This window comes from Paenibacillus taichungensis, from assembly GCF_047302525.1.
Lineage (GTDB): Bacteria > Bacillota > Bacilli > Paenibacillales > Paenibacillaceae > Paenibacillus > Paenibacillus taichungensis_B.
Window position 1 is genome coordinate 5,185,348 of record NZ_CP168020.1, and the last position, 230,686, is coordinate 5,416,033.

Consider the following 230,686-nt stretch of genomic DNA (forward strand, 5'->3'; position numbering starts at 1 on the left):
TCCATGTCACCGCGATATGTCCGTCCGGAACGTTCCACCACTTTGATTCCACTGCCGTCTCCTTGCACAAACGCCTTGGCCTCACTGCCGGCAATAGTGTAATGCGGAGCTGTTTTAAGTGTATCCGTGCTTAACCCGGCATCCTGGCGGATGATAAGCGCAGCACTATTACTGTTTACCGGAGACAGGTTTACTCCTGAAACACTGGCTTCCACACTTTTTTTGAATGCAGACAGATCAGCATCTGATGAGGCTTCTCCCACCCATACAGCATACCCTTGAGTCCCTCCATCCAGTTGAAGCACCGTATAGGAACTAACTCCTGCCGATGAAAGGGAAGCTTGTGCCGCTTCTGCCTCTTGAAGTGAACTGTAGACTCCTGCAGACAGACGCTTGCTGCCCGTCACCGCTGGTTTTTGTCCACCAAGTTGGGCTGCAGCCACTTTTTGTACACGTGCTACTGCTTGTCCAGCCAACGCTTCTGTTGCGTAGTTCCCGGTGTAGAGCTGATAGGTCGCTTTACCATTCAGAGACGTTGTAAACAACAACGGTTTATCACTAGTGGCCTGCAACAATTTTGCAGCTGCTGCCGCCGTTTTGAAATCTCCTGTTTCCAACACTTTGACGCGGAATCCATCTGCACTGAAACGGATTTGTCCTGCTGGAAGAGTTATACTTGCCCCACTTTCCGAACCGATATTCCATTTGCCACTCGACTCAAGCGTAATCAGTGGTGTAGTCGATTTATACGTACTTCCCAGGTTCGCAAACATGGCTACCCGGATCATCTGCCCATCACTTTCATCGGCATAAACAGGCACTTGCAGGCACCCTACCGTCAACAGAGCTGCGGCCAATACCTTCAAACGCCGACTCCACTTCTTTGTTTGTATTGCTTTCCCCACGATCAGTCTCCTCTCCATGTTTGTCCCAAGTTGTATATTAAGATGAATCTCATTGATATATAATCACAATTATTTGGCGTCTCTCGGTGGAACTGGCAAACCCAGATGATGATAGGCCAGGTCCGTTACAATTCTGCCCCTCGGTGTACGTTGAAGCATGCCAATCTGCAACAGATATGGCTCGTAGACATCCTCAATGGTCTGACTCTCCTCACCAATCGTAGCGGCAATCGTATCCAGACCCACCGGGCCTCCCCGGAAACTGTTAATCATTGATTTGAGCATCTTGTGATCGATCTCGTCCAGACCGCGCGGATCAATCTGAAGACGTTGCAGCGCTTCTTCCGCCAGAGCCTGTGTGATGATTCCATCACCCCGTACCTGGGCAAAGTCACGCACTCTTTTTAGCAGTCGATTGGCAATCCTCGGCGTCCCACGGGAGCGTAATGCGATCTCTTCGGCGGCATTACCAACAATCTCCACCCCTAGAATCTCTGAGGCCCGTGAGACGATGTAGGCCAGCTCATCCACCGTGTAGAACTCCAGCCGACTGATAACACCAAACCGGTCTCTGAGAGGCGCAGACAGCAAGCCTGCACGGGTTGTAGCACCAATCAGCGTAAAGGATGGCAGATCAAGACGTACGGAGCGGGCACTTGGCCCTTTTCCGATCATGATATCCAACGCAAAGTCTTCCATGGCAGGATACATCACTTCTTCTACCGTCCGATGAAGGCGATGAATCTCGTCAATAAACAGGACATCCCCTTCTTGCAGGTTTGTAAGCAATGCAGCCAGATCACCTGGGCGTTCAATCGCCGGTCCTGATGTCGTACGTAAGTTAACACCCAATTCATTGGCAATGATATTGGCAAGTGTTGTTTTACCAAGTCCAGGCGGGCCATATAACAACACATGATCGAGCGCCTCATTGCGCATCTTGGCGGCTTCAATGTATATTTTCAAATTCTCCTTGACCTGGTTCTGCCCGATATATTCATTCAAGTACCGGGGACGAAGGCTAAGCTCCACAGCTTGATCCTCCATCATCAGGTTCGCGGAAATAATCCGGTCATCCATGTTCATCCCTACCTTTTTTATGCGGCTTACTGCTCTATTATAGAGGCAAAATTAATTATCCCGTAAACAGCATTTGCAGTGCCCGTTTCATCAACACATCAACAGAATCGGCCGAAGTAACATCTTTCTTCAGCTTGAGCCAAACTTTATCCAGTTCACTCTCGGTATAGCCCAGCGCCTTAAGCCCTTCACGAGCCTCATCCCAGGCAGAGCCGCTTCCTGCTTCTTCCGAAGGAGGAGCAAACAAACCTGTTGCATACGTGGCAGCACCGAAACCATCCAATTTGTCCTTAAGGTCCAGTATCATACGCTGCGCTGTTTTCTTACCAATCCCCGGCAGTTTGGTCAGGAACGTCAGATTCTCTTGATAAATTGCAGTCACGACATGGTCCGGCGTACCGCCAGCGAGTATACCCAGAGCAACTTTGGGTCCAATACCTGATACCTCGATCAGCTTGCGAAATAACTTCTGTTCCTCACGAGTCGCAAAACCAAACAGCAACATCGCATCTTCACGTACATGGTGATGGGTATACACCATAATTTCGCCTTCTTGCTTCGCAAATGCAAAAGGATTCGGACAGAATACACGATAACCAACGCCATGTACATCAAGCACAATATATTCATTCTCCAGATGTACGAACTGTCCTCTTAGGAAATCAATCATTTTCGCAATACCTCATTCAACTTGGAATTTAATGTATATGAGTGTGCATGACACACTGCTACAGCCAAAGCATCCGCTACGTCATCCGGCTTCGGAATCACCTGCAGGCGCAAAAACATTTTGACCATCTCCTGCACTTGCCGCTTCTCTGCTTTTCCGTATCCAACAATCGCCTGCTTAATTTGCATCGGCGTATATTCGGCAATAGGCAGTCCCTTCTGAGCAGCAGCCAGTACCATGACACCTCTAGCCTGACTGACAGACATCGCTGTTGTGACGTTACGATTGAAAAAAAGTTTCTCCAGCGCTACCGCGTCCGGTTTATATTTATCAATCAGCTGTACCATGCCCTCATATACATGAAGCAGCCGTTCCTCTTCAGGGGTATGAGCTTCTGTCTGAATACAGCCATATTGTACAGGTGTTACCTTACTGCCGATTTTATCCACAAAACCAAAACCGACAATCGCAATCCCCGGGTCAATTCCCAAAAAACGCAAATCCATCTCTCCCTTACAAAAGCGAACATATGTATCGTTCATTTCATTATAACAAAAGATAGACCCTACGGCAGGAAAAACTTTGTCCTTCCATATACTCGCCTGAATTCGTGAATAACCTACAATCCCTATCTCCTATATTCACGTGTTTCGGTCATGGAACGACAAAAAGGACATCTTTCGATGTCCTTCGTTTCACTTCGTATATTCTATAACCTGCGAATGTCCTGCGACCAGGAACTTCTCCTCTAGGCGATGTAAACAGATACATTCAATGCAGATCAGCCTGTTTTTTATCCGCCATTACGGATTTCTTTATTGGCCTCATCTACCGCATAATCACTGAACGTAGAGATTACACTGTCATACTCATCCTTGTCCTGGATACGGATACCCTGCTGCAACTGTTCCAACACACCTTCAGGCAATGATGTCTCCAACGTGCCTACGTCCATTTGAAAAAAAGTACGGATGACTTTCTCTTCTGTCGGCCGACCTTCATAAAGATTGAGATTACCCACAGCATCTATGCTAATATATGCCTGCTCTTTACATAATGGAGAAAGATCATCCACATGTTGCTTAATGCGTAACACTTCTGCCGATTCAACCTGAGCATCCCAATCCGGATGTTGAACGAGCAGCATCTTCAATTGAGGAATCGCCATCTTACCTAATTGTTCCGTCTCTACCCCACAGATATATTGCGTCTCCAATACAACACTCGTTAAACGGTCCGGATCAGACCCGAGTTGTTCCATCAAAGTCTGAATTTCTTGCTCAGACCTTTGTTCACTCGCAGCAGGTCCCATTACAGATACAGCCTCACTGAAATTGGTCGTGAGTAAACGCTCGATCGCAGAAGAAATCGGCAAACCACTGTACGCCAGTATAGCTACAGCAACTAACGCTGAAGTCATCCACATTGTTCTTTTCCATCGGCGCCAGCGTCTCTTGAATTGTTTTTTGAAGTTAAACGTGTTCACATGAACCCCTTCTATCACTTTTTAAACCTATTGTGACCGAAAGAACTGGGGTTTATGCAAAATTAACCTAAGGCACCAGCAATGCGCTGCGTCTTAGCGCTAACAGGATGAAAGCTATACTTATCTCTTATTAAAGTTGGCCATGAATTAAGAGGTTGTCATTACTAAGAATTCAAGTAACTTTTAAACAAAATAAAAAGACAGACTATCTATAAATAGATAATCCGTCTTTTTTGAGATCGGGATGACACGATTTGAACATGCGACCCCCTGGTCCCAAACCAGGTGCTCTACCAAGCTGAGCTACATCCCGTTATTTATACCGGCGAGAGGACTCGAACCTCCACGGTTTCCCACTCGATTTTGAGTCGAGCGCGTCTGCCATTCCGCCACGCCGGCGTATAAAGTTAAAATGGCGCGCCCTGAGAGATTCGAACTCCCGGCCTTTTGATTCGTAGTCAAACGCTCTATCCAGCTGAGCTAAGGGCGCAAATAATATTGGAGCGGACGACGGGAATCGAACCCGCGACCCTCGCCTTGGCAAGGCGATGCTCTACCGCTGAGCCACGTCCGCAAGCGGTAAATAAGATAAAAATGGCGGAACCGACGGGATTCGAACCCGCGATCTCCTGCGTGACAGGCAGGCATGTTAGGCCAACTACACCACGGTTCCAGATCACTTTCTTGAAAGAAAGTATAATTGCGGGGGCAGGATTTGAACCTGCGGCCTTCGGGTTATGAGCCCGACGAGCTACCGGGCTGCTCCACCCCGCGTCGTTATTCAGAAAATGATATGGTGGAGGCTGAGGGGATCGAACCCCCGACCCTCTGCTTGTAAGGCAGATGCTCTCCCAGCTGAGCTAAGCCTCCATGTATATATGACCCGTAGGGGATACTCTCACTTCGTTCGAGACTGCGAAGCCATTGCTAACGAAGCTTATCCTACGACGAACCTTTGGGATTCTCATCCCTTTTTCAAGCTAATAAATATAGCTATGACCCGTAGGGGATTCGAACCCCTGTTACCTCCGTGAAAGGGAGGTGTCTTAACCCCTTGACCAACGGGCCTTAATGGCTCCCCGAACAGGGCTCGAACCTGTGACAACTCGATTAACAGTCGAGTGCTCTACCAACTGAGCTATCAGGGAATACTAAGCATCTGCAGTGCAAATGCGATTCATCGTACAACGTCAACATACAAAATCAGTTTTCTATGTAAGATGAAAGAGTTCGCTTGGCGGCGTCCTACTCTCCCAGGACCCTGCGGTCCAAGTACCATCGGCGCTAGAGGGCTTAACGGTCGTGTTCGGGATGGGTACGTGTGGAACCCCTCCGCCATCGCCACCAAACGCATAGCTTAGCTTACATTCAGAGATCATTCTCTGAAAACTAGATCCGAAACGAAATGTGCGATTTACAACTTGCATATTGGATAAGCCCTCGACCGATTAGTACTGGTCAGCTCCATGCATTGCTGCACTTCCACCCCCAGCCTATCTACCTCGTCGTCTTCAAGGGGTCTTACATACTGGGAAATCTCATCTTGAGGGGGGCTTCACGCTTAGATGCTTTCAGCGCTTATCCCTTCCGTACATAGCTACCCAGCGGTGCTCCTGGCGGAACAACTGGTACACCAGCGGTACGTCCATCCCGGTCCTCTCGTACTAAGGACAGCTCCTCTCAAATTTCCTACGCCCACGACAGATAGGGACCGAACTGTCTCACGACGTTCTGAACCCAGCTCGCGTACCGCTTTAATGGGCGAACAGCCCAACCCTTGGGACCTACTTCAGCCCCAGGATGCGATGAGCCGACATCGAGGTGCCAAACCTCCCCGTCGATGTGGACTCTTGGGGGAGATAAGCCTGTTATCCCCAGGGTAGCTTTTATCCGTTGAGCGATGGCCCTTCCATGCGGTACCACCGGATCACTAAGCCCGACTTTCGTCCCTGCTCGACTTGTAGGTCTCGCAGTCAAGCTCCCTTATGCCTTTGCACTCTTCGAATGATTTCCAACCATTCTGAGGGAACCTTTGGGCGCCTCCGTTACTCTTTAGGAGGCGACCGCCCCAGTCAAACTGCCCACCTGACACTGTCCCCGCACCGGATTACGGTACCAGGTTAGAACCTAGATACGATCAGGGTGGTATCCCAACGGTGCCTCCACGCAAGCTGGCGCTCACGTTTCAAAGGCTCCCACCTATCCTGTACAGATCGTACCCAAATTCAATATCAAGCTGCAGTAAAGCTCCATGGGGTCTTTCCGTCTTGTCGCGGGTAACCTGCATCTTCACAGGTATTAAAATTTCACCGGATCTCTCGTTGAGACAGCGCCCAAGTCGTTACGCCATTCGTGCGGGTCAGAATTTACCTGACAAGGAATTTCGCTACCTTAGGACCGTTATAGTTACGGCCGCCGTTTACTGGGGCTTCGGTTCACAGCTTCGGATTGCTCCTAACCGCTCCCCTTAACCTTCCAGCACCGGGCAGGCGTCAGCCCGTATACTTCGCCTTACGGCTTCGCACAGACCTGTGTTTTTGCTAAACAGTCGCTTGGGCCTTTTCACTGCGGCCCCCTCGTGCTATTCACACTACCGGGGCACCCCTTCTCCCGAAGTTACGGGGTCATTTTGCCGAGTTCCTTAACGAGAGTTCTTCCGCGCGCCTTAGAATTCTCTTCTCGCCTACCTGTGTCGGTTTGCGGTACGGGCACCATCACCTGGCTAGAGGCTTTTCTTGGCAGTGTGAGATCATGACCTTCGCTACTATAATTTTCGCTCCCCATCACAGTCCAGCCTTACGATGTGCGGATTTGCCTACACACCAGCCTCACTGCTTAGACGGACATCCATCAGTCCGCGTCACTACCCTGCTGCGTCCCCCCATTGCTCATAACGGCTTACGGTGGTACAGGAATTTCGACCTGTTGTCCTTCGACTACGCCTTTCGGCCTCGCCTTAGGTCCCGACTTACCCTGAGCGGACGAGCCTTCCTCAGGAACCCTTAGGCTTTCGGCGGATCAGATTCTCACTGATCTTTTCGTTACTCATACCGGCATTCTCACTTGTATAATGTCCAGCGCTCCTTACGGTACACCTTCAACCCTTATACAACGCTCCCCTACCCCTGATGCAAAGCATCAAGCCATAGCTTCGGTGGTGTGTTTAGCCCCGTTACATTTTCGGCGCAGAGTCACTCGACCAGTGAGCTATTACGCACTCTTTCAATGGTGGCTGCTTCTAAGCCAACATCCTGGTTGTCTGTGCAACTCCACATCCTTTCCCACTTAACACACACTTGGGGACCTTAGCTGATGGTCTGGGCTGTTTCCCTTTTGACAATGGATCTTAGCACTCACTGTCTGACTCCCGGAAGTAAGTCTATGGCATTCGGAGTTTGACTGAGCTTGGTAACCCTTGCGGGCCCCGCACCCAATCAGTGCTCTACCTCCACGACTCTGTTTTCCGAGGCTAGCCCTAAAGCTATTTCGGGGAGAACCAGCTATCTCCGAGTTCGATTGGAATTTCTCCGCTACCCCCACCTCATCCCCGCATTTTTCAACATGCGTGGGTTCGGGCCTCCAGTGCGTGTTACCGCACCTTCACCCTGGACAGGGGTAGATCACCCGGTTTCGGGTCTACGTCCACGTACTAAATCGCCCTATTCAGACTCGCTTTCGCTGCGGCTCCGGCTCTTCACCTTAACCTTGCACGGGAACGTAACTCGCCGGTTCATTCTACAAAAGGCACGCCATCACCCCTAAAACGGGCTCTGACTTTTTGTAAGCACACGGTTTCAGGTTCTATTTCACTCCCCTTCCGGGGTGCTTTTCACCTTTCCCTCACGGTACTGCTTCACTATCGGTCGCTAGGAAGTATTTAGCCTTGGCAGATGGTCCTGCCGGATTCATACGGGGTTTCACGTGCCCCGCACTACTCGGGATACATCTCGGAGAGAACCAACTTTCAAGTACAGGGCTTTTACCTTCTTTGGCGGGCCTTTCCAGACCTCTTCGTTTAACCGGTTCCTTTGTAACTCCATGTGAGATGTCCCACAACCCCAAAGAGCAAGCTCTCTGGTTTGGGCTTCTCCGCGTTCGCTCGCCGCTACTGACGGAATCACTATTGTTTTCTCTTCCTCAAGGTACTTAGATGTTTCAGTTCCCTTGGTATGCCTCTGCATAACCTATGTATTCAGTTATGAGTAACTGGAAATTACCCCAGCTGGGTTTCCCCATTCGGACACCCCCGGATCAAAGCTTGCTTACAGCTCCCCGAGGCAGTTTCGTTGTTCGCCACGTCCTTCATCGGCTCCTAGCGCCTAGGCATCCTCCGTGTGCTCTTAGTAGCTTAACCATATTTGCTCCGGTTTCGACTGCTCGCTTCCCTTGTTTTGCTTGCGCAAAGCCAAAAGTCACTCTCACTCTATACCATCGCAATGCAGTTTTCACTATTTATTGAAACTTGTTTAACACAAGTTCAGCTAGGATGATTGTTGTTTCGGTTACTTGAACCGAACAAGCATTCATCCCTAAAAGGAATGTTCTAAATCGCAAAATTTCGTTTCGATATCTAGTTTTCAAAGAACAAGCTCCATGCAAAAGCAAGCTGTTTGAGAGTTTGAGCTCTCAAAACTGAGCAACGAGTGAGTAGTTTTGCAGATCTAGTCTGCGTATTTGAATGTTTCCACGCGGGAAACGATTCTCCATAGAAAGGAGGTGATCCAGCCGCACCTTCCGATACGGCTACCTTGTTACGACTTCACCCCAATCATCTATCCCACCTTCGGCGGCTGGCTCCTTGCGGTTACCCCACCGACTTCGGGTGTTATAAACTCTCGTGGTGTGACGGGCGGTGTGTACAAGACCCGGGAACGTATTCACCGCGGCATGCTGATCCGCGATTACTAGCAATTCCGACTTCATGCAGGCGAGTTGCAGCCTGCAATCCGAACTGAGACCGGCTTTTTAGGATTCGTTCCACCTCGCGGCTTCACAGCCCGTTGTACCGGCCATTGTAGTACGTGTGTAGCCCAGGTCATAAGGGGCATGATGATTTGACGTCATCCCCACCTTCCTCCGGTTTGTCACCGGCAGTCACCTTAGAGTGCCCACCCGAAGTGCTGGCAACTAAGATCAAGGGTTGCGCTCGTTGCGGGACTTAACCCAACATCTCACGACACGAGCTGACGACAACCATGCACCACCTGTCTCCTCTGTCCCGAAGGAAAGGTACATCTCTGTACCGGTCAGAGGGATGTCAAGACCTGGTAAGGTTCTTCGCGTTGCTTCGAATTAAACCACATACTCCACTGCTTGTGCGGGTCCCCGTCAATTCCTTTGAGTTTCAGTCTTGCGACCGTACTCCCCAGGCGGAGTGCTTAATGTGTTAACTTCGGCACCAAGGGTATCGAAACCCCTAACACCTAGCACTCATCGTTTACGGCGTGGACTACCAGGGTATCTAATCCTGTTTGCTCCCCACGCTTTCGCGCCTCAGCGTCAGTTACAGCCCAGAGAGTCGCCTTCGCCACTGGTGTTCCTCCACATATCTACGCATTTCACCGCTACACGTGGAATTCCACTCTCCTCTTCTGCACTCAAGTCACCCAGTTTCCAGTGCGATCCGGGGTTGAGCCCCGGGATTAAACACCAGACTTAAATGACCGCCTGCGCGCGCTTTACGCCCAATAATTCCGGACAACGCTTGCCCCCTACGTATTACCGCGGCTGCTGGCACGTAGTTAGCCGGGGCTTTCTTCTCAGGTACCGTCACCTTGAGAGCAGTTACTCTCCCAAGCGTTCTTCCCTGGCAACAGAGCTTTACGATCCGAAAACCTTCATCACTCACGCGGCATTGCTCCGTCAGGCTTTCGCCCATTGCGGAAGATTCCCTACTGCTGCCTCCCGTAGGAGTCTGGGCCGTGTCTCAGTCCCAGTGTGGCCGATCACCCTCTCAGGTCGGCTACGCATCGTCGCCTTGGTGAGCCGTTACCCCACCAACTAGCTAATGCGCCGCAGGCCCATCCCCAAGTGACAGATTGCTCCGTCTTTCCAGTTCTCTTCAGGTGAAGAAAACAACTATTCGGTATTAGCTACCGTTTCCGGTAGTTGTCCCAAACTTGAGGGCAGGTTGCCTACGTGTTACTCACCCGTCCGCCGCTAACTATCAGAGAAGCAAGCTTCTCTTCAAGTCCGCTCGACTTGCATGTATTAGGCATGCCGCCAGCGTTCGTCCTGAGCCAGGATCAAACTCTCCAATAAAGTATTGAAAAGAGCGATAAGCTCATTTTGAAACTGACGAGATTAAAAATCTCATTTGTGCTCCAGTTGATTCAAGCCAAGGCTTGTTTCAAACTTTCGCGTTCATTCTGCAAGCAGAATGTTTACTCACTCGTTGTTCAGTTTTCAAAGATCAAACTTGTTTGTGTTACTCTTTTCGTTGTCAGCGCTGTGTTTCAGCGGCGACTTAAATAATATATCATACTGACGAAACCAATGCAATAGCTTTTTCAAAAAAACATTTAATAGATTCTAAGCCCCCAGTGACCCCACTAAAACTATAGCGAATTTGAGGCTCTATCCCCCCAACAACCCCGTCCATAGTCATGGGCTTTCTCGATATCTATTAAAGAACCCTACAAGCGTGACACTTCCATACTGCAGTAGGATTATCTGCTCTCCATACAAAACTCAAAAGGCCGGCTCTTCTCAGAGTCGACCTTTTGAAGATTAACGGTTTTCCGTTACTTTACACTGTTATTGCTGTATCCAGGGATTTCTACGCTTTTTGTTGTCAGAACTACGTTTAGTGGTTATCCCTGTGCGCTCTCTTGCTTGTTTCCCGGATACAGATACTTTAGATTTAGCTTTGGCAGCAGGTCTGGCTGTTCTGCGTTTCGCAGTTCCTGTTTTGGCTGCTTGTTTAGGCTTTGCTTCAAGATTAAACTGAGCCTCACTCTCTGTAGAAGACTGGCTTAAGTTAGCCTCGTCACGTCCACCCTTTTTGCCTTCCCCCTTACCTTGTGGAGGATACAGTTCACCAAATGCACCTAATGGAGACGGCGGCACCATGTTCTGAGTAGGGTATGGATTTTGATAGGCATACTCCAATGGCTGATTAGGCATCATGGATGTGGTCATTTCGGGTTGCATCCCATAAGGATTGTATGTGCCCCACGCTGGGTTCTGGTAGTTATGTGAGGGATGTGCGTATTGATGGTTGGGCATATGATGGTTGCCACATCCGCATGGCGGGTACGGAAGCATAGAGTAAGGAGAAATATGAGGCGGTTGTTGGTTCATATACTCATTGGCCGCAAATGGAGGGTATGGGCTGTTCACTTGACCTGATGGAGCGATCGGATACGAGTTATTCTGCATCTCAGCAGATACGTTCGGCATAACGTTGTTATGATTATACTCCGTGCCGGTCCATGGCATGTTGGATGTATTACCTATGGAGTAAGGACTCACTTCAGGTATACCTGGGAATGTAGCATTGTCGTTCGCCCCAGCCGTATACATGTTTTGTGGAGCAGCGTATACCTCTTGTGCAGGTACAGGAACTTGGGCATACGGATGCTCGGCAGGAGCATGCAGCATTTTACTGCCGCAACCACATGGAGCTTTGGTCGCAGGAGCCACTTCTGTAGGCCATTTCGTGTTGTTAGGTATTACAGGTAAAGGTAGAACTTCAGGTGAGATGTTAGGCATCGTATACGTCGGCGCTTCAGTTATCGGTTTTAATTGCACTTCGGATTTGGTATTTTCTTTCTTCTGAGCTTCCTTCTGTGGCTTCTCTTCAGGAATTTCAGGTAACTGTGGTAACACTTCCACTTCTGGCTTGATATTAGGTACGACCGGATTTGCAGGTACAGGAGCCGGAACCGCATTGGAGACTTCTGGTACAGGTGCTGGGACTACTGGTACGACTGGAGCCGTTTCTTCTTTAACTCCCGTGTATTCCTTCCCTTCAGGAGACAGCTTCTCATGAGCAACATTGGATGATGTGCCATTTTCTGAGGCCGCGTTCCCCGGTGCACTCGCTGATGGAATGTACACGATCTCCCCTACAAGAAGAGCATTAGGATTTTTCAATTGCGGGTTCGCATTGATCATATCTTTCAATGGAACTCCCCAAGCCTGTGACAACTTCCACAATGAATCTCCTTGCTGGACTTTATGGCTGTGCAATATGCCCTCCGGCTTTGGTGTTACAGGCCCCGCAGGAATTTTGACCTTCATACCGATCTCCAACTTGTCGGGATCCGCGATTTGCGGATTAGCTGCGATAATTTTGTCCAACGCTACATTATATTTTTGGGACAGCAGATATAATGTGTCGCCTTTTTTCACCATGTGTATTTTCACTTGGAACTAACCTCCTAGACGTGATACTTGGGCAGTACATTCGCCCATACCGTTACTACATCCTATGCAGAAATTGGGCCAATGACATCAACAAAGCAAAAAAAATCCTTCACGCCCCAAAAACCGCATACTCCAGATATGCTGAGTTTCTAAGACAAGAAGGATTTCCTGCTTCCCTATTCAGTTCGTTCCATTTAATCTTCCCAAACTTTGTAACCGTCTTTGTCAACAATTTGACGGAACGCTTCCAGCAGTCTCAAGGTTACAGGACCTGCAACACCCGTTCCAATCGTTCTGCCGTCCACCTCATAAGCAGCTATAACTTCTGCAGCTGTTCCAGTGAAAAAGACTTCGTCGGCAATGTACACATCATGTAGCGTAAATGGCACTTCTTTTAATTCAAGATCCAGCTCACCGCACAGATCGATAATGGCCTGACGTGTAATTCCCTCCAGTGCACCAAGATAGCAAGGTGGCGTATAAACTACACCATTTTTGATGATGAAGATGTTATCACTTGAACCCTCAGTAACGTAACCTTGGGAATTCAGCATAATCGCTTCACCAGCACCTGAGTAATTAGACTGAATTTTAACAAGAATGTTGTTCAGATAGTTCAATGATTTAATCTTTGGATTCAATGCGTCCGGGATGTTGCGGCGCTGGGATACAGACACAGCTTTTAGCCCAGTAAGATACGCTTCCTCCGGATAGATTGCCAATTGCTCTACAATGATGATAACGGATGCTTTAGGGCAGCGCAGCGGATCAAGACCCAAGTTACCAGGTCCACGTGAAACGATCAGACGAATATAACCGTTACGCATATCATTGCGACGTACCGTTTCAGCCATCACTTCCAGCATCTCATCATAAGACAGCGGAATGTTCAGACTGATGGATTTAGCTGAATCGTACAAACGATCCAAATGCGCTTTGCATCTGAAAATGTTACCGTTATAAATCCGAATACCTTCGAAAATACCGTCTCCATACAAAAATCCATGATCATATACCGAAACGGTTGCGTTCTCTTTGGTCACATATTGACCATCCAAATAAATCCATTGTTCTGACACCGATGACTGCACCTCCATAAAATTTCCATTCCTAGATTCCGAAACTACATTTATCTCGTTCATTGTACAACAAATGACAAGCTATTTCTTGCTCATTTTACCCAGTCTTATGACAACCTTCAACAATGTACGTCCTGATTCAGGTCGTTTTCAACGAAGGATATGTATAACACGGATAGCTGCCAAGAACACGTACCTGACAATTCAAAGCCTCAATCTCAGCCATGGCTGCGGTAAGCAATACCGAATCTGCACTTTCCTCAACATCAATGTAAAAATAATAACTCCCCAACCTTTTCTTCGTTGGACGAGATTCCAGTCGGGTCAAGTTCAGCTTCCGCCAGGCAAAAGCCGACAGCACCTGATGCAATGCACCCGGTGCATCTTCAGGCAATGTAACGAGCAAACTGGTTTTTACATGATCAGGCTCTCGTGGTATCTGAACAGGTTCATGGCCTATTAGCACAAAACGAGTATAGTTGTTGTCATGGTCAGTAACCCGTTCAGCCATAATGTCCAAACCGTGCTTCTGTGCAGCCAGCCTGGTGCCAATCGCGACCCAGCCTTTGCCAGGATTTTTTTTCACAATTTCTACAGCTTCCGCTGTACTGTTTACACCCTCAAGGTCTGCTCCAGGTGAATGCAAGCGAATAAAATTCTGGCACTGCGGAATCGCTACAGGATGGGACATGATCTTCGTAATTTTCCCGAAATCATATTCACCACTCTCTGCCCTGAACTCGGAGCCATGCCCAATGACATTCTGGATGGATGGATAAACCCATTCTGCTTGCATCGGAATATCAACTTCGTTAACCAGCCAGTCCATATGCAAACTAACGGAGCCTTCAATCGTATTCTCAATGGGTATGACACTGTACTGGGACTTTCCACTATCCGTAGCCCGGAAAACATCAGAAATCAGCTTGGAATGAAGCAATTCCAAAGGCTCCCCATTAAACAGAAAATCTACTGCTTCATGGGAAACTGAACCTTCAGGTAATACTGCAATTCGTTTCATGCGTTAACTTCCCCTTTAACTCTGTCCATAAAAGGACTTTCATCTTGATCAGGCAGTACGGTAACACCGTCCAGATCCGGATCCAACCACAATGCAGATGCATTGATACCTTCACGGCTCATTGTGTCTATCAAATATTGCTCCAGTTCGAGCTTACGAGTATCATGACGATCTACCAACGTCAAAACGGTAGGTCCGGCTCCACTCAATGCAGCCCCCAGGGCTCCATGACTGACCGCATGTTCCAGGATTTCAGCCATACCGGGTACCAAAGATGCCCTGTAGGGTTGATGAATCCGGTCAGACATCGCCTTTTGAATCATGTCCAATCTCCCACTTGCCAAAGCTGCAACGAGTAAGGATGATCTGCTTATGTTGTGAATGACATCAGACTTGTCAAACTGCTGTGGAATTACATTTCTAGCTTTCGAAGTGGACAACTCGAAGTCCGGTACGATGACCAACGTCTGCAAATCCTGATGCGGCTCAATGCGAATATGGTCTACCCGACTGCCATCCCACGCTGCTGTAATGATACCTCCATATAGTGAAGCTCCTACATTATCTGGATGTTTCTCCAGCGACGTAGCCATGTCCAGAAGCTTGGCATCAGATAAAGGAGTGCCAATTAAAGCATTAGCAGCAGCCAACGCGCCCACGATGGCGGATGCACTGCTTCCCAGTCCCCGAGTAAGCGGAATCTCTGAATACATGGAAATCTCCAGCTCCGGTACGGAGATTCCAGCTTCGTTGAATACCATCTGTGCAACTTCATATATCAAATTGGATTTATCTGTTGGCAGACCTGTCAGATGATCTCCATGTAAATGGAATGTTGTCTGCTCAGCCGGTTTCATCTCAAGCCATGCATACAGAGACAATGCCATGCCCAGGGTATCAAACCCTGGACCCAGATTGGCTGTACTTGCAGGTACCTTAACAGTTACCCTTTGCTGCAAACTCATACGGATTGTTGCTCCAATTGTGCAATTGCCGCCATAACCGCTTCTTCGGAATCTTCCACAACAAGCGGCTCAGTCGCTACCGTTTTGATTGCAATATTAGGATCTTTCAAACCGTGTCCTGTCAGTACACAAACCACAGTCTCTCCGCCTTTAAAGTACCCTTCACTCTTCAGTTTGTATACACCAGCAACGGAAGCAGCGGATGCAGGTTCAGCAAAAATCCCTTCACGAGCGGCGATCGTACGATATGCTGTCAGAATTTCTTTGTCAGTTACATAATTAATCTGTCCGCCAGACTCTTCAGCTGCAGCTACAGCGGTTTTCCAACTTGCTGGATTACCAATTCGAATAGCTGTTGCTACGGTTTCAGGCTCAAGGATCGGTTCACCTTTGACAATTGCCATCGCGCCTTCCGCTTCAAAACCAACCATACGTGGTAAGGAATTCGACTTTCCTGCTTCTTTATACTCTTTGAACCCTTTCCAGTAAGCCGAGATGTTCCCTGCGTTACCCACTGGAATGGCGAGTACATCAGGTGCTTGACCAAGCTGCTCAATGACTTCAAATGCAGCCGTTTTCTGTCCTTCAATCCGGAACGGATTCACGGAGTTCACGAGCGTAATTGGGTGTTTGGCTGTAATCTCACGCACAATTTCCAATGCACGGTCAAAGTTGCCATTAATCGCAATTACCTTAGCTCCATAGATCATAGCCTGAGCTAGTTTACCCAGCGCAATGTTGTTATTCGGGATCAATACGATACAATTCAGACCAGCACGAGCCGCATAGGCTGCTGCTGCCGCTGAAGTGTTACCTGTCGATGCACACATGATCGTGCGGCTGCCTTCTTCCATCGCTTTAGCAACAGCCATAACCATTCCGCGGTCTTTAAATGAACCAGTCGGATTCAGACCTTCATATTTGAAATATAAATTCAATCCCAGTTCCTCGGACAGATTCTCCGCATGAACCAGGGGTGTGTTTCCTTCATGTAGCGTAAGCAGGGGCGTGTTTTCATTAACCGGAAGGTGCTCTCTATACGTTTGCAGTAATCCTTGATATCTCATTGTGGGTAAACTCCTTTGTCGTTAATAATCCGAATATGATTGCATACATCTATATGGTTAAACGTGTACCTTAAACTTGGATTTAGATCTGAAAATTCAAACCGGAATTTGGGTACGAACTATCCTTCTACCCGGTATACACTCTTAATGCGACGAATGACGGCAAGTGATTCAAAGTGTTTCAACACTTTATCCATGCTCGCCTTGCTAGCGTTATGCGTAACGATGATGATCTCAGCATCCGGGTTGTGCTCGTTCGGCTGTTGCACAACCGAAGCCAGGCTGACTTCGTATTCAGCAAAGATTTGTGTGATTTGCGCCAGCACCCCTGCCTTGTCATCCACATGCAGCAAAATGAAGTTTTTCGACATAATGTGCTCGTCACTTTGCAGGCGCTTTTGTTTGTAAGGCACAATGGCTTTAAGACCATTCACGCCCAGCTTCAGGTTTTTGATCACAGCCACGATATCCGCTACTACTGAAGTTGCCGTCGGAAGTTCGCCTGCACCCGCACCGTAGAACATCGTCTCACCTACAGCTTCGCCATGTACATACACTGCGTTGAACACGCCATTGACGGATGCAATTGGATGATTCTGTCTTACCATCGTCGGCTGAACACTAATGGTGATCTCATCATCCCGACGATCTGCGATACCAAGCAGCTTCATCTCGTAACCGAGTCTTTTGGCATACGTAATATCTTCACGGGTTACGGATGTAATCCCCTTAACCGTCACGTCTTTCAGTTCCACATTAGTACGGAAGCCCAAAGTACCTAGGATCGCCATTTTACGAGCTGCATCGAGTCCTTCGACATCCGAAGTTGGATCAGTTTCCGCATATCCGAGTGCTTGGGCCTCCGCCAGAACCTCTTCATACGAGGCGCCTTCTTGGCTCATTTTGGTCAAAATAAAGTTCGTTGTTCCGTTCACAATCCCCATAATGCGGGTAATCCGGTCGGATGAGAAACCTTCAATCAGCGTTCGGATGATCGGAATGCCCCCAGCCACACTCGCTTCGTAGAATACATCACATTGCTTTTCCTGTGCCTTGGCCAAGATTTCGGAACCGTGCAGAGCCATTAAATCCTTGTTCGCGGTTACGATATGCTTGCCCCGCTCCAGTGCTTCAAGAATGTACTCTTTGGTCTGATCAATGCCGCCCATAACTTCCACGATAACATCAATATCCGGGTGACGAATGACTTCCCAAGGATCTTCAGTCAGCTTCGCACGGTCTACAGCAATGACACGATCCTTCTCTGTATTCTTCACTGCAATCTTCTCAATAACGATCGGTGATCCAACCTGACTGCTCAGATCCTCCTGATTTCCTTCCAGGATGCGAACGACCCCAGTACCCACCGTGCCCAGACCCAACAATCCCACTTTTACCGGTTTCACTAACGATCTACCCCCAATGTCTTTTCTCTTTCACCCCTGTACGATTCAACCATACATACAACTTATTCCTAAACGTTTTACGATAACGTCTAATTAACCTTGGCCTACAATGCGCGTGCGTCGAACCCCGGGCATATCCTGCATCCGATGGAGCATTTCTCCGATTTCCCCATGGAGGTGTGATGTCTCCACTGAAATGACAACATTGGCTCTCCCCTGGAGCGGAATACTTTGATTAATGGTTAGCACGTTGGCTCCATAACCAGCTACATGTCCGAGCACACGAGACAATATTCCTGACTGATGCTCCAAATCAATGGAGATCGTTACAATTCGCTCCCGTTCAAGCTGATTGATCAAATGAATGCCATCCTTGTACTTATAAAAAGCACTCCGGCTTAATCCAACCTGTTCAACCGCCTCATGAACTGTTTTGACATCCCCAGAAGCCAGCAGTTCTTTTACCTGCATGGTCTTCACCACAGCCTCTGGCAAAATGTCTTCCCGTACTAAGTAATAGCGTTCATTCACAGAACGTCCTCTCCTCAAAGACTCATGTATTCATATAGTGGACATTATATAGGATCTATCTCAAAAGGGCAATACCTCACATGTCTATTTTTGAAAAACTATTCCTAACAGTATACAAGTTTATCCCACGTGCAGGTAAGGAAAAATAAAAAAACGCAGAGCAGCGGGTTAACTCCCACTTCTCTGCGTTTATGTTTTAACCACTATCCGTACTGCGGCCTGCTATCTTAATAGTAGCTGCTGCCTTCCACAAATTCGAACTCAAACTCGCCAATGCGCACAATGGTGCCTTCTTCAGCTCCGCGTTTACGCAATTCCGCATCCACACCCATATAGCGCAATGTACGCGCCAGTTTGAGAATAGCTTCATGCGAATTCAGCTGCATCCGTTTCATCATACGTTCAATCTTGGCACTTTCGACTACGAAGATTTCATTCTCCCGTACAATACGGAAACCATCGTCCTCTTTTTTGTCCAAGCTGTACACTTTTCGTTCGGATAAATCAGCAACTTCTTCAACCACTGGCTCGTCCGGAATTTGATCCAGCAGATCAGCCGCACGATACAGGAGCTCTTGAATCCCTTTCCGTGTCAGGGACGAAATAGGCATAACTTCAATATCCGGTTGAACTTCACGAGCCTTCTGCAAAAACTCTTCCAGATTAGCTTCGGAATCCGGCATGTCCATTTTATTGGCTGCTACAACTTGTGGTCTCTCAGCGAGGACAGGATTGTACAATTTGAGTTCCTCGTTGATTTTCTGCCAGTCTTCGAACGGATCACGTCCTTCTGAACCAGACATGTCAACAACATGAACGATAATACGTGTACGTTCTACGTGACGCAAGAACTCATGTCCAAGTCCAATACCTTCATGAGCACCTTCAATTAGACCCGGCAAGTCGGCCATAACAAAGCTTCGACCTTCACCCACACCAACAACACCCAGGTTAGGAGTAATGGTTGTAAAATGATATGCTCCAATCTTTGGCTTGGCTGCCGAAACAACAGACAACAGTGTAGATTTCCCGACACTTGGGAAACCAACCAAACCGACATCTGCCATGACCTTAAGCTCAAGTACGATGTAACGTTCTTGACCTTCTTCGCCATTTTCGGCCAGTTCTGGCGCTGGATTGTTAGGCGTGGCAAAACGAATGTTTCCCCGTCCGCCTCGTCCGCCACGAGCAACAACAACCTGTTGACCATGACGTGTCAAATCAGCCAGTACTTCTCCACTGTCTTCATCCAAAATCACGGTTCCAGGTGGAATACGTACAATCATGTTCTCAGCGTTCGCGCCATGCTGACTTTTATTACGTCCCTTCTCACCACGAGGGGCCTTGAAGTGACGCTGGTAACGGAAATCCATCAACGTACGCAGACCTTCATCCACACGAAAAATGATGTCAGCTCCTCTGCCTCCATCACCCCCGGCAGGTCCGCCGTTCGGTACATACTTCTCACGACGAAACGAAATAATTCCGTCCCCTCCGTCTCCGGCTTTCACATAAATCTTCGCTTTATCTACAAACATTGGTTAACCCCTTCTTCCTATATTCCGCAAGGCATTCTGAATTGTATAAACGTATCCTCAGACGGAAGCTGCTCCGTTCTGACTTTTTTTCCTTTGAGTACGGCATTGAGCTGCCGCAATGTTTCCGGATCGGGTGTTTGATCCCCATCCAGCCGGACAACCACATCTCCGTGATCCTGTCCGAAGTTCAAGGTCAGTTTGCGAACCTCTCCCCAAGACGACCGGCCGCCGCCATATTGATAGGCTCGAATCGCATCGGCAATCGCCCCCGTAAGCGACTCGCCATCCTCGGGAGAGACCAGAGCACTAAGCTGCAACTCTTCCTCTACGACCACATGCAATTCCAGAGCGACTCCACTGGTCCGGAAAGATTGAAGATAAAATACGAGTGAAGGAATACCCAATCTGGAGATTCGGCTTTCTTCGTTAACCCGCTCTACTATTCTTTCCACACATTGCACTGATTTATCAAGTTTGCCCAGTCTAAGATATCCATACAATACCTGAAGATCGTTCATCCAATCATGCCTATGATGATTTAATGATGCAATTGCTGTCTTTTCCATAGATTGTATGATGGTTCTGCGTTCCGCCTCTGCTTGTCTCTTCATCACATTCACAGAAACAAAAAGCACCGCGACGGACCACAATGCGTATACAGCAATTAAAATAACCACTGGATACAGCATAACGAAAACCAAAGGAATCAGAAGTGAACATGCCGCAATCCAGGGCACTCTTTTCCAAGATTTCATGGCTTCTCCCCGTTCTACAAAACTCGGTTGGTTTAAACCCCACCGTAACCAAGTATAACATGTCTTTTCTGCCAGTTCATTACCGAATAACCTATAAATACAAAAAGCCTCCGGCAAAAATGCCGAAGGCTCCTTAGGCGGAATGCCGATATTATGCTTCTACTGCAGCTGCTACTGGAGCAACATTCACAGGGTAGATGCTTACTTTTTTACGATCGCGTCCCCAACGTTCGAATTTCACAACGCCGTCAACTTTCGCAAACAAAGTGTCATCTTTACCGATACCCACGTTAGTACCTGGGTGAATTTTCGTTCCGCGTTGGCGAACGAGAATGCTACCACCAGTTACTGTTTGTCCGTCAGCACGTTTAACGCCAAGGCGTTGTGCGTTACTGTCACGACCATTCTTCGTGGAACCTACACCTTTTTTCGATGCGAATAACTGAAGATTTAATTTCAACATGATTGGTTGTCCTCCTTCTTTAATTATTTGACTTGCTCTATCTGAATATACTTTCCGTATGACTCTGCAATATCAGTGAGCATAAGCACCATGGATTCGAGTAGCAATTGTACCTGGGACCAGGTTCCGTCTTTCTCCAACACCGGTAAAGAAGCGCTTAAAAAGCCATTCTTCATCTTGGCGTCCATTTCGACACCAGTCAATGTTTCGATCGAGTTCACCGTACCCACTGTAACAGCGGATACCCCGGCACATACGATGTCTTCTCCTTGCTTGGCAAAATTAGCATGCCCTTTGATGGAGAACCGATCGATGCTCCCGTCATCATTACGAAAGATTTGAACGATAATCACTTATCGCACCTTCTTACGCTTTGATTGCTTCGATAGTTACTTTTGTATACGGTTGACGGTGACCTTGCTTCACATGGTAGTTCTTTTTAGGTTTGTATTTGTATACAACAACCTTTTGTCCTTTGCCATGTTTCTCCACTTTAGCCGTTACAGTTGCTCCGGAAACCAATGGTGTACCTGCTGTCAAACCTTGATCGTTAGATACAGCCAGGACACGGTCGAACGTTACGCTTTCGCCATCGTTCGCAGTCAATTTCTCGATGAACAGAACATCGCCCTCTTGGACTTTGTACTGTTTGCCACCTGTTTCAATAATTGCGTACATTTGCCTTGCACCTCCTCATGTCTCAGACTCGCCCGGTCTCAGGTGACAGTGTCCTTGCGGAACTGTTCTTGTACCCGGCCAGTGCGGTTACAGCATGTGCAAGACCAATAGGCTAAACACATACCTGATGATTATACCACCAACTATACTAAAAATCAATGCAACGGCGAAATATATCTTTTGCCTGTCCCATGACAGGAAGAACACGGCTCCACGTATGGAAGCGTGCTCTCTTCCCGTACCTTCTTACGGGTAAGTTCGAGCAATCCCAACTTGGTCCAACCCATTACAAAAGCCTTGGTTCGATCCTTCTTGAGTTCATTTTCCAGCGTTGCCGCAACTTCATGCCGATTCATCGCTTCCTCCATATCAATGAAGTCCACAATAATCATGCCACCGATATCCCGAAGACGCATTAAACGGGCGATCTCAACCGCTGCCTGCATGTTCGTCTCCGTTACGGTCTCTTCCAGACTGTCGCCCCCTGCTCCCGTGTACTTGCCTGTATTAACATCGACTACAGTGAGCGCCTCGGTATGATCAATGACAATATATCCGCCACCAGGCAGCCATACCTTGCGGGCAAAATCCTTGTTCAACTGCTCCTGCACACGATAAGCAGCAAAAATTGATCCTTCTCCCCTGTATACCTGTACTTTAGGTTGATGGCCCGGACAGATTTCCTCCAGCAAAGCACTCAACTCACGGGCTTGTACTTCATTGTCCGTAATTACTTCATCGCTGCCAGGCGTATACACATCACGAATGATCCGCTGAACCATACTGTGATCCCGATGTAGCAGGCTTGGTGAAGGCAAACTATCTGCTTTTTCACGAATCAGACGCCACTGCTCACGTAATGTTTCCAGGTCGGCCTGAATGGCTTCCTTCTGTTCCTCTGCGGATACGGTTCGTATGATAAGACCCTCTTCGTCCCGTCTCAATTGTTCACCCAGCGTTTTGAGGCGGGATCGATCCCCCTCACGGGCAATTTTCTTGGAGACGGCTACATAGTCCGCTAAAGGCATGTAGACAAGCCAGCGGCCCGGCAGCGAATAATGAGTCGTCACCCGGGCTCCCTTGCTTCCTACTGGTTCCTTCAGGACCTGGACGATTACATCCTGACCTGGACGAAGCAGCTCCGAAATTGAAGGCTTCACTTTGGGTTGTTTCTCCAGATTGGGATGCAATACATCGTCTACATACAGAAAAGCATTCTTTTTCTGACCGATATCCACAAAAGCAGCTTGCATACCTGGTAACACGTTCACTACCCGTCCTTTGAAATACGAACCCAGCAGTCCACGCTCGCGTGTACGCTCTGCCATGAATTCTACAGCTTTGCCTTCTTCCAGAAGCGCCATTTGCATGAGGTTATGTTCATTATGTACAATCATTTGTTTCATGGCTTCACCTCTAGAAGACAATTCAATTTCATCCACATCCATTCTGTATCATTGCCATACTCATTGTACATGTATTAACCCAATTCAGGACATATTCACCAAGATGCTACAACTTATCCGTGTCTTGTTTGAAATAAGAACCGATGATTCGCTGCTCAGGCAAAACGGCCATGATTCTTCCCTGTCTATTCATCACATATATCATATGGTATCTTTCTCTCTTTAATAGACGCAAAATAGTCTCCAAAGGTTTCGCCGGAAATGAGATAATCGGCTGCGCCAAACTGCCTGTAGCTGCATGACGGGTGAATGCACTTTCACGATTCATCAGAAATCGGATAAACCGGTATGGGATATTTCGGTAATCAGTCACATTGGAATAGAACAGAAAAATTCCGATCAACAGAATATTTAGCGGCAGCCCGTAATCACCGGTAAACCATCGACCGACGGCAACCAAGATAACCCCTGCGCTACACAGAATGCTGATTCTGTAAGTCCACATCAATGTCGTATAGTAGGGAGCAGCAATACTAACGAGTGCCTGTACAATTTTACCGCCATCCAGCGGCAACACGGGTAGTAGGTTAAATAGGGCAATCAGCAGATTCCCCTGTATAATATAATCCAGAAAAAGCGGGTCTCCCAAGTTCCCGTACTTCAGCAACAAAACAACTCCAACCATGAGCATATTTTGAAAAGGACCTGCCAAAGCGATAATGATCTCCCGACGCGCTGTAATATTTCCGGCATCCTCAATAACGGCGACGCCGCCAAAAGGAAGCATCTGTATCGAAAGGACACGGCAGCCCAGAAGGGCTGCCGCTGCAGCATGTCCACATTCATGAATAAAAACGATGGCAAACAGCGTGATGAGTTCAATAAAGTTCCCGGTCAACAGGGAAGCCATCATGATAATCACAAAAAAAGGATGAAACGAGATACGTACACCCCACAACCTAATCAAGGGCAACCACTTCCGCAGGGTCTACGTACTGCTCGCCCTCTTTTACAGCGAAATACAAAGTGGCAGGTTGATCATTTCCAATATCCTTTAGGCTACCGACCGCGTCACCCGCTTCTACCCAATCATTCACCTGGACTTCACTTTCGTTCAAACGTCCGTATATGGCTGTGACTTGACCAGAGTGCTGGATTACAACCGTTGTCCCATTTTCCGGATCATCCAATACTTGAAGTACTCGTCCGGCATCTGAACTGACTACTTGAACAAGTCCCGTACCGCCAGCTTCGGGAACAATCTCAATGCCTTTCATGCTCAGTGCAAAAGGCTGAACCACGGTTCCCGAGATCGGTTTGCCCAGCAGGTGTCGAATACCCGAACTGTTCACAGGATCGGTGGTATGTCCAAGAACAGGCAGGAATGATGGCGTTCCGCCAAAATGCCTTTCGTACCAGGCAGCGGCATAGGCAAAATCCATATCCCGATGCAGCACATCGGCTATCACGGTTTTGGCAGGTGTCGTCCATGAGGTGTTCAACTGGAACAAACCCCAGACGCCGCCGAATAATAAAATGCTAACCACCGTTCGACCTACGAATGACTTCATCAAATTGAAGCGTGGATGGCCGCCAGGACCATAATGCCCGTTCTCTTTTTTCCACAGCCATTCCGGGTCTCTTTCCTGTTCTGCCAGCGAAGATCTTGCCGTTCGCAGATTATCTTGTATATCCATAGACGAGAACGGATTACGTTGCGCAGATGTACGCTTATCGGATACCGAGCCCGATTCTCGTTGCTGCATAATTTCTTCCGTAGCACCATCCATTAACCGCCGAATGCGCTCTTCTCTTCTCTGCTTGATTCTGAGTTTCGTATTCATGGAATGTCCTCCCGCCGAGGCTTGTTTACTACATCCTATGAGGGGCTCGTTCATAATATGAACAAGCTTCGGCTGGAAGCAAAAATAACCCCACAACGTGGAGTCCTCCTGTGAAGTATATATATCCTGTTCTATACAAGACGCCTTTAATAAAATGCTTCATAATATTCAAAAAGCCGGGCTTGAGGGCCACGGCTATCATACATGAATGTGATGAGAAAGAACGCGTTAACCCATTCCAAAGAACTTCTTAAAACGTGTGAAAGCACCCTTTTTTTGCTCCAATTGCATCAGAGGAACGGTATCTCCCAGAATACGACGGGCAATATTTCGATAGGCAATGGCCGCAAGTGAATCCGGATTCATTACTGTGGGCTCTCCCGAGTTGGCTGCCTTGATGACAAGCTCATCATCAGGAACAATCCCAATCAAATCAATGTTAAGTACTTGTAAAATGCCGTCAATGTCGAGCATGTCGCCTGATTTGACCATATTGTTACGGATACGGTTCACGACCAGTTTTGGTGATTGAATGTGTGAACTCTCCAGCAAACCAATGACACGGTCCGCATCACGGACAGCCGCATTTTCTGGTGTAGTGACCACAATCGCCTGGTCAGCTCCTGCAACCGCATTTTTGAACCCCTGCTCAATTCCGGCTGGACAATCAATAATGACGTATTCAAAATCTTTTTTTAATTCGAGAATAATGTCCTTCACCTGTTCTGGTGACACAGAGTTCTTATCTCTCGTTTGTGCTGCAGGCAGCATATATAATTCTTCGAAACGTTTATCTTTGACCAAAGCCTGATTCAGTCGGCAGCGGCCGTCTGCAACGTCGCACAGATCATAAATGATCCGGTTTTCGAGTCCCATCACGACATCCAGATTGCGGAGGCCGATATCGGTATCTACCAGACAAACCTTTTTGCCGAGCAGCGCCAGCGCTGTCCCGATGTTTGCCGAGGTGGTTGTTTTACCCACGCCGCCTTTACCCGAAGTGATCACGATCGCCTCTCCCATGAGCTACACTCCTTTAAACACATTAAAATCTCGGCGCAACCGAACGATATTGCTCATCTTGTCGATCTGCATCTGATTGTCCTGTAAATAAGCAAATTCCATTCCGGTCTCTCGGCTCTCCCACTCATCGGGAGGACGGCTGATGATGTCAGCGATCCGCAGCTGCGTTGGTGCAAACACCGAAGCAGCAATGATCGAGTCTTCGTCCCCACCAATTCCAGCGTGAGCCATGCCTCTGAGTGAACCCAAAACATATATATCTCCGGTACACGTTACTGTGCCCCCCGGATTGATATCACCAAGAAACAGTAGATTCCCTTCATGATGAAGCACCTGACCCGAACGCACCATACCACACATGGTTACAATCGGCGGCGGCCCTTTAACCTCTGGTTTAAGGGCCGGTGAGTCTATGGAACGAATGAGCAAATTCCCTTTTTGTTTCAATATATCAAGAATTGCTTCTTTCTGGTCCTCCGTCACTTCCCGGTTGCCCAGTTTGATATCCACATGAACTATCGGTCCGGTCAAAATATTTTGATGGCTGTGTTCCAGCTTATAGCGGAGCTCGTAGAGCAATTCCTCGAATTCACATTGATCGTCCAACAGGAAAACCAGGCCGTCTCGGATGCCTTTAATCGTTACGTGATTCGATTTTACCGTCATAAGCCTGTCCCTCCCATCTCATTACATTTCGTGCCCGGGTCCCCAAGTTCCTGCTTCTCACTCCATAAATGTATCAAGAAGCTTCTTGTGCTTTGCTCTTTCTCTTACCAATCCGCTCCAGTTGTTTCCGAAGAGGAACATAAATGATCAGCGCGAACACAAAATGAATGAACAAATTGGGAATCATGTATTCAAGCAATGCCCAGTCAAATGTCACATGATTGAGTTGGAAGAGCTTGTACAGAAAGAATAACATGGTGTCATTCAGCAGACTTCCCAAAAGGACGACGGAAACCATAACCGGCAGTGGTGCGCGTGGCGCTTGAAAAATAAGTCCCATCATATATGCCGATAATCCCATCGAGAATCCGTATGGTCCAATCATTTCGCCGTAAAATACGACATCGTGTAAAAGTCCAAATAATATGCCAAGCACCAACGCCGTGTGCCGATGATGATATACAGCAATAAACAAAATCACGATGTAGACCAGATTGGCAGAAATACGCATTTGCCAGGCCGAAGGAATGAGCAGCGGAAGGATCGTTCCTTCAACAATGAACAAAACGAACAGTAACAGGAATAAGACTTGCTTGCGCGTTATCATTATTCTTTTACCTCAGGAGGGATGATCACAATCAGCTCTTTCCAGTCCAGAAAGCTTGCATATGGCTTAATTGTAGCTGTTTGTGTTAAACCATATTCGCTTTTCTCAACCTTCTTCACTTCTCCGATACGCATATACTTCGGAAAATTGTTGATAATTCCGGAGGAGATGATTTCATCACCGTCTTTGATATTTGAATCTTCCGAAATCTTGGTCATTTTAAGCATGCCAGTCTTCGGATCATAACTTTCAATCATACCAAACACTTTTTCTTTACCAACCGCTGTAGCTGCAATGGCATTGGAAGTTGGATCATTAGCGTCCATGGAAGTTAACAGATTAACTGTTGACGTGTATGAACTGACATGACTGACAACCCCAACCAGCCCCTCTTGCGAAGTAACAGCCATTCCAGCCTTGATTCCCGCATTTTCACCAATATCGATATTAATCGTTCTGCTGTTCGGGTCAGAGTTGGCACTGATGACTTGAGCAATTCGTGAACCGTAGTTATACCGATTCTTTTGTTCCTCGGTAAAATTGAGAGCTTTCTGGAGCTGTTCATTCACCTGCTCCATATCATTGTATTTCAGTCGATCTCGGGTATAGTGACCCATTGCAATACGAAGCTCTTCATTTTCTTGATATACCGTACGCATGTTCGCCAAATCTTTGAAAAAGCCCGCTACAGAAGAAGCGGGCTTGTAAAATACGTATTGTACAAATCCGACTGAATCCTTCAGGAATTTCTCCGGCCAGGATAGAGCGGTTCGCGGACCGAGCGTAAAGCCCATTAACGCGATAAATGTAACAAGGCCCACCAGCAAAACAAAAAGTCTTTTGTTACCCAGCAGTTTAAACAGTTCGACCACCCTCTAACATCCATTATTCTCTTCCGAGCCATGCCCGGCGGGGAGACTGTCAGACTTATAGTCCCATCGAGAATATCAGCCGATTCTCCCCGGGTATGCGGGTAATAGCTCTCCCGGGGTTAACCGGGTCCTCTTCGTTGATATCATGCCCCTTGGTCGATAAGCGAGCCAAGCATAGCATATATCAATTAACGTTTGGAACGAACTGCCGAACTGCTTCTGCTCTTGAACAAATGAATATTCTCAAGCGCTTTACCTGTTCCGATTGCAACGCAATCGAGCGGGTTCTCTGCTACGATAACAGGCATTCCTGTCTCACCAGCAAGCAGCTTGTCCAGATTGCGAAGCAATGCGCCACCACCTGTGAGAACAATACCACGGTCCATAATATCTGCTGCCAGCTCAGGAGGACATTTCTCCAAGGTTACTTTTACAGCTTCAACAATGGCATTCACCGTATCCGCCAGAGCTTCGCTGATTTCATCCGAAGTAATCGTAATCGTCTTCGGTAGGCCTGTAACGAGGTCGCGTCCACGAATTTCCATTGTTTCCACTTGCTCAAGCGGCATAGCTGATCCGATATCCATTTTCAACTGCTCCGATGTACGTTCACCGATCATCAGATTATACTGGCGTTTAATGTATTGAATCACGGATTCATCCATCTCGTCACCCGCTACACGAACCGAACGGCTTGTTACAATACCGCCAAGAGAGATGACAGCCACTTCCGTTGTACCGCCACCAATATCGACAACCATACTACCCGTTGGTTCCCATACAGGCAGATCTGCACCAATGGCAGCTGCAAAAGGCTCTTCAATCGTATAGGCTTCACGTGCACCAGCTTGTTTTGTTGCATCTTCAACCGCGCGTTGTTCTACTGCGGTAATCCCGGATGGTACACATACCATCACGTTCGGATGACGTTGGAACATGGAGCGTTGTTTCTGCGCCTCACGGATGAAATATTTGATCATCGTTGCCGTTGTATCGAAATCGGCAATAACGCCATCTTTCATTGGACGAATGGCACGAATGTTACCTGGTGTACGTCCAATCATTTTTTTGGCGGCTTCCCCTACTGCCTCGATGGTTTTTGTATCTGTCCGTATAGCGACAACCGAAGGTTCGCGCACCACAATTCCTTTTCCACGTACATAAACCAGCGTATTCGCTGTCCCCAAATCAATACCCAAATCTTTCGTAAAACCACCAAACATGACGTAATCTCCTTTTCTGCCTCATATAGCCGCCCCAGTGAATCAAGAGCGTTTCATTTTCATTCCCACCAAAATGGTGGAGCTAATATTCGCATTTGTTTTGTGTTGCAATGTTTTGCATTTGTAAAGTGAACCTATCTTCTACGGACAACGCCGTCAACATTCATAGGAAAACATCAACGCCAACCATTATATTATACTAAGCCCTTCTCCTTCAAACTTACGTACGTTCCATCTCCGATAATAATGTGATCCAGCACGTCTATGCCAACAATTGCACCGGCTTCGATCAGTCTTTTGGTTATTTGGATGTCCTCTGGACTAGGCGTAGGATCACCGCTGGGATGGTTGTGTGCGCACACAATAGAGGCGCTGCTGCATTTGATGGCAGCCCGGAACACTTCACGTGGATGTACAATCGAAGCGTTAAGGCTACCCATGGAGAGTGTTTCCTGGGCAATAATGTGGTTTTTGCTATTCAGGAAAAGACACACAAAGTGTTCTTTCTGCAAGTAACGCAATTGTTCGGTAAGGATATCGGCCGCATCACGAGGGGTACGAATTGAAGTTGACTGTGTAAGTCTGCTCTTCGCAATCCGATGACCAAGCTCAATACTGGCTTTCAGTTGTACAGCCTTGGCCATGCCGATTCCCTTCATCGCAGTCAATTCTTCCAGGCTCAGATCCATCAACGAGCGAATTCCACCCGTTTCGGTCAGAATCCGCTGTGCCATATGCACTGCGGATTCCTGTCTTGTACCTGTTCGAAGTAAGATCGCCAGCAATTCAGCATGGCTTAAGGCGCCCGCCCCGTATTCCATCATGCGTTCTCTCGGGCGTTCTTCCTGGGGGATGTCGCGCATCATATATTGAGGCGACTCCATATGTTCCCTCTTTTCAGATCGTCAATTGCGGAATTTCATGTACGTGGCAATACATGTACGCCGAATCCATCCAGCATGTCGCTTAGCAAGGACAACGGTAGGCCCACCACATTGAAATAACATCCTTCAACACGTTCTATCAATGAAGCACCAATGCCCTGAATGGCATATGATCCCGCCTTGTCCGAAGGCTCTCCAGTCTGAACATACGCACGAATCGTAGCTTCAGACAGTTCCTTCATCGTTACATTAGTCTGTCGATATTGAACCATGGATTGTCCATTACTTGCATCGATACAAGCTACTCCCGTGAAAACACGGTGTACACGCCCCTGTAGACGAGATAACATTCGTTCAGCGTCCGCTTCGTCTACGGGTTTACCAAGAATATCACCATCCAGAACGACAACAGTGTCACTACCAACAATAACAGCATCCTGTTCGCGACCTTCCAGCCCGCGATAAACGGCAAGCGCCTTACGCATCGCAAGCTCCTGTACCGTCTGTTCAGGAGTCCATTCCGGCGGTGTATCTTCATCGGCGTGACTTGGTATTACTTCAAAAGCTAGATGGAGTGATGCGATCAGTTCTTTACGCCGCGGCGAAGTGGAAGCCAGAATAATACGACGCTGTTGTGTTTTATCCAAAATAACCGGCCCCTTAAGCTACGGCGACATCCTGTCGGATCACGCTAGTAGATATCATTTTTTTTAGTTTCTTCGTCAAAATTCGTCATTCTCCTATAACCTGCGATACAGCCATACAGCAGCAATAATACCGATCAGACTCAGGAGGCTCATTTGAAATTGAAGTGAAATATCATAACTGATAATATCCAGATCAGCCTGCGGCGACCAACGAATGGTCGTGGCTTTCGTTAGAAAGGCAACGGCCTTTACAGGCTGCAGTGCCTTGGCGATCCACGCACCGGCTAGCCAGCCGAGCAGCAGAAACAGCAATAACATGCCGAAGTTTTTTTTCATCGGTGATCTTCCCTCGCCATTTTTTGACACCCACATTATTATACGGGGTTTTGTACGTCAATACAAACACAAATCCGGCAAGGGGAACTATTTCCAGTTCCTTGCCGGATAGGTATTTCAAGGCCGTGTTATGGGAAAGTGTTAATTACTGTTTTATCGCTTCAAGCCATTTTTTTTGCTGTAATACATATTCCATGAGATCGGACTGTACAGACCACATATGAACATTAGCCGGATTTTTGTTGTATTCGGCAAGTGCGGTTACCGCACTGTTCATCGATTTCTCCATCGCGGAAACATAGGGTTGTACGTCTGCACTCAGACCCGGTGCAATACTATTCAAACCGGTCAGCCAGAGCTGATGCTGGTTCTGTAATGAGGTCATCGTTTCGGTTGAGACGGCTTCTGGAACAGACTGACCAAGTTGCTGGATCGAGAGGGTAGACAGTTGTTCAACCAAAGCTGAGCCGCTTGCGAAGAAATGCTGCACATCCTCTGCTTTTCCGCCGAATACTGCCGGGTTCACTTCTGGGGTGACGATTTCCTTGACGTACAGCTCCACTCCTTCCGCCTTAAGCCTTGAGCTGAGCAGCTTGGCCTCCTCACGGTCAGCCGAAATGCCAGCATACACCCGATTACCATCCTCCGGGTCGGAGCCTGCGGCAATGCCTGCCTGGGACAGTTCCACCTTCGCCTGTTCAGCGCGTTCAGGAGAACTGAATACACCATATTGCAGGGCATAATAGCTGCCACCTGTAGTTGTTGCCTGGAGCTGCTGTTCCGAACCTGCCACTCCCTGCTGACCTGTTACGGCAGATACCGCCTGATTGGCAGGTATCTTGCTCCCAGGATCTACGGCCCCTTCACGATTAAAAAAAGAAAGAATAACCATGCCGAAGAGGGCCCCGGTCACAAGCGCACCCGTTACTGAACCAATCATTTTCCAGCCCCTTGGGGGACGATTTCGCTTATAAGAGTAGTTTTCACTATCTGCAAGCCAATCATGACCTCCATAATTCTCGTCCGATCTGTTCTCGTCCTCATCTCCCGGATACGCAGTAAGATGATTATAATTGTATCCAGGCTCATCGAGTTTCGAATCCTTGTCCGTTCTTTGGTAAGGATCAGGTACAGTGGAGCCTGTCAGTATCGTCTCTCCCCAGTCACCGGGAATATCCTCTGGTGTCCATGAAGGCGTTGAATTCAACCGCGTTGGTGTTGGCGTTGGACTGTGCGGAATTTCTTCACTCAAAGCTGCAAATGTGCTGGATGTGGGTATCCCCTTGTTTTCAGGCTTGTCCGACTCTTTATCCCCAAAGCGAAACGTCATTCTAGCATTGCTCACCCCGTACCCTCTCCTTTGTCCCATTTATATCAGCTATATGCGGAGAGAATCAGAAACATTCCATTTCATGCAAAAAAACCGCCTGCTTCGAAATGAAGTCAGGCGGTTTTACAATTGTATTTATTTCAACCCTTTGGCAAGTGTATCGCCAACTTTCCAGATATCACCCGCGCCCATCGTGAGCACAAGATCGCCTGGCTGAAGACGGTTCTGCAAATCTGCAACAACTTCTTCCTTTGTCGGAAGATAACGCGCAGAAGCATTACTGTTTTGAACGATGAGTTCAACCAGTCTAGCCGAGTGAACACCTTCAATCTGTTTTTCACCCGCAGGGGAATAGATATCGGTAATGAGAACCTCATCCGCTTCTGCAAAGGCGCGACTGAACGCATCAAGCAGGAAGAACGTACGTGTGTAACGCTGTGGCTGGAATACCGCAATGATACGTTTCCCCGTTGCTTTGGCCGCACTGATTGTAGCCTCAATCTCGGTCGGGTGATGAGCATAATCATCAATAATCAGCATATCACGCGCCTCGCCCAGCACCTGGAATCTGCGTTTCGCTCCATGGAACTGGATAATTGCAGCCGTAATTTTCTCAAATGAAATACCTGCTTCCAGACAGGTAATAACCGTAGCCATCGCATTATAAACGTTGTGTTTACCTGGAACTGACAACTCCACCTTACCCAACACATTGCCCTGATGGCTCATCGTAAAGGAAATTCGGCGGTCACCAAGCACGATATCTGTTGCCGTATAATCAGCAGCATAATCAATGCCGTATGTGGTCACCCGTGATTTCAGCTCTGGTAAAATGGCTTGAACATTCTCGTCGTCAGCACACACAATGGCCGTGCCTTCTGGACGAATCTGACTCAGAAACTGCACATAAGCCTTTTTGAGTTCCTCAAAATCACTGTTGTAGTTCTCAAGGTGATCCGCTTCAATATTTGTCACAATACCGAGCCAAGGGTGATACTGCAAAAATGAACCGTCGCTCTCGTCCGCCTCTGCCACGACCCAGTCGCCTTGACCTGCCTTAGCATTGGTCCCCACGTTCATGATTTCCCCGCCAATGATGTACGTCGGGTCTGTATCACATTTATCCATAACGAGTGCAATCATGGATGACGTGGTTGTTTTGCCATGAGCCCCGGCTACAGCCACACCTTTGCGCTCGTTCAGCAAACGCGCGAGCATCTGGGCGCGATGCAAAATCGGGATGTTCAGCTTTTCAGCTGCCACCCGCTCCACATTATCAGCAGGAGCTGCCGTAGAGTAGACAACTAGATCTGCCCCGTTTACGTGCTCTGCGGTATGTCCGATATATATTTTCGCTCCCTTGGCTGCCAGCTTCTCGGTCAACTCCTGTGAAGCGACATCCGATCCGGTAACGGTGTATCCCATCTCAAGCATAACTCTCGCGATGGCACTCATGCCATATCCGCCAATCCCTATAAAATGAACGTGTTCCGATGTATTTAACAAAACTTTCACCAACCTTTTTCAGAATCGGTTTGATGCAAAAGGGCTGCCCGCACATCTGCAATCAGGTACAATGTGCCGGACACCACCCCCAGATCTTCCGCTTCCGTCCGTGACTTCAATAGATCAAGTGCCTTTGCCCATTCGGGCTCGACGATGATTTCCAGCTCCGATTTCGCAATGGCGGGACGTACCCGTTCGACGATCTGCAGCAATTCGGCTGCATCCATTTTGCGTCGGAAATCTGGCTCGGTCAGGATCAGCGTATCCACTAGTGGCAGTATATGCTGCAAATACGCTTCGTGATGCTTATTCGCCAGCATGCCCATCATCAAAATTAACTTGTTGTGAGGATATACGTCGATAATGCTCTTGGCCAGCGATTCGGCCCCCTCCGGATTATGAGCTCCATCCAGTACAATGCGGGGCTGATCAACCACTTTCTCGAACCGTCCTGCCCAGAAGGCATGTTCCAGTCCAAGTGCAATATCTTCATCATCCAGCATAAATGCCATGTATTGGCGAAGCAACTCCAGTACCATAAGTGCACCCGCTGCATTGTCGCATTGATGTACGCCCTGCATGCGGATACGAGCGTCCAGATCACGGAACGGTCCTGTAAAATGAAAAGATTGTCCGTTCTCATCACTGTCCAGTCTATGATAGGAGAAACGATCTCCCGCCAGATACACGGTTGAACGTAGCCGCTCTGCCGTCTCCTGGATCACCTTCACAGCCTCTGGCTGCGTGGCACAGGAAACAACGGGTACCCCCGCCTTAATAATACCTGCCTTCTCTCCAGCAATCGCCTCAATCGTATCTCCCAGTACATCCGTATGGTCCATACCGATATTGGTAATGACCGATACCACGGGTGTAACAATATTCGTTACGTCCATCCTTCCCCCGAGCCCTGTCTCCCATACCACAATGTCAGGGTAGCACTCTTCCGCATAATACAGAAGAGCGATTGCTGTAGATACCTCAAACATCGTAGGTGATCCAAGGGGAGTTGAAGCCATCTCTTGAACCAATGGATACAGGCGGTTTGAGAGTTTGAGCAAAGTTTCTTCCGGGATATCTTCACCGTTGTACTGAAAACGGTTTGTGAATTTGGTGATATAAGGGGACGTAAACGTTCCAACATCATATCCCGCCTGAAGAAGCACTGACGTCAAAAAAGCGCAAGTCGAACCTTTGCCGTTCGTTCCCGCGACATGAATAAATTTGAGACGCTGGTGAGGATTGCCCAGCAATGACATCAATCCCTCGATTCGTTCCAATCCAGGTCGGATGCCAAAAGGAATAAGGCCATTGATCCAGTTCACGGCCTCGTCATAGGTAAGTAAAGGAGATGCTATTTCTGTCCCGTTAAGTTCCGTCATATGATTCACCTTTGGTTTGAGTTTGGTTGAAAAAAGCGGCCGGATGGCGCAGAAGCACTCCATCCGACCCGAATATATTAACCTTTCAGTTCCTTGATTCGTGCAATCACCTTATCCCGTTTATCGGAATAATCCGCTTGCTTGGCGCGCTCTTCTTCAATAACCTTGGCAGGAGCCTTGGCAACAAAGCCTTCGTTCGCAAGCTTTTTCTCCACACGGAGTACTTCGCCCTCAAGGTTCTGCAACTCTTTCTCCAGACGAGCCACTTCCTGATCAATATCAATAAGACCCGCCAGCGGCAAGTACAGCTCAGCCCCAGTAATGACAGCAGTCATTGCTTTATCCGGTGAGCTCAGATCCAGGCCGCTGTCGAACTCGGACGTATTACAGAAACGTTTGATGTAATGGCTGTTGCGTTCAATGATGCTGGATGTCTCTGCGTTGTTCGCTTTCACCATCAATTCAATTTTCTTGCTCATTGGTACGTTTACTTCTGCACGGATGTTTCTTACTGCACGAATGGTATCCATAAGCAGGTTCATCTCGGCAACCGCTTCTGGGTTCTCCAGTGCAGGGTCATACACCGGCCAGGAAGCCAACGTAATGGTCTCGCCTTCATGCGGCAGATGCTGCCAGATCTCTTCCGAAATGTACGGCATGAAAGGATGAATCAGGCGCATGGTTTGATCCAGCACATAAGCAAGCACCGATTGTGTTTTCTTCTTGGCAACCGGATCTTCCCCATAGAAGGACAACTTCGCAAATTCAATATACCAGTCACACAGGTCATCCCAAATAAAGTTATACAGCAAACGGCCTGTTTCTCCAAATTCATACGCTTCGATTAGACGCGTAATATCACGAGAAGTTTCGTTCAGGCGGTGCAAAATCCAGTAATCCGCTGTTCCAAGGTCTCCACTAATATCACGATCTTCATAGGTGAACCCTTCCAGATTCATCAGAGCGAAGCGCGATGCATTCCAGATTTTATTGGCAAAGTTACGAGCCTGTTCAACCCGCTCCCAGCGGAAACGGAGATCCTGACCCGGAGTACTACTTGTAGAGATCATGTAACGCATTGCATCCGCACCATATTTCTCAATCACATCCAACGGATCAACACCATTGCCTAGCGATTTGGACATCTTGCGTCCGTCTGCATCACGAACAAGACCGTGCATCAGCACATCCTTGAACGGAACCTCTTCCGTGAACTCCAGAGCGGTAAAGATCATGCGCGCCACCCAGAAATAAATAATGTCATACCCTGTTACGAGTACACTTGTCGGGTAATAACGTTTCAGATCTTCTGTGTCTTCAGGCCAGCCTAAAGTAGAGAACGGCCATAATGCGGAGCTGAACCATGTATCCAGAACGTCTTCATCCTGTCTCAGCTTGCGTCCAGCGTATTCTGGCAATGTTGTCGGATCTTCAGCAGATACAATAACTTCTCCAGTCTCCTCGTCATACCAGGCAGGAATACGATGACCCCACCACAATTGACGAGAGATACACCAGTCACGAACATTTTCGATCCAGTTCAGATACGTTTTCTCAAAACGATCCGGGACAAAATGAACCCCTTCACCGCTTTGTTGCTTCTCAATCGCTTTCTCCGCGAGTGGCTTCATCTCAACAAACCACTGTGTCGACAAATACGGCTCAACGACAGCTCCTGTCCGTTCACTGTGTCCAACCTGATGCGTATGATCCTCGATGTTGATCAATACGCCCTGTTCTTGCAGGTCTGCAACAATCTGCTTACGGCAGTCACTGCGATCCAGTCCCTGATATTTGCCTGCTTCGGCATTCATCGTACCAGTCTCATCCATCACCGTAATCTGTTGCAGATCATGACGAAGGCCCACTTCGAAGTCATTCGGATCATGAGCAGGCGTAATTTTCACGGCGCCACTTCCGAAATCTTTATCTACGTACTCATCTGCAATAACCGGAATTTCACGTCCGATAATAGGCAGAACAAGCACCTTGCCAATCATGTCTGCGTAACGCTCATCCTTAGGATGAACTGCAACTGCCGTATCTCCCAACATCGTTTCCGGGCGAGTTGTCGCTACTGTGACATACCCACTTCCGTCTTTGAGCGGATAACGCAGATGGTACAAGTGACCCTGAACTTCTTTATATTCAACCTCGATGTCGGACAGTGCAGTCCGGTTCACCGGGTCCCAGTTAATAATTCGTTTGCCTCGATAAATGAGGCCTTTTTCATACAGTTGAACAAACACTTTACGCACAGCCTGGGATAGACCTTCATCCAGTGTAAAACGTTCACGCGAGTAATCGAGCGACAAGCCCATCTTGCCCCATTGCTGACGAATGGTTGTTGCGTATTGCTCTTTCCAGTCCCATACCCTCTCCAAGAACTTTTCGCGTCCCAGATCATAACGAGTCTGACCTTCTTCACGCAATTTCTGCTCTACTTTGGTTTGGGTAGCAATACCTGCATGGTCAGAACCAGGCAGCCACAGTGCATCATAGCCCTGCATCCGCTTGGTACGAATCAGAATGTCCTGCAGTGTAAAATCGAGCGCATGCCCGATATGGAGCATTCCGGTTACGTTCGGAGGTGGGATTACAATCGTATAAGGTTCAGCATCTTTACGCTGGCCTGCCTTGAAATATCCATTTTCCATCCAAGTGGAATACCATTTTTGTTCCGCAGCTTTCGGATCATATGTGGTTGGCATTTCTGTTGCAGCTGAATTTTTTTGTTCAGACATGTGTCATTCCTCCGTTACTTATTCATCATCGCCAAAAAACAAAAAAACCTTTCATCCATCAAAGGACGAAAGGTTAGCTTTCGCGGTACCACCTTTGTTTCACGCAGATAGAAAGATAGACTACCCCTTCTGTACTTACGTGACACTTCAAGCAGATAACGGCTGCGACCGGCCCATCCTACCTTAGGAATGAATGATACTAAAGTTACTCATCCCTTGTATTCAAACAGGCAACTCCCGGGCGACTTCGATCAGTTGGTTCCTACGGAATTTCCCAGCGCTACAATCCCGCTCTCTGAAAGGTCATACTGTCTACTACTCCCGATCCACGTTGTTCTTCAAAAAACCTAAACACATCATACCCTGCCCGTGCCCGATAGTCAACCTGACAACAGCGGAAAAAGCGCGCTGCAATGCAGGTTGAGGGATGACAAAGCAAAAACCCGCCATCCTCAAGGGATCACGGGTCACAATGGTCATTAAACCTGCCTATAGGTTAAGGGATATATAGAATCTGTCCTTCTTCCACAACCTGTTCAGAAAGACGATTATACAACTGGAGCTCTCGGGTACTTAACTGATATCGGTCTGCAATGGTATCGAGCGTCTCTTCACGCTGTACAATGCATAACTTCACTTTACGGAACGGGGTCTGATCAACAATGGTGCCGAGAAACAGGTTCTTCCACTCTACATCATCAGGCGGGTATGCTTCTTGCTGCTGGACTCCAGCAAGTGCCTCTTGCTCCCGTTCAGCCTCCGCCTCCCGTGTCACCCTGCCAGAGGATAACAAGGAGGAGATGCCTACGCCCTCTTCCTGTTTGGGTGCAGATTCTCTCTTGCTGCCAAAAGCAACCTTAAGCTCCGGCTTGTCTTCCGTCTCAGCCACAGGTTCAGGGATAAAAGATTCTTTTTCAGCGGGCTCATTCGTCTCCACCGCTTCAAGAGGAGGTGTGTTTTCCTCCGAAATTTCCGGTTCAGACGCTGCGAAGACATCCTGCCAGTTCTCTGACTGCGAACCTGCCGGGACATCTGCAACCGCCTGATCCTCCTGCTTTGGTTCAGATCGGGCAGATTCAAAATGCCATACGTCCGGCGCTGCCTGTTCATCCGAAGGCTGCGGATCCAGCTTGGAATCGGCCTGCTCCGAATTCCTTAGGTTCGTATGTAAGGTCTCGACGGAAGGCTCGGACCAGACAGACGACTCTTCAGCCAGAGGAAGCAAAGGCTCAGATTCAGGGTAAGAAGCCAACCTGTCGGCTGTCTCCGCCAAAAAAGACGAAACGGGAGAAGGCGTTTCGGACAACACATCCGCTTGCGCGTCATCCTCCTTGTCCCTCAAGGACGAGGACTCTTCATTTTCAGCTATTTTGCTTTGCTCCGCGTTCCCATCACCTTGCTGCCAGGATTGAAATTGTTCGGAAGCAGCTTGAAATAGATGTTCCTGCTGTAACTCCTCTTCGCTCCGTTGAAGCAGATACTCCTGAGCAAATACATTGGGATAGCTGCCTGTCTGCTCTGTTTCAGCGGAACGGTCGCCCTGCTGAGGGTCGGGCGAATGTACAACGGTAAACTCATCTGCTGACCAGACCTGCGGTTCCTCCACCGGAAAGCCCTCGATACCGCGAAGCGACAATACGCCAGTAATGTTCAGACTTCGGTTGGATAACAAATCGACATCAAAATTTTCAATCTCAATGGAAATATCCTCAAGCGATCTTACCCGGTTCAGGGGTACCGTGATCTCCACCGGAATAAAATGTTTGAGTTCCTCCGAGATCTCGTTCTCTCCCCGATACGCACCTGTCAGCAAAAGATGGCCTCGCAATGTTGCATGATCATCCTGACCTATCACCTGAATGCGGGGATATAACTCAATTTCCTCCAGTTCCTCAATTGCAGGGACTCCCTCTGACAAATGAACGCGCTCATAAATATCGAACCGCAAACCATAAGGTTGATTCAACAAAGGTGGCGTCCTCCTTTCGGCATATGTTCACCATGATCCTTCTCATGGGACTGATCCATGGTCCAAATCCTTCGTTACCCCATCTATATGCCTTGAATGAGATGAGCATGCCACCTTTTGTGCAAACCTTCCCAGTTTATTGGTCCTTGCCTTCCCGTTGTGCCAGTTGTTCGAAATCGGGCGGCCAAGGGTCTGCCACTTCAATTCGTGCCCCTGTCAGCGGATGAGCAAAACTCAGTGTCTCACCATGAAGTGCCTGCCGACCAATAGAATCCCTTCTGCCTCCATATAACTCATCTCCGACGAGAGGATGTCCTGCATAACTTAAATGCACCCGAATCTGATGTGTGCGTCCTGTATCCAGTGTCAGCCGGACGAGGGTAGCCCTATCCCACACCTCCACGATCTCCACATGGGTTACAGCGTCCTGCCCGCCTTCAGAGACACGTCTGCGTTGCTTGTGATGCCTGTCCTTCCCAATCGGAGCATCAATCGTATTTAGCTCCGTGGATATCTGACCGCCTGCAATGGCGACGTAATGACGTCCAATGTCTTTACGCCGCATCGCTTCATCCAGTTTGGCGAGGGCAAAAGCATTTTTGGCGTATAAAACAGGTCCAGTTGTGTCCTCATCCAGACGATGAACATGGCGTACATTCGCCTGAATCCCATTCATTTCGTAATAAGACGCAACCGCATGATCCAGCGTAATCGCTTGATCCGCCCGGCTCCCATCGGGATGAAGCTTCATTCCGGCCGATTTATGCACGACCAGACAGAAGTCATCCTCATACAGAACATCGATATCCGCCCAGCGCGGTTCAACATCGATTGGCTGAGACGCAAAAAGGGCCAGCCGAAGCCGGTCCCCTGCGAGTTGTATGCCTTGGTTCGTCTTTAGCTGACGCAACATTTTCTCTGGTAACTGAAGCTCAGACAAGAGCCATTGCTCTGCAGCCGTTTGCCTGTCTGAACTGCCTGTCACCGCTTTGCCTGGCATCAGCTCAAGCCATTCCCCACGGCGTTTCCAACTTTTAATGGTCATAATGATTGAAGAGCCTTACGGTTCGCCTCAATCGTATCGTCAATATCCTGCTCCGTATGCACGCCAGAGACAAACATACCTTCGTATTGGGAAGGTGCAACACTTACACCCTGATCAATCATGGCCGCAAAGTAACGACGGAATTGATCCAGATTGCTTTCTTTGGCAATATCATAATTCGTAACCGGAACAGCACTGAAAAATGGACATACCATTGAACCAACACGGTTAATCGTTATTGCTACGCCTGTCTCTGCTGCATTCTTTTCAAACCCAGCCTGCAAGCGTGCAGACAGTGTTTCCAGACGATCATAGACCTCCGGTGTCAACAATTTGAGTGTCGTATAACCTGCTGCCATTGCCAGTGGATTACCGCTCAGTGTACCTGCCTGATAGATCGGTCCGGTCGGAGCAATCTGTTCCATCAGATCACGTCTTCCGCCATAAGCGCCCACCGGAAGCCCGCCACCGATTACTTTACCCAAACAAGTCAGGTCAGGTATAACGCCATATCGTCCCTGTGCACAGTTCAACCCTACACGGAAACCGGTCATGACTTCGTCAAAAATGAGCAGACTGCCGTATTGAGATGTCAAATTGCGCAGGCCTTCAAGGAAACCTGAAACCGGTGGTACAACTCCCATATTACCTGCAACAGGTTCCACAATGACGGCTGCCAGTTCTTCACCATAACGTTCAAAAGCAAGCTTCACCGACTCCAGGTCATTGTATGGAACCGTAATCGTATTCATGGCTACACCTTCAGGAACACCAGGGCTGTCAGGCAGACCCAGTGTTGCTACACCAGAACCTGCTTTGATCAGCAAACTGTCGGCATGCCCGTGGTATGATCCTTCAAACTTCAAAATTTTACTGCGTCCGGTTACACCACGTGCCAGCCGAATCGCACTCATGGTTGCTTCCGTACCGGAATTCACCATTCGTACGATATCGATCGAAGGCACACGCTCACAGACGAGTTTTGCCATCTCTGTCTCCAGCAGTGTTGGTGCACCAAAACTTGTTCCTTTAAGGGCTGTCTCACGCAAAGCTTCTACAACGTCAGGATGCGCATGTCCCATAATGAGCGGACCCCAGGATCCCACATAATCAATAAAAACATTGCCATCAATATCATAGATCTTGGAGCCTTCTCCGTGCTCTGCATAGATCGGGGTAAGACCAACCGATTTGAACGCCCGAACGGGGCTGTTCACACCCCCAGGTATGTACTGCTTGGCTTCTTCAAATGCGCTGCGTGAGCGCTCATCATTGCGACGAGTTCCTTGTTGTGCAGTCATGAACATCCTCCTTAGTGATGAGGCCCCTCCAAACCTTTGGAGGAGGCCTTTTATATAATTTTGATAAACCATAATCCGTTTTGTTCATCCTAGCTGTTAAGGAAGCAAGCTATTATTTCTCGGCCAACCAGCGTGAAGCGTCTTTTCCGTAGTAGGTAATAATCATATCTGCACCTGCACGTTTCATACTCAGCAGAATTTCCATGGCTACTTTTTTCTCATCAATCCAGCCTTGAATCGCCGCTGCCTTCACCATGGCATACTCCCCACTTACGTTGTAAGCAACCAGTGGAAGATCAAATTGGTCCTTGATCGTACGCATGACATCCAGATAGGACAGTGAAGGTTTCACCATCAACATGTCCGCTCCCTCCAACACATCGGTTTCGGCTTCACGCAATGCTTCACGAGCGTTGGCTGGGTCCATCTGATACGACTTGCGATCTCCGAATTGTGGCGTGGAATCCGCAGCTTCGCGGAATGGACCATAGAATGCCGAAGCATATTTTACGGAGTAGGACATGATCGGAATGTGACTGAAGCCATTCTCATCCAGTCCGGCACGGATCGCTTGGACAAATCCATCCATCATGTTGGATGGTGCAATGATGTCCGCTCCAGCTTTGGCCTGGGATACCGCTGTTTTCACGAGCAGCTCCAGTGATTCGTCATTTAGAACATCTCCGCAAATGTGACCGTCCACTTCAACGGTATGCACCATGCCACAATGACCGTGATCGGTGAATTCGCACAGACAGGTATCAGCAACAACCAGCAGCTCAGGATACCATGACTTAATCAGCTTCGTTGCTTCCTGTACAATGCCATCTTCTGCGAATCCAGACGAACCGACACTGTCTTTGGTTTCGGGAATACCGAATAAGAGCACAGCCGGAATACCCAGATCGGCAATCTCCTTCACTTCTTCCTGCAGACGATCCAGCGAGAAGCGGAATACGCCCGGCATGGATTTGATCTCGGATTTTACATTTTCACCATAAGTAACATAGATGGGTTGGATAAAGTCATCCACAGTCAAATGGGTCTCTCTTACCATATTGCGAATACCTGTGGATTGACGTAAACGGCGATGCCTTACAATTGGAAAACTCATACGTGTGAAACCTCCCTAAATAGTAATTTGGAGAAAAAAGCGAAGCGCGCCGGTATCGTAACGAATTCAGCACGCTTCATCTATCGATTGCGGTTCAATTTATATATTTAACGGGGAAATACAGCTTCTGTAGCAGGCTTTCGTTTCCACTCAGACAACACAGAAATCAGACTCTCAATGGTTGCTTCTTCAGCCATCATTGTGACCTTCAAGCCTGCTGCTTCTGCCGTCTTCGCTGTAACAGGCCCGATACACGCAACCTCAACATCTTTCAGTAAAGGCAAGGGATCCTGCAATCCCATCCGTTTCAGAATGTTCATGAAATTGGTGACGGTGGATGAACTCGTGAAGGTCATCGCATGAATGCCGCCCTCTTCAAGCAGCTTCAGCAGTTCATCGTCATCCTCGCCAGCCAGAATGGTGTCATAGATAATTGCCTCGGTGACCAGTAGTCCCCGCTCCCTCAACTGTTCAGGCAACCAGGAGCGCGCAAGATCTCCATGCGGTAAGAGAACCCTCTGGCCTTCCTTCAGTTCACTTTCAAAAGCTTCAAGCATACCTTCGGCCTGAAATGGCCCTTGGATGACTTCCGCTGCGATGCCATACTTACGCAAAGCTTCTCCAGTGGAAGGCCCTACCGCCGCAATTCTCGCTTGATGAATGGAGCGAATATCTTTTCCCTGTTGCTCCAAATGACGGAAAAAGAATTCCACCCCGTTTACACTCGTGAAAAATACCCAGTCAAACGTATTTAACGCACCAAAGGCCTGTTTGACACTTTCCTGTGCCGACTCCCCTGATGGCATCACGGTCTCAATTACCGGAAATTCGTAAGGTTCACCGCCAAGTTCCTCGATCCGGTTCACCAAATCACTAGCCTGACTGCGTGCTCGCGTCACCAAAATGCGTTTGCCAAACAGCGGCATTGCTTCCGCCCATTTCAACTGTTCGCGCTGGTTCACCACCTCACCAACAACAATGACAGCGGGTGGTTGAAAGTTCGCAGCGATGACTTTTGCTTCAATATCTTCAAGCGTGCCTGTGATCGTATCCTGCTCTGCTCTTGTTCCCCAGCGAATCAATGCCACCGGTGTTTGCGCCGGGCGTCCGTGACGAATCAACTGTTCGCTGATATATCCAATTTTGGAGACGCCCATCATAAATACCAGTGTGCCTGTTGCATTCGTCACTTTATCCCAATGGATACTGCGATCAAGCTTGTCCGGACTCTCATGCCCCGTAATGATGGAAATAGAGGAAGCATAGTCGCGGTGGGTCACAGGTATTCCAGCGTAAGCAGGTACACTTATTGCTGAGGTTACACCAGGTACGATTTCAAAAGGAACTTCGTTTTTGCGCAGCAGATCAGCCTCTTCACCTACGCGTCCGAATATCGTCGGGTCTCCCCCTTTAAGCCGGACCACAACCTTGCCTTCCAGTGCGAGATCAACCAGCAGCTGGTTGATTTCTTCCTGCTTCATCGTATGTCGATCCGGCCGCTTACCCACATATATCTTAACCGCGCCGGGCTTCATTTGTTTGAGTAATCTCGGGCTAGCCAACCGATCGTAAACGACAGCATCCGCTCGACCGATCGATTCCCAGCCTTTTACCGTAATCAGCTTAGCGTCCCCTGGACCTGCACCAACCAAAAAGACCTTCCCCACCATGTCTTCATCCCCTAACTTCTGCCAGTATCTGCTCTGCTCCCCGTTCAATCAATCTCCAAGCCACTTCTTCTCCAAGACGAACCGGATCTTTGCCCGTCAACGCTTCTTTAAGAATCAGTCCGCCGTCCGGCGTGCCGACCATACCTGTTAATTGTAACGTGTTTTGTCCATTCGGGGAATCTGCATCTTGCTGTGGCACCCATACGGCATGAGCTCCAATTGGAACCTGACAGCCCCCATTTAATACACTAAGGAAGCGACGTTCTGCCAATACAGGAAAGGCGGTTTCCGGATCGTTATACAACTGCAACAGATGGAGCAGTTCCGCATCATCTTCACGGCATTCAATGCCGAGTGCACCCTGACCTACTGCGGGAAGACAAGCTTCCTCTGACAGATATTCCGTAATCCGATCCTGCCAGCCCATTCGATACAGACCAGCGGCAGCCAAAATAATAGCGTCCAAACCTTCTGTCTCCAGCTTGCGCAGACGGGAATCAATATTGCCACGAAGCGATTCAAGTTGCAAATCCGGACGATATGCTTTCAATTGACTGGATCGACGCAGACTGCTCGTCCCCACTCTTGCCCCTTCCGGCAATTGATCCAATGTGAGTCCACCATTTGAAATCAGTGCGTCACGAGGATCTGCACGGCGCGGAACAGCTCCGTTCGTCAACCCTTCAGGCAACTCGGAAGGCATATCCTTCATGCTATGAACAGCCATATCAATCGTGCGATCCATCATCGCCTGTTCAATCTCTTTGACAAACAGTCCTTTGCCTCCGACTTTGGACAGGGTTACGTCGAGAATCAAATCTCCTTTTGTAACAATTTTATGTACTTCAAAATCAAAAGCTAATCCTTCCCGTTCACAAATATCACGTAAATCCTGAATTACATGGCCTGTCTGGGTCAAAGCAAGTGCGCTTTGTCTGCTTCCCACTTTAATTGTCCGCATGTCTACACGTCCTCCTGATTATGGGATATCCAGTCCCCAATTTGTTCTTCGGTCCACCACTCAAACTGACCTGCACGGATATTTTCCAGTACATTCATTTCGGTTAAACGACGGAGTAATTTAGCTCTGACACCTGGAGAAGATACACGTGCCTTTACTTCCATCCTCATCTGATACAAAAATTCAATATATGTCTCGTACTCATCTCCGAATTGCTGCTCCAAGGTGTCACGAATTTCTGCTGCGGCCACAGGTCCTGCTCCAGCTGTCGATATCGCAATGCTCAGTCTTCCACGCCTGACCACACTTGGTGTAATAAAGGTGCTTCGCTCAGAAGATATGGCGTCATTAACCAGTATACCCGCATCTTCAGCTTCTTGGACAACAGCTGTATTCACTTCACTATGGTCCGTTGCTGCATATACGAGAAAGGCCCCCCGCAAATCTCCATTGCGGTAGGACCGGGCCAGCCATTGAATTCGGGAATCATGATGCAATTGTTGTAACGTTGGCGTAACTTCCGGACTAATCACCTTGATTTGCGCTTCCGCATGAAGCAAACCTTTTATTTTACGTTCAGCAACACGTCCGCCTCCAACCACGCAGCAGGATTTCCCTGATATATCCACAAATATTGGCGTGTACCGTTCCATCCCCTTCACTCTCCCGTCCAACGATGAAACGCTGAATACGCATTGGATAAAAAACTGATAATGACAAAGCCGTATCCGATCAGCGTCCATCTCGCCATAATGACTGTGGAAAACTGTTTTCTTCTCTTAAAGACGAAGTATCCCACATAGATCGCTATGGCAAGTCCCGTTGCAATAACCTTGAGATCCAAGAGCAGGCTCCAGCGCGTTTCAGCTACAATGGACAATACCGCGAGCATGATAGAAACACCAAGAAGAGGTGTGCCTATCAGTGTAGCCCCATCCATATATTTGCCGATCACTTCGAGGCTCGGCAGACGACGTACGGTATCATTCCATTTCTTGTTCTTCAGCTTGCGGTGCAAAAACAGATATAACATAGCAAATACAGCACCTACTGTGAGAGCCGCAAAACCTAGATTGGCCAAGGTGATATGCATAATAAGCAATCCATGCACAGTCTGCCAGTTATGCAGAGATATCTCACCTGCGGTAAACCACAATCGGTTCAACACCGTAACGGAGAAACCAACGACGTTCAGCAATAAAATGACAAATTCGGAACGCTGAATCCGAGTCATCACCAGAGACATCAGCACAATACTAAATGAAAAGATAAACAAAAAATCAAACGTGGTGTAGATTGGGAAATGCCCTTCAGTTAACATGCGCAAAATGACATGGAACACCTGAAGCGCCCACACAACAACAAGAAACCCTGTGCCTGTCCGCTTCGCCCCCGCATTGCGTCGAATGCAGTCCGAGAAATAGAACAGTAGGCTCAGGGCATACATATAGATTAAAGCTTCATAGATTTGTTCAGCTAGGGTCAAGCTGCCCACCCGCCTTATACGCCTGCCGGAGCATAAGCCGGCACGGGGTCTTGCCGGGAATCGTTAAGATGAACGGCATCCGGTTTGCGCAGAGCCGTCGCATCACTCTGACTTACTTTCTCAGCGGCCACCTCTACTGCATCCTCCAGAGCAAAGATCTGAGTAAACATGCGCAGCGCTTCATCACCGTGCTTGGTACCAGCCATTTCCTTAATCCGGTTAATCGGATCTGTCGTCATTTGATTCACGATGCTTTTCGTCAGACGGCGGATAACTTTACGCTGATGTTCATCCAGTTCAGGCAATTTATTAAACAGACTATCCATCGTTTCTTCATGAATGGAAGCGCCTTTTTCCTGCAATGCCCGAATGACAGGACGAACGCCCAAGGTTTTAAGCCATTGATAATAATCTTCCATCTCAAGTTCAATCATTTTCTCAATCTTGGCAGCTTCCACCTTACGCATCTCCAGATTGCTCTCCACGATTCCTTCCAAATCATCAATATCATAAAGGAATACATTGGATAACTCGCCGATCGCCGGATCAATATCCCGCGGAACAGCAATATCAATCAGGAACAGTGGACGCGATTGACGACGCTTCATACTATCTCGAACAACAGAGGCATCCAGTACATATCTTTCGGCCCCTGTCGAACTGATGACAATATCAACCTCGTTCAGTCGCTCTAGTGCCTGTTCCATCGTACAAGGGGTCCCGCGGAACTTCGCTGCCAATTCCTCAGCTCGCGCAAGTGTCCGATTCGCCACAATGACTTCGGAGGCTCCATTGGTATACAGATGTTTTACTGTGAGTTCACTCATTTTGCCGGCACCCAGAATCAGCACCTTCTTATCCGTGAACATACCAAAGATACGCTTGCCTAGTTCTACAGCAGCATAACTTACAGATACCGCACTCTCTCCGATCGAAGTCTCCGAATGTGCCCGTTTGCCCAATGTAACAGCCTGTTTGAACAGCATGTTAAACCAGGTCCCAGTAGCTTTCTCTTCCTGTGCTTTGAAAAAAGCCTGTTTCACCTGTCCAAGAATCTGAGTCTCGCCAATAACCATCGAGTCCAGCCCACAAATGACACGGAACAAATGGCGCATGGCTTGATCATCTTCATATATATATAAGTGTTGCGTAAATTCTTCCCGCGGAACATTAAACCATTGTTCCATGAACGTCCGAATAAAATAACCACACATGTGAAGACGGTCTACCACAACATACAACTCGGTACGGTTACATGTGGCTACGATTACACCTTCCAATACACTCTTGGTCAGCTTGAGCTGCTGCAGCGCTTCAGACAAGTCCTTTTCTGCAAATGTGAATCGTTCCCTAACCTCTACAGGCGCCGTGCGATAATTCAAACCAACGACAACGATGTGCATTGCAAGTTCACCTGCCTAATAAATTTCCAATCAAAGTGTTTTCTACATATGTTCATCCATTTATGATTGACATGGTTAATTATATCACACATCCATACTATGACTGGGCCATTTTTATGAAATGTTTATGAAATCCCCATGTAAATCATCTTATGCATTGTCATTTATTGTAGTGTCTCACCAATCTTCACCGTTATGCGTTAAATACTTGTTTTAATGATAAAGATTCATGAAAATCCCATATAAAACAAATAGCCATGGAAGGCTCCATGACTATTCAGGTTTGGGATGATCTTCGTTCCATCCCGATATGTGAACATTATTCATGCTGTCGTTATTCAATCACGTTTCTTTGCGTACTTGGTTCCTATATTCTTTTCATTTCAACGAGATTAAAAATAACATCTATCCAAAGGGAATGCAAAAGGGAATGCAACCCCTTTTAGGAAGATCAAAAAATAAAAGATTCGTATCCAACAAGCTCCCAAAATCAAAAAAATCCCCTTTCGCAGCTGCCTGGAATGTGCCAGATCAGAGCATTAGGGGATGGTTAGTTAGGTACTTGTATAACTCACACTTTTAGGTCAATAGGCTTCAAGCTGAAACAGTCGTTTCTGGTGGCGAGCAAGCTTTTCATCAATTTGCTGGAGCTGTTCAGAAGAAGAAGCATCCATTCTTGTATCGAGTAACGAATCAATCTCGGCGTATACCCGAATAATCTCGCGTTCAACATCTCGTGCCTGGAACACACGCTGCAATTCAAGCAACGTATTTTTGTATTCATAGATGACACGGATATTCTCACCGGTCTGCTCCACAATTTTACGGACAACGCCTTGAGTATAAACATACGTCATGGTGAACTCTTCATAAATTCGATGAACAACGCCGTCACCCTTAAAGGTCATAAAGAGCTTCCGGACTACGTTCGTCAGATAATGGTTTACCACGCGGCAAGATAACTCACAGATGTAAAACCCTTCCCTACGATCAAACGGGAAATGAACTTCTTCTCCACTCACATCTCCTAGCACAATTTCCTGGCAACCATTCTCCATCACCTTCACACGTTGATGAATCCGGCCGTCTTGTGTCATGCGCAAAAACTGATGCATCTGAGGTTCTGACAATTTCAAAGTGGCTTTAACATACTCTGTGGCTAATCGCTGAGCCATAAAAATCTCCTCAATTCTTTCCCGATTGTTTTGTCTTCCTGCACATGTGGCAGTGATCTCAAAATTCTTCAGGCCGGCAAGGCCGGTACTTTGGTACTGTTGGCACAAATGCACCTAAGCTCATTATACACTAATGTATAGCTATTTCGCCCCAAAATAAAACAATGAATTTTCACGGAAACCCATAAAATATGGATTAATCTTTGATCTCATCAAAGATACACCCAAGTTGCTCGCTTTCCTGCATCAAAATGGCGCAATCCCCGGTTATCCGTTAATTTCGTGGTCTTCGTGATTCTCTTCAGCCTGTGGCTCTTCTTCCACTGTGGCTTGACCGATTCCGGCAAAGCGGGTGATGATCTCCCATAATTCTTCTTTCCCTAAACCTTCTTCCGATGAAAACGGTACAAACAGATCACCAGGACGAAGATCCAAAGCTTCTTTGATGACTTTAATATGTTTGGCTCTACGCGTTTTTGGAATCTTGTCCATCTTCGTCGCAACCACGACCAGAGGCAAGCCATGATGGCGAAGCCATTCATTCATCATCATGTCATCCTTGGACGGTTCATGTCTCATGTCCACCATTTGCATGACAAGCTTCAATTCCTCGCGTCCCAACAAGTACTTCTCCATCATTTTGCCCCAGGCAAAGCGTTGCTCTTTGGAAACTTTAGCGTAGCCATATCCCGGGAAATCGACGAAGTAGAGATCCTGATTGATCTTATAATAGTTCAGTTGCTGTGTCTTACCAGGGGTAGAACTCGTCCGTGCCAAGTTTTTGCGATTAATCAAGCGGTTGATCAAAGATGATTTCCCTACATTGGACCGCCCCGCTAAGGCAATCTCGGGCAGGCCGTCCTCGGGGTATTGTTCAGGCCGAACGGCACTGATAATAAATTCGGATTGATTTACTTTCATAATGTATCTGTCCTCTCTTGAATCCTGTGCTCTTAATTAGAGCTGCTGTTGGTATTATGCCATGGATTGTTCTATCATACCAAAAAAACCGTTCCAGCGGACGCCAAAGCTTCCGCAGAACGGTTTACTCTTCATACGATCCCTCGTTTAACGGGCTACAGGTGTATTCCTGCCTGTTCCACAAGCGCATGTTGCAGCACCTGATCCATATGGGCTACGGGAACAAATTCCACATCTTCCTTGATGCTGTCCGGAATATCCCGCAGGTCCCGCTCGTTATCCTTGGGCAATAATATTTTTTTGTAACCAGCGCGGTGGGCAGCCAGTGATTTTTCCTTAAGTCCGCCGATCGGCAACACACGGCCACGCAGCGTTATTTCGCCAGTCATGGCAACGTCCTTGGAGACATGTTTGTTCGTCAGAGCAGAGATCAACGCAGTCGCCATCGTAATCCCGGCAGATGGTCCATCCTTCGGAATGGCTCCTTCAGGAACGTGAATATGGATATCGTTCTTCTCGTGGAAGTCAGACGGAATGCCGAGCTGGGAAGCTTTGGATCGGGTGTAACTGAATGCCGCCTGAGCCGATTCCTTCATGACATCGCCCAATTTACCTGTCAGCGTCAGCTTGCCTGTTCCAGGTACAACGGTAACCTCTATCACGAGGGTATCTCCACCCACTTCAGTCCACGCCAGTCCCGTCACAGTACCAATCTGATCTTCGAGTTCGGCCATACCGTAGCGGAATTTACCCGGACCAAGGTAATCCTTCACTTCATCCGGTGTAATGTTAATCTGGCCTTCCACACCAGACACGATGTTTTTGGCCGCTTTCCGGCACAACGAAGCCATCTGCTGTTCTAGATTCCGCACGCCGGACTCTCGTGTATATTCACGAATGACACGCAACAAGCTGTCATCCCCGATATTCAGCTGATCTTCTTCCAGGCCATGGTCCTGTTTCTGTTTCGGCAGCAAATAGTTTTTGGCAATTTGCTGCTTCTCCAGCTCAGTATACCCCGGGATATTGAGCATCTCCATCCGGTCCAGAAGCGGACGTGGAATGTTATGCACTGTGTTGGCGGTTGTAATAAACATAACGTTAGATAAGTCAAACGGCAACTCTACAAAGTGGTCACTGAACGTGTTGTTCTGTTCGGGATCAAGTACTTCAAGCAACGCTGCGGAAGGATCTCCGCGGAAGTCCGAAGCCATTTTATCGATCTCGTCCAGCAGGAAAACAGGATTGAGTGACCCCGCCGTCTTCATGCCCTGAATGATACGGCCTGGCATTGCACCCACATAGGTGCGACGATGACCGCGAATTTCTGCTTCATCTCGCACACCACCCAGCGATATTCTGACGAATTCGCGTCCAAGTGATCTGGCGATGGAGCGGGCAAGCGACGTTTTCCCAACCCCTGGAGGTCCAACAAGACAGAGGATCGGTCCTTTAAGCTTTTTCACCAGCTTCTGAACAGCCAGATATTCAAGCACACGTTCTTTCGGTTTTTCCAAACCGTAATGATCTGCATTTAACACATCTTCAGCCTTTTGAATATCCAGATCGTCAGCTGTCAGCTGCGTCCAAGGCAGTCCCAGCAGCCAATCCACATAGTTACGGATAACGCCGCCTTCGGCAGAACTTGATGGCATTTTCTCCAGTCGATCAATTTCTTTCTCAACCTTTTCCTTCACCTTGTCCGGCAAGCCAAGAGCCTCCATCTGATTTCGGAGTTCCTCAACCTCGCCGGCACGGCCCTCTTTCTCACCCAGCTCTTTCTGAATCGCCTTCATCTGCTCACGCAGGTAGTATTCTTTCTGGGTTTTCTCCATCTGTTTCTTCACGCGCTGGCTGATTTTGCGTTCAAGCTCCAGTACTTCCCGCTCATTGTTGAGGATGTCTAGCAACTTCTCCAGCCGTTCACGAACGTCAATGGTCTCCAAAATCTCCTGTTTGTCCTTGATCTTCAGAGACAGGTGACTGGTGATGACATCGGCCAAGCGACCCGGTTCTTCAATATCGGACACAGCCGCAAGTGTCTCAGGTGTAACCTTTTTGGACAGATTAATATAATTTTCGAACTGGTTCAGAACTGTACGCATCAGCGCATCTGTTTCCGGATGACTGTTCTCCTCTTCAGGAAGCTCTTGTGCCAGAACCTCATAGTATTCCTCGTTGTCCGTATATTCAATGATTTCAGCCCGTTCCAAGCCTTCCACAAGTACACGAATCGTCCCGTTTGGAAGCTTCAGCATCTGTCTGACCTTGGCAACCGTTCCGATTCTGAAAATATCCTCTTGTGTTGGTTCTTCAATATTTACCTCGGCTTGGGAACATAGGAGAATCAAATGTTCTTCTACCATCGCTTTTTCTAAAGCCTTGACCGATTTCTCCCGGCCCACATCGAGATGCAGTACCATACTCGGGTAGACGAGAAGTCCTCTTAAAGGCAGTAAAGGAAAACGACGACCTTTCGCTTTGCTCGGTCCCATCGCTTTCGCACCTCCAATGGCTCTCAGGTTGTAGTCATTCATTATTCTATCAAATGTTCACATAAAAAACCAATGAAGGGAAGTGCTTAGCAGCTTCCCGAATCTGTAACCTGTCCTGGACGAGGCAAGTCAGCACGTAAATAGGATGCGGATGCCGGTGGGAAAATCTCCGGTGCAGGTGTCGCTGTCTCCTCCGCAAGGTTGATTTGTTTTGCTTGCTCCTCATTAGGCACCCAGTCAAATACTTCTCGGAATACGTCTTCAACCGTATCGACCGGGACAACACGTAAGCCATCCAGATTTTCAAAGATGGACTGCCAGTTCTCTGCCGGAATAATGACCGTCTTTGCACCAGCCTGGAATGCAGCCTCCACTTTGGCGAGTACACCACCGATCGGTTTTACCCGGCCATGGATACTTATCTCGCCAGTCATCGCTGTCTCATGATCAATCGGACGCCCCTGGATGGCTGATGTAATGGCGGTGGCCATAGCAATCCCGGCAGACGGACCATCAATTGGCGTTCCACCTGGGAAGTTGACGTGTAAATCATAGTCATTAGGACGAATGCCCATGGCCTTTAATACGGTTAACACATTTTCAACCGAGCCTTTAGCCATGCTTTTTCGCCGGAGTGTACGCGAACCGCCTCCAATCTCTTCTTCATCCACAACTCCCGTGATGTTAATTCGTCCCTGATCTCGAAGAGCCGGAACTGCGGATACTTCGATCTCCAGAATGGTGCCCATATTCGGTCCATATACGGCCAAGCCATTCACAAAACCGATCTGTGGCCGCAAAGGCACCTTGCGATCTGGCCGGGGCTGAATCTGGCTGCTGCCAGCGACCCATTCCACATCCGACGCCTGCAGCGTTTCACGTTTTTCGGTCAAGGCCAGCCCAGCAGCCAGCTGAATGATATTGACCGCTTCACGGCCATTGGTTGCATACCGCTTGACCACATCAACTGCATCTGGACATGGACTGAATCCGATTTTCTGTACGGCATCTTCCGCAATTTGCCCGATCTCTTCGGGCAGCAATGGACGGAAAAAGACCTCCATACACCGCGAGCGCAAGGCTGGAGGCAGTTCATGGGGCGATCGAGTCGTCGCTCCTACAAGACGAAAATCGGCTGGCAGACCATTTTGAAAAATATCGTGGATATAAGCAGGAGTATGCGTGTCTTCCGAGTTATAGTACGCACTTTCCAAAAAGACCTTGCGGTCCTCCAATACTTTCAGCAGTTTATTCATCTGAATGGAATGCAGTTCACCGATCTCATCAATAAAAAGCATCCCCCCATGCGCTTTCGTAATGGCACCGGGTTTCGGCTGAGGAATGCCTGCTACGCCCATCGCTCCTGCTCCCTGATAGATCGGATCATGCACTGAACCAATCAAAGGGTCAGCAATACCCCGTTCATCAAAACGCGCCGTCGTGGCGTCGAGTTCCGTGAATTTGGCATCGGCCTTGAAGGGAGATGACGGATTCTTTTTGGCTTCTTCCAAAACCACCCTTGCAGCAGCTGTTTTCCCGACCCCTGGAGGCCCATATATAATGACATGCTGTGGATTTGCACTGCATAGCGCGGCTTTAAGGGCGCGGAGTCCGTCTTTTTGCCCTACAATATCATTAATGGTTGCCGGACGTGTCTTCTCTGCCAGAGGCTTGGTGAGTGAAATGGAGCGCAACTTCCGCAGCTTCTCCAGTTCCTTGCGGGATTCACGCTCCACCGCACTGCGATTTGTTTTCTGTCCACGAAGCAAATTCCAGAAATACAAACCGATCACCACACCAAAAAATAACTGAATCATCATTATGACCATACCAAATTCCATGTCTCAACATCCTCCTGTTCTATCCCTTTTCTCATATGAGATCATGCTAATACTTGGTAGTATAGCCTTTTCACCGAGACGTAAACGGGTGATCAGGAAATTGTATGTTTGAGAACAAAAAACAGCCCGTCATTGCTGACGGACTGTTACAAAACGATTATATAAATCAATCAGTGCGAGCGGCCAGGAATAACTCCTGTCGTTTCATAGGACTCCACGATTTTGTCGATCTCTTTTTTCAATTCCTCAACCATGATTTCTTCCGGCACTTTACGAATCATTTTACCATGACGGAATAACAAGCCTTCTCCGCGTGCACCGGCAATACCGATATCCGCTTCCTTTGCTTCACCCGGACCGTTAACGGCACAACCCAGCACTGATACTTTGATCGGCACCTTGAGCTTGGAGATATACTCTTCCACTTCATTCGCAATGGAGAACAGATCGATATCCAAACGACCACAGGTCGGGCAGGAAATCAGCGTAGCTGCATTGGAAATCAGACCAAAGGTTTTGAGCAAGTCACGAGCAACCTTGATTTCTTCGACCGGATCAGCACTAAGCGATATCCGCATCGTCGAACCGATGCCCATCGATAACAAGGCACCCATACCTGCAGAACTTTTAATCGTACCTGAGAACAACGTACCCGCCTCGGTAATGCCCAGATGCAATGGATACTTGATGATCTCAGCCGCTTTGGAATAAGCTGCAATCGCCATCGGTACATCCGATGCTTTGAGAGACACAATAATATCATGGAAATCCAATTCTTCCAGAATACCAATGTGATAAAGTGCACTTTCTACCATAGCCTCAGCTGTTGGATAACCATATTTTTCGAGCAAATGGTTTTCCAGAGAACCAGCGTTTACTCCGATCCGAATTGGAATACCTTTCTCTTTACAAGCTTTGACGACTTCCTCTACTTTGGCACGTTTACCGATATTGCCGGGATTAATCCGTACTTTATCGATGCCGTTCTCAATCGCAAGGAGAGCCAGTTTATAATTAAAATGGATATCCGCTACGAGCGGAATATTGATCCGTTTCTTGATTTCCTTGATGGCTGCGGCAGCTTCCTCATTGTTCACCGTTACACGCACCAATTGGCAGCCTGCTTCTTCCAAACGCAAAATCTCTGCCACGGTTGCCTCAACGTCTGCCGTTTTCGTTGTACACATGCTCTGGATGATGACCTCGTTGCTGCCACCAATCGTTAAGTTCCCCACTTTTACGGGTCGTGTATCTTGTCTTAAAAACATGAGTGATTTCTCTCCCCACAACGTCAAAGCTCCACCCTGACAGAGACATGAATTCGCCTTCTGCCAGGAGTGGAGAACTGACAAGTCTATATTTCAGTGTTGAAACGGAATATTCGCCTTTAGTTAGGCACTTTCTTCCTGCTTGTCGTCCTTGGATTGGCTCAGTTCAGGCACGACTCTCTTCTCAACGACCTCTTCGGTAATGACACAGTTCGTAACATCATCACGGGAAGGCACTTCGTACATAATCTCAAGCATAATGCCCTCGATGATCGCGCGCAGTCCACGTGCACCTGTGTTACGTTTAATGGCTTCCTTGGCAATCGCCAGTAATGCTCCTGGTTCGAACACCAGATTCACATTATCCAGTTCAAGCAATTTTTGGTATTGTTTGGTCAGCGCATTTTTTGGTTCGGACAGAATCCGTACCAATGTATCTTCGTCCAGCGGCTCCAAAGTGGAGATGACTGGCAAACGGCCTACAAACTCCGGAATCAGACCAAATTTCAACAAGTCTTCCGGCAATACCATACCCAGATATTCACCTGGTTTTAGATCTTTTTGTTCCGCAACGGTGTTAAAGCCAATGACTTTTTTACCGATCCGGCGTTTGATCATTTGCTCGAGACCATCGAAGGCACCGCCGCAAATGAACAAGATGTTGGTGGTATCAATCTGGATGAATTCCTGATGTGGATGCTTACGACCACCTTGTGGTGGTACAGAAGCTACAGTTCCTTCCAGGATTTTCAAGAGCGCTTGTTGAACACCTTCACCCGATACATCACGTGTAATGGATGGGTTCTCGGATTTACGCGCTACTTTATCAATTTCATCGATATAAATAATGCCGCGCTCTGCTTTTTCCACATCATAATCAGCAGCTTGAATCAGCTTGAGCAGAATGTTCTCTACATCTTCGCCGACATAACCTGCTTCCGTCAATGAAGTTGCATCAGCAATAGCAAAAGGAACATTAAGGATTTTGGCCATGGTTTGCGCAAGCAACGTTTTACCAGAACCCGTAGGTCCTAACAGCAAAATATTACTTTTTTGCAATTCAACATCCTCAATCTTACTTTGTGTGTTGATCCGTTTATAGTGATTGTAAACCGCTACAGACAAAGATTTCTTCGCCTGATCCTGACCAATGACGTACTGGTCAAGAATGTCGCGGATTTCTTTCGGTTTTGGAATATCTTTGAGGTCCAGTTCTTCGTCATGACCGAGCTCTTCCTCTACGATTTCAGTGCACAGTTCGATACATTCATCACAAATGTAAACGCCCGGTCCAGCGACCAGCTTGCGCACCTGTTCCTGAGATTTACCGCAAAAAGAGCATTTCAACTGCCCTTTCTCATCGTTAAATTTAAACATGAAACCACCCCTTTAGGAATTGATCGGTCTGCTGAGCACCTGGTCAATAATGCCGTACGTTTTGGCTTCTTCAGCACTCATGAAAAAGTCACGGTCTGTGTCCCGCTCGATTTTCTCAAGGGGTTGACCTGTACGATCGACGTATATTTGATTCAGTTTCTGACGTGTTTTAATAATCCATTCTGCGTGAATTTTGATATCCGCAGCCTGTCCTTGAACGCCGCCAAGCGGCTGATGAATCATCACTTCGCTGTTAGTCAGCGCATATCGTTTGCCAGGAGCTCCGGCTGTCAGCAATAACGAGCCCATGCTTGCTGCCATACCTACGCAAATGGTCGATACATCCGGCTTGATATATTGCATCGTATCGTATATACCCATCCCTGCGGTGACAGAACCACCAGGTGAATTAATGTACAAACTTATATCCTTCTCAGGATCGTCGGCTGCCAAAAACAAAAGCTGCGCTATGACAAGATTGGCTACATCGTCATCAATCGCACTGGTTAAAAAGATAATGCGATCCTTCAGCAAACGCGAATATATATCGTAAGACCGCTCGCCTCGATTGGTTTGTTCAACAACCATTGGCACCAGACTCATGAGACCAACCTCTTTTCTACATGTAATTAGACATAGGCTACCTGTAAAGCAAACCCAAATTCATTCTAACACGTTCCTGTGACAATGTCATTTTTCACAAGTGGTGTCAAGACGGAGTAAGTTTACTTTTTTGCCTGATCATATTTAACCATGTTTTCTATGTATGTGCAAATCGGAGCAATCCTATGCCGTTTCACCTTTTTTTTTATTTGCAGGAGAACCATAGGACCTTGAATATGCATAACCAATGCCACAACGAAATCCATCCATATTATTACTGAATCCTCTATAAAATGGATGCCATAATTTAAAAATAAGGCACGCAATGATTCACGTGCCTTATCGTTTATTCAGCTGTTCATTACGTAACAGCTTGTCTTATTTTTCGTCAGCTTCTGCAGCAACTTCTTCAGCTGGAGCTTCAACAGCTTCAACGACTTTGCTGTTCTCAACGAGAACATCGATCGTTTTACGCAGTTTCACTTCATCACGAAGGCTGTCCAGGGAACCATTACCCTCGAGAATGCCACGAATCTCTTCAGCAGGACGCTTGTAAGACTCAGCCATTTTTTCGAGTTCTTGGTTAACTTCTTCGTCAGACACTTCGATGTTTTCCGCTTTACCAACTGCTTCAAGAACCAAGTTGTTGCGAACACGTTTGGAAGCATCTTCCTGCATTTGTCCTCTCAGGTCAGCTTGTGTTTGACCGGAGAAGCTCAGGAACATTTCTAGGTTCATACCTTGGTTGCGCAGACGGTTGTCGAAATCACGCATCATGTTTTGTACTTCGCTGTCAACCATTGCAGAAGGAATATCCACTTCAGCATTTTCAGCCACTTTTTCTACAACAGCATTTTCTTGAGCTGCTTTGGCTTCATCTGCTTTGCGGGATTCCAATTGCGTTTTCAAATCAGCTTTGTACTCTTCAAGCGTATCGAATTCGCTAACATCTTTTGCAAACTCGTCATCCAGTTCAGGAAGTTGTTTACGTTTGAGTTCATGTACTTTCACTTTGAATACCGCTTTTTTGCCAGCCAGTTCAGCTGCATGGTAGCTCTCTGGGAAAGTTACTTCAACGTCTTTGAAGTCGCCTGTGGACAGACCCACAACCTGCTCTTCAAATCCTGGGATGAATGTGTTGGAACCAAGTTCCAGGGAATAACCCTCAGCTTGTCCACCTTCGAACGGTACACCATCAACGGAACCGTCAAAGTCGATTACAGCAACGTCGCCGTTTTGTGCGGAACCTTCGTCGATAACAACGAGTTCTGCGTGACGTTGTTGAAGACGCTCGAGCTCTTCAGTCACTTCTACATCCGTTACTTCATGTTTGGCTACAGCAACTTCAACGCCTTTGTAGTCACCCAGTGTAACTTCAGGTTTAACTGTTACTTTCGCTTTGAACTTGAATACTTGTCCTTTAGCGAATTGCTCGACATCTACGTCAGGACGATCAACCGGGAAGATATCCGTTTGGTCGATTGCTTCTGTGTAAGCTTCAGGAAGCAAAATGTCAATTGCTTCTTGATACAGGCTTTCTACACCGAAACGAGCTTCAAAGATCGAACGTGGAACTTTACCTTTACGGAATCCAGGTACGTTTGCTTGTTTAACTACTTTATTAAAAGCTTTGTCGAGTGCTGCAGTTACACGATCTGCACCCACTTCAACCTCAAGAACCCCAAGGTTCTTCTCTATCTTTTCCCAAGTTGCTTTCATTGTATACTTTCCCCTCCAAAATTCGCATGTTCACGTAGGCAATCACGTACAAAATAACCATTTTAGTATAAACAAGATTAGATTCTTTTTCAAGGGGAATCCCTTGATACGGTTTGAGGAAAACGTTTCCGGCTCCTATTGACCGTCCAAACCGGCAGAAACAAACTGCTTCATAGATCGATATGCTTGCTCCAGGCGAAAGCGCATCGCCCCTGTCACAGCATACATTGAACGAGTATCTTCCTCGTCATGCGAACCGCCCAGACTGTCTGCAACGGTCATATGTAGAGCAGCTGCCCATATATCTGTCATGGAATCATTTTCTTCCAGCATGGACATATAATCACGGGTTCCGTATACGGCCATGACATATTGAATCCACAGTTCTTGTGCAAAATAAAAGAGTGTAGGTTCATGAACCTCCGTCTGATCTGCCACCCTTTCAAGAATCTGAACGATCTGAATCGGGAAATCCTCAGGTCTAAGCGGAACTGTATCAATCTCCACTTCAACCGGCTCTTCCCCACGAGTAAACGCAATAATGCCTTGGACACCTCGGCGATGTAATGTCTGAAGCACACGGAACTGAAGTAAAGGATGCAGCGTCTTGTCTTTGAGCCAACCAGTAAGCGAATCATCAATTTCTGGCCGATCGAGATACGCAAGCTGCTCCAGCGCCAGCATCGTTTGTTCAGATAAAGGTTCCTCCATCACGGTACGAAGAAGTTTATCCGCATAGCCGTCATCCTGCTCAAGCTTGGATCGGGCATGTTGGCGTGCCATGTCCTCTTCACTAATTTCCTCTTCCTCACGCTCTTCACGAATCTCGGGTAAATCTTCCCCGTAATGAGGGAAAGCAGCTTCAAGCCATTCGAGCAAGGCTCGCCATTCGTCGTAATGCCGTTCTTCCTGCCCTTGGCATTGCAGCAAAAAGCGAAGCAGTTCCATCGCTTCACCATATCGTTCATTTTCTAGCATAACCGTCAATTGAATCTGGTAATAGTCCAGCGTCTTAGGAAATAGCACAATATTGTTACTGTGCTCGGTTTCCGGGGTCGTGGATTCCTTAATAGGAGCACCTCCTCTGTATCCTGAATCTCCAGTCGCAATCAACCATAAATAGATGTATATTTAAACGAAAGTCGATCTATTTTTTGAGTTCTTCTGATATTCTAACATAACCTTAATTATAATGAAAAAAACGTTACTGCCGCCAAATATCATATACGAAAAATATATTAAAATAAAATGTTTGATATTCATCATTATTTATGATAAAATCAATTTTGCTTGAAAAAATTCATGTCTCAGTAGCTCAGCTGGATAGAGCAACGCCCTTCTAAGGCGTCGGTCGGGGGTTCGAATCCCTCCTGGGACGTATTAAAGAAAAGCTTCCTTCGGGAGGCTTTTCTTGCGTTCTGGGGATGAGAACCCCAATGGTTCGTCAGAGCATAAGCTTCGGTAGGAATACTTCGCAGTCTCGACTGCAAGGAGAGTATCCCTCCTGGGACGTAATGAAGGAAAGCTTCCTTCGGGAAGCTTTTTTTGCGTTCTGGGGATGATTGAATACGTTAATCGCCTGATGTTGACACGGGATGTTATGCTTGTTTATGTATATGTATGTATCAAAGTATACATATTAGACAAATAAACTATAGGAGATTTACCATGCCATCATCTTTACATCAAAACTCACCTGACCGCTCTGCAGTCGATAATTCATCGTCAGCATCCATGAAACTTGGACTCTTGCTGGCAGGCATTATTGTTATCGCAGCAACAATGCGTTCACCTATTACGGCAACAGGTCCAATTGTGGAACTGATCCGTACAGATACAGGAATAAGTCATACATTGGCAGGCTTGCTTACCTCTCTTCCATTACTTGCCTTCGCGGCAATCTCTCCGTTCGCTCCACAATTGGCGCGAAGATTCGGACTAGAAACCGCTCTGTTAACTGCCATAATTCTTGTGACCATAGGCGTATCCCTACGGTTTATGCCCTCTGTTCCCGTTCTTTTTGCAGGAACAGCGATCCTTGGATGTGGTATTGCCCTGAGCAACGTATTGCTGCCCAGTCTGATCAAAAGGGATTTCCCATTGCGAGTGGGACTAGTTACCGGCCTCTATTCCGTGTCCATGAATATATGGGGCGCTATCGCCTCAGGAATCAGTGTTCCCGCGGCAGGCTTAACTTCCATGGGTTGGCACGCTTCACTGGGCATGTGGGCTATACTGTCCATTCTAGCCCTGATTCTCTGGCTGCCTCACGTCCGTTCTGGACGTCGCGGCGAAGTTTACGTGGCTTCGAGAACGGAAACGAAGCCGGTTCGTCTTATTACATCTCCCTTAGCCTGGTATGTCACATTGTTCATGGGACTGCAATCTTTAATTTTTTACACTACAATTACCTGGCTGCCAGAGGTTCTATCTGATCAGGGTTTCAGTTCCTCTTCAGCCGGCTGGATGTTGTCCCTGATGCAAATGGTTAGTGTTCCGGTAACGTTCATCGTTCCTATTCTGGCTGGACGAATGAAAGATCAACGTTGGCTGACAGCAATTACAGGTTCATGTCTGATTCTGGGCTATGTATTCCTTTTAAGCGGTATTTCCTCTCTCGTAACCGTCGGTGTTGCTTTGGCTGGCGTTGGAGCCGGGGCTTCGTTCGGACTTGTAACCATGTTTTTTGTACTGCGTACATCCGATGCAAGACAGGCTGTGGGACTTTCGGGTATGGCTCAATCCTTTGGGTATATGCTGGCAGCCGTCGGACCTTTGCTGTTCGGCGTGCTTCATGATTGGACACAAGGATGGACACTTCCATTGCTGGTACAGGTTCTCCTTGCCATTGTATTACTGATCGCAGGTATAAATGCCAGCAAGAATCGAGTGATCGGTTAGATTAATTACGCTCCCCTCATGAGTGACAGGCTAACAAAGCTTGTCCCCTGAGAGGAGCGTTTTCTTATTAACGGACTTTCATGCGAACTATACTCAATTTACAACTAACAGGACAATGAGTAGTTATCCATTCCGCAGCAGAGAAAAAACAAAATAAAACGGCCTCCATCCCGTGAGATCAGGATGAAGACCGCTTATGCGAAAAACAAATGCTTCAATAAATAAGTGCTGAAGAGTTTATTTCACTTTTACCGTGATCTTGTCAGTGCTGGTTACACCAGCTGCATTGAGTAACTCAGCCCGATACGTATACGTGCCCGAAGTGCGTCCAGTCAGCGAAGTAACAGCGCTTTGCGCATTAGGCGTAACCGCATTGAGTGCTTGGGTGTCGATCAACTTATCATTTTCGTAGAGGCGGTACTCAGTGGCATTGGTTCCCCACCACAAGTTCATAGTAACTTTATAATTGCCGTCGCCGTCCCAGTTATCTTGAGAGAGAACTGCTTTGCCTGGCGATGCGTTAGTAACCTTGACTGTCAGTGTCTGACTCCGCGTGGTCCCTTTGTCGTTCGTTAGCTCGGCTACGTACGTATAGGTGCCGTTGGCTTTGCCTGTGATCTTCGTTTGGGCAAACTGTGCCAGAGGCGCATTGTAGGTCAACTTCTGCGTATCAATCAAAACCCCGTCCTCATAAAGCTTGTAGCTGGTGGCGTTCTCGCCCCACCACAGGTTCATGGTAACGATATATGAGCCTTCGCTCAGGCCATTACCAACCCAATTATTATGAGACAACACAGGTGTTCCAGGCGCTTTGACTGCTGGAGTTTCCGGCTCAGTCTCCTTGGATTTCAGACTCAGTGCCGTAGTGGCTTTACCAGAAAGCCCTTGTTGGTCTTTTATCGTAAGTTCAACGGCATATTCACCTGCTTGGATGCCTTCTAAAGGAAGAGTGAAGGTACCATCAGGTTTTACTTCAAATACACCCTCCTTGTAAGTCGAACCATCCTCTTTTTTCAGGACGTATGTTGCTTTCAAGGCAGTCACCGGGTCAAACTCAATGCTCCAGTTCTCTTTAAGTGCAGGAGCGACACGGAAGTATAAATCATCCACGCTGCCGTTAATGACAGCAGATTCATCTTGCTTGAATTCCAAATTTTCTGGTGCTGTTACAACCGGAGCTGCTTTTTTCACCAAAAATGGAGAAGTATCTTCAATATACGTTTTACCATCAACACCGATTGCAGTGATATCAACCGTGTAAAGACCATCTGGAATCGTTGTTACTTCGTCGGTAGTGTAGTCTGCATACTGTCCATCCCAAGCCAGATTATATCTTGTGTTGGCAGCGAAACTATAGTAGTTTCCAAAAATAGATCCAATATATCCATCCCCATAATAGCCCCCATCCGGGTTAAGGCCATCGAAGATCTCAATAAGGGCAAAATTCATGGGATTGTAGAATTCCATAGCTACATTGAGTGTATCCTGCGTACCATCAGACTTCAATGGATAATGGAACGGGTTCTTTTCTGTACCTTTCACAGTCTCAATGTATTTAACCCCTGCCAATGTAAGATTGAAATGTGCGACATATGGAACACTAAATGTGTCCGTTCCATTAGACAACTGAAGGTATCCTTGCGCTTCTGTTACCGCAGTAACACCTTTTGGAACTGTAATAGTAACCTGTAACTCTTCCTCACCATTCAGTGTAAAAGAGCTCTTATCCACCGCAACGGATACACCAGGTACCGTACGTGTTGGATTCACGCTTACTGTATAGTTTCCACCGCTGCCATTCAGCGACTCCACTTTGATCGTTTTGCTGACGGTTTTTTCGTCCGTACTCAGGAAGTTTCCAAAATTGACACTACCTGTAACATTAGGTTTCTCGACAGCCACGCCATTCTCTGTGTATTTCGTTACATCCAATACTTTAACAAATGCAGCAGGATCAATCGTTTTCACTGCTTGAATACGTCCTGCACCTTGATCAAACACATCGTATTTGGTCGTGTCGAGCACTTTACCATTGTTCATGAGTGCTACTTTAATATCAAATGGTGTCCAGTCACTGTGCTTCTCAATCAACAGGGCAACCAGTCCGGCAACATGAGGTGTAGCCATACTTGTACCTGATTTACGATCATAAGCCTGTGAATAATCTGCTCCAGGTTCGTCCTTGCCATAGGCAGGAACAGTAGACAGAATGCTGGTACCCGGTGCAACCACATCCGGTTTGATATCCAGAGTCACCTTGGCTGGTCCGCGGGAACTGGATGCATTCATTTCATCGCCAGCGGTTTGGCCTTTAACGAAGTCACTGAAGCTCACTTCAACGCTTTGACCTGCATCCAGCTCAGCTTTGATACTTTCTCCATCTTCCTTCGACATGCTCAAGGTTGGAATAAGTTCAAAATTATCTCCCAAACTCACACCGATCGGGCCTGGAATATTGTTATATACGATAATAGCAACTGCACCAGCAGCTTTGGCATTGGCTACTTTCTCCACAAATGCCAGCTCACCGCGCTGCACAAAAGCCACTTTGCCTGTAAAATCCTTGCCTTCAAAGTCGGTCGGTTTACCCAACCCTGCAAATACAAGATCATATTGATCCGTCAAAACAGATTCCGGATCTGCTGAAAGGCTCCAGCCCATCACATCCAGGCGGTACACCGACTCAGTTACAGCCAGTGGATTTTGCTCCGCTTCAGTTGGAGCAACCTCAGGCTCTTCTTTCACAGGTGTAACCTCTGGAGATGTTTCGATCGGCGCAGAAGGCGAGGTTGGTTGAACACCCTCTTCTGGTTGGCTGTCTTCCACATCTAGAGCTGTAACATCAGCAGACGCTGATCCAGACAATGCAGCTTCGTTTATTGATGAAGCTTCTTCGCCTGTCGCACCTTCCGATGTGGTTGATGGTTCACCTTGAGCCGGAACTTCAGGAGTTTCCGTTCCCGGTGCTGTTCCCAGTTCAGGAGATGGCTCAACTTCAGGGACAGGTTGTTCTTCAGGAAGCGTACCTTCACCTTCCTCACCAATCCAGAAATGAGTGTTGGCTGCAATGCTTTGGCTTGGTCCTGTGGAGTTACCTACAGTGATTGCCATAGCCGATGCTCCTGGAGAACCTAATGTATAACGATTCGGGCCATCATTACCACTTGCCACAACTGCAGTCACGCCAGACAACATGGCATTATTAAGTGCAACTGAAGTGATATAACTTGGATCATTTGCGGAGTTACCCAACGAGAGATTGATTACGTCCATGCCATCGGCAACGGAACGGTCAATTCCACCCAGCACCCATGAAGTTTGACCACTTCCGTAGGGCCCAAGAACACGATATGCATAAATATCGGCTTCAGGAGCAACCCCAACAATACCGTAATCTCCAGCTTCACGAGCAGCAATGGTACCGGCTACGTGAGTACCGTGGGATGTGTAATAGGCGCTTCCATTGGCATTAAATTCAGGTGCTCCAGATACTTTCCATTCTTCACGTGTTGTTTCATAAGGATCATTGTCATTTGCAACGAAATCCCATCCACCTTTATAAGCGTCTTGCAGATTGGGATGTTCATAGTCAATCCCTGTATCAATGACGCCAACTTTGACGCCTTTTCCTTTGTATCCCAGATTCCATACTTCAGGGGCGCCAATAAATGGTGCGGTATCTTTCATATAAGGATTCACTTCATCTGTTTCCGGGGCTACGGTAATTTCGAGGTCTGGGTATACACTGACAACGCCCGGTATGCGAAGCAATTGCCCCAATTGGTTGCCCTTAAGTTCAATGGCTACACCATTCAGAGCATATGCGTAACTTTCCAATACTTCGTGTTTGATTTTATTCTGAGTGAGGCTATGTACAAATGACTGTTGTTGTTGCTCGACTTGAGTCACAGCCTTTGTTTCCATAGAGGAGGTAAAAGATTTTCCTGAGAGGGTGGATTCGCCTTGCGCAACAGCAACTGGCTTATTGGAGAGCTCAACAATTACTCTTGTTTTCTCTCCCCCAAGACCTTCTAGGCTCTTGTCCAAAAATGGATCTGCTGCAAGCTTTCCTTCCCGCTGGGCAAGAATCTCTCTCCATTGTGTGGCTTCGCCCTTGCTTAACGAGTTCTCAAGCTGAACACCTACAGGAGCGGCTCCGGCCGCTGGCATGATGATAGAAAAAGTCATTAGGATACTTAACAATATGGATATCAATCGTTTATTCAAGGCTATGCCCCTCCTTCTCAATATGAAAGTACCTCACCAATCGCTTGGGTCCTGCTATGACAAGCACTGCAATACCTGTGACAACTCACCGCCCTATCTGCAAGAAGATTGACCCTTGGTAAATTATTCTACTAAAATAGCGCATTCCCCTTCTAAATAATTACAATTATGATATAAAAATTACTTATATGGTTCTTGAGTAAGGGAAAAAAGTGAAAATGTATTTATTTGTCGATTGAATATTTCAATTTTTAAATACGGCATAGGAAAAAAGGCCAAGAGCCTCTTTATTCTGAAAGAGATTCCTAGCCTAATTGTGATCGATGGATTTCATGAAAAAAATTCTATTAATTCATTTAACAAAGATACATCTTTTGATTATTTAACCTCCCGGCTTCAATGCTTCAATTCGAAGACGCTTATAATCGGCATAGATTGCATCTTCTTTCCAGAGCTTCGGCACAACGATTTGACTAGTTTCACGACAGATTTCCTGAATTTGCTCCTGACTCAAACCATCAAAATAGTCCCCTCCAAAATGAGCCAACCAGCCCTCTATACCCTGTTCACCATCCTCCAGTCTGGTAGGACGGTCATAGTGGTAGGCCTGTCGCACCAAAAATCCGCATTGTTCCAGAATATTGCTATATTGCCCGATCGTCGGGAAATACCAAGGATTGCGCTCTGATCCACGAATGCCAGTGTGTCGTTCGAACACTTCCTCTAATGTATCTACAATGATCTGTACATTTCCTTTGCCACCGAACTCCGCCACAAAACGTCCCCCAGGCTTCAAAGACTTCCATATACTATCCACAACAAGTCGAGGACTTCGCATCCAGTGCAGAGCTGCATTGGAAAAGACGGCATCATAGAGCTGGTTCGTCTCAAACTGATGTCCGTCCCCCTCCATGAACGCGATATCGGGAAACTTCTCTCTTGCACGACGAATCATGTCCGGTGATGCATCCATGCCAACTACCTCAGCCTGCGCTGCAGAAATTTCGTACGTCAAATCTCCCGTCCCACAGCCCAAGTCAAGGATGTATTCCCCTTTTTGAGGTTGAAGCCATGAGATTAAACTTTTACCATAACCCGATACAAAAGCCAGTTTGTTGTCATACTCATCTGCTTGCCATTGATTAATCGATTGCATGGATACCACCATCACTTTCATGATTGATATCTTCATTGTGTCACAAGATGGTTTATTAATTAAATATATAAATTCTATACACTTGATAGTTTATACCTATAACATTTTATCTATTTTACATGAGAACCAATCATTCAACCCAAATAAAGGCCTCCATCCAATGGAGACCTTTTAATTTCTCTTATTTATTGTTCAGGTGCGTAGAACGTACCTTCCACTTCGACAATATCATCCTGATTCAGACGATCCACTTCGATAATGCTGCGCGGCGGATAAGGGCCGGAACCCCACAGTTCTTTTTGAATTTGATTTACGATGGGACGATAGCGATACATGTCCGTAACATATACGACGAGACGTGTTGCATCCTGTCTAGAAATCTAAGACAGCTAGTTTCACAGGTAGGATTTAACTCAGAACAGGTGGCTGCAACCTCAGAAGAATTATCAGTAAGCGCTGAACAAACCCGCGCCACGGCCGACTATATTTCAGAGGCAGTACAACATATCGCAGATGGTTCCGAAAAATTGGTCAATAACTCGAATGCCTTTACTCAGTCTACCGAGGAAATTTCCAAAGGTATGAGTCAGGCTGCAACATCGATTCAACATGTCACCCAGTTAACAACAAGTGCCAATGAAAAAGCCAAAGAAGGTACCGAAGTCGTTAATCATGCAGTAACACAAATGAATGTCATTTATGAAAAAGTTAACCATATCGCGAATGTCGTTCATGTATTGGGACAGAAAACGGACGAGATTGGCAATATTATCGGGCTGATTACCGAAATTTCCAGTCAGACGAATCTGCTTGCTCTAAACGCTGCTATTGAAGCAGCACGTGCCGGGGAACATGGCCGAGGATTTGCTGTCGTCGCCGACGAAGTCAGAAAATTGGCTGAACAATCCACACTATCCGCTGAGAAAATTCGCAAACTGGTCTATCAGGTTCGTGAAGAAACGGCGAATGCTATAACATCCATGAACGAAGGAACAGCGGTCGTACAGGAAGGAATATCTCTGGTTTCATTAACTGGGGATGCCTTCAATGACATTGTTCAGTCGATCGATCGTGTCGCTTCCGAATCCATTGATGTCTCTTCCATTGTGGAGCAGGTATTCGCCAGCGCACAAAATATGGTCGACATGGCAGAGAGTGTTGCTGTCATTGCAGAGCAATCCGCTGGAAATACCCAAAATGTAGCGGCTTCGACCGAACAGCAAAGTGCGTCCATGGTAGAAGTATCAGCATCCGCGGACAGCTTGAGTCAAATGGCTCAAGAGCTTCAGGAAGTCATCGGCAAGTTCAAGGTATAATCAAAAAACAGATTAAATAAAAAAAGTTCCCTGCGGGGAGCTTTTTTTGATGTCTGGAGGATGTTCCACTCTTTGTCGGATACAGTCTAGACTGCGAAGTATTCCTACCGGAGCTTATCCTCCGACGAACCTTGGGGTTCTCATCCCTTGTACGCAAAAAAGCTTCCCGAAGGAAGCTTTTTCTTACGTCCCAGGAGGGATTCGAACCCCCGACCGACGGCTTAGAAGGCCGTTGCTCTATCCGGCTGAGCTACTGAGACAAATATGTATAATAAAAATACCGCGCGATTCCTATTATACTCTCATTTCTATATTTTTCAATAGTTTTATAAAAAAATTAATAATTGCATCGTTCCACATGACTTGAACGTATTATTTTCATACTCAACACAGGTACAGAATATGAATGCTTTAAGCAGGCAATATTGAGGATATTAAGCCCAGGTGCATTTAAAATAGGCAGACATATTCAGGATGAGACTTGCTGGGTAATCATTTGGATACATACATTCTACTGAACCAAATAAAGGAGAGAAACCGCTATGAGACAACTTTTATCAGCATTATCCTATTTTAGTATTTTCTTCGCCCCGTTCTTGTTTCCCATCATTATTTGGATTGTGGCCAAGGACAACTATATTGAGGGACATGCGAAACGGGCCTTATTCTCGCATATCTTCCCGTTTCTTGCGGCAATCCCGCTACTTTATTTCTTCGTTACCGCCCACAGTCTGGGTTCCGCTGTCGGATTTGTAATACTGTTCTTTGTCATTTATGCCTTAAGTTTTGTGTACAATATCGTCAAAGGTATTCAAGTGCTGCGTGAATATGCCTAACCACAAGCTCCACAACCAAGTTAAAATAAACATTCAAAAACCCGCCTTTCGAAAGAAGGGCGGGTTTCTGCATTCCGGTTACTTGTTTCCCTGACGCCACGGATTTCTCTGGGCAGGACGCTTGCTGTTAATGGCGAGCACTTCCTCGGCAAACTCGGTATGATGCGCATAAAGGTTCCCTTTGTTTTTCTTGAACTTGGAAGCCATTGCTATCACCTCCCCGGAACTTGCATATAGTATGGCTCCGGGTAATTTCGCTTATCCTTTGCAGCTATCGGCATTTGTTGGAATGACCACCTTAACCTTGCCCCAGCAAATAGCGTTGAAGCGTCGGTCCCAGTAATCCAAAAGAAAGTAACTCACTCTGAAATCGGGCTTTATCTTCCCCTGCTGTAATGCCTTCACTGTTCTCAAACGCCGTTTCCGTGGCATCTTCAAACGCTGTGTGCATATTGTTATTGTACCAATCCAGGACTGCATCCGAATGATTGCGTACAATTCGAACGACTTCAAGCGAGTTCCCCGGCTGGGAAGCCGCAACGTATACAAGCAAAGACGGATCCCCTGCATTTCCAGGTTGTACCTCAACTTCTGCACAAGACAATCCATCCACTTCGGTTAATCTGCGTATTTTGGCATCCTGAATGGCATACATTTGTTATCGCGCTCCTTTGTCCATTTCATGTACTTTGTTCGATCTGGTATCGGGTCTCTGGTGTTCCCAAGCGATAAATCTCCCGATACACCTGCTGTAACACAGCTTCATATGCACGGTTTACAGACTCCTCCGGCGTATCGGGCCAAGGGAATACCATTCCTGGAAAGGCCTCTTCCTCTTTTTCCTGCATCAGATTAAGCAGTCCCAGTAAATGTTCCGCCTCCTGAGGCGTCGCCTGGATCACCCATTCATACGACGTTACGTGCGGGTCCGGAATAACGGAGCGCCCCATGACAGATACATAATAGGTCATACTGTCCATTTGCAAGTTCTCTCCTTTACAGGCTTGTTGAGGCCGTTGTCCCTAGATATAGTTTCCGAAGAGGACAGACATTTTATGCCTGCTTTCGGCATATATTTGTTACGACTTCTGACGAAAAAGACAACATTTGCTGGCTGTTAGGACTCAAGCAGCCATACGGATGAATGACTCGACTAAGAAAGGATGAACAAACCATGTGCGGTATAACCGGCTTCATACAGTGGAATCGGGATTTGACCCAGGAATCAGAGCTGCTGGTCCGGATGACGGACAGCTTGTCGAACCGGGGGCCCGACGCTTCAGGTACATGGATCTCCAATCCTTGTGCGTTCGGACATCGGCGTCTCAGCGTTATGGACCCGGAGAACGGGGCACAGCCCATGCATGCGTTACAGGGAGACACCTCCTATACCGTCGTGTATAACGGAGAACTATACAATGCACCCGAATTGAAAAAGGAATTGCTTCAGCGCGGACACCATTTCCGCACACAATGTGATACGGAAGTGCTGCTCGCCTCTTATATTGAGTGGGGACCGGCCTGCGTTGACCGGTTTAACGGAATTTTTGCTTTTGCCATATGGGATGGCGGACGCGAACAGGTTTTTATCGCCCGTGATCGGCTAGGCGTCAAACCCCTGTTCTACAGTCATGCAAAGGATGCACTCGTATTTGGCTCAGAACCCAAAGCACTGCTCATCCACCCGGATGTTGAAGCTGCGGTTGGCCCTGAAGGTTTGGCAGAAGTATTTATTGTCGGTCCTGCCCGGACACCTGGACACGGCGTATACTCCTCCCTTAACGAGCTCAAACCTGCGCATGCGCTTATCTACAACCGAAACGGTATTAAAACCTATGCTTACTGGAAGCTGGAAAGTCAGAATCACGAACATAATCTGGATGAGACAGCTGCCGAAGTACGCAGACTGTTACAGGATACATTAGAACGCCAATTGGCTTCGGACGTTCCGGTCTGCTCCCTTTTGTCGGGGGGATTGGATTCAAGTGCTCTATCTGCGTTAGCGGTGGATTATTATAACCGTACAGGTCAAGGTCAGGTCAGCACGTATTCTGTCGACTATGTGGATAATGCAAAGCATTTTCAGGCCCATTCCTTCCAGCCTGGTGCAGATGGACCCTGGATTCAGCGTATGGTAGATGAACTGAAGACAGATCATCACTGGATTGAGATTGAAAACGGAGAACTGGTTCATGCACTAACCCAGGCGATGCTTGTGCGTGATTTGCCAGGTATGGCGGATGTAGATTCCTCTCTCTATCTATTCTGTAAAGAAATCAAAAAAGGAGCCACCGTTGCCATTTCAGGCGAAGCAGCGGATGAAATATTTGGCGGTTATCCTTGGTTCCATCGGGAAGAGATGCTGAACTCCGGTACATTCCCATGGTCTGTTGCGCCTGATATGCGAGCAGGATTGTTATCCCCGGACATTCGGGAATGGATCAGGCCACTCGACTATCTCGCGGACCGCTACTCGGATGCTGTGGCTGAAGTACCTTTACTCGATGGGGAGACCGGTAAAGCAGCCCAAATGCGAGTAATGTCCTATCTGAACATCACCCGCTTCATGCCCACACTACTGGATCGGAAAGATCGGATGAGTATGGGAGCTGGGCTTGAGGTTCGGGTACCTTACTGTGATCACCGTTTGATTCAATATGTGTTTAACGTGCCTTGGGACATGAAAATGACAGGCGGACGGGAAAAAGGCATTCTGCGTAAAGCGTTGGAAGGTGTACTGCCTGACGATGTGTTGTACCGGAAAAAGAGTCCATATCCGAAAACACATAACCCGCAGTATCTTGCTGCCGTTAAACAGCAGGTGCTTGATATTCTGGATGACGCAAGCTCACCGATCTTGCCATTAATCGACAAAGCTCAAATTCGCAAATTGGCCTCCTCACCGGATGCTTCATCGAACCTACCATGGTTTGGACAGTTAATGTCGGGTCCACAGTTGTTTGCTTATCTGACACAGATCAACTCGTGGTTGCGTACGTACAAAGTGGCCATTCGATAAATAATGCTATCTTTTCATTCGTAAAAGGGGTGCCGATGAACAGCATATTAGCTGTTCATCAGGCACCCCTTTGTGATACTCGACTAAATGTACTTGCTGACCGATATCTATCGATTAATTAGAACCGGATTACGTTCAAGCAACCCATTGCCAAAAATATCTCTGAACGGTGAATCCTCCATATGAATATAACCGATGTAACAGCCACACTTCTTCATGCCACACGGCCGATCCGCTGCTAAAGCCTCCAAACCATCGCGGTATAGATGCCCAATAATACGACGATCCTTGTAACACCTTTTTACATGCCCTGACCCTTGCACATAAAATACCTCCGAACCAGCGGAACAGCGCTTGCCCAGACTCTCATAATCCCGCAGGTTCCCTTCAAACAGTGGATCAACGGATCGTAAAAAGTCGACCTCTTCCAAGCTGTAATATTTGGGTCGATCTTTAAATGCATTGATCCACATATACACGTCATCGGGTAAAGCCTGCCTCATCGATTCAATAGCGGGGAATGCACTGCGCAATCCAACCGTCCCCACACTGAAAGCAAGTCCCATCTCACGTAAAGTCAAACATTGTTTGACGAAGGAAGACTCCTTCGTCTCACGCGGGTGATAGGTTGCCCAGAATGCCGCTTTATCCCGGTTCAATTCGCGGGCCCAGTCCAGTTTGAAGGACAAATTGGTCTGGACTGCAATTTTGTCCACATGTGGCATATGAGATAGCTCAATCATCGCTTCACGATACCAACGTCGAACCAGAGCTTCTCCATACGGGTTAAAGAAAATCGAAAATTGATGACCAGCACTCTCCTGATCCCCCACCCACTTCACAAATTGACGCAGTTGCTGTTCATCCACTTCCAGCGTCTCCTTGGAATCTACCGTTTTACTAAACGGACAGTATGGACAGTCGTAATTACAGGACGACAGCTTCCCCCGATAATACAAGGTTGCTCTCATGAGAACACATACCCTTCCATTTGTTCACGAACCTCAGCGGAGATGAGCCAATCTCCAATGGCATCCGAGTAGCCCAATCCCTCTTCTGTCAGACGCAGCACCTGATTACCCTTATCGTCCTGCTTAAGCTCAGCCATGCCCTCAGACAACAGTTCACTCAACCATCCGTAGTCTGACAGGACTTCCGTTCCGAATCGCTGATCATAATCCGACAGCGCCAAGCCTTCCCGATGCAGCAGAGCTTTCAGAATAAAGCGGCGCTTCTGCTCCTCCCGGCTGAGTACAATGCCGTAATCAGCCACATCATAACGCTCGGTTGCCACATAATCGGCGATGATGCTTTGTGTAGCCTTATAACTAACACCATACTTGGAAGCATAATGAACTTCACTCGTATAAGAGCGTGCACCGCATCCTAGACCAACCATGCCTTCTTCCTGACAGCTGTAAGGTAGAAGCTCTTTGCTTCCAGAAGAAGGTTGTTCTTTGGCAAATCTGCGCATGGAATACTGCACATAGCCCCGGCTTTTTAAAGTCTCACGCGCAGCCTTATACAGCTCCATCCGAATATCCGGTCCCTGACGCTGAATATCATCCGGTTTCACAATGGTATTCTCTCGGGTGTACAGTGGGTAAATGAAAATCTCACCCGGTTCATATGAAAGGACACGTTCCAGCGAATACAGCCATGATTCCACCGTTTGTCCCGGCAGACCATAGATCAGATCCAGATTCAACAGAGGGAATTCATACCGTGTAAGCTTCTCAAGTGCGAGTTCCACTTCCTGTGGTTTCTGCGGACGGTAAATGGCTGAGGCTTCGGCTTCGATAAAGCTTTGGATGCCCATGCTTACTCGGTCCACGCTCCGCTCCTTCATGATGGCCAATTTGGCCTCCGTCACGGTATCCGGTGACGTTTCTACTGAGATCGAAGCTTGCGTCGGATCGAGCCCCATCACCTGTTCCGCAATATCGAACAAGCGGTTCAACTGAATTTCATTTAATAATGTGGGCGTCCCACCACCGATGGCAAACCTCGAATAGGGTCTCCGTGATGTAATTGGCGCCCACTGCTTGGCTTGCCGTTCCAGCGCATCCACATAACGCACATGGGTGTCATCACGACGATCCGGTAACGTGAACAGGTTGCAAAACCCGCAACGAGCGGCACAAAACGGAATGTGCATATATAAGAAATACGTATCGGTATTCTCACGTTCCCACAATGGACCAAGCGGTAGCGGCGGGTTTAATTCCCGATATGCGGTCTTGTGGGGATACGAATATAAATAAGAGCGATAGGGGGAAGCAAGCACTTCTCTGAGACCTGTAGCTGTATTGGATCCGGACTGTGCGGAATGACCTGCTGTCGTATGTTGAGATTGATCGTCCATCGGTTTCCTCCCTATATCCAGTTTGTAGTTGTTGATGATATGAATCAATTGTTCTATAAAATAAATTCACGGTAAGGCACATTCCAGACAACATCATGCGCCAACCTGTGCCCCTGATAGCCATCCTCACCATACGCCGTGCCATGATCGGAAAAAGCTAGACAAAACGTAGGCCTTGAACGCTGCCTCATTGCATCAAACAATGGCCCCAGGGCCTCGTCCACATACCGAAGCGCTGCACGTTGTGTTTCTACCGAATCCTCTCTCGCACCCTCCACAAAATAGCGATTTGGCCCATGGATGGCAGACACATTCAGGAACAAAAACAGCTTCTCATCTGGTGCGCTTTGCTCCAGCAGCTTCAAGGCATGCTGAACCTGATGCTCGGTCGATTTGGGGTTGGTTACCCCAAAATTCATCCGCCAGTAACTCTGTTGAAAATAACCCGGTAGCACTTTGGCGAGCGGATTTTTCTTGGTGAAGAAAATGACCCCGCCAATACAAATCGTACGATATCCTTCAGCCGCAAAACCGGATACGATATCTGGTGTGTCGAACAGCCAGGTATGCGGATGAGTCTTTAATCCAGTATTCCGGGAATGAAAAAGCCGTACGTGTGAGGTTTTGTCCGTATTGGCAGGTGTAGGCATGAAGCCACCAAAAAAAGCATGATGTGCCGCATATGTAAAGCTTCCAGGGGTATGACGCTGCTCCCAGGAACCCGAACCGCACAGGTTGGGGCAATTCTGTTCCTCCAGCTTGGCCACATCATACCTTAATGTGTCCAGCGTAATCATTAATAGATCATGGGAGCCTACGATGGTGTTCATATCAGTCATGGTTGTAAGGCTCCTTTCGCAAAAGTTCCATTTCCCATTCATAGGTTCCAAGTCCGTTATGCTGCACTCTGTACAACAAATCTCCGAACGGATTCACATCCAGAATATAGGCACGCGGCTCAGTACCTCCACTGAGCATCACATCAATACCGGCTGACCATGAGTTGGGGAAGGCAGCCATTGCTGCTTTCGCTGCCGTCTGAACTCCCTCCATCTGCTGTTCATCCAGCCCCGCTTCTGCGGGCAGCAACCGCTCATTGCGCAAATGCAGATTGGTGATCGGTGTCTGACTAAGCCGTACGATGGCATGACCTGCTTGTCCACCTGCCACAAGCTGGCGAATATCAAACACGCTTGAACCCAGGGACGCTTTTGCCATCCAACGTTCAATCTGGGCACCTTCAGCACACAACCAATCCATGAGTGCCGAAATCTCCGAAGTATGTGTATACCTGCGCATCCGGCCTTCATTATAAAAAATGAGATTTCCCTGAATCTGTTCCATTCCCACTGTGGTTATGGCGATTTCAGCACCCGTTCGCGGATTAATTTGATAGGCAACAACGCCTGAAGCCCCGGAGCCACACGCAAGTTTCACGAAAACGCGATTCATACCGGCTGTTGTCATCGCTGTACGCAGGTCTACATAATTGCGGATCGGCTCCGAAGATTGGAGTGTTGAGGGAACGTGAACGCCATGGGCAGATAGATGCTGCTGGCATTTCCTTTTATCAAACATGATCGCAATGTCATCGGGATCATTCATGAACCGGGCATTAGGCCAATATTCCAAGGCTTCATAGCGAACTCGTTCCAAACAGGCCTTCCAGCCACGAAACCATTGGTTGGGCGCGTAGATCCGCCCCCACTCCTGTTCAAGAGTAAGTGTCTGTTCTGCCGGAATTATTCCCGCAGAAAGGCCATCGATTAACGGAGATACATCAGTCACAGCTCCAAGAAAGAGAAGTTCACGCTCTACTTCCCACTCCTCACCAGGTGCATCAATCCGAATAAGAGGTATCCTTTTCACTCCGTTAACTGAACCATGATTCGCATATGACATCGACGCTGGTGAAGATATCCACGGCTCTCGCTGCATGTGCGTAATCCCTCGCCCTACCAGACATTGCTGTACGGCATCCGCCATGGTTCCGCCCCGTCTCCAAGTCTTTAGCAAACGGGCATAAGGCAGCACAAGTGCAGGTTGTAAGTCAATACGCTGTCTTGCCTCCTGTAATCCAAGGGTACGGCGATTATTCGGGTTTCCAATTAACAATAACGGCTGCTCCAGATCCGAATCCTTAACTGGGCGTTGCAAATTTCCTTCCATTTCCGTCATGCCTGACATCATTTATTCCGTTAACGACGGGTAACGCCAGTCATCTTCATCATTCTGTTGTTGCTCGCTAACATCTACAGATATACCGGAACGTTTCCAGCGAATGAGCATTTCGTCCGTCATGTAGTGGTAACTAAGATTGAGATGTTTAAGTTTTTTGATCTTGTCACTGGCAAACAGCGCCTCTGCCCCTTCATCAGACAACGTGCCCTCTGACAGATCCAGGATTTCTAGTTGATCCAGAATTCGAGCCTCAGCTGCAGCTTTCGCAATCTCATCCTGAATTTCACTATCTTTCAGACCCAGGTATACGAGCTTTGGAAATAAGCCCTGTTCCAAAAGTGGAAGTACATCTTGCAGTGAACCGTCGAATCCATAATCCTCCACACCCAGATACAGCTCAAGCTTACGCAATTCAGGCAACTTAGCCCGGGCAATTGAAGCTAACACACTTTTGGGAAGACCACCGCAAATAATGATCAATTCTTCAAGTTTGGCATGCTCGATTGGTTCCAGACTTAGTCCACTGCTGCCCTTCACTGAGAATGACTTCAATTCAGGAAAAGCAGCCAATAGTGGTGTGAGATCCGTCTGAATAATCCATGATACTTCGCATTCTTCAAAGCCCATATCTCCGATGAACAGTTTCTTCAAAGACGGAAAGCTTGGAGCCAGTTCGATGAGTGTGCCCATAAATTCATCCGGCGAATTTTCATAAGCCTGTCCCCAGTCTCCAATAATCAGACTCTCCAGCGAACCAGCCTCCGGTTTGGCAGCCAGTTCCCTAATCAACGTTTCCATACGAATACCGTTCTCATAATCATCATAAGACACCGTAAGCTTCACTTCTTGCATAAGCAAATCCCCTCCGTTTGAGTTCATTGATGATTCGTTAACTTGAATGTTAACCCATACTGTACAAGACTTGCAACTTCTTCCAACCCCGGTCCTAATGCTCTGCTCAAACGTGAAATCTTCGTATTTTCTATATAGGAATAAGAACGTATGTTCCTATATTTTCACTGAAAAAAGCGGGATTTATTTTGGGTCCCACGTACTAGCTTTATTAAAATCGGCTCCACTCAATAAAAATAAAAAAACGTTAATGGTCGGTGAAGCATTCCACAGGAATGATTCTTACCTTCCACTAACGCTTTGATATTTAATCAAGGCAATAATTCACCTTATACATTCATAATCATATGAGCCGATTCGTTTGGATCTCAGCCTTTCAGACTGGATACGAGCGCTCTCAGGGCATGGCCCCGGTGACTGATCGCCTGCTTTTGCTCCAGCGTAAGCTCGGCCATCGTCATCTCGTATTCAGGCACGTAGAAGAGTGGGTCGTATCCAAAACCGCCACCACCGGCTGCCTCAGCTGTGATCCAGCCTTCCACCATGCCTTCTGATTCATACTTGTCTCCGGTTGCCGGGTCATACAACACAAGTGCACAAACGAAACTTGCTGGACTCAACAGCGGTTGCTCCGTATCCTCACCGGATTTGAGCGATTCCAGCGCCTCAAGCAGTTTGGCATTGTTCTTCGCATCGGTTGCACCCTCGCCTGCATATCTCGCAGAATACACTCCCGGGTCACCGTCCAGCAGATCCACGCACAATCCCGAATCGTCAGCCAGGACAGGCAAACCAAGAGCATCGCCCACCGCTTTAGCTTTCTTCCAGGCATTCTCTGCAAAGGTTAATCCATCCTCAACGACATCCGGCAGCTCCGGATAGTCGAACATGCTTTTGACCTCTTTGCCCAGTGGAGCGAATGCATGAGCGAATTCACGTACTTTCCCTGCATTACGGGTTGCGACAATGATAATTGGGCTATCCAGACTCATTTTAGGCTTCTCCTAATCCACGAGCACCGATCTTGAGTGCAATGGGACCGAGAACTTCTTTTTGACGCTCAATCATCTCCAGAATTCCCTGCTCACCCAGCTCCAGCATCGCGTTCAGCTCACGACGGTCAAATGGTGCTTCTTCACCTGTTCCCTGAAGCTCCACATATTTCCCGCCGCCTGTCATCACGAGGTTCATATCTACCTTGGCTTTGGAATCTTCATCATAGTTCAGATCCAGCACAGGCTGTTCTCCAACTACACCCACACTTACCGCTGCAATGAAATCCGTAATCGGAAATACTTGCAATTTATGCTGTTGGGCAATTTTGTTCACCGCGAGCGCCAGAGCTACAAACGAACCGGTAATGGACGTTGTGCGTGTACCTCCGTCGGCTTGAATGACATCACAGTCCAGCGTAATGGTACGCTCACCAAGCGCCTGCAAGTTAACGACCGAGCGCAGTGCCCGGCCAATCAGACGCTGAATTTCCATGGTGCGTCCAGTCAATTTGCCGCGGTTCGCTTCACGCTGATTACGGGTATGTGTTGCACGTGGCAGCATGGAGTATTCAGCCGTTACCCAGCCTTTACCCTGCCCTTTCATAAAGGGAGGAACACGTTCCTCCACAGTAGCTGTGCAGATAACCTTGGTATCTCCCACTTCAATCAGTACAGAACCTTCGGCGTATTTATTCGTGTTAATTGTTAAATTCATCGGGCGCAGCTGGTCGCTGGTTCGTCCGTTAGATCTCATCATTTCTGCCTCCTACGACTTAAGCATCCTGTAATGTCGAACTTGTTCACACTTTTACTAATCACTTCTATATTACCAAAGAGTTCACTTAAAAGCATCCTGTCCCCCAAAGAGTTCTGTCAACCGTACGCTAGACCGTTCTTTGTGACTTAAATTGGAATTTCATTGATATATTCAGGCTTCGATACTGGGGCACTGTAATCCCGATTATCATCACTCATGACTGTCTTTTGCCCGTTCCATTCGATCTGGACTTTAGCTTCCTTGCCAGCTGTGTTCTCGGCCGTAGTCAATACGACGGATTGGAGCAGTTCACTTGGCACGACATCTCCCTCAGTGAACATATCGTCTTTGAGTGCAACCGTTACGGTTCCATCCTCAGACGTTTTGATCGATTGCAGCTGCGTTCCACCTGTCATGACCTCTTCCAGCTCGCCACCTTTGGCAGGCCCCTTGATCAGTTCATTCAGCGCCGCCTGCACCCGGTCTCCACCTGGTGTCACTAGACGCGTAACCGGGACATAATATTGAATGCCTGCTGGCGAAGCAGCTGAGAAATAAACTGTTACCGGGCTGCTGTTGGTCGTGAATGTATCACCCAAATCGAGATTGATGCCCACCGCCCGATTCAACGGTTCCGGCAGTGGCGTGCTGTTTACTGGCATTTGCGTTAACTTTTTGCCGTCCACCCAGATCTGTACGCTCTGCACATCCGGTGTACCGGTGAGTGTCCATGTGACAGCCTCCAGCATTTTGCGCTCGTTCTTGGCATCATACTTGGCAAAGTTTCCGGAGAACTCCACGACTGCCAGTTTATCATCCGAATGAATCGTTACGTTCTGAACAACGGTACCCTGCGGGAGAACGCCCTGAAATCCTTCAGGCAACATCCCTGCATATGGACCACCCGTCACAAGTGTATCCAGAGCGGTCTTGGGACTGCTGACGTCCGTGCCCGACGGGAGTGTCATGGATACTGGAGCCAATAAACCTTGCTGGTCCTGCAGATACACGGTTGTAAGTGGCAGCTTGGCAAGTGATCCGTTGCCTTCGGCCGCCTGAATCATGGCCGCTTCCTGAATCGGCGGCGGTGGATCAATAGCCTCGGAGGACTGTGCCCCAAACATACCACATCCGGATAACACCACAGGAATACTCAACAGCGCAGCTGCAGAAGCTGTACGCAAATAACGGATCTTACTCATGATCACGTTCCCCCTCATCATTTTTACAGTTTGTACTACCATGTATACGAGCCTTTGCCCAAAAAATAACTACTTTTTAAACAAGCTCATCATGCATAAAACTGAAAACAGGCTTTCCATCCCCTTCGAGGGATAGCAAAGAAACCCAAAACGGTTAATAACGTATTAGGATACAAGTGTAGGGACATTGCTAACTTCAGAGGAGGAATCGCCATGGAACATCCGGAGCAAGAAAAAATCCCTTACAGCCTGAATAGCCGTAAAGTGGCAGAGGCAACGAGGGAATGGCTGCACAAGCGGGGCGTTACGATCCCTGAGATCGCAGAACTGGTCATGATGCTGCAAAATAAGTATTACCCAGGTCTTACGATGGAAGAATGTATCGACAATGTGGAGAAAGTATTACGCAAACGTGAGGTGCAGAACGCAGTCCTGACAGGCATTCAACTGGACTTGCTGGCAGAGCAAGGCAAACTCATTTCTCCTTTGCAGGAGATGATTGAGAATGATGAAGGGTTATATGGCGTGGATGAGATTCTCGCATTCTCCATCGTCAACGTATACGGAAGTATCGGATTTACGAATTACGGCTATGTAGACAAGCTAAAACCCGGTGTGCTTGAACGTTTAAACGACAAGAGCCTCGGGCCTGTGCATACGTTCCTGGATGATATCGTGGGGGCTATCGCCTCGGCGGCCAGCAGTCGGATTGCGCATCGCAAACAATCGGAGCTTGAAGAAGCTTTGGGAGAAAAACCTGTCAGCGATGATATTGTATAATTTGCATGTATGATTAGGAGTTGGAAATGAACAAACAAAGTAAATTCAACATTCAGACTTATTTTAATCATGACAAAAAGGCGGCCACCTGGCCGCTTCTTTTGTGTTGATTCACTTATTTTTGTAATACGCTATTTCAGATGCTCCTGTCTTCCCGCTCCCGCCAAACTGTACACCTCTGCCCATTTCTTTTCCGCTGCCGGCTTAGGCTGTACATGACTGGGGCCAATTGTAATTTCCGGGCCTTTGCGTTCCCGCAGCATGCCACGAAGTACCGTAATACCAATTATACTCAAGCCAGTAAACACGTACATCAGACGCATAAGCACATTGCCTGAATCAGAGCCGGTAACCATACCATGGAACAGTAAACCGATGAATACGGGATAAGACAACATATGGAACATAAACCACCATTTGCGGCCAAGCTTGTTACGCAGATCACTGGATAGCAGTACGATCACCAAACCATAAAAGGATAACGTACCCAGTCCGCTGCCGATCGGATGTACTGAAGCCGTAAACGGAATGAGCAGTTCACTCCAGGTGAATGGACTATAGTGATCAATATATAGGGTTAACGCATGCATGAGTCCAAGTCCCAAGGCGAGCCAGGTCGTTCGGGTATGCCATTTAAACATGGCCGCTTTGGGTTTGCCTTTAGCCATGGGCATCCCTTGAGCAATCCCCAGAAACACACCCGCAAAGAGCAGCAAATAAGCGGCTATCCCACTAATTCGAATGATATTCCACGTTGGCAGGTAATCTACAATCCATTGCGCCATAACCGGCTCCCCCATATCTGATAGACTTGTCTTTTATATAAGACTGAAGCGGTGATCCGGATCGAAGCCAGGCCAGCGTTCAGCGAGCGTGTCGGTATTTCCTCTAAAATAAGTACTCCCATTCCGGGTCATCCACAGGACATCATGCCGGTCGTAATGACGGTTTAACCAGCCTACTGCATCGGCACTTCCCAAAATACAGACGGTCTTGGCAATAATCTCACATTGTGAAGCATGCTGGCCCAGAACAGTACACTGTAGCACATCCGTGTCTGCTGGCTCCATCGTCCGGGGATCAATTAAGTGATGTGAAAGGCTTCCGTCCGTATTCTGCCACTGTCTTCGTACCACTCCTGAAGTGGCAATTGCACCTTTCCTCAATTGAATATTCCCTATCAGATTTCGCTCCTCCTGATAAGGATCGGTGACTTGCACGGACCACATCGGATGAAGTGTTGTCCCCCATGCCTGAATATCTCCACCTGCATTAATCAATCCGGCCGGAATATGAAGTGTACGTTGCAGCCAATCGGCGATACGTTCAACAGCCCACCCCTTAACAATGCCCCCAAGGTCCAGCTCAGTCCCAGGGTCCTTATGAACCATTCGGCTGCCTTCCCTTTGAATCCAACGTGGGCGGCTATAGTCATATTCGTCTCTCAGCATATCTGTTATATCCAATTGTCGGATGTCCAATCTGCGTTCGGTTCCAGATTGCTGAAGCTCTCTTTGTTGCAGCTGCTCGAAGCTGACATCGTAACCAGAAGCCCGCAGAGCCTGAGAAATACCTGGCTGAAAGATCCCTTCCGTCTGTCCAATATAACCGTATGCCAAACTTAGCACTTCATCCATTGCTGCGGAGATGGGCATCCATCCTGTGCAACGATTCAGACGATTCAATTCACTGTCTTCCACAAATCGGCTGAAACGCTGTTCCTGCGCTTCGAACCAATTCTTCACCAAGGCTGCCGCATGCTCAGCTTCTTCCCGTCCTGCGGCTAACTGAACTTCCACGTCCGTGTTCATCGCCCGGAAGCGGAACTTAAGAAGACGGGAGACTTGCTCCGTGCGGCTCATGATGCACCCGTGCGTGACTGATAATTGCCACGGCTATATCCGGAGTCTGTATCCTGATTGCTGTTCTGATCTGTTATCCAACCGCCCGACGACCTGCCTTGATTCGAACCGATGGCATTGCTTCCATCGGTCGTTCCTTCATCCAGACTATAGCCCTCATTGGACGATGCATCGGAATTGTTATCTGTGTTGTTCGTCCATTCGTCCACGACATCATCCTGAGCATCTATCTGAGTAGAAGCTGTACTGCTTATATCGGTACCATTAGCCGCCGCATAAGCGACATCAAAGGCATCAGAAGTTCTTACATATTGAAAGAGTGCAGCTACGGTCAACGTTGCTGCCGCTGAGGCTTGCCATTTTCTCCATTGATTTCGTTTTTTCCTGGTCATCGCTCTTCCCTGCTTTCTCTGGCGAAGTTCATGAATTTATCATAGAAGTGCTGGCTTAAAAGAAGATGAATGAACGGTTAAGAGAGACTAAAGCTTTCATTTATTTGAGTCGTTACACGCAAAAAAGACTCTGAACAGGCAGTTCTCCTGGTCAAAGTCTTGTAATAATTCTAAGTATTTTCGATAAAAAAGAACACTCCGTCGGGCTGCTGCTCCTGTACTATACGCTCCCGCCGGATCAATTCCTGCAGATGTGCCAAAGTCTCGCTCATCGCAAAACGAAGCTGATGTGTTCCCAATCGGTCACCAAACATAAACACACAGATATCATACGCATTCGTCGGTGCTTCCCGGATTCGCTCCATCATCTTCTGAAGGCGCTCTTCATGATGAGTAAGCAGATGAACCGTTCGATCGCCAAAATGGCCAAACGGATTCCGATGCCCTGGATATGCCACTTCTACATCCAAAGCCCCTAGTCGATTCAGCCCTTCCATATAAGACAATAAAGGTTGATCGTCACTTCCCGGCTGCAGGCTAATATTCGGTGATATCTGCGGCAATACGGCATCTCCACACAAGATCTCCCTGGAGTCCGGCGCATAGAAGGATAGATGTCCTGGCGCGTGACCACCGGTTTCTACAGCAAGCCACTTTTTCCCACCCATAACCAGCCATTCGCCATCTTCAATCGGGGTCACTACCGGAAGTGGCGTAATCTGTGAGATGAATCCCTCCATATGTTCGCGGATCTGCTGCGTCTTGTCTTCTGGCATTCCATGGTGACCATAATATTCAGGCAAAACCGTATTAATGGTTGCCTCCGTTCCCCACATGTAATCCGCTTCCTGGCGGGATCGTGTGGACATTCGAACAGGCACACCCGTTTGCTGCTGTATCCAGCCGGACAACCCCAGATGATCGGGGTGATGGTGGGTCAGTACAATCTGACTAATATCCTGAAAAGTTAAATTGAAATCTGCGAGTGCTTCGTGCCACTCCTGTTCCGTCTCAGTACTGCGTGGTCCTGGGTCAATAATCGTTATTGTTCCATCCGGTTCATGAAGCACATAGCTGTTCACCCAACGCAGAGGAAAAGCCATAGTAATCTTGACCCGATGCATGCCTACTGGCATGGAAATGGATTCCGTTCGCTTCATTAATATTCTCCTCCAACTCTACTGCTCTGGCCGATGACCGACAAAAATCATCCGCGGCGATGTCTGCTCATCGTACTTCTCTTCATCATAACCGCCATGTACCTGATCCACCACGAGTGCTGCCTCGTGAAGCAGATCACGTAGTTGTTCGCGAGTGTACAGCTTGACGCGTTCCTGATAGATTCGTGGTTTTTGGCCCGATGCGGTATCGGTGATGTGGATTTCTTTTTGCACAAATCCATCCTGGATCTTGCGAAACTCCTCAATATTCTGTCCTTCGCTTTCACGTGTTGAATGCTGCACCAGATGGCGATTCACATAAGCCGTGTTCATAAAATCTATAATGTAACTACCGCCCGGCTTCAGCATCCGATGAATGGCGCGTAACACTCTTAGTTGCTCTCCATCCTCTCGGAAATACCCAAACGAGGTAAACAGATTGACGACAGCGTCAAATCCGCCTTTCAGTGGAAGCTCGCGCATATCGGCGTGATACCACTCTACACGATGTTCGGTGTCCATATTGCGTGCTTCACGCAGAAGCACATCAGACAGGTCGATTCCGGTTACCTGGAAACCAGCATCTGCAAGGGCCAGAGAATGTCGGCCCATACCACAGCATAGGTCAAGTACCTTGGACTTTGGCTGAAGCTTTAACCAATTGATCATTTTATGTACTTCCTGATATGCACCTTGCACATCCCGATGTTTGTACACAAGAAGGTAGTCTTCTCCAAAACTCTTTTCATACCATTCCGTCATTACGTATCGCCCTCCACATGGTCACTGGCCCAACTATCCGTAATACGCTGTTATATCAGCCGGATCATATCTCTATAGCTTTTAGCCATTGTACCGTCTTTATCCTTCAAACTCAAAAATTTCCAAGGATCGTCCACATTGAACGGTCGGAAACCACACGATATAATGTTAAACATAGTCAGGCCCACGCGAATCGGTTAACTATACATAGAAGATTGATATATAACTACTATGGCATCTTCACTTCATGAACGCCATTAGACGACTAAAATATAACGCGACATCAGAAGAAGCAGCAGGAGGTGTTATTTATGATTCGGATTGGACTTACGGGCTGGGGAGATCAGGAAGATTTGTACCCGAACCGTACCAAAGCGAAAGACAAGCTCCGTCTGTATGGACAATATTTTACGACCGTGGAGGTAGACAGTTCCTTCTACGCCGTTCAGCCTCGGGACCGGATGGCACGCTGGGCAGCGGAGACGCCAGAATCCTTTGCTTTTATCGTCAAAGCCTATCAAGGGATGACCGGACATCTGCGGGGAAAACCCTATTTCACAAGCACCTCGGAGATGTATAAGGCCTTTCGCGAATCCCTGGAGCCTGTCATGGAAGCAGGCAAGATGCAAGCGGCCTTGTTCCAGTACCCGCCGTGGTTTGAATGCAATCGGGACAACGTCAATGAACTGCGTGAAGTAAAACTGAGAATGGAAGGCATCCCGTGTGCCCTCGAATTTCGTCATCGCAGCTGGTATGAAGAGGGCTTGCGCGAACGAACGCTGGCATTTCTTAAGGAACAGGGCTGGATTCACAGCGTCTGTGATGAACCTCAAGCGGGGCCAGGATCTATCCCTATCGTACCTGAAGCTACCGATGTCGAGATGACGCTGGTGCGTATGCATGGGCGCGATGTATCAGGCTGGCATCAGAATGGTGCACCCAATTGGCGCGAGACCCGTTATCTGTATCGCTACAACCAGGAAGAGCTGCTGGAGTGGAAAGGTTATTTGGAGCAATTGCAAGAGCAGAGCAAAGATGTGTATGTGATTTTCAACAACAACTCGGGCGGTGACGCGGCTGCCAATGCACAGATGATGATGGAGCTGCTAGAGCAGCCCGTAAGGCCCTTCCCTGACCGTACGGAGCCGAAGGAGGAAGAGGGACCAGAGCAATTGGAGCTGTTTTAAACACATGTCTAATTCGGATTCTGAACAAAATGTTTCTAATAATAAGCCTAATGACAAGGAAAAAGCGGCAAGCCTTAAGGCTGTGCCGCTTTATTTGTCGTTAGGCTATATGCAGATGAACACATGGTTGCTGTATTAGCGTTGTGCGGCTGTAACCGAGGAGTCGAGCGAATTCCGGCAGAGCTGCTGGTTCATTTTATACGCCTCAATCCCGGCCAGAAGCACAATGCCGATACCGTGCGTATCGTTCAGAATCCATCCCAGATCGTCTCGGTAATAGAGTGCAGTAAAGGAATAACCGGAACCCCGGCATACTCCGTACACATTGCCTTTATAATCAATGGACAGACGTGTCATGCCTTCCCATCCTTTGCGCACCGCATCCAGGTAGGCCTCTGGCTGCTCCAGCCAGCTTTCACGAATACCGCGGGCATAGGCGTAGATGAACATTGACGTGCAGGAGGTTTCCTCATATGAATCCGGGCGGTTCAGCACCTGATGCCAGAGTCCATTTTCACCTTGCAGTGCCAGATATCCCTGACATAAATCTCGGTAGAAGCTCAGCAGTTCTGAACGTTTGACGTGATCACTTGGCAGAATCGAAAGTAGTTCGGTTAGCGAAAACAGAACCCATCCATTTCCGCGTCCCCATGGTATGCCCGTCGCCCGTCCACGCACAAAATCATACACATGGGACATGATTTGTTGTTCGGGAATATACAGATATTTGCGGAACATCAGGAACTGGTTGATCGCATCATCCCAATAAGAAGTATCTCCCGTCAACTGGCCGTAACGCATCAGGAAAGGTGTGCTCATATACAGATCATCACACCACATCGTTTCCTGGCGCATCTCTCCGCTGCCACGAACACGGTAAAAGGCTCCGTCTTCCAGACGTTCCTGTTCATCCGTAATATAGCCCGCAATACGATCTGCGGTATCCCTGCCTCCACGAATGTCGCCGAGTTCCATCGCTGCCAGCAAAGTAGATCCAAACGAACCGCAATCATCCAGACTGTCGATTGCAGACAACTGATTATTGATTCCCGCGGCGCCGTACCCTTCCCGATCCCATAGACCATAACGGTCAAACGACGTACTCAGGCCGATATGGTCCCGCACATACTGAACATAGTCGTCACGTCCCAACTCCTGTCCAATCTGAAGAAGTCCAAGGAGGGTGACACCGAGTGGATAGTTCCATTTACCATAATGGGTATTTTCCAAATAGGGCCGGACACTCGTTTCAGGTAGATCAACATGCCAGTATACACCTTGGGCTCCATCATCAAATACAGTATCTGTTACCACGATGTCTTGGGGAGATGGTTCAGAGCCTGGGGAAAATACACCCGTATACAGCCAAGCGTCGGGGCATCCTGCAACCGGATGAGGTGGTCTTAATCTCCAGTCTTTTGTAGTGGAATCCTTCGCATCTTCCAATGTGAATCCCCACAACTTGCTCCCAGCCTTGGTTTCACCCTTCGCTACCAGATCAGATGGACCGTAGCGGCGAGGCAGTTCAATGCTGAAATTGCCGCTTTGCCCAGCAGAATATATTTCCTTGCCATCAACGTACAGGGTGAGAGCACCCTCATGTTTCCCTTGCAGAAGAACAGGTGACGATCCCGGTTGGATTACATCCAGTTTGGACCACGCGTACGCAACAGCTGGCTGCTCTGTACCAAAGATTCTGGCGAAAGCTCCAGCATTCTGTTCCTCTTCTGTCCAGTCCCTGCGCGGAAACCAGGAAAGGCCCGTTTCTTCTTCAGTCATGCCATCACGAGGGAGTGATGATAGAGGTTCATCGACTGGTTCCGAGTACAACCAGCCTTCCTGACCTAGGCGATCCACACCTGGTGTGAGGAAGTGAAGCGGGAAGTTTTTAAATGAGGCCGTTCCGTAGATACCACCGAATCCCACCTCTGTTTTTACAAAACAAAGCAACACATCGTTCCAGCCATATTTCACGGAAATCGGAATCTGGGTTCTGCGCTCGGGAAATAACTCCTGCAATAACTCGGATTTGAAAATCTCTTCTCCGTTTACATAGACCGTCACCGGACTATAACAGTTCAGTCCCGTATTTAACGTAGCCTCCTGCTGGCTCCACAACTTGCCCCATACGTACACGTACTGTCCTGCACGAGCCTCTTTCCACTTGGCATCCAGATTCAGATCATAACGATAATCCCCAAGTCTGCGGAAGCCTCCACAATGGTACGCTCGGAACAAAAAGGAGTGTTTCGGATGGTCCCCAATATAACGCTGTGCCACGGTAGTCAAAATATCCGGAATTGAATCATACACCTTGCCTGCAATCGCCTCGTTCTCATGAAAATAACGAATGATCGTCAGCTCCCTTCCTATACCTTGATTCGTTCGGTTAGTCGCAATGTCTCTCCAGCCTTCACTTCAACCACCTGCTGATCCGCTGTAAACCAGATGGAGATGGCCGATGGGTTATGGATAATCGAGCGGTCTGCTGAACATTCCAGACGTCTGACCGCTTTCCAGTAAGCAATCACTTCGATGTTCGTTGCGTACCAAATGTCATCCCGGTTGCCAATCTGCTCAGCAAACTGTTCTATAATCTGCCAATTGTCGTTATCATTGAATTCGTAGCTGTGACCCCATACATATAACAAGAGTGGCGTACCTGTCTTCGTATGCTGGATAAATCGTTCGGCATGGGCCGCCAGATCATGGTTATGGTGGCAGGTTGGATGCCATTCAAGCGGCCGCTCAGGCAGTGTGTACCTGCCGTGGGATTCAACCGTGCGTGCATAATCGATGCCAAGCCATTCGAGCTTGGTGCTGAGTGAACGGTCATAACCCCCATTCGGATAGGCCATACCTCGTACCGGATAACCGACAAGCTGTTCCAGCGATCTCCGATCTTCCATAATCTCTTCGGTCAGCAGCTCATCCGGGACATAAGGCAATGTGGGATGGGTGACTGTATGTACAGCCACTTCATGCCCGGCATATAATTCCGCAACTTCTTTCTTCTCAATTCGGCCAGGCTTGCTCAGCGTACCGGAATTCAGATTGAATGTGCCCCGCAGCCCATGCTGATTGAAAATTTCCACCAGTCTGCGATCATGCACCACACCATCGTCATAACTGAACGTCAACGCCTTCATCACGCCACCCGGGTAGCGGTCAAACTGGATACGATGTCCCATCTTGTTCCTCCCCCACTTGCTTTCTCCAAAAACGAATGATTCACACTGGATCACTGCGCTGTCAGAACGTCCCTCCAGGCCCGTTACTGAACCGATTAGACCGTTTCCTTCACATCAAAATATCGAAAAACACCTTGACCTCCACTATTCGCAGATCGCGTATTCACAGCAAAAATTCCCATCTTCGCGCCCACCCAAAGAGCTGTCGTCGCGTTAAACGGTGCACCGATCGGTTGAAACCCCGTTCCATCTTCACTCCAGCTGAACTGACAACGGGCAGGTTCCGTCAGGGTGAATCGGAGATGAATGGTCCTGCCGTTGTACGGTGTGCCGTTACCATTCCAGTCCAGCCCCGTTTCTTCCCATTCATCTGCGTGCAGGTGGCTCTCCGGACGTTTGGCTCCTCGAATCAACGATAGTCTGGCTGTTCCATCTTCCGTCTGCGTCAGGCACAAGCTTGCATACGAATCGCCAAATAGGATAAGTCCTATCCGATCACCTGCTTGCTTGGGCAAGAACGTCAACTTGGTCGTCGCTTCAAATTCAGAGGCAGGCAGCTTCTGTAAGAGCAGTTGTGGGACACCAAACAAGGATTGAATATTCTCCGGGTATGGGCGCGCATGTAATACCAGCCCCTCTTCCGAACCAACATCCGCCCATTCCGGGCGCGAATTCGCCTGCCATTGCCATTGGAGACCAAGACGATTGGCCTCAAAATGATCAGAAACATCAGGCACCGAGATGGGATACGAAGCTCCAACATTGGGCTTCGTATACACATCGACGGGTTCACCTGTTCCTTTACCTTCACGATCTATTCCAATGACAGGCCATCCATCTTCGCTCCATGACATCGGCTGCAGATGAACGATTCGACCATACGCATCGCGATCCTGAAAATGCACAAACCAGGACTCACCCGACATCAATTCCACGTAACCTCCCTGATGAGGTCCATTCACCGCGGAAGCTCCCTGATGCATGACGATTCGGTCCTCATATGGCCCAAATACCTGTTCCGAACGCAACACCGTCTGCCATCCTGGCTTCACGCCACCTGCCGGAGCAAAGATATAATAGTACCCATCTCGCTTATAGAATTTCGGTCCTTCAATCGTCGGATGATGCTTCGTTCCATCAAAAACAATCGTTCCTTCATCCAAAAGCCTGCTTCCATCTACAGCCATGCGGCACACTTGAATTTTGCTTTTGATCCCGCAGCGGCTATGGGCAAAAGCGTGCACCAGATAAGTCTGGCCGTCATCATCCCATAACGGACAAGGATCAATCCATCCTTTCACCTCGTGAACGAGATGCAAAGGGGACCACTCTCCCTCGGGATGATCCGCAGTGGTCATGAAGATGCCTTCATCCGGTGTACTGAAGAAAATCCAAAACTTTTCGTCGTGATACCGAATGCTTGGAGCCCATACACCTTTCCCATGAAGCGGCACATCGTACCCTGGCAAATCCAGCTGTTCAATGGCATATCGTACAAGCTTCCAATTCACCAAATCTTTGGAATGCAGAATCGGTAATCCCGGCGTATGCGAAAAGCTGGAAGCCGTCATATAGAAGTCATCACCAACACGAATGACATCAGGGTCGGAATAATCTGCATGCAGAATCGGATTTCGGTATGTACCATCCCCCTGATCCGCCACCCAGATTGGCTCCGTACGCTGCTGGTTGAATCCGGTTATACCCATGCTTTCCCTCCTTCATATTGTTCTTGCCAATCCGTTTATCTTGTGAGGTTTATTCTTCTGCTGATATATGACCGGCTTCCTGCAAACTGTGGCTGCCCGAGTCAAAATACGTACCTTCCAGCAGTCCGATTAATGTATTGGTAACTCGTACTTCAATATCGTTATCCCCTGCTCGCAGCCAGGAGGCTTCTCCCGTCCAGCGATATGGAGACCAGCATCGAACGCCCAGACTATGACCATTCACCCGTACCTCGACCACATCCTGCACCTGCCAGTCGCTGAATTCCAGTTCAAAGGACGCGAGCTCTTCAGCAGGCTGATCCAGCCAGAATCTTCGTTTGTAACTCATCTCCCCTGCAAAATGGGGATAAAACGGCTGAGGCTCAGGCCCAATTCGGCTCGCCGTATCCGGCTCACGAACGAGAGAGACCATACCTTCATAATGGAACTGCACGCCAAACCGCCCTTGCAGATACAGCGGATCGACGATACCTTCCTCATCCCTCGTGACCTGTACGGTAACAGTCATTTCATTCAGGCCACTGTGTAGGAACTCTGTTATATTGCAGCCAATATTGTTGTGATCGGTAATTTCAATCGGCTCGAATTGATCGGGTCCAATCTGTTGTCCGTTGATTTCCATGGTCCAGTCACCTGATATCGCCGCCCTGTCCATGAATAACAGACATTCTGCCAATGCCGTTCTCAGCTCAAATGTAGTCGTATACTTGCACTGGATTGGATAAGCAACGGAAGCTTTCTTTGGTGTACCAAATACCTGATTAAACTGGAGCGGCAGATGATGGTTCTCCGATAATTCAGCCGCCTGATCAATAAAGGGTTTGACTGCAACATGATTACGTTCAAAAATTACACCATTGTCATTGGAAGCTGTTACGTTGAACTGCCCCATCCGAAGTGTGTTGGATTGCACCGTTTCCAGTCGCCATGGCCCCTCCGCAGGAAGTTGAATGGTATAGGGCGCGTCCTCAGTCTCAGTAACTAAACGATCCGCGCCAGACTTCATTCCTGTTTGGTTCAGAGCAAAAGAATTCCCCTCTGATACCTCTTGGGCATGTTGTAAAGTAAGCCTCACAGCCTGTGCTTCATAGGGAGCAAGCTTTAGCGAAATGCACCACTCACCACCACTGCTGGTAAACGGCAATGGTTCACGCTGTCCTGTCTCCAGATCGAGCCGTTCCGCCAGCAGACGTGTACCCGCTGAAAGATCCACATCCGTCCATAACCGCTTGGCTACCATTTTCAATTGCCCTTCAAGTTGTTGTCCTTCCTGGTTGGACAAAAAGATCATAAACTCTCCATCCGATAATTGACGGGTCTGCATAAGCAGCGACGCACTTTCTTCTTCCATGATCCAACAGATCGGTTCGGGCAGTACCTGATCCAGCAGCAGGGAGATCAGTTCCAACGAGAAGTCATCCCCGCGACCTGTTCCCGCAGGTAGAAAAAAAGCATTTCCCTGCCCTTGTTGCCACATCGATTCGCTGCTATCGTGACCTGTTTCTTCCGCATTGCCCCAATATGCCTCGTGCGGCTGGTTACCTGCACCAAAGAACTGAGCGGCCTCATTTCCTACAGGGCTTCCTGGTTGGATAGCTACATGCGGAGGCATGCCTACAGATATGACCGTTCCCCCCTGTTCCACGAACTGCTTCACCTGCTGCCAAGCTGCTGCCTCCAGGTTCAGCATCGGCGGAAGAATCAGCACTTCATAACGTGCAACGCCAATCTGAATTGTGCCCTCGGCCAGCACAGCTTCCGCTAACAGCTCGGGGTCCAGATGATCATAGTCACGTCTGTTTTCGAGCAGGTGCGAGGTGATCCGCATCCAATCGTTCGTGAGGCGATCCAGCTTCGCCCGTTCTGCTTCGTCTTCTCCGCCATATTCGAATCCGTGAAGCGGATTGCCCATCAGGCTCCAAAAAGTGGTCGTTGGATCAAGCACAGCAATTCGAATGTCCGCAGTCCCCGTGCTCATTAGATAGCTTAAACGTCCCGTGTAATCTCCCAACTGCCGGAAATGACGCCAATAAGGGTTCTGTATAAACTGGGATGGCGGTGCATCATGCTTGGCAAGTCCGCCGATGGTATAGAAAAAGGCGTGGAAGTTAAAAAAGTTGGTGCCCATGGCTGCCATCCGGTCAATCATCCATTTGGCATCCTGTAAGGTCATCGACCAGCCTACACTGTGGAAACACTCAATCAGATTACGGCTTCGTCCCAACTGTCTGGCAAGCGAGCTGACCATCTTCGGATTGTCGCGCATTTTTTTGCCATACCGTTCCAGAATCCAGGATAAGGGGCGTCCGATTTTCTCATGCGCGGAATCTCCACCTGGCATATGGCTGAACAACTGAGTGGTCATCCGTACCCCGGGCACTTCTGCCGCATACTGAATCCCTGCCTCTTCGCACCAGTCATGTACCTGTTTGTGATACGACTCCCTGAGCAGCAGATGTAACGACTGGTAGTAGTCATACCGGATTCGTTCTGCATCTGGGACATCGCTATGCAGCAGAGCGGGTAGGGACTCGATCAGACTGTAACCACAGCGTTCGCTAAAAAATAGGGGAAGCTGTGGAGACCAAGGAATACGCCCAAGCGGCGCAATTTCATCAGAGAACATGCCTTTGATTACGCTTTCAAACTGTTCTCCAACTGCTTCCTTATACCGTTCGTGGGTCAGTTCAATAAAACGGCTCATCGCTTCTTTGTGACACGGGTCTACAAAGTTGCCGTAATATTTGAAATCATTCATCTCTTCTTCCTGAAATATAATCACGTCCCACTCCCCAGCGGGAGCTTTCCACAACAAGCGAAAAGCCGTTCGGTATGTAAAAAACCGCTTGCGATTATACGACGTGAGTCCTGTCTCCTGATATACCTGATCCGTCTGGATATTGCCGATGTTGCTGCGCAAATCAATGGATTCTTGCCACAATCTTTTGCCCTGTGCATCCTTTGGTATTGCCTTCGCCACTAAAATTCGACCCCACGGCAACTCATGATCCACTATTTCTCCGCCATGAACACGAATCTGCTGATGTACCAGCTGGCGCTGCTTCGCCTCGGGAAAATCAAGTGTCACCTCACCGCCGGCCATCCCGCTTGGATAGGGATACTCGTCATATAACCATACCTGCATGCCGCAGGCGGCCGCCGCTTCCACTGCAATCCGTACCTTGTCAAACCATGCTTCGGACAGATAGGGAATCTCCAGCCCCTGACGTGGACAGATGAAAAAACCACCTATGCCCTGTGCAGACATTTCAGATATTTGTCGTTTGATTTGCCCTTCTTCCATATCCCCATTCCAAAACCAAAAGGGATGAACCCGGTACTGCGCCTCGGGATTTTCAAATGCATCCCCGTTCCACATGTCGCTTCCTCCCTGTATGCTCAAGAGTGGTCATCCTTTACCATTACCGTTCATTTAAGTTCAAATAGGTTTGTTTTGCATTGATTATACATCAAAAACCAAAGACTGGAAGCCATAATTCACAAAAAAAGAGATGAACATGGTTTTAATTGGCCTGAACTATGCATATACGGAAATGCCCGGCTGCCACCTTTACACTACAAGCAAGGCTGCCGGGCTCTGGAACATCCATCTATTTCAGTGCAGCGTACAGCTCATTCACTTCTTTGACATAGTCGTCGCCGCCACTGCTTTTCCACAATGCAACAGCATCCTGGAAGCCTTTTTCGTCAATTTGCCCCACGATGAATTTGATGCGGGCATCATTAATGATGTTATCCAGTTGTGGTCCTTTCTGGGCATACACATCGGAAATGAGCGGTTCGCCAGGATTAGCAATGACGATTTCCTCATTGGCTTTCTGCACCTGTGCAACCTTTTCGCGAACAGGTGTCTGTTGTACACGAAGCGTTCTGTCCTCGGGAACAAACATCAGAATCTGATTCAAACCCTGTAGGTCCCGGAGCGCAAGTTTATCAGTGGTCGGTATAATGTAGTCCTCTTTTTTCTCATATTGCTTGCCTTCCAGACCGTTGTACAACAATGTTTGCAATTCTGTTTCATTCAGCTGATCCAGGAAAGAAAGCACCTTTTTCAAATCTTCTTCCGTTTTGACACTGCTTTTGGAAATAGCTATCAGACCGGAGTAGCCGGATGTTGGCATATCGCGCAATCCCTTTGGACCTTCCATCGCTTGAAGTACATCCACATGTCCAGTCGCTGATGGATCTTTCTCCAGTATCTTCTGATCCATGCGCTGTGCGTTATCCGCCACATCCACCATGACACCCGCTTGCCCGTTTACAAAAGGATCAGGCAGTTTCGTCGCATCCATCACGGCAAAGTCCTTGTTGACCAGACCTTCGCTATAGATTTGACGGAAAAATTTCAGAGCTTCCATATATTCTGGAGTCTCATGTGCCGGCATTAAACCTCCGTTACCATCCTCGCCCCATTTGTTGGGTGCACCAAACCAAATCTGCATATTATCCCAAGGGCCCGTGAATTTGCTCGCCACCAGACCGTAGGTATCGTCTTTACCGTTGCCGTCTGGATCATCCTTCGTGAACGCTTTCAATACGTTGTAGAACTCGTCAATGGTCTTTGGCTCTTCCAGGCCGAGCTTCTCCAGCCAATCCTTGCGGATCGTGACACCGTTACGTCCCAGTGCACGTGCGCGGTAGATGCCATAGGTTTTGCCATCGATGGAAGCATTGTTGGTGATAATTTCATTCATCTTGCTCAGGTTCGGATAGTCTTTCAGATAAGGTCCAAGCTCCCAGAAAGCTCCGGTACGAGCCGCATTAATGAAACTTGGGGACTTACCAAGCACAACCATAACATCTGGCAGCTTGCCCGAGGCGAGCGTGATATTAAATTTGTCCTCATAAGAGCTGCTCGGTACCCATTGCAGATTCACATCCACCTTGGTCAGTTCCTCAAGCTTCTGAATCACAGGACTGTTATCCGGCGGATTCTCCGCTTCAAAGTTCGGAAGCATAATCGTGATCTGATCCGTGCCTCCCGCAGCTGTTCCTGAACCTGCTTTGTCCGTGGAGCAAGCTCCCAGAACCGTACTCAGTACCAATGATGCAGAGAGTAGCAATGCGCCTTTTTTGAATCCCGTCTTTTGTCCCATACATTCTCCCCCTTGGCTTTAGCCTTTGATTGAACCTAACATGACACCCTTAGCAAAATGCTTCTGCAAAAACGGATACACCAGCAAAATCGGAATGGTACCTACCACAATGACCGCCATTTTAATGGACTGCTCCGGTGGCTGTACAAAATTGGGGTCCATGTTCGCCATATCTCCGACACTGGCTTGCGAGAGCAATACGATCTGTCTCAGCATGACTTGCAATGGCCATTTGTCACTGTCGGAAATGTACAGGAGTGCCGAGAAAAAGTTATTCCAGTGTCCTACAGCGTAAAATAGCGCAAATGTGGCAATCACCGGTTTGGATAATGGCAGAACAATTCGCCACAGTACCCCAAGATCCGAACAGCCGTCGATGCGGGCCGCTTCCTCCAGCCCTGGCGGCATTTGTTGAAAGAAGTTTTTGACAACAATTAAGTTAAAAGCGCTGATCGCGCCAGGAAGCATGAGGGCCCAGTAGGAATCCAGAAGTCCAAGTCCACGAATGACGAGATAGGTCGGGATCATCCCGCCGCCGAACAACATGGAGAAAATCACCATGTTCATCATGACATTCCGGCCCCAGAAATCACTTCGGGAGAGCGGGTAAGCCATCGTCAGCGTGAAGAAGAGATTGACCAATGTACCTGCAACCGTAACAAATATCGAAACGCCTATACTGCGGAAGATAGTAGAAGAGGAAAAAATATACTCATATGCACTGAATGAAAACACCTTCGGAATAAGGAAAAAACTGCGTTCCGTAATCTCGGCTTCGGTCGCGAATGAATTTCCTATAATATACAGGAAAGGAAGGACGGTTAATATGCCCAGAATCCCCAGCATGACGTAATTGAAAATATCAAATACTCTGCCGGCAGGGCTGTTGTATAGACGGCTGTTCATGGGCGATTTCCTCCTTATCAATGGATGACGAACACGCTCTTAATAGATTCCGGGATGCCCGAATTTTTTGGCCAGTTTGTTACTGCCCAGCACCAGAATAATTCCAACCACAGACTTGAATAACCCGACCGCTGTACTGTAACTGAATGCACCTTGCGTAATCCCGACGGTGTATACATACGTATCAAATACATCTGCTACATCACGGTTCAGCGAGTTGGTCATCAGATAGATCTGTTCGAATCCGGTATCCAGAAAGTTTCCCAACCGGAGAATGAGCAATATGACAATGGTCGCGCGAATCGCTGGAAGCGTGATATGCCACATGCGTCGTAATCGTCCTGCACCATCCACAATCGAAGCTTCATACTGTTCTGTATCCACACCTGCCAGTGCTGCGAGGAAGATAATTGTTCCCCATCCCATCTCTTTCCACATCATCTGAACAATAATGAGCGGACGGAATGACCCCGGACTCGCCAATACATCGATCGGTTTGCCTGTGATCCAGGAGATCAGGTCGTACAGTACCCCGCCTTGGGGAGTCAGGAATACATAAGTGATACTTGCGATAATGACCATGGATACAAAGTGAGGTACATAAACCAGTGTCTGAATCGTTCTTTTAAAGAAAGCCACCCGGATTTCATTGAGTAACAAAGCGATAATAATCGGTGCCGGGAAAAAGAATATAAGATCATATAGGGCAAGGACGAGCGTATTCCTCAGCAATCGAAAAAAATCCGGATTGGAGAAGAAATTCGTAAAGTTCTCCATGCCCACCCATTGACTGTCGCGAATGCCCAGAAAAGGCTGATAATCCTGGAAGGCAATAACGATCCCCCACATGGGTAAGTATTTAAAAATGACAAAGTACAAAAATCCGGGAAGCACAAGCACGTACAGCCATTTATTTCGTTTGATCTGCCTCTTCCAGTTGGACTCCCGCTTCATGGGCAATGCGGCCATATCCACCTGAGCTGCTGTAGCGCCATTTCCATTCCAGTCCGTCTTCCCGTTCATAATGTCTCCCCTCCCTATTTATGTAAGCGTTATTAATTGACCTGTTATTCAGACTATACAGCTGCCCTGTTTCCGGCAACCTTCATTTTTTGCATGGTTGCGTAATATGGCTCAAAAGCCCGCTATAACGCCATTCCCGGTTCAACTTGGACATATTTGGACAGAGCTAATTGCACATTTTTGCACTATTATCCTTCTTTGCTTTCTGAGTGGAACATAAAAAAACCGGAGTCCCATGAAGACAGGATTCCGGTCAGCGATGAAGTCTTATGAACAGGTTTATTTCACCAGCCATTGATCCCGATACTGGCTCGGCGTTAAGCCTTCCTGTTTCTTGAAAATCCGATTAAAATAACTGTGCTGGTATCCAACAGCGCCTGCGATATCATTGATTTTCATGGTGGTCTCACGCAGCAATTGCTTCGCCGTATCCATTCGTACCCGTGTTAAATAATCAATGAAATTCATGCCCGATACTTGCTTGAATGCCTTGCTTAATGCATATGGGGTCATCTGCTCCGCATCTGCACAGCCTTCCAGGGAAAGTTCGTTTCTATAATTCTCATCAATAAACAACATCGTACGTTCCACTACCTGCTTCAGCGGCTCCTGGGAACGCATCTCGATCTCCTGAACATATGGCAGCAATACTTCTCCGATCATCCATTTCATCATTTGTGCAGGTTCGCGAATCGTGGACAAGCGCTCATACATATTGCAGCCACCAAACAGCTTGTAAGGCGTTACCCCGGTCTGAAGCATCATGTGCTGAATACTTCCCAGTAACTGAAGCATCATCTGCTGCACCTGGAACTCGGAACTGCCCGCTCGGGTAACCTCGGTCATGAATTGCTCCAGTACGCGCTCAGCCTCGTCCTTCTTCCCAAGCCTGATCGCCTGAAGGATCTCACGTTCCAGCCCCAGTGGATACGAGGCTTCTTCCGTTCTGCGGAAACATTGCTCATCCTCCAGATCGAGAATCTGGCTCCCGTCTTCCACGCTGCGATAAGCAACCGCCTGCTCCATCTCCACAAATAATCCCGGCAATTCCTGCGGGGAAGCAGCAGGACGGCTTACGATCACCGTCACGTTCATCTTCAAGGTCCGACCAATGACCTCCACCAACTCCTGTCCCCATAATAACGCTTGTGATTTCACAGGCTCGTCGTTGGCAGCAATCACAAGCATGGCTGAAGACAGATCGTGAAAGTTCATTACACTAATTTGACTGAAAACATTTTTAGCCACTTCTTCAATGATATTAACTGCCGCAAAGGTAACCAGCCCCGTGTCCTGGCTCCCAAATCTCCCCTGCAACTGAGCATAGCCCGTAAAATACATCTGGAGCAGCAAAAACTGCTGGCCTTCCACCTCAAATCCAAGATTCCTCATCCGTTGCTGAAGATCCTGCTCGTTATAGGCATACAGATGTCCTTGCACCAGTTGCAATACAAAACTGTCCCGCAAATGGGGAAGCTGCTCCTGTAATTGCCGATGGGCGGTCAGACTCTGCGAAGTCAATTCGTTCCACTGTTGTTCCAGCAGCTGGAATTCATCCAGCCTGGTGTCTGTTGTCGCTTCATTCCTGCCCGGCGTCAATAAATGGAGCATTCTTGCTACGGGAGAGTATATTCTGCGTGAGGCAAACCAGGATAACACCAACCCCAGGATAAGACTGCCTGCACTTGCAATAACGATGATTTTGGATACGAGCTTCACCGGCGAGGTCACCGATGTCAGCGGAGCTGCGGATACATATGTCCAGTCCGAATCAATCCGACTCAGTGATCCATAGGACACAGAATAGGTCTCGTCCTCATATTTGAACAGGAATGAATGATTGTCTGCATGCAGGGCTATTTCTTCTTTTACCTGCTGCTCAAAAGCAAGGTCAGCCTTCCCTGCTACCGGATTACCGGTAACCAGTGTATTGCCCTGCTGGTCCATGAGAAACGTTAACCCTTCATCATATGGAGTAAGCGTTTTCAATAAGCCGGCGACTTTCTCATTATCCAGCGTAATGATCAGCGCACCAAATGGATTAATGCTTTCACCCGGAATTTTATGTACAAGAACCAGTGCATTACCCGGATCGGTATGCAGTATACTATCATTCGTTCGAGATGCTTTATCACTACTCTGGCTCGCAATCCAGTCTGTCCAATACACATGGTTGCCCATCGTCAGATAGCGGTCAAAGGCCTGTATTTTTGCATCATCCTTCAACTCGTTATAATCCCGGTTAAACAAAATCGGTTTCGGTTCCTGCAAATATAGCTGCGCGGATTTGATGAGCGGATGGGAGCCTTGCAACACGTATAGTGTGGTGACGATCTCCTGTGTTTCGTTGAAATAATACACAAAATCCAGCGTTCGCAGCGCATTGCCAAACCTGGGTTCAAAAGCCCAATGGGACAAGGTCATCTCCAGATAAGCGAGTTGGTCGTCCACGTTGCGCGCCCGGTTCTCAATCTGGCTTTGGTGCATCTGATTAAATTCATTTTCCATCCGGCCAACGACCAACTGATACATCACGATGCCTGTAATCAGTCCGGGAATGCTGGCAATGAGCAAAATAAGCATCAAACTATTTCGATAAAAACGCCCTTTATGTCGTCCTGTGGTTAACCCTGGCCAACGCGTGAGTCTGCCGGAGGGTCTTACCTTCCTAACTGGTTCCATCAGCGCTCACCTGCCTGCTTGCGTATGGTCTGACTGTCATGGGAACTCCCTCAACTCCCCTGCTGAATGGTTTACATGAGAATATATGGATGAAATCCGTTTCTTGTATTATACGCATAATTTCCGGGGGAATGAAACGGTATGTAGCAGATCATTTTTTAACCAATGTTTTATTAACGCATCAAAATGGATTACAATAGGGTAAAGCAAAACATGAAGGAGGCCTTTTAATGAAGGAACAAACTTATTTTCAAGAAAATAGAGAGAAAAACCTGGCAGAATTGAATGAATGGTTATCCATTCCAAGTATCTCAGCCATTTCGGCGCATAAAGAAGATATTAACCGTGCGGCACAATGGGCTGCAGATGCACTCACTCGTGCAGGTATGGAAAATGTAGAGGTTATTCCAACAGCGGGACATCCGATTGTATATGCAGATCACCTGCATGCACCCGGCAAACCAACCGCACTGATCTATGGACACTATGATGTACAACCTGTCGATCCGCTTAACCTGTGGGAAACACCTCCATTCGAACCTACCGTTCGTGACGGCAAACTGTTTGCACGTGGTGCTACGGATGACAAAGGACAAATTTTCTTACATATCAAGGCGGTTGAAGCTCTGCTTGCCGAAAACAAGGAACTTCCCGTTAATGTGAAATTCTGCATCGAAGGCGAAGAGGAAATCTCCAGCCCGAACTTGCCGATCTACCTGAATGACAATACAGACAAACTGCGTGCAGACATGGTACTGATCTCGGATACGTCCTTGCTCGAAAAAGGAAAACCGGCGATCTCCACAGGTCTGCGTGGTCTTTGCTCGCTTGAAGTGGATCTGAATACAGCCAACACGGACCTGCACTCCGGTTCATTTGGAGGTGGTGTACCGAACGCACTGCACGCACTCGTATCCCTGCTCGCTTCGCTGCATGATGAGCAAGGCCGCGTGAGCGTAGATGGTTTCTATGATGGCGTTCTGCCGCTCTCTCCTGAGATGAGAGAAGAGTTCGTAAAGCAGGGCTTCAATGAAGAACAGCTTCGTCAAGACCTCGGACTGGAGCAATTGTATGGGGAAGAAGGCTACTCGTTCGTGGAACGTGTTGGCGCACGTCCGACGCTGGAACTGAATGGCGTATGGGGCGGATTCCAAGGTGAAGGCACCAAAACGGTTATTCCGAAGGAAGCTCATGCCAAAATTACATGCCGCCTTGTTGCGGATCAAGATCCACAGCAGGTGCTGGACCGAATCGAAGCACATCTGCGCGCTCATGTTCAACCAGGCGCAACGCTGCATGTGAAACAAATCGAGAAAGCCTTTGCGTTCAATACAGATCCATCGGATCCAGTACTGCAAAAAGCAGCTGATGCGTATGAGCAAGTGTACGGCGTTCGCGCGCTATTTACGAAAGACGGCGGCTCCATTCCGATCGTGGAGAAACTTTCACGCGTGCTTGGTATTCCGGCTGTCATGATGGGCTTTGGTTTGCCAGATGAGAATCTGCATGCACCGAATGAGCATTTCAACCTGGAGAACTTTGATAAAGGGTTGTTGACGATTGTTCAGTTTTTGAAGAGTTTGTAAAGTTTAGTTCATTTCAAAAATAAGTGCTGGTCAGCGTGCGAAGTGGCCGTTACGGATACGAATCGTTCTTTCGATCGCTGTTATCCCCGGATTTCTTTGAATACCTTTTCCAAAGGTGAAATCCGGGGATAGCATATGCTTCCGAAGTAGCTTTCTTGCAGAAAGCTTTTAGGCGAACGCTTCGCTTCTCCAGAATCGATTTCGTCCCCTTCACTACTTTGCAGCTTTTCCATGACTGATTTTAAGATTGAACCTACTTTACAAATGAAGGGTAGTAGGTAGATATATAAGTATATAAAAGGGGTGTGCCGTCTATATTTATGACGGCACACCCCTTTTGTAATTGGTGCGATAGTGTCCAGAAGGGGCAAACCTACCTCCGGAGACATCCTCCAGTTCTACTCCTGCATCCTCCACTTATGAGCGGAAGGTTGTGAAATTTAACATATGCACAAGCTGCATCATGTGCGTGATTTCCTGCTGGACTTCGGAGGTGTCCGTACCTGCCATCGCCAGATTGGCCCGCAGCGTTCTACGGGTGTTCAGCATACCGTCGATCAATTTCATGACCGTGTTGCGTCCACGATGATCCACAATCATATACTTTTTGCGGGCATCCAGCTCCACCCATACGATATTGCTGAATGAGGTGAACAGGTGTCTGCGGTACTGCTCCATATCGGTCTCATTGTAGTGTTCGCCATAAAAGGCATAATATCCGTGTACGTGCAGCTTTTCCGCCAGCTCTGTGATGAACGGGTCGAATTCGAGCATAGCGTTACGTTCCATGTTTCACGCCTCCGTAATGCGTGATCCGCAGATCCCGGCTTTTTTGAGATCTATTTTAACACATTACGCAAGCTATTGCCTGTTGAGGCACACTACAACACTACAGACGGAGAATTAACCGCCGATTCGTCTGCCTTTCACCCACACTTCCTCAATTTTCAAATCACCATTCAGCAAAACGACGTCCGCCTGTTTGCCTTTAGCAAAGGAACCCGTGCGGTGATCAATCCCGAGCAGACGTGCCGGCGTCAGGCTGGCTGCGCGTGAAGCTGCATTCAGACTCAAGCCCACTTCCTGTACCAGATAGCGGAAACCGCGAATCATCGTGAGCGTGCTTCCTGCCAGTGCGCCTCCGTCTTTCAAACGTGCTACACCTTCCTTAACAATCACAGGCAGATCGCCAATTTTGTATTCACCATCATCCAGCCCGGCAGCAGACATCGCGTCCGTGATCAATACGATTTGATCAATAGATTGCTTCAATTGTGCAAGGAGCGAGATCGCCGCTGGATGCACATGGATACCGTCTGCAATGACCTCTGCACTGATGCGGGAATCACTGAGTACTGCTCCGGCAGCTCCGGGATTTCGGTGATGCAACGGTGTCATCGCATTGAATGTATGCACTGCATGGTGCAGCCCGGCTTCGACTGCAAGCTGTACCTCTTCATAAGTCGCATCCGTATGCCCTAATGCTGCCGTAATTCGCTGTTCACGCAGCCATGAAATGACTTCCAGCGCTCCCTCACGTTCCGGCGCCAGTGTGACTTGACGGATCAGGCCCGGATATTGTTTTTCCCACGCCTCAAGCCAAGATACATTAGGCAATACGATATGATCCGGGTTTTGCGCGCCAGGCCACTTAGGACTGAAAAAGGGACCCTCCAGATGCACACCTTCCAACTGTGCAAATGGCATGTGTTCGGAACGATAGCTGTCCACTTCAGACAATACCCGATCCAGACTATCTTTGGGCGCTGTCATGGACGTTGCCAGCATTGCTGTTGTCCCCTGCGTGCAGTGAAAAGAAGTGATCTTATCCAACACTTCTTTACTCGCATCCATGAAGTCTTCTCCATTACCGCCATGTACGTGGATATCTATAAACCCAGGGACAATAACGCCATGCTTAGAAACAGGCACAGAAACGGCTTCACGGCGAATGTGTACAGATAGTCCCTCGGGTGCGCCAGCATAAAGGATTTTCCCTTCTGTCCAGACGAGCACACCATCCTCCATTACACCATCGGGCAGTACGATTTTGCCTCGAAGAAGGGAAATGGTTTTTTCACTCTCTTGCTCATGTTTCTCCGTATGTTCTATGCTCACTTCACCAACCTCCCGGCAGCACGGTCCAGCAATACGACCACATTTGGATGACATTGCAGCAGCGAAGCGGGACATTGCGTCGTAATCGGCCCCATAAAAGCTTCACGAATAATTTCAGCTTTCTCCTCACCACGGGCGATCAGCAAGATTTGTTTGGCTTTTAGAATTGTACCTACACCCATCGTAATGGCCTGAGTCGGAACTTCATCAATACTATTAAAAAAGCGGGCGTTTGCTTTTCTTGTCTCTTCTTTGAGATCTACCACATGCGTCCGCCCTGTGAGCTCGGTTCCAGGTTCATTGAAGCCAATGTGACCATTATGTCCGATACCCAACAGTTGCAGATCTACAGGCCCACGATCATCAATCCGTTGTTCATAGGAAACACATTCTTGACCTAAATCCGAAGCCTGCCCATCCGGCACTTGGGTTCTGGCGAGATCGATATCAATATGGGAAAACAATTGTTCATTCATAAAGCTGCGGTAGCTTTCGCGATGCTCTACAGGAAGACCGACATATTCATCCAGATTGAAGGAAGATGCCTGCGCAAAGCTGACCAGACCTTTTTGATACAAAGCAATAAGCTGTTTATAGATACCCACAGGAGAACTTCCGGTCGCGAGTCCCAGTACAGCCCGGGGTTTCGTTTGTAGCAAACTGGCAATCACACCTGCACCCGTTGCATTCAAATCTTCTTCATTTTCAAAAATACGAATATTCATCTTCTTAGGCACCTCCGTTATGTTGAACTCGATAAGACTGTACATTGTGATACGATTGTTCCAATTTGGGGATAAAACGGTCAAAGTCGGCACTAACCATGCCCGTGAATAGAATATCGACGACATGCAGCAGTGCAATACGTGAAGCCATATCCCCCCGTCTCATGCCTTCTTCCAACGAAGACGTAAAGAGCGGAATATCAGACACCCCCGCAAGTTTGTTATTTCCATAGGATGTCAGTGAAATGGTAGAGGCTCCCGCCTGTTTGGCACAATGCAAGGCATCGATCGTCTCCGGTGTTTCACCCGAATAAGATACCGCCATCGCCACATCTCCCTCACCCAGTGAAGAAGCCGACGTAATTTGCATATGTGAATCCGAGAAGGCAGTACAGCTTTTGCCGATCCGCACAAGTTTCTGATAGAAATCCTGCGTAACAATGGAAGAGGTTGCGACACCGTAGAGATCGATACGACGGGCATGACATAGTAACTGAACTGCATGCTCCAGCCTTCCTAGATCCAGCAAACGGGTGGTGTCCGCAATGGATGCAAGATGATTGGCTTCGATGGCTTCCACAATTTTGGATAAAGGATTACCTGCCACGATATCCTGATATGCTGTTTCATTGGTGGAATGCGACAATTCTGCGGCCAGCTTCATTTTGAAATCAGGAAAACCTTTGAAATGGAATGATTTGCAGAAGCGGGTTACCGTAGCCGCACTTGTTCCGCTTTGCTGTGCAAGATGGTTAATGGTCCAGCCAGGAATATCAGATGGGGACTGTAAAATCACCTCTGCGATTCGTCGTTCCTGAGACGGAAGTTCATTCAGCTCTTGCTGCAACGCATGTAGTATGGCTGCCATGAGTACTCCTTTTTTGAAAATTATTTTTATGAATTCATCATAAATAAAGAAAATTATTTTTATATTTTCATTTTAATCAATACTTTGTTGCAAATCAAGAGCATTCTCACTATGTATTCGCGGTATGTATGATGAAATTTTGAGAAAGCATCTTCTTGATTAAGGAGAGGAATTCCGTTTATATTGGAGATGAACTTTGAAGCGAATGTGGATATTTCATTTTCTAAGGAGGGAGCATACACTCGATGAATCGACGACAACGTCAAAAAATGATTCCTTCCACCTGGATTATTGCCATAAAACAGAGCACTCTATCTGTACCTAGATGAAACACAATACGGGGAATTGGAGCAGCTCTTCTATAAGCCTTTTTCAAAGAAACAATGGAGATCCTTTATTAAGGAGCATTTCAATAACAATATGTAGGTGAACCCTTATGCCATATATGATTACGATTTCCATCACGCTCTGCCCGTAGCAATCTATACCCTTGGAATTTCTGCGGGCTGAGCCTTTTCCCAAGGGAGCGTGATGTTCCATGAAATCTCAGCAAAGAAATCAAGCCTATTACAGGCATCACAGAAGGCGTGTTATTCAACATAAAAAACTGCTTGCTGTACGGTACGGTTGGTCCTATAAGTTCGAAGGGATTTTTGCCAAAGGCAAAATACATTGTTCCTGCTGGTGGTGCTGCGAAAAGACAAAGCGGCTAGGCTATCCAAAATCTGAGCTAACCAGAATAGCTGACTGCACTCAGCAGCTTCTGAATTCAGACTTCTGAGAATGACTATTTAAAACAAGCGATCCCTTCACTTTAGGGATTCGCTTGTTTTCGCTTTCCAACCTAAAACAAAAAAGTCTTTCCCCATTCTTCATCATGAAGAATAGAAAAAGACTTTCATGCTGCTTCAATCAACTGTGCAGTATCGCGTCAGATCTTCAGTTCTCCGAGCTTAATCAGCTCTACAACTGCTTGCGAACGACCCTTAACATTGAGTTTTTGCATCACATTTGTAGTGTGTTATCAAGCACATATCAAGAGCAAAAAAAATTAGCTCAGATAAAGATGGACCGAAACCTCTCCCTGATGGTCTATATCAATCCTTCGAACCATTCGCCCTAGATATATTCGGACGGTATCGACATCATCATAGTTTTCAATCTTGGATAATTCTTTAAAGGCGCCGCGAGTCTCCTCCAAAATCTTTTTCTTGTTTATCATTTTCTTGGCTAGAGCATTCATTGCATCAAGCTGCCTTTCGGCATCTGATATCTCTTTTTCGTACTGTATCTTTTCAAACTCATATTGAGATGAATCAATATCTCCATTCATATGATCACGTCTAATCTCAAACAACAGTCGGCGGTTCGTTTCAAGTTTTTTTTCGAGTTTCTTATTATCAATCTGACTGTCCTTGTATGGTGATGTTGGATCGACGATTGCGACTCCATCCGTTTCCATAGCTTCTATCCGTTCCCGAACCATCGTCATAATGCCTTTCATCAGGTCATCTCTTAATTCGTAGTATGGAAGCCATTTTGAATTAGAGCATCCAGCTTGTCCTGTGCGGCGTCTTCTTGAACACATGAGGTACCTGTAATCCTTTGCGCCCCTTTTGGATCTGGAAAGCATAGACACTATAGAAGACCCACATTCTGAACAGAACATGTACTTTGCAAATAGATTCGTAAATGTCCTCTTACCACCCTTCGAAGCGCCTCCCCTAAGAATTCGTGTCTCATGGGCTAAAGCAAACAATTCGGGTGATACAATAGCTTCATGGGTAGGCTCTTCACTTTTTATCCACTTGTCAGGAGTTGTACGCACCTGTTTTTTACGTCGATTCATCAGATCCGTTATGTCATCATAAGCAACTTCAACAGTGTTTTTCCCGGCGACATTGTATCCTGTGTAACACTCATTGTTAAGTATTGTCTGAACAGTGGATATCCCCCACACCCCTCCTTTTGGAGAAGGTATCTGCAAACCAACTGATCCGTCTCCTCTTTCTCCGTTGAGATATTTGGCTATTTCTTTTACTCCCATTGTTCCTACATATAATTCAAAAATCTGTCGGACTACTGCTGCTTTTTCTGGAACGACTTCCAATGTCTTTCTACCATCAACTACTACTTTTGTATAGCCGTAAGGTGCAATTGAACCGATAAAATTACCTTTCAGTGCCGATTGCCTTATTCCTCGACGCGACGAAATACTGATATCACCACTTGTGTTTTGATTCACCGCTGATTTTATTCCGAATAACAATTCATCATCTTTAACCGCTGAGTCGTAACCATCCTCAATAGAAATCACTCTGATTTTGAGAGCATTAACCAAAATCCGTTTTAAAGAGATAGCATCCAATTGATCCCTACTGAACCTGGATAAAGAGACAAAAGAGAGAGAACGAATCTCCCCCTTTTTTGCATCCTGAATCATTTCTTGTACGTCTTCCCTGGATACGATACTGGTTGCGGAATCACGGTCTTGATAAACACGTCCAATGTTTAACCCCATTCGTTTACCATGTTCGCGAAGCATCGCTTCCTGGTGCTCTGGACTATCCTTCTGTGAATCCTTCAGGGTCGAAACCCTCACATATCCCCGATCTTCTCCCATTTCGCTTTTGCTCATTACGCATTTCCTCCGAAATATATTTGTTCAGAACTTCATCCAGATTGTACGCTACTGCCCCATGTTTATCCAGAACTTTTTGAATCACATCTCTTGCAAACTGTCTTAATATACGATCCGATTCCTCTGGAGTGCCTGTGCAAATGTACTTTATTGTATACGGCTTCTTCTTTTCTGTTTGCTTCCCCATTATCATCACCCACTCTTATGCTATGAGCCAGGGCAAGTACAACTTGCCCTTTATCTGCTCATGCTTGTGACGGCTTTTCCACTGCGATTTTCATAGTCAAAGCAACACTGCGAAAAGCTCTCCATCTTATTTCTCTATATTTGCCCTCACTGATCGGCGGATCAAATTCGAAACCAAACACTTGTTTATCAGTGATGTAGTCATATTCTTTTGTAAGATATCGCTTCTCCATCAAGAATGCTTCTTTTTCCGGCAGTCCCATAACAGCGCGTTCTATTCGAGCGCAATAAGCTGCCTGATATGCTTCTGTATCTACGTTGTATATAGCAATGTTTGCTGTTTGATCACTGGTTACATTGGTTGGACCGTGGAACCTCTCTGTATATGCTGCTGTTGTACTTGCTTCCCTAGCATCAAAGGTAAGGTACTTAAATATCCGGTATTGCTCCAGTGCTTCCTTGACAGCCTCGGTAGTCCTATGCCTGTCAATGTTGGCGTATGAAATTGGTTGACCCACCTTTGTATCACCTCTCACCTTAATGTAAGGATGGTTCCCCGACCGGAGCCGGGGAGTGAAACTATATTAATAAGGCAGATCGTCGTCACTGACAGGGACCTTTGTACCTTCTTGAGTCGTAGCAATGATCTCAGCAGCGGCGGCTTCACCCTCAAGAGGCAACTTCGCCTGGTTCGGATCAACATCAACCGTTCCGTCTGCATTGATCTTCCCTTTAACACCTTCGCGGTACTCTGCTTGCTGCTCTCTGAATTCGTCCAGATCCATTTGTGATTCAGTGATAGATAATTCAACGTCTGTACCAGCCAACTTGTAAAACTCGAATGTCTGAGATGCAGAAGAGTCGCCTTTAACCTCAAACTCAAGAATCGTCTTCTTGGAATCCTTTGCCGATTTCTTGAACTCTGCTGTCAGCTCCACCCCGTCCATTCCGGTAATGGATAGAATCACAACCTCGCGAGTCATTTGGTTCAGTTCCGGACGGCGCTCATCTTCACCTGTTACATAAAACTGAACGAGCTCTTTCTTGGAATCTTTCGTTTGCTTGTTGAAGTGTGCTTTTACTGTAATATTCATGGGTTGTTTCCCCTCTCAATTTTTAATTTGGTTGATTAATAGAATAAGGCCGCGTTCTAAGCCTGGTCGGGTTCTACTGCCGGTTCCTGATCTTCCGGGACCCATTCGACTAAGCCCTCAAACATGCTTGGATTGATGCCGTACAATGTAGCTGCCATCACCAGTCCGTCCGCAAAGTCTTGGTTTTTTGCGCCAATATATGCATCACGCAAATGATCTTCAAGTGAAGGCTCCACCGTGACCAGGTTCGGGTTGTAAAGCAGCATAGCCATCTTTTCGTTTGAAAGATCGTTCAGGCCGTCTATCCCCCAAAATTTTGCAATCCCCTTTGCCTTTGCTTCTGAATGTTTATTCAGGATCGTTTCCCGTGTTTGTGTTTTAAGCAACTGCTTAACACCATCTGATTGTTCTTTAGTTACCATCACTATTGTCATTTGCTCCATTCCTCCCAATTTCGAATTGGTAATATTAGTTCGTTTTTTCGGCCATTAAATGAATGCGGTTTGTATTTGAATTAGGATGCGCAGCCCTCACAGGCGATGTAGTTGTCTCCAACCTTTTTACTAATGCTTATCAGATCACCAAGAACTATATCTTCAGGTCCCGCAAACTCCAGATCAGCAATGCGAGGAATTATCAAAGTTTCAGCTTCTTCCCTGCTGGTTGCCATCTGGCTGAACTCGGACATTTCTCCGTTTGACTTGTTGATGTACTCGAATGTGTACCGCAATGTTTCGTTAGAATCTTCGATGGAAGTCAGACGATTAACCAGATTCATACAGTCCTCAACTGCTTGGTCATAGTTGATATCAGGGGAATTTTTAATCAAATCTTTCATGTGGTCCAGCAATTGTTGTTTGTTCATGGTTTATATATCCTCCTTAGTAGGGATAGGCCTACGCCTCAGCCCTCTACATTTACTTTTTGCAGATACTTTGTTAGGAACGGCCCGTTCAACCAATCGTCCAAGATTACATGTCGTTCAGCGTATACACCCTCACCGGATACCCATTCATTCGATCCACATGTCCAGATCCGACCGTGATAGTCTGCGAAATTAGCTTCATCGCATGTATGCATTACAACCTTGTCGCCGTGACGCAGGGGATGGATATCGCTCATTGGTTCCCCTCTCCTTCCTGACCCAAAGCAGCTGCAATATAATTTCTCGCCATACTGTAATGCTTGTTTTCGATCAGCTTCATTGCGTATGCAAGGGTATTACGATGCCGATCCCTTTCAACAATTGCCGTTGCTGATAAAGCGACCTCATCCGTTATCTGTTTGGTTAATGTTTCAATGGTGCTGTTCTTAGCTGCCAGTTCTTTGGTGATCCGATTTTGTTCCTCTTTCATTTTTAAGTAAATATTTATCGGAGTACTCATGACTGTTCTTCCTCCCTCATACAATCCGGGCAAACCCACCCGTTTTTACTTTCCTTCCAGCCGTTCCGCCGAAACTCTTTGACTGCTAATGCCTTTGTATTTGATGTCGCATCCTGCGTCCACTTTGGGCACCTACCGCACCATACTGTGTACTCACGAGTTATATTGCCGGACATCTGTATATCCCTCCTTGGTTAGAGGCCGGAGCCTCAATACACCCCTGTTTTTGTGCAGTTGTGGTATTTATCATTGGTGATCCGTTTGAATCCGTGTGAGCGGAAATAGGCTGCTCTGATCAAAGGAAACTTGTATCCGTATGAGTAAACAATGTGGTGAATTTTATGAATGCCTGTAACACGTTGAATCAGGCGCTTAAATTTCTTTTTGGTCATGTTATCTCTCCTTTGGTGGGCCTAAACCCACCCTGATTTTTGTGTCGGAGGGTATTCCCTTCCTCCTACCTTCTTTTGTTCTTACTACCTCTCGTAAAACATTTACGGGTCCCACTCCGTGCTGTAATCTGCTCTATAAAGGAGCTGATATAATGCCGTACATTCGTTTCACTAAAAATAGATGCTATATTTCATTGCCCGCTCGAGAGCTGCTCGGTTTCGTGCCCGGACAAAAACATCAGATCATCATGGATTACTCCATAGATGGTGAACTGGGAGATTATGCAAAGGTTCTGAAGTCAGGGCATATGATGACCATCAGCATTGGTGAAAATGGTGCCTCCGCGTTTAGTAGCCTGCATACCAGCAATAAGGAGCCGGTTGTCTTACGATTTCTATATGAGGATGACAAGGCGTTTCATTTCGGCCCTTGAGGGTATTCCCTTCCTCTGTTAAAAACTCATTGTTAGTTGCTTTTCAGGAGCTTCTATGAAGTCCTTTGCTAGTAAAACTTCAAATATCGCTTCTAACTCGCTCACAACTATGCTGTTGCCTGATTGGTGATACAAAGTTCCGTTCAAGCAACCTTCTTTTGAGGGGTGTTCCTTTAATGCCGCTTCGAAGTCGCGATCTTCAAAACCCATCAGCCTAAAACATTCACGCTCTGTGAGATAGCGGTAACGACCATCTTTCATTTTCACAACCCCACTATTAGGGCAACGCATCTGCTTTGTAGTAATCGTATAAGCGAAGTCTTTTATCTCTTCCAACATCCGTCCGCCGAAATTGCCACTCACCAACGGCATGCCAGGAAGCTTACGGACCATACTGGGTTGCGTAACGACATACTTTTCATCTACATCTGACTCCAATAATTCCGTTATTGGCTTCATAGGCCGCTTCTTCAACCTGGTGAAATCGAAATACTTATCTTCTAGCAACGAAACAGTGAAGAGTCGTTCTCTTGCTTGAGGGATTCCGAAATCACGAGCATCTAAGACTTCATATGAATTCGTGTAACCTAAGTTTTCCATGTCGCTTAGATAGTGATTGAATGCCGATACCATATTTTTAGACAATGCGTTTTTTACGTTTTCCCAGATGACCACTTTCGGTTTCCAAACACCGAGATTTTCAATAATTTTGATTGTTTCAAACATCAGGGAGCTTCTTGTTCCGTCTTCTACATTGCCACCATACTGTTTGCCTCCAATACTAAAGTCCTGGCAAGGTGAACCATGAACAAGTATGTCTGGTTGCAAACTATATCCGACCACCGATTCAGGTTTATACCGGTGATCAAACATCGCGTTGTAAGTCCGGACAGCTTTCTCGTTCCACTCCACATAATCAATCGACTTATGTTCAACGCCAAGATTTATAAGCGCTTTGCGTGGTGCCCCGATGCCGCCGAACAGTTCAAGTATCTTGATCACGGTGTCTTGTCTCCCTTCCTCTGTTATCCCCGGCGGGGTGAGCCTAAACTACCTTGTTGCATATCCTGCATGCGTAATGATCAGGGTGCATAACCGCTTCACCTGGGATGTAACTGTATTGAAGTTCAATCATGTGTTCAGGGTGCTGGCAACGTTCCTGCAAGTTGCGTGAGCGTCTTTCTCTATCTTCTTCCTTGTACTTGCAACGAGGGCATACATTTTCTGTCCAAGAGAGCAACTTTCCATTCCCGATGTAATCATCCTTATAAACCTGACGCCACTTCCAATAAGGGTCGCCTTTCTTGAATGAGCAATTGCAGTATATGCAATTCTTCTTCAGTTTTCGGGGAGCAACTTTAAGTCTCATATGTCACCTCTTGTTTAATATCCGTTAGCCTGGCGCTCGTGGTTGACTTTGTTCTTTTCCAGGTAAGCTGCCTCGATCTGTTCAAGCGTGAATCCGAAACGCTGCTGTCCGAGAGCAAAGAACATATTGAACGCCATCCGGTACGATGTAATGCCTGAATACGGGCTGTATACCATACCGATGCCGCCAGCGTGATATATCAATCGTGTGAGCACATTGGTTGTGCTACCTTCCAGGTAATCGTCAATGATTGTGAGGTCCGTATCATCCAGGCCAAGTTGTCGTGCGATACTCAGGAAGAAGTGGACGCAATCTACGTATTCTTCAAGCAGAGGTTGTTTTGTATGTCCTTTGCCGTTACACGCACCGCATTTTGACTTAGGAGGTTTTCTCGAAGGTGTCCAACCGTACTGCTCGTAATGATTTCCTGCACCTGCACACTTTGCGCATCTGATTTCCAATCGTGGCTCCTGGTCATTGCTCCAATGCTTGAATCCGCGCCATTCATTAGACATCTCGCCCAGCTCCACCTGTAGTGCAAGGATCGTGTTCGGGAGCAAATCTTGACCTCGCAGTCCCTTTTCCTCAATGATTCGTGCATCCAGTGTCTTTTGCATTCCGTACAATTTAGCGATGTTCATGCCGTTTCAGCCTCCTGAATCTCAGCCTCGGTTGCAGGCCGGATAACGAATTTTTTATCTCCAATGTGCAGAATGTGGGGTTCGGTCAATTTGTATATAGCTGCCTCCGTGGAATCAAAACCCTGTGCTATCTGGTCAGCCGTCTTGTACTCCGTTCCCTCGGTTCCGTCGACCGTTACCATCTTCAAGCCGTCCCACACTTCCCGGATTTCTTCCGCCTTCTTAAGAACTTCGTTTCTCATCGGTTTGCTGATACGTGGGTGACAGCTCATCGCATCAGTCATGTGGTCAATCCCAAGCGCATAAGCCCGTGTGTGCAGTTGATTCATCCAGGACCAAAATGTATCCTTGGACATCGCCTTGATCTTCTGGAACGTCCGGCGTTTCTGATCATCATCCATACTCGCTATTCCTCCTTAATTTCCATGCCTACGTACAAGGCATTTATTAAATCCCCGAGGGGCATTCATTCAACGCCGCAGCTTCATCCCGCCAGTCATGCGGAGCCTTTGAGTGTTCTCCTACCAGTTCATCCTCTGTCCACCCACCCTCAATTGGCTGGAGCAGGAACAGGATCGCCTTTGCCTGTTCAGCACTCACCTGGACTGTCTTACCGCGAGGTGTGAACTTAATTTCGGATTCAATATTGGGTGGCCTACCCATCTGCTTTTGACCCGGTACAAAGTCTCTGTTGCCTAATCCAATCGGCGGTTTACGTTTAAATTGCGCTGGTTGAGTCGGAGGTAAAGCAGCCAGTTCTTCAGGAGTCAAAGTGTATGTTCTGACCTCACTACTTCCTCGTTGACCCGTTTCCACATTGCGATTTGGGATAGGTGTACCCACGAGTGATTCGCTCCTCTCTGGCTAAAATAAGCACGTCTGTTCCGTTTTTTGGGCGCAACTGTCCGCCGCAGGACCGCACAAGCCCCGGGTGTTATTCTTTATTCAGGATCGATTCAATGACTTCTTTTTGATAAAGCTCAGTGTCCAGCAGTGGCATGTACTCACGCATCCGGTAGAGATTGACCGCTGCTCTGGCGATAATGTACGCGTCCGTGACGTTATCGCTTTTGTGAGTGAAGCCGAACAACTCTTTAGCCGCGTCAGCTACTGCTGCTTTCTTCTCTTTATCCTTCAAACGCCTTTTGCTTCCGACCTCACCAGTCCACCCGGTTACCGCAACATATTTCTTGGTACTCGTGGGATTAATCTCGTTGAAGGTCATCCCTTTGCGGTGGATCATCGTCCTCAGTCCACCATGTATCATTCCGGTGGTGACCCCTTTTTGGGTACCCATTGCCGGTTGCTCGATTAGAATTTCATCATGTTCCTGAAGTTGCTGAAACAAGTTATTTTCCAGCGAGACAAGTTTCTCTATTGAAATCCCACCACTCACTGTTGGACCCTTTCCTTGAAGCTCGATCTGCTCAAGAACATTTCCGTCAATATCCAATGCCACAAATCCCGTTTTAGTGGCCGGATCTATTCCAATGAACCGCATCCGTTCCCCTCCTTAATCATCCAACCAAGATGACACTTTTGATGCCGTTTTTGGTGGCTCTGTTGGCTGTTTTAGAGCCTGTTTCGTCTCGGTCGGTGTATTTGTTTTCGGTGCTATTTGAGGTGTCTCAGCAGGCGCTGTGAAGTCCTGATATGACCATCCCATCTGGTCGTAATATTCAGCCCTTGATGGGTCCGCCTGTACTTCCTTGCCTCGGCTATATCTTTGCACCAGGTCGGCGGTTCTGTTTAAGATAGCAATATCTTTTTCCAACCCCGCATCATCCAATGGGTCCGGTTCTTCGATCTTGAGTGTCAACCTCTCCATACCCGCAATGGCTTTTTTAAGTTGATCATCATTTTGGATTAACTTACTCATCGGCGGCTCCTTTTCGCTTCCTGCTCCCTCTTCTGCATTTCGTATAAGGCGTCTTTATCCATATCAATGAATCTTCCGTTTTTACGGTTGAAGTTCAGGTAAACCGTACCCGTACCTACATCCCGACCTTTAGCAATGTTCAGTTCAGCCAAGCCTTTCAGCTCAGTCTCAGGATAGTAATAATCGTCCCGGTAAAGGAATCCGATCACATCGCCATGGAACTCGATATCGCCTGATTCCCGGATGTCAGCCATAGTGGGCCGTTTATCCGGTCTTTCTTCACATTTACGGTTAACGGAAGTTATCGCAATGACAGGTATGTCCAGATCGTTTTTCATCTGGTTGAAACAGCTAGATACGTGGCTTATCCTTTCAGCATTTGACTTGGACTTCTCTTCTGTTCCAACAATCTGTAGATAATCAACGTATATCACCAGGCGTGGATACTTCTTCTTCAGTTTTTTGGCTTGTCGCCAAATGTATTCAACGGTTTGACCAGGCTTGTCGTCGATGAACATATTAGCCTGCTTTATGATTTGCAATGCTTTGTAGTAGTTGACCCAATCGGAATCTGTTAGCCTGCCCGACCTTATTTTGTTGCTATCTATGCCAGATGTTATCGATATAAGACGGTCAAGGACGGAAGATTTTTTCATTTCAAGAGAGAAAAAAGCAGCCGCATTATTAGCGCATGATGTTGCTAACATGTCGTTCAAAACATATTGAGTCTTTCCGATGCTCGGTCTGGCTCCAATCAACGTGTAACTACCGTTTTGATGACCGCCTGTAAGTTTGTCAAAACCTTCACTTCCGGTTTTGTATCCGGTCAAGCCCTCTACCGCCGATTGTGATCTCTTAGCAAGTAATTTTCCGTGTGAATCAAGTAGGCTGGAGAACAATACCGGGCCTTCTCCGTCATCGATCTGTAACTCTTCGATATCCTTCAGACGTTTTTTAGCTTCCGCATAATTCATCTTCCCGCTAGAAATTTCGTAACCGAAGTTCGTTAACTCTCGCTGCGAATGTGCTTCACTTACGATTTTCACATAACCATCAAAACCATGAGTAGATGCAATAGAACCCCTTATTTTAACCAAATAGATTTGTCCGCCAACTTGATCAATTTTGTCGCCCCACAACTGGTGTAGGAAGACCGGGTCGAATGGGTCACCTTCGCGCTTCTTTTCCACATGTTTTCTTTTGGCGTATTTCAGGACCTCAAAAATCTTGCCGTTAATTCCTTCGGGATCAAAAGATTCCTTTGTCAAGGGACAGTCATCTAACAGTGATGGGTCTGTCATGATCGATCCGAGAACTGCTATCTCAGCGTCCTGGGTGCGTTCGAAGATACTCACAGGTCATCACCACCGCCCATACTTTGAAGCTCTTTCAAGATGTAGTCTGGCATCGGTACAGTTTTGTTGTTTTCGTGATACTCTTGTAACTCGATCAAGTCTTGCTCTCTCTCAAGTTGTTGATGATCGTAAACAGTCATCGAATGTTTCTTTGGTATCAAATCAGCAGGAACAGGTGGAAACTTCTCTGTCTTGCAATGATCAACCGCCATTCGCTGAACATCGTTATAGTCCTCATCCTTCAGGAGCATTTCCCAAACCTGAATCTTCGCCGGGTCATTAACTTCGAAGTTCTGGTAAACCAAGCTGATGAACTTCATTAGTGATATCACGTCTGCCCGTTCCATCCCCGTTCAACTCCTTTGCCATCGCTTCATCCAGAACACTTTTAGTCCTCTCTGATTTTGATTGAAACACTGGCTTATTTTGCTTCGCCAAGTGATCCTCGTATTTCATGCGCAGCCAGCCGCCTTTCTTGAAGACTGCATAATCACTTGCGTAAAATTTATCAACGGATAGTTTATAAGAGCTGAGTACATCTATCATCCAGGTAAGTCCTTCTTGCCCAAACTCATTCAGCAGCTTTGTGTGTTCCTCCGGTTTAAGCCACACTTCATCTGCGTACTCCTGCTTATCTTCACGACTCTTAGCCAGTTTGGTTTTAGAAGCCATTTCTTTAGCAGCTCCTTTATTGTTTTTATTATCTTTCTTTAATACTTTCTTTCTTTCTTTCTTGGGTGGAGAACTCTCCCCCATTAATGGTGGACTACTCTCCACCACAGCGGTGGATGACTCTACACCAGCAACTTTTTTTATTTTCGGGGGAGGATTCTCCCCCACAGTCCATTCATCGTAATTCTTATTGAAAGAAATTTTTCTTGGGCGGGCCCCGTGACCCTCTTGGACCACACGTATTACATTCCAGTCGATCAGCCTTTGCATCTCCACCTTTACACCTTTCAGATCAGCCTTTATTGCCTCAGCTATAAAGCTGGATGCTAAGTAGTGATCCTTCCGTTGGAACCCGTACGTGTACCGCCAAACGGTATCTATTATTGATCTTTGGATTCCGTTAAACCGCTGCCGCGAAACTTGCTCAAGGATCTCGTTAGCAAGGCTTGTAAACCCATTTTCAGTTTGCGGACTAGCCATTCACTTCACCTGCTTACTGTACTGTTTGCCGTTCTGCAATATAGCTTTTCAGCCGATCAACCAAGTTTTCCAAATCAGATTCCTTGGCATCAATGTCACGCTCTTTCCACCACTCCAGAACCGTTTCCGCAATCCCTGAAGGGTCTTCCAACTGCGGCTCAACAACGTATCCGTTAATCATGCCGTTAATGAGTTTCCATCCATTTTCGAAAGCATAGTTTCGAAGTGTGGAAATTTCACTAATAATATTGACGCCTACTTGATAGCTGGGTATGAGCATCCACCTGATAACCGTGTCCAAGTTCTCACCGTCACGCTTGAGTGTTTCCAGCGCCTGCACTACTTCGCGAGGTAGCGTCTGAATCTGGTTGTGAGTGACAGCACGTTCGATGGTGTTGAGAAGCGCAATCTTGTCGTTCTGCAATTCAACGATTGTCTGACCATGCTTCGCCAGATCCGATAACGCAGTGTCACGTTGCGCCAGTGCTTCGTCCCGTTGCGCCAAGATTTCGTCATACTGCTTCTGGCTGCATGTTTTTTCTTCTTTCAGGACAATTGCGTTTTTGTAAGGAATCTCGATGCCAGACCGGTTACCGTCAATGAGTTGGAATGGTGTCGTTAAATCAAGCACTCCAATTGTCAATCTACGAGCGTTGTATTTCTCCCCTGAATGAAACCACACGCCACCTTTTGCCTTATAAGCTGCCACGATTTTGATTTGAACTGTATTCATTTGACTCTCTCCTTCTTCACTCTATTTATCCGAGACTTACGCGCTTGGCGTCTCGCTTCCGTCATTTCATTCAACGATGTGTGGCACTCATCGCATACCCTGCGGCCCCGACTGTATTGCTCCCGCCCCGCTGAAATATGAGCGCCACATATCTGGCAATCCGGACTGAGCCGATATATTTCAACTTGAGAACTCATGGCATTAGGTCCATGTAGTGGATAACACCTCGGAGCTGTCTGGTAGAGCGGCAATACGAACAGCGCTCACACCTCCGAGGGGCTTCCAACCCACTTTTAACTGCGATTATTCCTGGCAAGTTCTCCTTGACTAATTCCGTTTCCAATTCGATACGCGGTTCAAACCCTCCGATTACCTCGACTGCTGGAACATCTTCCTTGGACACTGCCACGATTGCCGGTTCTAACCAAGTATCTCTACCGGACCGTATGCGTTCCAATTCCGCATACATAGACATCTGCAGAACGTATCCATAAGCCTCAACAAATGAAACGTAAGCCCCGTGTTCCCTGCTCCAATGCTTACCGTAGATGTCCCTAACCGTCTTAATGTCGGCAAAGCGCTCTTGTTCTTCGTTCAAAACGTCTATTTTTGCCTTCCAGGGAATACCGCCAAATTCAGCGGTAACTATGGTTTCTTTCTCCCCTTGAAGAATGAAATTACAGAATGAATCCTTTTCTAAGGCTTGAATCATTTTTTCAGCTAATGTATATTTCTCGTAAAGCTCACCTTTTCGTGATCCCTTAGTCAAGAAAAGTTCAGGATGTTCGATTTTGAAGGAATCGAGCACACCCTCGAAATGAGCATGTACATAGGAGCCGATAAGCAGCGCATCTGATTCCGGCTCCTTGTACTCATCTTGCAACTTAGCCATTGCCCCAGCTTCGCAATTAAGGAAGTCCTTATACTGGCTGACACTCATATACTGCCGGTTCGCCTCTTTGGAATGATAGTTCGAATCGGTCAACTCCAGCATTCAATTCACCTCACCTATTTATCTGTGCTTTGACTCTTCTCATATGCTTCTTGGGCTTTACTGCTCACCGTGTCAGGTGTTTTCGTTTCAGGTTTGATCCATTCCCCGAAGTAATCCTCACGTTTTGCCATGCCATCCCTCAAAGAGCGGAATACGTTTGCCAATCTGCGAACGTCATTCTCACTGAAGGCATCTGCATTGCATCCGATGTATTTTTCAAGCCACTCTTTTTTCACCTGGTATGTTCCATCAAACGCTGTGATCATTTCGCGAATGCGATCTTTTAAAGGAACTTTATTATCCGTTGTCAACGTTTGGCGACATTGGTTGACAGCAGCTTCGACGATATCTCCTGGCAAGACTCCAAGGATGCAGGCACGGACACGACGCGAACCCTGATTTGCTGTCATTTCATAAATGTCACGAGGGTCATCAAGGCGATTAATTTTCCCTTTCGCTTTCCGCTCGTGCTTCACCACAAAAGTCATTGAACGTCTTGTGTTCGTCTCCAGATCCCAGCAATAAGCCAGCATTGTGGACTCGCCATCTTTCTGCTCAATCTCAGTAACCCCGTAATCGATATTGCCCCAGGACTGTGCCAGTACTTCGGCCAAGCGGATCGACGGACCAGATACTTTGCTACCACCACGCGGGAACTCGTATTCAGCAGACTCTGCTAATGATTTACGTTGGCACGATTGAATGATTTTGTTATAAGCGGCGTTCTCGTCACGTGGGAAACGTTTTGCAAGTATCATAGCCGCCTGAACCTCTTGAGCCTGCCGACTCACTACCGCTGCCTCCATTGCTGAATTATGTTGTGGAGCTGGAGCGAATCCACCACTATTTTGATTTCCGTTATATTGATCTAACATTGAACATTCCTCCTGTTGAATAAATGGTTTGTTGGTTCTGGTTTGATCTCTGGAACCTCTTGCTCCCATGGATCAAGCGTTCTAACTGGAATTGCTATCGGTGTATCCACAGCTTCCATCATGCAAATGAGACAGTGTGGATCTCGTTTCTCATATACGGCGTAGTCTGCAAAATTTCCACACCCGCATTTAACTCTCATTGCTCCCCTCACCTCCTCTCAGGCGACGACGAATACGGTTGTACTTCATCTGGTGGGCTTCGCTCGGAAACTCAAACTTGGGATATTTGATATCCAAGTATCTTCCTCCCGACTCCTTTAGTGCCTGCAAATCTATTGGGTCGTTACTTGCTTTGATACGGATTGACATCTTCATAGCGTTAGTTACGTTCATGCCGTTTCCCACTTAACTAAAAGCAACCTGTTATACTTCTGATACTGGCCCCGAGCGTACCGGGCTACCAGCAGACGTCCGCTTGCTATCATGCGTTGTTCGAAACTTTCAAAGAATGTGCATAAGTCCTTTAACTGCTTCTCCGTTTTCATCTGGCAACACGACCTCCCCTTCTGCTTGGTTTAGGTGCCTCTATCAATCCGAGGCTAATCATTAATGGTCGCTCAATCTGCTTCAGCAGTTCAGGCGTGAGAGAACCGATCCTGTCATCTAACCGAGTCTTGTCAATCGTTCTGACTTGCTCAAACATAACAACCGATGGTTTGCGTACCCCCTCTTCGATGCCGAGTGGAAAGTGTGTGGGCATCAAGCGTTTGTTTCCAGAATTCGTGATTGCTGCAACAATGACTGTGGTTGAGTATTCATTGCCCACGTTGTTCTGGATAACGAGACCTGGACGGTAACCCTGTTGTTCGCTCCCCTCGCCGTCTCCGTATTCAATCATGTAGATATCACCGCGCTTGATCATGTTAGCTGCGCCTCCAGTTCATCGAGTCTTTCACATACGTGCTGCACTAAGTCCATTTGGTTATTCTTCTGAGCAGCAAAGGCAATTTCTTTCAAGCCGTCAATCTCATAAACCAATTCAAGGTTTTTCTTGAGTAAAGCAAAGATTATTTTCAGTTCAAGCTCACTGAGGATCAGGTTCCCTTGCTTATCTGTGTTCACCATCGTGATTTGTGCCATTGCCCGGTGAACCTTGTGAATTGCGATAGACATGTGTGTGTGCCCCTTTCAATTCGTTTTGGTTATCGTTCGTGTTTCAGCATTGTTTCGACCACTTCATTGACTATTTCCTCAGCCACAGCAGCCTCTTCTTCCGTCATAACCAGGATTGTTTTTATTCCGAGTGTTGCACGAACTATGGTTGATAGAACAATTTTCACTTGATGTCTCAGGGGCGAATCTTCCAGGTTTAGTCGCTGCAAAGCTCTCTTTCTTATTCCAATCCATAGCGCTCCTTTCCCGGATAAGGGTTCACCGACTTCAACTTCCTCTTCTCCCCCCAGATCCAGATCGTTGAGCATATTTCGAAGAGAGATGATTGCCTGCGTATCAGCGATGCTGAACGATTTGGCCGGTAATGCGAATCCCAGTTCTAAATCTTTTTCCTCTTCTTGTAGTAGTGTGAGAATGTTAGAGTCGCCTCGTTGTACAAACATTGCAGCCTGCCAATCATTCAATGCTTCTGCTGATCGATTCATCTAACCACCAACTTTCACTAAAATAAGTAACATTTCTATTGACGGTTATACGGTTTTACCGTATACTTTCTCTAGTATCAATTCTCCATTTCAGAGAATTTATTCTCAAAAAAATATGCTGGTTCTATTGCCAAGCCTTTCGTGCAAATCTTTTCTAAATCATCGGCTGTCAATCGGCAATCACCATTCATAATCTTGTAGAACTTTTTTTCACCAATCCCAGACTTTTCAGCAATAACCCTTAATACATAACCTTTAGACTTAATGTACTGAAGAAGCCTCACACGTACTGGAATTCCAATAAATTCATCTTCAACTGGATGGATGGCGATTTCACTCGAATTCATCCTCCGTCCTCCTTTCTCCATTTTGGGGTGATAATTCTCTGTATCAGAGAAATTTCGTATCCCCAATATAATTCTCTGTATCGAAGAAGTCAACACCTTTTCCAAAAAATAATTCTTTGAAACAGATAATAATTTTTCTTAACTTGGACAATATGCTAATATCCATAAGAAGAGGTGAACAGAAAAATGGCTGCAATTTACGCTGAAAGATTGAAAAAGATTAGAAAGGATTTGAAGCTCTCCCAGCTTCAAGTTAGGGATCATACGGGGATTAATAATAAGACTTTGAGTGGTTACGAGGCCGGAAGAAATAAACCTGATTATGATACTTTGAAAGTGCTTTGTGACTACTATGGGGTAACAATGGATTGGGTTTTGGGACACACAAATAACCCCCACAGCAACTTAACCGAGGCTGAGAGGGATATGATCGAGAAGGTTGATTTGGATGACGAATCTTTCATCAAAGGGGATTTCAATTTCGCTGGACGTGAATTAACGGTAGAGGAAAAGAAAGAACTACAAGCTATGGCTCGTCTGTTTCTGAATCGGAAGACAGGGAATTAAGAAACTCTTCAATCAACTTTTGGTTTTCTGGCGTGTCGGCTGCGATGGATTTTAGGAAATGCTCAGCATCAATGCTATTCATAAGGCAAGACCCCCGGTATGTAGTATTGTAATTATATACGAACGAACGTTCTTAGAAAAGAGTTTAAACAACCGAATATGGAGGCATACATATGGCACTGACCTTCGGGAAGTGCCTGTTGCGCGATCTACGGTTACGTGCTGGTCTTACTCAGGAAGAACTTTCTGAAAGGCTACGTACTAAACTCGGATTGACTGTCTCTCCTACGCTGCTTTCGTTATATGAAAACGGCAGACGTCCCATGCCAGCCCTGAATATGCGGGGCATTTGCATTATACTGGGATGTACGGAGGCGGACCTTTACGAGTGGCCCAGATAGCTCACAGGCCGGAGCATTTTCACTGCTCCACCCGGAGGTTTAACTTTACACCATTGTAAAGTTCATTACTCGTCAAGAGGAAATCTTGTTCCTATTTCCCATTTAACCCCACATCACAAGATTTGTAAATTAAAATTGGTCGTCTGAATTTAACGCATTCGACACTGTAATTCGACAACATATTACATAAGAACTATGTTATTATGTTTAACGCAAAAAAAGAGGGGCCACCGCACTATGACGGTGGCCCCTCTTTTCATTGGAATATTGGAACAAGTTTATATTGTTTTTCAGTACCTATGGAGAGTTCTTGAAGTAGATCGTTGTATCCTCTTGCGGACATAGAACACCTTAATTCTTTGACTCTCCTAAACTTCTCAAAGTATGCGTAGTAAGGTGTTTCTTCCGTGCGGCGAACCTTTTCGACATTGACCGAGCTGTTCCGGTCAACGTCCACAAAGCGAGCTCCACTGTTGTTAAGAACTTCAGTCCAGTGCTCTTTGCTGCCCATAAAGTAATATGTCGCATCGGCAGTATAAAAAGCAACTTTCCGAAGCTTGCTAATATAAGACAGATATAGTATGTCGGTGATCGGGACTGGGACCACACCCATTTTCCCTTTCGGATCAACCAGAAGAGTTACTTTTTCCATATATGTGGTCCTCCATTATTTTTTGAGCAAGTGCTGTGGCGGCTTCGGATTATTAACGAAAACCAAACTTGCAGGCATTACAGACAATACTGCGAGTGCTCCAAGGCTAGATGCAATTGCGGAATAGATTACTGTTCTCATGTTGTTTCACCTCCTCTCGTGAAGTGTTCGTTAGCAATAAGAGTAAGAGCCTGTACAAAAAATGCTATTGCTGCTACTGACGAGTTGAACCATAGATTTGATGCAACGACAAGTACACCTGCTAATCTTAATATCGGGAAAAAGCGCGGTGGAATTATAGTCTGTCTCTCAATTCCTGATGGAGCATATAGCGCCACTATAACTGCACTGACAGCCGTCAACGTGATTACCCAGCTATTATTAAGTGTCACAAGAGATAAAGCTGTTGCTACACCTGCCGTTGCCACTGCACACCATGTACTGGATTCCAAGTGCAAACCGCCTGTTAACTGACGAAGGATGGCAAAGCATTGGAGTAACAAGAGTGTTTCTCCGAACCGTCCAGTAAAGATTGCTCCGATCATTGCCAGGCCTAAAACTGTAACGAAATTAATAATGATTATTAGTGAATGGTTTAGGTCCTCTTCTGGAGTCGGATGATCCGGCACAACTGATTTGATATGTCTAGCGAGTCTGCCGGCTGCTGCCTCAATCATTTTTCCTTCCTCTCTTTCCTAATAGCGTAGTACAGGAACAGACCAGACGCTGCCCCAAAGAACAGAATGTTGATCCATACTGCTTTCTGATACATAGTGATTGCGGTAAGAGAAAAGGCGCCTATAACCACTAACACCACCATGATCTTTTCCCATCGGAACCGGAGGATACTATAATTCGCCTCAAATCCGATCCCGAATCGATACAGTATGTAAGCCAAAAGCATGAATGAAATACTTGTGATCAACTGCAGCAATTCTCCTTGAAAAAATTCGAACAGAGCTGCCTGGGCAAACGCATAAGGGAAGAATCCAGCGCACGCTATAATTGCGGACCAGATCAACGGCAATCGGACCACAGTCGCAAGCAGTAGAACATAAAATAAAATGTTGATCACCACCGCTATAAATCCAAGATCAATTTCCCGCAAGAAATAACTTTGGAGTCCCATAAGAATTGCAACGACAGCAGCCTGCCAGGTGTACTCCAGTGGATTCTCTCTGAAAAGAACCATCATGAACACAAACGCACCAAACATCTCAATCATTGAAAACAACAGAAACGTGACCAGTTCCATCGTGCTTTATCCCCTTTATTCTGGCTTCTCTTTTGTGCGCCACTCTTCCATTTTTTCCTGGTATTCATCAATCGATGGTTTGAACCAGAATGGTCTTGTACCCACCATAACATCAGGCTCAGGAAACATTTTGTTTTTGCGAACATGATGCATATTCTTTGGATCTGCTCCAATCTGGGTAGCTACCTCTTTGCTTCCTAGGAGTGGTGGGTATTTCTTCCCACGTATAATTCTTCTGGCTTCTTCCAGTTCGTCCACAAGTGCAGTGAGCTGCTCCCCGACCTCTCCTCCAATCTGATCAGCCAGTTCTCGGTACTGATTCAAGGTCAATGCTCATTCCTCCTTAAATTTCCTATTTGCTTGTCTGGATTAAATATACGGTAAAGCCGTATGTTTTACAAGAAGTATTTTCATAGATAAACCAGAATTATAGGGAAATTATAGAAATGCCTTCATAGGTCTGTTAGACTACTTATAATTACCTCCAGAAAATTGGAGATGTCAAAGGTGATGCCAATTGAAAAAGTGTCCTTATTGCGCTGAAGAAATCCAGGATGAAGCAATCAAGTGTAAGCACTGCGGGAGTATGTTGTCTGATAATGCTGGCCCCGAACCAACTCAAACGCCAGAGTTGACTTCACCACCGGAGCCTGTGCAGCAGCAAGAGAAAAAGCCTAACCCTCTGGCTATTGGATGTATCGGTCTTATTGTTCTCGTATTCTTTTTTGGTCTGACCTTCTGTAGCAACAATAAAAGCAACTTGAACTCAACCAGCAAAGCAACATCGACTAAAAACGTATTAACTGGAGATCGTGGATACATAAATCAAAACACCTATGTAGGTCTGACAAAAGACGATCTTGAATTGGTTATCAAATACTACATCGCTAATAACGATAATGGTATAAATGAAATGATCGTTTCGGGCAAAGTGTATAAAGTTAAGTCTGGAACAGAGGTAAACATAGCGGGCAGCTCTTTAACAAATTTGAAAGTCAGCTTCCCCGGTGGATCCGGATGGGTACCTAGGGAATACGTATCTAAAGAGTAACCTTAATACCGAAAGAGCAGGAGGTCATTGTCCTCACTGCTCTTTTTTGTCGTTTATGTAACTGAAATGATAGTAGCCAGCTTGATGTACTTCCAATCCCCGTCCTCAAAAACCAGTTTAATTTCCTTAAGGAATGTGTTTACCACTGATACGATACCTTCATACACCTTATCCTCAATGGGATCAAAGACTGTGACACGAACGCGAATGCGCTGGTGAAAGGAGTCGTTCAGCAAGGAGTAAATAAGCTGCAATTCCTGCTCGTCTAACATAGGCTTTTCCTTCTCCAGCATTTCCTCCTGTTGTGCCAACCATGCCTCCCTATGCTCTGGCATAATCATCCTTGAGCTTTCATACAATCCGTTTCCCTCAAGTCTACTTCGCACGGTAGCACCTCCATTCAGTATTCAGTCCAATAGTTAAGGTTATTAGCCGCTGGTGGTCTATGATCAACCTTAGGTCGTTCCCCCTCGCGTTCCCAACCCTCTAGGATGACGATATTAGCCGTATCCGACTTATCCTCCCAGTGTATGTACCGTGCGTCTATAAGGGCCTCCAATGCAGCCATTACGTCCGCCTTATACTTGCCTGTTTTAACCGTCAATTCGTGGACAGTTGGCAAGCGTCGCCGTCCGCTGCTGTAGTTGTATAAGATCCGTAATACCTTTCGTTCATAATCAGATAACATGACTCTGCCCCCTATGCTGTTGTTCTTATCGGATAGCATGCCAGCAAACCTGATTCGCGAAATGTCCGTGGCTGACCTGACAATAAATCATCAGCTTTGATCATCCCTGAACGTATACTTTTGACCTGTATTCTCCGCTTTGTGATCTTCCCACTTTGATCCTCATAAATGATTTCAACTAACCAACCCAAGTATTTTACTGGCATATTCACCCCTCCAAACAAGAACGTTTGTTTGTATTATATGCGAACAATCGTTCGTTATTCAAGAAGAAAATAACTCCATCAGCAATCAACCAATGGAGTTATTGCCATTGTTTATCTGTCACCCAGACTGGACCGCCTTCTCAATTTCCGCCCTTAAAACTTTAGCAACCGCCTCAGGATTAGCGTTATCATGACTGATTGTGATTTGCGGAACCACACTTGTAGTACCCTGTTGATTTGGCACTTTATCCAGCTTCACCCACGCCTCTTGAATCTTGGTCTTAACCTCGTCTCGTGTGTGGTTAATACCCAATCCACGTAGTTTATCCAACGCATAATTCAAGGCGACATCCATCTTTTCAGATCCGGCCAACTTCTCGGCTGCGTACTCTGCCTTAACATAAGCTTCCTGCGCAATACTCCATAGCGTATTCTGTAAAGACTCTGTACCTAAAGCCTTGGTAGCCTGCCTTTTTGCGGTGATGTACTTGCCAAGCTCTTTCCACTTTCGCAACAGAAAAATACCCACTGCTGCAATGAACAACGTAATAACAGCAAAAAGCACATCCGTAATGACCGGACGTGCCAGTTCATTCCATACTGTGTCCATCACTTACCCGCCTCCTTAGTGACTTTTATTCCTTTTTCCTTACGGTACTCAATCACAAGTAACCGCCAAAATTCATAACTGCCCGTCTCGTCTGCAATGTAATCCTTGTAGTGCTCATACGCCGTTTTTGCCCAGTCCGGGCATGGCATATTGGCTTTGGCCTTCTCAGCCTTGATCCACTCCGCCTGTGCCTTTGATGTGGCCTCCAGATCCTCAACCCGTTTCTTTTCTTCTGCCGTCATTGGCTCGTCCCCCTTATCAGTTGTAGGCTGCTGCCCGTAATAATTTACAAGGTACTGTGTCGGCTCCACTACACCGGATTCATCCACCGTGAACCCATATGACGGACTGGATTTCTTCCGGATCTCATAATGCAGATGTGCCCCAGTACTAACCCCAGTGCTACCCTGGTTTCCTACCTTCTCACCTTGTTTAACTCGCTGACCGACTGAAACGTTGACCGACGATAGATGAGCATAGATATGAAGGTATCCTTTGTCATCCTTAATAGCGACTGTGTTCCCGTATCCGCCGAATCCTGACCCCGTGACACCCATCTTAGCGTGTAACACCTCGCCGCCTACAAAAGCGTACAGAGGGCCGTTTGACGGGCTTATAACAAGGTCCACGCCCTTATGGAATTTCCGCGTCTTGTACACCGGGTGAATACGCCAGCCGAATGGACTGGTTAAACGAAATCCCTCGAATGGATTCATGTTACAATCCTCCCTTAACGAAAATTGCCGTCACGATAGCAATGACCGTTCCACCTAATACAAACTGCAGAAAGCTCATCCACTGCTTCTGACTGGTTGTTCTCTCCTTGACACTGTCCTGCTGCGTCTGCTGGAGCCAACTGAACAGCTTCATTTCAAGCGTGTCGATCTTAGTCATGACCTGGTCAAACTGCAGTTGCATCATACGTGTGGAGTCCTTGAGTTGCCTGATCTCGTCGTCATGCCTGCCTGTAGTTTGTTCGATAAGCTTAAACCTGGCTTCGTCTGATAATGTCTGCGCAGTCAAGCGTGTGAATTCCGCGCTCAGATTCTGCAATTGCGCTGTTAACTCGTCGGTTTTCGTGCGTAATTTTTCAATTGTCAGCCCCTCCTCAGGCATTCCGCTCCCCCCCACTTCTCTCTATATTTGGACACAAAAAAACACGCTCCATTTATCGGGCGTGCCGTCTCTATTGATATTCAATGCCTGTGATCTGCCCATACTGCTCAGGTGTAATTTCCCCAAACGGGTTGCTATCTGTGAGCACTGCAATCCTCAGCGCTTCAGCAGTTACCCATTTCATTCGAAAAGCGAGAGACCAGAATGTCATGCTTGTTCACCCCCCTTCAGTTGGATGATTTCAAGCTTAGCTGCTGCCAGCTCTTGACCCAAAGAGGTGATCGTTTGTTGTTGCTGGATGCTCTGCACCTTCACGTTGGTCAATCCATCACCGAGGCTGTTGATTACCGTTTGGTTCTCAATCCCTTGTAGCTTCATTTCAGCCATTTGACCACCTAACGAACCTACCTGTTCCGAGAGCGCTGGACGCGGCTCTTGTGGGGTTTCGGGATCGTTAGGGTCGGGATAAGTGAATAATGGTTCCATCGTTTCAAGATCGATGCGGGTAATGATTCCGCCAATTTTATAATCTGCCTCGAACGCTCCGTATTCAAACTGAATCATTTCAACCGATTCAGGAACTCGCTCAGATAGCGTAACGTAAGAAGTAAAGTCCTGCTCAGTATTCGTCTCAATAACACCACCTGAACGCTCTCCAATTTCCTGAATGACATTCCCTGTATCTTTGTCATAGTAAACCTTCGCCCCTATTTCTATCATCCGAAAGCCTCCCATCTGTATAAAACATTTCCCGTCGTAACAGGTAAACAGAAACTTGTATCATTCATGTAGCCTCGTGCGTTTGACCCTGCCCCTGTGTACTCATTTATCTTTATAAATTCAATTATGTTACTTTGTGTTGTGTTGAGAATTGAACAATAATTAAACGTAGTCCCACTTGCATTAGGGGCGGCGTTGTTGAAAGCAAACGTATACGTACTGACATCGCGAGTGCCAAGAACCTGCCTTGTGACGACAACTACTGTAGGCCTGAATGTTAGCCCAGTTACTAAAAGAGGGTATGCTCCATAACTAATGTCGTTGTAACTTGTGAACTGTATTGACGTAGCAGGGCTAGTGATTAATCCTGTTGCATATTTTTTTGCAACCCTACCCTCTACTTTTATCGGGAAATCGTAAATACCAGAAGGCAACACCTGATCAGTTTCGCCCGGAACAACAATTGTCTCCGATGTATTTCTAGTTATAAGCGCTCCAGTCACTATACCTGAATCAGTACCGATTGTTTTTGTGGACCTCACATCCCCAGCTACTGCTGTACCATACTCACCCCCTTCACCCTGTAAGATAAAAGACGTTCCGTTGTAGACAAGCGAATAAACCGATGCGGATCGGAGACTATTTGCAGTCAATGCACTGCCGTTTGATTTCAGGATAGCTTTCGCACCCAAACCATTTACGTTTATTGTTGCTGCTCCAGTGTTCGCGGCATTAATTCTTATAGTAGCCCTAAGACCGGCAACGAGTGCTGTAGGCGCAGGATTCAAAGTCACTGAGTACACATTCCCACTGTTGGTAGTTGCTCCATAGCCACCTGTGAGGACGCGATTATCAACGTATTGCGTTGTTGCAAAACCTTCCTGTTGCACATCCCTGATGAAGTCATCCCACTGCTGTTGGAATACAGTAGTATCTACCTTTACAAGCGAGTTGACAAGACCGCACACAGCATTGTTTAAACGCTCATCAGTGATGTTAGCCTGTGTGATGATGGTTGAGTTTGCCGGGACGAGAACTTGCGCAATGGAAATGTCGTACTGAGTGCCCGACCTAACCAATGGCGGCGGTGTCGGGGTCGTTGCAGGATTACCCTGCAAAACAACCATCCTCACCAATCTAACAGCAGTGCTTGTATCTAATCTGATTACGATCCTATCTATTCTGGCCTGTGCAGTTGCTGGTTGTATCGGCAAAGATAACGGGCCATCATAGATGCTGTACACATATCCATTAATCCAAGCGTAGCCCGGACTGACCGAAACATTAGCATCTAACCCCGTAGCAGTCGGATTAAGAAACTGGCCACCATTAAAGACACCGTTGGTCAGTATCTGAGCGAAGTAATCAGCGAAGTCCCTTGCTGGATACGCCCGAATATCATCTGATGTCGAGTCGAAAAAACCTGATTTTTCAGGCATGTTATCCGCTCCTTTTTACGTTGTTTTTAAGTTGCTTCACGAACTGAGTAATCGTCGGTATCTCGTCACCAAGCGATACCTCTATTTTTGATTCTGGCTCGAAAATCTCTTTAACCTCAGTTATCCTACTATCCAAAGTAAGACCCCAATTTTTGTTTTGAACGGTAACGATGTCCCCCAGATCCCAGTCCTTTTCAAATACGAAACTACGAGTATCCAGGATCCTTCCGTCGAAGGTAATGATCCGTTTTTGCTCAGATAGCTTTTGGTTGCCCATTTCCACTAGCTCGGCAGCATCTTCAGCGCTCGAACAATCCAGAAACACCTCACGTCTGTCCAGTCCCGAACCCGAGCCTACCATTTGGATTAGGCGATCCTCGTATTCCCCTTGACCACCTGCGTACCCGATGTTCTTATACTGTTGGTCCGAGTCCACAAACGACTGAGATTCGATGTTGTCGAAATCGTGGGAGAATATCACAGGTGGTCTGTCTGATTGTCCTGCGGTCAGATTCCGACCCTCCAACACTTCGAACACCCACTTGTGGGATGTATAATCCAGTGACACATACCAACCGATATCACACCACTCTGCAATCTCCTGTATGACAACGTTCAATGGTTCGAATCTGGTTTGCCAAGGTGTTTCTTTACCCCGACCTTGATTAGTTGCATTGGCGAAGAATGGGACGCGTCTGGCAACCACAGAGCTGTTTATTAGGTGATTGTTCACATAGTGTTTCATCACCGTTTCGGCAGGTCCACGCACTCGATCGAAGTTATCCGTTACAGTGACCCGCCTATCAAGAGCGCCACCAAGAGTAGGCCCTTTAATGATCAGGGTTTCGATTCCTTTGTCATCCTGACCGATTTGGCGATATTGGATAATCCCGGATTTATGTCCTTTGTTGTCAATAACGATGATGTTCTCTTTTTGCAGTTTGTCGACATGTTGCTTATGAAGTGCAATGTGCAACTCAAATTCCCCAGATCGATAAAACCTCCGGGTTAACTGCAAACTTTCGTAATCGTCAATCTCGCCCAACAGATTAAAATCTCTATCCAGAATACGAACAGATGGTATTTTGATCTCCATCGATCACCCACCCCCATATCGGTTGTACCAGTAGATTGTAACAATCGCCACCGCCCTGTCGCCTTCTCGGTCACTGTCGTACCTCAGCATGTTTTGCCCCGGCAAGAGTTGGAAGAAGGTGCTGCCCAGGTCGATCCAGTGGAACACATTTGTCCTAGTGCCATCAGGATTGACGACCTCAACCCGCTTCTGACCAAAGTTTGTGGTAATGACCAAAACATCTTCCTCTGAAAGATCATAATTAACCTTGATGTATTCGCCTGTAGTGTCGTTAATAACAACCGGATTAAGCGCCGGACCCTGGTAATGGATCTCTACAGGCGTTTCAACATCTCCGTCATTTTGGAATATCCCCCGATACGCACTTAGTGCGAATTGAGTTGGTAAGCGAAGAGGGAAAATCATGCCGCTCTCTTCGAACCTTAACCCTTTTGATATCCGGGTCACATCTGTGAAATATGGATCTGGACAAATGAAATTTATTACAAATGGCTGGTTATTCACAATGCGTTTATCATCGAAATCAGGAGTGCCCTCAGCCACGGCTTTAATTGAATAGCTTCGAGCTGAGTTGGTGTAAACCAATGTTCCTAGTCCAAGCTTGGGATTGAGTATCCTCATAAAGTCACGCCGATACTGAAACATCTGTTGACGAGTGCTGGCAATGATACCACCTTTTATTCCAATTGGTCGCTCTGCCAAGTTCATTCCAATGAATGAGGACCCATCCTGATAGGGAGATTTACTTGATAGGATGTTGGCAGGTACGCCACCAACACCTGTGATAGTTTCCATATAAAACGGCTTTGAGGTGCCAAAAACAAGGCTCTCACCGCGTGAATTTGTAAATGTGACCTTTTCCAATCTGGCACCTCCTTAATAAGCCATTTTTTGTGCTGCCTGCTGAGTTGCACGAGCGACATCACTCGGAGACGTCACCTTGCTATTAAAGTTGTTGACGACTTCAACCTTAACGGCAGTTCTTGTCTCCGTCCCGCTGCTTGATGAACCGCCACCAGACGATGTTCCTCCACCGCCTCCGCCGCCACTAACTGCATTCAGTGCGGATACCGCCGAACTTCTAGCAGCATCAATCTGAGCATTAATGGATGAAATGAGTGATTGGATTTGATCAACCTTTTCCTTAAACCCTTGATACATCTTTTCACCAAGCGTTTGTCCAGTGGTGTTGTACGCATCACCAAAGCCATCAAGCAATTTAATGATGTCCTCCTGTTGATTCTGGACAATCATCTTCTCAGCCTCAGCTTGGATCTTCTTGGCATCCAGCATCTTGTCATACGTTGCCTGTGTCTCCACCAGTTGGGCATTAAGGGAAGCCTTTTGCGTCTCGTACAGAGCGTTTATCCTTGCAACATCGGCGTCATAGTCTGCTTGCATGATTTCTTTTTTAAGAGCCAAATTATCCTTGATTGCCTGCGTCTCAGCAGTTAACTTTTCCTTCAACGTTTGCTGCTCTGCCTTAAGCGCATCCTTTGTATCCTGGAGCTGTTCCTGCCGATGACGTTCATTTTGATCAGCTATGACCTTGTTCAGTTCCTTTTGCAGTTGCGCTTTGTTGAAATCATCATGTTCGTATTCAATCATTCCATTGAGGCGGTCAATCTTCTTTTGATCGTCTGCGTCCAACTCAGCCCGGCTCCGTTGCTGCTCAGCTTTATCAAGCGCATCAAGTTGCGCCTGTATCGCTTCGATTTGAGCATTAACCACACTGTTGATTCGTGCAATTTCTTCGTCTGCGGCCTTCTGTGCGGCTTCTACACGAGCGTTGTAAACAGTCTTTATAGAATCAAGCTGACTGGTTTTCCAAGCCTCATTCGCGCTTATAGAATCTTTGATAGCCTCTTCTGCGACTTTCTTCTCGGCCTGGTACTTGGCCTTTAGCGCATCCTGAATTCCTTTGGAGAGGTTGTTGATGCTGTCGATCTGCTCCTTCTTGTTTTGCTCCAGGATCTTTTTCTCATCTTCAGCATATTTCCGAGCTAGGTTTAGACGGTCATTGGTTTGAACCCTGATAGCCTCGGTGACTTCTCGCTCAATGTCCTTTTTCTCCTGAGCGCTATACCGGGAATCCTTCATCACTTTTTCGAGATAGTTTTTGTTGAGCCAGATCTGATCGTTCATCAACTTATCTTCGAGTTTATATTTCTCCTCAGCGGTCAACTCTTCTTGAGCCAGACGATCCTCGTAAGCCGCTCTAAGCATTTTGCTCGTGTACTCGGTAGCTTCCTTACGGACTTCCTTTTCCTTCTCAATCTTTCGTTGAGTGGCTTCGAAAATCATGTCGTCGATACGCTCGCGTTCTTCTGCGGAGTCCGCATACAGCGATTTGATCCGTTTCAGGCGATTGATCTCGTCATTTTCATTGAGTTTGCCAAGCGTCTTGGAGCGATCGTAATCTTTCAACGCCTTGTCCAACGACTTGTCTCCAAGCTCTTTTTTGACCGCATAGATTCGTTCCTCTATCTCCATGCGTTCGTCAGCCGTTTTGACATACTTGGCCTTGATGGTCTCAAGAGTTTTCAGCTCACTCTCAAGCGTAAGTTGATCCATTTTCTTTTTATGCTCCATCTGCTTGTACGCAGCATCCAAAGCAGCATTTTCGTAAGCTTTTTCGGCTGGAGTCTTCTTGGACTTTGCACCCCCACCGCCCTTTTTCTTGCCACCAGGAAGGTCGAGGTTAGCTGCACTGGGGATGTTAACAGGCGGTACGGTGATAGGTGGAAGTTTGATATCCTCTGGTTTCATATCAAGCAACGCCTGCAATGATGCAGCTTCTCCGCGCAAGCGGGTCAATTGATCGTTCATCTTTTGAACGGCAGCCTCAGCCAGTCCACTTGCACCAGTTATTTTTGATATACCCTCAGCAATTGTGATTGCCGCTTCTTGTTTGGCGATGGCTGTTTTTTTCTCTTGCAGAGCTTCCTGAGCTTTAACTTGGATGCTTATCCATTCAGCCTCTATTTCCTGACGCTTGACCAAGAGGAGCCCTTTTACAGCCTCGGTGTTGATACCTGTTGCAGTCGCGAACTGCGGGAATTGATCGATCAGACTTTTTTGAGCTGACGCCCATTCCTGCGATCCCTTTTTGGCATTGAGGTAGGATTTCAGTACATTTTCGGTGCTGGCTATTTGCTGGTTACGCACGGCAATAGCTCGCGCCATTTCATTAATCTCAGATGTCGTAGCTTTCTGAGCATTTTTGATAGCCGTTGAATACGTATCAGTAGCTGCTTTAATTTCTTTGAGCGACTTAGTTGTTAATTTTCCTTCATCCGAAATGTACTCCAGATCAATCCCGAATTCTCTTGCAGTCTTGCGCAGGTCATCCAACTCGACCCCCAGTTCATCCGCGGCAAAAACCAAAGCTTTCATGTTGTTGCCCATAGCTGCTGCATTGGAATCATTTGCTGTCTCCACAAGGAGTTTGTATGAATCAGCAAGCTCGTTCAGCTTTTGAATTTTCTCCTCAGTCGATGCTATTTCTGCCCGGTCAATCCCGTTCTGTTGAACTACCTGTAACGACTCCTGGGCCGCCTGCAATTCTTCCGTTGCTTGTTTCGCGTTATATAGCCCGGTCGTCAAGATAGCAGCTGCTGCGGCAACGGCAGTCAACGCCAGTCCCAACGGGTTGGTCGCTAAAAACACCATCGCTGTTCCAAGCGCCTTTACAACCGGTATAAGTGCAGATATTGAGATAGTGAGTTGTCCAACGATGAGTAAAGCAGGGCCCAGCGCGGCGACCACAGCAGCAATCGTAATGATTGTGGTTTGCGTGGATTGATCAAAACTAGCGAATGTCTCAGCTCCGCGAATCAAACCTTGAATAACAGGTTCAATTGCAGCAAAAGCAGCCATAAGCGCGGGTACAAGTGCGTCACCGAGCGTTATGGCTGCGTCCATTACTCTATTTTTCAAAATCTGCAACTGCGATGCTGTAGTTTCGTATCTCGTTGTTGCCTCATTGGTCAATGCCGTGTTTTCTTCCCAGGCCTTCGTACCAAGTTCCAAAGATTCTCGGAACAAGTCGCCTGCACCAGATGCACGTAGCAATGAGTCACGTACACGTATTTCGGATAATCCCAAGGCATCCAATACCGCAAATGTATTTTCTCCAGCTGCCGACATCCGGGCCAAACCTTCGGTAAAATCAAGAATCGTACCAGCGGCATCAGCTTTAAATGATGCTTGGAATTCTTTCGCACTCATTCCTGCAACCATCGCGAAGTTATTGAGACTCTTGCCCCCAACTTGTACCGCCGTGGCTATCTCAATCATGACTCGGCTGAACGCTGTTCCTCCTGCTTCCGCTTCGATACCAACGGATGACAGAGCCCCACCAAGCGATAATATTTGCGCTTCACTCATGCCGACTTGGTTACCAGCCGCCGCCAAGCGAAGAGACATAGAGACAATTTCACTTTCAGTTGTTGCGAGATTATTCACATTGTTATCGCAAAGGCTTTTTATCCTCTGCTTCTTACGGTTTCCCGTAAGGTCAGCATACATTTTCACCCTCGATTATCACGTTAGGCCGATACGGGGATATCGGAGAAGTTCTTATATTCTTCTGTGCAGACCACTCGTGGGGACATTTTTGCTTCCTATAGCGCTCAGTCCCTATGCGTTACGGTGGCAGGCGGTTTTCCTGCTTACCTCGGTATTAGCATTGGTTTTAAGAAAACAAAAAGACCACTCTTTAATTCAGAGTGATCTAATCGCAGACAAGTGTGATTTTAAAAGACTGGGTATGTCTTCTACATCATAAGGTATTTCGATAAGTGGTATTTCATTGTCAAAGCAGAACTTCTTCTTTATTTCATCTCTTTCTCTCTGCTTTTCCAATGCTTTAACACCACCAAAAATAGATACAGGCTTATAATGTTGAACACCTTGATATTCAATCAGAGCGGCTAACTCTTCAGTATCCTTAAAAATGGCAAAATCAAAAATTAACGGAGCTTTTGACTCACATCCATCGATCTTGTATTGACGGGAGAACAGTAATTCATCTTTTTCCAAATAGTCAGAAATAAGTCTCTCGCCCTTACTCTCTTTACAACGTGGACATCTGTTTCCAGATAGGAACGAATCAGGCTGAACATCCCATTCGTGACCACAAACTTCATGTTTCATTCTCGTTTTTGTCCGGTTGTTTTCGTACTCGCCCAACACTGAGAACTCAGTGCCGACTAAGTCTTTAACACGTTGTTTAAACCCTTCTAATGACATTGATAGTTTTTTGCTAATCACTTTAGGGGCACAACGAGGACATCTATTCCCGCTCATGAATTTAATTGGAGCGACTTCATATACAAGTCCGCATTCTTTGTGAAAAACTTCAACCTTTGCCGTTGCAGACTTATATTCACCCAGCATTTCATATTCCGAGCCGGCAACACTTTTGAATCTGAGAATGAATTCATAATGTGATTTCGAAACCCCTAAGGATATCCTTTTATTTTTACATTTAGGACATCTCCTACCACTTAGAAAATCCCTAGGAGTAACGAGGTAAACGTGACCACAATCAGAATGTTTCACCCTGATTTTAGTTGTATTGTTGACATATTTGTCGATGACTTCATATTCTCCGTTAGCTTTATCTTTCACTTCTTCCAAGAAATTTTCATGTGTCTTACGCTGTGATCGCTTCATTTTTTCATATCCGCATGTTATACAACCACCCGTATAGAATTTGTCTGGTGTGGTTTGAAAAATGCGACCACAAGAAACATGTTTAACTGAGATTGGAGCAGTTGACAGAGTATATTCGCTCATAATCTCGTACTCTGCTCCTTTCAATTCCTTAACACGTATTAAGAAATCTTCGTGTGTGAGCCGCCTCAAATCGAATCATCCCCGATGGCAATTTTTATCACCATTATATCACACTCGGTGGTTGCTAACCACCGAAAAACCTTTAGCCTTCACCGATTTTGGTCTGTGTTTTATGCTACGAGTTTCCTCGCAACCGGGCAACAAATTTTACCCAATCCTACGATTGTAGCCCCTAAACGGTCAAAGTTTTCTTGCGGCATCTGCGTGATGTTTGCAAGACGGGCAAGGTCAGTGGCTGCTTGTGTGCTCGTCATGTTGGTTGCAACACCCAGGTCAGACATGGTCCGGGTAAATGACATGATCGCTTCGTTCTTTATTCCCAACTGACCCGCTGCCTCAGCTACCTCTGCAATAGCCGTTGCGGCTTGTGGTATTTCTTTTGCCATATCACGGATTCCATCACTGAAATCTTGCAATTCCTCTTCTGTCGCATCCACGGTTTTTCTCACGCCAGCGAAGGCTGATTCATAATCAATGGATGCTTTTGTTGCGACTCCCCCAACAGCAGCAAGTGGTGCTGTTAACATCATCGTTAGGCTCTGCCCGGCATTACTCATGGCCCGGCCTGCTGATTCCATCTTTTTAGCTGCTGCATCAAGCGCGGTAGCCATCTTGTTCCAAGCTGATGTTTGTTTCTGAATCTCCGATTCTGTACTTCTCAGAGCGGCATCCATTTTATTGTACTGAGCAACAGCTTTATTCAGCTTATTTTCAAGATTTTCCGTCTCTTTGGCGTCTTTGCCTTTAGACGCTGCAGATTCATCAAACCGTTGTTTTAACTGTATGATCCTCTGTCCTTGAATCTCCATTTGCTTGTTAAGATTCTCAGACTTGGCACGTAGTTGTTCCTCCGCACTGCCAAACGTGCTCAATTTGGATGAAGCTGCTTCAAATTCGGACTGCACCACCCGCATCTGCCGACCCAATTGTGCCATTGACTGCTCAACGCCCGAGTCACTTAATGTCAGCTTGGTGACTAGGTTAGCAACTTCGATTTCATCCGCCATTCCATCACCTCTTTTTTAAATGAATTGGTCAATATATCCGGGTGGCGCAGACGGTTTCTCATTTTCTTTATCAAGCCCATTAACTCGCATATGCACTTCCCACAAACCGAACAGTTTACGTGGTGTGCATCGCCAAAACTCTTGATCCGTCATTCCGAGTAAGACGGTGCCCATGTAATACATCCAGTCCCAATCCCATCCGGTATTTTCACCGTCTGCTGCACCGGAGGATTGGGGAATTAGTTTTTTACGTTCGGTAAATTACCGGTTGCAGCTCTGAGAATCTTGTCCGAAATATCAACGATGACCTCGGGTTCTGTGTATGAGAAAATACTGCCGACTCTTTCAACTGTCAGGCTTCTGTCCTCATGTACTAGACCAGCCCACAGCCACGCTCGGACGTGTTTAAGCCCTCCTGTTTGCAAAGCCTTGACCGCTTCTTGTTTGGTGCCATAAATCTCTTCCAGCTCGATAAATGCATTCAGGTCAAATACGATGTTTCTCGGTTTGTCCAGATTGATCGGGACAGTGACGACGCGCACATTTGACATAAAAGTGTTCCTCCTTCTGTTTTTGAGCATGAAAAAAGAGAGGGGTTCGCCCTCTCCTGCTAACTCAGTGCTTTTCTGAACTCGGATGCCATAAATTGCGTTACCCGAGCTTTTTGTTCATGAAATGATGGATATATAAATGGCTGAGCTGGCATTTTCGATGTTCCTAGCTCCAAAAAGTGAGCCCTCCAACCAGTGGCCTTACCCGGACCGACTGCAACATACTTATCCCCGTCATTTGATCGGACGGAGCTGACTTTAATGTCATCTCTCATATGCAGGTGGTCTATCTCACTGACCGCAACCAATTCGCGCTGAGCCGCTGCGAAAATCTCACCACCTTCACGTAAGGTACTATTCTCCAACTTCTTGGCACCATCACCAAGCTTCTGCCGGATTGCGGCAAGCATCTGATCAACACCTTGCAGTTCGACTTTGCCTGCCATCTTAAGGAGCCCAGACTAAAGTAGCTTTGTACACTTTGCCTGTCGTGGTTTTTGCCTCAAACACGTATGTTCCAGCTGTGCTTTCCTCGTTAAACCACAATGTTTCCTGGTCATCTGGAACAAGTGGCGTTCCATTCCGCCTGATATATTCAACATCACCTAGTGCGAGAGATATGCGGACTCCCTGCCCGTCTAACAGCTCATATTCCACATGGTTCGTACCATTGTGTTCACCCTCACGACCTGTTAGAGCAAGTGTTGCAGGCAAAGGAGCTACGCCTTTGGGATTGTCGGTACCGCAGTAAACCAAGCAGCAATGGCTGCAGCACTGTCTGGATTCCTGCTATCAGCCCGCACTCTCCAGTGTCCATCGGACAGACGCTTCAAAAAGATTCCGGTAATCGTTGGTGTCTGGAATTCAATCTCGCCCTGTTTTGTTGTAGCCTCCTCGGCTGGGAGTGAGAATTTACCTTTGAATAACCACGTATACACAAAGCTGCCATCAGACATGCTTCGACGAAACCCCAAGGCTACCTCTGGTGCTTGGTCATCGGAGTTATCAATCAACAATCCGTCTGCATTCATGGTTGAACCGAGTAAATCCGCTTGTTGCTCCAAATCAATATTCGCAACACCGATTTCTACCTCAATCTCGCTGAGCGCATTGGCTGTTACGATTGGACCATCATTGCCGTGTAGCGTAGCCGATTCAACGGTAGGTGTTACGTTTGCTGTAATTGCAGGCAATAATGCTTTCGGCGTTCCGTACTCCGTGCCTGTAGCATCATCTTTCGTCACTTTGGCATAATAAATGTCTTGCAAACCCACTGGAACCGCGATCCCTGTTACTGCCACATAAATCAACTCCCTATCTGTGTTTTTTTATAACGTAAAACCTTGTGATATATCTTTGTATCAGACTCATAAAGACTGTTCGTCCCGCTACGAACAAAGCCCAAAGACTCCATGACACGGTTGACCGCGCTGGAGATTTTGGACGTATTGCTGTTGTGCCAGACGTCGACCTGGAAGTGAATTGCACTGCTCAAGGCCATATCACCCGCGAACTTGTTATCGAAGTTGGTCAATTCGAAAAACGTTACTTTCGGGAGCGATATGTCTGGCGCAGCAAGCGGGTATACTTTTGTATTTCCCTTCGCATCACGGCCAAGGAGACCAATTAACTCCGGATCATTACGCATAGCGGAGATTACGACCGGTTCAAGATCAATCAACATATCAACCACACCCTTTCACACGAACACCCCTCTTAAGCATTCGTGCGTTCTTCCAAAGCCATTAGGTGAGTTTCTGTCCTGTCTCCGTAGGGATCATCCAGCACCGCAGTGATGTTGCAGATACGACCGTTGTTTAGGTCTTTGAATCGCATATCAGGCGTTATACTATCCCTGTAGCGAATCTTGTATCTGAGAGTTAACTCTGCATTGGCAGCTGCTGCCGCGAAGAACTCACGCCCTCTCAGCGGCTCTCTGGATGCGTAGACAGTCATTACATCCTCCCAATCACTTGAAGGCTCTGTAGGGTATCCAGATTCATCCTCACCACCGCTACTCTTCTTTTGCAGGAGTATCCTTCGATTCAGTTTTGCTGGATTCATTAGCATCACCGCCTGTATCAGAAAGTTTTTTCATGGCTTCTGATATCTTCTTTCCACTTTCAGAAGTTGCCTCTCCCACTTTTTCCAAGTCAGAAGAAAACTTCTCCTTGCCTTTGGTACTCTTTTTAGGCTTTGTTTCCTTTATTTCCGAGCCAATAAAACCTTCTTTTTGAAGATGTTCAGCCCGGTTCTGATCATTTGTTTCGTAAGTTCCACCTTCAACGTATCGTTTGAGGCTAGTACGGTCACGGAATGTCTTCACTACTGGATAGTTCATCCCTAACACCCCATTCCTTTGTTTGTAGAATGATGGATTGCAGTGCAAAGTTGATGCTCTCAATTTTGATCGCCGGATTACGGTTTTCGTAGTTGAGAGCAACATGCATCATCACAGCCAGACGATACAGAGCCGTATTTGACTCTGGAACACCCGCACCTGCTAGATACTCCTTGGACACCTCAATTAAAAGAGCGAGGATATCATCATCCTCGCTCCCATCAATCCGCAGATATTTTTTTAGTGTTTCAAGTGGTAATTCGAGCATGACAAATAGCCCCTTCCTGCCTTATGGCATAGGGTCTGGTTCCCAATCTAATATTGCAAGGTATTCCTGTCCCGCCTTGGTCTTAACCTCAAATACATACTTTCCGGCTGGCTTGCTAACGTCGAACCATAGTGTTTCCTGGTCGTCAGGTACCAAGTTCACGCCGTTCTGTTTGATGTATTCAACATTTCCAGCAGCAAGGGATAAATTAACCCCGTCCTTGTCCAACAGAGCGAACTCAGCGTGCATGACACCGTTATGTTCTCCCTCTCGCCCCGTTAGTTCTAATGTTGCGGTTGGGGTTAGGACTTTTTTGCGATACGGAAAGCAGATTTCAATTTGATTTGGTGGTCAAACCATGCAGTGAGGACAAAATCCCACACGCCAGTACGGACGTTTTTATCACGGTCGTAGATGACCTCAGGATCATAGTTGAAGTGCGAGTATTGGAAGTCACCAACAACCGGATCAACGGCAGCGTCACAGAACTCAACAGGCTTACCCAACACTTGTTCTGGCTGAGCAGTATACAGGTTTGTTGTACCGTTGGACAGGATTTCGATAATGTCCATATAGTCCGAGTATGTCATGTAGATCGTTGCGTTTTCGCGGTAGTCCTCGTGCAAATCTGCAATTGCTTTTTTGATAGCCAAGTATTTGCTGGCTGCAGTGACTTCTTTGATACCAGCGCCATAGAAGGACATATGCTCTTCACCCGTTTTAGGGATAGCCGCGAAAGCAACCTTCTTCTCTTTAGCAGCCAGTCCACTTTCCAGGCCACGATCAATCGTTTGGACCAGGTTGGTATCTGTGGCAGCAAGGATTGTTTCCGAAACCGGCACCAAAACCTTGAACTTGTGTCGTCCAAAGGTAACGACATCACCGACTGCTTTCATCTCCTTAGCAGTTTCAGTGTCCGCGATAAAATCGTCATCATCCAAAGTGAAATTAATCCGCGGAATTTCAAGGTTTGTTACGCTCGTGAAAGTAGAGGAATCTCTCAGTGGATTTCTAACAAATGGTTCATGCAACAACTCATTTGTCATTGTTTTTGGTAGGATTTTCTCGCCACCTGTATTGTTTCCATCACCCAGTGCTGCCCGAACATCATCAGGTACCCGTTGTCCCCGCACTGTGGCACGTACCAAAGCAGCTTTCGCGGCCGTTACCTTAGCCTTAGGATCACCAGCACCGTCAACTGGGCTACGATCACGATCCAATGAAGCTTTTTGCTCAGCTTCCATTAGGTCATGCTCTTTTTGCAAGATGTCAAAGCGAGCTTGCAAGCTGGACTCCTTAGTTTCAAGCGCCTTAATATCTTCAATTTTCGCCTCTGGATCGGACGCCTTTGCCAGTTTGTCCTGTTTAGTTGACGCCAGTGAAGCCCCGATTGTTACCAGATCGTTTTTTACATCAAACAATGTTTTAGCCATTAATAATACCTCCCAGGTATGAGTTTATATTTTGTAATTCAAGTCCCGCCGTTTCTCTGATTCGCTGGAGATAAGCAGCTGTTTCTTCATCGTTACCACTGGCCTCTGGCGCTTCTGGCTCATTGAGCTTTGCAGCGATATCCCGGGGCACATTACGGTACTTGGCAAACAGTTCTTGACTGACCGATGCAGCCGTTTGGTTTGCCGCTTCTACAACGTCGCACAGACCGTAGTCCAAACACTCTTGTGCAGACAACCACGTCTCGGCATCAAGCAGCTCTGTAAGCTTTTCCGGAGTAATCTTGTCGCCTGCTTTAGCCAAGTAACTTTCTCCCATCGAACCACCAATACGGTCAAGATCGTCGGCAGCTTTGCGCAGCTCAGCAGCATTCCCCCACGTAAATGTCCATGGGTTGTGGACCATCATCATAGCGTTGCGCGGCATGTGCACCTCATCCCCCGCCATTGCAATAACAGAGGCTATTGAGGCCGCCAGTCCATCAACGTAGACAATCACACGGGCCTTGTGACGCTTGAGTATGTTGTAAATCGTTACGCCCTCGAAGACAGAGCCCCCCGGGGAATTGATGTACAGTTTCAGGGTTGTAATATCGCCTAAAGCTTCCAAGTCGCGTTTAAAGCTGGTTGCGCTTGTGTCTTCGGGATACTCGTCCCATACCCAGGAAACAATGTCTCCGTAGATGTACAACTCACCTACACCATTAACTGCGGCTTTAAAATCCCAATACTTCTTTGGTTTTTCACTCATTATTCTTCTCACCCCCTTTCGTTGTTGTTCCAGATCCGGAAGTTTTCCGGAGTGTTGGGTCCATGTCCAGCGGATACATATCACCAGAGATCCACAACTGATCAGCCGCACCACCTCTCGGCGGCTTATCCTCTGAAACCCGAACCTCATCACGGCTCAGCCACCCATCACGAAGCCCGCTGTGATACAACGCTGCTCTTGCTGCACTATCACCACGCAATAAAGCACCCATATTGAGTTTCCAGTAGAAGCCTTGCCTTCTCTCTTCAGGCCGCAACAATTTGCGGTTGAATTCTTGTTCATACTGGCGGACGTCTGGCGTCAGTTTCATCTGGACAAATTGGAGTTGCATCTGTTCGTTCGATGCATAACTTTGACCCTCACTGTCGTTGAGAAAGCTCACCGGGACATTAAAAACGTTGGCTACCCTTGAGCGAGTAATTCGCTCGGATGCCAACGTATCAGATGAGAAATATTTTTTGTCGATTTCTTTAATCTCTACGCCCGGTTCCTTGAATAAGATCCCGCCGTTATCCGCATAGAAGCGTTTAAAATCATCAACAATTTTTTGACGTTTTTCTTTATCGACATTCGCCTGATATGACAAGATGAAACTGTCTTTCTTTTGCATCTCTGACAAAGAGAATTCTTGGACGGCTTTGTCGTACTGAATCGTATTTCTAAGCACATCCAGAGGGTTGATACCCTGCCACCTCGATGTACCAGTGATGTGCTTAACGTGGATCATGTCGATGTTGTGGACGTAATAGGTGTTTTTCACACCGCGCACCTCGTACCACAAAACATTGTCGTCCGTATTGATGACAGGCGTAACCGCAGCAGATTCTACCGGTGTTATAGATGTTGGTTGATACCTGATATCCCGTCCGATGATCGCGTATCCGTTGCCGGTCTCATTACGAGCTACCTCTAGTTTGTTTATCAACTCAGAGCCACCCATGTTAGGGTTAGGGCTGTTTATCAATAAATCGGATACTGGATGATCTGTGACAATCTCATAATCCCGGTACAACTTTAGTGGCAAAGATGACACTGTATTCGCAAGCTTGGTAACAACGCTGAAAATATTCTCATTTGAGGCAAGCTTGCTGTTATCGATTCCCCAGAATGTCCGCCCGGCCCAAGATGAAAAATCAAACCCTGCACCTTTCCAGCCAGAAGCAGCAGCTTTAACAGCACCCTTTACTGCACCCCTTAATCGTTGATGCCATTTCAAATTCTCACCCCCTTCCCAGGCTTATAATCCGATCAAGAGAGTGTGTTTTGCAGCTTGTACCCTTCCAGCTCCCAGATCTTATTTTCAATGCGGGATCTGGCGATATTCGCACCAATTGTTTCGTCATAGTTGCTCGGATCTACACAAGCTGATTCACCGACAACTGTAAAGCCGTTGGGTAGCTTCGCAACAACGATGCATTGCTTTCCGAAAACCTTGTGAAACACCTCGAATTCCGAATTTTCCATGATCTCCTGAACCTGCTCTTTGGTAACAGTATTAATAGCCATACTCAATCATCCTTTCTGTTTTATAAATCATTGATAGACATGAACTGAATGTCTCCGCTACCAACCGGGATAACCATACGCTTCATTGTCTCTGTGTGGGCATTCAAAAAGGCCGCAAAACCGTCAATTTTACGGTAGCGACCTTGTTTTGTAGGCATCCAGTTATTGTTCCTGTCTTTGATCAGCTTGACATTGTTCATGTACCAGCGGAAAAGCTCGTTTTTATTGAAGACCACGTTCCCGTCCAACAAAAGTTCCTTGATATCCTTCATACCTTGATTGAGCGACTCCCACCCTTGTCTCACCATCAGTGTTTCAAAACCAAATGCTTTTAGTTCTTCCACCAACCTGAAAGCATTTGATCTGTCATATGTGATCAACTCAACGGCGTACAATTTGGATTGTTCCACGAACCAGTCGTAGACCAATTTATAGTCGACGTATTCGCCATCGCATATTGTCAGCAAGCCCTTTTCTTCAAGGTCACGCCACTCTAATTTCTCGTTATCCAGTTCGACTTTCTTCTTCGGAACGAAAGAGTGTGACAGCACAAAAACGCCGCCATCAGGAAGGATGAATTCCAGGCAGGCTGAGGTGAAGTCCTCTGTCTCCGACAGGTCAAATCCACCAATGCAGCTCATTCCCTTTAGATCTTCGAGCTTGATAATCTTGTCGTTCTTTTTAATTATCTCGAAGTCGATGAATGATTGTTCGTCCGACTGTACAAATCGATTCAGGCGTTTGGTGATAAAGTCGTTTCTCTCAGCCGGGACATGCTTACGTGACTCCCATTCCTCAATCAAAGTTTCCAGCTTGAGCGTGACACCAAGATTAGGGTTAGCCTTGATCCAGTTTGAGGTGTCCTCAATGTCGTCGTCGGGATCGAGTTCAGCCATGAAGTAGAATGTCCGCTCATCAATCAAAGACCCTTCCAAAACCTGATCCGCTTTGTCGTAATAGTCCATCAAAGGTCCATCTAATTGGTAACCGGCAGTTGTAATGTAAAGTAGCAAGGGTTGTTGGCGAGAGCCAGTACTGTTTTTGATGACGTTGATGAGTTTGTAATTTTTGTACTCGTGAATTTCATCGAATACACCAAACGAACAGTTCTTACCGTCAAGCTTCTTACTGTCAGTGGCAAGAGGCAAAACCTTGGACATTGTCCGACCATACCGAATCTCGTGCAACGTCATATCGAAATGCCGGTTAAGCAGCGCAGAAGCGTTCACCATCGCCTTACATTCATCAAACAATTCCCGCGCTTGCTCTTTTGAGTTTGCCAACTGAAATACCCGTGCCCCGTTTTCACCGTCTTTTGAAGCAGCAAATAGGGATAAACCAGATATCTTAGTCGTTTTCCCGTTTTTTCTCCCAACAAAAATAAGCCCCTCGCGAAATCGCCGGAGCCCTGTGTCCTTATGCACCCACCCGTACAATGATCCTATGATGAAGTGTTGCCATGGTTGCAATTCCAGGCGATCATAGTCACCTTGAGATGGTTTGCAAAATCTTTGAATGAAATCTATTGGTCGGAAGGCCTTCGCTTCGTCAAAAACAAATGGAAATTTCTTTGTACCCTGTCTTTTAAGGTCATTTAAATGCCTTTTGCAAGCCAAAAACACCTTTTTCGACGCAATAATGATGTGAGAAGTGACCCCTTGAACGTATTCATCCAACCTCAGATCATTTGTTTTGGTACTAGAAGCGTTCAAGCTCATCGCCCTCATCACTTCCCTCTTTCGACTCAACAACAGCCGCTACCTTTCTATCCGAGGCAGGGGTCAATTTCAACTCCGCTTGAAGCTTCCGCTGCTGTTCAACGATTTTGATTATGCGATCCACTGATTTGTTTTCTCTGTACATTTCCTGCGATCCATTGCGGAAAAACTCCATGCTGCCCCTTTTTTTCACATCTTTTATTGCTTCCTGTTTCAACTGTTCCAGCAATACGAAATTATCGACGATCATAACCGTCCGTTCAGACAAGTTACTGTCCACTCGAAGTTCTTCGACCAAAATATCGAACAACTCTTTGGCTGCCTTCAGTGTGATATTTGATTTTGGCTTATTCATTGCACCCCCCCCTCGTAATAGATTTTTTTGTCCGCGCCGAAAACGAAGGTCCCACACCGGTCCCGCGTCGCCTCTCGACGAATTTTAGAGGGCAGGGGGGGCTTCTATTATCTTCCGACTATATTTATTTGTCCTGAATCTAAAGTCTCTTAAAACACCCTTCCAGTCTTTCTGAGAGGGTGTGTCAAAATTCAATAGGGTTCGCCGGACTCTTCATGACCGTTGCGCGTCTCTTCTTCGCCTTCTCAGGCTTCCTCCTACCCTTCTCCGGGTGTTCTTGGTTGTGACAGGTAGGACAGATGCTCTCAAGGTTATCCTCGCTTAGAGCAAGGTCAGGGAAGTCCTCAAGCGGCTTGATGTGGTGGACCGTGTTGGCTGTGGTTATCATCTCTGCTCTCATGCAGGGCTGACAAAGGTAATGGTCTCGCTCAAGGATGATGAGCCTGCATTTCAACCACAGTGTTGATTTATAAAAAGGATTTACCTTCTTCTTTCCGTTTACCACCACGGGTTAACACCATGCTTGATGAGTGCATGCAGTTGGTTCTTGAATCCAAACACTGCGGACCTAGTTGATTTATACAACTTCGTTAGCCCACTAGTTGGGTATGACCCAGTCAAGTCTTTGTAATACCTCAACTTTATTTTGTGTAAAGGCTCATTCAATTCGTAGATGGACCATGTGTACAACACGTCCCTATCATAGTTGTATAGCCGAACCACCTGGAAGGCGTAGTAACCATCCGTGTTCCAATGTCGTCCATAACGTTCTATCATAAATCCTTTGAACAATGTTGGTTCATCAGCAACAAACAAAAATCCATGTTTCTCCAACCATCTGCGCTTACGCTTCTCCTGTCTGATCATCGGTATCGCCTCCGTCCATTGGTTGTCCAATACTATGAGCGATTCTCTCCCACTCTCTTGCTCCACGCGGATTAACAGACATCGCTTTAACACGTTCGATGTCATACTTGAATGCGAGGTATGCGGGTAGTTCATCGACAAGATACAACTCATCTTGTATCGTACCCGGCGGTGTTAATCCATCTTCATTGTTCTGTTGTTGAGCGATTGGTTTGATCATCTTCATCCCTCCTGTACCTCATTAGCCATATCGTGTATCAGCATGCCCAATACACATATCGAGATTGATGATAGAGTTAGATGGTTGATTAACATCAAAGCACTGAATCCGTACAACATCCCGGCTATGATCTTAATGGAGTAGGCTATTTTCATCCTTACCATACGTCATCACCTGTCAAGTCTATAATCTCTGTGTACTCACCATTCTGGTTCATCCAAACAATTGGAGCGCCTGCACTCTTCTCGTATCCTGGTAGCCATACAACCTTATCCGGCCTTAAACCATCTGGCACTGATCCCTGTCCAATGAATCGAACTCTGGTATTAGGGTTGAACTTATGTTTTACATGCTGCCACTGTGCTTTACCATGTGATGTATTGCTGCACAGTATTACGATGTTTTGAGGTACATAAGGTGTTGGTCCGGTTGCTATAACTGATCCAGCAGAAGCGCCAATGTCATATAACCATCGCATTGCATCCTCTTGTAAATCACCAGGCATACGTTTGTCCATTACAATCTTGGATACCACACCGAGAAATTGTTTGAACACGTCTGTATCCTTCACGCTAACTTCAATGGTCAATCCGCTAGGTTTGTTCATACAGCTTCACCGCCCTCCATTCTTTTTCGCAGCTCATTCATCAACCGCTTATTCTTCTCTATCAGCTTCATGCCTTTGGCGGTCTGGCTGCTCTTACCCAGGTTCCTTATGTTGGCTTGCAGTTTACGTATCTCCGGATCAGTGTAGTAAGCAACGTATCTCTTCTTACAATGCGGACACTCAAAGTATGTCTGTTCCACTCCGTCATTCATCTGCTCAATCTCGAATTGCTCTATCGAGAACTGTTCATTACATCCTTCGTTACAGATCGCTGGTATAGACATCTGCATTCACTCCTTTCTCTGGAATAAAAAAACACCCGCTTTTTATACGAGTGTTTATACATGGTTTTGATATGCAGTTGGATTTCTCTTGTATATATCTTTATATCTTTTATTCTTTTATTTCTTTTTTCTTTCTTGGGGGTATAACTCTCCACCACTAATGGGGTATAACTCTCCACCACAAAGTATATTTATGAGCGTTATTTTGTGGGGTATGATTCTCCACCACTAGCATTCATTATTTATGTATATCAATGTATATTATGCATGAAGAGTACGCCCTACTTCGCCATACTAATACAGCTTTCCGGGCATAGGCTCACCCCTGTAATTATACTGTTATCTTGTCTTCCACCCAGTCAGTACCAAGTACGTTATTCGTTCCTGATGTAATTCTCAACCAACCTTTAATGACCGTCCCGGATGCAATTGCCACCGCAGCGTTTTCGATGTAATCTGAACGCTGCCAGCTTCCTGTAGTGGGCATTGCTGTACCCACGCCACGTCTGTTCCATCGTCCTCCTAGGTAAGTTCTTACACACTCATACCCTGCGTTACTCGTGTCGATATACACTGAGCCTTCACGGGCGTTCAGTAAGGTTGTGGCTGAACGGGCAGGGTGTAGCAGTTCATCCAGTATGATAGGTCTGCGGAACCGTAACGTGTTAGCGTCTGTGGCATACATGATTTCCGTACGCACACCACTTTTAAGATGGGCTAGTTGGAACCCCGCTCCGGTTGCCCCGTCTTGTGTCATATTGAGTTCAAACGTGTCATTAGGACGGTCACTTCTGGTTAGCAAGTGTTGTTGGGGTGCATACTTCGCCGCTTGCTGCATTACGAAGTCACTACCTACTGTCACCCGTTTTATTCCGCTCACAACTTCAACGTCTTCTGCTGTGTTTTTTGAACCTACAATTGTAACAGGGGCAGAGCCGTGCTGATCTCTGATACGCATCATGTTCACTTTCCCTTTCGTGAAGGGGTAGCTATCATTATGGATATAGATCGGGGAAGTAGTTGCAAACCCTATATCGATAGCGTAGTCGCGAGGCCAGTTTTCTAGCTCTAACCATTTCCCTTTATCAGCATCCCAACTGAAACCCATATCCAGTATGCGTATACCCTCACAACGCGGGTTGGAACCCATGGAAGGGTCGCTGTAGATGACGCCATTACCTACTTGCTCAAATCGCACATGATCCAGTACTAAGTCCTTCAAGAAAGTATTTACACTGTTAGTTGTAGCAGGTTCAGGTTCGCAGTAGAAGCTGTAAGGTGAGTACCCACAATGACTACTTCGCATTGACAGGGCTTCAATACCAGAATTGGCATGGGTGGCAAAATTAGCGAAGACGTTCTGATTGACTGTGGACATATCCACCCAATAGTCACCAGAGTTATGTGACACGTAAATTCCATACCAACAGTACTCAATGTTTGTATGGAATAGCTTAATGTGTCCTGCATCACTAGCCCAATCCATACCCCAACCGAAATGACGTATTGCTATGTTCTCAAATAGAGGCATAGCTGTGTTTACAACTTTGATACCTGTACACCATGCGGTACGAACCCCACGATTAGCACTGCTCCAAGTTCCTGGCCCAACAACAGATATGTTTCTCCATACCTGTCTTTTACCTGAGGTGCGGTCTACTGTTATAGCCGCCACCCCTGCCCCAAGCTCAGAAAATACTAGGGTGGCAGCTTGTGGGTCACCATCTACCGAAGCATCTCGGGTGTATATAGGTATGTTGCAAACGTAGCGCCCTTTTGGGAAATAAACCGTACCGCCTGTGTTGAGTCCAATTGTCTGCTCCGATGCAGCATGAAACGCAGCTTGTATGGCACTAGCATCAATTTCGTCACTTAAAGATTTTGCATCAGGATATTTAATTTTGGCCTGTTCAAGTGATGTGTAAATGCTTGATAACGGATGTGATTGACCGTCACCGATAGCCCCAAATGATTTTACATTGAAAAAATCTAAATCAGATAGCAAGTCCACCGATTCAGCGGTTACACTGATTTCATCATTCGCGTCTCCAACGTTCCCTTCATTAATTGGCATGTCAACAACTCCTTTTAGTTATTTTATTTTCTTGGAGTATTAACTTGATGTAAGCTCTCCGACGGAATCGAACCGCCGTCCCCTGAACTTTCGGAGTATGCCAACTAAAGAGCAAAATGTTTAATTACTCAGTTACCCAAGCAATGCCGGTTATCCATTTAAGTTCGACAAGAACCATATGTATCCTGCACATAACAAAAGAGTAATGTGCCCTACTTCGCCGTCACCTCCTGCGGCTTTTCAGGCAATAGAGTACCCATTGATTAATAATTCATCAAAGCGTTGTACAACCCAGATGCAAGGTCTTGATGCCCGTAGTCGTTCATGTGTGTGTTGTCTGATGCCATAAATTGCAAAACATCCCTTGCCGTTGTGAAACTGTCTTGATAACGTGCGTAAGTGTCGTAGTATGCACAACTATTAAGCAAAGCCAGCTCTTTGTATATCTTAGAGTATTCCGTTATAGGAATAGCCTTGTCCGGCGCTGTGATTCCTACAGGAACCAGGAGAACATCTCCGAATTGTTTAGCCTGTGTGATCGCCGTTTGTGTCTGTGTCCTGAATGTGGCAAGCGGCGTCTGTGAGCTGTAATCATTAGACGAGAAGCAGATCAAAGATAGATTAGGTTTCCAGAAATCAATCGTCGTCGGTCTGTACAAGGCTCTGTTGTTACCGATCTGATCCGTTTTACCGCCTGCATAACCGATTTGGTGCACCTTAACACCTGTCGTTGATGCTCCACCGTACATAACACCAATAAGAGCTAAACCGCTGCGGTCCTTGCCTGCTACAAGCTCAGTTACCGTAATCACGGCTGTATGGCTGGCACTGGTGAGCGTACCTGAGTATTTATACTCTTTGGCCGCTTCACTAGCTCCGTTGGAGTTGAACTCCTGGGCGGCTCCGCCATCTATTGAAATGGTGAACTTACCACCCTCGGCACTCTCGATCCCAATTACGGAAAAGGATGTACCTGTGAATGTCACCGTACATGTAGCACCGACCGACTCTCCACGTTTAGATGGGAGATTCAGAATCCCACCAACGCCGGAGTCGGCCCATGTCCCTGCAAATGTATACCACCATGTATACCAGTGAGGGATTAATCCCGATCCCACATCACCACATTGTTTGGCAATTGCAGTCCGCAACCGACCGACAAAGCCTTTATCAAGTTTGTTCTTACCATATGTCAGTGTCCCTGCAATGCCTCCACCACCTGACCCTTGACCCACAACTGAGCTTGATCCATAAACGCACAGGGTGGACAATACATCTCCATTTAAGGCTTTAGCGAGGGCCGAACGCCATTTAGCAAGTCCGATTTCAGCATTGAAGAGATAACCACGTCTTAACTTCTCGTCCTGTAGCTCCCCCGATGCGGCTGCAGCGAGTTTAAAACCTCTATCCGACATATCTTACACAACTCCCTTAATTGAGAGTGTGCCGCCGCCTGAAGGCGCGCTGTACTTGATCCGTAACTTGCACCCTGCTGGAATAGTATAATCCACCACATCTCCAACATTCGCACTTGTAACCTGAGCAATGCTGATATTGTTTCGGATCCCAGGCAATACACTTTCCCGATCATTGATGTCGACCAGGAATGTCGTAAATGTTCCCGTAGTTGCTGCAGTAGAGCTGCCATATGTGACGGTGATATCTGTGGACCTCTTAACGGACCCGGATGCAGGATAATTGACTGTATTTGCTGCTGAACCGGAACCCAGGATTGTAATGATCTCAGGGTCGGCAGTTCCTCCACCGCCTCCACCTTCTCCCGAACCGATATCACTGCCATTCACCACATAAACTTTTGTGGCAACACTTTCTGGATGGGGCTGCGTATACATGTTTTCCACTCACTCCTAACTAATGTTTTTTATTGGAGTAATTCGTGCTGTTCTTTCTTACCTCAAATGAATATGGCATCACTCCCTTCCTGTCATTTTTCATCGAGTAAGCTCCCTGACGGAATCGAACCGCCGCTTTCCGGATCTCCTCCGGACTCTACCGTTGAGTTAAGGGAGCGCAATAAAAAGGACTATTTACCGTAGCATGTCCGGCAAACAATCCTCGCTGATGGCTTATCGCCTTCAGATACTTCAGACTCTTTTTTAGTTGGGACCCCGCATCTGATACATAGCGGAACCTCAACTCCTTTGATTTTAACTGTGTCTATTGGCTTGGATTTCGGAATTACTACCATCGCCCCAAATGGTTGCGCCATTGAAGGGTACATATGGTTCCCAAACAAGTTCATCAGGTGCCAAAACTGGAATGTTGACCACCCTTCATCATCTACTTTGAGTTTAAACTCAGGATATGTGAATCCTCGATCCATAAAATGTTTTGCACTCTGTTGATGATTCTGTTTGAGGATGTCTATCCCTACTGCAGTCAATTGCACTTTAACCTCTTCATTGAAGTTTATTGAGACATCCATAATACACACCACCCAGGTATCATTCGATCTTATTGGCGACTATTTTAGTCCTCCAATAGAAGTAAAATTCGAGTGCAACATACATCAATAATGTGTGCAAATACGACGATGGCCCGGAGCGATCCAAGAGTTTGAAGATAACTATCAGAAATACGCTCATTGTGGTTAATAATGAAATACGCTTAATGAAAACCCACAACCCTATTAGTTCATCTCTACTCAGCTTCATCCCGTTCACCACCTAACGCCAGCTTGCCCATGTTCTCGACAAACCTACGTACCGTCGCTTCAGGGTCAAATAGCCCGTTGGTGGTCACCACATCACCGGAGTTGAATTCATATTCAGCCAGCATTCTAGCATGGCCTACAATCACTGTTGCACTAATTGTGTATCCGACTGTCGATGCTACAACACTGTATCCTGATGACGAAAACTCAGCCTGTTGGTAATCAACTCTGTGGACTATGACTTGAAAAGGTTTATTCATGGTATATCGACCGTCTCTCCGTAATCACCGGCAGTATCCACACCTATGCATGCATTCTGCATCAACGATTCAACGAGCAGTTTGATATCAGCGTCATAGTCAAAGTTTTCTCTCGTCCCACCCAAGCTACCGACATCAAACCTGATCTCTTTCAATCGAATGAGCCTATCCAACAAGTCCAGCTTATCTCTAAATTTTTGATGTACACGTTCTTCTTCCGCTCCGGCGTTTCGACGCTCACGATCCAGTTCGCCCAGTTCTAAACATCTGGTGCAAGTCATGCTTTCTTTATTTGGGAAGTCCCTGTAGTGCTCGCTGCAGCCACATCTAAAACAGAATCGTGGAAGGTCAACGAGCTTAACTCCGCTTCCCTTTGGAGGCGGTGCTATCTTCTCACTGTTGGATTTAGGTTGGTGTCCATTTCTAAGTCCAAACATATATATCAACTCCAAAACACTTATTTTTGACATGAAAAAAGCCGCCTATCTTGGGCGACTGCTGGAGAAACTATATATTCCCTTGTTGACTTTCGCTCATTTTAAGAAGCGAACTACTTACAAGATCGTTCAAATACTCAATATCGTGTTCATCGACTTTTATATGACCATGTAACATACTGATCTCTCGCGGCTTAACAACCAGCACTGTAACCTTTGGTTCGAAATCTTCTCCGCCATTCTGTTCTTCCACAAATTCTTGAGGATTAGAGAAATACTCTCTAATGGTTTCAAGCTTCGTATATGTTCCGTGCACTCCGCTAGTCGATAGCATACACCAGTTTAATTCGTCTGCCTGACCATCTGGGAATATTGACTTTAAATCATCAATAGTTTTTATCGAATTGTAATTATCGTTCACAATATCACCTCATCAGCAATCATAATTCATAATCTTGTGTAAGATAAATAAGTATACCACCCTACCCTTGCCGATTGTTATATTCAATCATGAAATTCCACCAATATTCTTCATCTACTTTTATTTCTTCTTTTCCTTTTTTCTTGTCAGTCAAGAATAAAACCCTCTTCATTTCATCCACGCCTATAACATGCTTAACGTTGACAACATGATCTTCGGACACCCTGACAAAACCCGGAAATCTTAGCATTGTGTCCATCTCTGCATTAGCTTCTTCTTTGTTCATTCATAATACCTCCTGTCGTTTACACAATCATAATCATGTAATGATTCAGGAGGCAACATAAATTTGAAAAACGTGTTATAGCCCCTCATAACCTCAAGCCACACAACTGAGCGTAACCCTCAAGCGGTTATGACAAGCTGCGGAAACAAAAAGAACAGCATGCCCGCTTGTGCTACCCTTGCGGCTCCAGTGTAGGTCTTATTGCAAGGGGCTAACTGTCGCCGCTCGTCTTCTAGCCTACCACCGTCAAACAGGTAATGGTTTGTGTCGGGTGCTGTTCTCTTTTTTGTTCCATGCTATAACTATACACCCCTGAAAACCTAGCAGCGCACAAAATTGCCGCAATTTAACCGCAAAATTACGGCAATTTAACCGTAATATTATGGGGCTATAGTCTGCATACACAATAGTTCGTAAAGAGAGGAAATATAACAGTTTTGAAGAATTACAACATGAGGTGAAAAGAATGAACCATACATATAGGTTACTGAAGGATGATATGGATTTCTTTGCAGCAGCATTATCCCAGGTTCGTGTATCTGTCTGGCATGTACTAGAGGATCGCGAACACATCATTGACTATGGTGGCCCGGTGGAGGCTTATAGCGTAGTATCCATTAAGATTATGGGTAGGAGATACTTCCGTAATGTGTTTGAGTTTAGATTGACACTGAGTAAGGGATGAAGCGTATTAACTCGAAGGAGGTGTGTGATGGAAAGGAAGTTCTTAATAGTTGGAGCTGTCATAGCAATGATCCCAATAATATTCGGTGTTGCTTACATGCTTTTATCTAATAACCCAATAGATTTCAGCAACGTAGCACCATAAATACATATCAAAAACAAGGCAAAAAAAAGGAGCCTTCATTGGCTCCTTTTCACTATTCAGTCGAGTGGCTACCTTCCATTAGGCATTTCTTCTTTAAACCGCTCCATAATCAATTCATTTTTTATGAAGTTTATAGTTAAATCAATTAATAGTTTTAGATCTGTTACATCTTTTTCTTCCCATTTTCGAACATAATGAGTCTCGTCGTTTCCAATCCATGTTGCTCTTTGGGCTGCAAACTTTATATTTTCATCTGTAATAGTGTTGATACAAGGCATAAGCATTTTGGATTTAATCTCTATCACTTGATCCGGATTTTTATGTATTAAATAATCTTTGACTAGAAACTCCAATGATTTTCTATATCCTGGACCACAAATCTGATCTAATCCTAATGATTCAGCTTGTAAAGCCTGAGTGTATATTTCTGCAAAATTCGGTGATAAGTTTACAACATGTTTATCTATATCAGGCACGCTAATATTTTTAGGTGCTAGTGAGTCCAACTTGTATAATTTAGGTAGAGGTGAACTGGTATTTGCATATTCAATTCCATAATAATACGCCATAAAGACTTCTCTACATCGGTTGTTTGTACATAAAAAAACAGCAACCATGTTTTTGTAGTCCTTTTTTAATCCATACAGTAGTTGTGGTATTACGTAGACTTGGCAAATAGGACATCTATCAGGTACTTCAGTAACTTTCGTACTTGAACCTTGTATTAATAAATCCGGCATAATCAACCTCCCCTGAATTTCTAAAAAAAGTATAGGATATGATGTTCACTGTTTCAATATATTTCACATGTAATTTAAATACAACTTAAATAATTTACACTGCTAATCTTAAAAGACAAGGCTATGCCATTGAACCACATAATCTTGTCTTTTTGGCTACATTAAACTATAAATTGATCAAACACAGGAATACGCAGCAAGCCGGATTTGGTCCAGTTGCGCATTTTTACTCTGGCCTGAATTCGGGGCTCAAGGTAAACGTTGTTTTTGTCCTCACCAGTCACGATCTGCTGGCACACTCCACGAAACGCCTGCTTATGTTTTGGACTCGGCCCGTGTTCGATGATCCCTGCCGGGCGCAGCTTGCCAAATGTATCCGGGACAGCAACCAGCCATCCGAATTCAGCTTTTCGATACCCAGTGATATAAACATCGGCGTATGACCAGTTGATGACCTTCTGCCAGTCTTTGGAACGCCTGCTGACATACACGCTGTCTTTGCGCTTTCCAACTACACCTTCCATACCCATAGCTTCTATTTGAGCGTATAGATCCTCTCCAGCGCCCTCTATATGGGGCACAACTCCAAAGCTTCTGGACGGCAAATTAAGACTATGAAGGATCGCCTTGCGCTCCATGAGAGGCAGCTTGCGGAGGTCCTGACCTTTGTACTGGAGGATATCGAACATGGCGAATGTAGCAGGCAGCGCTTTGGTGAGCTGGTGTATTTTGCTGGACTGTTTGGTGTTTAACCGGGCCAAAACGGCCTCGAAGTCATTTAAACCTGTTTTTGGATCGACGCAAGCGACCTCACCGTCCAGGATAATATCTGCGTCAAATGGTAGATGCAATTCAGGATACTGAAGAGTGCGGTCATTATTACCACGTGTATATAACCGGACTTCTCCGGCTTGTTGCGAATATATCAACCGGTGCCCGTCAACTTTGGGCTCAAAAATGAACTCCGAATGTGAGAAGGGACCTGGTGCTGTTTCAAGTAACATTGGACTGATAAACATAAAAACACCTCAACCCAATTATAGCGTTTTGCAATAAAGGATTGAGGCGGTAAGTTATGGGTGTTGTTATCCTTCTTGCCAATAGTCTGGTTCATCGTGTTTTTCGTACTCATCGTGAATCGCGATTAAAAAAAGAAGAAAATCTATTGATATCGTAGCTACTGATCCCTCACTGTTTATGAGCTTTTGTATTTCAACCTCGTCAGATTGCGATAATTCATGTTTTTTAGAAGGAACAATCTTTTCTAACCTCTTAACATCTTCATAAATCTTTCTCAACTCTGGAATAAGAAAGTTTATTTCGCTAACCCCATCCTCCATTTTTTTGTCGAATGCCCATATTGCAGTGTGTTGTTTCATGGACTTATGCAATATGGATGGTTTCATCGGCTTCATAATCCATCCCTCCTTACTCAAAAATAAATTCTACTAACGTACCATCAGGGTAATCCTCTAACTGATTACCTACCCAACTTCCAGCACCACGATTGTCCTTTGGAGTTATGTATTCAATATCTGCTCCTTCTCCACCTTCGGTACACATTGCCATGGGCCATTCATCGCGGTCATATCCTTTTTTAGTATCGATGCCACGTAGTGACAGTTTGCGGTTTTCATCTGCGCCATCACGGTCAATGGTGCATGTTGCTGCGTGACCGTTGTCTATCGCCTCCTGGATATGCTTGGCTGTCTCAGGATAGCGATCCGCAGGGAATTGAAGCTGTACAACTTCGTTTGATGTCGCTGGTGTTGCGTCTTTCTCATTTGCTTGGTTATTAAAATAGACCACGTACAGAGCCATAAGGAAACCTATGACAACAATTAAAAGTTTCTTCTTCATAATTTAATTCCTCCTATAAGGACTATTTCTTTGTCTATATGAAATAGTCCTGCGCTACTCTGATTCGTAAGTGTAAATCCCCGGAAATTCTGGACGTTCTCCTTTAGATATCGTGAGATACCTTGTGACAGCATCCTCGCCGAGAATTGTATAGTCATACAGATCAGTCTCTGTATTGAACCAAAATGTATATAGCGCCCCTCTTACCTTTACATCCACAACAACAACTGGTGAATCTGGTTCGTCCGCTTCAGGATCATTCGGATCACACCCAAAATCATCAACGCTAATAAATGAATGTTCCATCTCACGTAGAAAGGTGGCACTCTTTACCCGTTCTCTGACAAACTCAGTGAATGGAACATTCGTGAGCTTACGGATTTGGGCATAGTCTACGCCATCCTCATTCCCATATACATCTTCGAAAAACACACTATTGAACGATTCTTTGAATCCTTGCAAAAAAACGTCGGTTGATGATTGGTAAATATCAACCCGCTCCACAACGTATTCACCATTATGTTTTAATATCTTTGCTGCTCGTTCGTATTCTCCATCCCAACCGCCACGATGACAAAAACGGACCTTGCTTCCTTTTTTAGCACTGGAAATGTTCATCTAATTCGCCTCCATTTCACTGGTTAGAACATACTCGACTAAGAGAGGGCCGGATAGGATTTTACTTACCCATCCGTCATTGACCATCACCAATTCATGTTGCTCCATCTCTGCCTGGTCTTCATATTTGTATGTAATTGTGATCGTTTTTGAGATTCTCTCCATTTGGTTACCCTCCAAGGTTAAAGCCCTTCGGCTATAGATATGCGGTACATCAACAAAAAAAGAAGCACACTTTGTTGTGTGCTTCAGATTATACTATGTTCGAAATATGGTTACGCACCGTTTTCTCGCTGATGAATAACTGCCCTGCGATGTCACGCGTCGTTTTGTCCTGAACCAGTAATTCGAATACTTCGCGTTCACGGTGGGTCAACAGAAATTTGCTTTTATGATCGATACCCTTCAATGTTCACCCCTCCTTGCCTGGGTTGTGTTGGTGTAACAAGGTTAAGGGGATACAGTCAACTCATCTTATGTAGGGTCAAGGGCGTTGGTTCAGTTTTATCAAAAAAATGGGCAGTGAATTGCAATTTGAATGAATAACCCATGTAGGTACAAACTAAGTAACCCCTAATCGTCAATTTGGACTCGGTCTCATATAAGTATGTATCATTTTCTCAATCGTTATTTTCAATATCCCTCTAAAAACAAACATGCCCCTGCAGCTAATGTTGACCATCAGCGCAAAGGCATACTTGTCTAACCTAAATTACCGATTCATGCGGTTCATCATGCCATCGTTGTTGTTACGATTCATAATACCATCATCAAGCACACCATCACGGTGATTCGAGTTCAACGCATTCGTTGGGAAAATACGTTCAACCATCGATTGGAACGTGTTAATCATGCCGCTAACCGGTTTGCCGTTACGTATATCTGTGGCATAGCTCTCCACATGTTGAACAAAGTCCGGGTTAGCTGATACGTATACGTTCTCGACGTTAGGTGCAAATTGTTTGATTTTCGCCGAGATTTTGGATTTAATCTCTTCGGATGTGTTGTCATCCGTGCTGTCAATACGCGATGTTTCACTCTTCATCCCGTAGTGACCTTCGGTCATTGTACGTGCATTGCCATTGCCACTGTTAGTCAGACCACGCATCATGCCATAAGATCCGGTTCCCATGGTTCCATAGATACTGCGGTCATTGCCCATGTGGCTGCGATCCGTAGCTGCATTGGTGTTCAGTCCCGGAGCAATGCCACTGGTGCTGTATGGAGACATGGTTCCATTACCACCATTTACACGCAAACCGCCCATATCCTGACCCATGCTTTCTGTACGCATAGTGCCATTTGCACGGTTACGCAAAGATTTGCTTTCCAATTTGCCAGTGTGACCATCTGTCAAACGGACTGCAACATACGCGTTACGATCGGTCAGCATAACATGTGCTGACTTTACTTCCTTCATTTCTGAAATACGTTTAGCCAGCTCGTCACTTGATTTCAGGTCAGTGACGTTATGCGTGCGATAGCTTTTCGCACGAATACCATCCATTCCATTGGACTCAACACCATAACGGTTAATGCCTTTCACTTCATGACGAACACTTTGGGTGTGCAGATTGTTATCTTTTGTACTGGTTCCACAACCCGTCAATCCGGCCATTACGAAGATTGCAGTAGACAAAGATAAGCTGATTGCTGTCGCCTTTTTGGCTGCTGGCATGTCTCATCCTCCAATTATGTTGGTTTTGGTCACAAGGATAGGATGCTCTTCTGTACGGACCGATATGCTGAAAGGATATGGAACATCAGCTCTTTTATCTGGGACCAAACCAATTCTCTTCCACATAAAAAAAAAAGCGATGCTTGCACAAAGTGCAGCACCGCTATATATAATCGTTTATTTCCTGTTCCAGTTGAAGCCTTCATTATTATGTTGAAGGAGCCATTCACTTACTTGGATGTGGATGAGGATGAGGAATCTGCATCAGCATCATCTCCGCTCGAAGAAGATGTTGCATCTGATTTTTTGATCGAATTCGGAAATTGCTCCGCTTCCTTCAGACTAGCCGTATCCATCGGATAGGCCCATTGACCGTCCGGTGTGACTACCCAGATCTGATCCGGTTCCGATGGAATAGTAAGTCCCCGGTACACATCCGTAACAGCTTCTCCATTAACCGTCTGCTCAACAGATAAAGTAAAGCGTGGCACGGTTCCTTTCAGTTCAGAAGCTTTGCGCACATCCTCAGCTGTGGACAGGTTTTTAATTTTGCCAATCAGCGATACAGCATCGGTAGCTTCAACCGCTTCACCATTAAGCGTCCACGTCTGCTCTGCCGCACCCTCCTCTGAGGAAGATTTGAGCATCCAGGTGGCTGCTTCGCCTTCCCATTCCAGCGTAGTGACATTGGTTTCATCCAGATTAAACGGAGTCGTATCCAGCAGATCCTGCCGTGATTTTTCTATATTACTGATGGATTCCGTCTGTACAGCTACGACAGGTCCGGAGTCTACCCGCACATAACGAGCGTCATCTGCTGGCAGCTGAGCACCGATGCTCAGTTTGATCTCACGGTTATCCTTCAGTTGGATGTCCAGCAACGTTGCATCTGAACCCAATCCATACTTGGCGAGATCCTTCGGGTCTTCCTCCACAACCAGTTCCTGATCCGCACCACTTAAGGCATCAAGCCAGCTGCTAACCGTATAACCATTCAGAGGATAAGCCTTGGGTTCCACCATACTCCATACGCCATTCTTTAGTTCCAATTGTGAAGATGAGGGTTTTGAAGCACCTGATGTGTCTTTATTGTTATCATGAATCGTGATGGACTGTATATCGGCAGACTTAATACCAAGTAACTTGACCTTCTCCGCTTCCTCTTCACGAAAATAATTCTGACTGGCCGCATAGACCCATCCGATAATCAAGACCAATAAGACTAGAATCGTTGGGACCCATTTTTTCATACGCGTCTGCGCCTCCACCATAAGAGTACACCTATCATAACAAAAATGAGCGGGAATGCGACAATCGCCACGAAGAAAATGGTTCTGGCTTGCTCACCGTCGAGGTACGCCGTTTGATAACCGGATTGCACCCGTGGCCGGATCGTTACTCCATCTTCTTTTTCACTTAAATAATTGACGGTATTCAGAATAAAATCTCGGTTCCCACCGTTCACTATTTCCGAGTCCTGCATGAAAATGGATGAACCCAGAATTACAGCCTTCGGTTTGCCTTCTGTTGTATCCGCCGCATATCCAAGCTCAACAGGACCTTGTACATCCTGATCCGGATCGTTGGTTGTTTCGTTTTGCAATAAACCTGCAATGTTCGTCTCGCCATAACTGTCATCCGATGAATGAATGAGCGGGGACAACGTGTATTTATCCTGCTCTTTGCTCGTCAAGGCAATGGACAGGGATAACATCGGGTACAGTTTACTTTCTGATAGTTTATCCGTGATGCCATGTGAGCCATACTCTGGCACGACCCACAGTGGGCCCATTGTGCTGGCTTGCTGGTTATCCACCATGACTGCATGCTCATCAACCACGCCATAATCCGTCATGAGTGCATCGATATTTTCCCAAGTCAACTTCATGTCTTCGTGAAAACCGAGGGATAACAGCAATTTCCCTCCGTTACTCAGATAAGTCCGAATAGCCTTCAGTTCAGTATCACTAATATCCCGCTGTGGTCCAATAATCGCGAGCACATCCGCATCTTCTGGAACCTGACCAGCTTGATTCAGCTGAAGTTCTTCTGTCGTGATATTATTCTGTTCCAGAGATGAGCGCAGCGTAGTCAGTTGATCCAGACCAAGCTCCTCATGTCCTGTCAGGAAGACCATCTTGTGCATCTCCGTGGAAGATAAGTTCATTAGGGCTTGTGTCAACTTCTCCTCACCTGTGAACTGGTACGATCCATCGCTACCATCCCCGACAGCCGTGAATAGACTGGCGATATCAATGACTTTATGCTGATCGCCCTGTTCCAATACAATGGAACTGCCTGTGATGCCATATTTGGAGGCCAGCGTAGGCTCCTGTGTCAGATTGTATTGCTTCATCGTCAGTTTGTTGTTTCGTTTCGTATATTCCTGAACCATATCCGAAACTTCGCGGTTCAAGACCGTATTATTCGCATTTTCGACGGTTAACACCAGAATGTTGACGTCTTCTTTTACGTTTTTGATCGCGGTAAGAGACTGGTCTGACAAGGTATATTGTTTATTCGAGGTCAGATCCAGTTGGAAGCCGCCTAGCGAATTCAGAAACAGGGTCAGCAAAATAAAGATGCCAATCACCGCTACAGACAGCACGGTACTGTTGGTATGACTCAACCATTTTTTCATCTTCTCACCTCCACCGCTTCCGTTCCACAATTTGAATGCTTAATAGCAGAAACACACCTGAGAGCGTCACGTAATACAATATATCTGGGCCACTAAGTACACCCTTCGTGAAGCTGTCAAACCGGTTCGTAAGCGCAAATGGGTTCAGCCATTGCTGTAACGCAGATCCGGAATTGCCTGCAAATGAATCAAGCATCCATAATACGAGCAAAATAATAAAACCGGCTACCGCAGACACCATCTGGTGCTGAGATAACGTGGAAGCAAACAGTCCAATCGCCATCATGCTTCCGCCCAGGAAAAAGAGACCCAGTGCAGACAACCATACGGATGTCAGATCCAGTTCACCAAAGAAGGACATAATTAACGGATAAACGAGACTGCACAGAATAAGTACAACAAGAATGGCGAGTGACGCCAAATATTTACCGAAAATGATCTCGGTTACCCGTGCAGGTGAAGTCAACAACAGTTCGTCTGTTCCCTGCCGGAATTCCTCTGCCACCAGTCGCATTGTCAGCAACGGCACCACAAACAGCAGCATCGATAACGTGTCTCCCAGCACTAGGCGATAATCCACAATACTTGGCTGATAGTAGACAAAGCTGGAGTAGAACAGCAAACTTGTCATCAGTACATATACGGCAAAAGCGAAATACGACGTCGGTGACAGGAAATATGCCTGCAGTTCTTTATTGCAAACCGCCATCATTCGTCTCATTTGGTATCCTCCCCTGTGTGGGAATCAGATGGAGCGCTCTCGGACTTAGTCGATTGCTTCTGATCTGAAGCGGTGTCCGAATTGACCTCTGCATCTGCCGTCTGATTGGCGAGTTTCGCTTTATCAGCTTCAGGTTCCTTCGTTGCCAGTTCCGTTTCAGATTCCGTTTCGGTTGTGGTAAGCTTCAGGAAAATCTGTTCCAGACTGAGATTTTCTTTCTTCATCTCCAAGATCGGCAAGCCTGCACCAGACAAAAGATAGAACAGTTCCTCCCGGAAATCTTCGGAAGATTCACCGGTAAGCAGCATTTTGACCGTATCAGTAGAACCAGTGGATGCCTGCCCATCTGCTGCTTGAATGACTTCGCTCCGTACCTTCTCCCATGGTGTCAGCACATTATGTAATTGCTGCTCTGTTGCCTTCACTTCAATAGACACCTTGAACTGGTCGCCCATCGCTGAGCCAAAATGTTGCGGTGAACCGTCCAATACGAGCTGCCCCTGATTAATAATCAACATGCGATTACAAAGCGCACTCACTTCCGGCAAAATATGTGTACTGAGCAGCACTGTATGATTTTCACCCAGTTCACGGATCAGATCCCGTATCTCAATAATCTGATTCGGATCAAGACCTGAAGTCGGCTCATCCAGCACGAGCAGATCCGGTTTGTGAATAATGGCTCCAGCCAGTCCCAGACGCTGCTTGTACCCTTTGGACAGTCCGCGAACCAGTTGCTTTTCGCGACCTTGAAGACCCAGCCTGCTCACCATCTCACTGATCCGCAGTTTCACTTCACGTGTCGGGACATCCCTCAGATTAGCGACGAATTTCAGGTACGACTGTACCGTCATATCCGGATAAAGCGGCGGTGTCTCCGGCAGATAACCGATCTTGGAACGGACACTCCTGCCCTGATCGTGCACCGATATGCCATCCACTGCAATGGAGCCTGCCGTGGGATGCAAATAGCCCGTAATCATTCGCATCGTTGTGGTTTTCCCGGCACCATTCGGTCCCAAAAATCCAACAATCTCACCGCGCTCCATTGTGAAATCCAGTTGATGCACGCCGCGCCGTCCATCAAATACTTTGCTTACCTGTTTCACTTCGAGCACATCATTCATCCTTTCCCGTTAAAATACCCGTGTGCCATCATCGCTTTCTTCAGATGGTCAACACGGGAAGTTCCTTGTATCTTACGTGTTGTATCCTAAATACAGCTTAAAGTCACTTAAAAGAGAGCTTAAAAATATGTGTCTAAAATGTGAATAACACTTCATTCACCCACACCCTGCACTCTGGGGCAACGTACCTTACAGTACAGGAGCATGAGCACCTGCACAAAAGTCAGAGGGTGAACCGTGTGAAAGTACTATTCACGTTTTTTGTTCCAAGTGGCGGTGTAGATACTTTAAACCGATTGCGTACAGCCGTTCTGCAACGCCATGGCATCGAAGCGCATCTATTGTATCTGTACCCTGGCTCGGGAATGCAGAACAATACCAGCACGCCGGTCTTCACCGCTTCCAGTGATGAGGAAATTCACAGTTTGATTCATCATCATCGTTATGATGCCATTATTGTTACCTCCGATATTGCCATGCCGGGCAGATTAAGAGCCCTCGGGTATGAAGGACGCATTATCTATGAAGCACAGGGACTTGGGACGCGTGAACAGGCTCTGGAAACCATTCAGATGGGAGTACCTTATCTGCAAGCCCACTGTAACGCTGCGGTCATCCCTCCAACGGATCATTTACTGGAGATGTTCATCCAAATGTGCCCATGGCTTCATCGGTTTGTCATTCCCAATATGCTGGATACCAACACCTTTGCCCCTATTTCGGTGGACACCCCTCCCTATCCGGTACTTGCATGGGTGGGAAGGCTCGAACACAACAAAAACTGGCGGGAATATTTGACGATATCCAGCAAAATCATTAAAAAAATTCCGAAAGCCAGACTATGGTTGTTCCACGATCCGACCTTGGCTAATCCGGAGGACGAGGTCATGTTCCGACACATGCTTGCGGAGTACGGGCTTGAAGATCGGATTGGCATCTTTATCAACGTCCCCCATTCCCAGATGCCTACATTCTACTCCATGGTTGCAGCTTCCGGGGGAATTATGCTGTCCACATCCCTACTTGAAGGCTTTGGATACGCCGTTGCTGAAGCCATCAGCTGCGGCTGCCCGGTACTCAGTACCGATTCGGATGGTGTAAGGTCCTTTATAACACATAACCGAACGGGAAAATTCTATCCGATTGGCAACGTGAATAAAGCTGTTTCTGAAGCGGTAGACCTTATGCGCAACAAAAAGCTGCGGGAATATATACGCATTCAAGGCAGACAGCATATGGCCGTCTCCTTCTCACCTGATCGATACGCCACTTCATTTCGGGAAATGATGACAGCCTTGAGTATTTTCTTTTAAACAAAACAAAAAGGCAGTTCAGAAAGATGCTCTGAACTGCCCTAAATTAATTTCTTGAGATCGGCTTATAAGAATTAGTGTCCCATCATCATCGCAGGATCAGGTTGATCCCCTGTTTGAAGGGATTCTTCCTCCATCCGTTTTGGTTTGCGCAGGATTAGACTGAGCAGGCATCCAAACAGGGCAATGCACGCTGCCAGGAAGAAGGTGTCGTTAAAACCAGCCACTAATCCATTCACCACACCTGTAGCATCAGTCGCTCCGGCTGTATTGCTTGCAATATGGGAGGTCAGGAATCCGGTCAAGCCAGCAACTGCAAAGGACACAACTACTTGTTGTGCAGCAGCAGTAAGCGGGGTAACCCGACCTACCAGCTTACGTGGAGCAGCATTCAGTACATGCGTATTGAGTGGCATCATGGAGAAACCCATACCCAATCCCATCATGACAAGGCTAAGAATGATCAGACCAAGACCCGTTTCCGCCGTAATCGAAGACAGAATAAACAGTGCACCCGAGATGATACCCAGACCCACGAAAGCCAGTGGTCTTGCACCGATTTTATCAAATAAACGTCCACCAAGTGGCATACCCACACCCGAAGCAAGCGCCTGCGGGAGCAGAATAAGTCCTGTTTCCAGTGCAGTGTAGCCTTTGATTTGTTGCAGATAAAGTGGGATCAAAATCATCGCCCCGAACAAAGCAACTTGTGATACCCATGCCAGAATAATACCCCGTGTGAAATCAGATGATTTGAACACCCGAAGCTCCAACAGCGGATTTTTGTGACGAAGCTCCACGATAACGAACAGGATCAGCGCCACGCCTCCGACAATCACACCTGTCAGTGTTGTTGCAGACGTCCAGCTTGTTCCGCCTTCACTTACACCGTATGCGAGCATCGAGAATGCGATTGGTGCCAGAATCATACCGAGCAGATCAAGCGCAGGCGTGCGTCCACGATCCGTATCTGGCAGGAATTTGATACATAGAATAAACGCAGCAATACCAATCGGCAGATTGATCAGGAAGATCCAGTGCCAGCTGAATGATTCAATGAACCAGCCCGATAATACCGGACCCAGCGCAGGGGCCAACAGCATGGGAATCCCGAGCATACCCATGATAGAGCCTCTTCTTTCAGGAGGAGCCAGACGGAACACCATCGCCATACCAATCGGCGCAACCATGCCTCCGCCGAGTCCCTGGATGATACGGTAAATAATCAATTGTTCAGGAGATTGCGCGATCGAACATAATACTGAACCCAGAGTAAACATCGCAATCGTGAACAGAAATACTCTTTTGGCACCGAATCGGTCGGTCAACCATCCCGCCAGCGGAATGACGGCTGACAAAGCCAACGTGTATCCTGTCACCGTCCATTGAATGGTCTTCAGATCGGTCTCAAAATATTGAACCAGATTCGGAATCGCCACGTTAACCACCGTGCTGTCCAAGATGACCATAATCATCCCGACGATAATAGCCAGTAGCGGCAGAATAATCGTTTTAATCGAGAATTCCGCCGGGTCCTGGGGCACTGCTGTTTGTTGTTTCACTCTCTCCACTCTCTTTTCCGGCCTGGAGGCATTATCTTTGTATGCGCCTCTCCATCGGCCTTATATTCACGACGTTTCAAACTTTTGTTTTAAACCGTCGTTTTAAACTCTTGTTTAAGCATAGGTTAATTCTAATGAAAATACCTTTGCTGTCAAGCTATTTTTTTATTAGATAACGGATCAAGTATGTATGCCAAAAAATGGACCAGGTCTTCTCCTGCTCCACCCATTTGGTTAATCGTTCCTCATTGAAGTGAACTTTGCTAATCTGCCAACTTGATCATCTGATGCTCCGAAAGTATACCCAGGGTCTGGCCTTGGTCACTTCTGCAGTACATGCGAATAACCAGATGACTTGGTGTAGAACTGTTGCTAATGATACGCAGTTCGCACGGATCGGATGAGACCGCGAGATTATGAATAATGTGATTTCCCGTATCCGCCCCAATCCGACAAAGATAGCGATACAGCTCCCCACGGGTATGACTGATTCCTCCGACAAAGATATCCACATCGTCATTCCCCACAAATGACAATTCAATGTCCATATATCTCACCGGAACAACGGTTTGCAGCAAGTTTTCGTGAATCTCCAACACATATGCGGCCACGGTATATCCCTCCTGTAGAGCAGAGTTAAACCTTTCTCTAGATATGGTATGCCTTCTCTCGTCCATTGCTATTTGCAATCACCCATTTTAATCAATTCCACGGAAATGCCCACCCTTTCGTCTGCCTTTTTTCATAGACTAACAGGATAGAAGATCGGCCTGTGCAGGCCGTGACAAGGAGGTACCTATGAGAGTTCTGCTCGTGACCTATTGGGAGCTTACACAGATGGGTGGAATATGGACATATGTGAAACAGCTGGCTGACAGGCTGATGGCTCTTGGCGTAGAGGTGGATATAATGGGCACCAACGGAGCCAAAAATGAAGTGTACATTCGCAATCTCAATCGCTCCTTCTCCAAAGATAAGGTATGGCCCATGCTTCAAGCCAAACTTAATCCGACAGATTTGCCTCAGTTTACTGCCGATGCTCTCGTGGCTTATTATGAATTGAACAGGTATGCCTTTGAAATGGGAGCCGCATATCTCGGCGTTGATCATTATGATGTCATCCATGCCCAGGACCCGGTAGCAGCCGTCGCAATGAGACGCATATTGAACCGCAACACACCCATGGTAACGAGTTATCACGGAGCGCTCGCGCGCGAAGCCTTTTACGATGCTCAAAACTCTAACGCGCAGCTCACGCTTCCCGAATATTTGCAATCCAAACGCGGACGTTACTTCCTGTCATTGGAAGAGCGAAGCGCTGAACAATCCGAGCTTATTCTGGTCTCCAGCCATTGGATTAAGAGCACACTTACGGACCTCCGTGTTCCCGAGTCCAAATTTCGAATTATTCCTTATGCTGTGGATATTCCAGCCTACCGTGCCCAAGCGAGGGTCAAGTTCCGTCGACGCAAGCCAGCGGGCAAAAAAGTGATCGCCTTTACGGGCAGACTGGAGCACATCAAAGGGGTCCATATTCTGATCAAAGCGCTCTCCGGCCTGAAGAAGATTCGCTCGGATTGGGTCTGCTGGATTGCTGGAGAAGGTAATCTGATGGAGGATTTGCGCTCCCTAGCCAATGATCTTGGAGTAGGTGCTGACATCGTTTTCTGGGGTAAACTGGACAATATCCCTTCATTCCTACGCCATGCTGACATTTATGTACAGCCTAGCTTGCAGGATACGCAGCCTTTCTCGGTCACAGAGGCTCAACTCGCTGGATTGCCTGTCATTGTAAGCGGTACGGCAGGTATGCCTGAGATGGTGCAGCCTGAACATACCGGTTGGGTCGTGCCACCGCAGGATGTCGAAGCCCTTAGCTCACTGTTGAATGCCCTTCTGCAGGATGATGCCACCCTTGCAAAGGTAGGAGCAGCAGCCAAAGCATGGGCTGAACAACATCGATCACTGGAGGAGATGGGATTGCGCACGCTGCATGTCTACCAGGAAGCCATTCAGTTGGGAGGTCAGAGGATATGACATTGCTCGTACCCAGTGATTTGTATAATCGTTGGTTCTCCACCCCTGTGTCGACGACGCATATCGAGGTGGATTACGCTGTAATGAACGAATTAATGAGGAAGCTGCCCAAAGGTTACGTTTTCCCTGATCCGGCAACCATGCACATTCTCACTTCTGAGAAAAATTAGAGTTAAATAACTTTACAAACAGGATCAAATAAGAGGATATTCGTTGATGCCGCATTTACTTAACGGCAACCGAATACCCTCTTTTTCTTGCGGTTCACTATCTAGTATTCGTGCTTCCACGTCTTTTAGCCTCTACTTCCAGTAACCGCCAACCTGCAGTAGATTGAGTAGTACGGGCCGATGCTTCGCTTGAACAAGTTCCATCTCGGCTTTCAATGCCTCAAAGTGTTTCTTGGTTCCCATCGATTCATGAACCCGATAACACATCAGAGGCTCATTGTAATAGAACAGCTCATAAAGCGGAAACAGTCTCAGCCACATCTCATAGTCATGCGTGTAGCGAAAATCGGTGTCAAACATGCCGAACTTTCGAAAAGCATCCATCTCAAGCATCACGGTGCAACCGTTGATTGGGCAACCTTCGGTCAGCACCTGAAGCATCTCCAGACGACTCCCTACTTCTGGTCTGACGGTGTCCATCCATTCGCTGTTCGCATCTACATAATGATAGGCCCCGTGACAGAACGATGCCTTAACGTCTAGCATGAACTTCAGTTGTTTCTCTACCCGGTCCAGCAACATCACATCATCGGAGCTGAGCCAGACAAAGTAATCACCTGTCGCCTGTTTGATTCCCTCGTTTAACGCTGTTGCCGTTCCACCATTCTCTTTTCGAATATAGCGAATGCGATCCATGAATGGTTTCAGCCGCTTTACATGCTTCGTAGAGCCGTCATCCACCACAATGACCTCAATATGCGGATACGTCTGGTGAATGGCGCTGTGAACAGCCTGCTCGATGTACGCGCAATTATAAAAAGGAATGACAATTGATACTTTCGGCTCCATTCGGTCCTCCCCTTTCTCCGCGTGAATAATCACCATTCTCTCTATTATATGAGGGTAGATCCATTAGGTATCAGGCATCTGTTGCATAACGACGCATAAATTACGCACGACTAAATGAGCATTTTGCATAAATCCAAAGAGCGGCTTTCAATCAGTAAGATATAAATCGAAATGCTTATAAATAAAGAGGGCGTTATTCGGCCAGCTTGCGGCCTCCATAACCCCCACCAAAGTTCGTTATCCCCCCATGGCAGCAATCCGCTGCAATAATGGCTCCCGATATCTGGACCATACCATGGAGGCCTCCCGGCCGATGGCATCCGCGTAGCGTACCGTCCCCATTCCCCCGTGCCGTCGATATGCCGTAAGCGATTCGTTCAGATATGGAAAACGATGTCCGTTCAGCAGAATACGCATCCATAGATCCAGATCATGCGTATAAGGCAACAGTTCATCGAACAGGCCCACCGCACTAAACAGATCCCTGCGGACCATCACGGTACAGCCATTCACCGGATTACCGTTTACGAAGAGGCGCAGCCAATCCGGTTCGGCCATCGGTTCTGCTCCCCCGTTCAGCTTGGTAACTGCAGAGTGCTCATTAATGTAATTAAAGTTGGTATGTGAGATGAGCACATTCTCCCGTTGCATAAATTCAACCTGATGACGAATCTTATCCGGATATAAGAGGTCATCTGAACTCAGCCAGGCGATATAGTCCCCAGAGGCATGACGGATGCCGTGATTCAGAGCCGAAGCTGTACCTCCGTTGCTTTTGCCAAGAACATAAATGTAGGGAAGATAAGGCTTAAGCAGCTCTTCATGCCGGGTAGAGCCATCGTTGACGATAATGATCTCCACATCGGTATATGTCTGGTTCAATGCACTCTGGATCGCTTGAGGTACATAGGGACAGTTGTAAAACGGAATGACAATGGACACTCTCGGATTCATGTAGTCGACCTCCCCTGCTGGGTACGAACATCGCTCAGAATGTCCTGAAGAGATTGGGCAAAAGGAATCAGTGGCTGCCAGCCCATCTTTCGCAGTAGCGACAATTCCTCCTGTTCTCCAGCCCCGTCCGGACCGGAAGAAGCTCCGTCCCAGCGTACGGGAACTTCGGCTTCAGTCATGGTCAGCAGCGTATCCGCTATCTCGCCCAGACTTCGCTCATTGCCCGATACAACGGGATAAACAGTACCTGTCGTGCCCTGAACAAGCAAGGTTGCATATGCCCGGACTGCATCCCGGACATCCAGAAAATCACGGGTATTATCCCGGCCGGATAGACGGAAAGCCTCCGTCTTGCCTTCCTGTTCACAGGCGACAACATGACGTGCCAGCAGCGAACATATTCCCGTTGAAGGACCTGCCCCGATCAGATTACCCGGCTCTGCCAGCATAATCTGCTGTCCAAAGAGGGACATCCACGACAGCGAGACCATCTCCTCCAGTGCTTTGCTGAGACTGTACGGGTGGGGAGGCTGCGGAAGCCGGCCGGGTTCAGGGGTATATTTTAACCGGGAACCTACAATAACGGTCCGTGCCGCTGGACAGCTCCGGAGAGCATCCAGCAGATACAGGACAGCCATCACATTGGTCTCCAGTACAAGCAGCGGATCAGACCATGAATCCGGCACCGAATTTTTGCCTGCGAGATGCAGCACATAGTCCGGTTGCACCTCGTCAATCAGATGACGGACTTGCTGTTTATCGTTAAGATCACAGACATGTACAGCTACGCCACTGCCAAACGAATGCACACCGACTCGCCTGACCACTGCTGCAACCACCGCACCAGCTGCCCGGAAATAAGCGACCGCATGCCGTCCGGTAAAACCGGACGCACCTGTGATCAGCACCTTTTTGCCTGTCAGCTCTGCTCCATCCATAATGCCAGCTCCTTCAGCATTGTAGAATAATCCGGAAGGTCTGTCTTCACGTCCTCACGTGTGGACACCAGCGTACGATCCTGCACTACGCTATCATCCGGTACGACAACAACATCTTGCTTATCCCATGTCTGTTGGAACAGGATGAGCAGATCATGCTTGCTGACAGGTACCGGATGAGCCAGATGAATGAGGCCGCTAACGGGGGACGACAGATAATGATCTACCCATTTGGCCAGTTCAAGAGTGGTCACCCCATTCCAGAAGACACGCGTATACCCGCCAACTTCGCCTGTACAAGACATGAACCAGTGCATCAGACCGATACCGCCCTTCCGAATTTCAGGTCCAATAATGGACGTGCGGATCGTCAGATGTCCAGCATCCAGGACTTCACCCAGTGCTTTCGTGATCGCATAAGAAGATGTTCCATCGGTAACATCGTCCTCCCGGTAGCCCCCCCGATTCCCACTAAACACACAATCCGTACTGATGTGAATCAAGCGTGCACCGATCGTGTCGGCGACCCGCCGCAAACGATGCGGCAGAAATCCGTTAATGTGATAAGCGGTAATTCTGTCTTCATCTGCAAAGCTGTTCAAGACACCTACAGCGTTAACGATGACATCCGGGTGCACCGCCTCTACCAGACGGTCAACCATAAAGCTGTCGTTTACATCCAGCAACAGACCGTTAGGATCAGACACATCCCGGGTAGTATAGAAGACACTGTGGACGCCTTGACGGCGGAAATAGTCGACCAAGATATGGCCGGCCATTCCGTTCCCCCCAAGTATCAGCAACTTCATGACAGGAACCCTCCGCGTTGCAGAATGTCACGAATCTCCTGTTTGGTCATCAGCTGATGTTCCGAACTAAAACTGCTGAAGGAAACAGGGGGACAATTGGTATAATGCTCCTTCAGCCCCGGAATGCCGAGTGTAGGCAAAATCACCAAGTATTGCTCATCATATACAACGGTGGTCATACTCTCGAATTCACTCATCAGAATTTCATGAATCTTCTCGCCAGGCCGGGTGCCACGCTCCACAATGGACACATTCTCCACACCTGAATCTTCAATCAACACTTCAGCGAGATCCACAATTTTGCAGGTAGGCATGGTCATGACAAAAATCTCGCCACCCACGCTTTCCACCGATGCTTTGAACAGCAAGGTAATCGCATCTTTCAAAGTCAGAAAGAACCGCGTCATGTTCATGTCGGTAATGGATACTTGACCTTTGGATCGAATCTGATTCTTGAACAAATGCACGACACTGCCATTTGTTCCAAGTACATTCCCACCACGCACAGTGACAAACCGCGTATTGCTGTGAAGCAGATTGGCATATACGATCAACTTCTCACCGATCGCCTTTGTCATGCCGTAGAAATTGGATGGATTAGCAGCCTTGTCGGTCGAGATGTAAATGACTTTTTCTACATTATTTTCAATCGCAGCCTCGATGACATTCTGTGTGCCGATCACATTGGTTTTGAGTGCTTCGTAGGGTTGATCTTCACACACCGGAACATGCTTAAGCGCTGCGAGATGAAATACATAATCCACATGCTGACACGCAACCGTCAACGCTTCCTTGTCTCGAATATCACCAATGCGAAAATGAAGACGCGGGTCTTCGAATTCACGGCTCATCGCCACTTGGCTGGACTCATTCCGGGAGTATACGATAATCTCCTTGGGCTGCTGGGGCAGCAGTTGAGCCACAAGTTCATAACCCCATGATCCCGTACCGCCAGTCACGAGTATACGCTTATTTTCAAACATGCATTTTCCCTCCAAGCAGAAATTTAACCACTTTACTGGATACATCTGTTGCTTTGTAACCCTGCGGGCATTCCCAGTCGTTTGGCATTTCGGTCATCACTTTTACACAGCCCGCAATACGCTCCGCATCCAGACCCGAGACCACATTACTGCCGCAATCCACCGTCTCTGGCCGTTCCGTCGTACGACGCATGGTCACTGTAGGCACCCCCATGATGCAGCACTCCTCCTGAACGGTACCGCTATCCGTGAGTGCACAGCGTGCATGTCGTTCCAACATGACGAAGTCGAAAAATCCGAATGGCTCGTGAAATTCCACCAGCGGATTCATCTCCAGTTGCAGATGCTCGGCAATGCGAATAGCCGTTCGAGGGTGGATGCTGCATATGACTCGCATGGCATGTTCCTCAGCAACCTGATTCAAGCCTTTCATGATCTCCAGCAAATGAGGGGGATGGTCGACATTCTCCGCCCGATGGGCCGTAACCAGAAAATACTGCCCGGACTTCAGCTTCAATTTTTTCAGTATTTTGCTGGAACTCACCTGTGTGTCGTAGTGACGCATCACTTCATAGATCGGATTTCCTGTCAGCACAATTCGGCGACTGGGAACCCCTTCACTAACCAGATGTTTCTTGCTCTGTTCGGTATATGGCATATTAATGGTAGAAATGGCGTCGATAACCCTGCGATTTTTCTCTTCAGGCACATCCAGGTCAAAGCATCGATTGCCTGCTTCCATATGAATGACGGGTATGCCCATCCGTTCAGCCAGAACAGCACATAATGCACTGTTCGTATCACCGAGCAGCAGCACTTTATCCGGTTTCTCCTGGTTTAATAAATCTTCCATTTGCGTAAACATCGAGGATAACTGTCGACCCAACGAGGCCGCTTCATCCTGAAGGACGTGGTCCGGCGCCCGCAAGCCCATTTCCTTGAAGAAAAGACCGCTGAGACTTTCCGTGAAGTTCTGTCCCGTGTGTACCAGAATATGTTTGGACGCGTACTGGTCCAGCTTGGAAATGATCAGGCTGAGCCGTATAATTTCAGGTCGCGTACCCAGCACCGTCATGATCTTCATCGTAATCCCTGCCTTCATCGTCTATTGGATAATCTCCGGCGAACCCGGCTTCGTTTGGCTTTGCCAGGCGCACGTTTGCGGACAGTCGGTTGCACCACGCGCACACGTTGTTTCTTCTTTTTACTTGCCTTCAGTTTCCTCCTGCCAGTTCCCTTTCCTCGTTTCATTCGGTCACGAGCCCTGCTGCGTGGGGTTGAATGCGGGTAACGACTTCGTCCCGTTCTGTGGCTTGAGCGAGGTTCTGTTTCTTCATAGACAGGCTGACCTATGGCAAGAGGAGGCAAGGGCGAGAGTGGCAACGCCTGAATCATCGTCAATGGGAACAATCGTGCCCGAACCGAAGCCGGTTCCAGAATCAGCACGGTTCGCAAGCGGCCCTCACCCCATGCGTACACTGGACCATTCGGAGGCTGAATGTACGGAAACCATCCGGGAAAACGCATCAACCACTGTGTCACCATCGTATGCAGATTTGCCCTGTAGGTTTCAATACCGTACAGCTTTTCCGCTTCTGTCCGATTACGCCAACCGGTGTCGGAGGCCAGTTCAGGATCATTCAGCAGAGTTGTTGCCAGGGTGGCAAGCGCCTGGGAATCCCCGGGCAGGGCCAAAAATGCACCACTACCTACCGATTCCAGCAATTCCTTGAGTCCGCCCTGAGCAAAAGCAATAACCGGTTTGGCGAAATAAAGCCCCTCCAGTGCGGTCATGCCGAATCCTTCTTTGACCATGCTCGGAATGACCACCATATCCATGGCCGTATAGGCCAGCGATACGTTCTCTTCAAACGGAGTAAAGGTAAATCTGCGATAATAACCGGATTTTTTCACCCGTGATACACATTCGTCATAGTACTTTTTGTCCGCTGATGTACCAATGATCCAGAAACGGCAGCGCGAATGGGTTTCACACAATTGCAGAGCCATATCCACAAAAGGTTTCAGACCTTTGGCATCATATATGAAGGAAGAGATGTAACCGATGCAGATCTGCGATGACTTGAAACCAAGCTCTTTGCGTTTGCGTTCCCTCAAGTGAAGCCATCGCTCCGGGTCCGGTAAGGCCGGGTCCCAGGTTGGGGAGATCACGGTCAATTTGGCACTCATGCCGGCTTGTTTGAATGGAGCTACCGCACTTTCGGATATGCCTATGATCCAATCCGAGTAACGCCCAATCATCTGTACAGCCTCGTTTGTATGTTCATTCAACTGAATAATTTCGGTAATCTTCCAGATCACCGGAATCTGCAAAGACTTCGCTGCTACGGCAGGCATCACATTTACGCAGGTATTCGTTAGCACCAGATCAGGTGCAGTCTCCCGGATAAGGGAGACCACGTCCTGATAATCTGGTTTATGGCGAAGCTGTTCTGCATCGGTTGCAATCCCTCGGTAAGGTGTGTACACACCGTGAAGCATCGGCAGGAAGCATACTTTGACCTGAATATCGAATCTCCGTGCAAGTCCGGCAAGCTTTCCTTCCTGAGGAACCACGAGTACACAATCGAAGATGGAACCCATCTCTCTCATAAAATGAAGCAACAGCTTCTCCGCTCCCGTAATGCTGCGGGTGTTGCACACATGGGAAAATAACATGAGTTTAGGTTTAGTCGCCATGGCTGCACGGACCCTGAATACGAATATGCAGGGTGCTGTGCACACCTCCTTCCGGACAGGATTAAGGGAATATAATACTCAGCAGTTCGTTGATTCTTTTGCCATACGTGTGATCCTTCAATGTCCGTTCCAGCCCGCGAAGTGCAATCTCACGGCGTTCTTTCTCATGCGAGAGATAGTATTCAACCTTATCGAGCAGTTCCTGAGGGGAAGAGTAGGTCTCGATCTCCACACCCGGTTTATAGAAACGTGCCAGATCATCCCGCGCATCGGTCAATTGAAGGGTCGTGGAAGCCGCAATTTCAAATGTTCTCGGATTCGGGGAGGCTGGTGGAATTTTAACATGGTTGTTGTTAACGGAATCGTCTTCGTGGGAGCGGTGAAGGTTGATGACAATTTTGGTACCGTTATAGACATCGTTCGTTTCCTGAGGACTCATCCAGCGACCCAGTTCGATCTTCTCACCGTAAGCAGCATAATCAGGCAGGCGATCCCACCAGATGCCGTTAAATACGGTATTGTGTGACATCAGCTGTGACATGATTGGATTGAAGAAATATACCCGGTTCCAGTAGGCCGAACCGATAAAGCTGACTTCCCGGTGGAGTGAAGATGGCGTCGTAATTGGGAAGTAGTGATTAGTGAATGCAGCAAAGGGCAGGTAGTGAACAGAAGGACAGCCGTTTTGTCGATACAACTCGACACAGTTCAGTTCCAATGTGAACACATGGTCGAAATGCTGAACTGTCTCAAGCGTCATATCCGTATAGTACGGATCATCCGTGAGCCAAATTGCCGTCTGAATGCCTGCTTGGCGAATCGCATCGAGATGTTCCAGCGGAATATCCATGCCATCCAGCACAAGCACCAGGTCAGGGCGGGTTTGCAGCGCAATTTCAGAAACAGGTTGACGCGGATCGGAAAGGGTTACCTGTGCAACCATGCCCTGCAATGTTGCCATGATGGCTTCGTCCAGTGGGGAATATGGGAATCCCTTACCCGAAGATACATACAGCACGTGAAGCTGCCGGAAAGGCAATGGCTCCTGTGCACAATTGACGATATAGTTGGCACGGCCGCGCAAATATCCTTCTTCCTTGCCCGCATCATATCCGGCATGTTGCCCGTTTTTGCGTGCTTGGTCAGCCAGACTGAGCACTGGTGCATGAAACTTTCTCGTTTTACGGTGTTTGAGAGACATACCGCCACTCCTTTTATTTTTGGGATAGGGTTCTCTTACTCTGCTGTCTTGCAGAAAGAGATTTACACGTGCTCCAGCAGCTGAGCAATACGACGGGTGAACGTATGCTGGTTAAGTGTGGTAAGCAGCCCACGCCAAGCTAGGGCTCGCCGTTCCTCTTCATGGTGCAGATAATATTTGATTTTGTGCTGAAGTTCTGCCGCCGTTGTAAAGGTCTCGATGTCATACCCAGGCCGGTAGTAGCGTGGCAGATCATTGCGTGCATCCGTTATCTGCATCGTGCCGCAGGCACTGATCTCATACGTCCGCGGATTAATGGAATGACCTTGGAGATGATGCGTATTGCGGTTGTCTTCCCCATTCTCGCAAGTCCGGTGAATGTTAATGACAATTTTGGCACCGTTGTAATAATCCACTGTCGTTCCGGGATCAATCCAGCCTTCATGGATGAAGCGACCCAGTACATCGGAGCGTGTCAGCCGGTTCCATTGGCTGCCGGCAATGAATACCTTTTTGTCCGCCAGAAAAGGAGCCAGTTCGTCGAACAGCGCAATTCGGTTCCAGAACCCGGTGCCGATAAAACAAATGTCGTACTGATGCTGCGGTGCCGTACGCCTTGGTTGAAACATTCCCGGGTTCACTGCCAGTGGCATATAGATCACCCGACCCGCTCCATGTGCAGTATAGAATGGCACAGCCGCTTCTTCATGCGTGAACACGACATCATAATGCTGACAGATGGTTGTCGTATCTTCGGTAAAATACGGATCATCCACAAACCATACTGCTGTTCGAATTCCCAGTGCCCTTATGCCATTCACCTGTTCCAGATGATCGGGGGGAAATACGTGTAATCCATTCATGACCAGCACCAGATCGGGTCTGTGCTGGCTGGCTTCCTGCAGCATGTTTGCCGGCGATCCGACAACACATTCACGAACAGATTGCTGCAAGGCTCCAATGACGCCTTCATCGATGGCATCGAATCCTTGAGGAATGTACAGCACTTTCATATTCCGCACGGTCGGCTCAAACATCTGCACTCGTTCCATCATGGCCTGACAGCCGCCAAATCTGCGGCCTTCTGCATATCCGCCACGGTAAGCCGTCTCCGCTTCTGTAGGCGGTCGGTGTCGTCGTTTTGCCACATCCTTCACCCTGTCTTCCTTCAGGAGATCCCACTTCCAGATTCTCCCCGTGATTGGTGTTCCCTCTAAAGGATATGCCCCGGGGTCAGATGCATCATGGACGGGTGTCCTGCAAGGCGCAAAATTGGCGTCTGCCCTCCACATCCGCCTGCACGGGCATGTCCGCTTTTGCGGCGATACAAATAACCCGGAGGGATCTGTCCCCCCGGGCAATCGTCATACACTGGACATGCTATCTATAGTCATCAGAAAACGTACACCTATTCTGTTATTGCGCTTTGTAAGCCAGCTGATGTCCGTCCTCGAATCCCTTGGCGAAACCCGCGTTGAATCCCTCGTTGTACGCCTCGTTGTACCCCTGGCTGTAGGCGCTGTCCGGGTTCGGATCGGTAGGGGTAGCCGGGACGAATGGTTGTGCGGGCTTCAGACTCCGATGCCGCCCTGCCGCACGTTTCTTTTTTTTGAGCCACGCACTGCGTCCTTTGAGGGTACGTTTGTGCAGTACACGTTTGCCTTTGACCGCACGCAGTTTACGAATTTTACGCAGACGGGCCCCACGAGCAAGCAGCGCTCTTTTGGTTCTCAGACGTATTTTTTTCTTCTTTAACATGTCAACATTCCTCCTGTATGTTCCGGACCATGCGTATCGCATATCCAGGGTCTTTGAGCCATGGCACACCAGGCTCCCCATGCTGGATTCGGGCCAGTTGAATCCCCGTAACCATCCGGGACATCTCCTCTTGATAACGGCTCAGCAAACGAATGTTCTCGGCCAGACTGCGGGCGGATACTTCCGAGTGGGCAGACACGCTGGCCACACTGTCCAGAATGCGGGCGAGCGCCTGCTGACTGTGTGCAATGGACTCAATGAGGGACAGTTTCGCTTCCTGCTCACGCCGCAACAGACTCATTTTCCGAGATCCCCCATATCCATACCGCCAAACATGCCACCGTCCATGCCGCCTTCTTCACCATCGCTCTGCACCATGATGGCCTTCAGGTTGTTGCATAATCCGGTTTCCATTCGGGTCAACCCTTCCAGTATTTCCACCAGCTGATCATGCATTTTGAGTGGCTCAGCCACCTGATCACTATGCGTCAGAAAAGCCTCACCGTTCAAATGATTTAGCGCCCAGTTCCTTACCTTCTCGGCTTCAATCGCCTTGGCCTCCAAAATCAGAGCAATATTCCACTGCATCTTGGCTGCTGCATCCAGCATCAGTATGAGACTTTGTTCTCTGCTCATGTCCATTCACCCGCCTTCCGGGCTTATTCTTCCTCTTGACTCGTCATTTCCCGCATCACCTGGGTCAGCGTTTCGGCTACGGCTTCTTCCAGGTCTGCCAGGCCTCCCAAATAGGAGATGATGCTTTTGTTGATTTGTCCCGAGCTGTCCAGCAGACCGTCAACGCCATCCAGCTCTGGTTCGATATCCGGCAAATGATTGATGATTTCAGACATGCGCACAGCGACTTGACGTTTGGCATCCAGTACACGCGCAACCTGCTGGTGAGAATGTGCAATATGTGTGAGTATTTCATCGATTTTGCTCTGCATGGTCCTCCTCCTTACCGTTACGGCCTGCTTCACCCATAGAAAAACCCGGCCTATCAGCATTTGCCTGCTACAGCATATGCCGGGCCGGGATCGTCAGTTACTCCAGCTTGCGCCTATATCGTCAGATGACATAACTCCAATCGGATGAGTATCGGCTGAGGAATTGGCGGGTACGTTCCTGTTTGGGTCGCACAAATACTTCCTCCGGTGTTCCTTCTTCCACTACGGAACCCCCATCCATAAATACAACTCGATTCGCCACCTCGCGGGCAAAACCCATTTCATGGGTGACAACAATCATTGTGATACCTTCCTGGGCAATCGATCGAATGACGGACAGCACCTCACCTACAAGTTCAGGATCAAGCGCCGAGGTAGGTTCATCGAACAGAATCACCTCTGGATTCAGTGCCAGCGCCCGAGCAATGCCAACCCGCTGCTGTTGTCCACCTGACAGCATGCTGGGATACTCATTAATTTTGGCGGACAGACCCACTTGTTCAAGGACACGCAAGGCTCGTTCACGAGCATCTGCTTTGGACATTTTCTGGGCGATGATTAATCCTTCCGTAACGTTATCCAGCACCGTCTTATGTTTGAAGAGGTTATAATGCTGGAATACCATCGCCGTTTTTCGCCGTAACTGCACAATGTCATGTTTGCGGGCATGCTTGCAGTCTACGGTTAATCCGCTAATTTGTACTTTGCCCTCATCGGCACGTTCAAGAAAATTCACACAACGCAGCAATGTCGTTTTGCCGGACCCGCTCGGTCCAAGAATGGCAACAACATCCCCCTGCTCCACAGTCAGATCAATACCTTTCAACACTTCCTGCTGACCAAAAGATTTGTGTATATTCGTCAGTGATATCATGACACCCCTCCTTTGCTGTACACGGCAACTCTGCGTTCCAGCAAAGCTGTAATCCGTTCGGCAATCACCGTCAGACCCCAATAGATCAATGCGGCAGCAATGAAAGCCTCCAGAAATTTCAGACTGACTGAAGCCACCACATCCGCTTTACCGAGAATATCCATCTGTGACACGGTAAACGCAAGTGTTGATCCATGCAAGAAACCAACAAACATGCTGCACAGATTTGGCAGAACCGCACCAATCGCCTGAGGTAAAATAATGCGTCTCAACGCCTGAGAGGTACTCATGCCCACGGCATGTGCAGCTTCCATCTGCCCGGTATCCACCGCCAGAATGCCGGAACGGATAATCTCAGACATATAAGCTCCCGCAGTTAACGAGAAAGCGAATAGCACAAACACCAGAATCGGAATGGAAGACGACTGAAAGGCCCAGCCGTACCGGGCAGCAAGCTTGTCGATGATCAGGGGAATCCCGTAATAGATTAGAAACAGGTGCATCAGCATCGGTGTCCCCCGAAAAAACGAGACATAGAAATCAGCGATCCGGTAGATCCAGGCAACCTTATAGATTCGAATTAAAGCGGTGACTAGACCAACGCCAAAGCCTGCGATCAACGGTACAATCGTAATGACGAGTGTTAGTGGCAATGCCTTTAGAATCTGGAAAAAAGATGTGTAGATAAAGTTGAAATCAATAGACATTCGCTCACCCCGCTATTCGTTTCAGGCGTTCAGCTCTTACCGCTGGCCCACGGACTTCTTTCTTACGTTCGTGACGCTGGAGTCTGCGTTCTGCTAGAGTAAACCCTTTTTCAAGTACAAGCACGATAACATAGTAGACAATCGACAGACTGATATACACTTCAAGTGCATGCGATGTAGCCGAGATCAGCGTTTGCCCCCTGCCCACCATGTCCATGACCCCAATCGAAAAAGCAAGTGACGTATCCTTTAACGAGCCAATCAACGTATTCGCCATATTCGGAAAAGCAACAATGAGTGCCTGCGGAACCACAATGCGCCGAAACGACTGAAACGTGGTCAAGCCCGCAGCATAAGCTGCTTCCGTCTGCCCTTTGTCCACACTGCGTACAGCTCCACGAAAGATTTCAGCAAAGGACGCTGCATCACTTAGCGCATAAGTCACAATGACGAATACCAGTGGATCGGTCCTGGACAGATCAACCCCTATAGGCTTGAGCAATTCAGGTAATCCGTAATAGACCAGAAACAACTTGATGAGAATCGGTGTGCCCCGCATGAAAGAGACGTACAGGGTCGCGAGCTGGCTCAGCACCGGAATCCGGTATAACCTCGGAACCGCCAGAAGCACACCGCCCACCAGACCGAGCACAATGGAACCGCCCAGTACAATCAGTGTAATATGCAAATATCGCAGCAGTTCAGGGACGAAATCCAGAACCAATGACAGATCGAATGATTTACCCATAACCGTCGCTCACCTTTCTCAACGAACTATTCCTCAACTGTGTAATCGGCTCCCAGCCACTCTGTGCTCAATTTGCTCAATGTTCCATCTTCCTTGATTGATTTGAGCGCTTCATCAATTTTCGTTTTGAGCTCTTCCTCATCCTTGTTCAGAATGAAATACACTTTGGAGTTGGACAGAGCCTCTCCTACAGTCTTTAACTGTGCATCCACCACTTTGTTCTGATAATCGATGGCAAACTGTGTGCTGATGGTTGCATCCACCCGGCCTGTTTTGATCTGGGTATTCGTATCTTCCCCTGCTCCGGAATACACAATGTCAACGGCATTACCATTCGCTGCATTCCATTTCTCAGCCAGTACAGCCGCATTACTCGTAGCGCCAACAATCAGTTTTTTACCTTTCAGATCTTCGATGGACTTTACATCCTGGTTTTTCTCGCTCACAACGATTTTATTAGGAAAAATGTTATATGCCTCGTCATTAAAGAGGAATTTGGCCTGTCTCTCTTCATTCACTTCCATCTGGTGTGCGATCAGGTCTATTTTCTTCGTTTCAAGACTGAGAAGCAGATTTTTGAATTCCATCGTACTAAACTCGAATTCATATTCAGGCAATCGTTTATCAATCTCGCGGATCAGTTCTACATCGTATCCCGTCAGCTTGCCATTCTCATCAATAAAGCAAACATTCGGGAATTGAGTACCTGTACCCACAATGATCTTCTTCACTTTATCTTGACCGGACGCAGATGCGGTATCCGATTCATTCGATGCATTGCCTGAGCTGCAACCCGCCAGTACCGCCAACATAGTAATGAACAGCAATGCTGTCCGGAATTTCTGAATCCCCCATTGATTAACCATTCCCGATCTCCTCCACAGGCTGTCATTTCAGCCAATATGATGTGTACTCCTATTCCTCATCTTTGATTTAACTAACCATTCACACTTGTATAGTCGGAATTAGGTTGAACAAAGAATAGCACCGTATGTCATGCCCAGGCAATATATATGTTAATAGGACATCCTGATAACGTTATAGAACTTCTCTATGCTTCATCAGTTATATGATCCAAAAGTAAACCAAAAGAAGCGATTCTCCAACTGGGCTGGGGATCGCTTCTTCAATTCCAGATCACTTTAAATTCAAATACGCATCTATCTGCGACTAGCCCATTTAATTTTACGAGCTACTTCTATACGCTGCAGTTGCAATAGTCCAATTCGTTCTTCAAACTTCTTGCGTTCATCCGTTGAATGGGCCGCGTGAATCTGGTGGCAGAGACCTGTCAGTTTACTGTTGATATAATCAAATCTCATCCATAATTCTTCTTCAGGTGTGCGCTGCTCCGCTTCCGGCTGAAATATTTTGAGCTGGTGGATAAGGGACTGCTGCCATTCCTGATCCTCGATTTGGATGGCAAAATGCAAAAGATCCAGATAGTCGTCGATTTGCAACGATATACCGCAATCAGGTTTCGTATTCATTAGTCGTCTCTCCTTATTTCAGTTCTTGGCTGGAATCAGTTAGTTCTATTTTACAGGATAGAGCATGCTTTAGGCGAGTCCTGAAACGAGTAAAATTGGAAAAAGTTTTGTCATTTTTACATATAGAAGCTTTCGATGGACTTATAGACAGATCTGATTCGAGAATTATGTTCCAACTATGAAATTCATGATAAAATAACTCCAAAATATTAAACCAACTTAACAGGTTGGAATAGTTAATTTCTATAGAGGGGATTGATCGACCATGACCGAACAATACCGATTGGCTACGCTTAAAGATGCCGAACAATTGCAGGCTGTTACCGTGGATGCCTATGAGACGATACGGGCCCTGAACATTCCTTTTCCAGCCGGACACGCTACACTGGAAGTCATACAGAATAATATTGTACAGCATGAATGCTATATTCTTGAAAAAGGGGGAGAAATCATTGCCACGGTTACCCTTGATCGAGCCGAAGATATACAGCGGCAAGCCATCAGTCCTTATCCTTTCATCCGCTGGTTCGCGGTAAGTCCGGCCCATAAAAGCCAGGGTTATGGCTCCAAACTACTGGATTGGGTAGAGCAACATATCATTCTGCAAAAGCTTGATGCCCCTGCCGTATTTCTGGCAACGGCGACCCGCCATCCCTGGCTTGCTCCCATGTATGAACGGCGGGGATATGAACCTTTTCATCACAAAACGGTACAGACACCTGAACGGCAGGAAGAGATTGTATTTATGGTCAAAACGCTCGATCCTTCCCGTTATAAGACGCCTTCTGTTCAAACAGGCTGAACAAATAGCGGCTTGGATGAACGTAAACATACATGATATACGATATACGCGGCCTGTGTAAATGAAAACCCGCTCCGAGGAAAGATTCCTTGAGCGGGTTTTTGAATTCTAATCCTTATCGCTTTCACTTTAAATAGCCCAAATCATGCCTTCCCATCGCGCGGCTGTCTGGTTAAGAGCAGCATGATAAACGAAATGATAATAATGGAGCCGGTCCACATCCAGGCCATCGTCTGATTGCCCGAATCCACAGCAACATAGATCGCAGTGGGTACAGTTTGCGTTTTGCCCGGAATATTACCTGCGATCATGAGTGTGGCCCCGAATTCCCCCAGTGCACGAGCGAAACCCAGGATGAAAGCCGTCATCAATGCTCTCCCCGCAAGCGGAAGCGAGATATAACGAAATACCTGCCATTCATTCGCTCCTATAGAGCGGCCTGCATCTTCCAGATCCTTATCTATCCCGCTAAAACCAGATTTCATCGTCTGATATACCAATGGGAAAGCAACCACCACAGAAGCAATCACGGCAGCCCACCAGGAGAAAATTACAGGTGCGGAGAAGATGGCTTCAATCCACCGTCCGAGCAGGCTCTTACGACCCAGTAACACGAGCAATATAAAGCCGACCACGGTCGGCGGAAGCACCAGTGGGAGCATAAATGCCGTTTCCAGAAAAATTTTCCCACGGAACGAGGTACGCGACATCTTCCAGGCCACAGCGATGCCAAACACTGCTGCGATCACACTGGACAGCAGCGCAACCTGAAGGGAAAGACGAACCGGTGGCCAGAATACCGCCCAGTCTATTGCGCTCACATTCATTCCGGAATGGTGAACCCGTACTTGGCAAATACGTCAAGCACTTCAGGCGTTTGCAAATACATGTAGAATTGTTCTGCTTCTGTCCGGTGCTTCGTACCTTCAATAATCCCTACTGGATAATTGGCAGGTGTATAGCTGTTCTTGTCTACTTCAAATGCAATTTTCACCTGATCAGAAGTGAGTGCGTCGGTTTTGTACACAAAACCCGCATCCGCATTGCCTGTTTCTACATATTGCAGAACCTGTCTGACATCCTTGCCTTGTACAAGCTTACCTTGCAACTGATCCCATAGGTTGGCATTGGTCAGTGCTTCCTTCGCATAGGTTCCTGCAGGCACACTTTCGGGTATACCAATCGCTACTGTCTTGATAGAATCGGCTGTCAGATCCTTCTCGCTTGTTACGGTATCTGAACTATCCGCTGGAATAATGGCTACCAATGAATTTTGCAGCAAATTCTTCTGATCACCGGATGCAATCAACTTCTCATCCACGAGCGCATTCATATTTTTGGTCGCAGCCGATACAAAAACATCTGCTGGCGCGCCTTGTTCAATCTGTTGTTGCAATGCACCGGATGCACCAAAGTTGAAGTTAAGCTCCACATTGGGATTCGCGGCTTCAAAATTCGTTTTAATTTCCTTCATGGCATCTGTGAGACTGGCTGCCGCAGAGATCGTTAGCTCCACCTTTTCCTGAGGATCTGTTGCCCCAGACGTTGAACTCTCACCTGATGTCGTTGGTGTTGAACTGGTTTGTTCCATTGCTGTGGATGTATCTTTACTGTCCGTGCTTGCACCGCAACCGGCCAATACGAGAGCCAGTCCAAGTGACATACTCCCCAACACATATCCAATACTCTTTTTCATCTACTTCTCCCCCGATGTTATGTTTAGTTATAACTAGATATAATTAATTATATTTCATTATACATAAGATGATTTAAATAGGAAGGTAGTCTTTGACACACCCGTTGCAAGCAAAGCCATCTATAGTTTAATTACGGTGGGCGAGTTTATCCCCTCTGGCTGTTAATGGTATAGTACAAGAGACCCCAGCGTTTATCCGGGACGATGAGCGTTGATGAAAGAAACGTTATATGATCTGCACCTTGAAGGAGGATCTTCACTGATGACTGAGGAGCAATCCTATACCACCGAAGAAATATCCAGGCTACTCAAAATATCCAAACTGACGGTCTACGATCTAATCAAAAAGGGAGACCTCGTCGCTTATCGCGTCGGCAAACAAATGCGAGTTGATGCCACCGATCTGGAGGCTTATAAACAGCGCTCCAAGCAGCTTCAATCGCCAGCGCACCGGGCCGCTGTGGATTCAGTTCACCCCTCTGAATCTTATTCCGGGATGGGAACCGATCCGACCAATCATGCCGTTCATCCCGCTGCAAATGCTTCTCCTCTATCCAGAGGGACATTCCCAGCTTCAACTTCCATGACGGTCAACACTTCGTCAGCCCATTCGGCCCGTCATCTGGTCATTACGGGACAAGATGTCAGCCTCGATATTCTCATGCGATATATGGAGAAACAAACACGGGATATTCGTCCGCTGCGTTCTTTCATGGGCAGTCTCGATGGCTTGATCTCTATGTATCGCGGGGAGTCCGATCTGGTCAGTACCCATCTGCTTGATGGAGATACAGGAGAATATAATCTGCCCTACATTCGCAAAATCCTGATTGGCTGGTCGTATGTGGTCGTCAATCTGCTGACACGGCCTGCCGGGCTGTACGTACAACGCGGTAACCCGCGCGGCTTGCAGAACTGGACAGATCTGAAGCAGCCTGAGCTGCGATTGGCTAACCGGGAGAAAGGTTCGGGTGCACGTGTATTGCTGGATGAACAATTGCGTCTACATGGCATCCCTGCTTCCCATCTGATTGGGTATGACGTGGAAGAAACTAGTCATATGGGTGTAGCAGCCAAGGTCAGTTCCGGTGAAGCCGATGTAGGAATCGGCAGCGAAAAGGCCGCACGACTTGTCGGTCAGGTTGACTTTATTCCACTAGTTCAGGAACGTTATGATCTGGTAATGCTGAAGAAACAAGGTAACGAAGCGTGGATCGAATCGGTACTGCGCATTCTGCAATCACCGGATTTCAGGCAGGAACTGCAATCATTTGAGGGATACGATGTATCCCGAACGGGTGAAATTTTGTACGAAGTCTAGCGCAATGGCACCTGGATTGCTCATGGGATCACAGAAAAAACAGAAGAATCGCCGCTGAAGCTCTGACGGTGGTTCTTCTGTTTTTCTTCATATTGTAAAGTGATATAAAATGACCCCATAGCCATCACGCTATCGTTATCTAGACTTGTCATATACGATACGAGCTACGGCATCATGTTGATGAATGGACTCTTCGTTCTTGCAGTCCACCTTAAATTTATTTACCCAGTGCTTCTCATACAGATCTGCCGCCACCAGCCTGACGATATCTTCCACAAACCGAGGGTTCTCATATGCACGTTCTGTGACCCGTTTCTCATCAGGCCTTTTGAGTATGGGGTAAAGACAGCTGCTTGCATTGGATTCGGCCACATTCAGTAGTTCTTCCTTCCAGTAGCCCGGCAACGCTTCTCCCGGGTTGGCTTGGACCTGAATACGCAATAACCCCCGCTGGTTGTGTGCGCTATATTCGCTGATCTCCTTCGAACATGGGCATAACGTCGTGACCTGTATATGTAAACCTGTTCTCAGAACAGGGGATTTTCCAGCTTCCCAGATAACATGAACCGTAGCCAAAGAATGATTTAGTCCAGACAAACCGGTTACGGGGGCACTTCGTTCGTAGAACCAGGGATAAGTCACTTTCAGCTCTGCCTTCGGCTGATTCATCTGTTCGGCCATCTGTTGCGTCAGCGCAATCAGATCCGGAATCCGGTCACTCAGCCCTTCACCGCGACTGTGCTGAAGCTGCTCCATCAAGCGGCTCATGTTAATGCCTTTCGATTCGCGATCCAGCGAAGTCGTCAGCCGAAACGTTCCGATGCTGGACAATCGAACGGGATCTTTGGCCGAAATGACATCCAGGGGATACTTCACCTGATCAATACCGACTTGTTGCAGCTCAAACAGAAAATCATTTTTGCTATTCTGCAAATCTTTCATCTCTTCTTTCCGTACAGGTTTATCTCCCTGTATCGGATCAACAGAGCCGAATAACCGCAATCGCTCGGCTTTATCCGGCATGATAAAAGAATCGCTGGCTACTCGGTTGTTCCTGTCATTCTGCTGTACCTTTTGCATTACAAACCCTCCATCACAAATTTCCGTTACACGCCGTGGGTTCAGCGCCAGAACAGACCCGCATCGTCCCGCTCAACCTGCTCCAGCAGATCTTCAAAATCAGGACAAGGCTCAATAACGTCTACCACATTCCAGCTACTGTGTTCGTCTTTGGCATATACCTTCCACCGATTCTCTTCCCAGTAAAATCGGGCAATATGCATCTTGTCCCACTGATACGGTTGTTCAGCGGGCCTTTCCTCGGTCAAAATTAGTTCATTGTCATTCATCTCATACGTTAATTTCACCATGGTGCGCAGTGGTGCCGGGACCTTCTCATGGATATAACCGTTCATCACCGATTGAATTCTCCGAATGGTAAACGAGTCCAACATGGAGATCACACCCTTTCGTCAACATCGTTATGCAATCCAGTTCCACACCCATGACAGTACAAGTGCGCTGCCTAGTGACGTTACGAGCTGTCTGCCTGTCAGTTGTGCGGCAAAGGCTGCTCCCACGGTAAAACGAGGCATTCCCAAATCTTGCAGGACAGAGGCCATGCCGATTCCGGCTGGCCCCCCTCCCACAATTACACAATCATAATCACTTACCAGCTTGACTTCGTGACGCCCGGAATTTGCCCTTGATGAGCCAGCTCACGGAACACAATCCGCGATACCTTGAACTTGCGCAAATATCCTCTCGGGCGGCCTGTCAGTTCACAACGATTTTTCAATCGAGTCGGAGAAGCATTGCGCGGCAGCTTCTGCAGTGCTTCATAATCCCCTTTTTCTTTCAGTTCCCGGCGTATCTCCGCATATTTGGCTACGATTACCTGACGTTGTTTTTCACGTACCACTTTTGATTTTTTAGCCATGGATTACAGCTCCTTTTATAAATTTATTTTTATACGACTTCAACTGGCCAAGGCAGAGGATTGTCGAAATGCCCCCAGTCGGCCTGCATTTCTTCATCACTGAGCAGACATTGGTCAAGTTCGTCTTCAATGATGGCGCGCTCCATTTCAATCCCGATCATGACCAGCTCGGTCTGACGGTCTCCCCACTGCGCATCCCACTTTTCCAGCACATCAGGCTCCGTACGCAAAATTTCTTCCTTGTCCGCTTCCGGCAGTGCCGCAACCCAATGTCCAGCAGGGCCAAACTGAATCGACGATCCCGCCTGACTCAGACTTGCAGCCACATCCCCTTCTGCCGCGAGCCAAACCAGCCCTTTGGCACGCACCACTTCTTCCGGCCAATAGCTCATGAATTCAGCCAGACGAGAAGGATGGAATGGTTTTCGACGACGATACACGAAGGAACCAATACCGTATTCCTCGGTCTCCGGTGTATGTGATTCCTTCTCCAGCTCCTGAATCCATCCCGCGGACATGCTCGCTTTCTCGAAGTCGAAGAGACTTGTATTTAAAATTTCAGACGGGTTGACCTGTCCGTTCACAGTCCGAATGATTTTGGCGTTAGGCTGAAGCTTGCGGATGACAGCTTCAAGCTTGTTCAGCTCCACGTCATCGACCAGATCACATTTGTTCAGCAACAGGACATCACAGGTCTCGATCTGGTCAATCAGCAGGTCCACAACATCGCGGGTATCTTCCTCACCTGTAGCCTGGTTCCGATCCAGCAGGCTCTGCCCTGAGGCAAAATCATGCCAGAATCGATGGGCATCAACGACGGTTACCAGACAATCCAGCTTTGCCAGGTTTGTCAGATCAATACCCGACTCCTCGTCGGCATATGTAAAGGTCTGTGCCACCGGCACAGGTTCACTGATACCTGTCGATTCAATCAGGATATAATCAAACCTGCCTTCGTTCACTAGCTTCTCAATCTCCTGCATCAGATCATCCCGCAAAGTGCAGCAGATGCAGCCATTGGACAGCTCTACCAGCTTTTCTTCAGTACGCGACAATGTCGCTTCACCCTTCACCAAAGCGGCATCGATGTTCACCTCACTCATGTCATTAACGATGACCGCGACCTTGAGCCCCTGCCGATTGTGCAGTACGTGATTAAGAACGGTTGTTTTACCTGAACCGAGGTAACCGCTAAGAACAGTTACCGGAACCTGCTTTTGTGTCATGTGTATCTACTCCTTATGGTTGTGGTCCATATGTCCCTGACCTTAATAGTAATTATTACGATTAACAACAATGACTATAATCCTGTTGAGCGATGTTGTCAAATCATTTTTAATGAAAAATCGAATAACCTCAGCAAAAAAAGGCATATGACCTGCCTCCTGTAGCTTTGCATCATAATGATACGTCTCCAGAAAAGTCAGTCCATACACCTTTAACTTTTTTCTTATAGATGCCATACAATCAGGTTGCCACCACAGATTTAACCCTATTACCTGCTTCCATTCGTTGCCTGAAAGCCACGACGAGAATCATGGCTGCAACGGATAGCAGCGTGCAGATCGTAAACATGGTGGAATACGAGCTTATTTGTACAATTAGTCCCATCGCAAGCCCGCCAAGGGAGAAGCCCAGATCATACGAGGACATGAAAATACCCATCAGTACATATCTGGAATCGGCCGGCAGCACAAATGACAAATAAGTGGTTAATGTCGGGTACAGCAATGCCACGGCAAAACCACTGAAAACCGCAGACAGGTAAACCAACGGACCGATCGTCTCCGACAGAGCGAGCAACTGGGTTCCCAGTGCCGCGCATAACAGAAGCCCCGCCATCAGCCATGTATTCCAACTGCCGTCGGAAGGGATTTTTTTACGCAGAATGAATCTGCACAAGATGACGACCAGTCCCTGGATTGTTAAAAATACCCCTGCGCTCGCCTTCCCAGTCGATGCCATATACAGCGGAAGAAAGGTCGCCGTGGCTCCGAATACACATGAAGCAAACAGCATAACTACGCTGCTGATCAACAGTGGTGTGCTGCGCCAGATACCGCCGAATGACCGCACCATATCCCCGAGCGTATACGATTTATTCTGTACCGTGCTTCGAGGCAAGTCTACGTTATAGCCGATCAGGAGCGGAAGAGCCGCCAAACCGATCATCAGCATAGTAAACCAGATATCGCTGGCATTTTCCCAGATTTGGATGGCGAGTATGGGAATGACCAGAGACGGGACCATCGTAAAAAGGGTATACATGGACAATCCCTGAGCCCGGTCCTTATCCTCCAGCTTTTCCACAATGCCCGCCTGCATCGTCATGGAAAAGAAAGCCGTGGCTACACCTTGCAGCGCCCGCAGCCACATATATGTTTCCACACCAAACACAACAAACAACAGCAACGTTGCGGCATGCAAAACCAATAACCATTTCATTACCATGAGCGGACCGTAACGCCCCAGAAGCTGCGCTGCAAAAGGCCTTAGAAGCATACATGTAAACATGTACGCCCCCATCATCAGTCCAATCTCGGCCTGGTTCAATCCTGCTGCTTCACTCCGCAAAGGCAGAATAATCGTCAAAGCCGAATTCGCGGCAAAAAATAAAAAGGCCAACAGATAAAACCGGATAAACGAAAAGGATACCGGATTTAATGTGCCGTTCGCCGTCACAGAAGACCTCAAACCGTTACCCCACTTTCTTCTATATAGATTGAACTAAACTTTTACACGAGAACGGAGAGGACAGAAAAAACCTGAAGAAGCGGAGCTAAAAGCTTTCTGAAAGAAAGCTGCATCGGAAGCATACGCTTCGCCTTTATCCCCGGATTTTCCCTTCTGAAAAGGATATCAAAAAAATCTGGGGATAACAGCGATCGGAAGGTTGTTCTGTCATCGGAGTGGCAAGTGTAAACATTCTTTAGTTCAATTTATATGGCAGTTAACCCACAGACATATCTGTGACTGGTTTTCTTCGTTCATAGGCAAAAGCTATCATTACCGCCCCTAGGATAGCACAAATCATGTACATAAACGAATAGGAGGATAGATCAGCGATCGGTCCCATCAGCACACCGCCCAAAGATACACCCAGATCTGCTGTCGCAATAAATAAACCGATTAACACATTCCGATTCAACTGTGGCAGCACAAAGGATAAATAGGTGGTTAACGTTGGATAGAGAATGGATTGAGCGATACCCATCAAGATGGCCCCTAGATACAAAAGGACAGCTCCTCCCGTGTTTGCCCAGCTTACACATAGTGCGGCTACTGCCAACAGCAGCATCGTTCCCATGATAAAAGGAGCATGCCACCTGCCATCGGAGGGGATTTTTTTACGTAACAACATCCGGGCGAGCACAACGGTTCCTGCCTGAAGCATCAGATAGACACCCGCATTGCCGCTTGGCAATTGACTGGCGTACAGGGGAATAAAGGTCGTGATGGCACCGAATACAACGGAAGCACTTAGCATCAGTACACTGCATCTAAACAAGAATGGATTTTGCACCAACTGACGAAAGGATTGAAACATGCTTACGTTCTGCTCCGATGGATTTCCAGCAGCATGTTGCTCCTTGCCCTTGTCCATCTTGGCAGTATATCCGAAGACGCCTGTACAGACGGCCATACCGATCAGAACGACTGTAAAATATTCCATACCGCCTGTCTGCCAGATCCCTAACGCGAGGACAGGACCCACAATGCCAGGAATATAACTGAACAACGAGTAATAGGAAATGCCCTGGGAACGGTCTTTCTCCGGCAGAGCATCAATAATGCCGATCTGCAGAGCCATGGAAAAGAAAGCCGTTGATACCCCCTGTAAAATACGAGCGACCAGATAGCCTCCAAGCCCCGTAAACGTATATAAAATCAGGGCAAAACCATTAATAATCAGAATAAAACGAAGTACTTTGATTGGTCCGCGCTTTTGAATGATATGACCTGCCCATGGCCTGAAAAACATAGTTGTAAACATATAGGCGCCCATAATCAGCCCAATGGTTGTACTGCTCGCCCCCAAGGATTCACCCTGTAAAGGAATAATGACATTAAGAATTGCATTTGCACTAAAATACAGAAGAACCAGGATGTACAAACGCAGAAACGGCCATGACATCGCTCCACTCATCCCTGGTCCTCCCCCTGAAACGTAATTAAATAGGTTAATAATTTCCTGGCATAATCGGACTGAACATCCTTCAGCTGCTCAATAGGCACCATTTCCTCAATCTGACCGTCCCTGAAAATAATAACCCTGTCGCAAATATAGGCTGCTGCCTGAATATCATGCGTAATGAACACGTAGCTCATCTGATAGAATTGCTTCAATTCTTTTAACAATCGCAGCACCTGAATCTGCACAGACACGTCCAGAGAACTGATGGCTTCGTCGAATACAATGCATCGGGGTTCAGTAGATATGGCTCTCGCAATACATACTCTCTGAGCCTCTCCACCGGATAATTCATGCGGATATTTGAGCCTGTAGGACGAGTCTAATCCCACTTGATGCAACAACGTATCCACTTTGCTTTGCATATCGGTTTCCACTTTTTTTTGAGCCTTCAAAGGCTCCATAATGGCTTCTTCCACCGTGAGAAATGGATTAATGGAGGACGTATAATTTTGAAATACGGCACTGATGCTGCCCCTTCTCACGCGGCGATCATTCACGTTTTTCCCCTCAAATAAAATACGCCCGTGATCAGGCTTCTCGATGCCCAGGATCAGACGACCTAATGTCGACTTGCCGCTCCCACTTTCACCGATGATGCCGAGACATTCGCCATGCTGGCATTCAAATGCAACTTTTTTCAACACCTGCTGCCTTTGTTTGGAGAACAATCCGCCTTGTTTATAGGACTTTTCTATCCCATCCACCTTGAGCATCTGTATCCCCTCCCTGCATCAATTTCCTGAAATGATTGCTCAGCTCCAACCGGGTGGAAACCAAATATTGAGTATAGGCATGCTCCGGCTTCGTAAAAACAGACCGAATGTGCCCACTTTCGACAATGGCACCGTCTTTCATGACCATCACTTCATCTGCAATCTTCTGGACCACACCGAGGTCATGGGATATAAACAGCATGGAACAACCCATTCGTTCGCGTAGTAGAATCAATTGTTCAACCACTTCATATTGAGAGATCGTATCCAATGCTGTTGTGGGTTCATCCGCAATGATCAGATCCGGCTCCAGCACGAGTGCCAATGCAATCATAATTCGCTGCAACATGCCACCTGATAGCTGATGTGGATATTGATTCAAGATTTCCTGCGGATTCTTTAACATGACGCTTTCCATGGCGCTAATGATCTTCCGTTCGCTCTCTTTGTTATTCCAGTCGAAATGCGTCTGTAGCGTCTCCCGGATATGGACACCGATCACTGAAGAAGGATCAAATGCGCTCATGCCATTTTGCAAAATCATGCACAGGTTTTTGCCTCTTCTTCGTCTCATCTCTTGTTCAGAAAGCTGGTTCATGTCCTCGCCTTTGAAGAGAATCGTTCCGGACTGGCGAATCCAGGGTTTATTCAAACGCATAATGGACCTGCATGTGACGGACTTGCCACTTCCGCTTTCTCCGACAATGGCCAGACAGCTTCCTTGTTTGACCTGAAATGAACTGTTATGAATAATGACCTTGTCCGTATTGGTATCCCAGATCTTCAAATGTTTAACCTCTACTATATTCATAAACGGCCTTTCCCACCTCTTTTTTACGAAGCTTACCTTGGGAAGTCATTAATTTGGGGTCCAAAGCGACCTGAAGCGCATCCGATAAAAAATTAAAGGCCGATACGACAATCACAATGGCAAGTCCAGGTGCCAGCATTAACTCCGGTCTGGAGAACATGACTTCCCTTGTCTCATTCAACATCATCCCCCATTCGGCATGAGGGGCCTGGATTCCCAAACCCAGAAAGGAAAGTCCCGAGATCTGCAGCATCATCGAACACATGGAACCACTGGCAATCACCGCAACATCGGCAAATGTAACCGGAACAATATGCTTGGTTATAATTCTAAAGCTGCCAATGCCAGAGGCTTTGGCGAATTTCACATACTCCATCTCGGAGAACTGCATCACGGATGTCCGAATGACGCGGGCAAACCACACCCATTTCATGACCACAAACGCAATCAGAATATGTTCAAGTCCCGCACCCAAAATGCCGACCACTGCCAGTGTCATGACGTATCCCGGGAAAGACAGCATGACATCACAAAGTCTCATGATCCAGGCATCTGTCTTCCCCTTGAAGTACCCCGCGATAAATCCGACGACAGCTCCGACCAGAACAGATATCATCAAGGCAACCAAAACCCATAGCACACTGGGACGAATACCATAAATGAGTCTGGATAACACACATCTGCCCAAATGATCATTTCCTAACCAATAACTCCAGGAGGAGGAAGCATATCGAAGCTTCATATTCACTTCCTCCGGGTCATGGGGTGCACACAACGGGGCACATATGCCCGCAGCAATAATGATCACAATGACAGCGAGCGATGTCATCGCAAGCTTATCTTTGCTCAAATTTCTTAATAATCGCATTAGAGATCCTTTCTTAATCTGGGATTCATCGCCGCATTGATCACGTCAGAAATCGTATTAAACAGCACAAATGTTACGGCCAAAATAAGAACATACGCCTGAATAATCGGGAAATCCCGATTGAGGATGGACCTCACGCTCAACCTCCCAAGTCCCGGCCAGGCAAACACATTCTCAATCACGACGGTGCTGCCGAGCACGATGGGGATCGCCATGCAAAATATGGATACCGCCACTTGCAGCGAATTTCGTAAAATATGCAGGGTCACCTTCCTCTCACTTAAGCCGCTTGCCTTTCCATAGAGCACGTAATCCTCATTCATGTTGCTTAACATCGAACTCCGGACTGTTCTAAAATAAATGCCTGTATAACTCACCGTAATCACAATCACCGGCAGAATGTAGCTTTTAAACGAATCCATTCCGCTCGTAGGCAACAAGTCCAGCTTGACGGAAAAAGTCCAGATCATGATGGCTGCGAGCCAGTAAGATGGCATTGCGGTCAGGACAAACGAGAGGCCTCTGACCGATTTATCAACGGCTTTCCCTTCTCTCATGGCACAGATCACACCCAACAGGATGGAGAACCCAATAATGAATACCGATGATACCAGCGTTAATTTTAATGTGTTCAGGAATGCAGGACCAACCAGAGACCACACCGGTTCACCGGATACATACGAGCTGCCAAAGTCAAACTGCATACAGGCAATCAACCAATTCACATACTGAATGACGAACGGTTTATCGAACCCCAATGCTTCATTCGTTTGGGCAATTAATTCATCCGTGATCTGAGGAACCTCCTGTGCCTGTAATACAACTACCGCGGGGTCCATGGGCGAAAGATTAATGAGTACAAATGTTATCAATGAAATGACGAACAGCAAGGGTATGGCGAGCAATATCCGTTTGACTATATAACTTCCCATATCCATCCCCGCTCTATTTAAAATTCATTTGCTCAAATGGCAACTCATATTGAGTCTGTTTGAATGAGATTCCGTCCAGGTTTTTGGGAGCCACGACAGTTACTCGCCCATTGGTAATAGGAATAAACACGGCTTCATCATGGACAATTTTCATAATATCGGCGTACAGGGATTGGCGGGATGCCTCATCTGTAGAAACCATGACTTCATCAATTTTCTTATATAGTTCATCCGCCTGGGCTATGCCGCTTGTTGTATGTTTATAGGCGGAATCCGAAGTGAACGCAGAGATGGTGCTCTGTGGATCGTACGCCAGTCCCCAGGTTTGATTAAACAGCAGATCATATTCCCCGGTTGCCCTTCTGTTCGCGATGGAAGTGGATTCCTCACCAACAATCTCCAGCTGAATGCCCAATCCTTTTAAGGCATGCTGGATCAATTCCGACTGTGTTTTTTGCGAAGATGAATTGCTGTCATAATACAATGTCAGAGCTAATGACTGGCCATTCTTCGTTCTTACTGCCTTATCGTTTGTTAATGTCCAACCTGCCTTTTCCAAAAGCTCTTTTGCAGTCTCGGGATTATACTCCCTCTTCTTCAATTCAACATGGGCATAGTTAACGTTCGACGAGAATAAGGTGTCCGCAACGGTCTGGGTTCCATTAAAAATATCATTGCTGATCGTTTCCCGATCAATGGCAACCCATATCGCTTCACGAACAGCCGTTTCGTGGACAGGGTTATCCACTTTGCTGCTATTGGCTACGATCATATTCGTATTCATCGCTTCACTTCGGACCACTTGAAAATCACCCGAGTCAGCCAATTGATTCATGGCTTCAACATCAATGCTGTCGGCACCCCGATCATCGGTGAATATAAAGTTGATTTCGCCCTTCTGTAATGCCAGTAATGTCGTTTCCCCTGCCGGGAGAACCTTGGACGTGATTTTTTGGATCTCAGGTGCGCCGCCCCAGTAATCTGCATTGGCTTCGAACGTTGCATTCTCATCGATTTTATGTCCTGTCAGCTTGTAGGGTCCTGTGCCGTGATAGCCGCTTACCCCGTCCTTTGTGCCACCATTCGTAAAATCTTTGGGTGATATAAATACATACGGTCTGGTCATGGACAGCTCCACCAGAGCTGGATAATAGGGATCGGAAAGCACCAGTTCGAATGTGTATTCATCCATGACTTTTGTACTTACGATTTTGGTAGACAGCTTAATCCAGGCATGTTTTTCGGCGTTCGCCTGAACCGCATCGATATTTTGTTTGACCGCCTCGGCGTTAAACGGTTCACCATCATGGAATTTCACATCCTGTCGCAAATGGAACGTATACGTTTTCCCGTCTTCGGCAATCTCCCATGATTCTGCCAGTAATGGCTTGATTCCATCGACCGTGTTTTCAACCAGGGATTCGTAAACCATCCCTTGTGCGGGCATGGAACCGGTGTATAAATGAGGATTCATATCATTAATATCCTTGGCGGATGCATAAATGAGTTCAGACTTGACCTCGCTTTTCGCTGACTCCGTTGTTGTCCCCCTATCTTGCCCACATCCTGCGAGCACGGTAATGACAGACAATAACAGCAACATTAAACCCAAAGCACTACCCTTTTTCACAACATTTCCTCCTGATAATGAAAGATAAATGATAAGTTCACTTAGAAAATGTTACATCGTGCTACTCCGATTGCAGTACCATCTTCCGATCGCTCTTATCCCCTAGATTGAGATGTAATTAAACCTTGCTGTTCGCCAGCCCTGTGCAGATCATCCGAATGTCTTCATTGAAGGTTTGAACGACAAAGGCATCGGATAAATCCTGATCCGGGTAAGCGCGAGCGACTTCTTGAATCTTCGCCTCATAGGTGTCAATAAACGAATCGATGGTTGGGCAGCTTACCTGCAAATGTCTTGCAATGCCCTGAATGATTTTGATGCGGTAATAATCCTCCTTGGGCATTCTGGGAATGTCCAACGCTCCATCCTGATTGACAAACATCTTCCTGAAGGGAACGGCCGAAAAGTCAAAATACTTGCCCTCCGGGTTGGGCTCCGAAAAGGGATCAATCAACAACGAGGTGTATCGTATGTATAATAAATACTCTTGATGAATGTCTTGCAACTGATTGAAATTCTCTATATCGTGGCGTGATAAACTCTCCAATCGTACCGGATAATTATCATCCGTCATGAACTGAAGCAGATTGACACCCTGGATACAGAGCCTATCCGTAATCGTCATAATTTCGTTCCACTGTGTCCGCATGTCCCGAATCAAATATTGGGTTACAGGACCTTCGGGGTAGATTTTATATACATATTTCCGAGTGTCTGACGCTCCGAAGATGGCATCCAATGAGAAGTCATTCATGAACAGTGGCGGGTGCACATATAAAGAAATATTTCTCGTTTCCGCCTCGATTGGAGAAGACATAACTTCCAGCGCAATGCCCAATTGCTCGTACATCTTGCACAGTCTGTCCACATGTTCAGAAGGAGTTGAAGTAGAACCGATATAGACCTTTTTCTTGACTCCTGTTGTAATGACATGATTGGATGGTTGATCGTTTATCCATCGGGTGTCCCCCAGATAGGTAGAGAAACTGATCACTTCCGTATCCGCATGCAGCTGCCCCACATAATGGCTTACCAGCATGTTGGAGCCAAAGGTTGGCGAGATCAAAATAATGCATTTCACTTGTTTGATGAAGTTATCCTTCATTTGTTTCAATACATCGACATAAGCATCCGTTGTCACAGCGAAAATGAGTGTATCCCATTCGCCTTCAATCATCTCATATCCCTTAAACACCCGATCGATGAAGCATTCACCTGCCAATGGTCGATGCTTTTCATTTTGAATGCTTGCTCCAATGAATCCGTCACTTTGCCGAACTGCTTCAAAAAAAGATTCTGAGCGTACCGATTCTCTTCCCACCATTCCTACGGTGCAATGGAATTGCTTTTTGAGCATTACCGCAAGCTGAATGGATGCAGGGCCTGTTCCGAGCAACAGAACTCGTTGAAATTCGCTCATATGGACCTCTCTTTCCCAAGCTCAAGCGAGCTATGCTTTTTGGTATAACGCAATATCGAACACATCATCCGGACGAAGAATATTGTCGACCATTTTCCACTTGCTGCTGTCGGTCTCTCTCATCGGATAGTTGAACAACGACTTTAACTGGTTACCGTACCTCATCGCCACCACCACATGTTCATTCGTCAATACATGCAATTGATCGAGCAGATCATATTTATTGGCAACGGTGGAACTGAAAATGATATGTGTTGCTTTTCTCGTAAAAGCAAGGTCCTGCACCAATGTTTGCTCCAAATGGATGTTCAAACCCGCACCCAGCTTCTCCACAACCTTCTGCCCGAGTGTAATGGCTTCTGCGTCAATATCGATGCCAACTACCTCTGCCTCTGTTCGCTTGGCGATAAACAAAGGCGTCATGGGAAAGGACCCGGAGCCTACCAGCAGCACTTTGGAATCCGAGGTGACATGAAAGCTGCCAAACTCTTTTTCAATACATTCTTCTATATTTCTGAAATAATCCGCGATTTCCACATCTCCGTCTTGCAGCTTCAATGCCCGATATTTCTCCATGACCGCCACACACCGTGCAGATTTGTCTCGTAGATCAAGGACAAGTTGATGCATGCTGCCTGATTCCTGATGATCGAGCTGTTCCCAGATTCGTTCATTCTCCTTGTCCGTTATAAACGTGGAATAGTCATCAATTAAAGCCTCCAGCTCTGAGCTGTGCTGAACCGTATGATCATATCTGCCTGTCAACTCATCGAATTTCCCGGAAAATTCACTCAAGCATGTTTGAAAATCAATCAATGTCTCCATTCCTTTTCCTCCTATAACTCGTCATGGTCATGCATCTATAAAGGCTTTGCCTTGGGCCACGATTCCAACAGATCCTTCTATCGTAACTCGCTCAAGCTCTTCTCCATTCCACTCAGCCATCACTTTAATTGCACCACCAGGCTGCTTGATATGCTGAACGATTTCCCTTTGCCTGCTCCATGCCAGATAGGCTCCCACCGAGGCTGTACCTGAACCGCACCCCCTTTCCCAGATCAGACTATCCAGCTGTGGGACAAATATGAGCGGTGCCAGCTCCTCCGATTGGGATTTGTATAATAAAATGCCAATCAGCTTATCCCCCAAGGTTAAGCCTAGTAATCGCGCCAGCGCTTGTGCCCTCTTTCTCATCGCTTCATCAAACGCTTCCACTTCGATGACGATATGGATGAACTCCCGATACCGCACGATCACCATATCCATATCAATTCCCTCATACTTGACGGTTCGTTGTTCAATCCGCTCAGGCATGGGCATCGTGACTTGGCAAAAATATTCATTCTGCTGCTGCTTCACCTGACATCTGATTAATTGATCTGTCCCGGAAACTTCCAAGACGATTTCTGTGAAATCAGTGGATTTCAACTCGTTCTCGGACGCGATATACGCAGCCAAGGCCATGCAGGCATTCCCGCAGAACTCCCCACCGGCCATTTCCAAATGGGCAGCCGCCTCCGGTTTTATCGCTCCGCCAATGAACCCCACTTGTTCGGCGTATACGTTATCATAGGACATAATTTGGGCGGCGATGTGTGGATATGTCTCAGCAGGATGATTCGTCTTCACCAGAACCGTCATATTTTGAGTGGGATTAAACTTGATAAAATCAATCTCCTGTTTCATCGCGGCCGCTACTCCTATTCTTGATATGGAATTAAGTTGAGCTCACTTAGCTATAGTTCTTTAATAGTAATAATTACGATTAACGGTCGAGAAAAATATAGCACATCCCACTTGGGAGCGTCAACAAATATTTCCATATCAAAAAGAGAGCGTTATGACTGTCATTTTATGTTCAAACAGGAACAGAGCTGACGCATTTGCGTCAACCCTATTTAGCCCAACGTTTGCAATTAGAGGTACATCAGCGACGACTAAAAGGCATAACGGATGCCAGCAAAGCTTTTGCATATTCATTCTTTGCATCCGAGAGACGATTCCGTTCAAGCTCCTCCACGATCGTTCCCCGGTAAAGAAAAAGTACCCGATCACACAGATTAGCCACGACCTGAAGATCATGTGCAACAAAGAGATAGGTCATGTTCATTTCATACTGAAGAGAACGAAGCAATTCCAGAATCTGAGCCTGAACGGAAACATCCAGTGAACTGAGCGCTTCATCCAGAACAGTGGTATCCCCCAGTGCAACCAACGGTTCAGCTGAACTACAACTACTAAATTAAAAATACGGAAACAGCAAAAAACGGCCACCTGATTGAGGTCACCGTTTTTTGCGTCCATTCGATATTGTATTAGCATATTAATTATTCATTATTCGCGCATTTACGTAGCAGTTATCGCTTATTCTCCGTTTGACTGCAACTTCTGCAGTGACTGTTCAGCCAGCGCTGCCAGAAGATGTGCGCCAAGCGGCAGCGCCCGTTCGTCCACATCGAATGCAGGATGATGCCATTCATGCGGACCTGACGTTCCGAGGAAGAGGAACAGACCCGGGACTTCCTTTTGATAAAAGGAAAAATCTTCGCCAGCCGGGGAAGGTATCGGTCGGATACTGTTCAACCCAACCTCGCTCACGACCTGCTCCGCCGCTGCAGCCAATGACGCATCATTGACCACGGCAGGTGGTCCCTGAATCCAGCGCACGGTAGCCTGTGTCCCGTAGGCTGCTGCTACTCCAGCAACCACCTGGTTGAAACGCTCGCGAATCCGGGCACGAACCTTCTCGTCAAAAGTACGCACGGTGCCGTCCAATATCGCTTCTTCTGGAATCACGTTCCAGGCGGTGCCGCTATGAATTTTGGTCACACTGATCACGGCGCTCTCCTGTGCTCCGACATTACGACTCACGATGGCCTGTAATGCAGTCACAATATGAGATGCAACCACAATCGGGTCAATGCCCGCTTCCGGCACTGCCGCATGGGTTCCGACCCCCTCCACTTTAACCACAAAACCATCTGCCGCTGCGAGCAGCGCTCCTTCACGGATACCTACCGTACCAACCTGCAGATCCGGTTTGTTATGCAAACCAAAAATAGACTGAACTTCCGATAGCGCTCCGCTCTGAATAACCTGCCGTGCCCCCGTCGCCTTCTCCTCCGAAGGCTGGAAAATCAACCGAACTTTCCCTTGCAGCCGGGACTCACGCTGTTTCAACAATCGTGCAGCACCGATCAGAATGGCGGTGTGTGCATCATGACCACAAGCGTGCATTCGGCCAGCGATTTGCGAGGCATACTCCAGCTTCGTTTCTTCCTGGATCGGCAGGGCATCAATATCTGCGCGTAATGCCACTACTGGGCCATTGCCCTGCCCAATTTCAGCGATAAGGCCCGTTCGCAGCGAATATTCATCTGCAATCCGTACCCCTTCCTCCACCAGCCAGCCCCGAATGGCTTCTGTCGTTTCCCGTTCCTCTCCGGATAGCTCAGGGTTACGATGCAAATGTCGCCGAATCGCGGTTAAGTGCTCTGCGAATTCTTCATCCTGCCCAACGTAAAGTTCATGCTTGCGGCTCTGTTCTTCTTGCTCTGCCTGTTGCTCAGGCTGTTTCAGATCACTGCTCACGATATTGCCTCCTTTTATCATCGTATGTGCCAAGTAAGATGGATTGATATAATACCCGGGTCACTTCACTTCAACAGGTATGCTCTATACCATGTATATGCCTAACCGATCACCGCTTGCGCAGGTGTCGACTCATTCGCGAATTCGCCCAGTCCCTGCTCATCCAGCGCCTCACGCAATAATTCAAATGAACGAATGCGTTTGGCAAAATCACGTGTGGCTGTAGTAACAATCAGTTCATCCACGGCAAAATCCTGCTGGAATTTCGCCAGAGCCGAACCAACCGTTTCCTTCGTACCTCTCGTCACACTTGGCTCCAGAATCTCGATCCGATACTTCTCGTTCGATTGCCGTCCAAATTCTTCCGCCTGCTCAACGGAACCAACCGTTAATACCTTACCATTCTCCAGATGGATCTTGACCAGCATATGTTCACTTGCCAGTCCTTCGGCTTCTTCCGCACTCTCCGCCACAATTAATGATATAGCGAGGATGGCATACGGCTCCCGTCCATGTGAGCGGTCGAATTGTTCCCGGTAAATACGCAAAGCCTCCAGAGCAACCTCCGTGTTGCTATTAATAAACAGTGAAAATACATAAGGCAGTCCCAATTCTGCCGCCATGCCTGCGCTATCGATACTTGCCCCAAGCACGTAGAGCTCGGCCGGGATTTGGGATACTGGCGCAGCGCTCAAGCCGGCCAAAGGATGTGTTTCATCTTCATGCGGTTCATTATGGATGAACTGCTTCACCTGATTGATTTTCTCCTTAAGTGAAGCGGCCTCCTGAATCCCTTGTTGTAGTGCCTGTGTGGAACGGGGCAATCCCCCCGGAGCACGTCCAATACCAAGATCGATTCTCCCTGGGCCAAGCGCAGAGAGCACATTGAAGTTCTCGGCCACTTTGTAGGGACTATAATGTTGAAGCATCACCCCGCCAGAACCGAGACGAATCCGCTCCGTATGGGCCAGCAAGTGGGAGATGAGTACTTCCGGTGAGGAGCCGGCAACATGGCCTGAATCATGATGTTCCGATACCCAGAAACGATGAAATCCAAGCTGTTCAGCCCGCTGTACCAATTCAATCGTATGCCGAAAAGCATCAATCGGCGTCTCCCCTTCATAGATCGGGGTTTGATCCAATATGCCAACACGAATACCCATCATATTCTCCTCCTTCGATCATGCCGAACCTGACTTTTTAAATCCTTCCTTACTTCCTTAATGAGTCTCTATAGCTGCCGTAGCAGTTCCCCGAAAGGTTCTGCAAAAGGCGAATGTTCTTCTTTTAACGTAACGACGCTGATCTGCAATGATACACCTGCAACCTCGTGCACCTGAATGGGGAACAGTTCCTGCTCCCGTACTTCCTTCTGCACCGTTAACCCAGGAAGAAATGCGATGCCTGCCCCCTGCATAACCAGTTTCTTCGCCGTTTCCGAATGATCAACGTGATATGTAATATCCGGCGGATGTTCCAGCGAGTCAAAAGCCCGGTGAATACGCAGCCAGTCCAGTGAACCACATTCGAAAAAGACCAGTCGCTCATTCCGGATGGCTTCCATACTGACATGCCCACGTTCTATAAACGGATGTCCCTTGTAAACGTAAAGCTGAATTGGATCTTCATAAAAAGCAACCGTACGAATCGCCGGGTGCATGACCTTGCGAACAAACGCCAGATCAATCTCTTGACTGAGCAGCTTGGCGATCAATTGGTCTGTCGTTGCTGTCGTCAGCTTAATGCTGACCTCAGGGTAAGCTTCCTTGATTTTGGGCAGAAAGTCGGGAATGACATAGTTGGATACGGATACCGTACTACCGAGTCGTAGTGCATCGGGCGTCGTACGGCGTTGCTGGATCTTCTGTCTGCCCTTCTGAATCACTTGCAGCACCTGCTGGGCGTAGGGAAGGAATTTTCTCCCCTCTTCCGTGAGCACAATCTGTTTGCCAAGACGGTCAAACAATTTGCAGCCGAGTTCACGTTCAAGGGACTGAATACGAGCGGTGACAGAAGGTTGGGACAAAAAGAGTACCTCGGCAGCCTTATTGAAGCTTCCGTAATGATTGATGTATACAAATGCTTCAATGTTCTCAATATTCATAAGCGCCCCCCGAATTACAAATTGAACGAAGAAGATTTACACTTGCCACTCCGATGACAGAACAACCTTCCGATCGCTGTTATCCCCAGATTTTTTTCATCCCTTTTTCAAAGGGGAAAATCCGGGGATAAAGGCGAAGCGTATGCTTCCGATGCAGCTTTCTTTCAGAAAGCTTTTAGCTCCGCTTCTTCAGGTTTTTTCTGTCCTCTACGTTCTTGTGTAACTGTATAGTTCAATTTTTATATATATTTATCCAATGAATTTACTTGGTTTTATGATATCGTAATACCATTCTTTTCCAGAGTCAATATCAATTCTTCCAGGGAACGATCCAATCGTGCAGTAATATCCGCCGAGAGCACATATTTTCCGTCATCAAGCCGATCAATTCCCTGATCAACCGCGTATACTCCACCGAGAATATGTCTTCCGCCAAGTGCTGCCAGAACAGGCTTCAATGCATAATCGATGGCGAGCAGATGGGCAATCGAGCCGCCGATGACTAATGGAAGAGCCAGCTTGCCCCGCAGTCCTTCCTGTGGAATCAGATCCAGGAACAACTTCAGCACGCCTGAGTACGATGCTTTGTATACCGGTGTAGCCACGATAACTGCATCCGCGGCTTCGACAACAGCGAGTGCATCACGAATGAATGAGCTATCAAACTTGGCCTGCACTAGATCTTCCGCTGGCAGGTCGACTACATGAATCACCTCAACGGTAATGCCTGCCACTCTTAATTTATTGCTGCTGTAATCCGTAAGGCCTGTCAGACGCGAACGTTTGGAAGGCGATCCGGCAATAATAACGACATGTGACATCATGATTCCTCCTTGGAATAGCGGTCAAGCCGCTCCTTTTACTTTGGGGTCCAACCGATCGCGAATATCGTCTCCAATCAGATTAACCGCCAGTACAAACATGGTAATTGCGAGTCCCGGGAAGGTACAGATCCACCAGGCAACCGTCAGATAACCTCTCCCTTGCGAGAGCAACGCTCCCCAGTCCGGAATTTCCTTCAACACGCCAAGTCCGAGAAAGCTGAGCCCGGAGCCTGTCAGAATGGAGGTACCCACGCCCAGCGTCGCCATAACCAGCAACGGTGATAAGGAATGAGGCAGTACATGCTTCCAGAAAATACGGGCATTGGAGCCCCCAAGTGAACGTGTAGCTGTAATAAAAGGCAAACCTTTAACGGACATTACCTGCCCACGCATCACCCGCGCATACCCCGGAATGGAGGATACCGCAACAGCCAGTGCAATGTTAAGCAGTCCAGGCCCCAGTGCTGCCGCAACGGATAATGCCAGTAACACGCCTGGAACAGCCATCAGAATATCAACGGCCCGCATGGTGATTGTATCCAAAACACCTCCTGCATAGCCGGCAATAATGCCCAGGGCACTGCCCACAATACCACCCACCAGCACCGAGGTAAATCCAATCAGCAGTGAATCCCTGCTACCATGCACGACCACACTGAAGATATCCCTACCAAAATAATCGGTCCCAAACAGGTGCGTAGCAGAGGGAGCCTGCAGGATGGCATCCGTCATCATCTGAGTAGGATCATAGGGAGCAATCCAGCCCGGCACAATTGCACATGTGACGGTAAACACCACGACCAGCAAAGCTGCATAAAAGAATAAACGGGATACCGCGAATGAGACGCGGTGACGCAGGGGACGGCGATTCCAGAGGCGTAAACGCCCTGTTCTGGCCGTCCAACCTTTTTCGTCACCCACCAATGGTTTCATGCTCATAAGACTCCTCCTTCCTCACTACGCGTTCAGATGTTTCAGACTGTTCCATCCGTCCTCACGTTCGGACTGCACGCCTAACTCTGGGATCAATGTACGCATAAGAGATATCCACCAGTAAATTCAACACTACATAGATAATCGCTGTGAAAAAGACTACTCCCTGCACAACAGGCAGGTCTTTGGCCATCAACGCATCCGCGATAATTCTGCCGATACCCTGCCTGGAGAAGACCGTCTCCACCACGACGGTTCCTGCGAGCAGATCACCAATCAACATGCCGATGACTGTCACCGCAGGAATCAGCGCATTACGCAGCGCATGACCGTACATGATGGTTCGCTGTGAAAGACCTTTTGCTCGCAATGCTACGATAAACGGTTCGTTCACCACTTCCAGCATGCTGTTACGCACCATACGTACGATGAAACCCGCACCGACGAGGCCTAGTGTTGCAGCAGGAAGCACCAATGAGCTGAATCCGTCGGAACCCATCGCCGGGAACCAGCCGAGCTGGACCGAGAACAACAGGATCAACAGAATGCCGGTCCAGAAGGTTGGCATGGAGATGCCAAACAATCCAACGAGCCGGGCGATGAAATCAATCACGCCATTACGATGAATGGCAGACAGTACGCCGAGCGTAATGCCAATGGTTATCGCTATGATCGAGCTGAGCGCGGTCAGTGCCAGTGTGGCAGGGAAATGTTCCAGTATTTTGGGCAGTACCGGGTCGGAATTGATCATTGATTTACCGAAATCCCCGCGCAGCATATCGCCGAAATAGTTGACAAACTGGATGTAAAACGGCTGATCCAGCCCAAGTTGAGCCCGCAGGTTCTGAATCATCTCGGGTGTTGCCGATGACGGGTCCAGCATTAGCAGGACCGGATCACCCGGCAGCAGATACATGATGCAGTACACCAGCACCGAAGCTCCGAAAATAACCAGAAGCGATGTAGCAAGTCTTGTCAGTATCGTTTGAACCATACCGGGTCGTCTCCTTCCTGTCTACGTAATTTAGGGTTTGTGTTATGGCTGAATCCGAACATCGTTGAACAACGGATACCCGAGTGAATCAAACTTGACGCCCTGCACCGACTTGGATGCAGCAACCGTATAAGGGAACACATAGATCGGCAAAATTACAGCCTGCTCGATCAGATATTGCTGAATCTGATTATAGATATCCACGCGTTTATCCGGATCAGTCTCCACCGCTCCCTGTTCCAGCAGTTTATCGATCTTCGGATCGGATAGACCTGATAATGTCGGACGTTCACCTTCTGCACTCGTATGATAGAAAGCATAGAGTGCATTCGGATCGGAGTTGACCTGGCTGTTGCCATAAAGATCATAATCCCAGTTCTGATAGATGACAGTTGCAACGTCCTTCGTAATTTCAACCTCAACAGCTATACCCACCTGCTTGAGCTGCTGCTGAATAATCGCAGCAATGTCGTTACGCTTCTCCCGGTTCGGCGAACCGTCCACATAATGCAGGGTCAGCTTCTTACCATCTTTTTCACGAATGCCATCTGCTCCCTTGACCCATCCTTGCTCATCAAGCAGCTGATTGGCCTTGTTGATATCCGGATTGATGCTTCCTTCCAGAGAAGCATCATAACCGAGGATTCCCGGAGACAGTGCAGACCACGCTCGTTCGTAGTTGCCCAGATACAGTGTCTTCACGATGGATTCCACATCAACTGCAGATTGCACCGCCTGTCTGACTTTCACATCATCCCAAGGCGCTTTGCGCAGATTGAAAAAGAGAGTATACGGCAAGCCAACGGTATTGGCCTGCAGCAATTGCTGGTTCGGATCGTTCTTCAGGGCAGCAATATTTTGCGGCGGAACGGTCTCGGCGGCAAGTACCTGTTTACTTTGTACACTGCCGATGCGCGTTGCTTCTTCCGGTACAATTTTGAACGTAATCGTATCAATATGAGGGGCACCTTCATTTTCAACGGTTGCGGGAGCCCAGTTGTAATCCTTGTTTTTGGCGACAACGATATCCGCATTTTCATCCCATTTCACAAAGGTATACGGACCGGTCCCCACCGGATTTTTACCCAGTTGATCCCCATATTTCTTGGCGGCTGTAGGTGACACGATCCCTAGCAGGGCCTGACTCAAATTGCCGAGAAAGGCTTGCGAAGGCTGTTCCAGATTCACCTTGATGGTGTATTCATCAATGACCTCCGAAGAGCTATAAGGTCTAATCAGGGCAAGGGAATTGGCGGCTTTGGTGGCCGGATCGATCACCCGATCCAGATTGAACTTCACGGCTTCCGCGTTAAATGGTGTACCATCATGGAACTTCACATCTTCACGCAGTTTGAACGTATAACTTTTGCCATCCTCCGATACACTCCACTCCTTGGCGAGCCAAGGTTTGATGGAGCCATCCGGCAGTTGTACCACCAGATTGTCATAGATCGTTCGAATCGCACGTACAGTTACGGCAAGGCCACTTCGATGTGGGTCCAGCGTGTCCGGCGATGTGGCGAGTGCGTAGGTTAGATTCCCACCTTCTGCTTGCCCAGCCGCCTGCTCCCCACCGGAAGCCTGAACTGCACTGTTCGAGTTACCTGCCGCTCCGCAACCGGATAATACCAGCACCAATACTGCCGCCAATGCCATATATTTCATCCATGAGATAGACCTGTTCATATAGCTTCCCCCTCTGTGTATACAGGTGTCATTGATTCATTGAATTAATGATTTATAGATTTATTTATCAACATAACCTATCCGTTAACTAGGTTTTATAGCATCATTCGGCACCTTCCGCATATGCAATCCGAATAGTTCATCCGGAGGCCCCATTCCTAGACTGTGCCGATTTTCAGCTCCCCAGTTTCTTAAGCCTCGGTTCCGACTTGCTCCCGGGCAGCCGTGTAACGATTCACCGGAATTTGTACCCCGAGATTGCCACGCAATGTGTCATGCTCGTATTCGGTACGATAGATGCCGCGCTCTTGCAGAATCGGAACAACCAACTCCACAAAATCGGACAATCCACTTGGCAGTTCGGAATGAATAATGAATCCATCCGCCGCTTCGGCTTCGAACCATTCCTGGATCTTGTCAGCCACCTGCTCCGGTGTTCCAAGGAATTTGCTCTTCGGTGTTGCTGCCCGCAGGGCTACTTCACGCAGCGTCAATCCCTGCTCCTTGGCATCCCGCTTGATTTTGTCCGTACCACTGCGGAAGCTGTTGCTGCCAATACCATTCAGCTCAGGGAATGGTTCATCCAGCGGATATTGGGAGAAGTCATGATGCTCGAAGAAACGTCCCAGGTAGTCCAGCGCTTTATCGATAGTCACCAAGCTGGCAATCTCCTGATATTTCAGTTCCGCTTCCTCTTCTGTCCGTCCAATGATTGGATTGATCCCTGGCAAAATGACGATATCCTGTGTGGAACGTCCATAGGTTGTTGCGCGGGTTTTGACATCTTTGTAGAAGGCCTGTGCATCCTCAATTGAATCATGTCCTGTGAAAACAGCATCCGCTTCTTTGGCAGCAAGGGTCTTGCCATCTTCTGAAGAACCTGCCTGGAAAATAACCGGCTGCCCCTGCTTTGAACGTGCAATGTTAAGTGGGCCCTGTACGGAGAAGAACTCTCCTTCATGATTGAGTGTGTGCAGCTTGGATGGATCGAAGAAAACGCCGCTTTCTTTGTCTCTTACAAAGGCATCGTCTTCCCACGAATCCCATAAGCCCTTGGTCACCTGCAAATATTCGGTTGCAATCCGGTAACGTTCCGGGTGAGTAGGATGGTTGCTTTTACTGTAGTTTTTGGCTGAACCTTCAAGCGGGGATGTAACCACGTTCCAACCAGCGCGGCCATTACTGATCAGATCAAGGGAACCGAACTGTCTGGCAACTGTGAATGGATCACTATAGGAGGTGGAAAGTGTTCCAACCAGACCGATCCGTGACGTAATGGCGGCCAGGGCGGACAACAAGCTGATTGGCTCAAATCGATTCAAGAAGTGAGGTATGGATTTCTCTGTAATATAAAGACCGTCAGCGATAAAAACGAGATCGAATTTGCCTTCTTCTGCCTTCAACGTCTGGCGTTTGTAAAATTCAAAATTCACACTGGCATCCGATTGAATCTCCGGGTGTCTCCAAGTCGTCATGCTGCCTCCTACACCGTGGACAATCGCTCCAAATTTCAAACTGCGCTGAGCCGTCATATTACATTCCGCCTTCCTTGGATTAGGATATATCAAGAAATTTCTAAAGTCCGATATGATATGGATTACGAATGAAGAAAATTCAAAAGTTAACTATTCCTATGAGTTTGGTCAGCTTTAATTTCACAAATCTTATCACTGCCCCGCACATCGGTCAACAGCGTTGCTTATAGAACTTTTCTATATAAGGATTGGATATCTGAATAAGAGGATGGATTAGAGCTTATAAAAGTCTCCGACTGCTGCACACTGATATGACAGCCTTTAGCAGCCGGAAACTGCTTTATCAAGAGATCCGCCACGTCCGGTCAGACTGCTGCTTCATCAGGCTGGGCGAGAAGTTCCGCCAGTTTCTCCAAATCAGGCTCAAGCAATGCTTCATACTTGCCGTCTCCACCTACCTCAATGACAGGTACATGTCGAATGCCATATTTGGCTTCAAGCACGTCCCTCAGCACATCGTTGCCTTGCACTTCGATGTTCTCAAAAGGCTGGTTGCGGGCCGTTAGGAATGCCTTAACCTCCCCGCAGAAATGACAGCCTGTTTTGCTCCAGAGCACTACTTTTTTCGATGTAGAAGACATCGGCATACCTCCTGATTGATTCATTGTCAGATCAGGATGGATTACCACCCAGACCATTAATTCCTATCTGTTAAATAAGAATTATGGCTATAAATGTACTCCTCACCTCTTCAAGCGTCAATGGATCTGCCAATAGAATAAACCTATAAGAGGATAGAAAGATTAAATTTTAAATTTGAAAAGAGCTCTGCAAGAGCTCCTTTAATCTTTGAACGTATCCCTAATCATGTTAAAGACTTGTTTGGCAAACGCTGTTGGGGTTTATGCATAATGCTCGTGTAAAAGTAAATCGTTAATCTTTCAATCGTTACATCTCATGATTCGCGATATATGTAAAGTTCGGATGCGGAAAGATGTGTAGCGTTACGATACGCTGTACATCATATTCCGCATCATGCTGTCGTGCCGATATACAAGGCAGCTGAACCCGGTCATTACAAATCTTCGTTCAAGAGCTGGGGAGGAGCAATAATGGGCCAGCCTTCTTCAATCGTACGCAATTGGTTCGCAGATACATGAACGATATGCCCGGATTGCACTCCCCACCGTTCCGCAGCATAAGGGGTTGCAAACCTCCTGCGTTTACTGCCACTAATCTGGTACCATATATCCCGCTCATTCGTCGCGGCAACAATCATGCCTTCCTCCAGCGCATCGCGGTTGCTTTGAACGGGTTGAGCATGAACATGACTTCTTTCCAGGGGCCAGCCCTGTACCTCACCCGCAGATATCAGTGGCTCACCTGCAGGTACCCCGAGCAGATCCGGTTTCGCAACCAGAACGGGAGAAATGCCGCGTGGAACGGGGATGTTCAGCTTGCGTCGCTGTCCACGCATCAATCGATAAACATCGCCCTTGATATCAGAGATGAAACAGCCCTCCGGGTAAAAGTCCGTGCTGCGTCTCAGCTTATGTGTTACATCGCTGCTGCCCTTGGTGGAAATGCGCTGTCGCAGATCAGGGGAGTCTGACTTGCCCTGGGGCGTCTTGTTTTCCTGCTGACTGGTCGACACCTTGGCATGCAGCGAGAGCCGGGAAGTATCGGCAACCAGCGCATGAGGATCTCCCCATTTTTGTGTATAAAACTGTTCGTTATCCTTATTCACGACTTCATAATCCTGTTCTCCCAGCCCCTTCATGCTTACACTTCCGTAGTGATGTATGAAGGCATCCCCGGCTACCCCCAGCCTGTATCCCGCCAGCTTCGCCCGGATGATCCAGTCGTCATCTTCAAAATTGCCCACGGCGTAACCTTCATCAAGATAACCTACCCGCTCCAGCAATTCCCGTGAGAATAGCCAGCAAAATCCGACCAGCCTTTCGGTCTCCCGATGTTTCGTGGCATCCGGACGATTATGTCGAGCAGCAAATGACCACATATCCTCCACTTCCCTGTACGGGACTTCAATCTGCTGATCTCCGCCAATGTAATTCGTAACCGGACCCACGACTCCCATCTCGGGATGACTGTCAAGACAGGTCATCATGTTTTCCAGCCAGCCCGGGGTGACCAGTGTATCGTTGTTCAGCACCACGATATGTCGACCCCTCGCCATCATCAGTCCATGATTGACACCGCCGGCAAAACCACGATTCTTATCCAGCGCAGCGACCCTTACCATGCCACCTTTGCGAAGCATGGCTTCCGCCGTGCCATCCTTTGACGCGTTATCCACAACGATAATTTCAAAGGGGGCCGGTGTATGCTTTTCAATACTGGAAACACATTGCAGCACATATTCGCGCTGGTTGTACGTCGGAATAATAATGCTTACGCCCTCAAATACCAGCCCGAATGAGCTTTCCCCCTGTCGCACGCCCTCATCATAGCCTTTATGGTAGCCCTGCTTATACAGTTTTGCGTTCTTGGCTGCCCGTTTACCTGAGCCTTGGCGTCTAATCTTCCTCCCACTACGGCTTCGAGCTGAGTGCAAAACAACGGTTTCGGATGACGATGCTTTCCGCTGTTTTGAACGTCTGCCTGATGTGCTCATGTTGCTTCCTCCATTTCCCCTCGTCCAAATGCGCGTTACGATGAACGTCACACCAGATCGTCCATTAGAGATGAAGCTCTCCTGTAACCAATTTGTCAGCCAAATGTCCAAAATCTATGGCAACCCGCCCCAGCTCACCAGCGATTCGGCGGCACAGAATGACGGCCGGAATTCCCGCTGCTACAAGAGCGATATCGAACGAATGCTCCGCAGTCTGCTGCATCACTCTCGGGATATCCGCAACCCCATCCACTGTTCCTATGATGCCTGTCACTTGTACCCCGCGACCGTTCAACAAGGCCCCGAGCTCTGCAGCTTGGCTTCCAATCAGCAGCACCCGGCGCCCCTGTACCACAGGCAACAACAGACCCGAATGATGCAGGCTGTAGTTAATCGTGGAACTGGTCAGATTCAGACGGGACCAGTCAATGCCGAAATGCCGCATTACTGGAAATAACAGTCCCTGAAAGGTGGGCGCACGCGAGATGGGGACACCTATCCAATCGGCGCCCCGAATGGCTTCCGCGAGCGTAGCGCGGATGTCCGGGGTGGAGCGTGGCACCCCTGCATAGGGCAGAAACGGTGCCAGCTCCTGCACTTGTTCGCCGGGCAGCACCGTGTCAGCTGCCAGGGTCAGCAGTTCGCCATCTCCGAGGCGAACGACGGACAGGGGGCGCTGCGCATCCAGCGCCCCCTGGATATGGACAGCCATCTCATGAGGGCTGGCCAGCCGGGTAAGGGTGGGCGCATATTGGCGAAATCCCGCCTCGATCAGATCTGCCGCCGCCACGGCAGGCAGAATATGATCAGGCGGGATGTGCTGCGCCACCAGCGCCTCCCCGCCCGCGAACACGCCGTCGCGGAAGCCCTCGGCGTAGCCGCTCTCAGGCGCTGCTGCCGGCTGCGCAGGTGGTAGTGCCCCTGCGCTTCCAGCATGCGCGGCAGCGCTTTCCCGCCCCGCGGGAGCGACACCGCCGTGCCGGTGTGTCGCTTGCTGCGGTGCTGGCCCGGGCGCACGCTGCGCAGCCGTGCGCTGTTTGGCGCGGGCGCCCCGCGGCGCAGCATGCCCGCGGCCTGCAGCTGCGCGCTTGCCCATTTTGGCGCGCGCCCCTTTACTGCCACGGCTCACGCGGGTGCTTGCACTGCCCCGCCCTTCGCCTGTTTTCACTCCCGTTTTGGCTCGTGCTCCTGCGCTCCCACCACGTCTTGCACCGGTACGTCCGCTGGCTTTGCCTTTCGGTTCTGCAAGAAGCTTGCGCCCTATTCTTGCGAGTTCCACACTTCCCTGCTTCACGCCTTTGTTTCTCCATACGTGATTCGAACTTGCTTTGGGCTGCACTCCCACAGATACGTGCCAGGAACCGGCATGACTGCCCAGTGTCTTCTTCCTGCCCAAGTCGCTGCGTTTTGCTACTCTCACGGCATTCCCTCCCTTGGCATGCACGAGGAGTGCCGCCGCTGCACAAAGCGCCGGAGCATTCTTCCGGCTCCGGCGCAGGTTGTTCTGCTCTCATGGGACCCCTCACAGCGGCAGCATCAGGCGCATATATTTTAGGGCAGTTGACCCTTCATGCGGATGGCTGCTTCCTGAAGCGATTGGAACGTCCCTGCATCACTCCAATATTTTTGCAAAATATCGTATTCCAGTCCTCCAGCTGCTGCATAATGATTGTTCACGTCCGTAATTTCGAGTTCTCCGCGTGCAGAGGGTGCAATGTTTTGAATGAGATCGAATACATGGTCATCATACATATATATGCCAGTAACACAATAAGAGGTCTTCGGATCACTCGGTTTTTCCTCAATGTATGAGATTCGTTCCGGATGTTGTGGATCAAACACCGGCACACCATACCGCCGTGCATCGTCCACTTCTTTGAGCAAGACACGAGCTGTACCCGCAGGCTGCTGCATATACTGATCCACATAAGGCTTCAAATCGTCGCTAAACAGATTGTCTCCCAGCAGCACAACGAACTTCTCTCCAGGAAGGATAAACGATGTCGCCAGATCCAATGCTTCGGCAATTCCGCCTGCCTTTTCCTGAATCCGATACGTTAGCTTGACGCCATGATCTGCTCCACCACCCAAATACTCCGTGTATAACCCAGCGGAATGTTTGTTGATCACTATCAATATCTCTTCAATGCCTGCCTGGCGGAGTCTGTCGATGCCATACATAATCATCGGATGCTTGCCGACTGGAATCAGATGCTTGTTAATCAGCCGGGTCAGAGGATACAGTCGTGTTCCTGTTCCGCCAGCAAGAATTACACCTTTCATTCCACTATCCCTCCTTCATCTGGTGTTTCAATATATTTAAGGGGATCGACATGCCATTTGTTGATAAAAATGGATCGATTGCGCTCAAGCAACTGTTTCCATGCTACAGGATCGGTCTTCAGGAAACTCGCGCTGCCGCGATGATGTACCAGGACATCCCCACATACCAGCAAACGATACCCTTTCTGGCAGGCCCTGTAGCAATAATCGTCATCTTCATAGTGTCCCGGCGAATAGACTTCGTCAAGCACACCAATGTCCTCCATCACACTTCGCCGCATGAGCATGCATAAGCCGACAATCCGTCTGACTTTCTTCCATCTGGAAGAGTCGACTATATTGTTGGCAGCAGCCAGTTCCTGAAAATGTGCCATGTCCCGGAACTCAAGTTCCACCTGCTGGATGCCACTTGCATAGTTCGTCATAGGACCTGTAATGCCAATGTTTTCATCACTGTAGAGGGCAGCCCGCAGATTTTCAAGCCAGTGGGAGGTAACCGTAACATCATTATTCAGCAGCAACAGCTCATCACCACATGCTGCACGGAGTCCGGCATTGCAAGCAGCCGGGAAACCCCGATTGTCCGGTAATCGGACAAAACGAATTCGTTCCCGGGCACAATACGTTGCCGTTCCATCAACCGAGCCATTATCCACAACGATGATTTCATATGACGTATGACGATCAGTATATTTTCGAATGGCATCGATACATGGCTTCAGCAGATCCAGTCCGTTGTACGTCGGAATAATAATACTCGTCAGTGTCATCTGGCGTTCCTCCTGTAGGCCACTTCGGCACGGGAAATGGATCGGGCTTGTGACTTATTGCCGCCCATATCCAGCCAGGTTGCAATCGCCTCCAGATGGTCGCCAATAATCAATCGGGCGACTTCGTTGCCGCTGCCCATATTGGTGGAACGCAGGCGATTGGAACGAATGACATCCACCTGACTGGGTGCAGTCACTTTTAATCCGTGCTGAATGGCTAGACTTTGCGCCTTGGGAGGAACGGCCAGCGCCTCCGGTTTTACGATCTGGATCATGTTACGCGAGAGGGCATGAGGTACGGCCGTCAACGAATTAGAACCCAGATCCGATCGATTAAGCACTCGGTTGAGATATGCTTTGATCCGACTCACTTCATCCTGGCGGGCAAATGGAGGCAATAGGGATGAAAGATTGTTCAGCGCCACATCATCTCCCCGGTCGACCGCATACAGAAACGGGGCGAGTTGCTCTGCCGGGACGATCATATCCCCATCCACAAAGAGAAGGGTCTCCGCCTCCGTCATCTTGGCCCCTAAGGCGCGGCCCACATCATGTCCCGCCCGGTCAGGTTCATAGACCAGCGTGATACCAGACTGTTCAAGCACCTGTGTCAGACTGTTGTCCGTTGTTCCATTCAATACCACAACGATATCTGTCAGCGGTAACCGTTTCAGTTGTACAAGTACTTTCCCTAGCGTAAGTTCCTCATTGCAGGCACAGACGACTGCAGCAGCAGGTTTATTAAGGGCAAGTGGAATGATATTCAATGAACGTCCCGCAGCGTGACCATAACCCTGCATGAATGCTTTCCCTGCCTGCATTGCAGCAGAATAGCCCCTTAGCTCCGCTGAGATCGCAGCCTCATACTCCTGCCATGTAGAATGTGCATGTTGTTCAATCGATTGCTCATTTTCCAACGTCTTGCGTCCGGCCCGTTGCCCTGCGCTGAATGCTTCATGAAATACGGACTTGTTCGTTGTCGACCTACTCGCTGCTGCATTCTTTAGCAGCGATTTAGTCATGCTCTTCCTGCCCTTGTTTCTGGCTCTGTTCCTTGTTGTTCGTCTGCCTGCTGTCCGCTGACGACGGACGCCCCCTGAACGCTCCTTCATTTTCTCACCTCCAGCATGTTGCATCTTTTGACGAAGTTTCTTTCTGAATTTATGCAACATGCTCACCTCGTCAGGCTACGAACACGCTGCAGATCGGAATGTCCTCCGCGTGGACCAAGCGTATCGGTTATCCACCTGATCGCTGTCAGATGGTCATTCCATACCACTTGACTGAGCGGGTCAGTTCCACTTCGTTTCTTGACTCGAACTGCATTCATTTTGCCTACAGGCACATGATGAACGGCACGCACCTTCAACCCGCTGGTAACCGCCTTTGCATGTGCCAACGGTGGAATCTCCAGTGTGTCCGTACCAATCAATTCAAGTGCCCTGCGATTTAATGCATGTGGAATGGCTGTCATGGAAGCCCCTCGCAGATCAGGTCTGGCGAGCATGCTGTTCAGCGCATGTTTGGCCTCTACCACAGGGTGAACAGGGGTACGTGCCACCGGTCCGTTATAATCATTAAGTGCCACATCCGTCCCATCCAGAATCGCTCGCACATAAGGCGCGAGATGTTCTGCCGGAATTGGAATGTCTGCATCCGTGAACAACAGCACCCTGCCACGAGCTGCCGCTGCACCGATTCTTCTTCCTCCATCATGCCCCAAAGCTTCGACATAACGAAGCACCTGCGCCCCCGCCTTTTTTGCCACTGCTGCCGTCCCATCCGTTGAACCATTCACAATAACTAGCACTTCAGCATCACGGCATATACGCAGCGCCTGACGGACGACTGCACCAATGGTTCGCTCTTCATTCATGGCAGGTATAATGACCGAAAGCAGTGGTTTATGCGAGTTCGTCGAATCCTGTGCAAGTGTCTCGCTCATCGCATGCTCAGCTCCGAATGCAGGCAATTCCGTTTGCTCCACGGGTGGAATTACGTACTTGTAGGCCTTTGTACCCTTTTTATAAGCAGATTTCAAACGACCCTTCTTTAATTGAGCTTTTCTTTGTGCCAGATTCAATTTGGCTGCATAAAAAGCTGTATTTCCGCGTTTTTGCAACACAGTCACCTCCCGGGTGTACATCATCGGCATGCAAAGGGAGTACACGTTATTCTATGTATTCATGAAGCAGTGGAAACGGCGTATGTCCTTGAACCAAGCAGGTTCTGTCTGCCACCAGGCTCAGTCAATCCATTTATTTAGACATAATTCGTCAAAATATGCGAAATATGCTATGGCTCCCCTACTTCAGACACAATTTTAAAAAAAATTTAAAATTGCATCTTTTCCAAACTTTTACATTGTGATAATATACGTTGCAAGCAGTCAATTGACAAAAAAATCCTAACGAGGAACGCACGTTCTTTCAAAATTTTTTTTATTCCTGTTAATTGACCTTAGGTTAATTATGCATGCAGGAGGATACAGGAGACTGTGTTTTCGCTTTGTTGCATGTACCTTGAAAGGAGTGATGCCGTTCAATTCGTAATTCAGTTTTTGTTATGTGAACCCGGAACGAACACCCCGGCTCCGTAAGAACATCTTCTGCTTCGCAAGTGGACAAGACCCCTGGCATCTGAAAGAGGAACCACACTGAACGATTAAGCCTCATGGCTGAACCGAATAAACGGTACTCCTTTGACACGCCCAACCACAGGCATACAGGCTCTGCCGACTTTGTTCCATATCGTTTCTTGTCGTATTCCACGTTTCAGATTCAGCCCCACACTCCGCGCTGCCCAAGTTGCAGACGGAACTCCAACCGAGATTGGCATAATCATGTATTTTCCAAAAAATCATATTGAGAATGGGAGAGTTTACTATGAAATTTGCTAAAGTTATGCCAACAATTCTTGGAGGAGCACTTTTGCTCGCTTCCGTATCGTCTGCTGCTGCAGCTCCATTGTCTGATCAGTCCATTCCATTGCAGGCCCCTTATGCCTCTGAGGAGGGTATCCAGTTGAACAGCGGCTCTGACGAAACGATCTTCAATTTCCTTGGACAACAGGAACAATTCCTGAATTCCGACGTGAAATCCCAACTCAAAATTATTAAAAGAACTACGGACACCTCTGGTGTAAGACACTTCCGCCTGAAACAATACATTAAGGGAATTCCAGTCTACGGTGCCGAGCAAACGATCCACCTAGACAAAACAGGCCAGGTTTCATCCGCACTTGGAGATCTCCCACCGGTTGAAGAACAAGCCATCCCTAATGACGGTGTCGCTGAAATTAGTGCAGAAGATGCGATCAAGATTGCATCGGAAGAAGCCACTTCCCGCGTTGGAGAGCTTGGCGAACCACAGAAAACCCCTGAAGCCGAGTTGAACATTTACCACAATGAAGAGGACAACCAAACCTACCTTGTTTACATTACCGAAGTCAATGTGCTTGAACCAGCCCCATTGCGTACCAAATATTTCGTGAATGCCATTGACGGCAGTATCGTTTCACAATATGACCTCATCAACTTCGCAACAGGAACAGGTACAGGTGTACTTGGTGATACCAAAACTCTTACAACCACCCAATCCGGCAGTACCTTCCAACTGAAAGACACCACTCGTGGCAAAGGGATTGAAACCTACACCGCAAGCAATCGCTCCACCATTCCAGGTACTCTCCTGACAGATTCCGATAATGTATGGACCGATCGTGCCGGAGTAGATGCCCATGCCTATGCTGCTGCCACGTATGATTTCTACAAAAACAAATTCAACCGTAACGGTCTGGATGGCAACGGTTTGCTGATCAAATCCACGGTACATTACGGCTCCAACTACAACAACGCTTTCTGGAACGGTGTACAAATCGTTTTTGGTGATGGAGACGGTACAACCTTCACTTCCCTGTCCGGTGATCTGGACGTAGTTGGTCACGAATTGACTCACGGTGTCATTGAGAACACAGCCAATCTGGAGTACCGCAATGAGCCGGGTGCATTGAACGAAGCCTTCGCAGATATCTTCGGCAACACCATCCAAAGCAAAAACTGGTTGATCGGTGATGACATTTACACACCTAACATTTCAGGCGATGCACTGCGCTCCCTTTCCAACCCTACATTGTATGGACAACCTGACAAATACAGTGACCGTTATACTGGAACAGCAGACAACGGCGGCGTTCATACCAACAGCGGTATCATCAACAAAGCGTACTATCTTGCAGCTCAAGGCGGCACGCATAACGGTGTGACTGTAACTGGAATTGGACGCGATAAAGCCATTCAAATCTTCTATAGCACACTCGTGAACTACCTGACGCCAACATCCAAATTTGCTGCGGCAAAAACAGCCACCATTCAAGCAGCCAAAGATCTGTACGGTGCAACTTCCGCTGAGGTTACTGCGATTACCAAAGCTTATCAAGCTGTAGGACTGTAAAAACACATTTGTTGTTGAACTCATATTAAATCGTTCAGACACCCCTCATCGTCCGAGCGGAGCAAGCTTATATATGAAAAAAAGCGGTGTCCCGGACAAATCCGGGAACCGCTTTTGTCTATTTAAACATGTGAAATCATTCGTCTACAGTTATCTTGAATGAAAACACATGATCCCGCACTCTTACACGGAAGGCCCGGCGGCAATCCATGACAACAAACCATAGGTGTGTGTGGAGCCCGCAGTACGTGACACTTCCAGTACGGCTTCATCTTCACTCTGGGAGAGGAGCGACACCTGAAATCCCCGATCATTACACATGGCTACAATCACATAATGCTCCGATATAAACGACTCCTCAAAGGCCACCGTTACTTCCACACATTCTTCATCCTCAGGCAATATAAAGGCCTCCATACCGAACTGCTGCACGACAGGCTGACGGCTGACACTCCGTACAGGCTGGAATGCCAGATGTTTGGCCTGAACGGCTCCGGATTGCAGCTGATTGCTACCCACCGCTTCATCACACAAATGTTCCTGCGTAACCGATTGAGGGTCGAGCTTATACTCTACAATATTGTCAGTCTCTTGTGGCTGTTCGATATAAGACGGATTAGTCTGAGCTGTATCATCTGTCGTCAATGAATCTGCCAATGACTCTATCCACTGCTCCGTCTGACCCAGCTGCTCTTGCTGTTCCCCCAGCTGCTCTTGCTGTTCCCCAAGCTCCTGATTCGATGTCTGGTGAATCTGTGTTTCCTCCAGACCGGCAATCGGCAGTGCCTCGACGATTGCTTGCTGTGATAGCTGTACAACCTCACTTTCTGCTTGAAGCAATGCCTCTTGTCTTTTGATAGCTGCCAGCTGCCCCAGCGTTTCTCCACTGAACTGACGAATCGCATTCCATATCTCTTCGCTCAAATGCGCCGGACCTACAATGCCCGCATTCAAGTGATTAGAGGTAATACTTTGTTCACTCAGTTTGCTGCCGTTCACGCTACCATCTGCCAATTTGGCACTTGTGACGGACCCATTTTGCAGATGGATCCCACTTACCGATTCCTCTTCCAGATGGGTTGTGCGAATACTGCGTTCTTGAATATGATCAGCAAGAATCGTTCCATCTTGAATATGCCGAGATTGCACACTTTTGTCTGCCATGTGGACAGCCGATACCGCACCTTCAAGCAATTTATTGCCGTTTACACTGCTGTCGGCCAGTTTGGCACTTGTTATGGAACCATTGTGCAGGTGAATCGCACTTACCGATTCCGCTTTGAGGTGGGAGATCCCAATGCTGCGCTCTTGAATATGGTCAGCATGAATCGCTCTCTCTTGGATATGACGGGATTGCACACTTCCATTTGCAATATGGACATCCGACACCGCATCTTCAAGCAATTTGCTGCTGCTCACACTGCCATCGACCAGTTTGGCACTCGTTACAGACCCATTTTGCAGATGAATTGCACTTATTGCTTCCTCTTCCAGATGGGATGTGCCTATGCTGTGCTCCTGAATATGGTCAGCAAGGATCGCTCCTGCCTGGATATGGCGAGTTTGCACACTTTCCGATGCGATATGAATCCCCGATACAGCATCTTCGAGCAATTTGCTGCCGTTTATGCTACCGTCGGCCAGTTTAGCAATCGTTACGGACCCATTTTGCAGATGAACCGCACTTACTGCTTCCTCTTCCAAATGGGATGTGCCTATGCTGCGCTCCTGAATATGATCAGCATGAATGGCTCCTGCCTGAATATGCCCGGATTGCACACTTTCCGATGCGATATGAATCCCGGATACCGTACCTTCGAGTAACTTGCTGCCGTTTATACTGCCGTCCGCCAGTTTGGCACTCGTAACAGATCCATTTTGCAAATGGATTGCACTTACCGACTCCTCTTCCAAATGGGCTGTGCCTATGCTGCGCTCTTGAATATGACCAGCAAGGATTGCTCCCTCCTGAATATGACGGGATTGCACACTATCGTCTGCAATGTGGATATCCGATACCACTCCTTCAAGCAACTTGCTGCCGTTTACACTGCCGTCGGCTAACTTGGCACTTGTTACAGATCCATTTTGCAGATGAATGGCACTTACTGCGTCCTCTTCCAAATGAAATGTGCCTATGCTCCGCTCTTGAATATGGTCAGCAAGGATCGCTCCTTCCTGGATATGGCGGGACTGCACACTTTCGGACGCGATATGGACCCCCGACACCGCATCTTCGAGCAACTTGCTGCCGTTTACACTGCCGTCGGCGAGTTTGGCACTTATGACGGACCCATTTTGCAGGTGAATCGCACTTACTGCTTCCTCTTCCAGATGGGTTGTGCCTATGCTTCGCTCCTGAATATGGTCAGCATGGATGGACCCTTCCTGAATATGCCCGGATTGCACGCTTTCGGATGCGATATGGATCCCCGATACCGTACCTTCGAGCAATTTACTGCCGTTTATACTGCCGTCCGCCAGTTTGTCACTCGTTACAGATCCATTTTGCAAATGAACCGCACTTACTGACTCCTCATCCAGATGAATTGAGCCAATGCTGCACTCTTGAATATGATCAGCAAGAATTGCTCCTTCTTGGATATGGCGGGTTTGCACACTTTCGTCTGCAATGTGGGTAGCCGATACTGTCCCTGCGGCTAATTTGCTGCCATCAACACTACCACTCGCCAGTTTGGAGCGTGTTACAGACTCATCCTGTAATATAATCGTA

Annotated in this window: 237 protein-coding genes, 12 tRNA genes, 3 rRNA genes, 2 pseudogenes and 2 other annotated features (2 of these 256 running past the window's edge); of the genes and pseudogenes, 19 read left to right on the forward strand and 235 right to left on the reverse strand. The window is 47.4% G+C overall.

What is annotated here, in order from left to right:
- The 62 genes from ACDJ58_RS23200 to ACDJ58_RS23505 all read right to left on the reverse strand — a co-directional run.
- On the reverse strand, positions 1–905 hold the start of the coding sequence (locus ACDJ58_RS23200; protein ID WP_413373148.1) for a SpoIID/LytB domain-containing protein. It extends 1,183 nt beyond the left edge of the window; only the first 905 of its 2,088 coding nucleotides appear in the window; its start codon is at positions 903–905; the stop codon falls past the left edge of the window.
- A 69-nt stretch (positions 906–974) separates the two neighbouring features.
- Positions 975–1,985: a Holliday junction branch migration DNA helicase RuvB gene (gene ruvB, locus ACDJ58_RS23205; RefSeq protein WP_053779099.1), complete on the reverse strand. Its 1,011-nt coding sequence runs from the start codon at positions 1,983–1,985 to the stop codon at positions 975–977.
- A 55-nt stretch (positions 1,986–2,040) separates the two neighbouring features.
- Entirely contained in the window at positions 2,041–2,655 is a 615-nt protein-coding gene (gene ruvA / locus ACDJ58_RS23210) for a Holliday junction branch migration protein RuvA (protein WP_064635836.1), read from the reverse strand.
- Entirely contained in the window at positions 2,652–3,155 is a 504-nt protein-coding gene (ruvC, locus tag ACDJ58_RS23215; protein ID WP_053779097.1) for a crossover junction endodeoxyribonuclease RuvC, read from the reverse strand. The genes ruvA and ruvC overlap by 4 nt, the downstream gene beginning before the upstream one ends.
- 293 nt (positions 3,156–3,448) lie before the next feature.
- Entirely contained in the window at positions 3,449–4,141 is a 693-nt protein-coding gene (locus ACDJ58_RS23220) for a BofC C-terminal domain-containing protein (RefSeq protein WP_413373149.1), read from the reverse strand.
- A 239-nt stretch (positions 4,142–4,380) separates the two neighbouring features.
- Positions 4,381–4,454: transfer RNA gene (locus tag ACDJ58_RS23225), tRNA-Pro, on the reverse strand.
- Between the two features lie 7 nt (positions 4,455–4,461).
- Positions 4,462–4,540: transfer RNA gene (locus ACDJ58_RS23230), tRNA-Leu, on the reverse strand.
- Between the two features lie 14 nt (positions 4,541–4,554).
- Positions 4,555–4,631 (reverse strand) — tRNA-Arg (locus ACDJ58_RS23235).
- A 9-nt stretch (positions 4,632–4,640) separates the two neighbouring features.
- A tRNA-Gly gene (locus ACDJ58_RS23240) sits at positions 4,641–4,715 on the reverse strand.
- Positions 4,716–4,736: 21 nt separating this feature from the next.
- Positions 4,737–4,814 (reverse strand) — tRNA-Asp (locus tag ACDJ58_RS23245).
- Positions 4,815–4,841: 27 nt separating this feature from the next.
- Positions 4,842–4,915, reverse strand: a tRNA-Met gene (locus ACDJ58_RS23250).
- Between the two features lie 20 nt (positions 4,916–4,935).
- A tRNA-Val gene (locus ACDJ58_RS23255) sits at positions 4,936–5,011 on the reverse strand.
- A 126-nt stretch (positions 5,012–5,137) separates the two neighbouring features.
- Positions 5,138–5,209: transfer RNA gene (locus tag ACDJ58_RS23260), tRNA-Glu, on the reverse strand.
- Positions 5,210–5,213: 4 nt separating this feature from the next.
- Positions 5,214–5,289, reverse strand: a tRNA-Asn gene (locus ACDJ58_RS23265).
- 84 nt (positions 5,290–5,373) lie between these two features.
- A 5S ribosomal RNA gene (rrf, locus tag ACDJ58_RS23270) occupies positions 5,374–5,490 on the reverse strand.
- 79 nt (positions 5,491–5,569) lie between these two features.
- Positions 5,570–8,495: ribosomal RNA gene (locus ACDJ58_RS23275) — 23S ribosomal RNA — on the reverse strand.
- A 355-nt stretch (positions 8,496–8,850) separates the two neighbouring features.
- A 16S ribosomal RNA gene (locus tag ACDJ58_RS23280) occupies positions 8,851–10,402 on the reverse strand.
- Together the 16S, 23S and 5S rRNA genes with 9 tRNA genes alongside form the textbook arrangement of a ribosomal RNA operon.
- A 495-nt stretch (positions 10,403–10,897) precedes the next feature.
- A complete protein-coding gene (locus tag ACDJ58_RS23285) occupies positions 10,898–12,511 on the reverse strand; it encodes a LysM peptidoglycan-binding domain-containing protein (protein ID WP_413373150.1) in 1,614 nt (537 codons plus the stop codon).
- 194 nt (positions 12,512–12,705) lie between these two features.
- Complete coding sequence (gene ilvE / locus ACDJ58_RS23290) at positions 12,706–13,590, reverse strand: branched-chain-amino-acid transaminase (protein WP_076290954.1); 885 nt, start codon at positions 13,588–13,590, stop codon at positions 12,706–12,708.
- A gap of 139 nt (positions 13,591–13,729) precedes the next feature.
- Positions 13,730–14,611: a prephenate dehydratase gene (gene pheA / locus ACDJ58_RS23295; RefSeq protein WP_163761093.1), complete on the reverse strand. Its 882-nt coding sequence runs from the start codon at positions 14,609–14,611 to the stop codon at positions 13,730–13,732.
- Complete coding sequence (gene thrB, locus ACDJ58_RS23300; protein ID WP_413373153.1) at positions 14,608–15,576, reverse strand: homoserine kinase; 969 nt, start codon at positions 15,574–15,576, stop codon at positions 14,608–14,610. Before thrB ends, pheA begins: the two co-directional genes overlap by 4 nt.
- Positions 15,573–16,643: a threonine synthase gene (thrC, locus tag ACDJ58_RS23305; RefSeq protein ID WP_413373154.1), complete on the reverse strand. Its 1,071-nt coding sequence runs from the start codon at positions 16,641–16,643 to the stop codon at positions 15,573–15,575. Before thrC ends, thrB begins: the two co-directional genes overlap by 4 nt.
- A 119-nt stretch (positions 16,644–16,762) precedes the next feature.
- A complete protein-coding gene (locus ACDJ58_RS23310; protein ID WP_413373155.1) occupies positions 16,763–18,049 on the reverse strand; it encodes a homoserine dehydrogenase in 1,287 nt (428 codons plus the stop codon).
- 93 nt (positions 18,050–18,142) lie between these two features.
- Positions 18,143–18,580, reverse strand: a complete 438-nt coding sequence (locus tag ACDJ58_RS23315; protein ID WP_413373156.1) for an ACT domain-containing protein — start codon at positions 18,578–18,580, stop codon at positions 18,143–18,145.
- A 227-nt stretch (positions 18,581–18,807) separates the two neighbouring features.
- Positions 18,808–20,118: a GTPase ObgE gene (gene obgE / locus ACDJ58_RS23320; protein WP_064635830.1), complete on the reverse strand. Its 1,311-nt coding sequence runs from the start codon at positions 20,116–20,118 to the stop codon at positions 18,808–18,810.
- Positions 20,119–20,135: 17 nt separating this feature from the next.
- A complete protein-coding gene (locus ACDJ58_RS23325; RefSeq protein ID WP_090904366.1) occupies positions 20,136–20,873 on the reverse strand; it encodes a Spo0B domain-containing protein in 738 nt (245 codons plus the stop codon).
- A 151-nt stretch (positions 20,874–21,024) separates the two neighbouring features.
- Positions 21,025–21,336 carry a 50S ribosomal protein L27 gene (gene rpmA, locus ACDJ58_RS23330; protein ID WP_024633959.1) on the reverse strand — a complete coding sequence of 104 codons (312 nt, stop codon included), beginning with the start codon at positions 21,334–21,336 and terminating at the stop codon, positions 21,025–21,027.
- Between the two features lie 23 nt (positions 21,337–21,359).
- Positions 21,360–21,689, reverse strand: coding sequence for a ribosomal-processing cysteine protease Prp (locus tag ACDJ58_RS23335; protein ID WP_413373158.1), 330 nt, complete (start codon positions 21,687–21,689; stop codon positions 21,360–21,362).
- Positions 21,690–21,702: 13 nt separating this feature from the next.
- A complete protein-coding gene (gene rplU / locus ACDJ58_RS23340; protein WP_062328098.1) occupies positions 21,703–22,014 on the reverse strand; it encodes a 50S ribosomal protein L21 in 312 nt (103 codons plus the stop codon).
- 14 nt (positions 22,015–22,028) lie between these two features.
- Positions 22,029–22,113 (reverse strand) — a sequence feature (ribosomal protein L21 leader region).
- Between the two features lie 56 nt (positions 22,114–22,169).
- Positions 22,170–23,420, reverse strand: a complete 1,251-nt coding sequence (locus ACDJ58_RS23345; RefSeq protein WP_413373160.1) for an Rne/Rng family ribonuclease — start codon at positions 23,418–23,420, stop codon at positions 22,170–22,172.
- Between the two features lie 106 nt (positions 23,421–23,526).
- The gene (locus ACDJ58_RS23350) at positions 23,527–24,387 is read right to left on the reverse strand and encodes a M50 family metallopeptidase (protein ID WP_413373161.1); all 861 of its coding nucleotides are present in this window, start codon (positions 24,385–24,387) and stop codon (positions 23,527–23,529) included.
- Positions 24,380–25,264 carry a peptidoglycan DD-metalloendopeptidase family protein gene (locus ACDJ58_RS23355; protein ID WP_413373163.1) on the reverse strand — a complete coding sequence of 295 codons (885 nt, stop codon included), beginning with the start codon at positions 25,262–25,264 and terminating at the stop codon, positions 24,380–24,382. The genes ACDJ58_RS23350 and ACDJ58_RS23355 overlap by 8 nt, the downstream gene beginning before the upstream one ends.
- A 228-nt stretch (positions 25,265–25,492) precedes the next feature.
- Positions 25,493–26,287 (reverse strand): septum site-determining protein MinD, encoded by a 795-nt coding sequence (minD, locus tag ACDJ58_RS23360; protein ID WP_053783092.1) that lies wholly within the window; start codon positions 26,285–26,287, stop codon positions 25,493–25,495.
- Positions 26,288–26,290: 3 nt separating this feature from the next.
- Positions 26,291–26,953: a septum site-determining protein MinC gene (minC, locus tag ACDJ58_RS23365; protein ID WP_099858127.1), complete on the reverse strand. Its 663-nt coding sequence runs from the start codon at positions 26,951–26,953 to the stop codon at positions 26,291–26,293.
- A gap of 73 nt (positions 26,954–27,026) precedes the next feature.
- Positions 27,027–27,560 (reverse strand): rod shape-determining protein MreD, encoded by a 534-nt coding sequence (locus ACDJ58_RS23370; RefSeq protein ID WP_376040431.1) that lies wholly within the window; start codon positions 27,558–27,560, stop codon positions 27,027–27,029.
- On the reverse strand, positions 27,560–28,432 hold the full coding sequence (mreC, locus tag ACDJ58_RS23375) for a rod shape-determining protein MreC (protein ID WP_413373165.1): 873 nt from the start codon (positions 28,430–28,432) through the stop codon (positions 27,560–27,562). Before mreC ends, ACDJ58_RS23370 begins: the two co-directional genes overlap by 1 nt.
- A gap of 188 nt (positions 28,433–28,620) precedes the next feature.
- Complete coding sequence (locus ACDJ58_RS23380) at positions 28,621–29,655, reverse strand: rod shape-determining protein (RefSeq protein WP_063568116.1); 1,035 nt, start codon at positions 29,653–29,655, stop codon at positions 28,621–28,623.
- A gap of 194 nt (positions 29,656–29,849) precedes the next feature.
- Entirely contained in the window at positions 29,850–30,539 is a 690-nt protein-coding gene (gene radC, locus ACDJ58_RS23385; protein WP_413373166.1) for a RadC family protein, read from the reverse strand.
- A gap of 35 nt (positions 30,540–30,574) precedes the next feature.
- The gene (locus ACDJ58_RS23390) at positions 30,575–31,186 is read right to left on the reverse strand and encodes a Maf family protein (protein WP_063568114.1); all 612 of its coding nucleotides are present in this window, start codon (positions 31,184–31,186) and stop codon (positions 30,575–30,577) included.
- A 93-nt stretch (positions 31,187–31,279) separates the two neighbouring features.
- Complete coding sequence (locus ACDJ58_RS23395) at positions 31,280–31,522, reverse strand: DUF4321 domain-containing protein (protein WP_024633972.1); 243 nt, start codon at positions 31,520–31,522, stop codon at positions 31,280–31,282.
- 145 nt (positions 31,523–31,667) lie between these two features.
- Complete coding sequence (locus tag ACDJ58_RS23400; protein WP_413373167.1) at positions 31,668–32,867, reverse strand: SPOR domain-containing protein; 1,200 nt, start codon at positions 32,865–32,867, stop codon at positions 31,668–31,670.
- Between the two features lie 120 nt (positions 32,868–32,987).
- On the reverse strand, positions 32,988–34,307 hold the full coding sequence (gene murC, locus ACDJ58_RS23405; protein ID WP_413379798.1) for a UDP-N-acetylmuramate--L-alanine ligase: 1,320 nt from the start codon (positions 34,305–34,307) through the stop codon (positions 32,988–32,990).
- Between the two features lie 56 nt (positions 34,308–34,363).
- Positions 34,364–35,740 carry a bifunctional folylpolyglutamate synthase/dihydrofolate synthase gene (locus ACDJ58_RS23410; RefSeq protein WP_413373168.1) on the reverse strand — a complete coding sequence of 459 codons (1,377 nt, stop codon included), beginning with the start codon at positions 35,738–35,740 and terminating at the stop codon, positions 34,364–34,366.
- A gap of 77 nt (positions 35,741–35,817) precedes the next feature.
- Positions 35,818–38,484 carry a valine--tRNA ligase gene (locus ACDJ58_RS23415; RefSeq protein ID WP_413373169.1) on the reverse strand — a complete coding sequence of 889 codons (2,667 nt, stop codon included), beginning with the start codon at positions 38,482–38,484 and terminating at the stop codon, positions 35,818–35,820.
- A 58-nt stretch (positions 38,485–38,542) separates the two neighbouring features.
- Positions 38,543–38,822: a binding site (T-box leader), on the reverse strand.
- Between the two features lie 158 nt (positions 38,823–38,980).
- Positions 38,981–40,453 (reverse strand): LysM peptidoglycan-binding domain-containing protein, encoded by a 1,473-nt coding sequence (locus ACDJ58_RS23420; protein ID WP_413373171.1) that lies wholly within the window; start codon positions 40,451–40,453, stop codon positions 38,981–38,983.
- Between the two features lie 136 nt (positions 40,454–40,589).
- A complete protein-coding gene (locus ACDJ58_RS23425) occupies positions 40,590–41,498 on the reverse strand; it encodes an RluA family pseudouridine synthase (RefSeq protein WP_413373172.1) in 909 nt (302 codons plus the stop codon).
- Positions 41,495–42,799: a glutamate-1-semialdehyde 2,1-aminomutase gene (gene hemL / locus ACDJ58_RS23430; RefSeq protein WP_413373173.1), complete on the reverse strand. Its 1,305-nt coding sequence runs from the start codon at positions 42,797–42,799 to the stop codon at positions 41,495–41,497. The genes ACDJ58_RS23425 and hemL overlap by 4 nt, the downstream gene beginning before the upstream one ends.
- Positions 42,800–42,911: 112 nt before the next feature.
- A complete protein-coding gene (hemB, locus tag ACDJ58_RS23435) occupies positions 42,912–43,913 on the reverse strand; it encodes a porphobilinogen synthase (protein ID WP_079696601.1) in 1,002 nt (333 codons plus the stop codon).
- Between the two features lie 107 nt (positions 43,914–44,020).
- Positions 44,021–45,583 (reverse strand): uroporphyrinogen-III C-methyltransferase, encoded by a 1,563-nt coding sequence (gene cobA / locus ACDJ58_RS23440; RefSeq protein WP_413373174.1) that lies wholly within the window; start codon positions 45,581–45,583, stop codon positions 44,021–44,023.
- A 4-nt stretch (positions 45,584–45,587) separates the two neighbouring features.
- The gene (gene hemC, locus ACDJ58_RS23445; RefSeq protein ID WP_413373175.1) at positions 45,588–46,544 is read right to left on the reverse strand and encodes a hydroxymethylbilane synthase; all 957 of its coding nucleotides are present in this window, start codon (positions 46,542–46,544) and stop codon (positions 45,588–45,590) included.
- Between the two features lie 2 nt (positions 46,545–46,546).
- Positions 46,547–47,197, reverse strand: coding sequence for a bifunctional precorrin-2 dehydrogenase/sirohydrochlorin ferrochelatase (locus ACDJ58_RS23450; protein WP_413373176.1), 651 nt, complete (start codon positions 47,195–47,197; stop codon positions 46,547–46,549).
- Between the two features lie 5 nt (positions 47,198–47,202).
- Positions 47,203–48,030, reverse strand: a complete 828-nt coding sequence (ccsA, locus tag ACDJ58_RS23455) for a cytochrome c biogenesis protein CcsA (RefSeq protein ID WP_371121670.1) — start codon at positions 48,028–48,030, stop codon at positions 47,203–47,205.
- 14 nt (positions 48,031–48,044) lie between these two features.
- Positions 48,045–49,433 (reverse strand): glutamyl-tRNA reductase, encoded by a 1,389-nt coding sequence (hemA, locus tag ACDJ58_RS23460; RefSeq protein WP_413373177.1) that lies wholly within the window; start codon positions 49,431–49,433, stop codon positions 48,045–48,047.
- 584 nt (positions 49,434–50,017) lie between these two features.
- Positions 50,018–50,608 carry a non-ribosomal peptide synthetase module gene (locus tag ACDJ58_RS23465; protein WP_413373178.1) on the reverse strand — a complete coding sequence of 197 codons (591 nt, stop codon included), beginning with the start codon at positions 50,606–50,608 and terminating at the stop codon, positions 50,018–50,020.
- A 267-nt stretch (positions 50,609–50,875) separates the two neighbouring features.
- On the reverse strand, positions 50,876–51,529 hold the full coding sequence (yihA, locus tag ACDJ58_RS23470; RefSeq protein WP_413373179.1) for a ribosome biogenesis GTP-binding protein YihA/YsxC: 654 nt from the start codon (positions 51,527–51,529) through the stop codon (positions 50,876–50,878).
- A gap of 155 nt (positions 51,530–51,684) precedes the next feature.
- Positions 51,685–54,024 (reverse strand): endopeptidase La, encoded by a 2,340-nt coding sequence (gene lon, locus ACDJ58_RS23475; protein ID WP_413373181.1) that lies wholly within the window; start codon positions 54,022–54,024, stop codon positions 51,685–51,687.
- Positions 54,025–54,110: 86 nt separating this feature from the next.
- The gene (gene lonB / locus ACDJ58_RS23480; protein ID WP_413373183.1) at positions 54,111–55,865 is read right to left on the reverse strand and encodes an ATP-dependent protease LonB; all 1,755 of its coding nucleotides are present in this window, start codon (positions 55,863–55,865) and stop codon (positions 54,111–54,113) included.
- Positions 55,866–56,035: 170 nt separating this feature from the next.
- Positions 56,036–57,133 carry a flavodoxin-dependent (E)-4-hydroxy-3-methylbut-2-enyl-diphosphate synthase gene (gene ispG / locus ACDJ58_RS23485; RefSeq protein ID WP_413373185.1) on the reverse strand — a complete coding sequence of 366 codons (1,098 nt, stop codon included), beginning with the start codon at positions 57,131–57,133 and terminating at the stop codon, positions 56,036–56,038.
- A 123-nt stretch (positions 57,134–57,256) separates the two neighbouring features.
- Complete coding sequence (clpX, locus tag ACDJ58_RS23490; protein WP_063566713.1) at positions 57,257–58,510, reverse strand: ATP-dependent protease ATP-binding subunit ClpX; 1,254 nt, start codon at positions 58,508–58,510, stop codon at positions 57,257–57,259.
- Between the two features lie 12 nt (positions 58,511–58,522).
- A complete protein-coding gene (gene clpP, locus ACDJ58_RS23495; RefSeq protein WP_024633993.1) occupies positions 58,523–59,113 on the reverse strand; it encodes an ATP-dependent Clp endopeptidase proteolytic subunit ClpP in 591 nt (196 codons plus the stop codon).
- A gap of 378 nt (positions 59,114–59,491) precedes the next feature.
- Positions 59,492–60,832, reverse strand: a complete 1,341-nt coding sequence (tig, locus tag ACDJ58_RS23500; RefSeq protein WP_413373186.1) for a trigger factor — start codon at positions 60,830–60,832, stop codon at positions 59,492–59,494.
- Between the two features lie 135 nt (positions 60,833–60,967).
- On the reverse strand, positions 60,968–61,810 hold the full coding sequence (locus tag ACDJ58_RS23505; protein ID WP_413379800.1) for a hypothetical protein: 843 nt from the start codon (positions 61,808–61,810) through the stop codon (positions 60,968–60,970).
- 326 nt (positions 61,811–62,136) lie between these two features.
- Between ACDJ58_RS23505 and ACDJ58_RS23510 the strand changes: the two genes are divergently transcribed.
- Together ACDJ58_RS23510 and ACDJ58_RS23515 are read left to right on the forward strand one after the other, a co-directional pair.
- A tRNA-Arg gene (locus ACDJ58_RS23510) sits at positions 62,137–62,210 on the forward strand.
- Positions 62,211–62,500: 290 nt separating this feature from the next.
- Entirely contained in the window at positions 62,501–63,733 is a 1,233-nt protein-coding gene (locus ACDJ58_RS23515) for a CynX/NimT family MFS transporter (protein WP_413373187.1), read from the forward strand.
- A 237-nt stretch (positions 63,734–63,970) separates the two neighbouring features.
- Here ACDJ58_RS23515 and ACDJ58_RS23520 read toward each other — a convergent pair whose 3' ends face one another.
- The 3 genes from ACDJ58_RS23520 to ACDJ58_RS23530 all read right to left on the reverse strand — a co-directional run bounded on the left by ACDJ58_RS23520 (position 63,971) and on the right by ACDJ58_RS23530 (position 69,451).
- Entirely contained in the window at positions 63,971–67,960 is a 3,990-nt protein-coding gene (locus tag ACDJ58_RS23520) for a S8 family serine peptidase (protein WP_413373188.1), read from the reverse strand.
- 382 nt (positions 67,961–68,342) lie between these two features.
- Complete coding sequence (locus tag ACDJ58_RS23525; protein WP_413373189.1) at positions 68,343–69,137, reverse strand: class I SAM-dependent methyltransferase; 795 nt, start codon at positions 69,135–69,137, stop codon at positions 68,343–68,345.
- A 164-nt stretch (positions 69,138–69,301) separates the two neighbouring features.
- Positions 69,302–69,451 carry a RidA family protein gene (locus tag ACDJ58_RS23530; protein ID WP_413373191.1) on the reverse strand — a complete coding sequence of 50 codons (150 nt, stop codon included), beginning with the start codon at positions 69,449–69,451 and terminating at the stop codon, positions 69,302–69,304.
- 87 nt (positions 69,452–69,538) lie between these two features.
- Here ACDJ58_RS23530 and ACDJ58_RS23535 point away from each other — a divergent pair, with 87 nt between their 5' ends.
- Positions 69,539–70,432, forward strand: a complete 894-nt coding sequence (locus ACDJ58_RS23535) for a methyl-accepting chemotaxis protein (protein ID WP_413373192.1) — start codon at positions 69,539–69,541, stop codon at positions 70,430–70,432.
- 186 nt (positions 70,433–70,618) lie between these two features.
- Here the strand turns inward: ACDJ58_RS23535 and ACDJ58_RS23540 are convergent.
- Positions 70,619–70,692, reverse strand: a tRNA-Arg gene (locus tag ACDJ58_RS23540).
- A 282-nt stretch (positions 70,693–70,974) separates the two neighbouring features.
- Here ACDJ58_RS23540 and ACDJ58_RS23545 point away from each other — a divergent pair.
- Positions 70,975–71,268, forward strand: coding sequence for a DUF4870 domain-containing protein (locus ACDJ58_RS23545; RefSeq protein ID WP_053783120.1), 294 nt, complete (start codon positions 70,975–70,977; stop codon positions 71,266–71,268).
- Positions 71,269–71,346: 78 nt separating this feature from the next.
- Here ACDJ58_RS23545 and ACDJ58_RS23550 read toward each other — a convergent pair whose 3' ends face one another.
- The 3 genes from ACDJ58_RS23550 to ACDJ58_RS23560 form a co-directional block, all read right to left on the reverse strand.
- The gene (locus tag ACDJ58_RS23550; protein ID WP_256336669.1) at positions 71,347–71,475 is read right to left on the reverse strand and encodes a hypothetical protein; all 129 of its coding nucleotides are present in this window, start codon (positions 71,473–71,475) and stop codon (positions 71,347–71,349) included.
- A 91-nt stretch (positions 71,476–71,566) separates the two neighbouring features.
- Entirely contained in the window at positions 71,567–71,923 is a 357-nt protein-coding gene (locus ACDJ58_RS23555; RefSeq protein ID WP_413373193.1) for a hypothetical protein, read from the reverse strand.
- Positions 71,924–71,948: 25 nt separating this feature from the next.
- Positions 71,949–72,248, reverse strand: a complete 300-nt coding sequence (locus tag ACDJ58_RS23560) for a hypothetical protein (protein WP_413373195.1) — start codon at positions 72,246–72,248, stop codon at positions 71,949–71,951.
- 194 nt (positions 72,249–72,442) lie between these two features.
- Between ACDJ58_RS23560 and asnB the strand changes: the two genes are divergently transcribed.
- Positions 72,443–74,287, forward strand: a complete 1,845-nt coding sequence (gene asnB, locus ACDJ58_RS23565; protein WP_413373196.1) for an asparagine synthase (glutamine-hydrolyzing) — start codon at positions 72,443–72,445, stop codon at positions 74,285–74,287.
- Between the two features lie 107 nt (positions 74,288–74,394).
- Here asnB and ACDJ58_RS23570 read toward each other — a convergent pair whose 3' ends face one another.
- From ACDJ58_RS23570 to ACDJ58_RS23605, 8 genes are all read right to left on the reverse strand, one after another.
- On the reverse strand, positions 74,395–75,258 hold the full coding sequence (locus ACDJ58_RS23570; protein ID WP_413373197.1) for an STM4011 family radical SAM protein: 864 nt from the start codon (positions 75,256–75,258) through the stop codon (positions 74,395–74,397).
- Complete coding sequence (locus ACDJ58_RS23575; RefSeq protein WP_413373199.1) at positions 75,255–76,652, reverse strand: STM4012 family radical SAM protein; 1,398 nt, start codon at positions 76,650–76,652, stop codon at positions 75,255–75,257. The genes ACDJ58_RS23570 and ACDJ58_RS23575 overlap by 4 nt, the downstream gene beginning before the upstream one ends.
- Positions 76,653–76,705: 53 nt before the next feature.
- Positions 76,706–77,491, reverse strand: a complete 786-nt coding sequence (locus ACDJ58_RS23580) for an STM4013/SEN3800 family hydrolase (protein ID WP_413373200.1) — start codon at positions 77,489–77,491, stop codon at positions 76,706–76,708.
- A complete protein-coding gene (locus ACDJ58_RS23585; RefSeq protein WP_413373201.1) occupies positions 77,484–78,830 on the reverse strand; it encodes an STM4014 family protein in 1,347 nt (448 codons plus the stop codon). The genes ACDJ58_RS23580 and ACDJ58_RS23585 overlap by 8 nt, the downstream gene beginning before the upstream one ends.
- A 12-nt stretch (positions 78,831–78,842) precedes the next feature.
- Positions 78,843–79,685 carry an STM4015 family protein gene (locus ACDJ58_RS23590; protein WP_413373202.1) on the reverse strand — a complete coding sequence of 281 codons (843 nt, stop codon included), beginning with the start codon at positions 79,683–79,685 and terminating at the stop codon, positions 78,843–78,845.
- 368 nt (positions 79,686–80,053) lie between these two features.
- Complete coding sequence (locus ACDJ58_RS23595; protein WP_413373203.1) at positions 80,054–80,677, reverse strand: XTP/dITP diphosphatase; 624 nt, start codon at positions 80,675–80,677, stop codon at positions 80,054–80,056.
- Position 80,678: 1 nt separating this feature from the next.
- The gene (gene rph, locus ACDJ58_RS23600) at positions 80,679–81,437 is read right to left on the reverse strand and encodes a ribonuclease PH (protein ID WP_053783129.1); all 759 of its coding nucleotides are present in this window, start codon (positions 81,435–81,437) and stop codon (positions 80,679–80,681) included.
- A gap of 146 nt (positions 81,438–81,583) precedes the next feature.
- Entirely contained in the window at positions 81,584–82,639 is a 1,056-nt protein-coding gene (locus ACDJ58_RS23605; protein WP_413373204.1) for a GerMN domain-containing protein, read from the reverse strand.
- A 213-nt stretch (positions 82,640–82,852) separates the two neighbouring features.
- Here ACDJ58_RS23605 and ACDJ58_RS23610 point away from each other — a divergent pair, with 213 nt between their 5' ends.
- Positions 82,853–83,419, forward strand: a complete 567-nt coding sequence (locus tag ACDJ58_RS23610; RefSeq protein WP_413373205.1) for a phosphatidylglycerophosphatase A — start codon at positions 82,853–82,855, stop codon at positions 83,417–83,419.
- Between the two features lie 131 nt (positions 83,420–83,550).
- Here the strand turns inward: ACDJ58_RS23610 and ACDJ58_RS23615 are convergent, their stop codons facing one another.
- From ACDJ58_RS23615 to ACDJ58_RS23635, 5 genes are all read right to left on the reverse strand, one after another.
- Entirely contained in the window at positions 83,551–84,204 is a 654-nt protein-coding gene (locus ACDJ58_RS23615; RefSeq protein ID WP_413373206.1) for a ferric reductase-like transmembrane domain-containing protein, read from the reverse strand.
- Between the two features lie 33 nt (positions 84,205–84,237).
- Positions 84,238–85,281, reverse strand: coding sequence for an FAD:protein FMN transferase (locus ACDJ58_RS23620; RefSeq protein WP_413373208.1), 1,044 nt, complete (start codon positions 85,279–85,281; stop codon positions 84,238–84,240).
- On the reverse strand, positions 85,278–85,673 hold the full coding sequence (locus ACDJ58_RS23625; protein ID WP_413373209.1) for a hypothetical protein: 396 nt from the start codon (positions 85,671–85,673) through the stop codon (positions 85,278–85,280). Before ACDJ58_RS23625 ends, ACDJ58_RS23620 begins: the two co-directional genes overlap by 4 nt.
- Before the next feature lie 170 nt (positions 85,674–85,843).
- The gene (locus ACDJ58_RS23630; protein ID WP_413373210.1) at positions 85,844–86,833 is read right to left on the reverse strand and encodes an MBL fold metallo-hydrolase; all 990 of its coding nucleotides are present in this window, start codon (positions 86,831–86,833) and stop codon (positions 85,844–85,846) included.
- A gap of 18 nt (positions 86,834–86,851) precedes the next feature.
- Entirely contained in the window at positions 86,852–87,595 is a 744-nt protein-coding gene (locus ACDJ58_RS23635) for a class I SAM-dependent methyltransferase (protein WP_413373211.1), read from the reverse strand.
- 311 nt (positions 87,596–87,906) lie between these two features.
- Here ACDJ58_RS23635 and ACDJ58_RS23640 point away from each other — a divergent pair, with 311 nt between their 5' ends.
- Positions 87,907–88,782 (forward strand): DUF72 domain-containing protein, encoded by an 876-nt coding sequence (locus tag ACDJ58_RS23640; protein WP_413373212.1) that lies wholly within the window; start codon positions 87,907–87,909, stop codon positions 88,780–88,782.
- 135 nt (positions 88,783–88,917) lie between these two features.
- Here the strand turns inward: ACDJ58_RS23640 and ACDJ58_RS23645 are convergent, their stop codons facing one another.
- The 8 genes from ACDJ58_RS23645 to ACDJ58_RS23680 all read right to left on the reverse strand — a co-directional run bounded on the left by ACDJ58_RS23645 (position 88,918) and on the right by ACDJ58_RS23680 (position 103,431).
- On the reverse strand, positions 88,918–91,095 hold the full coding sequence (locus tag ACDJ58_RS23645) for a glycoside hydrolase family 88/105 protein (RefSeq protein ID WP_413373213.1): 2,178 nt from the start codon (positions 91,093–91,095) through the stop codon (positions 88,918–88,920).
- 56 nt (positions 91,096–91,151) lie between these two features.
- On the reverse strand, positions 91,152–91,973 hold the full coding sequence (locus tag ACDJ58_RS23650) for a polysaccharide deacetylase family protein (RefSeq protein WP_413373214.1): 822 nt from the start codon (positions 91,971–91,973) through the stop codon (positions 91,152–91,154).
- 95 nt (positions 91,974–92,068) lie between these two features.
- Positions 92,069–93,682 (reverse strand): glycoside hydrolase 43 family protein, encoded by a 1,614-nt coding sequence (locus ACDJ58_RS23655; RefSeq protein WP_413373216.1) that lies wholly within the window; start codon positions 93,680–93,682, stop codon positions 92,069–92,071.
- A gap of 49 nt (positions 93,683–93,731) precedes the next feature.
- The gene (locus ACDJ58_RS23660; protein ID WP_413373217.1) at positions 93,732–97,106 is read right to left on the reverse strand and encodes a glycosyl hydrolase; all 3,375 of its coding nucleotides are present in this window, start codon (positions 97,104–97,106) and stop codon (positions 93,732–93,734) included.
- A 208-nt stretch (positions 97,107–97,314) separates the two neighbouring features.
- Positions 97,315–98,820, reverse strand: coding sequence for an extracellular solute-binding protein (locus ACDJ58_RS23665; protein WP_413373219.1), 1,506 nt, complete (start codon positions 98,818–98,820; stop codon positions 97,315–97,317).
- An 18-nt stretch (positions 98,821–98,838) separates the two neighbouring features.
- Complete coding sequence (locus ACDJ58_RS23670) at positions 98,839–99,726, reverse strand: carbohydrate ABC transporter permease (RefSeq protein WP_024632531.1); 888 nt, start codon at positions 99,724–99,726, stop codon at positions 98,839–98,841.
- 39 nt (positions 99,727–99,765) lie between these two features.
- Positions 99,766–100,695, reverse strand: coding sequence for an ABC transporter permease (locus ACDJ58_RS23675; protein ID WP_413379802.1), 930 nt, complete (start codon positions 100,693–100,695; stop codon positions 99,766–99,768).
- 333 nt (positions 100,696–101,028) lie between these two features.
- The gene (locus ACDJ58_RS23680; RefSeq protein ID WP_413373220.1) at positions 101,029–103,431 is read right to left on the reverse strand and encodes an AraC family transcriptional regulator; all 2,403 of its coding nucleotides are present in this window, start codon (positions 103,429–103,431) and stop codon (positions 101,029–101,031) included.
- A 230-nt stretch (positions 103,432–103,661) separates the two neighbouring features.
- Between ACDJ58_RS23680 and ACDJ58_RS23685 the strand changes: the two genes are divergently transcribed.
- Positions 103,662–105,017, forward strand: coding sequence for a dipeptidase (locus tag ACDJ58_RS23685; protein WP_413373221.1), 1,356 nt, complete (start codon positions 103,662–103,664; stop codon positions 105,015–105,017).
- Between the two features lie 417 nt (positions 105,018–105,434).
- On the opposite strand, the gene ACDJ58_RS23690 is transcribed toward ACDJ58_RS23685, so the two are convergent.
- The 13 genes and pseudogenes from ACDJ58_RS23690 to ACDJ58_RS23750 all read right to left on the reverse strand — a co-directional run bounded on the left by ACDJ58_RS23690 (position 105,435) and on the right by ACDJ58_RS23750 (position 114,426).
- Positions 105,435–105,806 (reverse strand): hypothetical protein, encoded by a 372-nt coding sequence (locus ACDJ58_RS23690; RefSeq protein ID WP_053783145.1) that lies wholly within the window; start codon positions 105,804–105,806, stop codon positions 105,435–105,437.
- A gap of 114 nt (positions 105,807–105,920) precedes the next feature.
- Entirely contained in the window at positions 105,921–107,135 is a 1,215-nt protein-coding gene (gene nagA / locus ACDJ58_RS23695; RefSeq protein WP_413373222.1) for an N-acetylglucosamine-6-phosphate deacetylase, read from the reverse strand.
- Positions 107,132–107,860 (reverse strand): glucosamine-6-phosphate deaminase, encoded by a 729-nt coding sequence (gene nagB, locus ACDJ58_RS23700; RefSeq protein ID WP_413373223.1) that lies wholly within the window; start codon positions 107,858–107,860, stop codon positions 107,132–107,134. Before nagB ends, nagA begins: the two co-directional genes overlap by 4 nt.
- A 4-nt stretch (positions 107,861–107,864) precedes the next feature.
- Complete coding sequence (locus ACDJ58_RS23705; protein WP_063566684.1) at positions 107,865–108,728, reverse strand: MurR/RpiR family transcriptional regulator; 864 nt, start codon at positions 108,726–108,728, stop codon at positions 107,865–107,867.
- A gap of 931 nt (positions 108,729–109,659) precedes the next feature.
- A pseudogene (locus tag ACDJ58_RS23710) lies at positions 109,660–109,749 on the reverse strand (DNA-binding response regulator); the annotation flags it as partial.
- Positions 109,750–109,779: 30 nt separating this feature from the next.
- Positions 109,780–111,366 (reverse strand): recombinase family protein, encoded by a 1,587-nt coding sequence (locus ACDJ58_RS23715; protein ID WP_413373225.1) that lies wholly within the window; start codon positions 111,364–111,366, stop codon positions 109,780–109,782.
- A 248-nt stretch (positions 111,367–111,614) separates the two neighbouring features.
- Entirely contained in the window at positions 111,615–112,073 is a 459-nt protein-coding gene (locus ACDJ58_RS23720; protein ID WP_413373226.1) for an ArpU family phage packaging/lysis transcriptional regulator, read from the reverse strand.
- A 66-nt stretch (positions 112,074–112,139) separates the two neighbouring features.
- Positions 112,140–112,649: a hypothetical protein gene (locus ACDJ58_RS23725; protein WP_413373227.1), complete on the reverse strand. Its 510-nt coding sequence runs from the start codon at positions 112,647–112,649 to the stop codon at positions 112,140–112,142.
- A 56-nt stretch (positions 112,650–112,705) separates the two neighbouring features.
- Complete coding sequence (locus ACDJ58_RS23730) at positions 112,706–113,083, reverse strand: hypothetical protein (protein ID WP_413373228.1); 378 nt, start codon at positions 113,081–113,083, stop codon at positions 112,706–112,708.
- A gap of 80 nt (positions 113,084–113,163) precedes the next feature.
- The gene (locus ACDJ58_RS23735; protein WP_413373229.1) at positions 113,164–113,514 is read right to left on the reverse strand and encodes a hypothetical protein; all 351 of its coding nucleotides are present in this window, start codon (positions 113,512–113,514) and stop codon (positions 113,164–113,166) included.
- Between the two features lie 38 nt (positions 113,515–113,552).
- A complete protein-coding gene (locus ACDJ58_RS23740) occupies positions 113,553–113,771 on the reverse strand; it encodes a hypothetical protein (protein WP_413373230.1) in 219 nt (72 codons plus the stop codon).
- Entirely contained in the window at positions 113,768–114,034 is a 267-nt protein-coding gene (locus ACDJ58_RS23745) for a hypothetical protein (protein WP_413373231.1), read from the reverse strand. Before ACDJ58_RS23745 ends, ACDJ58_RS23740 begins: the two co-directional genes overlap by 4 nt.
- Before the next feature lie 209 nt (positions 114,035–114,243).
- Positions 114,244–114,426, reverse strand: a complete 183-nt coding sequence (locus ACDJ58_RS23750; protein ID WP_413373232.1) for a hypothetical protein — start codon at positions 114,424–114,426, stop codon at positions 114,244–114,246.
- Between the two features lie 152 nt (positions 114,427–114,578).
- Here ACDJ58_RS23750 and ACDJ58_RS23755 point away from each other — a divergent pair, with 152 nt between their 5' ends.
- A complete protein-coding gene (locus tag ACDJ58_RS23755; protein ID WP_413373234.1) occupies positions 114,579–114,860 on the forward strand; it encodes a hypothetical protein in 282 nt (93 codons plus the stop codon).
- Positions 114,861–114,878: 18 nt separating this feature from the next.
- Here the strand turns inward: ACDJ58_RS23755 and ACDJ58_RS23760 are convergent, their stop codons facing one another.
- The 17 genes from ACDJ58_RS23760 to ACDJ58_RS23840 form a co-directional block, all read right to left on the reverse strand.
- Positions 114,879–115,862: a DNA cytosine methyltransferase gene (locus ACDJ58_RS23760; RefSeq protein WP_413373235.1), complete on the reverse strand. Its 984-nt coding sequence runs from the start codon at positions 115,860–115,862 to the stop codon at positions 114,879–114,881.
- Positions 115,863–116,243: 381 nt separating this feature from the next.
- The gene (locus tag ACDJ58_RS23765; protein WP_413373236.1) at positions 116,244–116,870 is read right to left on the reverse strand and encodes a dUTP diphosphatase; all 627 of its coding nucleotides are present in this window, start codon (positions 116,868–116,870) and stop codon (positions 116,244–116,246) included.
- Positions 116,867–117,271 (reverse strand): hypothetical protein, encoded by a 405-nt coding sequence (locus ACDJ58_RS23770; RefSeq protein ID WP_413373237.1) that lies wholly within the window; start codon positions 117,269–117,271, stop codon positions 116,867–116,869. The genes ACDJ58_RS23765 and ACDJ58_RS23770 overlap by 4 nt, the downstream gene beginning before the upstream one ends.
- A 46-nt stretch (positions 117,272–117,317) precedes the next feature.
- Positions 117,318–117,713: a hypothetical protein gene (locus ACDJ58_RS23775; protein ID WP_413373238.1), complete on the reverse strand. Its 396-nt coding sequence runs from the start codon at positions 117,711–117,713 to the stop codon at positions 117,318–117,320.
- 91 nt (positions 117,714–117,804) lie between these two features.
- Positions 117,805–118,371 carry a hypothetical protein gene (locus ACDJ58_RS23780; RefSeq protein WP_413373240.1) on the reverse strand — a complete coding sequence of 189 codons (567 nt, stop codon included), beginning with the start codon at positions 118,369–118,371 and terminating at the stop codon, positions 117,805–117,807.
- A 12-nt stretch (positions 118,372–118,383) separates the two neighbouring features.
- The gene (locus ACDJ58_RS23785; protein ID WP_413373241.1) at positions 118,384–118,749 is read right to left on the reverse strand and encodes a hypothetical protein; all 366 of its coding nucleotides are present in this window, start codon (positions 118,747–118,749) and stop codon (positions 118,384–118,386) included.
- Positions 118,746–120,104 (reverse strand): replicative DNA helicase, encoded by a 1,359-nt coding sequence (locus tag ACDJ58_RS23790; protein ID WP_413373242.1) that lies wholly within the window; start codon positions 120,102–120,104, stop codon positions 118,746–118,748. The genes ACDJ58_RS23785 and ACDJ58_RS23790 overlap by 4 nt, the downstream gene beginning before the upstream one ends.
- Positions 120,101–120,451, reverse strand: coding sequence for a hypothetical protein (locus ACDJ58_RS23795; RefSeq protein WP_413373243.1), 351 nt, complete (start codon positions 120,449–120,451; stop codon positions 120,101–120,103). Before ACDJ58_RS23795 ends, ACDJ58_RS23790 begins: the two co-directional genes overlap by 4 nt.
- Positions 120,384–121,256: a replication protein gene (locus tag ACDJ58_RS23800; RefSeq protein ID WP_413373244.1), complete on the reverse strand. Its 873-nt coding sequence runs from the start codon at positions 121,254–121,256 to the stop codon at positions 120,384–120,386. The genes ACDJ58_RS23795 and ACDJ58_RS23800 overlap by 68 nt, the downstream gene beginning before the upstream one ends.
- Before the next feature lie 13 nt (positions 121,257–121,269).
- On the reverse strand, positions 121,270–121,989 hold the full coding sequence (locus ACDJ58_RS23805) for a hypothetical protein (RefSeq protein WP_413373245.1): 720 nt from the start codon (positions 121,987–121,989) through the stop codon (positions 121,270–121,272).
- 193 nt (positions 121,990–122,182) lie between these two features.
- On the reverse strand, positions 122,183–122,983 hold the full coding sequence (locus ACDJ58_RS23810; RefSeq protein ID WP_413373246.1) for a PD-(D/E)XK nuclease-like domain-containing protein: 801 nt from the start codon (positions 122,981–122,983) through the stop codon (positions 122,183–122,185).
- A gap of 14 nt (positions 122,984–122,997) precedes the next feature.
- Positions 122,998–123,858, reverse strand: a complete 861-nt coding sequence (locus ACDJ58_RS23815) for a hypothetical protein (RefSeq protein ID WP_413373247.1) — start codon at positions 123,856–123,858, stop codon at positions 122,998–123,000.
- A gap of 189 nt (positions 123,859–124,047) precedes the next feature.
- Positions 124,048–124,251, reverse strand: coding sequence for a hypothetical protein (locus ACDJ58_RS23820; protein ID WP_413373248.1), 204 nt, complete (start codon positions 124,249–124,251; stop codon positions 124,048–124,050).
- A gap of 148 nt (positions 124,252–124,399) precedes the next feature.
- Positions 124,400–124,780: a type II toxin-antitoxin system PemK/MazF family toxin gene (locus tag ACDJ58_RS23825; RefSeq protein WP_413373249.1), complete on the reverse strand. Its 381-nt coding sequence runs from the start codon at positions 124,778–124,780 to the stop codon at positions 124,400–124,402.
- Positions 124,777–125,031 carry a hypothetical protein gene (locus ACDJ58_RS23830; RefSeq protein ID WP_413373250.1) on the reverse strand — a complete coding sequence of 85 codons (255 nt, stop codon included), beginning with the start codon at positions 125,029–125,031 and terminating at the stop codon, positions 124,777–124,779. Before ACDJ58_RS23830 ends, ACDJ58_RS23825 begins: the two co-directional genes overlap by 4 nt.
- 29 nt (positions 125,032–125,060) lie before the next feature.
- The gene (locus ACDJ58_RS23835) at positions 125,061–125,516 is read right to left on the reverse strand and encodes a hypothetical protein (protein WP_413373251.1); all 456 of its coding nucleotides are present in this window, start codon (positions 125,514–125,516) and stop codon (positions 125,061–125,063) included.
- A gap of 77 nt (positions 125,517–125,593) precedes the next feature.
- Positions 125,594–125,863, reverse strand: a complete 270-nt coding sequence (locus ACDJ58_RS23840; RefSeq protein WP_413373252.1) for a hypothetical protein — start codon at positions 125,861–125,863, stop codon at positions 125,594–125,596.
- A gap of 186 nt (positions 125,864–126,049) precedes the next feature.
- Here ACDJ58_RS23840 and ACDJ58_RS23845 point away from each other — a divergent pair, with 186 nt between their 5' ends.
- The gene (locus ACDJ58_RS23845; RefSeq protein WP_413373254.1) at positions 126,050–126,430 is read left to right on the forward strand and encodes a helix-turn-helix domain-containing protein; all 381 of its coding nucleotides are present in this window, start codon (positions 126,050–126,052) and stop codon (positions 126,428–126,430) included.
- Between the two features lie 173 nt (positions 126,431–126,603).
- Positions 126,604–126,831 (forward strand): helix-turn-helix domain-containing protein, encoded by a 228-nt coding sequence (locus tag ACDJ58_RS23850; RefSeq protein WP_413373256.1) that lies wholly within the window; start codon positions 126,604–126,606, stop codon positions 126,829–126,831.
- Between the two features lie 256 nt (positions 126,832–127,087).
- Here the strand turns inward: ACDJ58_RS23850 and ACDJ58_RS23855 are convergent, their stop codons facing one another.
- Genes ACDJ58_RS23855 through ACDJ58_RS23875 form a run of 5 tightly spaced genes read right to left on the reverse strand, consistent with a single transcriptional unit; the run spans position 127,088 to position 129,068 of the window.
- Complete coding sequence (locus ACDJ58_RS23855) at positions 127,088–127,483, reverse strand: LytTR family transcriptional regulator DNA-binding domain-containing protein (RefSeq protein WP_413373258.1); 396 nt, start codon at positions 127,481–127,483, stop codon at positions 127,088–127,090.
- A gap of 15 nt (positions 127,484–127,498) precedes the next feature.
- Entirely contained in the window at positions 127,499–127,624 is a 126-nt protein-coding gene (locus tag ACDJ58_RS23860) for a cyclic lactone autoinducer peptide (RefSeq protein WP_143805367.1), read from the reverse strand.
- Positions 127,621–128,160, reverse strand: a complete 540-nt coding sequence (locus ACDJ58_RS23865) for an accessory gene regulator B family protein (protein ID WP_413373260.1) — start codon at positions 128,158–128,160, stop codon at positions 127,621–127,623. Before ACDJ58_RS23865 ends, ACDJ58_RS23860 begins: the two co-directional genes overlap by 4 nt.
- Positions 128,157–128,738 carry a hypothetical protein gene (locus ACDJ58_RS23870; RefSeq protein WP_413373261.1) on the reverse strand — a complete coding sequence of 194 codons (582 nt, stop codon included), beginning with the start codon at positions 128,736–128,738 and terminating at the stop codon, positions 128,157–128,159. The genes ACDJ58_RS23865 and ACDJ58_RS23870 overlap by 4 nt, the downstream gene beginning before the upstream one ends.
- Positions 128,739–128,753: 15 nt before the next feature.
- On the reverse strand, positions 128,754–129,068 hold the full coding sequence (locus ACDJ58_RS23875; RefSeq protein ID WP_413373263.1) for a hypothetical protein: 315 nt from the start codon (positions 129,066–129,068) through the stop codon (positions 128,754–128,756).
- A 187-nt stretch (positions 129,069–129,255) separates the two neighbouring features.
- Between ACDJ58_RS23875 and ACDJ58_RS23880 the strand changes: the two genes are divergently transcribed.
- A complete protein-coding gene (locus ACDJ58_RS23880) occupies positions 129,256–129,789 on the forward strand; it encodes a zinc ribbon domain-containing protein (RefSeq protein ID WP_413373265.1) in 534 nt (177 codons plus the stop codon).
- 53 nt (positions 129,790–129,842) lie between these two features.
- Here ACDJ58_RS23880 and ACDJ58_RS23885 read toward each other — a convergent pair whose 3' ends face one another.
- The 43 genes from ACDJ58_RS23885 to ACDJ58_RS24095 all read right to left on the reverse strand — a co-directional run bounded on the left by ACDJ58_RS23885 (position 129,843) and on the right by ACDJ58_RS24095 (position 159,625).
- Positions 129,843–130,130, reverse strand: coding sequence for a YolD-like family protein (locus ACDJ58_RS23885; RefSeq protein ID WP_413379804.1), 288 nt, complete (start codon positions 130,128–130,130; stop codon positions 129,843–129,845).
- Between the two features lie 59 nt (positions 130,131–130,189).
- Complete coding sequence (locus ACDJ58_RS23890) at positions 130,190–130,477, reverse strand: hypothetical protein (protein ID WP_413373267.1); 288 nt, start codon at positions 130,475–130,477, stop codon at positions 130,190–130,192.
- 324 nt (positions 130,478–130,801) lie between these two features.
- Positions 130,802–131,293 (reverse strand): phage holin, LLH family, encoded by a 492-nt coding sequence (locus ACDJ58_RS23895; RefSeq protein WP_413373269.1) that lies wholly within the window; start codon positions 131,291–131,293, stop codon positions 130,802–130,804.
- Complete coding sequence (locus tag ACDJ58_RS23900; protein WP_413373271.1) at positions 131,293–132,009, reverse strand: M23 family metallopeptidase; 717 nt, start codon at positions 132,007–132,009, stop codon at positions 131,293–131,295. Before ACDJ58_RS23900 ends, ACDJ58_RS23895 begins: the two co-directional genes overlap by 1 nt.
- 1 nt (position 132,010) lies before the next feature.
- Entirely contained in the window at positions 132,011–132,409 is a 399-nt protein-coding gene (locus ACDJ58_RS23905) for a hypothetical protein (protein ID WP_413373273.1), read from the reverse strand.
- Positions 132,410–132,479: 70 nt separating this feature from the next.
- Positions 132,480–132,620: an XkdX family protein gene (locus tag ACDJ58_RS23910; protein ID WP_413373275.1), complete on the reverse strand. Its 141-nt coding sequence runs from the start codon at positions 132,618–132,620 to the stop codon at positions 132,480–132,482.
- Positions 132,617–133,129, reverse strand: a complete 513-nt coding sequence (locus ACDJ58_RS23915; protein ID WP_413373277.1) for a hypothetical protein — start codon at positions 133,127–133,129, stop codon at positions 132,617–132,619. The genes ACDJ58_RS23910 and ACDJ58_RS23915 overlap by 4 nt, the downstream gene beginning before the upstream one ends.
- A complete protein-coding gene (locus ACDJ58_RS23920; RefSeq protein ID WP_413373279.1) occupies positions 133,126–134,568 on the reverse strand; it encodes a hypothetical protein in 1,443 nt (480 codons plus the stop codon). The genes ACDJ58_RS23915 and ACDJ58_RS23920 overlap by 4 nt, the downstream gene beginning before the upstream one ends.
- 1 nt (position 134,569) lies before the next feature.
- Positions 134,570–135,664, reverse strand: coding sequence for a siphovirus ReqiPepy6 Gp37-like family protein (locus tag ACDJ58_RS23925; RefSeq protein ID WP_413373281.1), 1,095 nt, complete (start codon positions 135,662–135,664; stop codon positions 134,570–134,572).
- Between the two features lie 3 nt (positions 135,665–135,667).
- The gene (locus tag ACDJ58_RS23930; RefSeq protein ID WP_413373283.1) at positions 135,668–136,528 is read right to left on the reverse strand and encodes a phage tail family protein; all 861 of its coding nucleotides are present in this window, start codon (positions 136,526–136,528) and stop codon (positions 135,668–135,670) included.
- Between the two features lie 12 nt (positions 136,529–136,540).
- The gene (locus ACDJ58_RS23935) at positions 136,541–140,194 is read right to left on the reverse strand and encodes a phage tail tape measure protein (RefSeq protein ID WP_413373285.1); all 3,654 of its coding nucleotides are present in this window, start codon (positions 140,192–140,194) and stop codon (positions 136,541–136,543) included.
- A gap of 195 nt (positions 140,195–140,389) precedes the next feature.
- On the reverse strand, positions 140,390–141,466 hold the full coding sequence (locus tag ACDJ58_RS23940) for a hypothetical protein (protein WP_413373287.1): 1,077 nt from the start codon (positions 141,464–141,466) through the stop codon (positions 140,390–140,392).
- A gap of 170 nt (positions 141,467–141,636) precedes the next feature.
- Positions 141,637–142,533 carry a phage tail tape measure protein gene (locus ACDJ58_RS23945; RefSeq protein WP_413373288.1) on the reverse strand — a complete coding sequence of 299 codons (897 nt, stop codon included), beginning with the start codon at positions 142,531–142,533 and terminating at the stop codon, positions 141,637–141,639.
- 15 nt (positions 142,534–142,548) lie between these two features.
- Positions 142,549–142,707, reverse strand: a complete 159-nt coding sequence (locus ACDJ58_RS23950) for a hypothetical protein (RefSeq protein WP_413373290.1) — start codon at positions 142,705–142,707, stop codon at positions 142,549–142,551.
- Positions 142,708–142,772: 65 nt separating this feature from the next.
- A complete protein-coding gene (locus tag ACDJ58_RS23955; RefSeq protein WP_413373292.1) occupies positions 142,773–143,084 on the reverse strand; it encodes a hypothetical protein in 312 nt (103 codons plus the stop codon).
- A gap of 59 nt (positions 143,085–143,143) precedes the next feature.
- Positions 143,144–143,530: an HK97-gp10 family putative phage morphogenesis protein gene (locus ACDJ58_RS23960; RefSeq protein ID WP_413373294.1), complete on the reverse strand. Its 387-nt coding sequence runs from the start codon at positions 143,528–143,530 to the stop codon at positions 143,144–143,146.
- Between the two features lies 1 nt (position 143,531).
- Positions 143,532–143,798 (reverse strand): hypothetical protein, encoded by a 267-nt coding sequence (locus ACDJ58_RS23965; RefSeq protein WP_413373296.1) that lies wholly within the window; start codon positions 143,796–143,798, stop codon positions 143,532–143,534.
- Between the two features lie 5 nt (positions 143,799–143,803).
- Positions 143,804–144,385, reverse strand: a complete 582-nt coding sequence (locus ACDJ58_RS23970; RefSeq protein WP_413373298.1) for a major tail protein — start codon at positions 144,383–144,385, stop codon at positions 143,804–143,806.
- Positions 144,386–144,390: 5 nt separating this feature from the next.
- Entirely contained in the window at positions 144,391–144,768 is a 378-nt protein-coding gene (locus ACDJ58_RS23975) for a hypothetical protein (RefSeq protein WP_413373300.1), read from the reverse strand.
- Positions 144,769–144,800: 32 nt separating this feature from the next.
- A complete protein-coding gene (locus ACDJ58_RS23980) occupies positions 144,801–145,154 on the reverse strand; it encodes a phage head closure protein (RefSeq protein WP_413373301.1) in 354 nt (117 codons plus the stop codon).
- Entirely contained in the window at positions 145,099–145,425 is a 327-nt protein-coding gene (locus ACDJ58_RS23985) for a hypothetical protein (protein ID WP_413373303.1), read from the reverse strand. Before ACDJ58_RS23985 ends, ACDJ58_RS23980 begins: the two co-directional genes overlap by 56 nt.
- Complete coding sequence (locus ACDJ58_RS23990; protein WP_413373304.1) at positions 145,394–145,693, reverse strand: head-tail connector protein; 300 nt, start codon at positions 145,691–145,693, stop codon at positions 145,394–145,396. The genes ACDJ58_RS23985 and ACDJ58_RS23990 overlap by 32 nt, the downstream gene beginning before the upstream one ends.
- A 21-nt stretch (positions 145,694–145,714) precedes the next feature.
- On the reverse strand, positions 145,715–145,942 hold the full coding sequence (locus ACDJ58_RS23995) for a hypothetical protein (protein ID WP_413373306.1): 228 nt from the start codon (positions 145,940–145,942) through the stop codon (positions 145,715–145,717).
- A 53-nt stretch (positions 145,943–145,995) separates the two neighbouring features.
- A complete protein-coding gene (locus ACDJ58_RS24000; RefSeq protein WP_413373308.1) occupies positions 145,996–147,126 on the reverse strand; it encodes a phage major capsid protein in 1,131 nt (376 codons plus the stop codon).
- Positions 147,119–147,895, reverse strand: coding sequence for a head maturation protease, ClpP-related (locus ACDJ58_RS24005; protein ID WP_413373310.1), 777 nt, complete (start codon positions 147,893–147,895; stop codon positions 147,119–147,121). Before ACDJ58_RS24005 ends, ACDJ58_RS24000 begins: the two co-directional genes overlap by 8 nt.
- A complete protein-coding gene (locus ACDJ58_RS24010) occupies positions 147,888–149,132 on the reverse strand; it encodes a phage portal protein (RefSeq protein ID WP_413373312.1) in 1,245 nt (414 codons plus the stop codon). The genes ACDJ58_RS24005 and ACDJ58_RS24010 overlap by 8 nt, the downstream gene beginning before the upstream one ends.
- 32 nt (positions 149,133–149,164) lie before the next feature.
- Positions 149,165–149,422: a Gp49 family protein gene (locus tag ACDJ58_RS24015; RefSeq protein WP_413373313.1), complete on the reverse strand. Its 258-nt coding sequence runs from the start codon at positions 149,420–149,422 to the stop codon at positions 149,165–149,167.
- Positions 149,423–149,442: 20 nt separating this feature from the next.
- Positions 149,443–151,134: a terminase large subunit gene (locus ACDJ58_RS24020; RefSeq protein WP_413373314.1), complete on the reverse strand. Its 1,692-nt coding sequence runs from the start codon at positions 151,132–151,134 to the stop codon at positions 149,443–149,445.
- Positions 151,121–151,495 (reverse strand): P27 family phage terminase small subunit, encoded by a 375-nt coding sequence (locus tag ACDJ58_RS24025; protein WP_413373316.1) that lies wholly within the window; start codon positions 151,493–151,495, stop codon positions 151,121–151,123. Before ACDJ58_RS24025 ends, ACDJ58_RS24020 begins: the two co-directional genes overlap by 14 nt.
- 184 nt (positions 151,496–151,679) lie before the next feature.
- Entirely contained in the window at positions 151,680–152,000 is a 321-nt protein-coding gene (locus ACDJ58_RS24030; protein WP_413373318.1) for an HNH endonuclease, read from the reverse strand.
- Positions 151,994–152,362, reverse strand: a complete 369-nt coding sequence (locus ACDJ58_RS24035) for a hypothetical protein (protein ID WP_413373320.1) — start codon at positions 152,360–152,362, stop codon at positions 151,994–151,996. Before ACDJ58_RS24035 ends, ACDJ58_RS24030 begins: the two co-directional genes overlap by 7 nt.
- Positions 152,340–152,582, reverse strand: a complete 243-nt coding sequence (locus tag ACDJ58_RS24040; RefSeq protein WP_413373321.1) for a hypothetical protein — start codon at positions 152,580–152,582, stop codon at positions 152,340–152,342. Before ACDJ58_RS24040 ends, ACDJ58_RS24035 begins: the two co-directional genes overlap by 23 nt.
- Before the next feature lie 157 nt (positions 152,583–152,739).
- Positions 152,740–153,189, reverse strand: a complete 450-nt coding sequence (locus tag ACDJ58_RS24045) for a hypothetical protein (protein WP_413373323.1) — start codon at positions 153,187–153,189, stop codon at positions 152,740–152,742.
- Positions 153,186–153,473, reverse strand: coding sequence for a hypothetical protein (locus ACDJ58_RS24050; protein WP_413373325.1), 288 nt, complete (start codon positions 153,471–153,473; stop codon positions 153,186–153,188). Before ACDJ58_RS24050 ends, ACDJ58_RS24045 begins: the two co-directional genes overlap by 4 nt.
- Positions 153,474–153,804: 331 nt before the next feature.
- On the reverse strand, positions 153,805–155,547 hold the full coding sequence (locus tag ACDJ58_RS24055) for a hypothetical protein (RefSeq protein WP_413373327.1): 1,743 nt from the start codon (positions 155,545–155,547) through the stop codon (positions 153,805–153,807).
- Between the two features lie 263 nt (positions 155,548–155,810).
- Positions 155,811–156,962 carry an SGNH/GDSL hydrolase family protein gene (locus ACDJ58_RS24060; RefSeq protein ID WP_413373328.1) on the reverse strand — a complete coding sequence of 384 codons (1,152 nt, stop codon included), beginning with the start codon at positions 156,960–156,962 and terminating at the stop codon, positions 155,811–155,813.
- Positions 156,963–156,965: 3 nt separating this feature from the next.
- The gene (locus tag ACDJ58_RS24065; RefSeq protein WP_413373329.1) at positions 156,966–157,400 is read right to left on the reverse strand and encodes a hypothetical protein; all 435 of its coding nucleotides are present in this window, start codon (positions 157,398–157,400) and stop codon (positions 156,966–156,968) included.
- 109 nt (positions 157,401–157,509) lie between these two features.
- Positions 157,510–157,578: transfer RNA gene (locus ACDJ58_RS24070), tRNA-Leu, on the reverse strand.
- A gap of 13 nt (positions 157,579–157,591) precedes the next feature.
- Positions 157,592–157,993 carry a hypothetical protein gene (locus ACDJ58_RS24075; RefSeq protein WP_413373330.1) on the reverse strand — a complete coding sequence of 134 codons (402 nt, stop codon included), beginning with the start codon at positions 157,991–157,993 and terminating at the stop codon, positions 157,592–157,594.
- A 215-nt stretch (positions 157,994–158,208) separates the two neighbouring features.
- Entirely contained in the window at positions 158,209–158,367 is a 159-nt protein-coding gene (locus tag ACDJ58_RS24080) for a hypothetical protein (protein WP_413373331.1), read from the reverse strand.
- A gap of 110 nt (positions 158,368–158,477) precedes the next feature.
- On the reverse strand, positions 158,478–158,951 hold the full coding sequence (locus tag ACDJ58_RS24085; protein WP_413373332.1) for a hypothetical protein: 474 nt from the start codon (positions 158,949–158,951) through the stop codon (positions 158,478–158,480).
- A gap of 37 nt (positions 158,952–158,988) precedes the next feature.
- The gene (locus ACDJ58_RS24090) at positions 158,989–159,339 is read right to left on the reverse strand and encodes a hypothetical protein (RefSeq protein ID WP_413373333.1); all 351 of its coding nucleotides are present in this window, start codon (positions 159,337–159,339) and stop codon (positions 158,989–158,991) included.
- A gap of 61 nt (positions 159,340–159,400) precedes the next feature.
- Positions 159,401–159,625, reverse strand: a complete 225-nt coding sequence (locus ACDJ58_RS24095; protein WP_413373334.1) for a hypothetical protein — start codon at positions 159,623–159,625, stop codon at positions 159,401–159,403.
- A gap of 466 nt (positions 159,626–160,091) precedes the next feature.
- Between ACDJ58_RS24095 and ACDJ58_RS24100 the strand changes: the two genes are divergently transcribed.
- Positions 160,092–160,310, forward strand: a complete 219-nt coding sequence (locus ACDJ58_RS24100; protein ID WP_413373335.1) for a hypothetical protein — start codon at positions 160,092–160,094, stop codon at positions 160,308–160,310.
- A 212-nt stretch (positions 160,311–160,522) separates the two neighbouring features.
- Here ACDJ58_RS24100 and ACDJ58_RS24105 read toward each other — a convergent pair whose 3' ends face one another.
- From ACDJ58_RS24105 to ACDJ58_RS24160, 12 genes and pseudogenes are all read right to left on the reverse strand, one after another.
- The gene (locus tag ACDJ58_RS24105; protein ID WP_413373336.1) at positions 160,523–161,194 is read right to left on the reverse strand and encodes a hypothetical protein; all 672 of its coding nucleotides are present in this window, start codon (positions 161,192–161,194) and stop codon (positions 160,523–160,525) included.
- 161 nt (positions 161,195–161,355) lie between these two features.
- Positions 161,356–162,213 carry an ATP-dependent DNA ligase gene (locus ACDJ58_RS24110; RefSeq protein WP_413373337.1) on the reverse strand — a complete coding sequence of 286 codons (858 nt, stop codon included), beginning with the start codon at positions 162,211–162,213 and terminating at the stop codon, positions 161,356–161,358.
- A 66-nt stretch (positions 162,214–162,279) separates the two neighbouring features.
- Entirely contained in the window at positions 162,280–162,609 is a 330-nt protein-coding gene (locus ACDJ58_RS24115; protein WP_413373338.1) for a hypothetical protein, read from the reverse strand.
- A gap of 13 nt (positions 162,610–162,622) precedes the next feature.
- The gene (locus ACDJ58_RS24120; RefSeq protein WP_413373339.1) at positions 162,623–163,054 is read right to left on the reverse strand and encodes a hypothetical protein; all 432 of its coding nucleotides are present in this window, start codon (positions 163,052–163,054) and stop codon (positions 162,623–162,625) included.
- 54 nt (positions 163,055–163,108) lie between these two features.
- A complete protein-coding gene (locus ACDJ58_RS24125) occupies positions 163,109–163,672 on the reverse strand; it encodes a hypothetical protein (RefSeq protein WP_413373340.1) in 564 nt (187 codons plus the stop codon).
- Entirely contained in the window at positions 163,673–163,837 is a 165-nt protein-coding gene (locus tag ACDJ58_RS24130; RefSeq protein WP_413373341.1) for a hypothetical protein, read from the reverse strand. It abuts the gene before it with no gap.
- 97 nt (positions 163,838–163,934) lie between these two features.
- Positions 163,935–164,081, reverse strand: a pseudogene (locus ACDJ58_RS24135) (LuxR C-terminal-related transcriptional regulator); the annotation flags it as partial.
- Positions 164,082–164,384: 303 nt separating this feature from the next.
- Positions 164,385–165,350: a YhcN/YlaJ family sporulation lipoprotein gene (locus ACDJ58_RS24140; protein ID WP_413373342.1), complete on the reverse strand. Its 966-nt coding sequence runs from the start codon at positions 165,348–165,350 to the stop codon at positions 164,385–164,387.
- A 230-nt stretch (positions 165,351–165,580) separates the two neighbouring features.
- Positions 165,581–166,600, reverse strand: coding sequence for a DUF4340 domain-containing protein (locus ACDJ58_RS24145; RefSeq protein WP_413373343.1), 1,020 nt, complete (start codon positions 166,598–166,600; stop codon positions 165,581–165,583).
- Positions 166,597–167,991 (reverse strand): GldG family protein, encoded by a 1,395-nt coding sequence (locus ACDJ58_RS24150; RefSeq protein ID WP_413373344.1) that lies wholly within the window; start codon positions 167,989–167,991, stop codon positions 166,597–166,599. Before ACDJ58_RS24150 ends, ACDJ58_RS24145 begins: the two co-directional genes overlap by 4 nt.
- A 4-nt stretch (positions 167,992–167,995) precedes the next feature.
- Complete coding sequence (locus ACDJ58_RS24155; RefSeq protein ID WP_413373345.1) at positions 167,996–168,712, reverse strand: ABC transporter permease subunit; 717 nt, start codon at positions 168,710–168,712, stop codon at positions 167,996–167,998.
- On the reverse strand, positions 168,709–169,839 hold the full coding sequence (locus ACDJ58_RS24160; RefSeq protein ID WP_413373346.1) for an ABC transporter ATP-binding protein: 1,131 nt from the start codon (positions 169,837–169,839) through the stop codon (positions 168,709–168,711). Before ACDJ58_RS24160 ends, ACDJ58_RS24155 begins: the two co-directional genes overlap by 4 nt.
- Before the next feature lie 239 nt (positions 169,840–170,078).
- Here ACDJ58_RS24160 and ACDJ58_RS24165 point away from each other — a divergent pair, with 239 nt between their 5' ends.
- Positions 170,079–171,152, forward strand: a complete 1,074-nt coding sequence (locus ACDJ58_RS24165; protein WP_413373347.1) for a glycosyltransferase family 4 protein — start codon at positions 170,079–170,081, stop codon at positions 171,150–171,152.
- A gap of 74 nt (positions 171,153–171,226) precedes the next feature.
- Here the strand turns inward: ACDJ58_RS24165 and ACDJ58_RS24170 are convergent, their stop codons facing one another.
- The gene (locus ACDJ58_RS24170) at positions 171,227–172,714 is read right to left on the reverse strand and encodes a DHA2 family efflux MFS transporter permease subunit (protein ID WP_376040611.1); all 1,488 of its coding nucleotides are present in this window, start codon (positions 172,712–172,714) and stop codon (positions 171,227–171,229) included.
- Positions 172,715–172,977: 263 nt separating this feature from the next.
- On the reverse strand, positions 172,978–173,325 hold the full coding sequence (locus ACDJ58_RS24175) for a hypothetical protein (RefSeq protein WP_413373348.1): 348 nt from the start codon (positions 173,323–173,325) through the stop codon (positions 172,978–172,980).
- Positions 173,326–173,512: 187 nt separating this feature from the next.
- Between ACDJ58_RS24175 and ACDJ58_RS24180 the strand changes: the two genes are divergently transcribed.
- Together ACDJ58_RS24180 and ACDJ58_RS24185 are read left to right on the forward strand one after the other, a co-directional pair.
- Entirely contained in the window at positions 173,513–174,751 is a 1,239-nt protein-coding gene (locus tag ACDJ58_RS24180; protein ID WP_413373350.1) for a glycosyltransferase family 4 protein, read from the forward strand.
- Positions 174,748–174,921 carry a hypothetical protein gene (locus ACDJ58_RS24185; protein WP_170867946.1) on the forward strand — a complete coding sequence of 58 codons (174 nt, stop codon included), beginning with the start codon at positions 174,748–174,750 and terminating at the stop codon, positions 174,919–174,921. Before ACDJ58_RS24180 ends, ACDJ58_RS24185 begins: the two co-directional genes overlap by 4 nt.
- A 132-nt stretch (positions 174,922–175,053) precedes the next feature.
- On the opposite strand, the gene ACDJ58_RS24190 is transcribed toward ACDJ58_RS24185, so the two are convergent.
- The 18 genes from ACDJ58_RS24190 to ACDJ58_RS24275 all read right to left on the reverse strand — a co-directional run bounded on the left by ACDJ58_RS24190 (position 175,054) and on the right by ACDJ58_RS24275 (position 189,879).
- Positions 175,054–175,770, reverse strand: coding sequence for a glycosyltransferase (locus ACDJ58_RS24190; protein ID WP_413373351.1), 717 nt, complete (start codon positions 175,768–175,770; stop codon positions 175,054–175,056).
- A 237-nt stretch (positions 175,771–176,007) separates the two neighbouring features.
- Entirely contained in the window at positions 176,008–176,724 is a 717-nt protein-coding gene (locus ACDJ58_RS24195; protein WP_413373352.1) for a glycosyltransferase, read from the reverse strand.
- Positions 176,721–177,662, reverse strand: a complete 942-nt coding sequence (locus ACDJ58_RS24200) for an NAD-dependent epimerase/dehydratase family protein (RefSeq protein ID WP_413373353.1) — start codon at positions 177,660–177,662, stop codon at positions 176,721–176,723. The genes ACDJ58_RS24195 and ACDJ58_RS24200 overlap by 4 nt, the downstream gene beginning before the upstream one ends.
- Complete coding sequence (locus ACDJ58_RS24205) at positions 177,644–178,471, reverse strand: dTDP-4-dehydrorhamnose reductase family protein (RefSeq protein ID WP_413373355.1); 828 nt, start codon at positions 178,469–178,471, stop codon at positions 177,644–177,646. Before ACDJ58_RS24205 ends, ACDJ58_RS24200 begins: the two co-directional genes overlap by 19 nt.
- Positions 178,468–179,454, reverse strand: coding sequence for a polysaccharide biosynthesis protein (locus ACDJ58_RS24210; protein ID WP_413373357.1), 987 nt, complete (start codon positions 179,452–179,454; stop codon positions 178,468–178,470). Before ACDJ58_RS24210 ends, ACDJ58_RS24205 begins: the two co-directional genes overlap by 4 nt.
- Complete coding sequence (gene wecB / locus ACDJ58_RS24215; RefSeq protein ID WP_413373359.1) at positions 179,447–180,538, reverse strand: non-hydrolyzing UDP-N-acetylglucosamine 2-epimerase; 1,092 nt, start codon at positions 180,536–180,538, stop codon at positions 179,447–179,449. Before wecB ends, ACDJ58_RS24210 begins: the two co-directional genes overlap by 8 nt.
- Positions 180,539–180,552: 14 nt before the next feature.
- A complete protein-coding gene (locus tag ACDJ58_RS24220; RefSeq protein ID WP_413373361.1) occupies positions 180,553–182,154 on the reverse strand; it encodes a glycosyltransferase family 4 protein in 1,602 nt (533 codons plus the stop codon).
- A gap of 61 nt (positions 182,155–182,215) precedes the next feature.
- On the reverse strand, positions 182,216–183,355 hold the full coding sequence (locus ACDJ58_RS24225) for a glycosyltransferase (protein ID WP_236703595.1): 1,140 nt from the start codon (positions 183,353–183,355) through the stop codon (positions 182,216–182,218).
- A 62-nt stretch (positions 183,356–183,417) separates the two neighbouring features.
- Positions 183,418–184,512: a glycosyltransferase gene (locus ACDJ58_RS24230; RefSeq protein WP_413373363.1), complete on the reverse strand. Its 1,095-nt coding sequence runs from the start codon at positions 184,510–184,512 to the stop codon at positions 183,418–183,420.
- 259 nt (positions 184,513–184,771) lie between these two features.
- Positions 184,772–185,113, reverse strand: coding sequence for a hypothetical protein (locus tag ACDJ58_RS24235; protein WP_413373365.1), 342 nt, complete (start codon positions 185,111–185,113; stop codon positions 184,772–184,774).
- Between the two features lies 1 nt (position 185,114).
- Positions 185,115–185,414, reverse strand: coding sequence for a hypothetical protein (locus ACDJ58_RS24240; RefSeq protein ID WP_076290843.1), 300 nt, complete (start codon positions 185,412–185,414; stop codon positions 185,115–185,117).
- On the reverse strand, positions 185,411–185,749 hold the full coding sequence (locus ACDJ58_RS24245) for a restriction endonuclease subunit S (protein ID WP_113056049.1): 339 nt from the start codon (positions 185,747–185,749) through the stop codon (positions 185,411–185,413). Before ACDJ58_RS24245 ends, ACDJ58_RS24240 begins: the two co-directional genes overlap by 4 nt.
- A 23-nt stretch (positions 185,750–185,772) precedes the next feature.
- Positions 185,773–186,060 carry a nucleoside-diphosphate sugar epimerase gene (locus tag ACDJ58_RS24250; RefSeq protein WP_413373366.1) on the reverse strand — a complete coding sequence of 96 codons (288 nt, stop codon included), beginning with the start codon at positions 186,058–186,060 and terminating at the stop codon, positions 185,773–185,775.
- A 121-nt stretch (positions 186,061–186,181) separates the two neighbouring features.
- Complete coding sequence (locus ACDJ58_RS24255; RefSeq protein ID WP_064635771.1) at positions 186,182–186,934, reverse strand: amino acid ABC transporter ATP-binding protein; 753 nt, start codon at positions 186,932–186,934, stop codon at positions 186,182–186,184.
- Positions 186,931–187,641 (reverse strand): amino acid ABC transporter permease, encoded by a 711-nt coding sequence (locus tag ACDJ58_RS24260; RefSeq protein WP_413373367.1) that lies wholly within the window; start codon positions 187,639–187,641, stop codon positions 186,931–186,933. Before ACDJ58_RS24260 ends, ACDJ58_RS24255 begins: the two co-directional genes overlap by 4 nt.
- A gap of 4 nt (positions 187,642–187,645) precedes the next feature.
- Positions 187,646–188,389, reverse strand: a complete 744-nt coding sequence (locus ACDJ58_RS24265) for an amino acid ABC transporter permease (RefSeq protein WP_413373368.1) — start codon at positions 188,387–188,389, stop codon at positions 187,646–187,648.
- Positions 188,390–188,415: 26 nt separating this feature from the next.
- Entirely contained in the window at positions 188,416–189,255 is an 840-nt protein-coding gene (locus ACDJ58_RS24270) for a transporter substrate-binding domain-containing protein (protein WP_413373369.1), read from the reverse strand.
- Between the two features lie 294 nt (positions 189,256–189,549).
- On the reverse strand, positions 189,550–189,879 hold the full coding sequence (locus ACDJ58_RS24275) for a hypothetical protein (RefSeq protein ID WP_063566659.1): 330 nt from the start codon (positions 189,877–189,879) through the stop codon (positions 189,550–189,552).
- A gap of 265 nt (positions 189,880–190,144) precedes the next feature.
- Between ACDJ58_RS24275 and ACDJ58_RS24280 the strand changes: the two genes are divergently transcribed.
- A complete protein-coding gene (locus tag ACDJ58_RS24280) occupies positions 190,145–190,681 on the forward strand; it encodes a GNAT family N-acetyltransferase (protein ID WP_413373370.1) in 537 nt (178 codons plus the stop codon).
- 143 nt (positions 190,682–190,824) lie between these two features.
- Here the strand turns inward: ACDJ58_RS24280 and modB are convergent, their stop codons facing one another.
- Together modB and modA are read right to left on the reverse strand one after the other, a co-directional pair.
- Positions 190,825–191,508, reverse strand: coding sequence for a molybdate ABC transporter permease subunit (modB, locus tag ACDJ58_RS24285; RefSeq protein WP_413373371.1), 684 nt, complete (start codon positions 191,506–191,508; stop codon positions 190,825–190,827).
- Entirely contained in the window at positions 191,505–192,377 is an 873-nt protein-coding gene (modA, locus tag ACDJ58_RS24290; protein ID WP_413373372.1) for a molybdate ABC transporter substrate-binding protein, read from the reverse strand. The genes modB and modA overlap by 4 nt, the downstream gene beginning before the upstream one ends.
- A gap of 262 nt (positions 192,378–192,639) precedes the next feature.
- Here modA and ACDJ58_RS24295 point away from each other — a divergent pair, with 262 nt between their 5' ends.
- Positions 192,640–193,698 (forward strand): substrate-binding domain-containing protein, encoded by a 1,059-nt coding sequence (locus ACDJ58_RS24295; protein WP_413373373.1) that lies wholly within the window; start codon positions 192,640–192,642, stop codon positions 193,696–193,698.
- A gap of 135 nt (positions 193,699–193,833) precedes the next feature.
- Here the strand turns inward: ACDJ58_RS24295 and folE2 are convergent, their stop codons facing one another.
- The 32 genes from folE2 to ACDJ58_RS24455 all read right to left on the reverse strand — a co-directional run bounded on the left by folE2 (position 193,834) and on the right by ACDJ58_RS24455 (position 226,345).
- Positions 193,834–194,778: a GTP cyclohydrolase FolE2 gene (gene folE2 / locus ACDJ58_RS24300; protein ID WP_413373374.1), complete on the reverse strand. Its 945-nt coding sequence runs from the start codon at positions 194,776–194,778 to the stop codon at positions 193,834–193,836.
- A 41-nt stretch (positions 194,779–194,819) separates the two neighbouring features.
- Positions 194,820–195,152, reverse strand: a complete 333-nt coding sequence (locus ACDJ58_RS24305; protein WP_413373375.1) for a DUF3024 domain-containing protein — start codon at positions 195,150–195,152, stop codon at positions 194,820–194,822.
- A 27-nt stretch (positions 195,153–195,179) separates the two neighbouring features.
- The gene (locus ACDJ58_RS24310; protein WP_413373376.1) at positions 195,180–195,347 is read right to left on the reverse strand and encodes a hypothetical protein; all 168 of its coding nucleotides are present in this window, start codon (positions 195,345–195,347) and stop codon (positions 195,180–195,182) included.
- A 20-nt stretch (positions 195,348–195,367) separates the two neighbouring features.
- Complete coding sequence (gene rpsN / locus ACDJ58_RS24315; protein WP_413373377.1) at positions 195,368–195,637, reverse strand: 30S ribosomal protein S14; 270 nt, start codon at positions 195,635–195,637, stop codon at positions 195,368–195,370.
- Between the two features lie 29 nt (positions 195,638–195,666).
- Positions 195,667–196,863 carry a GTP-binding protein gene (locus ACDJ58_RS24320; protein WP_413373378.1) on the reverse strand — a complete coding sequence of 399 codons (1,197 nt, stop codon included), beginning with the start codon at positions 196,861–196,863 and terminating at the stop codon, positions 195,667–195,669.
- Positions 196,864–197,104: 241 nt separating this feature from the next.
- The gene (gene cntE / locus ACDJ58_RS24325; RefSeq protein ID WP_413373379.1) at positions 197,105–198,331 is read right to left on the reverse strand and encodes a staphylopine family metallophore export MFS transporter CntE; all 1,227 of its coding nucleotides are present in this window, start codon (positions 198,329–198,331) and stop codon (positions 197,105–197,107) included.
- Between the two features lie 256 nt (positions 198,332–198,587).
- A complete protein-coding gene (gene cntE, locus ACDJ58_RS24330) occupies positions 198,588–199,784 on the reverse strand; it encodes a staphylopine family metallophore export MFS transporter CntE (RefSeq protein WP_413373380.1) in 1,197 nt (398 codons plus the stop codon).
- Entirely contained in the window at positions 199,781–200,545 is a 765-nt protein-coding gene (locus tag ACDJ58_RS24335) for an ABC transporter ATP-binding protein (protein WP_413373381.1), read from the reverse strand. Before ACDJ58_RS24335 ends, cntE (ACDJ58_RS24330) begins: the two co-directional genes overlap by 4 nt.
- Positions 200,511–201,356 (reverse strand): staphylopine uptake ABC transporter ATP-binding protein CntD, encoded by an 846-nt coding sequence (gene cntD / locus ACDJ58_RS24340; RefSeq protein ID WP_413373383.1) that lies wholly within the window; start codon positions 201,354–201,356, stop codon positions 200,511–200,513. Before cntD ends, ACDJ58_RS24335 begins: the two co-directional genes overlap by 35 nt.
- Positions 201,337–202,224, reverse strand: coding sequence for a staphylopine uptake ABC transporter permease subunit CntC (cntC, locus tag ACDJ58_RS24345; RefSeq protein ID WP_413373385.1), 888 nt, complete (start codon positions 202,222–202,224; stop codon positions 201,337–201,339). Before cntC ends, cntD begins: the two co-directional genes overlap by 20 nt.
- Positions 202,224–203,156 carry a nickel/cobalt ABC transporter permease gene (opp1B, locus tag ACDJ58_RS24350; protein WP_413373386.1) on the reverse strand — a complete coding sequence of 311 codons (933 nt, stop codon included), beginning with the start codon at positions 203,154–203,156 and terminating at the stop codon, positions 202,224–202,226. The genes cntC and opp1B overlap by 1 nt, the downstream gene beginning before the upstream one ends.
- A 13-nt stretch (positions 203,157–203,169) precedes the next feature.
- Positions 203,170–204,759: a staphylopine-dependent metal ABC transporter substrate-binding lipoprotein gene (gene cntA / locus ACDJ58_RS24355; protein ID WP_413379806.1), complete on the reverse strand. Its 1,590-nt coding sequence runs from the start codon at positions 204,757–204,759 to the stop codon at positions 203,170–203,172.
- Between the two features lie 145 nt (positions 204,760–204,904).
- Complete coding sequence (locus tag ACDJ58_RS24360) at positions 204,905–206,206, reverse strand: opine metallophore biosynthesis dehydrogenase (protein WP_413373388.1); 1,302 nt, start codon at positions 206,204–206,206, stop codon at positions 204,905–204,907.
- 30 nt (positions 206,207–206,236) lie between these two features.
- Positions 206,237–207,031: a nicotianamine synthase family protein gene (locus ACDJ58_RS24365; protein WP_413373390.1), complete on the reverse strand. Its 795-nt coding sequence runs from the start codon at positions 207,029–207,031 to the stop codon at positions 206,237–206,239.
- Between the two features lie 27 nt (positions 207,032–207,058).
- On the reverse strand, positions 207,059–207,892 hold the full coding sequence (locus tag ACDJ58_RS24370; protein ID WP_413373392.1) for a diaminopimelate epimerase: 834 nt from the start codon (positions 207,890–207,892) through the stop codon (positions 207,059–207,061).
- Positions 207,893–208,133: 241 nt separating this feature from the next.
- Positions 208,134–208,421: a hypothetical protein gene (locus ACDJ58_RS24375; protein WP_413373394.1), complete on the reverse strand. Its 288-nt coding sequence runs from the start codon at positions 208,419–208,421 to the stop codon at positions 208,134–208,136.
- Between the two features lie 149 nt (positions 208,422–208,570).
- Positions 208,571–209,797, reverse strand: a complete 1,227-nt coding sequence (locus tag ACDJ58_RS24380) for an amidohydrolase (RefSeq protein WP_413373395.1) — start codon at positions 209,795–209,797, stop codon at positions 208,571–208,573.
- 101 nt (positions 209,798–209,898) lie between these two features.
- Positions 209,899–210,960 (reverse strand): LLM class flavin-dependent oxidoreductase, encoded by a 1,062-nt coding sequence (locus ACDJ58_RS24385; RefSeq protein ID WP_413379808.1) that lies wholly within the window; start codon positions 210,958–210,960, stop codon positions 209,899–209,901.
- Between the two features lie 68 nt (positions 210,961–211,028).
- The gene (locus tag ACDJ58_RS24390) at positions 211,029–211,901 is read right to left on the reverse strand and encodes a LysR family transcriptional regulator (protein ID WP_053783190.1); all 873 of its coding nucleotides are present in this window, start codon (positions 211,899–211,901) and stop codon (positions 211,029–211,031) included.
- Between the two features lie 272 nt (positions 211,902–212,173).
- Positions 212,174–212,722, reverse strand: a complete 549-nt coding sequence (gene ssuE / locus ACDJ58_RS24395; RefSeq protein WP_413379810.1) for an NADPH-dependent FMN reductase — start codon at positions 212,720–212,722, stop codon at positions 212,174–212,176.
- 24 nt (positions 212,723–212,746) lie between these two features.
- Positions 212,747–213,664 carry an ABC transporter permease gene (locus ACDJ58_RS24400; protein ID WP_413373397.1) on the reverse strand — a complete coding sequence of 306 codons (918 nt, stop codon included), beginning with the start codon at positions 213,662–213,664 and terminating at the stop codon, positions 212,747–212,749.
- A 55-nt stretch (positions 213,665–213,719) separates the two neighbouring features.
- Positions 213,720–214,652: an ABC transporter permease gene (locus ACDJ58_RS24405; protein WP_413373399.1), complete on the reverse strand. Its 933-nt coding sequence runs from the start codon at positions 214,650–214,652 to the stop codon at positions 213,720–213,722.
- Between the two features lie 42 nt (positions 214,653–214,694).
- Positions 214,695–216,338 carry an ABC transporter substrate-binding protein gene (locus ACDJ58_RS24410; protein ID WP_413373401.1) on the reverse strand — a complete coding sequence of 548 codons (1,644 nt, stop codon included), beginning with the start codon at positions 216,336–216,338 and terminating at the stop codon, positions 214,695–214,697.
- Positions 216,339–216,529: 191 nt separating this feature from the next.
- Positions 216,530–217,870 (reverse strand): LLM class flavin-dependent oxidoreductase, encoded by a 1,341-nt coding sequence (locus tag ACDJ58_RS24415; protein ID WP_413373403.1) that lies wholly within the window; start codon positions 217,868–217,870, stop codon positions 216,530–216,532.
- A gap of 308 nt (positions 217,871–218,178) precedes the next feature.
- The gene (locus tag ACDJ58_RS24420) at positions 218,179–218,454 is read right to left on the reverse strand and encodes a glutaredoxin family protein (RefSeq protein ID WP_063566643.1); all 276 of its coding nucleotides are present in this window, start codon (positions 218,452–218,454) and stop codon (positions 218,179–218,181) included.
- A 434-nt stretch (positions 218,455–218,888) separates the two neighbouring features.
- Positions 218,889–220,448 carry a glycosyltransferase family 2 protein gene (locus ACDJ58_RS24425; RefSeq protein ID WP_413373405.1) on the reverse strand — a complete coding sequence of 520 codons (1,560 nt, stop codon included), beginning with the start codon at positions 220,446–220,448 and terminating at the stop codon, positions 218,889–218,891.
- 64 nt (positions 220,449–220,512) lie between these two features.
- Positions 220,513–221,868, reverse strand: a complete 1,356-nt coding sequence (locus tag ACDJ58_RS24430) for a GT-D fold domain-containing glycosyltransferase (RefSeq protein WP_413373407.1) — start codon at positions 221,866–221,868, stop codon at positions 220,513–220,515.
- A gap of 131 nt (positions 221,869–221,999) precedes the next feature.
- Positions 222,000–222,731: a sugar phosphate nucleotidyltransferase gene (locus ACDJ58_RS24435; RefSeq protein ID WP_413373409.1), complete on the reverse strand. Its 732-nt coding sequence runs from the start codon at positions 222,729–222,731 to the stop codon at positions 222,000–222,002.
- Positions 222,728–223,501 carry a glycosyltransferase family 2 protein gene (locus tag ACDJ58_RS24440; protein WP_413373411.1) on the reverse strand — a complete coding sequence of 258 codons (774 nt, stop codon included), beginning with the start codon at positions 223,499–223,501 and terminating at the stop codon, positions 222,728–222,730. The genes ACDJ58_RS24435 and ACDJ58_RS24440 overlap by 4 nt, the downstream gene beginning before the upstream one ends.
- Complete coding sequence (locus ACDJ58_RS24445) at positions 223,498–224,613, reverse strand: glycosyltransferase family A protein (protein WP_413373413.1); 1,116 nt, start codon at positions 224,611–224,613, stop codon at positions 223,498–223,500. Before ACDJ58_RS24445 ends, ACDJ58_RS24440 begins: the two co-directional genes overlap by 4 nt.
- A 62-nt stretch (positions 224,614–224,675) precedes the next feature.
- Positions 224,676–225,623 (reverse strand): glycosyltransferase family 2 protein, encoded by a 948-nt coding sequence (locus ACDJ58_RS24450; RefSeq protein WP_413373415.1) that lies wholly within the window; start codon positions 225,621–225,623, stop codon positions 224,676–224,678.
- Between the two features lie 542 nt (positions 225,624–226,165).
- On the reverse strand, positions 226,166–226,345 hold the full coding sequence (locus ACDJ58_RS24455; RefSeq protein WP_413373417.1) for a hypothetical protein: 180 nt from the start codon (positions 226,343–226,345) through the stop codon (positions 226,166–226,168).
- A gap of 41 nt (positions 226,346–226,386) precedes the next feature.
- Between ACDJ58_RS24455 and ACDJ58_RS24460 the strand changes: the two genes are divergently transcribed.
- The gene (locus tag ACDJ58_RS24460; protein WP_413373419.1) at positions 226,387–227,952 is read left to right on the forward strand and encodes a M4 family metallopeptidase; all 1,566 of its coding nucleotides are present in this window, start codon (positions 226,387–226,389) and stop codon (positions 227,950–227,952) included.
- A gap of 183 nt (positions 227,953–228,135) precedes the next feature.
- Here the strand turns inward: ACDJ58_RS24460 and ACDJ58_RS24465 are convergent, their stop codons facing one another.
- On the reverse strand, positions 228,136–230,686 hold the 3' end of the coding sequence (locus ACDJ58_RS24465) for a WIAG-tail domain (RefSeq protein ID WP_413373421.1). 2,705 nt of this gene lie beyond the right edge of the window; the window shows 2,551 of its 5,256 coding nt (coding positions 2,706–5,256); its start codon lies beyond the right edge, outside the window; its stop codon occupies positions 228,136–228,138.

Coding starts and splice junctions, on each gene's coding strand:
- ACDJ58_RS23555 (WP_413373193.1), bottom strand. CDS start 71,923: ATGTATGCCATTCAGGATGCCAAAATACGCAGATTAACCGAAGTGGAT.
- ACDJ58_RS24220 (WP_413373361.1), bottom strand. CDS start 182,154: ATGGCGACTAAACCTAAACTCATGTTATTTTCCCATGTGTGCAACACC.
- ACDJ58_RS23995 (WP_413373306.1), bottom strand. CDS start 145,942: ATGCACGCTGAGTTCGCTCTGTTGGACAAGGACGGGGTTAATTTATCC.
- ACDJ58_RS23530 (WP_413373191.1), bottom strand. CDS start 69,451: ATGTATCGCTATCGTCCCATCGTAAATCAAATTCAAAAAGAACTGTGG.
- ACDJ58_RS23685 (WP_413373221.1), top strand. CDS start 103,662: ATGAAGGAACAAACTTATTTTCAAGAAAATAGAGAGAAAAACCTGGCA.
- ACDJ58_RS23370 (WP_376040431.1), bottom strand. CDS start 27,560: ATGATAACGCGCAAGCAAGTCTTATTCCTGTTACTGTTCGTTTTGTTC.
- minD (WP_053783092.1), bottom strand. CDS start 26,287: ATGGGAGAGGCGATCGTGATCACTTCGGGTAAAGGCGGCGTGGGTAAA.
- ACDJ58_RS23910 (WP_413373275.1), bottom strand. CDS start 132,620: ATGACATTCTGGTCTCTCGCTTTTCGAATGAAATGGGTAACTGCTGAA.
- ACDJ58_RS23515 (WP_413373187.1), top strand. CDS start 62,501: ATGCCATCATCTTTACATCAAAACTCACCTGACCGCTCTGCAGTCGAT.
- ACDJ58_RS24385 (WP_413379808.1), bottom strand. CDS start 210,960: ATGGGTATTCGTGTTGGCATATTGGATCAAACCCCGATCTATGAAGGG.
- lon (WP_413373181.1), bottom strand. CDS start 54,024: ATGGGACCGAGCAAAGCGAAAGGTCGTCGTTTTCCTTTACTGCCTTTA.
- ACDJ58_RS24110 (WP_413373337.1), bottom strand. CDS start 162,213: ATGTTTATCAGTCCAATGTTACTTGAAACAGCACCAGGTCCCTTCTCA.
- rpmA (WP_024633959.1), bottom strand. CDS start 21,336: ATGTTGAAATTAAATCTTCAGTTATTCGCATCGAAAAAAGGTGTAGGT.
- ACDJ58_RS24125 (WP_413373340.1), bottom strand. CDS start 163,672: ATGAACATTTCCAGTGCTAAAAAAGGAAGCAAGGTCCGTTTTTGTCAT.
- ACDJ58_RS23915 (WP_413373277.1), bottom strand. CDS start 133,129: ATGATAGAAATAGGGGCGAAGGTTTACTATGACAAAGATACAGGGAAT.
- murC (WP_413379798.1), bottom strand. CDS start 34,307: ATGAGTGCCATCGCGAGAGTTATGCTTGAGATGGGATACACCGTTACC.
- ACDJ58_RS24145 (WP_413373343.1), bottom strand. CDS start 166,600: ATGAAAAAATGGGTCCCAACGATTCTAGTCTTATTGGTCTTGATTATC.
- ACDJ58_RS23675 (WP_413379802.1), bottom strand. CDS start 100,695: ATGGCCGCATTGCCCATGAAGCGGGAGTCCAACTGGAAGAGGCAGATC.
- ACDJ58_RS24415 (WP_413373403.1), bottom strand. CDS start 217,870: ATGACGGCTCAGCGCAGTTTGAAATTTGGAGCGATTGTCCACGGTGTA.
- ACDJ58_RS23955 (WP_413373292.1), bottom strand. CDS start 143,084: ATGTCAAATGTGCGCGTCGTCACTGTCCCGATCAATCTGGACAAACCG.
- ACDJ58_RS24365 (WP_413373390.1), bottom strand. CDS start 207,031: ATGGAGACATTGATTGATTTTCAAACATGCTTGAGTGAATTTTCCGGG.
- ACDJ58_RS23615 (WP_413373206.1), bottom strand. CDS start 84,204: ATGGCGCAATGGATTGTAGATTACCTGCCAACGTGGAATATCATTCGA.
- ACDJ58_RS23570 (WP_413373197.1), bottom strand. CDS start 75,258: ATGAGAGCAACCTTGTATTATCGGGGGAAGCTGTCGTCCTGTAATTAC.
- ACDJ58_RS23380 (WP_063568116.1), bottom strand. CDS start 29,655: ATGTTTGGTGGTTTTACGAAAGATTTGGGTATTGATTTGGGGACAGCG.
- ACDJ58_RS23410 (WP_413373168.1), bottom strand. CDS start 35,740: ATGACGGAACTTAACGGGACAGAAATAGCATCTCCTTTACTTACCTAT.
- ACDJ58_RS23590 (WP_413373202.1), bottom strand. CDS start 79,685: ATGCAAGAAGTGAAGCTTACGGTGTCTTATGATGATTATGAGAACGGT.
- ACDJ58_RS23960 (WP_413373294.1), bottom strand. CDS start 143,530: ATGGCAGGCAAAGTCGAACTGCAAGGTGTTGATCAGATGCTTGCCGCA.
- ACDJ58_RS24360 (WP_413373388.1), bottom strand. CDS start 206,206: ATGAGCGAATTTCAACGAGTTCTGTTGCTCGGAACAGGCCCTGCATCC.
- ACDJ58_RS24425 (WP_413373405.1), bottom strand. CDS start 220,448: ATGAGCACATCAGGCAGACGTTCAAAACAGCGGAAAGCATCGTCATCC.
- ACDJ58_RS24405 (WP_413373399.1), bottom strand. CDS start 214,652: ATGGTTCAAACGATACTGACAAGACTTGCTACATCGCTTCTGGTTATT.
- ACDJ58_RS23830 (WP_413373250.1), bottom strand. CDS start 125,031: ATGTCTATCGCAATTCACAAGGTTCACCGGGCAATGGCACAAATCACG.
- ACDJ58_RS23725 (WP_413373227.1), bottom strand. CDS start 112,649: ATGAATATTACAGTAAAAGCACACTTCAACAAGCAAACGAAAGATTCC.
- ACDJ58_RS24335 (WP_413373381.1), bottom strand. CDS start 200,545: ATGCTCAAGGTGGATGGGATAGAAAAGTCCTATAAACAAGGCGGATTG.
- modB (WP_413373371.1), bottom strand. CDS start 191,508: ATGAATGTGAGCGCAATAGACTGGGCGGTATTCTGGCCACCGGTTCGT.
- clpP (WP_024633993.1), bottom strand. CDS start 59,113: ATGAGTCTGGTGCCAATGGTTGTTGAACAAACCAATCGAGGCGAGCGG.
- ACDJ58_RS23735 (WP_413373229.1), bottom strand. CDS start 113,514: ATGAACAAACAACAATTGCTGGACCACATGAAAGATTTGATTAAAAAT.
- ACDJ58_RS24105 (WP_413373336.1), bottom strand. CDS start 161,194: ATGCCGGATTTATTAATACAAGGTTCAAGTACGAAAGTTACTGAAGTA.
- cntA (WP_413379806.1), bottom strand. CDS start 204,759: ATGTTGCTGTTATTGTCTGTCATTACCGTGCTCGCAGGATGTGGGCAA.
- ACDJ58_RS23845 (WP_413373254.1), top strand. CDS start 126,050: ATGGCTGCAATTTACGCTGAAAGATTGAAAAAGATTAGAAAGGATTTG.
- clpX (WP_063566713.1), bottom strand. CDS start 58,510: ATGTTTAAATTTAACGATGAGAAAGGGCAGTTGAAATGCTCTTTTTGC.
- ACDJ58_RS23415 (WP_413373169.1), bottom strand. CDS start 38,484: ATGTCTGAACAAAAAAATTCAGCTGCAACAGAAATGCCAACCACATAT.
- ACDJ58_RS24400 (WP_413373397.1), bottom strand. CDS start 213,664: ATGAGCATGAAACCATTGGTGGGTGACGAAAAAGGTTGGACGGCCAGA.
- ACDJ58_RS23545 (WP_053783120.1), top strand. CDS start 70,975: ATGAGACAACTTTTATCAGCATTATCCTATTTTAGTATTTTCTTCGCC.
- lonB (WP_413373183.1), bottom strand. CDS start 55,865: ATGGAATTTGGTATGGTCATAATGATGATTCAGTTATTTTTTGGTGTG.
- wecB (WP_413373359.1), bottom strand. CDS start 180,538: ATGAAGATCATGACGGTGCTGGGTACGCGACCTGAAATTATACGGCTC.
- ACDJ58_RS24040 (WP_413373321.1), bottom strand. CDS start 152,582: ATGATCAAACCAATCGCTCAACAACAGAACAATGAAGATGGATTAACA.
- folE2 (WP_413373374.1), bottom strand. CDS start 194,778: ATGCAAAAGGTACAGCAGAATGACAGGAACAACCGAGTAGCCAGCGAT.
- ACDJ58_RS23940 (WP_413373287.1), bottom strand. CDS start 141,466: ATGAGCGAATATACTCTGTCAACTGCTCCAATCTCAGTTAAACATGTT.
- ACDJ58_RS23355 (WP_413373163.1), bottom strand. CDS start 25,264: ATGAATACGAAACTCAGAATCAAGCAGAGAAGAGAAGAGCGCATTCGG.
- ACDJ58_RS24320 (WP_413373378.1), bottom strand. CDS start 196,863: ATGACACAAAAGCAGGTTCCGGTAACTGTTCTTAGCGGTTACCTCGGT.
- ACDJ58_RS23810 (WP_413373246.1), bottom strand. CDS start 122,983: ATGCTGGAGTTGACCGATTCGAACTATCATTCCAAAGAGGCGAACCGG.
- ACDJ58_RS23805 (WP_413373245.1), bottom strand. CDS start 121,989: ATGAATACAGTTCAAATCAAAATCGTGGCAGCTTATAAGGCAAAAGGT.
- ACDJ58_RS23860 (WP_143805367.1), bottom strand. CDS start 127,624: ATGAGAACAGTAATCTATTCCGCAATTGCATCTAGCCTTGGAGCACTC.
- ACDJ58_RS23765 (WP_413373236.1), bottom strand. CDS start 116,870: ATGAACATCGCTAAATTGTACGGAATGCAAAAGACACTGGATGCACGA.
- ACDJ58_RS23920 (WP_413373279.1), bottom strand. CDS start 134,568: ATGCCTGAAAAATCAGGTTTTTTCGACTCGACATCAGATGATATTCGG.
- ACDJ58_RS23795 (WP_413373243.1), bottom strand. CDS start 120,451: ATGGAACGGGCAGACGTGATATCACTAATGAAGTTCATCAGCTTGGTT.
- hemB (WP_079696601.1), bottom strand. CDS start 43,913: ATGAGTTTTCCAATTGTAAGGCATCGCCGTTTACGTCAATCCACAGGT.
- hemA (WP_413373177.1), bottom strand. CDS start 49,433: ATGCACATCGTTGTCGTTGGTTTGAATTATCGCACGGCGCCTGTAGAG.
- obgE (WP_064635830.1), bottom strand. CDS start 20,118: ATGTTTGTAGATAAAGCGAAGATTTATGTGAAAGCCGGAGACGGAGGG.
- ACDJ58_RS23575 (WP_413373199.1), bottom strand. CDS start 76,652: ATGGACGATCAATCTCAACATACGACAGCAGGTCATTCCGCACAGTCC.
- ACDJ58_RS23345 (WP_413373160.1), bottom strand. CDS start 23,420: ATGAAACAAATGATTGTACATAATGAACATAACCTCATGCAAATGGCG.
- ACDJ58_RS24210 (WP_413373357.1), bottom strand. CDS start 179,454: ATGTTTGAAAATAAGCGTATACTCGTGACTGGCGGTACGGGATCATGG.
- ACDJ58_RS24305 (WP_413373375.1), bottom strand. CDS start 195,152: ATGTTGGACTCGTTTACCATTCGGAGAATTCAATCGGTGATGAACGGT.
- ACDJ58_RS24445 (WP_413373413.1), bottom strand. CDS start 224,613: ATGAAGGAGCGTTCAGGGGGCGTCCGTCGTCAGCGGACAGCAGGCAGA.
- ACDJ58_RS24390 (WP_053783190.1), bottom strand. CDS start 211,901: ATGAATATTGAGAACATTGAAGCATTTGTATACATCAATCATTACGGA.
- ACDJ58_RS23450 (WP_413373176.1), bottom strand. CDS start 47,197: ATGGAACGGTACACGCCAATATTTGTGGATATATCAGGGAAATCCTGC.
- rph (WP_053783129.1), bottom strand. CDS start 81,437: ATGATGAGATCTAACGGACGAACCAGCGACCAGCTGCGCCCGATGAAT.
- ACDJ58_RS23945 (WP_413373288.1), bottom strand. CDS start 142,533: ATGGCGGATGAAATCGAAGTTGCTAACCTAGTCACCAAGCTGACATTA.
- opp1B (WP_413373386.1), bottom strand. CDS start 203,156: ATGGGAAGTTATATAGTCAAACGGATATTGCTCGCCATACCCTTGCTG.
- ACDJ58_RS23980 (WP_413373301.1), bottom strand. CDS start 145,154: ATGCTAATGAATCCAGCAAAACTGAATCGAAGGATACTCCTGCAAAAG.
- ACDJ58_RS24200 (WP_413373353.1), bottom strand. CDS start 177,662: ATGGATGGAGCAGAGCTGACAGGCAAAAAGGTGCTGATCACAGGTGCG.
- rpsN (WP_413373377.1), bottom strand. CDS start 195,637: ATGGCTAAAAAATCAAAAGTGGTACGTGAAAAACAACGTCAGGTAATC.
- ACDJ58_RS23610 (WP_413373205.1), top strand. CDS start 82,853: ATGGAACATCCGGAGCAAGAAAAAATCCCTTACAGCCTGAATAGCCGT.
- ACDJ58_RS24140 (WP_413373342.1), bottom strand. CDS start 165,350: ATGCCAGCAGCCAAAAAGGCGACAGCAATCAGCTTATCTTTGTCTACT.
- cntE (WP_413373380.1), bottom strand. CDS start 199,784: ATGAGTGGAGCGATGTCATGGCCGTTTCTGCGTTTGTACATCCTGGTT.
- ACDJ58_RS24095 (WP_413373334.1), bottom strand. CDS start 159,625: ATGAACAAAGAAGAAGCTAATGCAGAGATGGACACAATGCTAAGATTT.
- ACDJ58_RS23550 (WP_256336669.1), bottom strand. CDS start 71,475: ATGGCTTCCAAGTTCAAGAAAAACAAAGGGAACCTTTATGCGCATCAT.
- ACDJ58_RS23950 (WP_413373290.1), bottom strand. CDS start 142,707: ATGGGCACCGTCTTACTCGGAATGACGGATCAAGAGTTTTGGCGATGC.
- ACDJ58_RS23585 (WP_413373201.1), bottom strand. CDS start 78,830: ATGACGGAAATGGAAGGAAATTTGCAACGCCCAGTTAAGGATTCGGAT.
- pheA (WP_163761093.1), bottom strand. CDS start 14,611: ATGAAACGAATTGCAGTATTACCTGAAGGTTCAGTTTCCCATGAAGCA.
- ACDJ58_RS24190 (WP_413373351.1), bottom strand. CDS start 175,770: ATGGAGCCGAAAGTATCAATTGTCATTCCTTTTTATAATTGCGCGTAC.
- ACDJ58_RS23850 (WP_413373256.1), top strand. CDS start 126,604: ATGGCACTGACCTTCGGGAAGTGCCTGTTGCGCGATCTACGGTTACGT.
- ACDJ58_RS24100 (WP_413373335.1), top strand. CDS start 160,092: ATGAACCATACATATAGGTTACTGAAGGATGATATGGATTTCTTTGCA.
- yihA (WP_413373179.1), bottom strand. CDS start 51,529: ATGAAAGTAAATCAATCCGAATTTATTATCAGTGCCGTTCGGCCTGAA.
- ACDJ58_RS23740 (WP_413373230.1), bottom strand. CDS start 113,771: ATGAGCGATATCCATCCCCTGCGTCACGGCGACAAGGTTGTAATGCAT.
- ACDJ58_RS24025 (WP_413373316.1), bottom strand. CDS start 151,495: ATGAATAAGCCAAAATCAAATATCACACTGAAGGCAGCCAAAGAGTTG.
- ACDJ58_RS23680 (WP_413373220.1), bottom strand. CDS start 103,431: ATGGAACCAGTTAGGAAGGTAAGACCCTCCGGCAGACTCACGCGTTGG.
- ACDJ58_RS24435 (WP_413373409.1), bottom strand. CDS start 222,731: ATGAAAGGTGTAATTCTTGCTGGCGGAACAGGAACACGACTGTATCCT.
- ACDJ58_RS24440 (WP_413373411.1), bottom strand. CDS start 223,501: ATGACACTGACGAGTATTATTATTCCGACGTACAACGGACTGGATCTG.
- ACDJ58_RS23505 (WP_413379800.1), bottom strand. CDS start 61,810: ATGCTAGAAAATGAACGATATGGTGAAGCGATGGAACTGCTTCGCTTT.
- ACDJ58_RS24085 (WP_413373332.1), bottom strand. CDS start 158,951: ATGTCAAAAATAAGTGTTTTGGAGTTGATATATATGTTTGGACTTAGA.
- ispG (WP_413373185.1), bottom strand. CDS start 57,133: ATGTTTTTAAGACAAGATACACGACCCGTAAAAGTGGGGAACTTAACG.
- ACDJ58_RS24065 (WP_413373329.1), bottom strand. CDS start 157,400: ATGTATACGCAGCCCCATCCAGAAAGTGTTGCCACAAAAGTTTATGTG.
- ACDJ58_RS24050 (WP_413373325.1), bottom strand. CDS start 153,473: ATGTCTATACCAGCGATCTGTAACGAAGGATGTAATGAACAGTTCTCG.
- ACDJ58_RS23655 (WP_413373216.1), bottom strand. CDS start 93,682: ATGGGTATAACCGGATTCAACCAGCAGCGTACGGAGCCAATCTGGGTG.
- tig (WP_413373186.1), bottom strand. CDS start 60,832: ATGAAAGCAACTTGGGAAAAGATAGAGAAGAACCTTGGGGTTCTTGAG.
- ACDJ58_RS24255 (WP_064635771.1), bottom strand. CDS start 186,934: ATGATATCACTGACGAATATACACAAATCTTTTGGTCAGCAGGAAGTG.
- ACDJ58_RS24115 (WP_413373338.1), bottom strand. CDS start 162,609: ATGAAGCCGATGAAACCATCCATATTGCATAAGTCCATGAAACAACAC.
- ssuE (WP_413379810.1), bottom strand. CDS start 212,722: ATGTCACATGTCGTTATTATTGCCGGATCGCCTTCCAAACGTTCGCGT.
- ACDJ58_RS23895 (WP_413373269.1), bottom strand. CDS start 131,293: ATGGACACAGTATGGAATGAACTGGCACGTCCGGTCATTACGGATGTG.
- ACDJ58_RS24130 (WP_413373341.1), bottom strand. CDS start 163,837: ATGGAGAGAATCTCAAAAACGATCACAATTACATACAAATATGAAGAC.
- ACDJ58_RS23525 (WP_413373189.1), bottom strand. CDS start 69,137: ATGAAAGTGATGGTGGTATCCATGCAATCGATTAATCAATGGCAAGCA.
- ACDJ58_RS24000 (WP_413373308.1), bottom strand. CDS start 147,126: ATGGCTAAAACATTGTTTGATGTAAAAAACGATCTGGTAACAATCGGG.
- ACDJ58_RS24205 (WP_413373355.1), bottom strand. CDS start 178,471: ATGAAGTTGCTGATACTTGGGGGGAACGGAATGGCCGGCCATATCTTG.
- ACDJ58_RS23785 (WP_413373241.1), bottom strand. CDS start 118,749: ATGAGTAAGTTAATCCAAAATGATGATCAACTTAAAAAAGCCATTGCG.
- ACDJ58_RS24410 (WP_413373401.1), bottom strand. CDS start 216,338: ATGAACAGGTCTATCTCATGGATGAAATATATGGCATTGGCGGCAGTA.
- hemC (WP_413373175.1), bottom strand. CDS start 46,544: ATGCGGACAATTAAAGTGGGAAGCAGACAAAGCGCACTTGCTTTGACC.
- modA (WP_413373372.1), bottom strand. CDS start 192,377: ATGAAAAAGAGTATTGGATATGTGTTGGGGAGTATGTCACTTGGACTG.
- ACDJ58_RS24155 (WP_413373345.1), bottom strand. CDS start 168,712: ATGAGACGAATGATGGCGGTTTGCAATAAAGAACTGCAGGCATATTTC.
- ACDJ58_RS24120 (WP_413373339.1), bottom strand. CDS start 163,054: ATGAAGAAGAAACTTTTAATTGTTGTCATAGGTTTCCTTATGGCTCTG.
- ACDJ58_RS23840 (WP_413373252.1), bottom strand. CDS start 125,863: ATGAATTCGAGTGAAATCGCCATCCATCCAGTTGAAGATGAATTTATT.
- cobA (WP_413373174.1), bottom strand. CDS start 45,583: ATGGTGGGGAAGGTCTTTTTGGTTGGTGCAGGTCCAGGGGACGCTAAG.
- ACDJ58_RS23890 (WP_413373267.1), bottom strand. CDS start 130,477: ATGTTATCTGATTATGAACGAAAGGTATTACGGATCTTATACAACTAC.
- ACDJ58_RS24045 (WP_413373323.1), bottom strand. CDS start 153,189: ATGAACAAACCTAGCGGATTGACCATTGAAGTTAGCGTGAAGGATACA.
- ACDJ58_RS23705 (WP_063566684.1), bottom strand. CDS start 108,728: ATGGCAGCCATACTACATGCGTTGCAGCAAGAGCTGAATGAACTTCCG.
- ACDJ58_RS23905 (WP_413373273.1), bottom strand. CDS start 132,409: ATGCCTGAGGAGGGGCTGACAATTGAAAAATTACGCACGAAAACCGAC.
- ACDJ58_RS24270 (WP_413373369.1), bottom strand. CDS start 189,255: ATGGTTAATCAATGGGGGATTCAGAAATTCCGGACAGCATTGCTGTTC.
- ACDJ58_RS23780 (WP_413373240.1), bottom strand. CDS start 118,371: ATGCGGTTCATTGGAATAGATCCGGCCACTAAAACGGGATTTGTGGCA.
- nagB (WP_413373223.1), bottom strand. CDS start 107,860: ATGAATATTCGTATTTTTGAAAATGAAGAAGATTTGAATGCAACGGGT.
- ACDJ58_RS23925 (WP_413373281.1), bottom strand. CDS start 135,664: ATGGAGATCAAAATACCATCTGTTCGTATTCTGGATAGAGATTTTAAT.
- ACDJ58_RS23630 (WP_413373210.1), bottom strand. CDS start 86,833: ATGAAGCGAACGGAATCCATTTCCATGCCAGTAGGCATGCATCGGGTC.
- ACDJ58_RS23815 (WP_413373247.1), bottom strand. CDS start 123,858: ATGTTAGATCAATATAACGGAAATCAAAATAGTGGTGGATTCGCTCCA.
- ACDJ58_RS23770 (WP_413373237.1), bottom strand. CDS start 117,271: ATGGATGATGATCAGAAACGCCGGACGTTCCAGAAGATCAAGGCGATG.
- ACDJ58_RS23855 (WP_413373258.1), bottom strand. CDS start 127,483: ATGGAAAAAGTAACTCTTCTGGTTGATCCGAAAGGGAAAATGGGTGTG.
- ACDJ58_RS24235 (WP_413373365.1), bottom strand. CDS start 185,113: ATGTTAAAGAAGAAAAAAATACGTCTGAGAACCAAAAGAGCGCTGCTT.
- ACDJ58_RS24075 (WP_413373330.1), bottom strand. CDS start 157,993: ATGGATGTCTCAATAAACTTCAATGAAGAGGTTAAAGTGCAATTGACT.
- ACDJ58_RS23990 (WP_413373304.1), bottom strand. CDS start 145,693: ATGCTCGAATTACCACTTGAAACACTAAAAAAATATCTGCGGATTGAT.
- rplU (WP_062328098.1), bottom strand. CDS start 22,014: ATGTACGCAATTATTGAAACAGGTGGCAAACAGTACAAAGTCCAAGAG.
- cntC (WP_413373385.1), bottom strand. CDS start 202,224: ATGCGATTATTAAGAAATTTGAGCAAAGATAAGCTTGCGATGACATCG.
- ACDJ58_RS24460 (WP_413373419.1), top strand. CDS start 226,387: ATGAAATTTGCTAAAGTTATGCCAACAATTCTTGGAGGAGCACTTTTG.
- ACDJ58_RS23825 (WP_413373249.1), bottom strand. CDS start 124,780: ATGATCAAGCGCGGTGATATCTACATGATTGAATACGGAGACGGCGAG.
- radC (WP_413373166.1), bottom strand. CDS start 30,539: ATGGAGTCGCCTCAATATATGATGCGCGACATCCCCCAGGAAGAACGC.
- ACDJ58_RS23665 (WP_413373219.1), bottom strand. CDS start 98,820: ATGGGACAAAAGACGGGATTCAAAAAAGGCGCATTGCTACTCTCTGCA.
- ACDJ58_RS23900 (WP_413373271.1), bottom strand. CDS start 132,009: ATGAATCCATTCGAGGGATTTCGTTTAACCAGTCCATTCGGCTGGCGT.
- minC (WP_099858127.1), bottom strand. CDS start 26,953: ATGACGGTAAAATCGAATCACGTAACGATTAAAGGCATCCGAGACGGC.
- ACDJ58_RS24160 (WP_413373346.1), bottom strand. CDS start 169,839: ATGAATGATGTGCTCGAAGTGAAACAGGTAAGCAAAGTATTTGATGGA.
- ACDJ58_RS24060 (WP_413373328.1), bottom strand. CDS start 156,962: ATGTCGGATAGAGGTTTTAAACTCGCTGCAGCCGCATCGGGGGAGCTA.
- ACDJ58_RS23935 (WP_413373285.1), bottom strand. CDS start 140,194: ATGTATGCTGACCTTACGGGAAACCGTAAGAAGCAGAGGATAAAAAGC.
- ACDJ58_RS23640 (WP_413373212.1), top strand. CDS start 87,907: ATGATTCGGATTGGACTTACGGGCTGGGGAGATCAGGAAGATTTGTAC.
- ACDJ58_RS24180 (WP_413373350.1), top strand. CDS start 173,513: ATGAGAGTTCTGCTCGTGACCTATTGGGAGCTTACACAGATGGGTGGA.
- ACDJ58_RS24055 (WP_413373327.1), bottom strand. CDS start 155,547: ATGCCAATTAATGAAGGGAACGTTGGAGACGCGAATGATGAAATCAGT.
- ACDJ58_RS24275 (WP_063566659.1), bottom strand. CDS start 189,879: ATGAATACGAAACCTGATTGCGGTATATCGTTGCAAATCGACGACTAT.
- ruvB (WP_053779099.1), bottom strand. CDS start 1,985: ATGGATGACCGGATTATTTCCGCGAACCTGATGATGGAGGATCAAGCT.
- ACDJ58_RS23820 (WP_413373248.1), bottom strand. CDS start 124,251: ATGAACGTAACTAACGCTATGAAGATGTCAATCCGTATCAAAGCAAGT.
- ACDJ58_RS24370 (WP_413373392.1), bottom strand. CDS start 207,892: ATGAAACAGGAGATTGATTTTATCAAGTTTAATCCCACTCAAAATATG.
- thrC (WP_413373154.1), bottom strand. CDS start 16,643: ATGAGATATCAAGGATTACTGCAAACGTATAGAGAGCACCTTCCGGTT.
- ACDJ58_RS24265 (WP_413373368.1), bottom strand. CDS start 188,389: ATGGGTAAATCATTCGATCTGTCATTGGTTCTGGATTTCGTCCCTGAA.
- ACDJ58_RS24005 (WP_413373310.1), bottom strand. CDS start 147,895: ATGAGTGAAAAACCAAAGAAGTATTGGGATTTTAAAGCCGCAGTTAAT.
- ACDJ58_RS23395 (WP_024633972.1), bottom strand. CDS start 31,522: ATGAAAAAAAACTTCGGCATGTTATTGCTGTTTCTGCTGCTCGGCTGG.
- asnB (WP_413373196.1), top strand. CDS start 72,443: ATGTGCGGTATAACCGGCTTCATACAGTGGAATCGGGATTTGACCCAG.
- ACDJ58_RS23715 (WP_413373225.1), bottom strand. CDS start 111,366: ATGAGCAAAAGCGAAATGGGAGAAGATCGGGGATATGTGAGGGTTTCG.
- thrB (WP_413373153.1), bottom strand. CDS start 15,576: ATGAGTTTGCAGCAAAGGGTAACTGTTAAGGTACCTGCAAGTACAGCC.
- ACDJ58_RS23465 (WP_413373178.1), bottom strand. CDS start 50,608: ATGGCTCAGCGATTAGCCACAGAGTATGTTAAAGCCACTTTGAAATTG.
- ACDJ58_RS23605 (WP_413373204.1), bottom strand. CDS start 82,639: ATGAGTAAGATCCGTTATTTGCGTACAGCTTCTGCAGCTGCGCTGTTG.
- hemL (WP_413373173.1), bottom strand. CDS start 42,799: ATGACTGCACAACAAGGAACTCGTCGCAATGATGAGCGCTCACGCAGC.
- ACDJ58_RS23870 (WP_413373261.1), bottom strand. CDS start 128,738: ATGGAACTGGTCACGTTTCTGTTGTTTTCAATGATTGAGATGTTTGGT.
- ACDJ58_RS24185 (WP_170867946.1), top strand. CDS start 174,748: ATGACATTGCTCGTACCCAGTGATTTGTATAATCGTTGGTTCTCCACC.
- ACDJ58_RS23625 (WP_413373209.1), bottom strand. CDS start 85,673: ATGACCAGGAAAAAACGAAATCAATGGAGAAAATGGCAAGCCTCAGCG.
- ACDJ58_RS24295 (WP_413373373.1), top strand. CDS start 192,640: ATGACTGAGGAGCAATCCTATACCACCGAAGAAATATCCAGGCTACTC.
- ACDJ58_RS24455 (WP_413373417.1), bottom strand. CDS start 226,345: ATGATTATGCCAATCTCGGTTGGAGTTCCGTCTGCAACTTGGGCAGCG.
- ACDJ58_RS23580 (WP_413373200.1), bottom strand. CDS start 77,491: ATGACTGATATGAACACCATCGTAGGCTCCCATGATCTATTAATGATT.
- ACDJ58_RS23670 (WP_024632531.1), bottom strand. CDS start 99,726: ATGAACAGCCGTCTATACAACAGCCCTGCCGGCAGAGTATTTGATATT.
- ACDJ58_RS23325 (WP_090904366.1), bottom strand. CDS start 20,873: ATGAAATCTTGGAAAAGAGTGCCCTGGATTGCGGCATGTTCACTTCTG.
- ACDJ58_RS23975 (WP_413373300.1), bottom strand. CDS start 144,768: ATGTTGATTGATCTTGAACCGGTCGTAATCTCCGCTATGCGTAATGAT.
- ACDJ58_RS24195 (WP_413373352.1), bottom strand. CDS start 176,724: ATGAATCCGAGAGTGTCCATTGTCATTCCGTTTTACAACTGTCCCTAT.
- ACDJ58_RS23595 (WP_413373203.1), bottom strand. CDS start 80,677: ATGAGTCTGGATAGCCCAATTATCATTGTCGCAACCCGTAATGCAGGG.
- ACDJ58_RS24260 (WP_413373367.1), bottom strand. CDS start 187,641: ATGTCTATTGATTTCAACTTTATCTACACATCTTTTTTCCAGATTCTA.
- ACDJ58_RS23800 (WP_413373244.1), bottom strand. CDS start 121,256: ATGGCTAGTCCGCAAACTGAAAATGGGTTTACAAGCCTTGCTAACGAG.
- ACDJ58_RS24245 (WP_113056049.1), bottom strand. CDS start 185,749: ATGAGCAGAGAACAAAGTCTCATACTGATGCTGGATGCAGCAGCCAAG.
- ACDJ58_RS23425 (WP_413373172.1), bottom strand. CDS start 41,498: ATGACCATTAAAAGTTGGAAACGCCGTGGGGAATGGCTTGAGCTGATG.
- ACDJ58_RS23650 (WP_413373214.1), bottom strand. CDS start 91,973: ATGGGACATCGTATCCAGTTTGACCGCTACCCGGGTGGCGTGATGAAG.
- ACDJ58_RS24225 (WP_236703595.1), bottom strand. CDS start 183,355: ATGTCTCTCAAACACCGTAAAACGAGAAAGTTTCATGCACCAGTGCTC.
- ACDJ58_RS24280 (WP_413373370.1), top strand. CDS start 190,145: ATGACCGAACAATACCGATTGGCTACGCTTAAAGATGCCGAACAATTG.
- ACDJ58_RS23755 (WP_413373234.1), top strand. CDS start 114,579: ATGCCGTACATTCGTTTCACTAAAAATAGATGCTATATTTCATTGCCC.
- ACDJ58_RS23745 (WP_413373231.1), bottom strand. CDS start 114,034: ATGAGTACTCCGATAAATATTTACTTAAAAATGAAAGAGGAACAAAAT.
- ACDJ58_RS23985 (WP_413373303.1), bottom strand. CDS start 145,425: ATGAACTATCCAGTAGTGAAGACATTCCGTGACCGTACTAGCCTCAAA.
- ACDJ58_RS23865 (WP_413373260.1), bottom strand. CDS start 128,160: ATGATTGAGGCAGCAGCCGGCAGACTCGCTAGACATATCAAATCAGTT.
- ACDJ58_RS24015 (WP_413373313.1), bottom strand. CDS start 149,422: ATGGCTATTAATACTGTTACCAAAGAGCAGGTTCAGGAGATCATGGAA.
- cntD (WP_413373383.1), bottom strand. CDS start 201,356: ATGAATATAGTAGAGGTTAAACATTTGAAGATCTGGGATACCAATACG.
- ACDJ58_RS24150 (WP_413373344.1), bottom strand. CDS start 167,991: ATGAAAAAATGGTTGAGTCATACCAACAGTACCGTGCTGTCTGTAGCG.
- ACDJ58_RS23730 (WP_413373228.1), bottom strand. CDS start 113,083: ATGACAATAGTGATGGTAACTAAAGAACAATCAGATGGTGTTAAGCAG.
- ACDJ58_RS23635 (WP_413373211.1), bottom strand. CDS start 87,595: ATGACGGAATGGTATGAAAAGAGTTTTGGAGAAGACTACCTTCTTGTG.
- ACDJ58_RS23750 (WP_413373232.1), bottom strand. CDS start 114,426: ATGACCAAAAAGAAATTTAAGCGCCTGATTCAACGTGTTACAGGCATT.
- ACDJ58_RS23620 (WP_413373208.1), bottom strand. CDS start 85,281: ATGAGCCGCACGGAGCAAGTCTCCCGTCTTCTTAAGTTCCGCTTCCGG.
- ACDJ58_RS23560 (WP_413373195.1), bottom strand. CDS start 72,248: ATGGACAGTATGACCTATTATGTATCTGTCATGGGGCGCTCCGTTATT.
- ACDJ58_RS24420 (WP_063566643.1), bottom strand. CDS start 218,454: ATGTCTTCTACATCGAAAAAAGTAGTGCTCTGGAGCAAAACAGGCTGT.
- ACDJ58_RS23885 (WP_413379804.1), bottom strand. CDS start 130,130: ATGATTATGCCAGAGCATAGGGAGGCATGGTTGGCACAACAGGAGGAA.
- ACDJ58_RS24240 (WP_076290843.1), bottom strand. CDS start 185,414: ATGAGTCTGTTGCGGCGTGAGCAGGAAGCGAAACTGTCCCTCATTGAG.
- ACDJ58_RS23835 (WP_413373251.1), bottom strand. CDS start 125,516: ATGAATCGATCAGCAGAAGCATTGAATGATTGGCAGGCTGCAATGTTT.
- ACDJ58_RS23690 (WP_053783145.1), bottom strand. CDS start 105,806: ATGGAACGTAACGCTATGCTCGAATTCGACCCGTTCATCACAGAGCTG.
- ACDJ58_RS24035 (WP_413373320.1), bottom strand. CDS start 152,362: ATGATCAGACAGGAGAAGCGTAAGCGCAGATGGTTGGAGAAACATGGA.
- ruvA (WP_064635836.1), bottom strand. CDS start 2,655: ATGATTGATTTCCTAAGAGGACAGTTCGTACATCTGGAGAATGAATAT.
- ACDJ58_RS24250 (WP_413373366.1), bottom strand. CDS start 186,060: ATGCAGAGCAAAATCGATGAAATACTCACACATATTGCACATTCTCAC.